217 protein-coding genes, 1 tRNA gene and 3 riboswitches (2 of these 221 cut by a window edge) are annotated in these 229356 nt (G+C 68.8%); of the genes, 157 read left to right on the plus strand and 61 right to left on the minus strand.

What is annotated here, in order from left to right; translation table 11 throughout:
• The 10 genes from ABT313_RS35220 to ABT313_RS35265 all read left to right on the plus strand — a co-directional run.
• Positions 1–211 carry the 3' portion of an ATP-binding cassette domain-containing protein gene (locus ABT313_RS35220; protein ID WP_350862816.1) on the plus strand. 1472 nt of this gene lie to the left of the window's left edge, so the window shows 211 of its 1683 coding nt (coding positions 1473–1683); its start codon lies beyond the left edge, outside the window; the stop codon is at positions 209–211.
• Between the two features lie 292 nt (positions 212–503).
• Positions 504–2111 (plus strand): peptide ABC transporter substrate-binding protein, encoded by a 1608-nt coding sequence (locus ABT313_RS35225; RefSeq protein WP_350862819.1) that lies wholly within the window; start codon positions 504–506, stop codon positions 2109–2111.
• Positions 2108–3034, plus strand: coding sequence for an ABC transporter permease (locus ABT313_RS35230; RefSeq protein ID WP_350862822.1), 927 nt, complete (start codon positions 2108–2110; stop codon positions 3032–3034). Before ABT313_RS35225 ends, ABT313_RS35230 begins: the two co-directional genes overlap by 4 nt.
• Complete coding sequence (locus tag ABT313_RS35235; protein ID WP_350862825.1) at positions 3027–3932, plus strand: ABC transporter permease; 906 nt, start codon at positions 3027–3029, stop codon at positions 3930–3932. Before ABT313_RS35230 ends, ABT313_RS35235 begins: the two co-directional genes overlap by 8 nt.
• Positions 3933–3940: 8 nt before the next feature.
• Positions 3941–4936: an ABC transporter ATP-binding protein gene (locus ABT313_RS35240; RefSeq protein ID WP_350862828.1), complete on the plus strand. Its 996-nt coding sequence runs from the start codon at positions 3941–3943 to the stop codon at positions 4934–4936.
• Complete coding sequence (locus ABT313_RS35245) at positions 4936–5931, plus strand: ABC transporter ATP-binding protein (protein WP_350862830.1); 996 nt, start codon at positions 4936–4938, stop codon at positions 5929–5931. The genes ABT313_RS35240 and ABT313_RS35245 overlap by 1 nt, the downstream gene beginning before the upstream one ends.
• Positions 5932–5997: 66 nt before the next feature.
• Positions 5998–7785 carry a hypothetical protein gene (locus tag ABT313_RS35250; protein WP_350862833.1) on the plus strand — a complete coding sequence of 596 codons (1788 nt, stop codon included), beginning with the start codon at positions 5998–6000 and terminating at the stop codon, positions 7783–7785.
• 38 nt (positions 7786–7823) lie between these two features.
• Positions 7824–8570, plus strand: coding sequence for a 4-hydroxy-tetrahydrodipicolinate reductase (gene dapB / locus ABT313_RS35255; RefSeq protein ID WP_350862836.1), 747 nt, complete (start codon positions 7824–7826; stop codon positions 8568–8570).
• On the plus strand, positions 8571–9014 hold the full coding sequence (locus tag ABT313_RS35260; RefSeq protein ID WP_350862838.1) for a hypothetical protein: 444 nt from the start codon (positions 8571–8573) through the stop codon (positions 9012–9014).
• A gap of 121 nt (positions 9015–9135) precedes the next feature.
• A complete protein-coding gene (locus ABT313_RS35265; protein ID WP_350862841.1) occupies positions 9136–11646 on the plus strand; it encodes an ATP-binding protein in 2511 nt (836 codons plus the stop codon).
• A gap of 348 nt (positions 11647–11994) precedes the next feature.
• On the opposite strand, the gene ABT313_RS35270 is transcribed toward ABT313_RS35265, so the two are convergent.
• The 3 genes from ABT313_RS35270 to ABT313_RS35280 form a co-directional block, all read right to left on the minus strand.
• Positions 11995–13746 (minus strand): alpha/beta fold hydrolase, encoded by a 1752-nt coding sequence (locus ABT313_RS35270; protein WP_350862843.1) that lies wholly within the window; start codon positions 13744–13746, stop codon positions 11995–11997.
• Positions 13747–13860: 114 nt separating this feature from the next.
• Complete coding sequence (locus tag ABT313_RS35275) at positions 13861–14472, minus strand: GNAT family N-acetyltransferase (RefSeq protein ID WP_350862846.1); 612 nt, start codon at positions 14470–14472, stop codon at positions 13861–13863.
• 18 nt (positions 14473–14490) lie between these two features.
• A complete protein-coding gene (locus tag ABT313_RS35280; RefSeq protein WP_350862848.1) occupies positions 14491–15678 on the minus strand; it encodes a DUF418 domain-containing protein in 1188 nt (395 codons plus the stop codon).
• Positions 15679–15841: 163 nt separating this feature from the next.
• On the opposite strand from ABT313_RS35280, the gene paaA reads away from it, so the two are divergent.
• The 6 genes from paaA to ABT313_RS35310 are packed head-to-tail and all read left to right on the plus strand — an operon-like array spanning position 15842 to position 19962.
• Positions 15842–16750, plus strand: a complete 909-nt coding sequence (gene paaA / locus ABT313_RS35285) for a 1,2-phenylacetyl-CoA epoxidase subunit PaaA (RefSeq protein WP_350862850.1) — start codon at positions 15842–15844, stop codon at positions 16748–16750.
• Complete coding sequence (paaB, locus tag ABT313_RS35290) at positions 16747–17025, plus strand: 1,2-phenylacetyl-CoA epoxidase subunit PaaB (RefSeq protein WP_130446600.1); 279 nt, start codon at positions 16747–16749, stop codon at positions 17023–17025. The genes paaA and paaB overlap by 4 nt, the downstream gene beginning before the upstream one ends.
• A complete protein-coding gene (paaC, locus tag ABT313_RS35295) occupies positions 17022–17756 on the plus strand; it encodes a 1,2-phenylacetyl-CoA epoxidase subunit PaaC (protein ID WP_350862854.1) in 735 nt (244 codons plus the stop codon). Before paaB ends, paaC begins: the two co-directional genes overlap by 4 nt.
• Complete coding sequence (paaD, locus tag ABT313_RS35300; RefSeq protein WP_350862856.1) at positions 17750–18226, plus strand: 1,2-phenylacetyl-CoA epoxidase subunit PaaD; 477 nt, start codon at positions 17750–17752, stop codon at positions 18224–18226. The genes paaC and paaD overlap by 7 nt, the downstream gene beginning before the upstream one ends.
• Positions 18226–19314 carry a 1,2-phenylacetyl-CoA epoxidase subunit PaaE gene (gene paaE, locus ABT313_RS35305; protein WP_350862859.1) on the plus strand — a complete coding sequence of 363 codons (1089 nt, stop codon included), beginning with the start codon at positions 18226–18228 and terminating at the stop codon, positions 19312–19314. Before paaD ends, paaE begins: the two co-directional genes overlap by 1 nt.
• A gap of 27 nt (positions 19315–19341) precedes the next feature.
• Positions 19342–19962, plus strand: coding sequence for a hypothetical protein (locus ABT313_RS35310; RefSeq protein WP_350862862.1), 621 nt, complete (start codon positions 19342–19344; stop codon positions 19960–19962).
• Between the two features lie 707 nt (positions 19963–20669).
• Here the strand turns inward: ABT313_RS35310 and argG are convergent.
• Positions 20670–22103 carry an argininosuccinate synthase gene (gene argG, locus ABT313_RS35315; protein ID WP_350862865.1) on the minus strand — a complete coding sequence of 478 codons (1434 nt, stop codon included), beginning with the start codon at positions 22101–22103 and terminating at the stop codon, positions 20670–20672.
• Between the two features lie 1044 nt (positions 22104–23147).
• Between argG and ABT313_RS35320 the strand changes: the two genes are divergently transcribed.
• The gene (locus tag ABT313_RS35320; protein ID WP_350862868.1) at positions 23148–23945 is read left to right on the plus strand and encodes a metal-dependent hydrolase; all 798 of its coding nucleotides are present in this window, start codon (positions 23148–23150) and stop codon (positions 23943–23945) included.
• Here ABT313_RS35320 and ABT313_RS35325 read toward each other — a convergent pair.
• Complete coding sequence (locus ABT313_RS35325; RefSeq protein WP_350862871.1) at positions 23936–24394, minus strand: hypothetical protein; 459 nt, start codon at positions 24392–24394, stop codon at positions 23936–23938. The genes ABT313_RS35320 and ABT313_RS35325 overlap by 10 nt on opposite strands.
• Before the next feature lie 281 nt (positions 24395–24675).
• Between ABT313_RS35325 and dapA the strand changes: the two genes are divergently transcribed.
• From dapA to ABT313_RS35340, 3 genes are read left to right on the plus strand one after another with little or no spacing between them, the layout of a single operon-like run.
• Positions 24676–25590: a 4-hydroxy-tetrahydrodipicolinate synthase gene (gene dapA / locus ABT313_RS35330; RefSeq protein WP_350862874.1), complete on the plus strand. Its 915-nt coding sequence runs from the start codon at positions 24676–24678 to the stop codon at positions 25588–25590.
• On the plus strand, positions 25587–27281 hold the full coding sequence (locus tag ABT313_RS35335; protein ID WP_350862876.1) for a ribonuclease J: 1695 nt from the start codon (positions 25587–25589) through the stop codon (positions 27279–27281). Before dapA ends, ABT313_RS35335 begins: the two co-directional genes overlap by 4 nt.
• 45 nt (positions 27282–27326) lie before the next feature.
• The gene (locus ABT313_RS35340) at positions 27327–28355 is read left to right on the plus strand and encodes a LacI family DNA-binding transcriptional regulator (RefSeq protein WP_350862879.1); all 1029 of its coding nucleotides are present in this window, start codon (positions 27327–27329) and stop codon (positions 28353–28355) included.
• Here ABT313_RS35340 and ABT313_RS35345 read toward each other — a convergent pair.
• Both ABT313_RS35345 and ABT313_RS35350 read right to left on the minus strand, forming a co-directional pair.
• Positions 28332–29396, minus strand: coding sequence for a fatty acid desaturase family protein (locus ABT313_RS35345; protein WP_350862882.1), 1065 nt, complete (start codon positions 29394–29396; stop codon positions 28332–28334). The genes ABT313_RS35340 and ABT313_RS35345 overlap by 24 nt on opposite strands.
• 75 nt (positions 29397–29471) lie before the next feature.
• The gene (locus ABT313_RS35350; protein ID WP_350862885.1) at positions 29472–30551 is read right to left on the minus strand and encodes a fatty acid desaturase family protein; all 1080 of its coding nucleotides are present in this window, start codon (positions 30549–30551) and stop codon (positions 29472–29474) included.
• A gap of 205 nt (positions 30552–30756) precedes the next feature.
• On the opposite strand from ABT313_RS35350, the gene ABT313_RS35355 reads away from it, so the two are divergent.
• Positions 30757–32283 (plus strand): alkaline phosphatase D family protein, encoded by a 1527-nt coding sequence (locus ABT313_RS35355; RefSeq protein WP_350862888.1) that lies wholly within the window; start codon positions 30757–30759, stop codon positions 32281–32283.
• A gap of 73 nt (positions 32284–32356) precedes the next feature.
• Here ABT313_RS35355 and ABT313_RS35360 read toward each other — a convergent pair whose 3' ends face one another.
• From ABT313_RS35360 to ABT313_RS35370, 3 genes are read right to left on the minus strand one after another with little or no spacing between them, the layout of a single operon-like run.
• Complete coding sequence (locus ABT313_RS35360) at positions 32357–32983, minus strand: maleylpyruvate isomerase family mycothiol-dependent enzyme (protein WP_350862891.1); 627 nt, start codon at positions 32981–32983, stop codon at positions 32357–32359.
• Positions 32980–33711 (minus strand): mycothiol-dependent nitroreductase Rv2466c family protein, encoded by a 732-nt coding sequence (locus ABT313_RS35365; protein WP_350862894.1) that lies wholly within the window; start codon positions 33709–33711, stop codon positions 32980–32982. The genes ABT313_RS35360 and ABT313_RS35365 overlap by 4 nt, the downstream gene beginning before the upstream one ends.
• Before the next feature lie 55 nt (positions 33712–33766).
• Positions 33767–35614: a helix-turn-helix transcriptional regulator gene (locus ABT313_RS35370; protein ID WP_350862897.1), complete on the minus strand. Its 1848-nt coding sequence runs from the start codon at positions 35612–35614 to the stop codon at positions 33767–33769.
• Positions 35615–35668: 54 nt separating this feature from the next.
• On the opposite strand from ABT313_RS35370, the gene ABT313_RS35375 reads away from it, so the two are divergent.
• A complete protein-coding gene (locus tag ABT313_RS35375) occupies positions 35669–37729 on the plus strand; it encodes a prolyl oligopeptidase family serine peptidase (RefSeq protein ID WP_350862900.1) in 2061 nt (686 codons plus the stop codon).
• Positions 37730–37742: 13 nt separating this feature from the next.
• Here ABT313_RS35375 and ABT313_RS35380 read toward each other — a convergent pair whose 3' ends face one another.
• Positions 37743–39107 carry an aminotransferase class V-fold PLP-dependent enzyme gene (locus ABT313_RS35380; RefSeq protein WP_350862903.1) on the minus strand — a complete coding sequence of 455 codons (1365 nt, stop codon included), beginning with the start codon at positions 39105–39107 and terminating at the stop codon, positions 37743–37745.
• Positions 39108–39123: 16 nt separating this feature from the next.
• A riboswitch (SAM riboswitch) is annotated at positions 39124–39237 on the minus strand.
• Between the two features lie 94 nt (positions 39238–39331).
• Here ABT313_RS35380 and ABT313_RS35385 point away from each other — a divergent pair.
• The 10 genes from ABT313_RS35385 to ABT313_RS35430 all read left to right on the plus strand — a co-directional run bounded on the left by ABT313_RS35385 (position 39332) and on the right by ABT313_RS35430 (position 49772).
• Entirely contained in the window at positions 39332–39847 is a 516-nt protein-coding gene (locus ABT313_RS35385) for a DinB family protein (RefSeq protein WP_350862906.1), read from the plus strand.
• A gap of 10 nt (positions 39848–39857) precedes the next feature.
• Positions 39858–40634, plus strand: coding sequence for a DUF4184 family protein (locus ABT313_RS35390; protein ID WP_350862908.1), 777 nt, complete (start codon positions 39858–39860; stop codon positions 40632–40634).
• A gap of 73 nt (positions 40635–40707) precedes the next feature.
• Positions 40708–43323: an FtsK/SpoIIIE family DNA translocase gene (locus tag ABT313_RS35395; protein WP_350862911.1), complete on the plus strand. Its 2616-nt coding sequence runs from the start codon at positions 40708–40710 to the stop codon at positions 43321–43323.
• Positions 43324–43327: 4 nt separating this feature from the next.
• Entirely contained in the window at positions 43328–43894 is a 567-nt protein-coding gene (locus tag ABT313_RS35400) for a hypothetical protein (protein ID WP_350862914.1), read from the plus strand.
• Between the two features lie 109 nt (positions 43895–44003).
• Positions 44004–44768 (plus strand): helix-turn-helix domain-containing protein, encoded by a 765-nt coding sequence (locus ABT313_RS35405; protein ID WP_350862917.1) that lies wholly within the window; start codon positions 44004–44006, stop codon positions 44766–44768.
• Between the two features lie 93 nt (positions 44769–44861).
• Positions 44862–46691 (plus strand): radical SAM protein, encoded by a 1830-nt coding sequence (locus ABT313_RS35410; protein ID WP_350862920.1) that lies wholly within the window; start codon positions 44862–44864, stop codon positions 46689–46691.
• Positions 46688–47311 (plus strand): CDP-diacylglycerol--glycerol-3-phosphate 3-phosphatidyltransferase, encoded by a 624-nt coding sequence (gene pgsA, locus ABT313_RS35415; RefSeq protein WP_350862923.1) that lies wholly within the window; start codon positions 46688–46690, stop codon positions 47309–47311. The genes ABT313_RS35410 and pgsA overlap by 4 nt, the downstream gene beginning before the upstream one ends.
• 54 nt (positions 47312–47365) lie before the next feature.
• On the plus strand, positions 47366–48709 hold the full coding sequence (locus tag ABT313_RS35420) for a DUF2332 domain-containing protein (RefSeq protein WP_350862926.1): 1344 nt from the start codon (positions 47366–47368) through the stop codon (positions 48707–48709).
• A gap of 114 nt (positions 48710–48823) precedes the next feature.
• Complete coding sequence (locus ABT313_RS35425) at positions 48824–49318, plus strand: CinA family protein (protein WP_350862929.1); 495 nt, start codon at positions 48824–48826, stop codon at positions 49316–49318.
• 163 nt (positions 49319–49481) lie between these two features.
• Positions 49482–49772: a helix-turn-helix domain-containing protein gene (locus ABT313_RS35430; protein ID WP_350862932.1), complete on the plus strand. Its 291-nt coding sequence runs from the start codon at positions 49482–49484 to the stop codon at positions 49770–49772.
• Positions 49773–49780: 8 nt separating this feature from the next.
• On the opposite strand, the gene ABT313_RS35435 is transcribed toward ABT313_RS35430, so the two are convergent.
• The 3 genes from ABT313_RS35435 to ABT313_RS35445 all read right to left on the minus strand — a co-directional run bounded on the left by ABT313_RS35435 (position 49781) and on the right by ABT313_RS35445 (position 55800).
• Positions 49781–50221 carry a DUF4262 domain-containing protein gene (locus tag ABT313_RS35435; protein ID WP_350862934.1) on the minus strand — a complete coding sequence of 147 codons (441 nt, stop codon included), beginning with the start codon at positions 50219–50221 and terminating at the stop codon, positions 49781–49783.
• Between the two features lie 119 nt (positions 50222–50340).
• Positions 50341–51126, minus strand: a complete 786-nt coding sequence (locus tag ABT313_RS35440; protein WP_350862937.1) for an Fpg/Nei family DNA glycosylase — start codon at positions 51124–51126, stop codon at positions 50341–50343.
• Positions 51127–51144: 18 nt separating this feature from the next.
• Positions 51145–55800, minus strand: coding sequence for an ATP-dependent helicase (locus ABT313_RS35445; RefSeq protein WP_350862940.1), 4656 nt, complete (start codon positions 55798–55800; stop codon positions 51145–51147).
• A gap of 109 nt (positions 55801–55909) precedes the next feature.
• On the opposite strand from ABT313_RS35445, the gene ABT313_RS35450 reads away from it, so the two are divergent.
• On the plus strand, positions 55910–57043 hold the full coding sequence (locus ABT313_RS35450) for an LppM family (lipo)protein (RefSeq protein ID WP_350862943.1): 1134 nt from the start codon (positions 55910–55912) through the stop codon (positions 57041–57043).
• Positions 57040–57234: a DUF3046 domain-containing protein gene (locus tag ABT313_RS35455; protein ID WP_350862946.1), complete on the plus strand. Its 195-nt coding sequence runs from the start codon at positions 57040–57042 to the stop codon at positions 57232–57234. Before ABT313_RS35450 ends, ABT313_RS35455 begins: the two co-directional genes overlap by 4 nt.
• Positions 57235–57254: 20 nt before the next feature.
• Here the strand turns inward: ABT313_RS35455 and ABT313_RS35460 are convergent, their stop codons facing one another.
• Together ABT313_RS35460 and ABT313_RS35465 are read right to left on the minus strand one after the other, a co-directional pair.
• Entirely contained in the window at positions 57255–57815 is a 561-nt protein-coding gene (locus tag ABT313_RS35460; RefSeq protein WP_350862949.1) for a GrpB family protein, read from the minus strand.
• A 41-nt stretch (positions 57816–57856) separates the two neighbouring features.
• A complete protein-coding gene (locus ABT313_RS35465) occupies positions 57857–58648 on the minus strand; it encodes a hypothetical protein (RefSeq protein WP_350862951.1) in 792 nt (263 codons plus the stop codon).
• Between the two features lie 250 nt (positions 58649–58898).
• On the opposite strand from ABT313_RS35465, the gene recA reads away from it, so the two are divergent.
• The 9 genes from recA (at position 58899) to rny (ending at position 67147) form a co-directional block, all read left to right on the plus strand.
• The gene (gene recA, locus ABT313_RS35470; protein ID WP_134098484.1) at positions 58899–59972 is read left to right on the plus strand and encodes a recombinase RecA; all 1074 of its coding nucleotides are present in this window, start codon (positions 58899–58901) and stop codon (positions 59970–59972) included.
• Positions 59973–60163: 191 nt separating this feature from the next.
• A complete protein-coding gene (locus tag ABT313_RS35475; protein WP_350862953.1) occupies positions 60164–60301 on the plus strand; it encodes a hypothetical protein in 138 nt (45 codons plus the stop codon).
• A gap of 594 nt (positions 60302–60895) precedes the next feature.
• Positions 60896–61078, plus strand: coding sequence for a hypothetical protein (locus tag ABT313_RS35480; RefSeq protein WP_350862956.1), 183 nt, complete (start codon positions 60896–60898; stop codon positions 61076–61078).
• A gap of 290 nt (positions 61079–61368) precedes the next feature.
• The gene (locus ABT313_RS35485) at positions 61369–61890 is read left to right on the plus strand and encodes a regulatory protein RecX (RefSeq protein WP_502884052.1); all 522 of its coding nucleotides are present in this window, start codon (positions 61369–61371) and stop codon (positions 61888–61890) included.
• Entirely contained in the window at positions 61887–62315 is a 429-nt protein-coding gene (locus ABT313_RS35490) for a GNAT family N-acetyltransferase (RefSeq protein WP_350862960.1), read from the plus strand. The genes ABT313_RS35485 and ABT313_RS35490 overlap by 4 nt, the downstream gene beginning before the upstream one ends.
• Before the next feature lie 155 nt (positions 62316–62470).
• The gene (locus tag ABT313_RS35495) at positions 62471–63898 is read left to right on the plus strand and encodes an alkaline phosphatase family protein (RefSeq protein WP_350862963.1); all 1428 of its coding nucleotides are present in this window, start codon (positions 62471–62473) and stop codon (positions 63896–63898) included.
• A gap of 94 nt (positions 63899–63992) precedes the next feature.
• Entirely contained in the window at positions 63993–64385 is a 393-nt protein-coding gene (locus tag ABT313_RS35500; protein ID WP_350862965.1) for an MmcQ/YjbR family DNA-binding protein, read from the plus strand.
• 151 nt (positions 64386–64536) lie between these two features.
• Positions 64537–64845: an antitoxin gene (locus tag ABT313_RS35505; protein WP_350862967.1), complete on the plus strand. Its 309-nt coding sequence runs from the start codon at positions 64537–64539 to the stop codon at positions 64843–64845.
• A gap of 640 nt (positions 64846–65485) precedes the next feature.
• The gene (rny, locus tag ABT313_RS35510) at positions 65486–67147 is read left to right on the plus strand and encodes a ribonuclease Y (protein ID WP_350862970.1); all 1662 of its coding nucleotides are present in this window, start codon (positions 65486–65488) and stop codon (positions 67145–67147) included.
• Here rny and ABT313_RS35515 read toward each other — a convergent pair.
• The 6 genes from ABT313_RS35515 to ABT313_RS35540 form a co-directional block, all read right to left on the minus strand.
• Positions 67128–67511: a nuclear transport factor 2 family protein gene (locus ABT313_RS35515; RefSeq protein WP_350862972.1), complete on the minus strand. Its 384-nt coding sequence runs from the start codon at positions 67509–67511 to the stop codon at positions 67128–67130. The two genes, rny and ABT313_RS35515, sit on opposite strands and share 20 nt — an antisense overlap.
• A gap of 38 nt (positions 67512–67549) precedes the next feature.
• Positions 67550–67837, minus strand: a complete 288-nt coding sequence (locus tag ABT313_RS35520; protein ID WP_350862975.1) for a DUF6458 family protein — start codon at positions 67835–67837, stop codon at positions 67550–67552.
• A gap of 70 nt (positions 67838–67907) precedes the next feature.
• Positions 67908–69071 carry an acyl-CoA dehydrogenase family protein gene (locus tag ABT313_RS35525; protein WP_350862978.1) on the minus strand — a complete coding sequence of 388 codons (1164 nt, stop codon included), beginning with the start codon at positions 69069–69071 and terminating at the stop codon, positions 67908–67910.
• A gap of 54 nt (positions 69072–69125) precedes the next feature.
• Positions 69126–69611, minus strand: coding sequence for an NUDIX domain-containing protein (locus tag ABT313_RS35530; RefSeq protein WP_350862981.1), 486 nt, complete (start codon positions 69609–69611; stop codon positions 69126–69128).
• Complete coding sequence (locus tag ABT313_RS35535; RefSeq protein ID WP_350862983.1) at positions 69608–70183, minus strand: DUF1707 SHOCT-like domain-containing protein; 576 nt, start codon at positions 70181–70183, stop codon at positions 69608–69610. The genes ABT313_RS35530 and ABT313_RS35535 overlap by 4 nt, the downstream gene beginning before the upstream one ends.
• A 19-nt stretch (positions 70184–70202) precedes the next feature.
• Positions 70203–70907, minus strand: coding sequence for a type 1 glutamine amidotransferase (locus ABT313_RS35540; RefSeq protein WP_350862986.1), 705 nt, complete (start codon positions 70905–70907; stop codon positions 70203–70205).
• A 68-nt stretch (positions 70908–70975) separates the two neighbouring features.
• On the opposite strand from ABT313_RS35540, the gene ABT313_RS35545 reads away from it, so the two are divergent.
• The 7 genes from ABT313_RS35545 to ABT313_RS35575 all read left to right on the plus strand — a co-directional run bounded on the left by ABT313_RS35545 (position 70976) and on the right by ABT313_RS35575 (position 76851).
• On the plus strand, positions 70976–71821 hold the full coding sequence (locus ABT313_RS35545) for an FHA domain-containing protein (protein WP_350862989.1): 846 nt from the start codon (positions 70976–70978) through the stop codon (positions 71819–71821).
• A gap of 46 nt (positions 71822–71867) precedes the next feature.
• Positions 71868–73085 carry a 1-deoxy-D-xylulose-5-phosphate reductoisomerase gene (gene dxr / locus ABT313_RS35550; protein ID WP_350862992.1) on the plus strand — a complete coding sequence of 406 codons (1218 nt, stop codon included), beginning with the start codon at positions 71868–71870 and terminating at the stop codon, positions 73083–73085.
• Positions 73082–74389 (plus strand): M50 family metallopeptidase, encoded by a 1308-nt coding sequence (locus ABT313_RS35555; protein ID WP_350862995.1) that lies wholly within the window; start codon positions 73082–73084, stop codon positions 74387–74389. The genes dxr and ABT313_RS35555 overlap by 4 nt, the downstream gene beginning before the upstream one ends.
• Positions 74390–74415: 26 nt before the next feature.
• Positions 74416–75561 (plus strand): flavodoxin-dependent (E)-4-hydroxy-3-methylbut-2-enyl-diphosphate synthase, encoded by a 1146-nt coding sequence (gene ispG, locus ABT313_RS35560; protein ID WP_350862998.1) that lies wholly within the window; start codon positions 74416–74418, stop codon positions 75559–75561.
• A 65-nt stretch (positions 75562–75626) separates the two neighbouring features.
• Entirely contained in the window at positions 75627–75881 is a 255-nt protein-coding gene (locus tag ABT313_RS35565) for a type II toxin-antitoxin system VapB family antitoxin (RefSeq protein WP_350863001.1), read from the plus strand.
• Complete coding sequence (locus tag ABT313_RS35570) at positions 75881–76300, plus strand: PIN domain nuclease (RefSeq protein WP_350863003.1); 420 nt, start codon at positions 75881–75883, stop codon at positions 76298–76300. The genes ABT313_RS35565 and ABT313_RS35570 overlap by 1 nt, the downstream gene beginning before the upstream one ends.
• Positions 76301–76302: 2 nt before the next feature.
• Positions 76303–76851, plus strand: coding sequence for a nucleosidase (locus tag ABT313_RS35575; protein WP_350863005.1), 549 nt, complete (start codon positions 76303–76305; stop codon positions 76849–76851).
• Here ABT313_RS35575 and ABT313_RS35580 read toward each other — a convergent pair.
• Positions 76832–77338, minus strand: a complete 507-nt coding sequence (locus ABT313_RS35580; protein WP_350863007.1) for an NUDIX domain-containing protein — start codon at positions 77336–77338, stop codon at positions 76832–76834. The genes ABT313_RS35575 and ABT313_RS35580 overlap by 20 nt on opposite strands.
• Positions 77339–77392: 54 nt before the next feature.
• On the opposite strand from ABT313_RS35580, the gene ABT313_RS35585 reads away from it, so the two are divergent.
• From ABT313_RS35585 to trxA, 4 genes are all read left to right on the plus strand, one after another.
• Entirely contained in the window at positions 77393–78175 is a 783-nt protein-coding gene (locus ABT313_RS35585) for a cyclase family protein (protein WP_350863009.1), read from the plus strand.
• Entirely contained in the window at positions 78175–79788 is a 1614-nt protein-coding gene (locus ABT313_RS35590; protein ID WP_350863011.1) for a thiamine pyrophosphate-binding protein, read from the plus strand. The genes ABT313_RS35585 and ABT313_RS35590 overlap by 1 nt, the downstream gene beginning before the upstream one ends.
• A 71-nt stretch (positions 79789–79859) precedes the next feature.
• A complete protein-coding gene (locus ABT313_RS35595) occupies positions 79860–80228 on the plus strand; it encodes a MerR family transcriptional regulator (protein WP_350863014.1) in 369 nt (122 codons plus the stop codon).
• The gene (trxA, locus tag ABT313_RS35600; RefSeq protein ID WP_350863017.1) at positions 80225–80557 is read left to right on the plus strand and encodes a thioredoxin; all 333 of its coding nucleotides are present in this window, start codon (positions 80225–80227) and stop codon (positions 80555–80557) included. Before ABT313_RS35595 ends, trxA begins: the two co-directional genes overlap by 4 nt.
• Here the strand turns inward: trxA and ABT313_RS35605 are convergent.
• Positions 80554–80919, minus strand: coding sequence for a VOC family protein (locus tag ABT313_RS35605; RefSeq protein WP_350863020.1), 366 nt, complete (start codon positions 80917–80919; stop codon positions 80554–80556). The genes trxA and ABT313_RS35605 overlap by 4 nt on opposite strands.
• 56 nt (positions 80920–80975) lie before the next feature.
• Here ABT313_RS35605 and ABT313_RS35610 point away from each other — a divergent pair, with 56 nt between their 5' ends.
• The 10 genes from ABT313_RS35610 (at position 80976) to ABT313_RS35655 (ending at position 89905) form a co-directional block, all read left to right on the plus strand.
• Positions 80976–81140: a ribbon-helix-helix domain-containing protein gene (locus ABT313_RS35610; protein ID WP_130450832.1), complete on the plus strand. Its 165-nt coding sequence runs from the start codon at positions 80976–80978 to the stop codon at positions 81138–81140.
• Positions 81137–81781: a VOC family protein gene (locus ABT313_RS35615; protein ID WP_350863023.1), complete on the plus strand. Its 645-nt coding sequence runs from the start codon at positions 81137–81139 to the stop codon at positions 81779–81781. Before ABT313_RS35610 ends, ABT313_RS35615 begins: the two co-directional genes overlap by 4 nt.
• Positions 81778–82260, plus strand: coding sequence for a GNAT family N-acetyltransferase (locus ABT313_RS35620; RefSeq protein ID WP_350863025.1), 483 nt, complete (start codon positions 81778–81780; stop codon positions 82258–82260). The genes ABT313_RS35615 and ABT313_RS35620 overlap by 4 nt, the downstream gene beginning before the upstream one ends.
• A gap of 18 nt (positions 82261–82278) precedes the next feature.
• Entirely contained in the window at positions 82279–83535 is a 1257-nt protein-coding gene (locus ABT313_RS35625; RefSeq protein ID WP_350863028.1) for an MFS transporter, read from the plus strand.
• A gap of 49 nt (positions 83536–83584) precedes the next feature.
• Positions 83585–84409 carry a GNAT family N-acetyltransferase gene (locus tag ABT313_RS35630; RefSeq protein WP_137254648.1) on the plus strand — a complete coding sequence of 275 codons (825 nt, stop codon included), beginning with the start codon at positions 83585–83587 and terminating at the stop codon, positions 84407–84409.
• A gap of 54 nt (positions 84410–84463) precedes the next feature.
• Positions 84464–85555: a M14 family zinc carboxypeptidase gene (locus ABT313_RS35635; RefSeq protein ID WP_350863031.1), complete on the plus strand. Its 1092-nt coding sequence runs from the start codon at positions 84464–84466 to the stop codon at positions 85553–85555.
• A 24-nt stretch (positions 85556–85579) separates the two neighbouring features.
• The gene (locus ABT313_RS35640) at positions 85580–85942 is read left to right on the plus strand and encodes a DoxX family protein (protein WP_350863034.1); all 363 of its coding nucleotides are present in this window, start codon (positions 85580–85582) and stop codon (positions 85940–85942) included.
• Positions 85943–86031: 89 nt separating this feature from the next.
• Positions 86032–87795 carry a proline--tRNA ligase gene (locus ABT313_RS35645; RefSeq protein ID WP_350863036.1) on the plus strand — a complete coding sequence of 588 codons (1764 nt, stop codon included), beginning with the start codon at positions 86032–86034 and terminating at the stop codon, positions 87793–87795.
• Between the two features lie 419 nt (positions 87796–88214).
• Complete coding sequence (locus ABT313_RS35650; protein WP_350863039.1) at positions 88215–88457, plus strand: hypothetical protein; 243 nt, start codon at positions 88215–88217, stop codon at positions 88455–88457.
• Between the two features lie 122 nt (positions 88458–88579).
• Complete coding sequence (locus tag ABT313_RS35655; protein ID WP_350863042.1) at positions 88580–89905, plus strand: FAD-binding oxidoreductase; 1326 nt, start codon at positions 88580–88582, stop codon at positions 89903–89905.
• 17 nt (positions 89906–89922) lie between these two features.
• On the opposite strand, the gene ABT313_RS35660 is transcribed toward ABT313_RS35655, so the two are convergent.
• The gene (locus ABT313_RS35660) at positions 89923–91155 is read right to left on the minus strand and encodes an RNA polymerase sigma factor (RefSeq protein WP_350863045.1); all 1233 of its coding nucleotides are present in this window, start codon (positions 91153–91155) and stop codon (positions 89923–89925) included.
• Positions 91152–91580, minus strand: a complete 429-nt coding sequence (locus ABT313_RS35665) for a YciI family protein (protein ID WP_350863048.1) — start codon at positions 91578–91580, stop codon at positions 91152–91154. Before ABT313_RS35665 ends, ABT313_RS35660 begins: the two co-directional genes overlap by 4 nt.
• Positions 91581–91685: 105 nt before the next feature.
• On the opposite strand from ABT313_RS35665, the gene ABT313_RS35670 reads away from it, so the two are divergent.
• Together ABT313_RS35670 and ABT313_RS35675 are read left to right on the plus strand one after the other, a co-directional pair.
• Positions 91686–92465, plus strand: a complete 780-nt coding sequence (locus tag ABT313_RS35670; RefSeq protein ID WP_350863051.1) for a sulfite exporter TauE/SafE family protein — start codon at positions 91686–91688, stop codon at positions 92463–92465.
• A gap of 34 nt (positions 92466–92499) precedes the next feature.
• Complete coding sequence (locus ABT313_RS35675) at positions 92500–93252, plus strand: class I SAM-dependent methyltransferase (protein ID WP_350863054.1); 753 nt, start codon at positions 92500–92502, stop codon at positions 93250–93252.
• Here the strand turns inward: ABT313_RS35675 and ABT313_RS35680 are convergent.
• Positions 93236–94477 carry a cytochrome P450 gene (locus tag ABT313_RS35680; protein WP_350863057.1) on the minus strand — a complete coding sequence of 414 codons (1242 nt, stop codon included), beginning with the start codon at positions 94475–94477 and terminating at the stop codon, positions 93236–93238. The genes ABT313_RS35675 and ABT313_RS35680 overlap by 17 nt on opposite strands.
• A gap of 121 nt (positions 94478–94598) precedes the next feature.
• Between ABT313_RS35680 and priA the strand changes: the two genes are divergently transcribed.
• From priA to ABT313_RS35705, 5 genes are all read left to right on the plus strand, one after another.
• A complete protein-coding gene (gene priA / locus ABT313_RS35685; protein ID WP_350863060.1) occupies positions 94599–95336 on the plus strand; it encodes a bifunctional 1-(5-phosphoribosyl)-5-((5-phosphoribosylamino)methylideneamino)imidazole-4-carboxamide isomerase/phosphoribosylanthranilate isomerase PriA in 738 nt (245 codons plus the stop codon).
• Positions 95333–97648: an HAD-IB family hydrolase gene (locus ABT313_RS35690; protein WP_350863063.1), complete on the plus strand. Its 2316-nt coding sequence runs from the start codon at positions 95333–95335 to the stop codon at positions 97646–97648. Before priA ends, ABT313_RS35690 begins: the two co-directional genes overlap by 4 nt.
• Complete coding sequence (locus ABT313_RS35695; RefSeq protein ID WP_350863066.1) at positions 97645–98844, plus strand: zinc-dependent alcohol dehydrogenase; 1200 nt, start codon at positions 97645–97647, stop codon at positions 98842–98844. The genes ABT313_RS35690 and ABT313_RS35695 overlap by 4 nt, the downstream gene beginning before the upstream one ends.
• 61 nt (positions 98845–98905) lie before the next feature.
• Complete coding sequence (gene larAH / locus ABT313_RS35700; protein WP_350863069.1) at positions 98906–100459, plus strand: NPN-dependent hydroxyacid isomerase, LarAH14/15/16 family; 1554 nt, start codon at positions 98906–98908, stop codon at positions 100457–100459.
• The gene (locus ABT313_RS35705) at positions 100459–101391 is read left to right on the plus strand and encodes a lysophospholipid acyltransferase family protein (RefSeq protein WP_350863071.1); all 933 of its coding nucleotides are present in this window, start codon (positions 100459–100461) and stop codon (positions 101389–101391) included. The genes larAH and ABT313_RS35705 overlap by 1 nt, the downstream gene beginning before the upstream one ends.
• Here ABT313_RS35705 and ABT313_RS35710 read toward each other — a convergent pair whose 3' ends face one another.
• Both ABT313_RS35710 and ABT313_RS35715 read right to left on the minus strand, forming a co-directional pair.
• Entirely contained in the window at positions 101392–102603 is a 1212-nt protein-coding gene (locus ABT313_RS35710) for an SGNH/GDSL hydrolase family protein (RefSeq protein WP_350863074.1), read from the minus strand.
• Positions 102604–102659: 56 nt separating this feature from the next.
• The gene (locus tag ABT313_RS35715) at positions 102660–103271 is read right to left on the minus strand and encodes an ArsR/SmtB family transcription factor (RefSeq protein ID WP_350863077.1); all 612 of its coding nucleotides are present in this window, start codon (positions 103269–103271) and stop codon (positions 102660–102662) included.
• 82 nt (positions 103272–103353) lie between these two features.
• Between ABT313_RS35715 and ABT313_RS35720 the strand changes: the two genes are divergently transcribed.
• The 5 genes from ABT313_RS35720 to ABT313_RS35740 all read left to right on the plus strand — a co-directional run bounded on the left by ABT313_RS35720 (position 103354) and on the right by ABT313_RS35740 (position 108356).
• Positions 103354–104565 carry an aminopeptidase gene (locus ABT313_RS35720; protein WP_350863079.1) on the plus strand — a complete coding sequence of 404 codons (1212 nt, stop codon included), beginning with the start codon at positions 103354–103356 and terminating at the stop codon, positions 104563–104565.
• Positions 104566–104580: 15 nt separating this feature from the next.
• The gene (hisF, locus tag ABT313_RS35725; protein WP_350863082.1) at positions 104581–105342 is read left to right on the plus strand and encodes an imidazole glycerol phosphate synthase subunit HisF; all 762 of its coding nucleotides are present in this window, start codon (positions 104581–104583) and stop codon (positions 105340–105342) included.
• 2 nt (positions 105343–105344) lie between these two features.
• Positions 105345–105800 (plus strand): MarR family winged helix-turn-helix transcriptional regulator, encoded by a 456-nt coding sequence (locus ABT313_RS35730; protein ID WP_350863813.1) that lies wholly within the window; start codon positions 105345–105347, stop codon positions 105798–105800.
• A gap of 448 nt (positions 105801–106248) precedes the next feature.
• Positions 106249–106755 carry a MarR family winged helix-turn-helix transcriptional regulator gene (locus ABT313_RS35735; protein WP_350863084.1) on the plus strand — a complete coding sequence of 169 codons (507 nt, stop codon included), beginning with the start codon at positions 106249–106251 and terminating at the stop codon, positions 106753–106755.
• Positions 106755–108356: an MDR family MFS transporter gene (locus tag ABT313_RS35740; protein ID WP_350863087.1), complete on the plus strand. Its 1602-nt coding sequence runs from the start codon at positions 106755–106757 to the stop codon at positions 108354–108356. The genes ABT313_RS35735 and ABT313_RS35740 overlap by 1 nt, the downstream gene beginning before the upstream one ends.
• Here the strand turns inward: ABT313_RS35740 and ABT313_RS35745 are convergent.
• Positions 108353–109609, minus strand: coding sequence for an MFS transporter (locus ABT313_RS35745; RefSeq protein ID WP_350863090.1), 1257 nt, complete (start codon positions 109607–109609; stop codon positions 108353–108355). The two genes, ABT313_RS35740 and ABT313_RS35745, sit on opposite strands and share 4 nt — an antisense overlap.
• On the minus strand, positions 109606–110199 hold the full coding sequence (locus ABT313_RS35750; protein ID WP_350863093.1) for an ArsR family transcriptional regulator: 594 nt from the start codon (positions 110197–110199) through the stop codon (positions 109606–109608). The genes ABT313_RS35745 and ABT313_RS35750 overlap by 4 nt, the downstream gene beginning before the upstream one ends.
• Positions 110200–110274: 75 nt before the next feature.
• Between ABT313_RS35750 and ABT313_RS35755 the strand changes: the two genes are divergently transcribed.
• Positions 110275–110748 carry a sigma factor-like helix-turn-helix DNA-binding protein gene (locus ABT313_RS35755; protein ID WP_350863096.1) on the plus strand — a complete coding sequence of 158 codons (474 nt, stop codon included), beginning with the start codon at positions 110275–110277 and terminating at the stop codon, positions 110746–110748.
• On the plus strand, positions 110741–111373 hold the full coding sequence (locus ABT313_RS35760) for a hypothetical protein (RefSeq protein ID WP_350863099.1): 633 nt from the start codon (positions 110741–110743) through the stop codon (positions 111371–111373). The genes ABT313_RS35755 and ABT313_RS35760 overlap by 8 nt, the downstream gene beginning before the upstream one ends.
• Here ABT313_RS35760 and ABT313_RS35765 read toward each other — a convergent pair.
• The 5 genes from ABT313_RS35765 to dacB form a co-directional block, all read right to left on the minus strand.
• Complete coding sequence (locus ABT313_RS35765; RefSeq protein ID WP_350863102.1) at positions 111336–112256, minus strand: GNAT family N-acetyltransferase; 921 nt, start codon at positions 112254–112256, stop codon at positions 111336–111338. The genes ABT313_RS35760 and ABT313_RS35765 overlap by 38 nt on opposite strands.
• Complete coding sequence (locus ABT313_RS35770; RefSeq protein WP_350863105.1) at positions 112253–113203, minus strand: GNAT family N-acetyltransferase; 951 nt, start codon at positions 113201–113203, stop codon at positions 112253–112255. The genes ABT313_RS35765 and ABT313_RS35770 overlap by 4 nt, the downstream gene beginning before the upstream one ends.
• Before the next feature lie 40 nt (positions 113204–113243).
• Complete coding sequence (locus ABT313_RS35775) at positions 113244–113630, minus strand: hypothetical protein (protein WP_350863108.1); 387 nt, start codon at positions 113628–113630, stop codon at positions 113244–113246.
• Between the two features lie 85 nt (positions 113631–113715).
• Positions 113716–115953: an ATP-binding protein gene (locus tag ABT313_RS35780; protein WP_350863111.1), complete on the minus strand. Its 2238-nt coding sequence runs from the start codon at positions 115951–115953 to the stop codon at positions 113716–113718.
• Between the two features lie 40 nt (positions 115954–115993).
• A complete protein-coding gene (dacB, locus tag ABT313_RS35785; protein ID WP_350863114.1) occupies positions 115994–117562 on the minus strand; it encodes a D-alanyl-D-alanine carboxypeptidase/D-alanyl-D-alanine endopeptidase in 1569 nt (522 codons plus the stop codon).
• A gap of 155 nt (positions 117563–117717) precedes the next feature.
• Here dacB and ABT313_RS35790 point away from each other — a divergent pair, with 155 nt between their 5' ends.
• Genes ABT313_RS35790 through ABT313_RS35805 form a run of 4 tightly spaced genes read left to right on the plus strand, consistent with a single transcriptional unit; the run spans position 117718 to position 122524 of the window.
• On the plus strand, positions 117718–119016 hold the full coding sequence (locus tag ABT313_RS35790; RefSeq protein ID WP_350863117.1) for a family 43 glycosylhydrolase: 1299 nt from the start codon (positions 117718–117720) through the stop codon (positions 119014–119016).
• A gap of 56 nt (positions 119017–119072) precedes the next feature.
• Positions 119073–121178, plus strand: coding sequence for an alkaline phosphatase family protein (locus tag ABT313_RS35795; protein WP_350863120.1), 2106 nt, complete (start codon positions 119073–119075; stop codon positions 121176–121178).
• Between the two features lie 3 nt (positions 121179–121181).
• A complete protein-coding gene (locus tag ABT313_RS35800) occupies positions 121182–121946 on the plus strand; it encodes an MBL fold metallo-hydrolase (RefSeq protein ID WP_350863123.1) in 765 nt (254 codons plus the stop codon).
• Positions 121943–122524: a DedA family protein gene (locus tag ABT313_RS35805; RefSeq protein ID WP_350863125.1), complete on the plus strand. Its 582-nt coding sequence runs from the start codon at positions 121943–121945 to the stop codon at positions 122522–122524. Before ABT313_RS35800 ends, ABT313_RS35805 begins: the two co-directional genes overlap by 4 nt.
• On the opposite strand, the gene ABT313_RS35810 is transcribed toward ABT313_RS35805, so the two are convergent.
• The gene (locus tag ABT313_RS35810) at positions 122510–123151 is read right to left on the minus strand and encodes a TIGR03085 family metal-binding protein (RefSeq protein ID WP_350863128.1); all 642 of its coding nucleotides are present in this window, start codon (positions 123149–123151) and stop codon (positions 122510–122512) included. The two genes, ABT313_RS35805 and ABT313_RS35810, sit on opposite strands and share 15 nt — an antisense overlap.
• A gap of 99 nt (positions 123152–123250) precedes the next feature.
• Between ABT313_RS35810 and ABT313_RS35815 the strand changes: the two genes are divergently transcribed.
• Entirely contained in the window at positions 123251–125065 is a 1815-nt protein-coding gene (locus ABT313_RS35815) for an ABC transporter ATP-binding protein (protein WP_350863816.1), read from the plus strand.
• The gene (locus tag ABT313_RS35820; protein WP_350863131.1) at positions 125062–126858 is read left to right on the plus strand and encodes an ABC transporter ATP-binding protein; all 1797 of its coding nucleotides are present in this window, start codon (positions 125062–125064) and stop codon (positions 126856–126858) included. The genes ABT313_RS35815 and ABT313_RS35820 overlap by 4 nt, the downstream gene beginning before the upstream one ends.
• 57 nt (positions 126859–126915) lie before the next feature.
• On the opposite strand, the gene ABT313_RS35825 is transcribed toward ABT313_RS35820, so the two are convergent.
• Positions 126916–127236 (minus strand): Fe-S cluster assembly protein HesB, encoded by a 321-nt coding sequence (locus ABT313_RS35825; RefSeq protein WP_134098608.1) that lies wholly within the window; start codon positions 127234–127236, stop codon positions 126916–126918.
• Positions 127237–127355: 119 nt separating this feature from the next.
• Complete coding sequence (locus ABT313_RS35830; protein WP_350863133.1) at positions 127356–128363, minus strand: hypothetical protein; 1008 nt, start codon at positions 128361–128363, stop codon at positions 127356–127358.
• Positions 128364–128518: 155 nt separating this feature from the next.
• Between ABT313_RS35830 and ABT313_RS35835 the strand changes: the two genes are divergently transcribed.
• On the plus strand, positions 128519–129385 hold the full coding sequence (locus tag ABT313_RS35835; RefSeq protein WP_350863136.1) for a GNAT family N-acetyltransferase: 867 nt from the start codon (positions 128519–128521) through the stop codon (positions 129383–129385).
• Here the strand turns inward: ABT313_RS35835 and ABT313_RS35840 are convergent.
• Positions 129382–130461, minus strand: a complete 1080-nt coding sequence (locus ABT313_RS35840; RefSeq protein WP_350863140.1) for a dipeptidase — start codon at positions 130459–130461, stop codon at positions 129382–129384. The genes ABT313_RS35835 and ABT313_RS35840 overlap by 4 nt on opposite strands.
• Positions 130462–130530: 69 nt before the next feature.
• Between ABT313_RS35840 and hisI the strand changes: the two genes are divergently transcribed.
• The 13 genes from hisI (at position 130531) to ABT313_RS35905 (ending at position 140721) form a co-directional block, all read left to right on the plus strand.
• Entirely contained in the window at positions 130531–130860 is a 330-nt protein-coding gene (gene hisI / locus ABT313_RS35845) for a phosphoribosyl-AMP cyclohydrolase (RefSeq protein WP_350863142.1), read from the plus strand.
• Positions 130857–132347 carry an anthranilate synthase component I gene (locus tag ABT313_RS35850; protein ID WP_350863145.1) on the plus strand — a complete coding sequence of 497 codons (1491 nt, stop codon included), beginning with the start codon at positions 130857–130859 and terminating at the stop codon, positions 132345–132347. Before hisI ends, ABT313_RS35850 begins: the two co-directional genes overlap by 4 nt.
• Entirely contained in the window at positions 132344–132874 is a 531-nt protein-coding gene (locus ABT313_RS35855) for a Trp biosynthesis-associated membrane protein (RefSeq protein WP_350863148.1), read from the plus strand. The genes ABT313_RS35850 and ABT313_RS35855 overlap by 4 nt, the downstream gene beginning before the upstream one ends.
• Before the next feature lie 56 nt (positions 132875–132930).
• The gene (locus ABT313_RS35860; protein ID WP_350863152.1) at positions 132931–133188 is read left to right on the plus strand and encodes an HGxxPAAW family protein; all 258 of its coding nucleotides are present in this window, start codon (positions 132931–132933) and stop codon (positions 133186–133188) included.
• A 13-nt stretch (positions 133189–133201) separates the two neighbouring features.
• Positions 133202–134008 (plus strand): indole-3-glycerol phosphate synthase TrpC, encoded by an 807-nt coding sequence (trpC, locus tag ABT313_RS35865; protein WP_350863155.1) that lies wholly within the window; start codon positions 133202–133204, stop codon positions 134006–134008.
• Between the two features lie 78 nt (positions 134009–134086).
• Positions 134087–135298 carry a tryptophan synthase subunit beta gene (gene trpB, locus ABT313_RS35870; RefSeq protein ID WP_350863158.1) on the plus strand — a complete coding sequence of 404 codons (1212 nt, stop codon included), beginning with the start codon at positions 134087–134089 and terminating at the stop codon, positions 135296–135298.
• Positions 135291–136115 (plus strand): tryptophan synthase subunit alpha, encoded by an 825-nt coding sequence (trpA, locus tag ABT313_RS35875; RefSeq protein ID WP_350863161.1) that lies wholly within the window; start codon positions 135291–135293, stop codon positions 136113–136115. Before trpB ends, trpA begins: the two co-directional genes overlap by 8 nt.
• A 7-nt stretch (positions 136116–136122) precedes the next feature.
• The gene (locus ABT313_RS35880) at positions 136123–136779 is read left to right on the plus strand and encodes an SCO family protein (protein ID WP_350863164.1); all 657 of its coding nucleotides are present in this window, start codon (positions 136123–136125) and stop codon (positions 136777–136779) included.
• Complete coding sequence (locus ABT313_RS35885) at positions 136776–137255, plus strand: MauE/DoxX family redox-associated membrane protein (protein ID WP_350863167.1); 480 nt, start codon at positions 136776–136778, stop codon at positions 137253–137255. The genes ABT313_RS35880 and ABT313_RS35885 overlap by 4 nt, the downstream gene beginning before the upstream one ends.
• Positions 137252–137947 carry a DsbA family protein gene (locus ABT313_RS35890; protein WP_350863169.1) on the plus strand — a complete coding sequence of 232 codons (696 nt, stop codon included), beginning with the start codon at positions 137252–137254 and terminating at the stop codon, positions 137945–137947. Before ABT313_RS35885 ends, ABT313_RS35890 begins: the two co-directional genes overlap by 4 nt.
• Positions 137948–138011: 64 nt before the next feature.
• Positions 138012–139094: a prolipoprotein diacylglyceryl transferase gene (gene lgt / locus ABT313_RS35895; protein ID WP_350863172.1), complete on the plus strand. Its 1083-nt coding sequence runs from the start codon at positions 138012–138014 to the stop codon at positions 139092–139094.
• On the plus strand, positions 139087–139812 hold the full coding sequence (locus ABT313_RS35900) for a VIT1/CCC1 transporter family protein (protein ID WP_350863175.1): 726 nt from the start codon (positions 139087–139089) through the stop codon (positions 139810–139812). Before lgt ends, ABT313_RS35900 begins: the two co-directional genes overlap by 8 nt.
• Positions 139813–139893: 81 nt before the next feature.
• Complete coding sequence (locus ABT313_RS35905) at positions 139894–140721, plus strand: hypothetical protein (protein ID WP_350863178.1); 828 nt, start codon at positions 139894–139896, stop codon at positions 140719–140721.
• Here ABT313_RS35905 and ABT313_RS35910 read toward each other — a convergent pair whose 3' ends face one another.
• A complete protein-coding gene (locus tag ABT313_RS35910) occupies positions 140722–141744 on the minus strand; it encodes a 1-aminocyclopropane-1-carboxylate deaminase (protein ID WP_350863181.1) in 1023 nt (340 codons plus the stop codon).
• Between the two features lie 26 nt (positions 141745–141770).
• Here ABT313_RS35910 and ABT313_RS35915 point away from each other — a divergent pair, with 26 nt between their 5' ends.
• Positions 141771–142553 (plus strand): protein kinase family protein, encoded by a 783-nt coding sequence (locus ABT313_RS35915; RefSeq protein ID WP_350863184.1) that lies wholly within the window; start codon positions 141771–141773, stop codon positions 142551–142553.
• On the opposite strand, the gene ABT313_RS35920 is transcribed toward ABT313_RS35915, so the two are convergent.
• Positions 142490–143308, minus strand: coding sequence for a phosphotransferase (locus ABT313_RS35920; RefSeq protein WP_350863188.1), 819 nt, complete (start codon positions 143306–143308; stop codon positions 142490–142492). The two genes, ABT313_RS35915 and ABT313_RS35920, sit on opposite strands and share 64 nt — an antisense overlap.
• A gap of 251 nt (positions 143309–143559) precedes the next feature.
• Here ABT313_RS35920 and gltB point away from each other — a divergent pair, with 251 nt between their 5' ends.
• The 4 genes from gltB to pyk all read left to right on the plus strand — a co-directional run bounded on the left by gltB (position 143560) and on the right by pyk (position 152685).
• On the plus strand, positions 143560–148098 hold the full coding sequence (gene gltB / locus ABT313_RS35925; RefSeq protein ID WP_350863191.1) for a glutamate synthase large subunit: 4539 nt from the start codon (positions 143560–143562) through the stop codon (positions 148096–148098).
• Complete coding sequence (locus ABT313_RS35930; RefSeq protein WP_350863194.1) at positions 148098–149564, plus strand: glutamate synthase subunit beta; 1467 nt, start codon at positions 148098–148100, stop codon at positions 149562–149564. The genes gltB and ABT313_RS35930 overlap by 1 nt, the downstream gene beginning before the upstream one ends.
• Before the next feature lie 19 nt (positions 149565–149583).
• Complete coding sequence (locus tag ABT313_RS35935; RefSeq protein ID WP_350863197.1) at positions 149584–151134, plus strand: metallophosphoesterase family protein; 1551 nt, start codon at positions 149584–149586, stop codon at positions 151132–151134.
• Positions 151135–151233: 99 nt separating this feature from the next.
• Positions 151234–152685: a pyruvate kinase gene (gene pyk / locus ABT313_RS35940; RefSeq protein ID WP_350863200.1), complete on the plus strand. Its 1452-nt coding sequence runs from the start codon at positions 151234–151236 to the stop codon at positions 152683–152685.
• Between the two features lie 294 nt (positions 152686–152979).
• On the opposite strand, the gene ABT313_RS35945 is transcribed toward pyk, so the two are convergent.
• Together ABT313_RS35945 and ABT313_RS35950 are read right to left on the minus strand one after the other, a co-directional pair.
• On the minus strand, positions 152980–153675 hold the full coding sequence (locus tag ABT313_RS35945) for a transcriptional regulator (protein ID WP_350863204.1): 696 nt from the start codon (positions 153673–153675) through the stop codon (positions 152980–152982).
• Positions 153676–153711: 36 nt separating this feature from the next.
• Positions 153712–153787, minus strand: a tRNA-Leu gene (locus tag ABT313_RS35950).
• A 71-nt stretch (positions 153788–153858) separates the two neighbouring features.
• Between ABT313_RS35950 and ABT313_RS35955 the strand changes: the two genes are divergently transcribed.
• The 7 genes from ABT313_RS35955 to ABT313_RS35985 all read left to right on the plus strand — a co-directional run bounded on the left by ABT313_RS35955 (position 153859) and on the right by ABT313_RS35985 (position 161424).
• On the plus strand, positions 153859–154632 hold the full coding sequence (locus ABT313_RS35955; protein ID WP_350863207.1) for a transcriptional regulator: 774 nt from the start codon (positions 153859–153861) through the stop codon (positions 154630–154632).
• Between the two features lie 18 nt (positions 154633–154650).
• Entirely contained in the window at positions 154651–155232 is a 582-nt protein-coding gene (locus ABT313_RS35960) for an ANTAR domain-containing response regulator (protein WP_134098654.1), read from the plus strand.
• Positions 155233–155412: 180 nt separating this feature from the next.
• Positions 155413–156654, plus strand: a complete 1242-nt coding sequence (locus ABT313_RS35965) for a branched-chain amino acid ABC transporter substrate-binding protein (RefSeq protein ID WP_350863210.1) — start codon at positions 155413–155415, stop codon at positions 156652–156654.
• Positions 156655–156738: 84 nt separating this feature from the next.
• Positions 156739–158055 carry a branched-chain amino acid ABC transporter permease gene (locus ABT313_RS35970; protein ID WP_350863213.1) on the plus strand — a complete coding sequence of 439 codons (1317 nt, stop codon included), beginning with the start codon at positions 156739–156741 and terminating at the stop codon, positions 158053–158055.
• A complete protein-coding gene (locus ABT313_RS35975; RefSeq protein ID WP_350863214.1) occupies positions 158052–159767 on the plus strand; it encodes a branched-chain amino acid ABC transporter permease in 1716 nt (571 codons plus the stop codon). Before ABT313_RS35970 ends, ABT313_RS35975 begins: the two co-directional genes overlap by 4 nt.
• Positions 159764–160711, plus strand: coding sequence for an ABC transporter ATP-binding protein (locus ABT313_RS35980; protein ID WP_350863217.1), 948 nt, complete (start codon positions 159764–159766; stop codon positions 160709–160711). Before ABT313_RS35975 ends, ABT313_RS35980 begins: the two co-directional genes overlap by 4 nt.
• Positions 160708–161424, plus strand: a complete 717-nt coding sequence (locus tag ABT313_RS35985) for an ABC transporter ATP-binding protein (protein ID WP_350863220.1) — start codon at positions 160708–160710, stop codon at positions 161422–161424. The genes ABT313_RS35980 and ABT313_RS35985 overlap by 4 nt, the downstream gene beginning before the upstream one ends.
• 18 nt (positions 161425–161442) lie before the next feature.
• Here the strand turns inward: ABT313_RS35985 and ABT313_RS35990 are convergent, their stop codons facing one another.
• A complete protein-coding gene (locus tag ABT313_RS35990) occupies positions 161443–162183 on the minus strand; it encodes a DUF554 domain-containing protein (RefSeq protein WP_350863223.1) in 741 nt (246 codons plus the stop codon).
• A gap of 126 nt (positions 162184–162309) precedes the next feature.
• On the opposite strand from ABT313_RS35990, the gene ABT313_RS35995 reads away from it, so the two are divergent.
• Positions 162310–162924, plus strand: a complete 615-nt coding sequence (locus tag ABT313_RS35995) for a GNAT family N-acetyltransferase (protein ID WP_350863225.1) — start codon at positions 162310–162312, stop codon at positions 162922–162924.
• Here the strand turns inward: ABT313_RS35995 and ABT313_RS36000 are convergent.
• Entirely contained in the window at positions 162887–163276 is a 390-nt protein-coding gene (locus ABT313_RS36000; protein WP_134103949.1) for a hotdog fold thioesterase, read from the minus strand. The two genes, ABT313_RS35995 and ABT313_RS36000, sit on opposite strands and share 38 nt — an antisense overlap.
• 104 nt (positions 163277–163380) lie before the next feature.
• Here ABT313_RS36000 and polA point away from each other — a divergent pair, with 104 nt between their 5' ends.
• The gene (gene polA, locus ABT313_RS36005) at positions 163381–166083 is read left to right on the plus strand and encodes a DNA polymerase I (RefSeq protein ID WP_350863228.1); all 2703 of its coding nucleotides are present in this window, start codon (positions 163381–163383) and stop codon (positions 166081–166083) included.
• Here polA and ABT313_RS36010 read toward each other — a convergent pair.
• Positions 166080–166553, minus strand: a complete 474-nt coding sequence (locus tag ABT313_RS36010) for an NUDIX hydrolase (RefSeq protein ID WP_350863231.1) — start codon at positions 166551–166553, stop codon at positions 166080–166082. The two genes, polA and ABT313_RS36010, sit on opposite strands and share 4 nt — an antisense overlap.
• Positions 166554–166799: 246 nt before the next feature.
• Here ABT313_RS36010 and ABT313_RS36015 point away from each other — a divergent pair, with 246 nt between their 5' ends.
• Genes ABT313_RS36015 through ABT313_RS36025 form a run of 3 tightly spaced genes read left to right on the plus strand, consistent with a single transcriptional unit; the run spans position 166800 to position 170468 of the window.
• Positions 166800–168551, plus strand: a complete 1752-nt coding sequence (locus ABT313_RS36015; RefSeq protein WP_350863234.1) for an extracellular solute-binding protein — start codon at positions 166800–166802, stop codon at positions 168549–168551.
• Entirely contained in the window at positions 168548–169480 is a 933-nt protein-coding gene (locus ABT313_RS36020) for a carbohydrate ABC transporter permease (protein WP_350863237.1), read from the plus strand. Before ABT313_RS36015 ends, ABT313_RS36020 begins: the two co-directional genes overlap by 4 nt.
• 4 nt (positions 169481–169484) lie before the next feature.
• Entirely contained in the window at positions 169485–170468 is a 984-nt protein-coding gene (locus ABT313_RS36025) for an ABC transporter permease (RefSeq protein WP_350863240.1), read from the plus strand.
• 1 nt (position 170469) lies between these two features.
• Here the strand turns inward: ABT313_RS36025 and ABT313_RS36030 are convergent, their stop codons facing one another.
• A complete protein-coding gene (locus tag ABT313_RS36030; protein ID WP_350863243.1) occupies positions 170470–171720 on the minus strand; it encodes an MATE family efflux transporter in 1251 nt (416 codons plus the stop codon).
• Positions 171721–171816: 96 nt separating this feature from the next.
• On the opposite strand from ABT313_RS36030, the gene ABT313_RS36035 reads away from it, so the two are divergent.
• Entirely contained in the window at positions 171817–174495 is a 2679-nt protein-coding gene (locus ABT313_RS36035; RefSeq protein WP_350863245.1) for an alpha-(1->3)-arabinofuranosyltransferase domain-containing protein, read from the plus strand.
• On the opposite strand, the gene ABT313_RS36040 is transcribed toward ABT313_RS36035, so the two are convergent.
• Together ABT313_RS36040 and ABT313_RS36045 are read right to left on the minus strand one after the other, a co-directional pair.
• On the minus strand, positions 174393–175439 hold the full coding sequence (locus tag ABT313_RS36040) for an acyltransferase family protein (RefSeq protein ID WP_350863248.1): 1047 nt from the start codon (positions 175437–175439) through the stop codon (positions 174393–174395). The two genes, ABT313_RS36035 and ABT313_RS36040, sit on opposite strands and share 103 nt — an antisense overlap.
• Positions 175436–176236, minus strand: a complete 801-nt coding sequence (locus tag ABT313_RS36045) for a class I SAM-dependent methyltransferase (RefSeq protein ID WP_350863250.1) — start codon at positions 176234–176236, stop codon at positions 175436–175438. The genes ABT313_RS36040 and ABT313_RS36045 overlap by 4 nt, the downstream gene beginning before the upstream one ends.
• Positions 176237–176260: 24 nt before the next feature.
• Between ABT313_RS36045 and ABT313_RS36050 the strand changes: the two genes are divergently transcribed.
• Positions 176261–177160: a phosphotransferase family protein gene (locus tag ABT313_RS36050; RefSeq protein ID WP_350863255.1), complete on the plus strand. Its 900-nt coding sequence runs from the start codon at positions 176261–176263 to the stop codon at positions 177158–177160.
• A 251-nt stretch (positions 177161–177411) separates the two neighbouring features.
• The gene (gene rpsA / locus ABT313_RS36055) at positions 177412–178890 is read left to right on the plus strand and encodes a 30S ribosomal protein S1 (RefSeq protein ID WP_350863258.1); all 1479 of its coding nucleotides are present in this window, start codon (positions 177412–177414) and stop codon (positions 178888–178890) included.
• A 940-nt stretch (positions 178891–179830) separates the two neighbouring features.
• On the opposite strand, the gene ABT313_RS36060 is transcribed toward rpsA, so the two are convergent.
• Positions 179831–180424, minus strand: coding sequence for a hypothetical protein (locus ABT313_RS36060; RefSeq protein WP_350863261.1), 594 nt, complete (start codon positions 180422–180424; stop codon positions 179831–179833).
• An 87-nt stretch (positions 180425–180511) separates the two neighbouring features.
• On the opposite strand from ABT313_RS36060, the gene coaE reads away from it, so the two are divergent.
• The 6 genes from coaE (at position 180512) to uvrB (ending at position 187532) form a co-directional block, all read left to right on the plus strand.
• Entirely contained in the window at positions 180512–181120 is a 609-nt protein-coding gene (gene coaE, locus ABT313_RS36065) for a dephospho-CoA kinase (protein WP_350863264.1), read from the plus strand.
• Between the two features lie 205 nt (positions 181121–181325).
• Entirely contained in the window at positions 181326–182447 is a 1122-nt protein-coding gene (locus ABT313_RS36070) for a PrsW family glutamic-type intramembrane protease (protein WP_350863267.1), read from the plus strand.
• Complete coding sequence (locus tag ABT313_RS36075) at positions 182444–183520, plus strand: hypothetical protein (RefSeq protein WP_350863270.1); 1077 nt, start codon at positions 182444–182446, stop codon at positions 183518–183520. The genes ABT313_RS36070 and ABT313_RS36075 overlap by 4 nt, the downstream gene beginning before the upstream one ends.
• On the plus strand, positions 183517–184398 hold the full coding sequence (locus tag ABT313_RS36080) for a hypothetical protein (protein ID WP_350863273.1): 882 nt from the start codon (positions 183517–183519) through the stop codon (positions 184396–184398). The genes ABT313_RS36075 and ABT313_RS36080 overlap by 4 nt, the downstream gene beginning before the upstream one ends.
• 31 nt (positions 184399–184429) lie before the next feature.
• Positions 184430–185290 carry a flagellar basal body-associated FliL family protein gene (locus ABT313_RS36085; protein WP_350863276.1) on the plus strand — a complete coding sequence of 287 codons (861 nt, stop codon included), beginning with the start codon at positions 184430–184432 and terminating at the stop codon, positions 185288–185290.
• A gap of 136 nt (positions 185291–185426) precedes the next feature.
• The gene (gene uvrB, locus ABT313_RS36090; RefSeq protein ID WP_350863279.1) at positions 185427–187532 is read left to right on the plus strand and encodes an excinuclease ABC subunit UvrB; all 2106 of its coding nucleotides are present in this window, start codon (positions 185427–185429) and stop codon (positions 187530–187532) included.
• 26 nt (positions 187533–187558) lie between these two features.
• Here uvrB and ABT313_RS36095 read toward each other — a convergent pair whose 3' ends face one another.
• Positions 187559–188446, minus strand: coding sequence for a carbon-nitrogen hydrolase family protein (locus ABT313_RS36095; RefSeq protein WP_350863282.1), 888 nt, complete (start codon positions 188444–188446; stop codon positions 187559–187561).
• A gap of 67 nt (positions 188447–188513) precedes the next feature.
• On the opposite strand from ABT313_RS36095, the gene ABT313_RS36100 reads away from it, so the two are divergent.
• The 3 genes from ABT313_RS36100 to ABT313_RS36110 all read left to right on the plus strand — a co-directional run bounded on the left by ABT313_RS36100 (position 188514) and on the right by ABT313_RS36110 (position 190372).
• Positions 188514–188882, plus strand: a complete 369-nt coding sequence (locus ABT313_RS36100; protein ID WP_350863285.1) for a VOC family protein — start codon at positions 188514–188516, stop codon at positions 188880–188882.
• Positions 188883–188903: 21 nt separating this feature from the next.
• The gene (locus tag ABT313_RS36105) at positions 188904–189089 is read left to right on the plus strand and encodes an MmcQ/YjbR family DNA-binding protein (protein WP_350863288.1); all 186 of its coding nucleotides are present in this window, start codon (positions 188904–188906) and stop codon (positions 189087–189089) included.
• Between the two features lie 251 nt (positions 189090–189340).
• Positions 189341–190372 carry a TerC family protein gene (locus ABT313_RS36110; RefSeq protein ID WP_350863291.1) on the plus strand — a complete coding sequence of 344 codons (1032 nt, stop codon included), beginning with the start codon at positions 189341–189343 and terminating at the stop codon, positions 190370–190372.
• A gap of 183 nt (positions 190373–190555) precedes the next feature.
• Here ABT313_RS36110 and ABT313_RS36115 read toward each other — a convergent pair whose 3' ends face one another.
• Genes ABT313_RS36115 through ABT313_RS36125 form a run of 3 tightly spaced genes read right to left on the minus strand, consistent with a single transcriptional unit; the run spans position 190556 to position 193307 of the window.
• Positions 190556–191422 (minus strand): C40 family peptidase, encoded by an 867-nt coding sequence (locus tag ABT313_RS36115; RefSeq protein WP_350863293.1) that lies wholly within the window; start codon positions 191420–191422, stop codon positions 190556–190558.
• The gene (locus tag ABT313_RS36120; RefSeq protein ID WP_350863295.1) at positions 191419–192483 is read right to left on the minus strand and encodes a mandelate racemase/muconate lactonizing enzyme family protein; all 1065 of its coding nucleotides are present in this window, start codon (positions 192481–192483) and stop codon (positions 191419–191421) included. Before ABT313_RS36120 ends, ABT313_RS36115 begins: the two co-directional genes overlap by 4 nt.
• A complete protein-coding gene (locus tag ABT313_RS36125) occupies positions 192480–193307 on the minus strand; it encodes a serine hydrolase (RefSeq protein ID WP_350863298.1) in 828 nt (275 codons plus the stop codon). Before ABT313_RS36125 ends, ABT313_RS36120 begins: the two co-directional genes overlap by 4 nt.
• Positions 193308–193349: 42 nt before the next feature.
• On the opposite strand from ABT313_RS36125, the gene ABT313_RS36130 reads away from it, so the two are divergent.
• The 16 genes from ABT313_RS36130 (at position 193350) to ABT313_RS36205 (ending at position 212942) form a co-directional block, all read left to right on the plus strand.
• Positions 193350–194312 carry a cobalamin biosynthesis protein gene (locus ABT313_RS36130; protein WP_350863301.1) on the plus strand — a complete coding sequence of 321 codons (963 nt, stop codon included), beginning with the start codon at positions 193350–193352 and terminating at the stop codon, positions 194310–194312.
• Between the two features lie 11 nt (positions 194313–194323).
• On the plus strand, positions 194324–194983 hold the full coding sequence (locus tag ABT313_RS36135; protein ID WP_350863304.1) for a histidine phosphatase family protein: 660 nt from the start codon (positions 194324–194326) through the stop codon (positions 194981–194983).
• Positions 194974–195942 (plus strand): DUF3500 domain-containing protein, encoded by a 969-nt coding sequence (locus ABT313_RS36140; protein WP_350863306.1) that lies wholly within the window; start codon positions 194974–194976, stop codon positions 195940–195942. The genes ABT313_RS36135 and ABT313_RS36140 overlap by 10 nt, the downstream gene beginning before the upstream one ends.
• A gap of 1 nt (position 195943) precedes the next feature.
• A riboswitch (cobalamin riboswitch) is annotated at positions 195944–196052 on the plus strand.
• A gap of 34 nt (positions 196053–196086) precedes the next feature.
• Positions 196087–199779, plus strand: coding sequence for a cobaltochelatase subunit CobN (gene cobN / locus ABT313_RS36145; RefSeq protein WP_350863309.1), 3693 nt, complete (start codon positions 196087–196089; stop codon positions 199777–199779).
• A gap of 13 nt (positions 199780–199792) precedes the next feature.
• The gene (gene surE / locus ABT313_RS36150) at positions 199793–200545 is read left to right on the plus strand and encodes a 5'/3'-nucleotidase SurE (protein WP_350863312.1); all 753 of its coding nucleotides are present in this window, start codon (positions 199793–199795) and stop codon (positions 200543–200545) included.
• Positions 200542–201426 carry an alpha/beta fold hydrolase gene (locus ABT313_RS36155; RefSeq protein ID WP_350863314.1) on the plus strand — a complete coding sequence of 295 codons (885 nt, stop codon included), beginning with the start codon at positions 200542–200544 and terminating at the stop codon, positions 201424–201426. Before surE ends, ABT313_RS36155 begins: the two co-directional genes overlap by 4 nt.
• Positions 201427–201473: 47 nt before the next feature.
• Positions 201474–202832 (plus strand): TolB family protein, encoded by a 1359-nt coding sequence (locus ABT313_RS36160; protein ID WP_350863316.1) that lies wholly within the window; start codon positions 201474–201476, stop codon positions 202830–202832.
• 85 nt (positions 202833–202917) lie between these two features.
• Positions 202918–202999, plus strand: a riboswitch (cobalamin riboswitch).
• 133 nt (positions 203000–203132) lie between these two features.
• Complete coding sequence (locus ABT313_RS36165; RefSeq protein WP_350863319.1) at positions 203133–205115, plus strand: magnesium chelatase subunit D family protein; 1983 nt, start codon at positions 203133–203135, stop codon at positions 205113–205115.
• Position 205116: 1 nt separating this feature from the next.
• On the plus strand, positions 205117–205731 hold the full coding sequence (cobO, locus tag ABT313_RS36170; RefSeq protein ID WP_350863322.1) for a cob(I)yrinic acid a,c-diamide adenosyltransferase: 615 nt from the start codon (positions 205117–205119) through the stop codon (positions 205729–205731).
• The gene (locus ABT313_RS36175; protein WP_350863325.1) at positions 205725–207113 is read left to right on the plus strand and encodes a cobyrinic acid a,c-diamide synthase CobB; all 1389 of its coding nucleotides are present in this window, start codon (positions 205725–205727) and stop codon (positions 207111–207113) included. Before cobO ends, ABT313_RS36175 begins: the two co-directional genes overlap by 7 nt.
• Positions 207110–208462: a 5,6-dimethylbenzimidazole synthase gene (bluB, locus tag ABT313_RS36180; protein WP_350863328.1), complete on the plus strand. Its 1353-nt coding sequence runs from the start codon at positions 207110–207112 to the stop codon at positions 208460–208462. The genes ABT313_RS36175 and bluB overlap by 4 nt, the downstream gene beginning before the upstream one ends.
• The gene (locus tag ABT313_RS36185; protein ID WP_350863331.1) at positions 208459–209061 is read left to right on the plus strand and encodes an LURP-one-related family protein; all 603 of its coding nucleotides are present in this window, start codon (positions 208459–208461) and stop codon (positions 209059–209061) included. Before bluB ends, ABT313_RS36185 begins: the two co-directional genes overlap by 4 nt.
• A gap of 150 nt (positions 209062–209211) precedes the next feature.
• Complete coding sequence (locus ABT313_RS36190; RefSeq protein ID WP_350863334.1) at positions 209212–210300, plus strand: LolA family protein; 1089 nt, start codon at positions 209212–209214, stop codon at positions 210298–210300.
• Between the two features lie 8 nt (positions 210301–210308).
• Positions 210309–211244, plus strand: coding sequence for an ABC transporter ATP-binding protein (locus ABT313_RS36195; RefSeq protein ID WP_350863337.1), 936 nt, complete (start codon positions 210309–210311; stop codon positions 211242–211244).
• Entirely contained in the window at positions 211231–212100 is an 870-nt protein-coding gene (locus ABT313_RS36200; protein ID WP_350863340.1) for an ABC transporter permease, read from the plus strand. Before ABT313_RS36195 ends, ABT313_RS36200 begins: the two co-directional genes overlap by 14 nt.
• A 5-nt stretch (positions 212101–212105) precedes the next feature.
• A complete protein-coding gene (locus ABT313_RS36205; RefSeq protein ID WP_350863342.1) occupies positions 212106–212942 on the plus strand; it encodes a putative RNA methyltransferase in 837 nt (278 codons plus the stop codon).
• A gap of 1 nt (position 212943) precedes the next feature.
• Here the strand turns inward: ABT313_RS36205 and ABT313_RS36210 are convergent, their stop codons facing one another.
• Entirely contained in the window at positions 212944–213612 is a 669-nt protein-coding gene (locus ABT313_RS36210; RefSeq protein ID WP_350863345.1) for an FMN-dependent NADH-azoreductase, read from the minus strand.
• 125 nt (positions 213613–213737) lie between these two features.
• Here ABT313_RS36210 and ABT313_RS36215 point away from each other — a divergent pair, with 125 nt between their 5' ends.
• Positions 213738–214286 carry a MarR family winged helix-turn-helix transcriptional regulator gene (locus ABT313_RS36215; RefSeq protein ID WP_350863348.1) on the plus strand — a complete coding sequence of 183 codons (549 nt, stop codon included), beginning with the start codon at positions 213738–213740 and terminating at the stop codon, positions 214284–214286.
• Here the strand turns inward: ABT313_RS36215 and ABT313_RS36220 are convergent, their stop codons facing one another.
• Both ABT313_RS36220 and ABT313_RS36225 read right to left on the minus strand, forming a co-directional pair.
• On the minus strand, positions 214287–214937 hold the full coding sequence (locus ABT313_RS36220) for a response regulator transcription factor (protein ID WP_350863351.1): 651 nt from the start codon (positions 214935–214937) through the stop codon (positions 214287–214289).
• Position 214938: 1 nt separating this feature from the next.
• Positions 214939–216219: a sensor histidine kinase gene (locus tag ABT313_RS36225; RefSeq protein WP_350863354.1), complete on the minus strand. Its 1281-nt coding sequence runs from the start codon at positions 216217–216219 to the stop codon at positions 214939–214941.
• A 373-nt stretch (positions 216220–216592) separates the two neighbouring features.
• Here ABT313_RS36225 and ABT313_RS36230 point away from each other — a divergent pair, with 373 nt between their 5' ends.
• The 13 genes from ABT313_RS36230 to ABT313_RS36290 all read left to right on the plus strand — a co-directional run bounded on the left by ABT313_RS36230 (position 216593) and on the right by ABT313_RS36290 (position 227650).
• The gene (locus ABT313_RS36230; RefSeq protein ID WP_350863357.1) at positions 216593–217612 is read left to right on the plus strand and encodes an ABC transporter substrate-binding protein; all 1020 of its coding nucleotides are present in this window, start codon (positions 216593–216595) and stop codon (positions 217610–217612) included.
• A 16-nt stretch (positions 217613–217628) separates the two neighbouring features.
• Positions 217629–218408 (plus strand): ABC transporter ATP-binding protein, encoded by a 780-nt coding sequence (locus ABT313_RS36235; protein WP_350863360.1) that lies wholly within the window; start codon positions 217629–217631, stop codon positions 218406–218408.
• Positions 218405–219184, plus strand: coding sequence for an ABC transporter permease (locus ABT313_RS36240; protein WP_350863363.1), 780 nt, complete (start codon positions 218405–218407; stop codon positions 219182–219184). The genes ABT313_RS36235 and ABT313_RS36240 overlap by 4 nt, the downstream gene beginning before the upstream one ends.
• Complete coding sequence (locus tag ABT313_RS36245; RefSeq protein ID WP_350863366.1) at positions 219181–220269, plus strand: Ldh family oxidoreductase; 1089 nt, start codon at positions 219181–219183, stop codon at positions 220267–220269. Before ABT313_RS36240 ends, ABT313_RS36245 begins: the two co-directional genes overlap by 4 nt.
• The gene (locus ABT313_RS36250; RefSeq protein ID WP_350863369.1) at positions 220269–220664 is read left to right on the plus strand and encodes a RidA family protein; all 396 of its coding nucleotides are present in this window, start codon (positions 220269–220271) and stop codon (positions 220662–220664) included. Before ABT313_RS36245 ends, ABT313_RS36250 begins: the two co-directional genes overlap by 1 nt.
• 42 nt (positions 220665–220706) lie before the next feature.
• Positions 220707–221540, plus strand: coding sequence for a fumarylacetoacetate hydrolase family protein (locus tag ABT313_RS36255; protein WP_350863371.1), 834 nt, complete (start codon positions 220707–220709; stop codon positions 221538–221540).
• Entirely contained in the window at positions 221537–222235 is a 699-nt protein-coding gene (locus tag ABT313_RS36260) for a GntR family transcriptional regulator (RefSeq protein WP_350863374.1), read from the plus strand. Before ABT313_RS36255 ends, ABT313_RS36260 begins: the two co-directional genes overlap by 4 nt.
• Positions 222232–222954, plus strand: coding sequence for an SDR family NAD(P)-dependent oxidoreductase (locus tag ABT313_RS36265; protein WP_350863377.1), 723 nt, complete (start codon positions 222232–222234; stop codon positions 222952–222954). Before ABT313_RS36260 ends, ABT313_RS36265 begins: the two co-directional genes overlap by 4 nt.
• A gap of 9 nt (positions 222955–222963) precedes the next feature.
• Positions 222964–224520, plus strand: a complete 1557-nt coding sequence (locus ABT313_RS36270; protein WP_350863380.1) for an FAD-dependent monooxygenase — start codon at positions 222964–222966, stop codon at positions 224518–224520.
• On the plus strand, positions 224517–224909 hold the full coding sequence (locus ABT313_RS36275) for a cupin domain-containing protein (protein WP_350863383.1): 393 nt from the start codon (positions 224517–224519) through the stop codon (positions 224907–224909). The genes ABT313_RS36270 and ABT313_RS36275 overlap by 4 nt, the downstream gene beginning before the upstream one ends.
• A 1-nt stretch (position 224910) precedes the next feature.
• On the plus strand, positions 224911–225822 hold the full coding sequence (locus tag ABT313_RS36280) for an amidohydrolase family protein (RefSeq protein WP_350863386.1): 912 nt from the start codon (positions 224911–224913) through the stop codon (positions 225820–225822).
• A gap of 61 nt (positions 225823–225883) precedes the next feature.
• The gene (locus ABT313_RS36285; RefSeq protein ID WP_350863389.1) at positions 225884–226822 is read left to right on the plus strand and encodes an alcohol dehydrogenase catalytic domain-containing protein; all 939 of its coding nucleotides are present in this window, start codon (positions 225884–225886) and stop codon (positions 226820–226822) included.
• A gap of 135 nt (positions 226823–226957) precedes the next feature.
• Entirely contained in the window at positions 226958–227650 is a 693-nt protein-coding gene (locus ABT313_RS36290) for a GntR family transcriptional regulator (protein ID WP_350863392.1), read from the plus strand.
• Here ABT313_RS36290 and ABT313_RS36295 read toward each other — a convergent pair.
• The 3 genes in view from ABT313_RS36295 to ABT313_RS36305 are tightly spaced (at most 21 nt apart) and all read right to left on the minus strand, a layout consistent with a single transcriptional unit that may run on beyond the window.
• Positions 227613–228386: a PIG-L family deacetylase gene (locus tag ABT313_RS36295; protein WP_350863396.1), complete on the minus strand. Its 774-nt coding sequence runs from the start codon at positions 228384–228386 to the stop codon at positions 227613–227615. The genes ABT313_RS36290 and ABT313_RS36295 overlap by 38 nt on opposite strands.
• A complete protein-coding gene (locus ABT313_RS36300; protein ID WP_137254761.1) occupies positions 228386–228850 on the minus strand; it encodes a PPOX class F420-dependent oxidoreductase in 465 nt (154 codons plus the stop codon). The genes ABT313_RS36295 and ABT313_RS36300 overlap by 1 nt, the downstream gene beginning before the upstream one ends.
• Positions 228851–228871: 21 nt before the next feature.
• Positions 228872–229356, minus strand: the 3' portion of a protein-coding gene (locus tag ABT313_RS36305) for a hypothetical protein (RefSeq protein ID WP_350863402.1). 52 nt of this gene lie beyond the right edge of the window; 485 of the gene's 537 nt are visible here — the last part of the coding sequence; its start codon lies beyond the right edge, outside the window — the gene reads right to left on this strand; it ends in the stop codon at positions 228872–228874.

Below are 229356 nucleotides of genomic sequence, written 5' to 3' on the forward strand. Positions count from 1 at the left end.
GGAGGCAGAGCGCGAGATCTTCGCGGAACTTCGCCGTACGAAGGAAGAACGGATCACGATCGTGGTCTCGCACCGGGCCTGGACGCTGCGTGAGATGGATCGCATCTACGTCATCGACGGCGGCACGGTGGTGCAGCAGGGAACCTACCCCGAACTGGCGGCGCGGCAAACCGGACGCTTCGCGAAGCTGTTCGCGGCTCAGCAGGAATGACTGCGTGCAGGCGTTCGAATACTCGGCGCAGTGCTGGACTGCGCATTTGTGAGCACATGGCCAAATTGCTGTGATCTCTCCTGTCATCTGATGACTCCGACGGACTGATCTGATTAAGTGAGGGCTCGCTCCGCAAGGAACGGCTGGTCATCTGAGGTCTTGGCAAAGTAACGCCTACGTTACGCGCCGCCGCTTTGTGCCTGACAACGTTGACATGCGCAGTTTCGACCAGCCACCATGACGCTTGTTCCGCCCGCCTAGCGGCCCTCCCGCCGAGGAAGTTGGTTTGACCGTGCGACGTCTGACTGGGGTAGTGGGGGCGGTGCTCGGCTTAACGCTGGTACTCGCCTCATGTGGAGACGGCAAGAGCAGCAGCGGTGGCAGCTCCGGCAGCAAGAGCGAGGTGATCGCGATCGCGGCCGACCCGCTGGACTACATCAACCCGCTGAACGAGAACGGCAGCCCCGGGATCCAGATCGCGATGGCGATGTTCGCCCCGCTGGTGACCACCGACCCGAACACGGGCAAGCTGCAGAACGTGATGGCCGACTCGGTCACGCCGGACAAGACCAGCCAGACCTGGACGATCAAGCTGAAGCCCGGCAACACCTTCCAGAACGGCCAGCCGGTCACCGCGAAGGACTACGTCGACAGCTGGAACATGACCGCCGAGGGCTCGAACGCCTGGAAGAACAACGGCTTCTTCTCCAAGGTCGACGGGTACGACGCGCTGAACCCGCCGACGGCGGACGGTGCGACGCCGAAGCCGACCGCGGTGAAGACGCTGAGCGGCCTCAAGCAGGTCGACGACCTGACCTTCACCGTGAAGCTCAAGGTGCCGTTCTCGCAGTTCGGTCTGACCCTGCAGTACCTCGGCCTGGCCCCGCTGCCGGAGGAGGTCCGGAAGAACCCGGACGCCTACAAGCGCAAGCCGATCGGCAACGGCCCGTACAAGCTCGCCGCCGACTGGAACGCCGGTGACGACATCAAGCTGGCCAAGTGGGACGGCTACAAGGCTTCGGCCGCGCCCGAGGCCGACTCGATCACGTACCGGTTCATCCCGAACGCGGACACGGCGTACAACGAGTTCCTGGCCGGCAACGTCGACTTCACCGACGTGCCGTCGACCAAGGTGAAGAGCTTCAAGACCGACGCCCCCGACCAGTGGGTGACCAGCGTCAGCTCCGGCGCGAACTACCTGGTGTTCCCGGCCTGGGACGCGCGGTACAAGAACCCGAAGCTGCGGCACGCGTTCTCGGAGGCGATCGACCGTAAGGCGTTCGCGGACCTCGTCGGGCTGTCCGACCCGGCCAAGGGCCTGATCGCGCCGGACATCAACGGCTACCGCGACAACGCCTGCAAGTACTGCGACTTCGACGCCACCAAGGCGAAGGCGGACCTGGCCGCGGCCGGCGGCTTCTCCGGTGTGGTCAACATCAGCTACAGCACGACGTCCGCGACCGGGCAGATCTTCGCCGAGGCGATCGGCAACATGCTGCGGCAGAACCTCGGCCTGCAGGTGAAGTACACCGGCAAGCAGGGTTCGGAGATCACCGAGCTGGCCGACAGCCGCAAGCTCGACGGTCTGCGGTTCGGCGGCTGGGGTCACGACTACCCGTCGATCGAGGACTACCTGACGCCGATGTTCAAGTCCAACGGTGACGCGAACTTCGCCGGCTACAGCAACCCGGCGCTCGACGCCCTGCTGGCCAAGGGCGACGCCGAGCCGGACCAGGACAAGGCGATCAAGCTGTACCAGCAGGCCGAGGACATCGCGCTCGAGGACATGCCGCTGATCCCGCTGTACACCAAGTCGAACGCGTACCTGCACTCGGCCAAGATCGAGCCCCGGGTGTCCAAGTACGTCGGCGTCTCGGCACTCTGGGCCACGTTCAAGTGATCCGTTTCGTCGCTCGCCGCGTGCTCGCGGCGATCCCGATCGGACTGGTCGTCACGCTGGGGGTCTACGCGCTCGTCTTCGCGATGCCCGGAGACCCCCTGCGGGAACTGGCCGGCGACAAGCCGATCCCGGCGGCCGTGCTGGCGGCCAAACGGGCCCAGTTCCACCTCGACGACCCCTTCATCGTCCAGTACCTGCTGAGCATGAAGGACATCCTCACCGGCCACTTCGGTTCGACGTTCGCCGGAGCCGACATCGCCGATCAGCTCCGGTTGCGGATCCCGGTGACGCTCAAGCTGACGCTGCTCGCGAACGCGTTCCAGTGGACGCTCGGGCTGTTCTTCGGGATCTACGCCGGGTTCAAGCGCAACGGCTGGGCCGACCGGTCGCTGCTGCTGACGACCTTGGTGCTGCTCGCGGTCCCCGGGCTGGTGGCCTACTTCGCCGCGCAGTACCTGTTCGGGGTCGAGCTGAAGTGGTTCCCGGTGTCGGGTGTGCTGGAAGGGTTCCCGAGGTCGTACCTGCTGCCCGCGTTGGTGATCGGCGTCCTCGGCTTCGCCGGGCTGGCCCGGCTGCTGCGGACGTCGATCGTGGAAACGGTCAACGCGGACTTCGTGAAGACCGCGCGGGCCAAGGGACTGGGGGAGCAGCGGGTGCTGTGGCGGCACATCCTGCCGAACGCGCTGCTCCCGGTGGTCACGTTCATCGGGCTCGACCTGGCCGGCATGTTCGGCGGCGCGATCATCACCGAATCCATCTTCAACCTGCCCGGGCTCGGCCAGTTCATGTTCCAGGCGATCAAGCTGAAGGAAGGCGGGGTCGTGGTGCTGCTGTCGACGCTCGCCTTCATCTCGTTCATCGTGATCAACCTGCTGGTCGACGTGCTGTACGGCGTCCTGGATCCGAGGGTGCGCAATGTCTGACGTCCAACAGATCACCGCGGCCGTCGGCGCCGAGGCGCAGGAGCTCGGCGACGGCCGCACCTTGTCCAACCGCGAACTCCTGCGGGCGCTGCTGCGCAAGCCGCAGTTCGTACTGTGCAGCTTGCTGCTGCTGGCGTTCTTCACGATGGCCGCGGTGCCGAAGCTGTTCACCTCCGCCGATCCGCGGTTCTGCGAGCTCGCCAAGAGCCGGCAGGGCCGCGGCCCGGGACATCCGTTCGGCTTCGACATCCAGGGCTGCGACTACTTCGCCAACGTCATCTACGGCGCCCGCCCGTCGGTGCTGGTGAGCATCTGCGCGAGCTTCGGCGTGTTCATCCTGGCCGGCTCGCTCGGTCTGCTGGCCGGGTACTTCCCCGGTTTCGTCGACGGCCTGATCTCGCGGACGGCCGACGTACTGTTCTCGATCCCCGGCATCGTGGTGCTGATCGTGATCCTGAACTCCGTGCAGAACAGGAGCATCTGGATCATCGTCGGCGTCATCTTCCTGATCGGCTGGCCGGGCGGTATGCGGCTGATGCGGGCGACGGTGTTCTCGGTCCGCAACCGCGAGTACGTGCTGGCGGCTCGGTCGATCGGCGTGCCACCGGTCCGGATCCTGCGCAAACACGTGTTCCCGAACGCGATGGCGCCGCTGCTGGCGATGACCACGCTCGGCATCGGCGGCATGGTCGGTCTGGAGGCCGCGCTGACCTTCCTCGGCGTCGGTCTGCAACCGCCGTCGATCTCGTGGGGTTCGCAGTTCGGCGTGGCCGCGTCGTACCGCGATACGCCGCACCTGTTCATCTGGCCGGCGTTGTTCATCTCCACGATGACGATCTCGTTCATGATCATCGGCGACTCGATCCGGGACGCCCTCGACCCGAAGCTGCTGCGATGACTGCACATATGACTGGCGAAGTTCTCCTCAAGGTCGAAGACCTTACGGTCGAGTTCGACACTCCACGCGGGCCGGTCCGGGCGGTCGACGGCGTGTCCTGGCAGGTGCGGGCGGGTGAGACGCTGGCGATCCTGGGGGAGTCGGGGTCCGGCAAGAGCGTGTCGACCCAGGCGCTGACCGGGATCCTCGAGATGCCGCCGGGCCGGATCCTGAGCGGTACGGCGGAGTACCGCGGCGCCGACCTGATCCAGATGACGACCAAGGAACGGCGCAAGATCGTCGGGGACCGGATCACGATGGTGTTCCAGGACTCGTTGTCGGCGCTGAACCCGGTCCAATCGGTCGGCACCCAGATCGCGGAGTGCTACCGCGTGCACCGCGGGCTGTCGAAGCGGGACGCGCTCAAGAAGGCCGCGGAGATGCTCGACCAGGTGCGGATCCCGGCCGCGGCCAAGCGGGTCAACGACTACCCGCACGAGTTCTCCGGCGGCATGCGGCAGCGCGTGATGCTGGCGATGGCGCTTGCGCTGGACCCCGACGTACTGATCGCCGACGAGCCGACCACGGCGCTCGACGTGACCGTGCAGGCGCAGATCCTCGAGCTGATCGCGGAGCTGCAGGCCGAGCGGCAGATGGGCGTCGTACTGATCACTCACGACCTTGGCGTGGTCTCCGATGTCGCCGACAACGTGGTGGTGATGTACGCCGGGCACGTCGTCGAGCGCGCCGCAACGGCCGAGGCGCTCGAGTACCCCGTTCACCCTTATACCGAAGGGCTTCTGGGCTCGATGCCCTCGGCCGACCTCAAGGGCCAGGAGCTGCCGACGATCCCGGGTACGCCGCCGTCGCTGCGGGCGATCCCGTCCGGCTGCGCGTTCCGGACCCGGTGCCCGATCGCGATCGACGACTGCGCGACCGAGGTACCGCCGTTGCTCACCGTCGGACCGGGGCGCGACGCCGCCTGCATCCGCCGTACGACGCTCGCCGAGAAGGAGGCGGTCTGATGGCCAGCGAGTTGCTGGTGGCAACGAATGTCGTGAAGCACTACGACATCAGCCCGGCGCTGAACTTCGGCGCCAAGACCCTCGTCCGCGCGGTCGACGGCGTCGACCTGACACTGCGCAAGGGCGAGTCGCTCGGCATCGTCGGCGAGTCCGGTTGCGGGAAGTCCACGCTGGTCCGGCTGCTCGCCGCCCTGGAGAAGCCGACCGCGGGCCAGATCGAGTACAACGGCGTGGACGTCAGCAAGCTGAAGGGCAGCGAGCTGCGGCGCTGGCGGCGCAACGTCCAGGTGGTCTTCCAGGACCCGTACTCGAGCTTGAACCCGCGGATGCGCGTCGGCGAGATCGTCGGCGAGCCGTTCCTGGTGCACCCCGACGTCGGCAAGGGCATCGACGTCCAGGCCAAGGTCCGGGAGCTGCTCGAGCTGGTCGGGCTGCGGCCGGAGGACGAGACGAAGTTCCCGCACCAGTTCTCCGGCGGCCAGCGGCAGCGGATCGGGATCGCACGGGCGATCGCGCTCAACCCCGACGTACTGCTCTGCGACGAGCCGGTGTCGGCACTCGACCTGTCGGTCCAGGCGCAGGTGGTGAACCTGTTGATGCGGCTCCAGCGTGAGCTTGGTCTCAGCATCATCTTCGTCGCCCACGACCTGTCCGTGGTCCGGCACGTCTCCGACCGGGTCGCGGTGATGTACCTCGGCAAGGTCGCCGAGCTCGGCGAGCACCAGCAGGTGTACGACGCCCCCGCGCACCCGTACACGCAGGCGCTGCTGTCCGCGGAGCCCGGGCTGGCCCGGAAGGGCCGGGAGCGGATCGTACTGGCCGGTGACCCGCCGTCGCCGGTGATGCCGCCGTCCGGATGCCGGTTCCACACCCGCTGCCTGCGGGCCGAGGCGAGGTGCAGCACCGACGTACCCGAGCTGCGGCAGATCGGGTCCGGGCAGACGGTTTCGTGCCACTTCGCCGAGGATGCGCAGATCGCCTACGCCCCGGCGTGAGCAATAGCCGTGGAGTGATGGCCTAGGGTGGCGGCCGTGGGTGTTTCCTCGGCGAGCAGGCGAACAGTGCTGCTCGTAGGGGTGATCGTGGTCGCCGCCGGGCTGGCGGCGTGGTGGATCCTGACCGCGGGCCGGGCCGCCAACGAGGGCTTCGACATCACCGACGAGGGCTACTACCTGCTGTCCTATCGGTGGTGGGACAGCAATCCGCTCGCGCTGACCGGCGTGCAGTACCTGTACGGGCCGATCTTCGAGTGGTTCGGGTACGACATCGGCAGGCTCCGGCTGTTCCGGCTGTTCACGGTGGTCGTCGTCCATCTGATCTTCGGCTACAGCTTCATGCGCTGGTTGCGCGGGCGGCGGCCGGGGATGCCGGCGACGAAGCTGTGGGAGCTGGCCGGGATGGCGATCATCCTGGCCGCGGGCGGGATGTGTTACGCCTGGCTGCCGCTGTCGCCCGGGTACAACGATGTCGTCCTGCTCGGCGCGCTGACCTTGATGTCCTGCGTGCTGTGGATGGCGACGGCGGTCGACCGCGGTGATCCGGTGCCGTTCTGGGTGCCGGTCGTGGCGGGCCTGGTGATCGGCCTGATGGTGCTGGCGAAGTGGACCTCGGTCGTGGTGATCGGGCTGATCGTCATCGCCGCCGTGGTGGTGCTGGCCGGCCAGGGCTGGCGAGCCGTTGCCCGAGGCATCCTTTTCGCCCTGGGCGGGATGGCCGTGGTGGCGCTCGTCGTCCAGCTGTTCGTGGTCCGGCTGAATGTGGCGGTGCCGGGCATCCTGACCGTGAACAAGTTCATCGCGGGTACGTCGTACTCGCCGACCGAGCTGCTGCAGTTCTACTGGTCGAGTGGCATCAAACTGCTCGGTCAGACCCTCGTCGACCACGGTCTCCTGCTGCTCGCGACCGCGCTGACGGTCATCGCCCGCTGGCGCTGGCTCCGGATCACCGCCGCGGTCCTGGTGCTGCTCGCCCTGATCGTGTCCGTACGACGAGTTGTCGTCGACGACGCCGCGGTCGGCGGATCGCAGCACACCGCGACGTACGCCGTGACGCTGCTGGCCGCCGTACTCGTCGCCGTCGTTGCCGCCGCGGGTGCCGTGGTCGCGCACCGGTTCGGGGTCACGGAATGCTCGCGGCTGAGCCGGGAGAACACGCGTACGTGGGTGATCCTGGCCGTGCTGGTGCTGCTGCCGCTGGTGCAGGCGTTCGGGACGAACACCGCGCTCTACACGATCGGGTTCAACGCGTTCGCCGCCTGGGCCGCGGTGATGATCGCGGTGCTGACCGGGATCTGGGCCACGCCGATCGCGGCACGGGTGACGCTCGGACTCGTGCTGGTCGGATCGCTGGTCGCGACCGCCTCGATCGCCTACACCGGATTGTTCCGGTATCCGTACCGTTCGGCCGGGCACTCACAGCTGACCGCGGCGTCGAAGCTGCCTGCGCTGAAGGGGCTGTACCTGACGCCGGACGCCGCGGAGAACTACAGCAAGCTGGCCGACGAGCTCCGCCCGTACACCGAGCCGGGCGGGCGGCCGATGCTGGCGTTCGACAAGATGGCCGGCCTGGTGCTGATCCTCGGCGGGCGGCCGCTCGGCGAGGCCTGGATCGCGCCGGCCGAGCGCGCCCGGACCGCGGCGGGCATCGAGGAGGTCTGCCGGAAGGGCCGTCCGGAGCGAGCGCCGCTGATCATCCTGAACCGGCAGATCTCGGATTCGGAGATCACCGCGCTGCAGTCCTGCGGGCTGGACTTCCACGCCGACTACCGGCAGCTGGCACCGCCTGCGCAGACGATGGGGCTGCAGGTCTGGGTGCCCAAGGCCGAGCGGGGCCCCCGGAGCCGCGGATGAGATCCTGTTCCGGGTAGATCCGGACAGGAAGGGTGCGCATGATCAAGGTCGGTGTGCTGGGAGCCAAAGGCAAGATGGGCGCTCAGACGTGCCTCGCGGTCGAGGAGGCCGCCGACTGTGAGCTGGTCGCCCGTCTCGACCAGGGCGACGAGCTCGACGAGCTGACCAAGGCCGGTGCCGAGGTGGTCGTCGACTTCACCCGGCCCGAGGTCGTGATGGGCAACCTCGCCTGGTGCATCGAGCACGGCATCAACGCGGTCGTCGGCACCACCGGGTTCGACGAGGAGCGGCTGGCCACGCTGCGCTCGCAGCTCGCCGGCAGCCCGTCCACCGGCGTACTGATCGCGCCGAACTTCTCGATCGGCGCCGTGCTGATGATGCAGTTCGCCGCGAAGGCAGCGCCGTACTACGAGTCGGTCGAGATCGTCGAGCTGCACCACCCCGACAAGGTCGACGCCCCGTCCGGCACGGCCCGGCGGACGGCAGAGCTCATCGCCGACGCGCGTCGCGAGGCCGGGTCCAAGCCGATCCCGGACGCAACCACGACCGCCCTCGACGGCGCCCGCGGCGCGGACGTCGACGGGATCCGCGTGCACGGCGTCCGGCTCCGGGGTCTGATCGCGCACCAGGAGGTCCTGCTCGGCGACGAGGGGGAGACGCTGACGATCCGCCACGACTCGATGGCCCGCACGTCGTTCATGGCCGGTGTCCTCCTCGGCGTGCGCCGGATCGGCAGCACCCCCGGCCTGACCGTCGGCCTCGAACACTTCATGGACCTCGCCTAGATGACGGCAAAGCGGACGGCGATCCTGCTCGCGATCGTTTTCGTCGCGTACGCCGTCCTGCTCGGCTGGCGCGGGGTGCTGCTGATCGGGACCGGTGATCCGGTCGCGATCGTGCTGGGGATCGCCGTCCTCGTCATCCCGTTCCTCGGTGCCTACCTGGTCTGGCGGGAGCTGCAGTTCGGGCGGCAGACCGAAGTACTGGCCCGTGAACTGGAGGCGTCGGGTGGTCTGCCGGTCGACGATCTGCCCCGGCGGCCGTCCGGGCGGATCGATCGAGCGGCCGCGGACGAGGCCTTCGGGAAGTACAAGGCCGAGGCGGAAGCGGCCCCCGACGACTGGCGCGTGTGGTTCCGGTTGTCGACGGCGTACGACGCGGCGGGGGACCGCAAGCGGGCCCGCGCGACCATGCGGGCCGCGATCTCACAGCACGCCAGGACGCCGTGAGTTACGTGTGAGTTGGCTGTGAACTGCCCGAATGACTGACAACCGGGTGCGGAACGCGATATTTTCAGGAAGGTACGTGGCAGCCGCCACGTAAAGGTCGGAGACTGGGTGGGGCCGTCCTGTGCCATCAGAAGGGTCTCGTCGCGGCTCGGACGACGTGCAGGGGGCCGGATTCGGCGGCCTGTTGCGTCGGCACCGGCGGGAAGCCGGGCTGTCGCAGGAGGCACTGGCCGAACGAGCCGGACTGAGCGTCGACGCGATCGCGGCGTTGGAGCGGGGCCGGCGGCGAGCGCCGCGGGCGCACACGTTGCGCCTGCTCGCGGACGCGCTGCGGCTCGGTGATCCCGACCGCTCCCGGCTCACCGCGGCCGCCCGCAAAGAGGCGGACACCACCCGGACGCCGATGCGGCAGCCGCCCGCGCCGACGAACGAACTGATCGGGCGGGCGACCGAGCTGAGCGCGACGAGTCGCCTGCTGGGGCAGCGAATCACGCGTTTGCTTACGTTGACCGGGCCGGGCGGGGTCGGCAAGACCAGACTGACGCTCGCGGTGGCGAACGAGGTCGCGGACAGCTTCCAGGACGGCATCTGCTGGGTGCCGCTCGCTGCGCTGACCGACCCGGCCGGCGTCGTACCGGCGGTCGCTTCGTCCGTGGGCCTGCATCCGCTGGAGAGCACGCGCCTGATCGAGGAGATCGCTGAGCAGATCGGCCGGAGTGCCATGCTGCTGGTCTTCGACAACTGCTCGCACGTGGTGGCAACGGTCGGCCAGATCAGCGCCGCCCTCTTGGAGTATTGCCCGAACCTGTCGATCCTGGCGTCGAGCCGCGAGCTCCTCCGGCTCCCCGGCGAGAGCGTGTACGTCGTACCCGCGCTCTCGCTGCCGCACGACGAGGACCAACTGGAGACATCGGAAGCAGTCCGGCTCTTCGTCGAGCGCGCCACAGCACGCGGGTACGACACGACGGGGCAACTCGACCAGGTCGCCCGCGTCGTACGCCGCCTCGAAGGCATGCCGCTCGCGATCGAGCTGGCCGCCGCGCGGACGAACGTGATGACGATCGAGGAACTGGCCTCCGAGCTCGAGACGTCGTTCGGCATCCTGGCCGGGGGCTCGCGCACCGCGTCACCACGCCAGCAGTCGATGTACGGCGCGATCGAGTGGAGCCATGCCCTGCTCACGCCGGCCGAGCGGGACGTGTTCGCCCAGCTGTCGGTCTTCGTCGGCGGGTGGACGCTGAACGCGGCCGCGACCGTCATGTCCGGGCAGGCACATCCCGGGCCGTTGGAGCGGGCCGAAGCGCTCGACCTGACCGGACGGCTGGTCGACAAGTCGTTGATCCGGGTAGCCCGGCGACGCGGCGTCACGCGGTACTACATGCTCGCAGTGATCCGGGAGTTCGCGGCCGACCGGCTGGTGGATGCCGGCCGGACGGACGAAGCGGCCGAGCGGCACGCGCAGTTCTACATCACGCTGGCCGAAGACGCCGAGGGACAGCTGCGAGGTCCCGCACAGGAGGAATGGCTCGACCGGCTGGAGAACGAGCTCGACAACCTGCGCGCCGCGATGGCGTGGGCGTTGCGGACCAGTTCGCCCGCGGCCGCACTGCGTTTGTCTGCCGGCCTGTGGCTGTTCTGCTCGATGCACGGTCACTACGCCGAGGGCAGTCGCTGGTTGGAGCGGGCATTGGCGCTCGGAGACTCGTTGCCGGCCGACCTGATGGCTGAGCTCTCGCCGGCATGCGCGAAAGCAAATCTCGGCGCCGGGACGCTGGCCTTCCTCCAGTGCGAGTACGACGTCGCGACCGACCGCCTGCAGACCGCGCTGCGTCAGTACAAGGAGCTGGACGATGCAGCCGGCACTGCGCTGGTGCTGCAGCGCCTCGGTGGCGTTGCCCGCGAACGCGGTGACTACGGTGCCGCGGAGGATCTGCACTGCGAGAGCTACGACCTGTACGAGAGCCTCGGCGACCGCGCCGGGATGGCGTGGGCGCACAACCACCTCGGCTTCGTGGCCTGGCTGCGCGGCGACCTGGACATCGGCGCGCGCCGCTGCCAGCGTGCCCGCGACGCGTTCCGGATCGTCGGCGACGGCGAAGGCCTCGCCTGGTCGTTGATCAGTCTCGGCGCGATCGCGCAGTACCGCGGTGAGCTGGTCGAGGCGGAGGACCTGCTGCAGGAGAGCCTCGCGCTGTCGCAGCGGCTCGGGTACCGCGAGGGGGTGGCCTGGTCGCTGAACCAGCTCGGCATCATCGAGCGGCGGCGCGGCTACACCGAGCGCGCCGTACACCTGCTGGACGAGAGCCTCGCCGAGCATCGCGACCTGGGCGATCGGTGGCGGTCGGCCAGTGTGCTCGAGGAACTGGCAGCGGTCGCACAGCAGCGGGAGCGGAGCGAGTACGCCGCGTTCCTGCTCGGCGCCGCGGACGGGGTCCGCGAGGTCATCCGCGCGCCCGTACCCGTGATCGAGAAGGCCGACTGCGAGGGGACGCGAGCCGCCGTCGAAGCGGCGCTGGAACGGCGGGCCTTCCGGACCGCCTGGTCGGCCGGCCGGGCCGTGCCGCTGGCCGCGGTCGCCGACGGTTACCCGCCACCCGGTGGCGCTGCAGCCGGCTCGCCGACTCTGACCTGACGCTGGACATGCCTCGCGAGGCACCACGACCTGGGGGATCGACGGTACCCCGCGAGGGATCTGGAGGCGCGGGCGCGTGTTCGTGACCCGGCCGGCTGTGCCTTTCTGTCTGACCCCCCAGGCAGTCCCCCCACCTCACAGCCGGCCGAAGCCACGTCCGCGATGGTCACAGTCATCGAGCCCTCCCAGTCGACGACCGGCTCCTCCGCGCTGACTCAAGGTTGTCGTGATCACGCTGTGTCAGACAGGGACGCAACCCTGACATCGCCCTGACAAATATGTACTGACAACGAAAGCAGCGGCCGGAATTCGCCGATGGTGACCGGAATCTGTCCGTGCGTAGGCAATTCAGTGCAGATATCCGGAAACTGCTTTAGTGAATCCGGCGATCCGCCGTAAAGGAGTTTCCTTGCGGTAGCCGTCACCGGCCCCGTCGAGGCCCGGCATCAGTTTGTCCGGCGCCGGGATGCCTTCGCCGGCGCAGCTGACGTCCTTGGCCGGCGCCTTCCCGGTGGTGAGGAACGCGTTGACGATCCGGTCCGCGCACCGGTTCACGCCGCCGTACACGCCGTGGTCGCCTTCGTTGGTGACGGTCAGCAGTCGCGAACCGGCGTACCGGCTGTGGGCCGAGACGGCGAGGCCGTAGTTGGTGGCGGGGTCGTGCACCGACTGCACCATCAGCGTTGTGGGCAAGCCTTTGCCGGTGGGCGTCGGCATGGTGAGGTTCGGGCGGTTCCAGTAGAAGCACGGGTTCTCGGTCATCGTCCAGCCGATCAGCGGGAAATGCGGACCGAGGCGGGCCGCCAGCTGCGCGCCGGCCTCCGGGCCTTGCGGCCACGGGGTGTCGTTGCAGGTGATCGCGTTGAACGTCGCGCCCTCGGAGTCGACCGTGCCAACCGGGCCGACCGGGCCGAACGTCCGGAGCCCGACCGGCGCCCGGTTCGCGCGCTGCACGAGCTGCTGCTGGCGAGCGAGTGACAACCCGTCGACCTGGCGCTGCGCGGCCTGCGGACCGCCTTTTGCCTGGGCCGCGGAAAGGTCCCGGATAAATGCGATATCGATCGCAAGTGAATAGAAGTCGAGCTTTGTATACATATCGTTCGACACCATCATGTCCAACGCGTTCTCGTCGTACGTCACCTGGACCGCCGCGTCCAGGAACTCCTCGACCGCCGGCCGCTCCTTCAACGCCCGCCGCAACCGCTCGTAGGTCCGGATGACTTCACCGGGTGACGAACCGAGGTGCAATTGGTCGTCGTACTTCGCTGCCCACGGCGCGAAGTCCGCACGGAACCGGCGCTCGAACGCCTGCGGCTGGCTGACGAACGTGTCGAACCAGGTCCCGGTGAAGTCCGTGTTCGAGTCGAGCACGAAGCGGCCGACGTGGTCGGGGAAGTAGGTCTGGTAGTACGCGCCGAGCCAGGTGCCGCCGGAATACCCGACGTAGTCGATCTTGTCGAAGCCGAGCAACTGCCGGATCAGGTCCATGTCCTGCACGGTCTGCGCGGTGGTGATGTAGGGGAGGAGCCCGCGGGACTGACGGTCGCAGTACGGCTTGACCATGGCCGAGGCCTCGGAGATCAGGGCCTGGTTCGCGGGGTCGCGGTCGCGGGCGTCCATCGTGTAGCCGGGGCTGCCGTCACAGCTGACGTTGGTGCTTCCGCCCGTGCCGCGCGGGTCGAAGCCGACCGTGAGGTGGTCCTTGGCCAGCGGCGCCTGGCTCGCGAGGTACGGCGCCATGCCGAGGCCGGCGCCACCCGGTCCGCCCGGGTTGCCGAACACGACGCGGCTCGGGGGATGGGCGGGGGACGAATTGGCCGGTGCGACCTTGCTGACCGCGATCTGGAGGTCGTTCCCGGAGTACTGGTTGGCCCAGTCGCGCGGGACGGTGATCTTCGCGCAGTACGTGCGGAACTCGGCCTCACCGCACTGGATCCAGTCGGGCTTCTGCTCGAGGTACTTGTTCGCCACCTGGTGCGGCTTGTCGACAACGGTCTCCATCTGCGCCGCCTGCATCGACGCGGTGGCCCCGGACCCCGGCACGACGAGAACGACAGCAGCGGAAATGCCCAGGCCGGCAGCCAGGGTCAGGTACTTCATGCAGAACTCCAGCGGATGGCGTTACGTGATCGGACCGTGACAACCTGTCATGTCCGCGTCACGCGGTCGAGCACCACCCCCGGCTCGTCGCCGATCGGTGAACTGCTATGCGGGTTACGCGGCGCCCGGGTCGGTGTGCAGCCGGATCTGCTTGATGCGGACCGACTCGTCGCCGTACAGATCCAGTTCGCGGTGCGCGCCGTCGGGAGCCCAGCCGGCTTCGGTGTAGAAGGCGCGAAGAACGTCGTCGGTGGAGTTGACCCAGACGGTCAGCCGGCTGAAGCCGTCGGCGCGGATCGTGTCGACGACGGCGTTCAGCAGCCGGGAGCCGTGGCCGGCCCGGGTCGCGTCCGGCTGTACTGCGAGCTCGGCGATCACCGCGTCCCGCTGCGGGTCGGCGTCCGGGTCGTCCGACGGCGTGATGGCCGCGAAGCCGACCAGCTCGCGGCCGGCCAGTGCGACCATCACCCGGTTGCGTGCCTCACCCGGCGCGAGCAGCGCGGCCCGCCACTGGGCCGCGAACTGCGCCGGATTGAGGTCGGCGAGGACATCGGCCGGCAGCAGTCCGGCGTACGCCGACCGCCAGGCCGCGACCTGGATCTCGCCGATCGCGTTCGCCTCCGCCGGCAGCGCGAGCCGCACGCTGGTCTCGGCCACCGGGGTCTCGCCGGATTGTCCGGACAGATCGGAGAGGTTGGCGGGTTCCGGTACGCCGAAGTCGCTCATGGCTCTCATCTTCCCAAGTCAGTACACGAGCCGCCGCAGCAGGGTCTCGGCCGGCCCGCGGTAGGAACGCCGGCTCATCGCGTAGGCGCCGGCGACGGAGATGAGCCAGACCCCGATCGCGACCAGCGCCGCGGTGTACGCCGTACTCCCGAACCGCAGGTCGAGCGCGAACGGCGCGAGCAGGACCGTCCACCACACCGACTGGAAGAGGTAGCCCGACAGCGATCGCTGGCCGAGTGCGGACATCGCGCGGATCGGCAGCGAGAGTTTGTGGATCCGGGCAACGAGGAGACCGAAGAGCGCGACGTACCCGGGTCCGCCGAACATGCCGCTGACGTGGGACAGGTAGCTGAGTGCGCCGACCGCGGATTCGTCGACGTGCAGCCAGCCGGCGCCGACGAAGGCGAGCGGCAGGCCGCCGAGGACGGTGATGCCGAGACCGCCGACGGCCACGCGGGTGAGCAGAGTCCGGTGGGCGGCCGGGTTCTCGAGGATCTGCTTGCGGGCGGCCCAGATACCCAGCCACACGATGACGATGAAGCCCAGCACGCTGGCGAAGTGGGCCGGGTACTCGTGCAGCCGGTCGACCAGGCTCGCGAAGTACGACGTGGCGGCCAGCGACGGGTTCGGCTCGTTGGTCAGCGCGTGGGCGGGACCGGAACTGTTGACGACGGCAAGCATCGCCTTGGCCGCGAAGACGACGACCTCGACGGCCATGAACGCCCAGATGACGAGGACGATGCGGTGAAACTTGTCCCCGCGGTTCAGCAGGAACAGGGCGCAGATGATGCCGACGACGCCGTACGCACCGAGGAAGTCACCGAAGTACAGCAGCGTCGCGTGCAGCAGTCCGAACGCGACCAGCCAGCCGTTGCGCTTGAGCAGGATCCGCCGTACGGCGCCCGGCGTCGCGCCGGAGGTCCGTTGCCGGCGGGCGAGCTGGACCAGGCCGTAGCCGAACATCACCGCGAAGACCGGATACGCCCGGGCGTCGACGAAGGTGAGTTTGAGGAAGTTCAGGATGCGCTCGAAGCCGTGCGGCGCGCTCTCCACGCCGGGCTGGCCGGCGAAGGCGAAGTTGGCGCTGTTGGCGAGGCCGATCAGCAGCAGCATCGCGCCGCGGATCAGGTCGGGTGCGAGGGCACGTTCCTTGCCGGTGACCGGGCCGCGGTGATCGGCGACCGGGGCGGTGATGGTGGTAGTCACGGGGGGATCTCCAAAACTGTTTAGGTCTTGAACTGTTACCTCGATCCTCCCGGCCGCAGGGCGCCGCACCCAGCGTCCTGACCCCACTCCGGGGGTGGGCCTACGACCACCTTTGTGACACTTGTTGTTGATTCGGGCGAAAAGTGTCACATATGCTGCGGGTATGGACTTCCAGGCGACCATCGACGCCGACGGCCGGATCGAGCCGCGGGACGCGATGCCGGACGGGTACCGCAAGACCCTGATCCGGCAGATCGCGCAGCACGCGCACTCCGAGATCATCGGCATGCAGCCCGAGGGCAACTGGATCAGTCGCGCGCCGTCGCTGCGCCGCAAGGCGATCCTGATGGCCAAGGTGCAGGACGAGGCCGGCCACGGCCTCTATCTGTACGCCGCCGCCGAGACGCTCGGCGTGGACCGGGCGGATCTGCTCGACCTGCTGCACACCGGCCGGCAGAAGTACTCCAGCATCTTCAACTACCCGACCCTGACCTGGGCCGACATCGGCGCGATCGGCTGGCTGGTCGACGGCGCCGCGATCGTGAACCAGGTCCCGCTGTGCCGCTGCTCCTACGGTCCGTACGCGCGGGCGATGGTGCGGGTGTGCAAGGAGGAGTCGTTCCACCAGCGGCAGGGGTTCGAGATCCTCTACACGCTGTGCAACGGGACGCCCGAGCAGAAAGCGATGGCCCAGGACGCGCTCGACCGCTGGTGGTGGCCGTCGCTGATGATGTTCGGTCCGCCGGACACCGCGTCGACACACTCCGAGCAGTCGATGGCATGGGGGATCAAGCGGCACAGCAACGACGAGCTGCGGCAGCGGTTCGTCGACATGACCGTCCCGCAGGCCGACGTACTCGGACTGCGGGTGCCCGATGACGGACTGATGCTCGAGGACGGGCACTACCGGTTCACCGAGCCCGACTACACCGAGCTGTACGACGTGGTGAAGGGCAACGGCCCCTGCAACCAGCAGCGGCTGTCGCATCGTGTGAAGGCGCACGAGGACGGCGCATGGGTGCGTGAGGCCGCGGCAGCTTACGCTGCGAAGAAGGAGGCCCGGGCCGCATGATCGAGCCACTGTGGGAGGTCTTCGTTCGTTCGCGTCGCGGGTTGTCGCACACGCATGTCGGCAGCTTGCATGCGCCGGACGCGACGATGGCCCTGCGGAACGCGCGCGACGTCTACACGCGCCGGCAGGAGGGCGTGTCGATCTGGGTGGTGCGCGCCGCCGACATCACCGCGTCGTCGCCGGACGAGAAGGACGAGTTCTTCGACCCGGCCGGCGACAAGGTGTACCGGCACCCGACCTTCTACGAGGTCCCGGAAGGTGTCGAGCACCTGTGAACGACCTGTTCGTCTACGCCCTCCGGCTCGGTGACGATGCGCTGATCTCGGCGCAGCGCACCGCCGAGTGGATCGCGGCCGCTCCGCAGCTCGAAGAAGACGTTGCCCTCGGCAACATCGGACTCGACCAGCTCGGCCAGGCGCGATCGCTGCTGCAGTACGCCGGGTCGCTCGACGGGCGCACCGAGGACGAGCTCGCGTACTTCCGCGACGAGCGCGAGTTCCTGAACGTGCAGCTGTGCGAACTGCCGAACGGGGACTTCGGATTCGCGATGGCGCGGTTGCTGTACTTCGCGACGTACCAGCAACTGCTGTACGACGAGCTGCGGTCGAGCGCCGACGAGACGCTGGCCGGGGTGGCGGGGAAGGCGGTCAAGGAGGTCGCCTACCACGTCGACCACGCGACGCAATGGGTGTTGCGGCTGGGCGACGGGACCGACGAGAGCCACCGCCGCATGCAGGCCGGTCTGGACGCGCTGTGGCCCTACACGGCCGAGCTGTTCGAGTCTGATTCGTTGGTGCAGGGTTTGTCTGTGGCCGTCGACCCATCGACGCTTCGCGATGCTTGGCTTGATCGCGTGCTGGCTGTTGTCGACGAGTCCACTTGCGAGCGTCCTTCGTCGTCGTACCAGCACACCGGCGGGCGGTTGGGGCGTCACACCGAGCACATGGGTTACCTGCTCGCCGAGCTTCAGCACGTCGCGCGATCCCACCCGGGTGCGACATGGTGACCGACGCGGCGATCCTCGAGGCGGTGGGCGAGGTTGCGGATCCTGAGGTCCCGGTGCTGACGATCGCCGACCTCGGGGTGCTCCGCGGCGTCCGCCACGAAGGGGGCGAGGTCGTCGTGACGATCACCCCGACGTACTCCGGCTGCCCGGCCATGGATCTGATCCGCCACGAGGTGGAGCTGACGCTTCGGTCGCTGAATGTCGACGGTCGAGTTGAAACCGTCCTGTCGCCGGCCTGGACCACGGACTGGATGACGGACGCCGGTAAGACCAAGCTGACCGAGTACGGCATCGCCCCGCCTTCTGTGTCCGCCGGGTCGGGGCCGGTGATGCTGCGGTTGAGCGTTCGGTGCCCGTTGTGCGGTTCGCCGGACACGACAGAGCTCAGCCACTTCGGCTCCACCTCCTGCAAGTCTCTGTGGCGCTGCAACACCTGTCGCGAACCCTTCGACCACTTCAAGGCGATCTGATGACGACGACCGTCGCCCCCCGCCGCCGTGCGACCTTCCACCCGCTGAAGGTGGCCGCGATCGACGCGATCACCGACGACTCGGTCGCGATCACGTTCGCCGTACCGCCGGAGCTAGCAGGGGAGTACGAGTTCACCGCGGGCCAGCATCTGACGATCCGGCGCCGCGGCGAGGAGATCCGTCGCAGCTATTCGATCTGCTCGCCGGCCGATTCCGGCGTACTGCGGATCGGTGTCAAGCGGATCCCGGGCGGCGAGTTCTCGGCGTACGCCGCACAGGAGCTGAAGGTCGGCGACGAACTCGAGGTGATGACACCGCTCGGCCGGTTCGGCACGACTCTCGATCCCGCGCAGACCAAGCACTACGCGTTCGTCGCCGCGGGCAGTGGCATCACACCGGTGCTCTCACTCGTCGCGACGATCCTCGCGGTCGAGTCGTCCAGCCGGGTCACCCTGCTCTACGGCAACCGGACCGCCGGGTCGGTGATGTTCGCCGACGAGCTGGCCGACCTGAAGGACCGGTACGCCGAACGCCTCCACCTCGTCCATGTGCTGTCCCGCGAGACGACCGAGGTCGAGCTGTTCAGCGGGCGCATCGACGCAGACCGGCTGAAGCGGATGTTCGCGACGATCCTGCCGCTGGACTCGGTCGACGAGTGGTTCCTGTGCGGGCCGTACGCTCTCGTGGTCAGCGCGCAGGAACTGTTGCTGGGTGAGGGAGTGCCGCGCGAGCACGTTCACGCCGAGCTGTTCCACGTCGGCGACGAAGCCCCGAAGGCTCCGGTCGAGGAAACGGCTGTGGACGAGGACGCCGCGCAGGTCACGATCATCCTCGACGGCCGCCGCTCAACGTTCCCGCTGGGCGAGCACTCGAAGGCGGTGCTCGACGCGACCCTCGCTGTACGCTCCGACGCACCCTTCGCCTGCAAGGGCGGCGTCTGCGGCACCTGTCGGGCCAAGGTCCTGGAGGGGTCGGTGACCATGGACACCAACTGGGCCCTCGAACCTGACGAGATCCGCGCCGGGTACGTCCTCACCTGCCAGTCCCACCCGACCACGCCCGCCGTCACGCTGGACTTCGACGCCTGACCCCGAGACCTGATTCACTCCGGTCGCATGACCGAACCCATCCCCGCGCCCCAGCCGATCAGCCCGCAGGAACGCCAGTTCATCGCATCGGTCGAGGGCTCGCTGCGTCCCGCGTTCCTCGACGCGATCGTCCACGACCTGGGGCCGTCGGGCCGGCCGGCGGCGGAGCTCTCCGGCCAGTTGGCGGCCGCCGGGCCCGGGGAGCGGTTGCAGCGGGTCGTCGAGGCGACCATGAATTCCAGCCGGCACTTCGAGCGTGTGCCGGCAGACGATCGGACAGCGACCGCGGGACGAGCGGCCCTCGCCATTGCCACCCGGGTCGACGCTCGCCTGACGGTCGAAGCCGGCGACGGCCAGCTCGGTCGACTGGCCGGCCGCGCAGCTGACCGCGTCCTGCGCGGCGAGTACGAGACCGTCGCACACGAGGCAGGCAACGAGGCCCGCCTGGTCATGAGCGGCGCCATCACACGAGCCCACTTCCAAGAACTGGCCGACGTCCAACGCCACGCCGGCGCCGGCATCGTCTCACCCACCACCCGCCCCGCACCTCAGTCAGCCAGTGAGTCCACCCACGAGTCCACCACCACCGCCCAACCGTCAGCCACCCGCTCCACGCGCCCCCAAGCCCAGGGACCTGCACGCGACTAACCACCGCCACCCAACCGCTGGTCACCCCGCGGCCCGCTCCCAAGCCCAAGGATCCGCAGACGAGTGCCCCCGCCGCCCAACTGCCGGTCACCGACGCGGCCCGCCCCCAGGCCCACGGAGCTGCAGGCGATCGGCCCTGCCGCGCAGCCGCGGGTCATCGGCGCGCCGCGCTCCCAGGCCCACGGAGCTGCAGGCGATCGGCCCTGCCGCGCAGCCGCGGGTCATCGGCGCGCCGCGCTCCCAGGGCCCACGGAGCTGCAGGCGATCGGCCCTGCCGCCCAGCCGCGGGTCATCGGCGCGCCGCGCTCCCAGGCCCACCGAGCTGCACGCGGTCGCCTCGCCGCGCGACCGTCGGTCCCCGGCGCGGTGCGCTCCCAGGCCCAGGGAGCTGCAGGCGGTCGCCTCGCCGCGCGATCGCCGGTGACCGGCGTGGCGTGCTGCCGGGTTCACGGAGCTGGGCGCGGTCGCCGCTGCCGGCCCACGGAGCAGCGCGACTGACCTTCGCTGCCGAGTCGTGAATTATGGTCGCCCAGCGCAACCACAATCCACGACTCGACGATCGGGGGCCGAACCGTTCGCCACGACTCGGCGATCGACGGCCGAGCCGTTTGCCACGACTCGGCAATCGAGGGGCCTTCACCGCGACTTGGTGGTCGGGGTCCTCCGCCGCGGCGTGGCGCTCAGGGATGCTTCGCCGGGACCAGGGGTCAGTCGGTGCCGGACTCCATTGCGGCGCGGTCGAGGAGTTCGTCCTCCTCGGTTGCTTCGCCGCGGGAGGCGATGGCTTCGGCGCCGCCGGTCGGGAGCTCGCCGATGAGGTCGGTGGAGGAGGCCAGCGCGGGGTTGGAGCTGCCGAACATGCCGAGACCGGCGTACTGCTCCAGCTTCGAGCGGGAGTCGGCGATGTCCAGGTTCCGCATCGTCAGCTGACCGATCCGGTCGACCGGGCCGAACGCGGAGTCCTCGATCCGCTCCATCGACAGCTTGTCCGGGTGGTAGCTGAGCGCGGGACCGGTGGTGTCGAGGATCGAGTAGTCCTCACCCCGCCGGAGCCGGAGCGTGACGTGCCCGGTGACCGCCGTACCGACCCAGCGTTGCAGCGACTCCCGGATCATCAGCGATTGTGGGTCCAGCCAACGACCTTCGTACATCAGCCGGCCGAGCTTGCGCCCCTCGGTGTGGTAGCTCGCGAGCGTGTCCTCGTTGTGGATCGCGTTGACCAGCCGCTCGTACGCCGCGTGCAGCAGCGCCATCCCCGGCGCCTCGTAGATGCCCCGGCTCTTCGCCTCGATGACCCGGTTCTCGATCTGGTCCGACATCCCCAGACCGTGCCGGCCGCCGATCGCGTTCGCCTCGAGCACCAGGTCGACCGCGGAGCCGAACTCCTTGCCGTTGATCGTCACCGGCCGGCCCTGCTCGAACCCGATCGTCACGTCCTCGGTCTCGATCACGACCGACGGGTCCCAGTGCTTCACGCCCATGATCGGGTCGACGGTCTCGAGCCCGGTGTCGAGGTGCTCGAGCGTCTTGGCCTCGTGCGTCGCGCCCCAGATGTTCGCGTCGGTCGAGTACGCCTTCTCGGTGCTGTCCCGGTACGGCAGGTCGTGCGTGACGAGCCACTCGGACATCTCTTTCCGCCCGCCGAGCTCGTGCACGAACTGCGCGTCCAGCCACGGCTTGTAGATCCGCAGCTGCGGGTTCGCCAGCAGGCCGTACCGGTAGAAGCGCTCGATGTCGTTGCCCTTGAACGTCGACCCGTCGCCCCAGATCTGCACGTCGTCGTCCAGCATCGCCCGGACCAGCAGCGTGCCGGTCACGGCCCGGCCGATCGGGGTGGTGTTGAAGTACGTCCGCCCGCCCGACCGGATGTGGAACGCGCCGCACGCCAGCGCCGCGAGCCCTTCCTCGACCATCGCCGTACGGCAGTCCACCAGCCGGGTGATCTCCGCGCCGTACGCCGTGGCACGCCCCGGCACCGACTCGATGTCAGGCTCGTCGGCCTGCCCGAGATCGGCGGTGTACGTGCACGGGATCGCACCCTTGTCCCGCATCCACGCAACCGCAACCGACGTGTCGAGACCCCCAGAAAAGGCAATCCCGACCCGCTCACCGACCGGCAAAGAAGTAAGCACCTTGGACACAGGAAAAGTATGCACCCTCCTGCATGATTATGCAAAGCGCCCTCCCACTCCCAACCCAGGGGCCAACCCCTCAGCTGCGCGCCGGGGATAGGCGGTAAGCACCTGCGGTCGTACGGCGGACAGCCGGACGGGCTCGGGCGGACGTACGGCGGAATCCGCGAACGCGGAGGAGGCGTGGCGGACGTCGTACTGCGAAGCCGAGCGAGGCGCGAGCGTACGTGCGGCGGAGGGGGAGAGATGCATTCGTACTGCGACATCGAGCGCGACAGCTGGTCGCACGACAGAGCCTCGGGGGGCACCGCTTAGGCCGAGTGGCCCGACGACAGCTGTGCGGCGAGCCACGTCGTACGGCAGCGATCGAGCGGGCGGACGTCGTACGGCGGAAGTCGGATAATGCCGGTCGCGCGTACGGCGGAAGCCGCACGCGCGGAGGAGGTGTGGCGGAGGTCGTACGTCGGAGGCCGAGCGAGGCATCAGCGCTCGTATGACAGAGGTGTAGAAGGACGCGGTCGTACGGCGGAGGTCGGACGGGGCCAGCCGGCGTACGGCGGAAAGCCGCCGACGTGCGGACGAGCGTCTGACAGCAGAGGCGCCGTCGTACGACGGCAACTGCGCGGCAGGGCGGATGTGCGCGGAAGAACGTCGTACGGCACAGCCGCGAAGTCGTAGGCCGTGCGCGTTCTGTGCTCGACTTCCGCCGTATGGCGCAGGCCGTCGTTGGAGGAGCGTGTGTCTGCAAAGTGTCCGCCGTACCCGCGAACCTCCGCCGCCCAGTGTCTGCCGAACCTTCGTCGTACGGCGCGAATGTCCGTCGTACCCTCGCGCGTCCGGTGCGAGGAGCGGTTGTCGCCGTACGCGGGTGTCTGTTGGGCGTCCGTCGTACGGCCTCCTCCGCGGACGTGCGCATGTTCGCCGGACTGCCGCCGTACGGCCCGGACTTCCCTCGTTGATCTTCCCTCTGTTCGGTCGGGGTCCGCGTGGCTGGTGGGGCTGGTGGGGTGGGTGGGGGAGGATGGGGGCGAGTGAGGGGAGTGAGGCGTCGAAATGATGGGGCGGTCGCATGCGTTGTCGGGGTGGTGTGCCGGGTTGGCGGTGGCGCCGTTGGTGGGGCTGACGTCGGTGGCGGAGGTCGTGCCGTTCGCCGCAGCGACCGCTGGGTATGCATTGCTGCCGGACCTCGATCACCCAGGTGCCAGCGCCTCACGGCTGCTCGGTCCGATCACCGAGCTGATCTCACGAGCAGTGAGGGCGTTCTCAGGTGTCCTCTACAACCTGACCAAAGGCCCGCGCGACGAACAGAGCACAGGTAAGCACCGCCACGCGACCCACACCGTCGCCGCAGCCGTCCTGCTCGGGTTTCTGGCTGCCAGCCTCGGTGACCGTGGGAAGTGGGCCGTGCTGGCGGTCGCGGTGACCGGTCTGGTGCTGGCAGCCGACGCACTCGGCGACTGGATCATCCTCGCCGTCCTCGCTGCAGCAGGCTGGTCGGTTGTAGGCACGGCCCTCCCCGGCACAGGCGCAGCAGACGCAATACAGGCGGGCCTGACGCAGATCGGCGGCTGGATCGGGGTCGCGGTGGCGCTCGGCATGTTCGTCCATTGCCTCGGCGACAGCCTGACCCGTTCCGGATGCCCGTGGCTGTGGCCGCTGCCGATCCGTGGCGAGACTTGGTACGAGCTCCGCCTCCCACGCCCCCTCCGCTTCCGCACCGGGAGTTGGGTCGAGCACGGCGTCATCGTTCCGATCCTGGTGATCGCCGGCGTACTGCTCCTCCCCGGCGCGATCCCCGTACTGCGCAACCTCTTCGACGCGACCCAGATCTGGATCGCCGGTCAGTCCTGAAGCCGACCGCCCAGGTACGACGGCATGCCGCGAGACTCCAGCGCCGCCGCGAACCGGCGCTGGTTCCGCACGCCGGGCCACGCCTCCAGGAAGAACAGCGGCAACGCGAGTACTAGGCCGATCAGCACGACCCAGAAGCTCTCGACCACGAACGCCAACGCGACCGACACCAGGAACACCGCCTCGCACACCGCGAACCGCGTGAAGGTGGACGTCGTGAACCGCCGCCACGATTCCGCCTCGACCTCGGCCGCCGAGCGAGCCGTAGAGCCGGCCAGCGACCCGTCGAGTGGCGCAGCACGGAAGCCGACTAGTTCACACACCGAATACGCGCCGACGGCCGCCGCAAGCACCACGAGCGGCGCCCAGCTGGCCGGAAAGTCCCCGATGCCATCGGTCGCGAGAACGAACCAGAGCACAACAGTGATCACCGGCATTGCGGAAGCCATTGTGGAGCAGACCATAATGAGGCTCTGCCGGGCGGCGGGAGTGGGTGTCGACACGCCGGTGAGAATAATGCATCAGAAGTCACAATAGTTGGACGGAATGCGGTCGTTCGATCACGCAGAGTATTTGCAGAAGTTTTTCCGGACTTTTTTCGAAGAAGCTGTAACGACTACTGGGCCGGGCCCGATAGGACGAGTGAGCCTGGTGGCTGCCCGGACCCCCGAGCGGACAGCCACCAGGCCTACCCATTTCTCCAGGGCTTGGGAGCGGTAATCTGAGGGCCATGTCCTCGCCAGAATCCACGCCCTCGTCGACGTTGCCGTTCGGCCGTCTGACGACCGCGATGATCACGCCGTTCCGGCCCGACGGGTCCCTCGATCTCGACTCTGCCCAGAAGGTCGCCAAGCACCTGGTGGACGGTGGAAACGACGCCCTGGTGCTGAACGGGACCACCGGCGAGGCGCCGACCACCTCGGACCAGGAGAAGGTCCAGATCATCCAGGCGGTCCGCGAAGCCGTCGGCGACCGCGTCAAGCTCGTCGCCGGCGTCGGCACCAACGACACCGCGCACACGATCGAGTGCGCCAAGCAGGCCGAGGCCGCCGGCGCCGACGGCCTGCTGGTCGTCACGCCGTACTACAACAAGCCTCCGCAGGACGGGCTGCGCGCGCACTTCACCGCGGTCGCCGACGCCACCGGCCTGCCGAACATGCTGTACGACATCCCCGCGCGGTCCGGGGTGCCGATCAAGACCGAGACCCTGATCGCGCTCGCCGAGCACCCGCGGATCGTCGCGGTGAAGGATGCCAAGGGCGACATCGCCGGGACCACCAAGGTGCTCGCGAACACCGATCTGTTCTACTACTGCGGTGCCGACGAGCTGAATCTCGCCTCGCTGGCGATCGGCGAGGTTGGTATCGCGAGCGTGGTCGCCCACGTCGCGAGCCGCGAGTACCGGCAGCTGATCGACGCCGTGGTGGCCGGCGACCTCGCCACGGCACAAGAGATTGATCGACGGCTGGTGCCCGCCGTCGAGACGATCATGACCAGGACCCAGGGCGCCATCATGGTGAAGGCCGCGCTCAAGCTGGCCGGCGTCATCGAGCACGCGACACTCCGGTTGCCGCTGGTTGAGGCGACCGCCGAGCAAGTGGACTGGCTCACCACCGACCTCAAGACGGCAGGACTGATTGCATGAGCCATCCCCATCCAGATCTCGACGCGCCCGGACCTCTGACTCCGGGCGCTTTGCGGGTGATCCCGCTCGGCGGCCTCGGCGAGGTCGGCCGCAACATGACCGTGTTCGAGTACGACGGCAAGCTGCTGATCGTGGACTGCGGCGTACTGTTCCCGGACGAGAACCAGCCCGGCGTGGACCTGATCCTGCCGGACTTCGAGCCGATCCGGGACCGGCTCGACGACGTCGTCGCGGTCGTTCTGACGCACGGCCACGAGGACCACATCGGCGGGTTGCCCTACCTGCTGCGTGAGCGGGGCGACATCCCGGTGGTGGGATCGCAGCTCACGCTCGCGCTGCTCGAGGGCAAGCTGAAGGAGCACCGGCACCGCAACGTGCCGCAGCAGATCGTGGCCGAGGGGGAGACCCTGCAGATCGGCCCGTTCGTCTGCGAGTTCGTCGCGGTCAACCACTCGATCCCGGACGCGCTCGCGGTCGCGATCAAGACGCCGGCCGGCGTCGTGCTGCACACCGGCGACTTCAAGATGGACCAGTTGCCGCTGGACAACCGGATCACCGACCTGCGCGCGTTCGCGCGGCTCGGCGAGGAGGGCGTCGACCTGTTCATGGTCGACTCCACGAACTCCGAGGTGCCCGGCTTCACCACCCACGAGCGCGACATCGCGCCGGTGCTGGACCGGGTCTTCACAAAGGCGAAGAACCAGCGGATCATCGTCGCCTGCTTCGCCTCGCACGTGCACCGGGTGCAGCAGGTGATGGACGCGGCCGTGAAGCACAACCGCAAGGTCGCGTACGTCGGTCGCTCGATGGTCCGCAACATGGGCGTGGCCCGGGACCTGGGCTTCCTGAACGTCCCCGGCGACACGCTGATCGACATGCGCGAGCTCGACGACTACCCGCCGGAGCGGGTCGTGCTGGTGTCGACCGGTTCGCAGGGCGAGCCGATGTCGGCGCTGTCCCGGATCGCGGCCAACGACCACAACGTCGTACACCTGCAGCCCGGCGACACCGTCGTACTGGCGTCGTCGCTGATCCCCGGCAACGAGAACTCGGTGTACCGGGTGATCAACGGCCTGATCCGGCACGGTGCGAACGTGATCCACAAGGGCAACGCGCTCGTGCACGTGTCCGGTCACGCCAGCGCCGGCGAGCTCCTGTACTGCTACAACATCGTCAAGCCGCGCAACGTGATGCCGGTGCACGGCGAGGTCCGGCACCTGCACGCGAACGCCGACCTGGCGGTGCAGACCGGCGTACCGCGGGAGAACGTGGTCGTCGTCGAGGACGGCGTGGTGGTCGACCTGATCGACCGCAAGGCCGTGGTGGCGGGCAAGGTCGACTGCGGGTACGTGTTCGTCGACGGCTCCACCGTCGGCGACATCACCGAGACCTCGCTGAAGGACCGCCGGATCCTCGGTGACGAGGGCTTCATCTCGGTCATCGCGGTGATGGACTCGGTCACCGGCAAGCTGACCGCGGGTCCGGAGATCCAGGCCCGCGGGTTCGCCGAGGACGACACGGTCTTCGACGACCTGAAGCCGAAGATCGAGGCCGAGATCGAGAAGGCGATCGGCAGCGGTGTCGACGACATGTACCAGCTGCAGCAGGTGATCCGCCGGGTGGTCGGCAAGTGGGTCAGCGACACCCACCGCCGCCGCCCGATGATCATTCCGGTCGTGGTGGAGAGCTAGTCACCCGGTGTAACCTCTGCGCGACGACGAAAGGGTGGGCCGGCGATGAGTGTCAGCGGGGTGAACGGGACGGGTCAGCGCCGGCCCACGATGAAGGAGGTCGCCGCCCGGGCGGGGGTCGCACTGAAGACCGTCTCCCGGGTGGTGAACGAGGAACCGAACGTCAGCCCTGAGCTGACGGCGAAAGTCCAGGCCGCGATCAAGGACCTGAACTACACGCCGAACGAGTCCGCCCGGATGCTGCGCCGCGGCAAGACCGGGACGATCGCGGTCGTCATCCGCGACATCGGCGACCCGTTCTTCGCCTCGCTCGGCCGCGCGGTCGAGCTGTGGGCGCGGTCGTCCGGCTCGGTGGTGATGATCGGGCTGACCGACGAGGACCCGGAGCGGGAGAAGGACGTCTGTCTCGAGTTCGTCGCCCGCCGGCCCGACGCGCTGATCATGGCGCCGATCGGCGAGACCCAGGAGTACCTCGCGCCGCACGTGGACGCGGGGATGGCGGTCGTCACGATCGACCGTCCGGCCCACGGCATCGAGGCCGACGCCGTACTTGCGGACAACGCCGGCGGCATCGACCAGGCGATCGACCACCTGGTCCGGCAGGGGCATCGCCGGATCGCGTACCTCGGTGACGACGAGCGGATCTTCACCGCCCGGGAGCGCGTGGTCGCGTACCGGTCGGCGATGGCCCGGCACCGGATCGACGTGGACGAGGACCTGGTCCACCTGTCCGAGCCGACGACCGAGGGCATCGGCATCACGCTCTCTGCCGTACTGGACCGGGCCGAGCCGGCGACCGCGTTACTGTCGGCAAACAACATGACGACGGCGGAGGTACTGCGGGGTCTGGCCGGCCGGCGCGACCAGGTCGCGCTGGTGTCGTTCGACGACCTGGCGCTGGGTGATCTGCTCAGCCCGGGCCTGACCGCGGTCGCGCAGTCGGCCGACGTGATGGCGCGGACCGCGATCCAGCTGATGACCGAGCGGCTCCCGGAGCCCCACCGGCCCGGCCGCACGGTCCGGGTCCCGGTGAAGCTGACGATCCGGGGCTCAGGCGAGATTCCGCCCGCTTGACCGCAGCTGTGCCGCCAGCGGGCAGTCGAACGGGTCGCGGGCGCGCAGGCCGACGTTGTTCAGGTAGTCGACGACGATCCGGTACGACGCGAACAGGCCGACCTCGGAGTACGCGATGCCCTGGAGTTCGCAGTACTCGCGGACGATCGGCTGGACCCGCCGGAGCGTCGGTCGCGGCATGCTCGGGAACAGATGGTGCTCGATCTGGTAGTTGAGCCCGCCCATTGCGAAGTCGGTGAGGATGCCGCCGCGGATGTTGCGCGACATCAGCACCTGCCGGCGGAGGAAGTCGATCTTCGAGCCGGCCGGGACGATCGGCATGCCCTTGTGGTTCGGGGCGAACGCGGCGCCGAGGCAGACCCCGAACACGGCGAGCTGCAGCCCGAGGAACGCGGTGGCCTTCCCGGCGGGCAGCAGCAGGTAGAGCGCTGCGACGTACGCCGTGATGCGGGATGCGATCACGATCGCGTCGACGCGGTCCGCCCGGCTTGCGTCCTTGCGGAGCAGGTGCCGCAGGCTCGAGGCGTGCAGGCCTACGCCCTCGAGGGTGAGGAGCGGGAAGAAGAACCAGCCTTGGCGCGCGGCGAGCCACCGCCCGATCGGTCCGCGTTCGACCACCGCCTCCGGGGTGAACGCGAGCACCTTGAGCTGGACGTCGGGGTCACGGTCGGCCTGGTTGGGCGCGGCGTGATGCTTGTTGTGCTTGCTGCGCCACCAGCTCGCACTCATGCCCAGAACGCCGCCGGCCAGGATGCGCGCGGTCCAGTCGTTGCGCGCGTTCGAATGGAAGATCTGCCGATGCGCGCTGTCGTGGCTGAGGAACGCCACCTGCACCAGGACGAGCGCCAGCGCGGCCGCGAGCCAGAGCTGGTGCCAGGTGTTGCCGAGCAGAATCATGCCGGCGACCACCCCGAGCAGGGCGCCGCCGACGATGCCGATCCGGGTGAAGTAGTACCCCTGACGGCGCCGGAACAGGCCGAGCTCGCGCACGGTCCGGAGAAGATCCGTGTACATGCTCACGTACTGCTGCTGCGCGCTCACGATGGCCAGGGTGAGGTCGGGGCATGACGCCGGACGAGCGGCCAGATGGCCCGGCGAGGTCTGCTTGGCAAAGTGCTACCCCCGATACGTGGCGACGAGTGGGCACTGGAAGGGATCGCGAGCCCGCAGACCGACGTTGTTCAGGTAGTCGACGACGATCCGGTACGACGAGAGCAGGCTCACCTCGGTGTACTTCACCCCGTGCAGCTCGCAGTACTCGCGGACGATCGGCTGGACCCGCCGCAGCGTCGGTCGCGGCATGCTCGGGAACAGGTGGTGCTCGATCTGGTAGTTCAGCCCGCCCATCGCGAAGTCGGTGAGGATGCCGCCGCGGATGTTGCGCGACATCAGCACCTGGCGGCGGAGGAAGTCCAGCCGCATCGACGCCGGGACGAGCGGCATGCCCTTGTGGTTCGGCGCGAACGATCCGCCGAGGCAGACGCCGAAGACGGCGAGTTGCAGCCCGAGGAACGCGCCGGCCTTGCCGAGCGGGAGGAGGTAGAACAGGACGGTCAGGTACGCGGCGACGCGGGTGACCACGATCGCGGCCTCGATCCGCTCCACCCTGGTGGCCGAACGGCGGAACAGGTGCTGCATGCCGGCGACGTACAGGCTCAGGCCCTCGAGCGTCAGCAGCGGGAAGAACAGCCAGCCCTGGCGACGGGTCAGCCAAGCCTGGAAGCCGGTGCGACGGGCCGCGTGCTCGGGCGTGAACGCGATGACGCCGATGTCGATGTCCGGATCGCGTTTCAACTGGTTCGGTCCGGAATGGTGCCGGTTGTGCTTCGACCGCCACCAGCTCGCGCTGATGCCGATGACTCCGCCGGCCAGCAGGCGCGCGGTCCAGTCGTTCCACCTGGCGGAGTCGAAGATCTGCCGGTGCGCGCTGTCGTGGCTCAGGAACGCGACCTGGGTCAGCACGAGCGCGAGGGCGCCGGCCATCAGGAGCTGGAACCACGAGTTGCCCAGCAGTCCGACGCCGACCCAGACGGCCACGAACGCACCGAGCACCAGCCCGATGCGGGTCAGGTAGTACTTCCGGCGGCGCTTGAGCAGACCCAGCTCCCGGACGGTCCGCAGCAGGTCGGTGTAGAGGTGCGTGTACTTGTGTTGAGCCCGTAAGGGGTCATGGTCTTCGGCAAGCAGTTGTGACATGAGAAACTCCGCTTCCGGCAGTGCATCGGTCGATGCGCTACCGGCCCCCAGGGCAGCGAAACGAAGAAGGTCATGGGAGGTGTTGAGGCACCAACGGAACCACGCCGGGTGGCGACACACAAGCCGACGGCGCGGCGTGGGTGATTTGACGCCCAGTTCGCCCGGCTTTCACCTGACCGTCATCAGCGGAGCGCACCTTCGGGTCATGAATCTGAGTCGCCGCCAGCTCCTGGCCGCATCCACGGTTGCCGGAGCCTCCCTCGCCGTACCCGGGATGGCCTCCGCGGCCCCGAACCTGGTCCGCCGCGACCGGCCCACGCTGCCGTCAGGCATCGCGAGTGCCGATGTGACGCCGTCGTCGGCGGTCGTGTGGTCGAAGGCCGACCGGCCCGGCCGGCTCGTCGTACAGCTGACGAGCAGCGGCCGGTTCGACCGGGCGATCCACCTGCGCGGCCCGAAGACCTCGGCCGACGACGACTTCACCGCGCGGCTCCCGCTCCGCGGTCTGCGGCCGGGCCAGCGGTACGACTACCGCCTCGGCTTCGAGGACGCGAGCGGCCGGATCGGCCAGACGCTCGACGGCTCGTTCACCACCCCGGGCCGCAACCGGCCGGTGTCGTTCGTGTTCACCGGCGACACCGCGGGCCAGGGGTACGGCATCAACCCGGAGCTCGGCGGGATGATCGCGTACAAGGCGATGCACGAGACCCGGCCGGACTTCTTCCTGCACTCCGGCGACAACATCTACGCCGACGGCCCGCTCGCGGCCGAGCTGAAAGTTGCCGACGGCACCGTGTGGAAGAACGTCGTGACCGAGGAGGTCTCGAAGGTCGCCGAGACGCTGGCCGAGTACCGCGGCCGGTACAAGTACAACCTGATGGACACCAACGTGCGCTCGCTGTACGCCGACGTACCGCTGGTCGCGCAGTGGGACGACCACGAGACGCTGAACAACTGGTACCCGGGCGAGATCCTCACCGACGACCGGTACACCGAGAAGCGGGTCGACGTGCTCGCCGCCCGGGCGAAGAAGGCGTTCCTCGAGTACCTGCCGATGGAGCACGTGTCCGGGCGTGACCGGATCTACCGCAAGGTGAGCTACGGCCCCCTGCTCGACGTTTTCTGCCTGGACATGCGCACGTACCGCGGCGCGAACCCGGTGCCGTCGACCGTCGGCCCGGTCGCGATGCTCGGCGCCGAGCAGGCCGCCTGGCTGGTGCGCGAGGTCGCGGCGTCGCGGGCGACCTGGAAGGTCATCGCCAGCGATATGCCGCTCGGTCTGCTGGTGCCGGACGGCGACCTGATCGAGGCGGTCGCGAACGGTCTGCCCGGTGCTCCCGGCGGCCGCGAGCACGAGATCGCGTGGGTGCTGAGCCAGTTCAAGAAGCGCAAGGTGCGGAACGCGATCTGGCTGACCGCCGACGTGCACTACGCCGCCGCGCACCACTACGACCCGGCCCGCGCGACGTTCACCGACTTCGACCCGTTCTGGGAGATCGTCGCCGGTCCGATCAACGCGGGTGCGTTCGGCCCGAACGCGCTCGACCCGACCTTCGGCCCGGAGGCGGTGTTCGTCAAGGCGGCCGACTTCCCGAGCCAGTCGCCGGCCAGCGGCAACCAGTTCTTCGGTCACACCAGGATCGACCCGCGGACCGGAGTCTTCTCGGTCTCGCTCCGCAACCTCTTCGGTGAGGTGTTGTGGAACAAGGACATCACCCCGGCCCACCACTGAGAGGGCCCGTCGTGCTCGCCCGGCTCCGGTGCCTGTGCGGGATGCCGCCCACCGGAGCGGGTGAGTACGACGCTCAGCTCGGCCCTTTGAGCTGGGGCAGTACGACGTCGCGCCCGGTCAGCATGAGCAGGATCGAGAGCACCGGGCCGCGGATCTCGGCACCCTCGCCGACGGCCCAATCGATGTCGGTCGCGACGAGCCGGCAGCCGTCGTACGGCATGGGTTTGAAGACCTTCGCCATCCGTCGGCCGCGTCTGGACGCCTGGTAGCTCCAGACGCGGTCGGCGGCCAGGGCTGCGACGTCGGTGGGGACCGACAGCGATCGGCCCAGCGGTACGGCGATGTCCTGGCCGTGCACGACGATGTCGATCAGGGTCTCCAGCGGCGTGACACCGACGTTGTGGCGGCGGGAGCCGACCATGGCGCGGATGCCGGCGATGAGTTGCTCGGTCGGCTGCGCCGAGCGCTCGCGGACCGAGGCGTGGATCATGTGGTTCAGGCTGCCCGGGTGACGTAGCGCAGTACGGAGTCCGTTGGTGATCGTCATCTGCTGCTGGGTGAGATGGGCGGCGACGTCGCGTACGGTCCAGCCTTCGCACAGCGACCGGCGGGCCCAGTCGTCGGGGTCGAGGGTTTCGAGGAGGTCCGTCGTACGGAGCCGTTGCGCGTCGATGGCGGCCCAGAGTTCGTCGTCGGTCATGAGTGCGCCCTTTCGTAATGCACAGCTGGAGGCGTCGTGCGGGTGCGTTTGAGCTCGTAGAAGTCGTTGCATCCGGCAACCAGGCGCAGGCCGTCGAACAGCCGGAGCGCGCGATCTCCGCGCGGGACGGCATTCAGTACGGGTCCGAAGAAGGCGATCCCGTCGAGGTGGATGATCGGCGTGCCGCTGTCCGGGCCGACAGGCACCGTTCCCTCGTCGTGGCTCCGCCGCAGCTCCTCGTCGTACTGCGGACTGTCGGCGGCGTCGGCCAGCATCGTCGGCAGACCGGCTGCGGCGAGGGCCTCGGTCGACGCCGTGCGGTACTCCGCTGGTGTCGGGTAACGCCAGTGGTCGAAGATCCGGTCGCCGAACGCGTCGTGCCAGGTCTGGAAGGCCCTTGGTCCGTAGGCGGTCACGACGGCGGTCGCGACGCGGGAGGGGCCGCCGGATGCCGCGATCGTACGACGGTAGCCGTCGTCGACGACGCGGTCTTCGTTCAGCATGCGCAGGCTCATCACGTGGTACCGGAGGTGCAGATCGCGTTGCTCGGCGACCTCTCGGAGCCAGCAGGCGACCAGCCAGGTGTACGGGCAGACGGGATCGACGTACAGGTCGACTCGTGGCGGACCGGGACGCGGTCTGCGGGCGGCCTCGGTGCGCTGCAGGAGCCCGTCGGCGGGTCTGAGGCCGAGGTACTCCGTTGCGACCTGGTTCCAGAGGTTGTCCATGGCATCAGCGTCGGGCCGGAGGTGTTGGGCGCGCATCGTGTGAATTGCTCATTTGCTACTCACTACTGCGTCGGCCGGCGACCCAGGCTGCGACCTGCGCCCGGTTCACGAAGCCGAGCTTGCCGAGCACGTGCTGGACGTGGTTCTGGGCCGTCCGCTCGGAGATGACGAGGGCTGCGGCGATCGCGCGGTTGCTGAGTCCGTCGGCGACGAGTCGCGCGACCTCGTGCTCACGCGGGCTCAGCGGGCTGTCTGGTGCGGCGACCCGCTCCAGCCGATTCACCCAGGGCGTCATCCCTAGAACCCTGGCCAACGGCAGAGTCTCCTTGGCAACTCCGGAGGCGTCGTTGGAGACCTCAGCCAGCAGACAGGCCGCCTCGACGGCGAAGCCGGGCGCGCCGATCGCCCGGCTTCGTGCAGCAGCTGCCCGCAGATCTGCGACCGCACTGTCCCGGTCACCGAGGGCCGCAGAGCAGATGCCGAGCACAAGCTCGACCGGCCCGAGGAAGTTGGTCCCGCCCGCGCCACCCACGACGTACAGGCCGCGCCTGCGCTCCAGCCGAGCCTGGAAGTGCCGTACGTCGTCCGCAACGCCCAGCGCTGCTGCGACCCGTGCAGCCACGGCGTCTAGCAACAGCTCGGCAGCACGCCACTCCTGCCAGGTGTCCGGACGACCGCACCGCTGGTAGAGCGCGGCCGCCTCGTCCAGCCGGCCCGCATCGACGAGCACGAACGCTCGGGACAATCGGGCAGACAGGTCCCAGCGAACATCTGTCCCGAACTGCCACGCCGCTGCATCCAGCAGCTCGTCCGCCTGGCCGCGGTGGTGAGCCAGGAGGATCTTGAACGCGACGTCGGCGCCCTGTGCGGCCGGGTGACCGATACGCCGGAACTCGGCAACCGCGTCGTCGAGCAACGTCTCGGTCTCGTCGAACTCGGCTCGGGCGAGTGCGAGCGCCGCCCTGGTGATCAGCACGTGCCACCGGCCATTCGGCCCGCTTGTGCGCCCGGCGCAGCTCGCGATCTGCCCTACCTCAGCTGCGATCGCGGCCAGGTCCCCGGCGTACCAGAGCGCATCCACCCGCCACAGCCGCCCACGCAGCTCGGTGTCGGCCGAGCCGGTCGTCGTACCGAGTTTGATCATCCGCTGTGCGGCGGCGGCCAGCTCGTCGACGTCATCGGGTCCACTGGTGGCGAGCTGACGAGCGGTGAGTGCTTCGGCGAGCAGATCTGCTTCGCCGACCGTCTCGGCCTGGTCCAGCGCGTCGCTGCTCGCAGTGCGAGCCTCACGCCACCGGCCGAGGTAGCTGGCTGCCTGTGCCTGCCGAGCGAGCAGGTGGATGCGCGCCCGAGGTGACAGCTCCGGTGCGGTTAGCGCCTCGGCGCACCACTGGTAGATGTCGCCGTCCCACGCGGACTGCCCGATCGGCTCCAGTACTACGGCCGCCTCCGCCAGCAGGTCATCAGCCCGCTCCGAACGCGCTCTCGCCACTACCGCTCGCACAGCCGCATGGGCTGCCACGAGATCGCCGGCCCGCACACATGCGGCCGCCAGCCGGAGCTGCACTTGGGCGCGGTCCGCGGCGGCCTTCCAGTGCCGAACGATCTCGCCCGGGTCGCTCCCGGCCTCCAGCTCCAGTGCCTCCGCCGTACGCCGATGCAGGTCGGCCCGCTCCGCCAGCGGCAACTGGCTCTCGACCTCCCGCCGGGCGGCCTCGTCAGCGAACCAGACCTCAGCCACGTCCGGCGCCGCCACGAGTGCACCGGTGCGCACCAGCGTGTCCACCGCAATCAGCACGTCACCGCTCGGCTCGTCGAGAACCCGCGCAAGGATGTGGAGCCGCACGCGCTCACCGGCCACGGCGGCCGCACGCAGCAACTGGTCAGCTACGCGATCGCTCACGCTCGCAGTGTGACCGACTCCGCTCCCTTCCGCACGCAGGTTAGGTTTAGGCCCATGACCGCTTATCCCGAGAGCCGCCGCGACGATGTGGTCGAGACACTGCACGGTCGGGACATCGCCGACCCGTATCGCTGGCTTGAAGATCCTGACTCACCCGACACCCAGGACTGGGTCCGCAGGCAGAACGAGTTCACCGAGGCCGAGCTGTCCGGCTATCCGGAACGCGCGTGGTTCCAGACCACGATGTCCGCGATCCTCGCGCGTCCGCGCGCCGGCGTCCCCACCAAGAAGGCCGGCTGGTACTTCGTCGGCCGCAACGACGGTACGCAGGCCCAGGACGTCATCTACGTCGCCGAGTCGCTCGACGAACTGCTGTCCGGCGGCCGGGTGCTGATCGACCCGAACACCCTGTCCGAGGACGGCACCGACTCGCTCGGCTCGTTCACGGTCAGCCCGGACGGCAAGTACTTCGCGTACGGCATCAACGAGAGCGGCAGCGACTGGACGACGTTCCGGCTGCTCGACATCGCGAGCGGCGAGCAGGTCGACGACGTGGTGTCGGAGGCCAAGTTCTCCGAGGCGGTCTGGTTGCCGGACAGCTCGGCGTACCTCTACCTGCACTACCCGACCAGTGGGCGCAGTGAGGGGACCGAGACCAAGTCGCTGTCCGGTGGGCGGCTGACGCTGCACAAGGTCGGCACACCGCAGTCCGAGGACGAGCTCGTGCTGAGCTTCCCCGGTGAGGACCAGATCTTCATCGGTCCAGAGGTGTCGGAGGACGACCGGTACCTCGTCGTGCACATCAGTGAGGGGACCGATCCTGCGACCCGGCTCTGGGTCTACCCGATCACCTCGGACGGCCTGGGCGAGCCGGTGAAGGTTGTGGACAAGTTCGCCGACGAGATCGCCTTCGTACGCATGTCCGGCGAACAGCTCGTACTGCGGACCGACCGCGACGCCTCGCGTGGCCGGGTGGTGCTCTCGTCGCTGGACGGTGAGTTCGCCGACCTCATCCCCGAGGGTGAGGCGACGCTGCAAGCGGTCCGCGGTACTGCGGATGGCCTGGCCACGCTGACACTGGTCGACGCCCAGCCCGTGCTGACGCTCTACGGGTTGGACGGGTCCGGCGCTCGGGTGGTCGACGTACCCGGTGGTGGCGTGGTCGACCTGCACGCCGGACCGGAGTACGACGAGCTGTTCATCGGTCTGTCGACGACCACCGACCCCACGCTGTCGTACGTCGTCTCATCGGGCTCAGGCGACGTGCGTGCGCTCCCGGAGCTGGTCCGCGGCTCCGGTGGATTCACGCCGCCGCAGGTCACCGTGACGCGCCGGATCGCTGCCGGTCGCGACGTGCCGTACTTCCTGATCACCCGGTCCGACCTCGATTTCTCCACTCCGCGTCCGACGCTGATGTGGGGGTACGGCGGGTTCCGCATCCCGATCCAGGCCGACTACCGGCCTGGCTGGCCGGCGTGGCTTGCAGCTGGGGGAGTGCTGGTCATTGCCAACCTGCGTGGAGGTGGCGAGTACGGGACCGAGTGGCACGACGCCGGCCGGTTGAAGAACAAGCAGAACGTGTTCGACGACTTCATCGCGGTCGCCGAGCACCTGCGCGACACCGGCGTCACCACTCCGGCGCAGCTGGCCGTCCACGGTCGCAGCAACGGCGGACTGCTCGTCGGAGCGGTCATGACCCAGCGGCCGGACCTCTTCGCGGTCGCACTGCCCGGTGTCGGGGTGCTCGACATGCTGCGCTTCCACAAGTTCACTGTGGGCGCGGCGTGGGCGTCCGACTTCGGTCTGCCCGACGATCCGGAGCAGTTCGAGGACCTGTTGGCGTACTCGCCGCTGCATCGCGTCAGCGAGGGCACGGCGTACCCGGCGACGCTCGTGGTCACAGGTGACCACGACGATCGGGTGGTTCCGTTGCACAGTCACAAGTTCATCGCGGCCCTGCAGCATGCCCAGGCCGGTCCGCAGCCCGTCTTGACTCGGGTGGAGGTCAACACCGGCCATGGCTTCGGCAAACCTGCCGCGATGATCGCGGCTGAGTGGGCGGACCTACTGGCGTTCGCTGCTCACCACGTAGGTCTCGAACCTCCTGAGCAGTAGGAGGAGGGCTGGACTACCAGATGCGCGGGGCCTGGAGGTCGCGGGGATCGTCGGACGGCTGACAGCCGTGCGCGGTCTCCGCGTACTCCGCCCGCGGACCACTGGTGGCCAGCGTGCGTACTGCGTTGACGAGGCGGTCGACGTGCTCACGCGTCGTCCCGAGACCGAGGCTGGCGCGGACCGCCGTACCGTGCTCGGGGGAGTCGGCGAGGAGGTGGCCGACCAGCGGGTGCGCGCAGAACTTGCCGTCGCGGACGCCGACGCCGTACTCCGCGCTGAGCGCTGCGGAGACGAGTGTCGAGGTCAGACCGGCGATCGTGAAGCAGACGGTGCCGACGCGGTCCGCGTCCTCACCGAAGATCGAGTACGTCGTGACGTTGTCGATCTGCGCGAGCCCGGTCCGCAGACGGGCCAGCAGGCTGCGCTCGTGTTGCTCGATGGCGTCGCGATGCTTGCTGATCGCCGCGCAGGCGCTCGCCAGCGCGATGGCGCCGATGACGTTGGGGGAGCCGCCCTCGTGCCGCGCCGGGCCGGTCGTCCACACCACGGTGTCCTCGGTGACGGCATGCGTCGCGCCGCCGCCGTACAGGTAGGGGTCCGCGGCGTCGAGCCAGTCGGAGCGGCCGATCAGCGCGCCGGCACCGTACGGCGCGTAGAGCTTGTGACCGGACAGCGCGACCCAGTCGACATCGAGGGTGGAGATGTCGACCGTACGGTGCGGCGCCAGCTGGGCCGCGTCGAGACAGACCCGCGCGCCGTGGGCCTTGGCCACCTTGGCGATGTCCGCGATCGGGAAGATCTCACCGGTGACGTTCGAGGCGCCGGTGATCACCACGAGCCGCGGGCCTTCGGGAGCCTCACGGAGCGCGTCGGCGACAGTCGATACGGCCTCGGTCTGGCTGGCCGGAGCCTTGAGGCGAACAGTCCGCTCGGCCGGCCAGGGGAGCAGCGCGGCGTGGTGCTCGGACTCGAACACGATCACGGTCGCGTCCGCCGGCACCGCACGCGCCAGCAGGTTCAGCGCGTCGGTGGTCTGCCGGGTGAAGATCACCTGGTCGTCCTCGCGCGCCCCGACGAAGGAGTGCACCTCCTGGCGGGCCCGCTCGTACCACTGGGTGGTGATGCGCGACGCGTATCCGTTGCCACGGTGCACCGACGCGTACGACGGCAGCGCCGCCTCCACGCTGGCCCGCACCGACTCCAGACACGGCGCGCTCGCACCATGGTCGAAGTTCGCGTAGTCCGTCACCCGGCCGTCGGCCAGCGGGACCAGCAGGTCCGATCCGACCGTGGCGGGGATGCTGCCGGTGCTTCGGTGCGCCACGGTGAGCCGGGGCGTCGTCGTACTGGCAGGCTCGAGGATGGACAAGATCGACATGCTGCTGCTCCCAGGAAGTCCGCACTTGCCGAGCGGGGTATCCGCACGGCCTGGTCTTCACCCGGGGCACCCCACCGCGGAGGAGGGTTGCCGGCCAGCTAGCCGGGGCTTGTCGCTGACACTCATGACCTGTCCAGTACGGTAACGAACGGGCTACGGCGACCGCCACTGGCTATCTCACGTGGTGAGATTGACGAACACATCGTGGACACGTGAGGATTCGCATGACCTGGAGAGCACCTGCCGTCGAGCGACCTGATGGTTCGCTGACCGCGCCCGAACGCGAGCTGCTGCAGGGATACCTGGACTTCTACCGCACCACGCTGCTGTTCAAGTGCGCCGGACTGACCGCCGAGCAGTTGGCCGAGCGGCCGTCGCCGCCGTCGAACCTGTCGCTGCTCGGTCTGATCCGGCACCTCACCAAGGTCGAGCGGATCTGGTTCCGCATCCACTTCGCCGAGACACCTGCCGAGCCGCTGTTCGCGCCCGAGCTCGGGAAGGACGCGGACTTCGAGCGGATCGACCCGGCCGACGCGCAGGCGGCGTACGAAGCGCTGATCGCGGAGTGGAAGCTCTCCGACGAGGCCGCGGCCGACCACTCGCTGGACGACTGCTTCACCTTCGGCGGGACGGAGTCGACGCTGCGGATGATCTACATCCATCTGATCGGTGAGTACGGCCGGCACTGCGGTCACGCCGACCTCTTGCGAGAGCAACTCGACGGCACTACGGGCGCCTAAGGTTCAGGAGGTGCCGTTCACTCTCGCGCATCCCGCAGCCGTTCTCCCGCTGATCAGACGCCCGTTCGTTGCCTCGGCCCTGGTCGCCGGTGCGGTTGCCCCCGACCTGCTGTACGTCGGCCCGATCTACCGGTTCGCCACGCGGTACATCAACGGCAACTTCACGCTGACGCTCACGCACGAGTTCACGTCAGCGTTCTGGCTGGACCTGGTGATCGCGCTGGTTCTCCTCGGGATCTATCACCTCGTACTGAAGCGCCCTCTGATCGCCCTGGCTCCCGCGCCGCTCGCCGCCCGCCTGCCTCCGTCTGTTTCCCCCAGCGCCCTCTGGGTGGTGGTCTCGGCTGTCATCGGTGCGCTCACCCATGTCGTCTGGGATTCCTTCACCCACGGAGACGGCTACTTCGTCCGCCACTTCCCGGGCGTCTTCCGCGCCGCGGTGACCCCGGCCTGGGACGTCAACCGGATCCTCCAGTACGTCAGCACCCTCGGCGGCTGCCTCGTCCTCGCGATCTGGCTCTACCGCTGGTACCGCCGTACGACGCCGTCGATCACTCCCGGTGACCTCGTCGCGCCCTGGGCTCGGTACGCAGTGGTCGTCGTCGGGCTCCTGCTGGCCGCCGCCGGCGCCATCGTCGAGATCGGCCGTGCCGAGGGCGATCTGAGCGGCGAAACCGCCGTTCGCCTCGGGCTCTCCGGTCTCGTATCCGGCGGGCTCGCCGCGGTCGCGACGTACGTCGTCGGCTGGCACCTGCTCCGCTTCCGCAGGCGCGTGGTCACGCTGTGACGCTACGGATGGGGCAGCGTGATCGGCGTGTGACACGTGGGACTCAAGGGGTTATCGGGGTAGCCTGATCAATATGGCGACCCGCACGTCTTCCCCGGCGCGGGCGCAGAAGTCGGCAGCCAAACGGCCGAGCACGGCTCGTTCGGCTGCTGGTGGACGCTCCCGTCCGTCCGGTGCCCAGAAGCGTGGGCAGAGCACGAAGCGCGGTGGATCATCCGCTGCGCGGACCAGCACGCCCAAAAACAGCGGACCGGGCCCGTTCGCGGCCGCCATGCTGGCGCTGTGCCGCGGGGTGGTGAAGATCTGGATCGGCATCGCCCATCTGCTCGGCAGCATGGTGCGGGGGATCGGTCACAGCGCCCGCGACCTGGAGCCGGAGCATCGCCGTGACGGCGCCGGCCTGTTCCTGATCGGCCTGGCGGTCGTGGTGGCCGCTGCGGTCTGGTGGGACCTGCCGGGCGCGGTCGGCAACGGCGTACGCACCGTGGTCGGTGGCAGCATCGGCATGCTCGGCTGGGCCCTGCCGTTGATGCTGCTGCTCATCGCCATCCGCACGCTGCGTCACCCGGACCACAACGGACCCGCAGGTCGCCAGGTGATCGGGTGGACCGCGGTCTGCCTCGGCGTGCTCGGCCTGATCCACATCGCCAACGGTCTGCCCCGGCCCAGCAACCCGGCCGACGGTCCGCTGAGTGCAGCGGGCGGCGCGATCGGGTACTTCATCTCCTCGCTCCTGTCGGACCTGCTCACGCAGTACGTCGCTGCGCCGCTGCTGGTCCTGCTCTCGATCTTCGGCGCGCTGGTCATCACCGGTACGCCGGTGTACGCGATCCCGCTGCGGTTCCGCGCGGCCTTCGACGTACTGATGGGACGTACTGCGCTGCCGGAGGACGCGCCGTCCGTGGCGGCCGCGCCGACCGACGACACCGTCCGGCTGACGCGCAAGCAGCGCCGTGCCAAGGCCGAGCTGGAGGAGGACGGCGAGCCGACGGTCAAGCCGTACGACTCGCCCGTGCTCGAGGGCCGCGAGATCGGCAAGCGCGGGCGCAAGGCCAAGGCCCAGCCGGTGGAAGAGGACGCGTACGACGTCGACAGCGCCGAAGCCGCTGCCTCCTCTGAGCCCGCCTTCGAACCGGCTCCGAGTAAGCCGTCCGCACCGCCGCCGGAGCCGCCGCCGCACACCCCGCTGCCGCAGCGCGTCGAGCAGCTGAGCCTGTCCGGCGACATCACGTACACGCTGCCCGACGGGCAGATGCTCAAGCCCGGCTCGGTGCACAAGGCGCGCACGAAGGCGTCCGATCAGGTCGTCGACCGGCTGACCGAGGTGTTCGAGCAGTTCGGTATCGACGCGCAGGTCACCGGCTACACCCGCGGCCCGACAGTCACGCGGTACGAGGTCGAGCTCGGCTCGGCGGTGAAGGTCGAGAAGGTCACCGCGCTGTCGAAGAACATCGCCTACGCGGTGGCGTCGGCCGACGTACGGATCCTGTCGCCGATCCCGGGCAAGTCCGCGATCGGTATCGAGATCCCGAACACCGACAAGGAGACCGTCAGCCTCGGCGACGTGGTCCGCAGCGCGACCGCCCGCAACGACCACCACCCGATGGTGGCCGGCCTGGGCAAGGACGTCGAAGGCGGGTTCGTCGTCGCGAACATGGCGAAGATGCCGCACCTGCTGGTCGCCGGCGCGACCGGCTCGGGCAAGTCGTCGTTCGTCAACTCGCTGATCACATCGATCCTGATGCGCGCCACGCCCGACGAGGTGCGGATGATCCTGGTCGACCCCAAGCGGGTCGAGCTGAACAACTACGAGGGCATCCCGCACCTGATCACGCCGATCATCACCAACGCCAAGAAGGCGGCCGAGGCGCTGCAGTGGGTCGTCCGCGAGATGGACATGCGGTACGACGACCTCGCGGCGTTCGGGTTCCGGCACGTCGACGACTTCAACAAGGCGGTCCGCGGCGGCAAGGTGAAGCCGCCGCCGGGGTCCGAGCGGGTGCTGACGCCGTACCCGTATCTGCTGGTGATCGTCGACGAGCTCGCCGACCTGATGATGGTCGCGCCGCGCGACGTCGAGGACTCGATCGTCCGGATCACCCAGCTGGCGCGTGCGGCCGGCATCCACCTGGTGCTCGCCACGCAGCGACCGTCGGTGGACGTCGTCACCGGTCTGATCAAGGCGAACGTGCCGTCCCGGCTCGCGTTCGCGACCTCGTCGCTGGCCGACAGCCGCGTCATCCTCGACCAGCCGGGTGCGGAGAAGCTGGTCGGCCAGGGTGACGGTCTGTTCCTGCCGATGGGCGCGAGCAAGCCGATGCGTATCCAGGGATCGTGGGTCGACGAGGCCGAGATCCGCGCCGTGGTCGAGCACTGCAAGACGCAGCTCGAGCCGACGTACCGCGAGGACGTCACGGTCGCGGCCGGACCGAGCAAGGATCTCGACGACGAGATCGGCGACGATCTCGACCTGGTGGTGCAGGCCGCCGAGTTGATCGTTTCCACCCAGTTCGGCTCGACGTCGATGTTGCAGCGTAAGCTCCGCGTCGGTTTCGCCAAGGCCGGCCGGCTGATGGACATCCTGGAGAGCCGCGGCGTCGTCGGTCCCAGTGAAGGTTCGAAGGCCAGGGACGTCCTGGTCAAGCCTGACGACCTAGAGGACTTCATCACCACCCTCCGAGGAGAGTGACATCGTGACCGCCGCGAGCGCACTGCCCAGGCAGGATCGATTCGACGTCGACCCTAAGCCGGTGCCGTTCACCGTCAGCGCCTCCCAGAAGGTGCATGGCGGGCTGGCCGTCGGCGCGGGGCTGGTCGCGCTCGGCTTCGCCGCCTCGGCGTCCACGAGTCCGACCGGGATCCTGCGCTGGATCGCCGCGGCGGCCTTCGCCGTACTCGCGGTGATCTGCGCCCGCGCGCTGACGGTGGGGGACATGCTCGTGGCCGACGACGTCGGCATCCGGCTGCGGATCGGCAACGAATGGATCGGCACCCGGTGGGAAGACATCGAAGAGGTGACGGTGCTGCAGCGCCGGCATCCGCTCGACGACGGGCGGATCGCCGTACATCTGCAGGATCCTGGGCCGATCCTCGGCGCGATGCCGAGTTCGACCCGCAAGACAACTGATGCCAACCGTCGACTGACGGGATCCTCACTCGCGATACCGTTCGGGTTGACGGCCCGGCCGTCGAACGGGGCAGTGGTGCAGGCGTTGCACATGCTCGCGGATGCCAGATGCCCGGTCAGGGAACAACTCTGACTCGCGCGTGACCCCGTCGTACCAAGGCCGTTGACTTGATGTCGGCGGTCCGGGCAGTGACGTCGGCAATCCGCCCAGGTGATCGGACGAACGGAAGGATGGTGGGGACGTGAGCATCGGCAGCGATCTCACGGCGGCCCGGGAGCGGGCCGACATGACGATCGAGCAGCTGAGCGCTGCGACCCGGATCAGAACCGGGCTGCTGATCGCCATGGAGGCCGACGATTTCTCCCGCTGTGGCGGGAACTTCTACGCCCGCGGACACATCCGCTCGATCGCCCGCGTGGTCAAGGCCGACCCTGCACCGTTGATCGCCGCCTTCGACGCCGAGCACGCCGTCGAGGAGGAGAAGTCCCGCCGCGAGGAACGCGCCGCGGCCAAGGGACCCACGCTCCGTCCCGCCCGGCCGCGCTGGGCGATCGTGGTCGGCGCGATCCTCGTCATCCTGATGGGCTGGGGGATGGTGCGGCTGTTCACGCTGCCCAGCGACATCGAGGCGAACGCATCGAAGACCGCCGTCACCACGGCAACGGTCACGACGCCGACCCCGAAGGCGACGCCCCAGCCGACGGTCAAGCCCACGACGAAGCCGACAACCGCCAAGCCGCCGGTGCTGAAGACCGCGCTGACGCTGACGGCGAAGAACTCCGGCACCTACCTGACCGTCCGCGACAAGAAGAACCGCCGCCTGTTCCAGGGCCGCCTGACTCCCGGTATCGCCCAATCCGTGACCAGCTCCGGCGACATCCGCGTGACAGTCACCAACCCCAGCAACCTGATTGTCGTCCTCAACGGCAAACGCCTGAACACCAAACTCACCAAGTTCACCGCCCACCCCAACGGCACCCTCACCAAAACCGGCCCCGCCTCCTGACCACCCCCTCTTCGGTGTGAGCGGGGCTGCGGTGGCTGTGAGATCGGTTGGTGAGTTAGGTGGGGGACTGCACGGCGCGTCATACTCGTAGTGATGAATACGCCACCCACCACCGTCGCCCTGGTCACGCTGGGCTGTGCCCGCAACGATGTCGACTCCGAGGAACTGGCCGGCCGGCTCGAAGCCGGTGGTTTCCGATTGGTCGACGACGCCGCTGAGGCGGACACGGTGGTAGTGAACACCTGCGGATTCGTCGAGGCCGCGAAGAAGGACTCCGTCGACACCCTCCTGGCCGCCGCCGACTACAAGGACTCCGGCCGTACGCAGGCCGTCGTCGCGGTCGGCTGCCTCGCCGAGCGGTACGGCGACCAGCTGGCCGAAGCCCTGCCGGAAACCGACGCGGTCCTGAGCTTCGACGACTACACCGACATCTCGGAGCGCCTCCGCTCGATCCTCGCCGGCAACAAGCACCAGCCGCACGTACCGCGCGACCGCCGCAAGCTCCTCCCGCTCGCCCCCGCCGACCGCCACTCGGCTCCCGCTCCAGCCGTCCCAGGCCACGGCGACCGACCCACTGCAGACCAGCCAGCCACCGCACACCGGCCGGCCAGCACGGACCAGCCGGCCGGCCCGGGACAGGCCGCCCCCGTCGCCGCCGGAGGCGCCAGCGAGGGCACCGCCCACGCCGATCGGCGCGCGGGAGGCACCGGCGACGCGGCCCGCCTCGGCGACCACATCCCCGAGCAGCTGAGACCGACGAACGGTGCCCTGAACGCCGCTTCCGACCAGCCCGCCGGGCTCAAGGGACGTTTCGTCACCGGTGCACCGGAAGAGCTGAAGATCGACGCCCCCGACCTCGCGACCGCTCCTGCCAGCGGCCCCCGCGTCATGCGCCGGCGTCTCGACGGCGGCCCGATGGCACCGCTGAAGCTCGCCTCCGGCTGCGACCGCCGCTGCGCGTTCTGCGCGATCCCGATGTTCCGCGGCGCGTTCATGTCCCGCCGCCCCGCCGAAGTACTGCGTGAGGCCGAGTGGCTCGCGGACAACGGCGTACGCGAACTCTTCCTCGTCTCCGAGAACTCCACCTCGTACGGCAAGGACCTCGGCGACCTTCGTCTGCTGGAGACCCTCGTCGGCGAGATCGCCCAGGTGCCCGGCATCATCCGCGTCCGGGTTTCGTACCTGCAGCCCGCCGAGATGCGCCCGACGCTGATCAGCGCGATGACCTCCACCCCGGGCGTCGTCCCGTACTTCGACCTGTCGTTCCAGCACGCCTCCGGCCCGCTGCTGCGCCGGATGCGCCGCTTCGGCGACTCCGAGCGCTTCCTCGAACTGATCGCCCAGGTCCGCGCCACCGCCCCGACGGCCGGCATCCGCAGCAACGTCATCGTCGGCTTCCCGGGCGAGACCGAGGAAGACGTCGACATCCTCTGCGACTTCCTGTCCCGTGCCGGCCTCGACGCGATCGGCGTCTTCGGCTACTCCGACGAGGACGGCACCGAAGCCGAAACCTACGACGGCAAACTCGACGAAGACACCATCGCCGCCCGCCTCGACCGAGTCACCCGCCTCGCCGAGGACCTAACCTCCGCCCGAGCCGAATCCCGCGTCGGCGAACTCCTCGAAGTCCTCATCGAATCCACCGACGCAACCGAAGCCGAGTCGGACGAGGAAGACGTCGACGAGGTTGAGCAGGGTCTGGATGGGCTTTCTGCGGCTGGGCGGACTGGTGAGGGGCGGGCTGCTCATCAGGGGCCTGAGGTGGATGGATCGACGACGGTTACCGGGCTCCCGGACGGGGTGCGGGTCGGCGATCTGGTGTCTGCGAAGGTGGTGGCGAGCGACGGTGTCGACCTGATCGCCGAGTTCGCCGCGCTCGTGAGCACCCCGGACGGCCGTCCGGCAGCTAACCTGACCGCGTGAGCAACCCGCCGACGAACCCGGCACCGCGCGCAGCAGGCGGGCACCTCCACGCGCCCAGCGCCTGGAACGTGCCCAACGCGCTCACGGTCCTGCGGCTGGTCCTGGTACCGCTGTTCGTCTGGCTCCTGCTCCGCGAAGGCGGTCACACCGACAGCAACCGCCTGCTCGCTACGGCCGCCTTTGTCGTCGCGATCGTGACCGACCGCTTCGACGGCGACATCGCCCGCCGCTGGAACCTCGTCACCAACTTCGGCAAGATCGCCGACCCCATCGCCGACAAGGCCCTCACCGGAGCAGCCTTCCTCGGCCTCTCGTACCTGGGCGAACTCCCATGGTGGGTAACCATCGTGGTGATGGTCCGCGAATGGGGCGTCACCGCCCTCCGCTTCTGGGTGATCCGCCACGGCGTCATGCCCGCCAGCCGCGGCGGCAAGCTCAAGACCGTCCTCCAGGCGATCGCCCTCGGCCTGTACCTCCTCCCGTGGCAGGACCTCAAAATCCTCCACTGGACCGCCGTCACGATCATGGCCGCCGCCGTACTCGTCACCATCATTACCGGCATCGACTACGTAGGCCGAGCCCTCCGCCTCCGCGCCGCCGCCAAACGCCCCCTCCCATAACCCCGTTCCCGTACGCCGGGTCCCGCGGCCACCGGGCTGACTAAACTCGCTGAGGTGCCAAGGCCAACAGCTGGAAGTGCGAGACCTCCTGCCCAGACCAGCAAGCTCGCACAGACCTACCGCCGTTTCGCACAGGTCGACGCCCCCAAAATCTCGCCTCTCTACGAGCGCATCGCCCTAGCCCTCAGCGAATCCCCCGAAGCCCTCCACGCAATCGAGACCGCCCCCACCCGCAAACAAACCCCACTCCTCATCCTCGCCGCCCTCCACCACCTAGCCCTCACCAACCAATCCCCACCCCTAACCACCGCCTACCAAGCAGCCGCCACCTCCGCAGCCGCCGCCTCCGTAGCCGTCACCTCCGTAGCCGTCACCTCCGCGGCAGCCGCGACCTCAGACGAGCCAGCCACCACCGCCCCACCACCAGCCGCGGCCTCCGACAAAGCCCTCGCCTCGCCAACCGCCGCAGGCCCCGACAAAGCAAGCCCCGCCGCGGGCTCCGGTGAAGCAGCTCCCACTGCGGTTGTAGCTGCGGGCTCCGATACGACCGCGAGTAGGGGCGTGCCCGAGCACATGGATCTCGCTGTGGAAGCTGCGGTTCGGGCGGTGGTGGAGATGAAGGACGCGGTTGTCGCGGTCGTCGGGCAGCGGAAGGTCCGGGCGAATGTCCTTGGCAACCACGCGGTGTTGTACCCGGCAATTGCCGAGGTCGCGCGGAGGGCCGGCATAGGCGCCGTTGGGCTGATCGACGTGGGTTGCGCGGCTGGGTTCAACCTGAACGTCGATCGTGCCGGCATCAACTATGACAACGCGCAGTCGCTGGGCGACCCGTCGTCTCCCGTCCAGGCAGCGGCGTCGGTCGTGGGGGAGCGGGCCGTCCCGACTAACGCACTGCCTGAGGTCGTTGTGCGGATCGGCATCGACCTGGAGCCGATTGATACGCGGGACCCGGACGAGGCCGGGTGGCTGCGTGCTTGTGTGCCTCCCGACCAACCGGACCGGATGGCAAGGCTCGAAGGTGAGCTGGAATTGGCAGCCTCGGCGCCTCCGTTCTTGATGCGGGGTGACAAAGTCGAACTCCTCCCGGACGCCATCGCCCAAGTGCCGGCAGACGCCCTACCCGTGGTCACCACGACGTGGGCACTCTCGGACCTTCCGCTCGAGAGCCGCCTGCGCTGCATGCAGCGTCTCGACGCAGCGGCCACGAACCGGCCGGTCGCCTGGGTGTCGGTGGAAGGGGTTGGAGTCGCGCCGGCGATCCCGACCTTCGGCGACCGACCGGCATCCGGCCACAGCATCATCGGCCTCGCGCTCTTCGACCACTCGACCCTGCACACCGAAGCGGTAGGCCGCTGCTGGCTGCGAGGCCAGATGCTGGCGTGGCTGGCCGACTCGTAGCGGACCGCCCACCCGTAGCCAGTCACCCGCACCGGAGCCGGTGGCGCGGTCGTCTCAGGCTGGATCTTGTTCAACAATGCGATGTGTAGGGATCAGAAGGGCAGGAGGTTTCGGGTGGCCGAGGACGAGCTTGAAGCGGCGGTCGGGCGGTTGGTGGGCCTGTTGATGGAGCGTCGCGTGACGCTTGCCACCGCTGAGTCGTTGACAGGTGGGATGGTCGGGGCGGTTCTGACGGATGTGCCGGGGGTGTCGGCTGTGTATCGGGGTGGCGTGGTCGTCTACGCGACCGACCTGAAGGCCAAGCTCGCCGGCGTGCCCGAGGATCTGCTGGCTGCTGTGGGCCCGGTCCACCCGGACACGGCTGCTGCATTGGCCACCGGCGTACGGGAGCGTCTGGAGGCGGACTACGGGCTCGCCACGACCGGTGTGGCCGGTCCCGACCCGCAGGCGGGCATCGAGGCCGGCACGGTGTACGTCGCCGCGGCCGGACCCGGGTCCGTGCAGGTGCGCAAGCTGCAGTTGTCCGGTGACCGAGCGGCAGTACGCCGGGGGAGCGTGCAGGCCGTCCTCGAACTCGGAGCCGCCGTTGTGGCGGAAGAACTCGACTGAACGGGGTGTTGGGACCAGCATGGTGACAGGTAAGGCAGACTGGCGCGGCGCACCGAAGGTGGACATTGCGAGGGGTAGTGACCCAGCAACAGGTACCGTTGGTTCCTACGGCCGAGCTACCGTGCGAGTAGACACGGCCGGACAGGCGGAAGGGAGAAACCTCATGGTGCTGGTTCGTGGCCTGCTGGGCGACGTGCTGCGGCGCAAGCGGCTGCGCCAGGGGCGCACTCTCCGCGAGGTGTCCGCTGACGCTCGCGTCAGCCTCGGCTACCTGTCCGAGGTCGAGCGCGGCCAGAAGGAAGCCTCCAGCGAGTTGCTGGCAGCTATCTGCACGGCGCTCGATGTGCCGCTGTCGACGGTCTTCGCCGAGGTGAGCGAGGATCTGGCCCGCGAAGAGGCGCTGGTCCTGGCGCACCCGAGCATCGAGCCGGAGGTTGTGGCCTCCGCGGCCTGAGCCCCTGGTCATCGCCCGCTCCCGCCCGGAGTGGGGTTGCTGTTGCGCGGCTGGATCAAGGCCACGCGCGTGGGCCAGAGCAGTTGCAGCGCGGGCAACGGCGGATCGCCAGGTTGCCGGAACATCTGGTTCGCCGTGTACAGGTGATGGATCGAATCGGGAAACCGGAGGAGCTGCGCTGTCTCCGGCGGCGGGAAGAAGCCGGAGAGGTCGTCGCCCTCGTCGAACACCGCGCCGCCCATCACGGCCCAAGCGAGCGGTTTGAGCCCGAGATAGGCCCAGCACGGCTCAGGATCGAAGACGATGATCTCTGGATGCCGGTAGAGGCTCAGCCCCAGCGTGCATCCGAAAGCCGGATTGCGGGCGCCGTCGCCCTCGACATACTGCATCGTCCAGCCGAAGGTCCGGATGTTGTCCTCGATCTGTCGCGAGATCTGCTCGTCGCTCACACCGCCGCACCGGTCGCACATTGCCGTCTCCTCTCGATCGAACATTTGTTCGATGTGTCAGAGAAGATATCCGTGTTCTTGCCGGCCGCCGGGGTTGTCCACAGGCCAGTTCTGACTGGTCAGCTCTCGGGTTGGCAGGCCGGGCACCAGTACGTGACCCGTTCGCGGGTCGGTTCGCCGAGTGATCCGGTCAGGATCGTCGCACCGCAGCGGTGACAGGGTTTGCCGGCACGTTCGAACACCCACGAGCGTTGCCCGGGCCGGTCGATGCCGGTGCTGACCTGGGTGCCGTTGCGGACATTCGCCTTGAGCAGCTTCCGGCTGAGGTCGACGGCTGCGGGGACATCGACGGCCGAGATCGGGCGCCACGGGTGCAGACCTAGGAGGAAACAGACCTCGGTGCGATAGAAGTTGCCGATGCCGGCGAGGTTCCGCTGGTCGAGCAGCGCCTCGCTGACGGTCCGCCCGGGATCGGATTCGAGGTTGGCGATGGCGAGAGCACGGTCGAACGAGGGTGAGAGCAGGTCGGGCCCGAGGTGGCCGACGACGCTGTTCTCGTCGTCGGTCGCGACGAGGTCGAGGACCGGAAGCCGATACCCGACTGCTGTCCAGGGCGCGGTTTCGAGGACCGCGCGGATCTGATGATCAGGCCCGCCGTGCCACCGCTCACCCGGCCGGTACAGATGCCAGCTGCCGTCCATCCGGAAATGGCTGTGCAGCGTCAATCCGCCCGAGAGCCGCATCAGGATGTGCTTGCCACGCGCAACGACCTCGAGCACTGTCCGCCCGCTCAGGTCGGTCGTCGCGAGCGACGGCACCCGGAAGTCCGTACGCACGAGCTCCTGTCCTGCGAGCGCCTGGTTCAGCCGCTTACAGGCTCGCCAGACGGTGTCTCCTTCAGGCATGACCGATCGCTCCTGGTATCAAGCCCGCAGACGGAGACCGCGCGGAGTCGCATGGAAGCCGGCCTTGGCAAGCGCATCACCGAACGCCGTATGCCGCACCTGCTCACCATCCGCCGTCTCGACGCTCAGCTTGCCAAGCTGACCGTCCCGGATCGACAACGCCAGAGCATCGACCGCCGGCTGGAGCAGGTCTGGATCCTCGGTGAAGCTCAGCACAGTCCGCCCGCCGCGCTCGACGTACACGATCAGCTGTCCGTCGACCATCACGACCAACGCACCAGCCTTCCGGCCCGGGCGATGACCCCCGGCGCTCTCTCGCTCGGGCCACGGCAGGGCAGCGCCGTAAGGATTTGCAGGGTCGGAAGCCGCGAGTACGACGGCTCGCGCATTCAACTCCTCGTCCTTGCGGCCACGGCTCCCACCGCCGGGTCGGGCGCCACCAGGTCCGAAGCGTCCGGGAGGACCGAAAGGGCCGTCAGACGCTGGTGAGACTGGAGCCGGAAGCTCCGCAAGCGCGCGCAACCGGTCCACTGCCCCGGGCAGCGCGAACTGAGCGGCCCCGAGCCCGGCAACGAAGTACCCGCGTCGGCACCGCCCGGATTCCTCGAACGCGCTGAGCACCTTGTAGACAGCCGCGAAACCACCCGGCGTCCGCTCGGTGATCACCGAACCACGCGTGACGATCCCATAGCGATCCAGCAGGGTTTCCGCAGCAGCATGCGCCCGCCGGGTCGCATCCGAGCTGCGCTCCGGAAGCAAAGACCATCGCCCACCCGCCGTCGGTGGACCACTCCGCGCGGGCATCGACGGCCGCCCAGGACGCATCGGACGACCGGGCCGCGCGCGTGGCGTCGTACGACGTGTTCGATGACTGCCTCGCCCGCCACCGACGAGCGAGCGGACCGGCGTGAGGGTGTCGTTGGTCAGATACCCGGCCCAGGCAAGATCCCAGAGAACGCTGACCATTGTCTCGTCGTCCACTACACCAGAGGCGGATCCGACCGCATCGCTCAGCTGCCGGAAGAAGAACGCGCCACCGCCAGACAAGGCGTCGAGCACAGCCTGGTGCGTCTCACCCAACTCGAGGTCAGGATCTGGATCGGGCAGCGTCAGGTCGCAGTTGTCCGCGAGATGAAGCGACACCCAGCCGTCTGTCCCGGGCAACGAACCCGAACCAGCCCACACGACTTCCCCGGTCGCAGTCAACTCGTCCAGCATCGACGGCTGATACCCAGGCACGCGTGAGGGCAGCACAATCGACTCCAACGCCGACGCCGGCACCGCACATCCTGCTAGTTGCTCGACCGCTCCGAGCAGTACGTCGTACCCGCGGCCGCGACTGCTCGTGATCCCTTGCCAGGCCGGCAGGAAGCGGGCCAGCGCGGATGGATCAACCGGCTCGACCTCCTTACGCAAGGCAGCAAGAGATCGCCGCCGCAACAGTCGGAGGACCTCGCTGTCACACCACTCGAGCGCGATCCCGCCCGGCAGGAACTCGCCCTCGACGACTCGTCCAGCCGCACCCAGCCGGCGCAAGGCTTCGCTGACGACAGCAACCCCGATCCCGAGATGTGTCGCCAGATCGATCGCCCGGAACGGCCCATGCGTCCGGGCGTAGCGAGACACCAGATCGCCGAGCGGATCGGCGACCGGCTCGGCGTGTGCCTCCGCGACCCCAGGCGGCAACGGCACGCCGAGCGCGTCCCGCAATCGCGCCACGTCCTCGACCACTGCCCACCGGTGCTCACCTGCGATCCGCACTCGCACCACCCGGCGAGCGGCCGCCAACGAGGTCAGCCAAGACTCGGCATCCGAACCGTCGACGCACCGTTGCGTTGCTTCCGGCAACGAGAGCGGGCCGACCATCCGCAGTACGTCGAACAGTCCTTCCGCGTCGCGCGCTCGACGATCCTCGGCCAGTCGCTGCAGCTCGGCCTCGGTCCGAAGCACAACCTCAGCGTCGAGTAGCTCGCGCAGCTCGGTCCGCCCGAGCAGCTCGGCCAGCAAGCTCTGATCGAGCGACAGCGCGGCCGCGCGCTTCTCTGCGAGCGGGCTGTCGCCCTCGTACATGAACGCGCCCACATAGCCGAAGAGCAGGGACTTCGCGAAGGGCGATGCTTCCGACGTCTCGACCTCGACGACCGAGATCCGGCGCTCGCTGATCCCGGTCAGCAGATCCTTCAACGCCGGCAGGTCGTAGACCTCCTGCAGCACCTCGCGCAACGTCTCGAGCACGATCGGAAACGACCCGAACTTGCTTGCCACACTCAACAGCTGCGAGGCGCGCTGCCGCTGCTGCCACAGCGGTGATCGGCGCCCCGGGTTACGCCGCGGCAGCAACAACGCCCGCGCGGCACACTCCCGGAACCGCGCTGCGAACAAGGCCGAGCCGCCGACCTCGGTGGTCACCAGATCCTCGATGTCCTGCGGATCGAACAGCACAAGATCCGCACCCGGCGGCGCCTCATCCGTCTCCGGCAGCCGCAACACGATCCCGTCGTCGCCCGAGACCGACTGCGCGTCCATCCCGTACCGATCCCGGAGCCGTGCCGCGATCGCGAGCGCCCACGGGCCGTGGACCTGACCGCCGTACGGCGAATGCACGCAGACGCGCCAGTCGCCCAGCTCGTCACGGAACCGCTCCACAACAATCGTCACGTCGTCCGGCACTCGGCTCGTGGCGTCGCGCTGCTCGGCGAGGTACGACACGAGGTTGTTGGCCGCGAACTCATCCAGGCCCGCGGTCCGCGCACGCTCGATCGCCTTACTGGCCGGCAACGACGCCATCTTGCGAACGAACGCACCCGTCGCCGCACCGAGCTCGGCGGGCCGCCCGACCGCATCGCCCTTCCAGAACGGCAACCTGCCCGGCTGACCCGGCGCGGGGGAGACGAGCACGCGGTCGTGGGTGATGTCCTCGATCCGCCAGCTCGACGCGCCGAGCGTGAACACATCTCCGACGCGCGACTCGTACACCATCTCCTCGTCGAGCTCGCCGACGCGATGATTCGTCGACTCACCGACCAGGAACACCCCGAACAGACCACGGTCCGGGATGGTCCCACCGCTCGTCACCGCAAGCCGTTGCGCGCCCGGCCGACCGGAGATCTCGCCGCTGACCCGGTCGAACACGATCCGCGGTCGCAGCTCCGCGAACTCGTCCGACGGATACCGGCCCGAGAGCATGTCGAGGACCCCGTCGTACGCCGATCGCGGCAACGTGGCGAACGGCGCACACCGCCGTACCAGCGCGAACAGTTCGTCGACGTCGATCGAGTCGAGCGCGACGATCGAGACGATCTGCTGAGCCAGGACGTCGAGCGGGTTGGCCGGGATGTGCAGGCTCTCGATCATCCCGTCGCGCATCCGCTGCACCACGACGGCCGTGTCGATCAGATCGCCGCGGAACTTCGGGAACAGCACGCCGCGCGACACGGCTCCGACCTGGTGACCGGCGCGACCTACGCGCTGCAATCCGCTCGCGACGGAAGGCGGCGCCTCGACCTGGATGACCAGATCGACAGCGCCCATGTCGATGCCGAGCTCGAGGCTGCTGGTCGCGACCACGCAAGGCAGCCGACCCGACTTCAGATCGGCCTCGATCAGCGCACGCTGCTCCTTGCTGACCGAGCCGTGGTGGGCTCGCGCGATCAACGGAGGCGCCGCGAGCGAGCCACCCGACTGCGCCATCAGCTGAGCCGGCGAGCCCAACTCGGGCAGCTCCAGCTCGGCTCGCTCGGCGGCGATCTCGTTGAGCCGGGCGGTCAGCCGCTCGGCCAGCCGACGCGAATTGGAGAAGACGATCGTCGACTTGTGCTGGGAGATCAGATCGAAGACGTGCTCCTCGACATGCGGCCAGATCGAGGCATGCTGCTGCGGACCGGCCGCGGATCCGGAGGTCTCGACCTCCGTCGCGGCCAGCTGGGCCATGTCCTCGACCGGGACGACAACGCTCAGATCCCACTGCTTGGTGAACTTGGGCTGCACCACAGTCACCGGCCGCTCGCCACCAAGGAATCTCGCGACCTCCTCCACCGGCCGCACAGTCGCGGACAGACCGATCCGCTGCGCCGGCTTCGGCAACAACGTGTCGAGCCGCTCGAGTGTGAGCGCCAGATGGGCGCCCCGCTTGGTCCCGGCGACCGCGTGCACCTCGTCGACGATGACTGTCTCAACCCCGCGCAATGACTCTCGGCCCTGCGAGGTCAGCAACAGGAACAGTGATTCGGGGGTGGTGATCAGTACGTCGGAAGGCCGCGTCGCGAACCGTCGTCGCTCGCCGGCGGGAGTGTCGCCCGAACGCACCGCGACCTCGACGTCGATCGGCGCCTCGCCGAGCCGGCGCGCCGTCTCGCGGATGCCGATCAGCGGCGCGCGGAGGTTGCGCTCGACGTCGACCGCGAGCGCCTTCAGCGGCGATACGTACAGCACCCGGCAGCGCAGCTTCGGATCGTCGGGCGGCGGCGTCGTGGCCAGGCGGTCGAGGGCCCAGAGGAAGGCTGCCAGCGTCTTGCCTGACCCCGTCGGGGCGACCACCAGCGCGTCCCGGCCCGCGGTGATGGCGTCCCACGCCTCGAGCTGGGCCGGGGTGGCCGCCTCGAAGACGTCGCCGAACCACGCCCGGGTCGCGGGCGAGAACCGGCTCAACGCGCTGGTCTTCTTCACGCTGACCATCTTGCCGGGTCCCGCCGACAGTTTTCACGAGCCGTTTCGTGGCAGACGGTGAGGAGACGCTTTCCGTCCGGTGCAGAGGTTGTCCCCGTCGTCTGGAATGATCGGCGACATGATCAACCGCGTACGCGCAGCGCTCGTCGTCGTGGCCTGCCTGGTCGCTCTGACCGGGTGCGTCAAGCTCGACGCCGACCTGAAGGTCGGGTCGAACGAGACGGTCTCGGGCACCATGAAGATCGGGGTCGACAAGCAGCTGCTGCAGTCCAGTGGCCAGTCCCTCGACAAGGTCCGCCAGCAGATCGAGAGCGGCATCAAGCAGACGACCACCGAAGGGGTCAACTGCAACTCGTTCGAGGACGACAAGTACGTCGGGTCCAACTGCACCTTCGAGAGCGTGCCGTTCGACAAGATGGGCAGCTCGAGCGGCGACGGCGTCAGCTTCCGCAAGGACGGCGACAAGGTCACGGTGACGGTCAAGGCCGGCAACCTCGGCAACATCCCCTCCGGCACCCAGCCCGAGGTGAACTTCAAGATCACCATGCCGGGCAAGATCCTCGAGCACGACGACGGCGCGAAGATCAGCGGCCGCACGGCGACGTACGACAGCCTCGACCAGCTCGGCAAGATCTCGCTGACGTCCGAGGCGGGCGGCGGATTCCCGACGTGGGCCCTGATTCTGATCATCGTGCTGGTGCTGCTGGCAATCGCCGCAGTGGTGTTCTTCGTACTGCGCAGCCGCCGGCGCAAGGGGCAGCAGGGGTACGGACGGCCGTACCCGGGGCAGTACCCGGGCCAGCCGGGTCAGTACGGCGGTCCCGGGCAGTACGCGGGTCAGCCCGGGTACGGGCAGCAGCCTGGTCCTGGTGGGCAGTACCCGGGCCAGCCGGGGCCGTACGGCGGTCCGCAAGGTCAGCCGGGTCAGCCTGGTCAGTACGGCGGCCAGCCGGGGCAGTATCCGGGTCAGCCGCAGCAGGGGCAGCCGCCGTACGGCGGCCAGCCTGGTCAGCCGCAGTACCCTGGGCAGCCTCAGCCGGGGCAGTGGGGTCCGCAGCCGGGTCAGCAGCAGCCGCCTCAGCAGGGACAGCCGCCGCAGCGGGGCCCTGGCGGCTGGGGACAGCAGCCGGGCCAGGGGCAGCCTGGTCAGTACGGTCAGCAGCCGCCGCAGCAGGGTGGTCCTTCGGGACCCCCGCCGGGGCAGCAGGGCGGTTGGGGACCGCCGCCGAGGAACGATGACGGGCAGGAATGAGACTGACGGAGTTCTGGGCGCGGATGGATCACCATCTCGGCCCGGCGTATGCACGGACCTGGGCCGAGACCCAAGTGGTACAGGAGCTCGGCGGCCGTACGGTCGTCGAGGCACTGGCCGACGGCGAGGCCGCGAAGGTGGTCTGGCGTGCCGTGTGGGCGCACCTGAACCTGCCGGCCAGCGAACGCTGATGCCCTAGGCAACTAACGTGCTAGACGGTCCATCCGGTGCGGGACGCCCATTCCTCGGCTGGTAGATAGATGAGGTCGCAGACCGGGTCCTTGAGATCGGAGTAGTCGCCGATCTCAAGCCGGAGCGCGGCCGCGTGCTGCTTGAAGACGGCGTACGCGCGCGCCGTCTCCGGATGACTGCGCAGGTAGTCGCGGAACAGGAGCGCGTACCGCTGGTTGGCGCGACCGGCCACCCGGATGTGCAGATTGACCCGGCGCCGGTACATCGGCTCGACCAGCATGCGCTTCACCCACTGCATGTCCTCGGAGGGCAGACCTGGCACCGGATGGTCGCGCCGCGGCGGGCGTAGCTCCCAGTCTGCGGCGACCATGCGCTCTGCCACCTCATCCAGCTCCGGCTCCGTGCCGACTGTGACCTGGATGTCCAGGATGTCCTTGGCCGGCAGGCGGGGTACCGAGGTGGAGCCGATGTGATCGATCCGCTGGGCCAGCTCGCCGAGCAGCCCGCCGATCGTGTGCGCGGTCTTCTCGTACTGCGAGGGCCAGCTCTCGTCCGGTCGTGCGATGACGATCCCAGTCATGCGCAGATCATCCCAGTACTGCGGTGGCCGGTCCCAGCCCTTCAGACAGGTTTGACCCGGAACGCGCTGCCGGCGAGCAGATCGGCCGCCTCGTACGCCGCTTTGCGGATGGCCTTGCGCTCGTCGAAGTACCCGCCGACCACGCCGATGCCCGGCAGCTTGCCGACGAACCGGGCGCCGAGGCTGCCGCGTGGACGTTCCTCGAACACATCGCCGAGCCCGCCGAACAGTTTGCTGATCCGCCAGAGCAGACGGATGCCGTGGCGCAGTCCCGCCTCCTCGGACTCGTCGCCGAGACCGAGCTGCTTCGCCACGTCCTGTCCGGCCGCGGTGGGGTCGTCGTACTTGAGTACTTCGTCCGGCGTGATCGGACGGTCGGTCAGAACGCGTGCGATGACCGCAGTACGGTCCGCGTGTGCCTCCACGCCGTACTCGCGGCAGATCGCGCCGATCACCATGGCCTGTACTGCTGCGCCGAGGGTGTCCTTGATCGGGAGCCGGTCGGCGGCCGCGCCGCTGATCCGGGGGAGCGCCGCGACGACCGCGGCGAATCCGCCCAGCCGCTCCACCCACCAGTCACAGCGCGTGGCGAGCGGCAGCTTTGGCCACTCCGTGTGCCCGGGCACCCTCATCTTGAGCAGCCGGTCGATCGCGAGGATCAGGGCCTTCTCGGCCAGGTTGGGCTGCTCCTGAGCCGAGTACTCCGTCAGGATGCTGCGGACGCCGAACGGGTCCGGGGTGCGGAGCGCATCGAGTACGGTGTCGATCCCGAACTCGACCCGGCTGAGTGCCAGGATCACGGCGGAATCGGGCACGTCGGGACGGTCGCTCACGCCCGCAAGGGTAGGGATCCGGCGGGTCAGACCGGTTGCCGGGGCAGCTTCGGCGTGTCAGTTGTGATTCGAACACGTGTTCGGGATACTTTGGTGCGCGGAAGGTGTGGCGGACGGCCGAGTTGTCCACAGATTCGGAAGTGGCGACGAAAACTGTCCGACGTGATGGATACCTTCTCTGGCGACACGAGAAGTCCTCCGGGCGGCTGGGAAGCGGCCCCGATTATGAGATGGGTCAGGTGGCATTCACATGGCGGGTGCAGCGAGTGCGGAGCGCGCGGTGGCCGATCGCGAGAAGGCGCTTGCGACCGCGCTGACGCAGATCGAGCGGCAGTGTGGCAAGGGTTCGGTCATGCGGTTGGGGGAGCAGAACAGGCCGCCGATCGAGGTCATCCCGACCGGGTCGATCTCGCTCGACATCGCCCTCGGGATCGGTGGTCTGCCGCGCGGTCGCGTGGTGGAGATCTACGGTCCGGAGTCCTCCGGTAAGACGACGGTCGCCCTGCATGCGGTCGCGAACGCGCAGCGGGCCGGCGGGATCGCGGCGTTCATCGACGCCGAGCACGCGCTCGACCCGGAGTATGCGCGGAAGCTGGGCGTCGACACCGACGCGCTGCTGGTCTCGCAGCCCGACTCCGGTGAGCAGGCGCTGGAGATCGCCGACATGCTGGTTCGCTCCGGCGCGATCGACATCGTCGTGATCGACTCGGTGGCCGCGCTGGTGCCGCGGGCCGAGATCGAGGGCGAGATGGGCGACAGCCACGTCGGTCTGCAGGCCCGGCTGATGAGCCAGGCGCTGCGGAAGATGACCGGTGCGGTCAGCGGGACCAACACGACCGCGATCTTCATCAACCAGCTGCGCGAGAAGATCGGCGTGATGTTCGGCTCCCCCGAGACCACGACCGGTGGTAAGGCGCTGAAGTTCTACGCGTCGGTGCGGCTGGACGTGCGCCGGATCGAGTCGCTGAAGGACGGTACCGACGTGGTCGGCAACCGGACTCGGGTCAAGGTCGTGAAGAACAAGGTGGCCCCGCCGTTCAAGCAGGCCGAGTTCGACATCATCTACGGCCAGGGCATCAGCCGCGAGGGCAGCCTGCTCGACCTCGGCGTGGATCAAGGCTTCGTCCGCAAGGCCGGCGCCTGGTTCACCTACGAGAGCGACCAGCTCGGCCAGGGCCGGGAGAATGCGCGGAACTTCCTGCGCGACAACCCCGATCTGGCCAACGAGCTGGAGAAGAAGATCAAGGAGAAGATGGGCATCGGCCCGACCCTTGACCAGCCGGCCGGCGAGGCCGCCACGGCCGAGGTCGATGTCGACTTCTGATCGACGACCCACCGCGGGCGGCAGCGTCCCCCGGCAGCCCACAGCTGCCGACGACGCTGCCCCCGCGGCACTGTCTCTACCCCACGACGAACGCCTCGCCCTGGCCCGCAAACTCCTTGCGGCCGGCACAGACGCCTCGACGGCTTCCAACACCCCGAGCCAGCGCTCGGGGTCCGGCCGCCGTTCCGATCGTGCTGAGCGTGGCAGTGGTGCCGAGCGTGCTGCTGGCGGCGCCGAGCGTGCCGGTGGTATCGAGCGCGCTGGCGGTGCCGAGCGTGTGGGTGGTGCTGGTCGTGCTGAGCGAGGTCGGGGGGACGACCTCGGTGTAGCTCGTGGTTCTGGTCTGGGCTCGGGGCGTTCTCGTACGTCGAGTGCGCGTCGGGGCGGGTCCGATGTGGACGACTTCGTGGGCGAGGACGAGTCAGAGTGGGACGGCAGTTCCCGCCGGCGTACGGGCTCTATCCGGCGAACTGTCGGCACAGTTGACCCCTGGGACGAGCAGGACGAGCAGACGAAGACTCGGCCGGCGAAGCGTCGGGGTGCGACGGGTCGAGCGTCGGGGGCGAGCGCTGCTGATCCTTGGGGTGAGCCGGACGAGCGCTCTGCTCGTACGTTCGAGACGCGGGCGGCCGATCGGTTGGCTGAAGCACGTGCGTTCGCGGACGACGCGCCTGCACGGGGCGCAGACCTAGGTACGCCACCAGAACAGTCTGACCCTTGGGCCGACGCGGACTCGCCAACTGCCACCGAATCGCCCACCAGCGCCTCGCCAAGTCCTGCAGCTCCGGCAAGCCGCACATCTCCCGCAGAGCGTGTGCCTGACGCAGACCAGCCCACGCCACGCGCCAACTCCTCCGCGTCCGAGAGCGCGACGCCTGCGCGAGCGCGGTCGGCTGAGGTCGCGCCGGACAACGCACATGCCGATGACGCCGACGCGGGTAGTGCGCGGGCGGGTCAAGCGCGCGCGGACGACGCCGGTGCTGGTGACGCTGGTACGAGTGGCGCTCAGGCGGGTGATGCCGGTGTGGGTGGCGGCCGCGCGGGTGACGCTGGTGTGGGTGGCGGCCGTGCGGGTGACGCGAGCGCGGATGACAGCACGCCGGTAGGCGAACCTTGTTCGGTGGGGCGCGACGGTTCGCCCGGTGGCGCAGTACGTGCCGGTGGATACCGCGCGGGTGACGGATCGGGTACGCCGGATCGTGCGGGGTCTGTGGATCGTCCAGTGCGTACGAGCGGGGGTGCGTCGGGCGGGAGTGGGGCGAGTCGTGGGGACGGCTCGGTGGAGGGTGAGCGGTCTGGTGAGCGGGGTCGGGGGCGGCGGACGGTTGGGCGGGGGTTTGGGCGGGGGCGGAAGAGGTGGGGGAGTGAGGAGCCGGAGCGGGTGGGGGACGCGGCGATGGAGGAGGATGCTGATCCGGCTTCGGTGGCTCGGACGATTTTGCTGGACAAGTTGACGGGGCAGCCGCGGACTCGGGCTGAGTTGGCTGACGTGTTGGCGGAGAGGGAGATTCCGGACGACGTGGCTGATGAGGTGCTGGATCGGTTCACGGAGGTCGGGCTGATCGACGACGCCGCGTTCGCGAACGCGTGGGTGGAGTCGCGGCATCGTGGGCGTGGGTTGGGAAAGCGTGCACTGGCGCAGGAGCTTCGGCGGCGGGGCGTGGATGAAGAGCTGGCCCGGGACGCGCTCGAGGAGTTGGAGCCGGAGCAGGAAGAAGAGACCGCGAGGCAGCTGGTACGGCGGAAGCTGCGGTCGATGCGTTCGCTCGAGCGGCAGGTGGCGATGCGACGCTTGCTCGGGATGCTTGCGCGGAAGGGGTATCCGGGTGGCATGGCGATGAGCATCGTGAAGGAGGAGCTGGACGCTTCGCACGACGAGTTCCCGCTCATCGATTCATCCGGCATAGGCCCTGAATGACGGACGAAGTGCGTGAGGCAACCGCGGCGGATCGCGCCGGGATCCAGCGGCTGCTTCGCGAGTTGCACGGTGAGGCTGCAGACGCGACAACCCTGCCCGAGATCCGCCAGCAAGCCCGCACCTTCGTCGCCGGCGATGGCGATGGCGATGGAGACGAGATTGTCGGCGTGCTGGTAGCGACGTTCGTCGACTACGGGCACGAGCCGTGCGGCGTCGTCGAGGAGCTCGTGGTACATCCAGCGAGCCGCGGCTCTGGGACCGGCGCGGCCTTGCTCGCGCAATGCAAGTCCTGGCTTGAGGCGTTGGGCGCCGAGGTGGTCTTCGTCTCGGCCATCGACGAAGAGGCCGCCGAGTTCTACCTGCACGCCGGATTCACACGATGCACCGGCCCCTGGCTCTGGGCGGCAGCAGGCCAACCGGCGTAGGTGAGCCGGCGTAGGTGAGCCGAAGCTGTTTACCTTTGCTAAAGGTCGTGCTCGGGAACTGGTCCGGCAGTGTTGGGCAGCGCGCCGGACGGCGGTCACTTTGTGGGCGGAAGGTTCTTGACGGAATCACCGCCTACTTCGAGAGGTTCCGCCCAATGTCTGACTTCACCCGCCGCCGCTTTCTCGGCGGCGCTGCGGCCACCGCGAGCCTTGGTGCCGCGGCCGCGTTGATGCCCGCGAGTGTCCAGAAGGCCCTCGCCTCCCCGCCGCCGCGCCCGGCGCGGCTCGGCGACATCAAGCACGTTGTGATGCTCATGCAGGAGAACCGCAGCTTCGACCACTACTTCGGCACGCTGTCGGGAGTGGCCGGATTCGACGACCCGCACGCGATCAAGCTGTCCACCGGGCGCAACGTCTTCTACCAGCCCGACACCGAGAACCCGGACGGCTACATGCTGCCGTTCCACCTCGACACCCACTCGACCAACTCGCAGGCCATCCCGTCGACGAGCCACGCGTACTCGGTCCAGCACCAGGCCTGGAACGGCGGCAAGATGGACGCCTGGCTGCCTGCGCACCGGGCCGCCGACAAAGCCAACGGGCCGTACGTGATGGGGTACTACACCCGCGATGACATCCCGTTCCAGTACGCGCTCGCCGACGCGTTCACGATCTGCGACCAGTACCACTGCTCGGTCCAGGGCCCGACCTGGCCGAACCGCCTGTACTGGCAGACCGGCATGATCGACCCGGGCGGCACGCTCGGCGGCCCGATCACGTCGAACTCCCTGCCGAACGGCGCGTACCGCTGGACGACGTACGCCGAACGCCTCGAGGCCGCCGGTGTCAGCTGGAACGTGTACCAGGACCAGGTGGGTCTGAGCAGTTACAACATGCTCCCGCACTTCAAGCAGTTCCAGGACGCCACACCCGGTACGCCGTTGTACGACAAGGGCATGAAGGTGTCGTCGCTCGGCCAATTCGAGTACGACGCCCTGCACGACAAGCTCCCGACCGTGTCGTGGCTGATGACGGCCGGCGGCGTCTCCGAGCACCCGAAGGAGATGCCGGCCGCCGGGGCCGACTTCGTCGCGTCGAAGATCGCCGCGATCGCCGCCAACCCGGACGTCTGGAAGAAGACGGTCTTCATCCTGAACTACGACGAGAACGACGGCCTGTTCGACCACGTCGTACCGCCGACCGCTCCGGTCGGAACGCCGGACGAGTACGCGCTCGGCCTGCCGATCGGCGGCGGGTTCCGGGTGCCGTGCATCGTGGTCTCGCCGTGGACCGCGGGTGGTTGGATCAGCAGCCAGAAGTTCGACCACACGTCGGTGCTGCAGTTCCTCGAGAAGCTCACCGGCGTACAAGAGCCGAACATCAGCCAGTGGCGTCGCAAGACGTTCGGTGACCTCACCTCGGTGTTCCGTCACGACCACGTCAGCAAGCCGCCGGCGCTGCCCGAGACGGGCGCCCAGCTGAACCTGGCGACGTACGAAGCCGCGCAGCTGCCCGCTCCGACGTTCCCGACCTCGACGCAGGTCGTCCCGCATCAGGAGCGCGGCGGTCGCCACCGCCTCTGAGGTACGCCGGCAGCCGGGCAATCACGTCGATTGCCCGGCTGTTTGCACGTCCACCGCACGTCACTGCACGTCTCCCGGGGGTAGCGTCGGCGACATGGCGAGCCTGGAAGACGTGGAGCGGTTGGTCGGTCAGTTGCCGGAGACCGTCGAGACGACGAAGCACGGCCGTCGGACCTGGGCGGTCGGCGGCAAGGGGTACGCGTGGGAGCGGCCGTTCAGCAAGGCGGACCTCAAGCGGTACGGCGACGAGACGCCGCCCGACGGGCCGATCCTGGCGATCAAGGTCGAGGACCTGGCCGAGAAGGAGGCCGTGCTGACCGCCCGCGCCGGCGACGGGTTCTTCACGATCCCGCATTTCAACGGGTACGCCGCGGTCCTCGTCGAGCTCGACAAGGTGCCGGAACAGGCGCTCCGCGAAGCACTGCTCGACGGGTGGCTGGTGTACGCCCCGGCGAACGTCGCGAAGGCACACCTCGACGGGCGGTGACGCAGAGTGAACCGGTTTCGGGTCCGGTGAGCGGCGAGGGGCGTTGACGGGTGCGGTACGACGGTGTGTTATCCGAGGTAGGACTGGTATTTGGACCGGTCCGTAGGCTGGGATTTTCCGTCGATCCGCCCCAGACACCGCGGAGGGTGCAATGAACGATTTCCAGGAACAGGCGAAGAACTGGCTCCGGAATGTCGTCAAGCAGAACCCGGACAAGATCAAAGCCGGCGTCGAGAAGGCCGGCGACATGATCGACAAGCAGACCGGCGGGAAGTACGCGGAGAAGGTCGACGCGGTCCAGCAGAAGGTCGGGACGTTCGTCGACAAGCAGGGCACAGACGAGCCGGGCCAGGCGGCCCAGGCGGATCAGGCACCCGCGGACACGACCTCGGAGTCCACCACCGCAGGTACGGCGGAGAGCGCGCAGCCCGACAGGCCCGCGGACGGCCCCGCCAGCTGACCAGATCCACATCTGCAGCCCCGCGGCCGTTCCAAGCGCCGCGGGTGCTGAAGACTCCGTCGTACACCTATGTCCGTTGTGGAGTAGTCCAGTGCCCGGAGTGGTCTCATCCCGCGGGTGACGGGCGAGTGTCCGTCTTGACCGCGTGATGGGCCGCGCTTAGCCTCAGGATCAAGAAGGGATGAAACCACTGCATCGGTGGCGGATATAACCATCGGCGAGTCGGGTGAAACGGCCGACTGACCGGCAAAAAGACGCAACCACGCTCGACTGAGCTGAAGGAAGGACGACGGCGCCAGGCGCTGTCGATAGACGGCACCGCACGCAAAACCCGGACGGTCACCAAGCCGGCAAGGGCGCGAGCGGCGTTACCGCGATCTCCGCGTTGTCGGCGGCGACTCACGGTGAGCAAGCGAAGCAGGCAACACCGGAAAGCCGCACCGCGCGGCATCGACGGAGTTGCACAGCCGTACCGTCGCAACGGTAGAGAACCGGTACCGCCCCACCCGGGTGGCACCGGCCCTGCCGTACCCCGAAAGCCGCCGGACCCCGGTGGCGCCTTCAGCCGTACCGGTGGCGAAGTCCCTTCGACAGACGGCCACAGTCCCGCCGCGGGACTCGAAGGAGAGGGGAGACGCCGATGACCGCGATGTCGGTTGGCCTGGCCCTGATCGGATTGCTGATCGCAGGACTGCTGGCCTGGATCGGCCTGACCCTCTCCCGCCGGAAAGCCGCCGACAATTCGACCGCCCAACTCGAGGCCGCGCAGCTCGCCGCCGGTGCGAAGTCCGCGGCAGAGCTGGTCCGCCGGCAGGCTGAGGAAGATGCCGCCGTACTGCGGACGCGGGCCGAGGCGGCCGAGCAACGCAGCGAGGAGATCCGCCGCAGCGCCGAGGACCGGGCGTCCGAGGTGCGCCGTGATGCCGAGCGGCGGGCGTCCGACGTACGGCGGGAAGCCGAAGCCGAGGCGCAGTCGATCCGGGACGACCTGCGCGAGCAACGTCTCGAGATGGAGCGCCGCGACCACCGGCTGACCGAGCGCGAGGAGCGGGCCGACGAGCAGCACCGCGCGATGGAGGAACGCCAGACCGAGCTGACCGCGCAGCTGGCCGAGCTGGACCAGCGCAAGAACGAGATCAAGGATCTCGAGAACGAGCGCCGCCGGATCCTCGAAGGCGTCGCGAACCTGACCACCGAGCAGGCGCGGGCCGAGCTGGTTGCGTCGATCGAGGACGAGGCCAAGCGGCACGCCCACACGATCGTTCGCGAGATCGAGCGGCAGGCTCAGGACGAGGGCGAGATCAAGGCCCGCAAGATCATCACCGGCGCGGTGCAACGGCTGGCGTCCGAGCAAACGAGCGAGTCGGTGGTGTCCGTCGTACACCTGCCGAGTGACGACATGAAGGGCCGGATCATCGGTCGCGAGGGCCGCAACATCCGGTCGTTCGAACAGACCACCGGCGTGAACCTGATCATCGACGACACCCCCGAAGCGGTCCTGCTGTCCTGCTTCGATCCGGTACGCCGGGAGACGGCGCGGCTGACCCTGGACTCGCTGGTGCTCGACGGGCGGATCCACCCGAGCCGGATCGAGGAGATCTACGAGCGCAGCAAGGGCGAGGTCGCCGAGCTGTGCGAGCGGGCCGCCGAGGACGCGATGGCCGACGTCGGGATCACGGACCTCCACCCGGAGCTCGTCCGGACGATGGGGCTGCTGCGCTACCGCACGTCGTACGGACAGAACGTGCTCAAGCACCTGATCGAGTCCGCGCACATCGCCGGGATGATGGCGGCCGAGCTCGGGCTGGATCCCAAGCTGTGCAAGCGTGGCGCGTTCCTGCACGACATCGGCAAGGCGCTCACGCACGAGTCGGAGGGCAGCCACGCGATCGTCGGCGCCGAGCTGGCCCGCAAGTACGGCGAGAACGACGACGTCGTGCACTGCATCGAGGCGCACCACAACGAGGTCGAGGTGCGGACCGTCGAGGCGGTGCTGACGCAGGCCGCGGACGCGGTCAGCGGCGGCCGGCCCGGCGCACGGCGGGAGTCGTTGGAGGCCTACGTCCAGCGGCTCGAACGCCTCGAGGAGATCGCGATGCACCACGACGGCGTCGAGAAGGTGTTCGCGATGCAGGCCGGCCGCGAGATCCGGGTGATGGTCCTGCCGGACGCGGTCGACGACATCGCGGCGCAGGTGATGGCCCGCGACATCGCGAAGCAGGTCGAGGAGGAGCTCACGTACCCGGGCCAGATCCGGGTGACCGTCGTCCGCGAGTCAAGGGCTACCGAGGTGGCGAAGTAACGTACTTCGCCCGCCACGCCGGCGGGTCGAACGGAGCCCCGTAGATCCGGGTCTCGCGAGCGATCCGCCCGTCGCGGAACTCGACGACGTTCGCCACGTAGTACACCTCGCCGCCGTAGTCCGACCGGCCGAGGAGGACGAAGTTGTCGCCGGAGCCGGTGATGCGGAGGATCTGGATCGACGGCGGGTTCGGGTACTCCTGCTGCATCGCGCGCATGGGGTCCCGCCCGACGATGCGTTCGCCGGACTGCGGCATCTCCAGGACGTAGTCCTCCGTGCGCATCTCGTGCTCGGCCTCCGGCGAGAGCGCGAGCTCGCTGTCGGGGCTCCACAGGCGTTCGAGCAGTTCACGGTTGCGGTCCATGAATTCATGGTGCACCCGGCTCACGCCGACGAGCGCGACTACCTGCTCGGTCGCCGGTGGTGAGTCGGGGTGACGTCGATCGGCTCGTCGGCGACGCGCTCCGGCGGGGCCGTGCGGTACTGGCGCTCGACCTCCGGGTCGATGACTGGGCGGTCGGTGCGTCGGCGTTGGTTGGCGAGGCGGTACGACAGCCAGATGCCGGCGGCTCCGCCGAGCATGATGATGATCCCCAGGGCGGTCAGGTTGAACGTGTCGGACGTGTCCCGTACGGCGAACGCCAGGACAGCGCCGATCACGACGAGTGCGATCCCGGCCCCGATCCGCATACCTGCTCCTTCCATGAACACGGAGTAACTGAGCTCACTCCCTGTGCCCAGGAACGACGCGAGGTATGCGTCAGCGGAAGGCGGACTGCCCGGTCAGCGCCTGGCCGATGACGAGCTGGTGGACCTCGGACGTGCCTTCGTAGGTGAGCACCGACTCGAGGTTGTTGGCGTGCCGCATGATCGGGTACTCGCCGCTGATGCCGTTGGCGGCGAGGATCGTGCGGCATTCGCGCGCGATCGCGATCGCCTCGCGGACGTTGTTGAGCTTGCCGACCGACACCTGCTCGGGGCGCAGCGTGCCCTTCTCCTTCAAGCGGCCGAGGTGCACGGCGAGCAGGATGCCCTTGTTCAGCTCGACCGCCATGTCGGCGAGCTTGGCCTGGGTCAGCTGGTACCCCGTGAGCGGCTTGTCGAAGACGATCCGCTCACCGGCGTACGCGATCGCGGTCTCGAGGCAGTCGCGGGCCGCGCCCATCGCGCCGAAGATGATGCCGAACCGGGCCTCGTTCAGGCAGCCGAGCGGGCCGGACAAACCGCGTGCCTCGGGCAACAAAGCTGAGCCGGGCAGCCGGACGTCCGAGAGCACCAGCTCGGAGGTGACGGACGCACGCAGCGACATCTTCTGCTTGATCTCCGGCGCCGAGAAGCCGGGCGTCGACGTCGGTACGACGAAGCCGCGGACGCCGTCGTCGGTCCGCGCCCAGACCACCGCGACGTCGGCGACGGAACCGTTGGTGATCCACATCTTCGAGCCGTTCAGTACCCAGTCGTCGCCGTCGCGGCGGGCGTTGGTGCGCATGCCGGCCGGGTTCGAGCCGAAGTCGGGCTCGGTCAGCCCGAAGCAGCCGATCGCCTCACCCGCGGACATCCGCGGGAGCCATTCGTTCTTCTGCTCGTCGCTGCCGTACTTCCAGATCGCGTACATCGCCAGCGAACCTTGCACGGACACGAGCGACCGCATCCCCGAGTCGGCCGCCTCGATCTCCAAGCAGGCAAGCCCGTACGCGACCGGGCCCAGCCCCGCACACCCGTACCCGGTCAGGTGCATCCCGAGAAACCCGAGCGCACCCAGCTCCTTCGCCAACTCCCGCGCCGGAATCGAAGCCGTCTCGAACCACTCCGGCAACGCCGGCCGCAACCGCTCATCCGCAAACCGCCGAGCAGCCGCCCGGACATCAACCTCTTCCTCACTCAGCAAAGAGTCGACGTCGACAAGATCCAGAGAAGCACCCATGTGCTCACGCTAGCCGGTAGATGCGGCGACGCGGTGGTGTGGAAGGCCACATGCCTATTTCAGGATCAGCGTCCCGTCGAAGGCCTCCAGGTCGGCAAGCGTCTCCTGATACACCGGCCGGAGCGGAGGCAGGTCCTCACGCGCGAAGAACCGCGCATCACGGGTCTCGTCAGTCTCAGCGAGCAGTGAGCCGCTCCAGCGGTCGACGCGGAAGACCACTGCGAACATCTGGTGCTGCCCGCCGTAGGCGTTCGTGAACCAGTACTGCGGACCGGTGTACAGCGCGATCGGCGTGGCCGCCTCGACGATCAGCCCGGTCTCCTCTTGCACCTCGCGAACCAGCGCGTCCTGGATCGACTCGCCCAGCTCGAGGCCGCCTGCCGGCATCACCCAGGTGTCGTCGTCGGTGCGGCGTACCAGGAGCACGTCGCCGGCTTCGTTCACGATCACGGCTCGCGGCCCTGGCGTGATCAGGCGTTGGTCGCCGACGTGCCTTCGGAGCGTGCCGACGTACGACTGCTCGTACGGCAGCGAACTCACTTGCTGTACCAAGGCCACCACCAGTGGCGTTTGCGGGGGTGGCGGACTACGACGCTGGCGTGGTGGGCTCGGCCGGTGACGTGCAGGCGGACTCCGCCGGGACGAGGTGCGACCGCCTTGTTCTTGGCGCTGCTGTGGTTGGCCTCGACCTGGTCGATGTCGACGCTCCAGCCTTCGGGGATCACCATGATCACCGAGCTGTGGATGGCCTGGGCGTCGACGTGGATGTCGGCCCAGTGGACGACGGCGTCGGTGAAGTCGAGCTTGACCGACGAGTGTTCGGCGATCGCGGTCAGGCGTTCGGGCACGACCCAGGCGCCTTCGCGCTTCTGTGCGCTGTGCCGCGCGCGGAGGGTCAGCTCCTGGGAGCTGCCGTGGGCGACCGGCATCAGGTCGGCGGTCGCGTTGCGCAGTTCCAGCTGCGTCTTGGCCGAGTAGACCTGGGTCAGCCGTTCGTCCAGTTCCTCGAAGTCCAGCCGCCCGTCGGTATGCGCTTCCTGGACCACGGCGGCGGCTCGTTCGCGGTCGTTGTCGGATGCCCGGTGACCGGGCGGCGGCTGCTCCAGACTCATGCGACCAAAGGTAGCGCCGCTACCGGTCCGAGCAGAACGACAGGAATCTCCCGACGACGGCCGACCAGGTCTTGTCCAGCTCCTCCGCGTACCTCTCGGCATCCGCGACCACGGCATCCGGATCGAACCCCATCGACCGCAGCCGCTCCGGGTTCCACCGGCGTACGCGATCGGCCGCGACCTCCGGGTGGAACTGCACACCCCAGCTCCGGTCTCCGACCCGCAGCATCTGGTTCGGGCACCGCTCACTGGACATCAGCAGTACGGCGTCCGCCGGCAGCCGCGTGATCTGGTCCTGGTGACTCTCAACCGCCCACACCGTCGACGGCAGCTCACCGACCAGCGGGTCGTCCGCGGCGGCCGGCAGAACTGTCAGCGACGTCACACCCTTCTCGGGCAGCCCGTACTTCCCCTTCACCTCGCCGCCGAACGTATGCGCCAGCAACTGACCGCCCAAGCAGATCCCGAGCACAGGCACCCGGCCGTGTGAGTCCCGCAGCAGCGCGCGCTCCGCCGGCAGCCATGGCGACCGCTCGTCCTCGTCAGGCAGCATCCCGCCGCCGAGCATGATCAGCCCCGCATGGCCGTCCACGGTCGTGGGCACCGGCTCGCCGTCCCACGCCCGGACGACCACGGGAGTGATGCCACGGTCCTCGAGCCAGCCGAGCAGCTTGCCCGGACCGCTGCCCTCGTCGTTCTCGATCATCAGCACGGAAGTCGGCACCGGGCCACCGTACGCGGCACACCGGACACCGCCGTACCGGAGTCGTGATTCCTGGATACTGATGCACTGTGGGGGTGCAGATGGAGCCGATCAGCGGATTCGTGCGTGCCGTGGTGGGGGACGTGTCCTTCATCTTCGGCAAGGGCATGGTCAACGCGTACCTGCTGGCCCGCCGCAACGGAGTCGCGAGGCCACAGCTCGACCTCCTGGTGCGCTCACACGGTCAATATGTGCCGCTCGACATCCCGACCGGCACCGTGCCCGCGGTCGACCGACTGGTCGGGCTTGACGAGAGCCGGCCGACGCCGCTGCTGACAGTCGAGTTCACTCCGGGCGACACCGGCGCCGAGGCGCACCTCACTGCCAACAACCCCGTCCTCATCACGATCACCGACATCACCCACCGCGAGTACGACGCCGTGGTGCTCACCACGTCGCTCGGCGCAGCGGCGTACGCCCAACTGCCGCCCGGTTACTACCACGTGTCCGCTGTGGTCATCGACGAGCACGCCGAGCTGCTGCAGGGGTACAGCGCCCAGCACAACCTGCACGTGGACAAGGGCGACGACCTGATCGTCTCGCTGTCGATCCGTACCGCCGGGGTCGGCGAGATCGCGACGGCCCTGGAGACCGGGCCGCAGCCGGTGCTCGTGGGCGAGGACGGCGACGTCGTACCGCTGCTCGATCTGGTCCGCATCGGCCGCGCGCCGGACTGCGACGTGATCATCGACCGCCAGGAGATCAGCCGTCATCACGCCGAGCTGCTGCGGATCGACGCGACCGGCTACGAACTGCGGGATCTCGGCTCCACCAACGGGACGTCGGTGAACGGCGTGCGGATCGAGACCGCGATGGTCGGCGACGGCGACGAGATCCGGCTCGGCGCCATGCCCTTCCGCCTGTACCTCGGCTGACCGCACCCGGACCCCCATCCGGACCCGGACCTGGAAGAATGGCGTCGTGAACTCACGCAGCGTCGTCATCCTCGGTTCGACCGGCTCGATCGGCACTACGGCGCTCGAGCTGATCGGTCGCAACCGGGACCGCTTCCGCGTGCTCGCACTGTCTGCCGGCGGCGACAACGTCGGGCTGCTGGCCGAGCAGGCGCTCGAGTTCGATGTCGAGGTCGTCGCGGTGGCGAAGGCCACGGTCGCGCAGGACCTGCAGCTGGCGTTCTACGCCGAGGCGCAGCGGAAGGGGTACGCGCAGGGCGAGTTCCGGATCCCGAAGATCGTCACCGGGCCGGATGCCTCCAGCGAGCTTGCCGCGATGCCGTGTGACGTGGTTCTCAACGGGATCAACGGCTCGGTCGGCCTGCACGCGACGCTGGCCGCCCTGGACGCCGGGAACACGCTGGCGCTGGCGAACAAGGAGTCGCTGGTGGTCGGTGGCCCGATCGTGACGCGGCGGGCCAAGCCCGGGCAGATCGTCGCGGTCGACTCCGAACACAGCGCGATCGCCCAATGCCTGCGTGGCGGTACGCCGAACGAGGTCCGCAAGCTCCTGCTGACCGCGAGCGGCGGCCCGTTCCTCGGTCGTCCCCGCAGCGAGCTCGCGAACGTCACGGTCGAGCAAGCCCTTGCCCACCCGAACTTCGCGATGGGCCCGGTCGTCACGATCAACTCCGCGACGCTGGTCAACAAGGGCCTGGAGCTGATCGAGGCGCATCTGCTCTTCGGCATCCCGATGGACCGGATCGACGTCGTGATCCACCGGCAGCAGGCGATCCACTCGATGGTCGAGTTCTTCGACGGCGCGACGATCGCGCAGGTCGGCGTACCGACGATGACCGTGCCGATCGGGCTCGCGCTCGGCTGGCCTGACCGGATAGCGGACGCTTCGCCGCCGTGGAACTTCACCGAGGCGAGCACCTGGACGTTCCAGCCGGTCGACGACGCCGAGTTCCCGTCGGTCGGTCTGGCCCGCGAGGCGGGCACCCGGGGCGGTACGGCGCCGGCCGTGTTCAACGCCGCCAACGAGGTCTGCGTGGAGGCGTTCCGGGCCGGACGGCTGCCGTTCACCGGAATCGTCGACACAGTCGCCCGGGTGGTGACCGAACACGACGTACCCTCGTATGTGGAACTGTCCGTCGACGACGTGCTCGCCGCGGACGCGTGGGCCCGGACCAGGGCCCGTGAGCTCACCGCCGATAGCAGCCAGGAGAACCAGAAGGCATGACCGTGCTTCTCACCACCGTCGGCATCGTGCTGTTCGTCCTCGGGGTCCTGATCTCCGTGGCGCTGCACGAGATGGGCCACATGCTCCCGGCGAAGGCGTTCGGGATGAAGGTGACGCAGTTCTTCGTCGGCTTCGGCCGGACCATCTGGTCGACGAAACGCGGCGAGACGGAGTACGGCATCAAGGCGATCCCGGCCGGCGGTTTCGTCCGGATCATCGGGATGCTGCCGCCGGGCAAGGGCCAGGACCCGACGAAGATCCGCAAGGCCAACACCGGCCCGATCCAGTCGATGGTCGAGAACGCCCGGTCCGCGGAGTACGAGACGATCTCGCCCGAGGACGACGGCCGGCTCTTCTACCAGAAGGTGTGGTGGAAGAAGCTGATCGTGATGGCCTCCGGGCCGCTGGTGAACGTGGTGATCGCGTTCGTGCTGTTCGGCGGGCTCTACATGCTCTACGGGACGCCGGTCGCGCAGACCACGGTCTCCACCGTCACCGACTGCGTGATCCCGGCCAACCAGGCGACGGCCGACCGGAAGTGCACCGATACCGACAAGGTGTCGCCGGCCAAGGTCGCCGGGTTCCAGGTCGGCGACAAGATCGTCTCGTTCAACGGCACGCAGATCACCAGCTGGGACCAGCTCACGCCGCTGATCCGCGCGAACACCGACAAGCCGGCCACGATCGTTGTCGAGCGCAACGGTGCGCAGAAGACCCTGCAGACCAGCACGATCGTGAACCAGGTGCAGGAGAGCGCCACCTCCGACAAGCTCGTGTCGGTCGGGTTCCTCGGCATCTCGCCGACCGAGAAGGTGGAGCGGCAGAGCTTCGGCTTCGTCGTCGACCAGATGGGCAAGCTGACCGTCAGCACCGTGCAGGCGCTGGGCAAGTTCCCGGAGAAGCTGGTCGGGGTCGCGAAGTCGATCGTCGGCGGTCAGCGCGACCAGGACAGCCCGATGAGCGTGGTCGGCGCGAGCCGGGTCGCCGGTGAGGTCGCCTCCAGTGACCTGGGCGTCGGCCAGAAGATCGCCACCGGGATCCTGCTGCTCGCCTCGCTGAACCTGTTCCTTGCCCTGTTCAACTTCATCCCGCTGCTGCCGCTGGACGGCGGTCACATGATCGGCGCGATCTGGGAGGGTATCCGGCGCGGCTTCGCCAAGCTGTTCCGCCGGCCCGACCCCGGGTACGTCGACGTGGCCAAGCTGCTCCCGATCGCGTACGTCGCGGCCAGCGTGATCGTGGTGATGGGCGTGCTGCTCGTCATCGCCGACATCGTGAACCCGATCAAGCTCTTCAACGGCTGACCCTCACCCCCACTGGTTAAGGAATCATGAGCATCAACCTGGGCATGCCCGCGCTGCCGCCTCCGACCCTCGCGCCGCGCCGCAAGACCCGTCAGATCAAGGTCGGCAGCGTGCTGGTCGGCGGCGACGCACCGATCTCGGTGCAGTCGATGACCACCACGCCGACCAACGACGTCAACAAGACGCTGCAGCAGATCGCCGAGCTGACCGCGGCGGGCTGCGACATCGTCCGGGTCGCGTGCCCGCGGCAGGAGGACGCCGACGCGCTGGCGGAGATCGCGCAGCACTCGCAGATCCCGGTGATCGCCGACATCCACTTCCAGCCGGGCTACGTGTTCGCCGCGATCGAGGCCGGCTGCGCCGCGGTCCGGGTGAACCCGGGCAACATCCGCAAGTTCGACGACCAGGTCAAGGAGATCGCCCAGGCGGCGAAGGACCACGGTACGTCGCTGCGCATCGGCGTGAACGCGGGTTCGCTGGACAAGCGGCTGCTGGAGAAGTACGGGAAGGCGACGCCCGAGGCGCTGGTCGAGTCGGCCGTCTGGGAGGCGTCGCTGTTCGAGGAGCACGACTTCCACGACTTCAAGATCTCGGTCAAGCACAACGACCCGGTCGTGATGGTGCAGGCCTACGAGATGCTCGCCGAGCGGGGCGACTGGCCGCTGCACCTCGGGGTGACCGAGGCCGGGCCGGCGTTCCAGGGCACGATCAAGTCGTCGGTCGCGTTCGGCGCGCTGCTGTCGAAGGGCATCGGGGACACGATCCGGGTATCGCTGTCCGCGCCGCCGGTCGAGGAGGTCAAGGTCGGCCTGCAGATCCTGCAGTCGCTGAACCTGCGCGAGCGCAAGCTCGAGATCGTCTCCTGCCCGTCCTGCGGCCGCGCCCAGGTGGACGTCTACACGCTCGCCGAGCAGGTCACCGCCGGCCTCGAGGGTATGGAGGTCCCGCTCCGCGTCGCCGTCATGGGTTGCGTCGTCAACGGCCCGGGCGAGGCCCGGGAAGCCGACCTCGGCGTCGCCTCCGGCAACGGCAAGGGCCAGATCTTCGTCAAGGGCGAGGTCATCAAGACCGTCCCGGAGTCGGCGATCGTGGAAACCCTCATCGAAGAGGCCATGCGCATCGCCGAAACCATGGAAGCCACCGGCGACGAACCCACCGTCAGCGTCAGCTGAGCTGCACCAGATTCCCGTTGTTCTTGGTGCGCGGATGAGGCCAACTTTGGTGTAAAGTTGGCCTCATGACGCGCATCTCCGTCGACGTGAACGACGAGTGGCTCGAGGCCGCTCGCGCTGAGCTGGGTACGGACACCAAGGTGGAGACGATCAACGCCGCCCTGCATGAGCTGGCCCGGCGGAAACGTGCCAAGGACCTCATCGCCACGCTCGACGAGGTGGAGCTGGACGTGAGCGGCTCGGACGCGGCCTGGCGGTATGGCGGGGGACGTGACTTCAGCCGCCTGGAGATCGACGCTCGGGAAGAGCGCAGCGCGTGATGGCTGGAGCCGCCTACCTGGCGGACACTTCTGTTTTCGTGCTGCGCGGCCGCGACATCAACGTCAAGCACCGCTTCGACAGCCTGCTGGTCGAAGGCCGGCTGGCGTTCTGCCAGATGACCCTCCTCGAGTGCCTGAACAATGCTCCTGACCCGAAGACCTACGAACGGTTGTGGGCCGATCTCCAGGGGCAGCGATGGGCGGACGTGAGCACCGAGGCCATGGACCGGGCCCTGAACGTCCATCGGTCGCTGGCGAAGAAGAGTCAGCATCGGCAGTTTCGGCTGCCTGACCTCATCATCGCTGCGACTGCCGAACTGGCAGGGTTGACGGTTCTGCACTACGACGACGACTACGACCGGATCGCGAAGGTCACTGGGCAGCCAGTGGAATGGGTAATGCCGAAGGGGACGCTCTGACGGTGACCGAGTACCTGGTAGTTAGTGCTGTCGCTGGGGAGGCTCGGTATGTGCCGGCGGGGATTCCGGTGGTGGTTACCGGGGTGGGTAAGACGGCTGCGGCGGTTGCGGTGAGTCGGGCGCTGGGGGAGCGGGACACGTCGGATCTGGTGGTTCTCAACGTGGGGACCACCGGGGCGTTGCGGGACGGGATGGGTGGGCTTTACCTGCCCAGTGTGGTGATCAATCACGACGTGAATGCGCAGGCGGTCCGGGCTATCGGGCTGGATCCGCAGGATGAGTTGCGCATCGACGGTGGCGACGGGACGGTGCTCGCGTCGGGGGATGTGTTCGTGACGGATCCGGTGGTGCGGCAGCGGCTGGCGGACCGGGCGCACCTGGTGGACATGGAGGCGTACGGTGTCGTCTACGCGTGCCGCGAGTACGGCGTACCGGTCCGTGTCGTGAAGCATGTGTCCGACTCGGCGGATGAGGCAGCGCTCGACTGGCCTGCTCTGGTGGACGCGAGCGCCAAGGTGCTGGGCGAGTGGGTCAGCGAGTACGTGCGCTGAGCCACTCCAGTACTGCGGTCTCCCGGACCAGCCAGCGCATCACGCCGACGCCGCTCTCCATCACTGCGCGGTTCGCCGCCAGGGCAGCGTCGACGGTCACCCACTGCGGCGTGAGTTCCAGGTCGGCCTCGTAGCCCTCCAGCTGCTGCTGACCGACCGGCGTCCCGCCCGAGCATTCGAAGTAGTACGACGTCATGCCGAACACGTCGTACTCCGCGTCGATGGCCGGCACCTCCTCGCGGGTCGTCACCAGCTCCGCGCCGACGGCAACCGCGTCGTACGCGCACTCCTCACGGAACTCGCGGCGTAGCGCGACTTCGAAGGACTCGCCCAGCTCGACGCCGCCACCGGGGAACTTGTAGTCGCCGTGCCGCGAGCCGAGCAGCAGCAACTCCGGTCCGCGGAACAGCACTCCGCGGACCGCGGTGCGTTCGACCACACGTCCGCCGGGAGCGAGTTCCGGTGAGCGAAAGGTCGCGAGCAGCATGCGGTCTATGCTGACTTGGCCTTGGGTCAAGTACGCCATTCGCTGGAGGTCCGCATGGCCGGTTCGTCGCTCCTGTCGGCACTCATCACTGCCCTCGCGGACGGGTCGATCGAGGTGGTGGATCTGACCTCGCCGCTGTCCGCGTCGACGCCGGTGATCCAGCTTCCGCCGGAGTTCGGCCAGACGGCGCAGTTCGCGCTGGAGGAGATCAGCAGGTACGACGACCGCGGGCCGGCCTGGTACTGGAACAACTTCACCAGCGGCGAGCACACCGGCACGCACTTCGACGCACCGAACCACTGGGTCACCGGCAAGGACCTCGCCGACATCGCTTCGGTCCCGGCGAACCGGCTGATCGCACCGGCCGTCGTGCTCGACTTCACCGCCGAGGTGGAGAAGAATCCCGACTTCCTCGTCGAGGTCGATCACCTCAAGGCCTGGGAGGCGGACAACGTTCCGCTCCCGAAGGGCGGCTGGCTGTTCGTACGCACGGGCTGGGACGCCCGATCGCACTCGCAGGAGGCATTCATCAACGCCGACGAGAACGGACCGCACACCCCGGGCCTGTCGCCCGAGTGCGCGCGCTGGGTCGCGCAGGAGTCGCCAGTCCTCGGTATGGGCGTCGAGACGGTCGGCACCGACGCGGGGAAGGCGCACTCGTTCGACCCACCGTTCCCGTGTCACTCGTACCTGATGGGCAGCGACAAGTACGGGCTGACACAACTGCAGAACCTCGCGCAGCTCCCGCCGACGGGCGCCGTCGTCATCGCCGGACCGTTGCCGATCGTCGGCGGCTCCGGCGCTCCCGCCCGGGTGCTCGCGCTGGTCGAACGCTGATGAACGTCGCGGGCGCCGTCGGCCGGGCGCTGGTGGCCGCGGGCGTCCGCCAGGTGTTCGGCGTGGTCGGGTCAGGCAACTTCCATCTGACGAATGCGATGGTCGCCGCCGGCGCGCGCTTCGTCGCCGCGCGGCACGAGGGCGGTGCGGCCACGATGGCCGACGCGTACTCGCGGATGAGCGGGACGGTCGCCGCGCTGACGGTCCACCAGGGCTGCGGTCTGACCAACGCGATGACCGGGATCGCCGAGGCGGCCAAGAGCCGTACACCGATGGTCGTGGTCGCGGCGGAGGTCCTCGAGCCGCGGTCGAACTTCTACGTCGACCAGGAGGCGTTGGCTCGCGCGGTGGGCGCGGTCCCGGTGCGGATCACGTCGGCGGAGACTGCGGTCGCCGAGGCGCGCGAGGCCGTGGAAACCGCCGTACGCGAACGCAGGACGGTGTTGCTGAACGTGCCGCTTCCCACGCAGGCGTTGGAGGTTCCGTCACCTGCGGCCACGCAGCCGTTGCCGTCGAGGGAGGCGGTGGTGCCGGAGGCCGTCGAGGTCGCCGCCCTGACTGACCTGCTGCGGCGTTGCGAGCGGCCGGTCTTCGTTGCAGGTCGCGGAGCTCGCGGACATCGTCAGATCCTCGAAGCGTTGGCGGAGCGATCCGGCGCACTCCTCGCGACCTCGGCCGTCGCGCACGGCCTGTTCCACGGCAACCCATGGTCGCTCGGGATCTCAGGCGGCTTCGCCTCACCGCGTACTGCGGAACTGATCCGCGCCGCCGACCTCATCGTCGGCTGGGGCTGCGCCCTGAACATGTGGACGATGCGCCACGGCCAGCTGATCGGACCCGACGCGACCGTGGTGCAGGTCGACGACGACAGGTCCGCACTCGGCGCGCATCGCGAGATCCACCTGGGAGTCACCGGCGACGTCGGCCTCACCGCCGAGCTCGCCCTCGGCGCATTCGGCGAGCAGCGCGTTGGCTATCGGGATGTCAAGCTCGGCAGCGCGCGCTGGCGGGACGTCGAGTACGACGACACGAGTACTGCGGAGCGGATCGACCCGCGGACGTTGAGCATCGCGCTCGACGACGTACTCCCAGCCGAGCGTGTGGTCGCCGTCGACTCGGGCAACTTCATGGGCTACCCGAGCGCGTATCTGGCCGTGCCCGACGAGAACGGCCTGTGCTTCACGCAGGCGTTCCAGTCGATCGGCCTCGGCCTCGCGACCGCGATCGGTGCCGCGCTCGCCCAGCCGGGCCGGCTGCCGGTTGCGGCATTGGGCGACGGCGGCGCGCTGATGAGTGCGGCAGAACTCGACACGGTCCGACGACTGGGTCTGCCGATGCTGGTGGTCGTCTACAACGACGATGCGTACGGCGCCGAGGTACACCACTTCGGTCCCGACGGGCATCCGACGGACACGGTGACGTTCCCGCCGACCGATATCGCCGCGATCGCGCGGGGGTACGGCTTCGAGGCCGCGACCGTACGCACGGTCGACGACCTCGCCGCGGTCACGCGATGGCTCGACGGACCACGCGAGGCGCCGATGCTCGTGGATGCGAAGGTCGTTGCGGACCAGCCGTCCTGGTGGCTGGAGGAGGCGTTCCGCGGCCACTGAGGCGGTCCGGCCTATCCTGGCTTGACCTTGACCCTGGGGGCAAGGTTTAGCGTCGGGGTGAAGGAGGCGGAATGCGGATCAGCGATCTGGCGGCCGAGGCCGGTGTGACGGTCAAGGCGGTGCGGTACTACGAGGCGCAGGGGCTGCTCAGGCCGCGGCGCGAGGCGAACGGGTACCGCGTGTACGACGCGGACGACGTGGTCGTGGTGCGCGAGGTGAAGGCGTTGCTCAGTCTCGGGCTGACCGCGGAGCAGACGTACCCGTTCATCGAGTGCCTGCGCGCCGGCAACGAGCGGGCGGACGTGTGCCCGGCGTCGCTCACGGCGTACCGGACCCGGATCGCGGACGTGGACCGGCGGATCGCGGAACTCACCGATCTGCGGGCCCGGCTGACCGACCTCCTGACCGATGCCGAGAGCTGGAGGATGAAACAACTATGAGCGAACTGCGTACCGTCGACGAGGCCGCCTTCGACGAGGTCGTCCTGCGGTCCGAGAAGCCCGTACTCGTGGACTTCTGGGCCGAGTGGTGCCCGCCCTGCCACCAGATCGCGCCAGTCTTGGCCCAGATCGCTGCCGACCGCGACGATCTGACCGTGCTCAAGCTGAACGCCGACGAGAACCCGGCCATCGCCGCGAACTACCGCGTGATGGCGCTGCCCACCCTGATGCTCTTCCACCACGGCGAGGTCATCTGGGCCGTCGTCGGCGCCCGCCCCAAGGCCAAACTCGTCAAGGAACTCGACGACGCGCTGCTCGCCGCCGTTTAGTTGAACCTGTAGAGCTCGACCAGCACGCCATGGGGCCCGGCGACGTACGCCGACGTCGTGCCCCAGTCGGTCTCGACCGGCTCGAGAACCACGGTGCCGCCTCGGCGGCGGATCTCCTCGATGTCGGCGCGGACATCGTCGCTGCTGAACTGGAGGAGGGTGCCGCCGAGCGGGCCGAAATCGTCGACCATCGCGCCGGTGTGCAGCGCGATCGTCATCGCGCCGGCCTTCACCTCGGCGTACCCCTCGCTCGCCGTGCCGGAGATCTCCAGGCCGAGGATGCCGGCGAAGAAGTCGGCCAGGTCCTGGTTCTTCTCGCGGCTGTCGGTGAGCAGGCCGAGGTGGTCGAAGCGGAGGTTCATCGTCGGATCTCCCTGTCGGTTGACGGTTAGCTGTCTAGGATGCTAGCAATATAGCCATGGCGGATGATGGTGGCAAGAAGGTGCAGTTCAACGTGTATCTGCCGCCGGGGTTGGTGCGGCGGGTGAAGCACAAGGCGATCGACGAGGGGGCGAGTTTGTCGTCGTTGGTCGAGCAGGCGCTGGCGGAGTACCTGGACAAGCATGGGGAGGCGCGGGGATGAGCAACGCAGTGATCAGACCGCTGCGGTTCACGGCGGACGTGGAGGCGATGCGCGGGTTCCTCGAGCTGCTGGGGCTGCGGTCGCGGATCGAGTCCGAGCGGGGCGGGTGGGTGGACATGCTGACCGGTCGTGGCATGGTCGCGCTGCACGACGCGGCTAGCAGTAGCACGGGCGGACAGCCGGGCCAGACCACGCTGTCGTTCGAGGCGGAGAAGATCGACGAGCTGCGGGACCGGCTGGAGCAGGTGGGGTTCGTCGACGCGACTGTCTTCGACGAGGCGTACGGGCGCGTTCTGTCGGTGACAGGACCGGATGGCGTCGTCATCTGGGTCGACGAGCGTTCCGAGGACATGTACGGGTACAAGCTGCACGATGCGCGTCCGGACGAGCGCTGGTCGGTCACGCCGTACCTCACGGGTGCAGAGGAGCCGGCCTGGCGCCGCTTCTTCGAAGGCCTCGGCATGGAGGTCCCTGCGCGATTCGGGCCGACGGATGGCGGCTTCGCCGTCCGGCTGGACCTGACGACGACGGAGGCCCTGGACGACGTCCGGCGCAGACTGAACGACTATGAAGCGACACGCACCGCCGACGGACTGGAGATCGTGGACCCGGACGGCCAGCTGGTCGTGGTGCACGGATGATCGCCGTACGCCGGGCCGAGCTCAGCGACGTCGATGCGATCCGGCAGATCGGCCTGACCACTTGGCCGGTCGCGTACGCCGGACTGGTGTCGGACGCGTTCATGACCGACGGACTGGCCGAGTGGTGGTCCGTAGAGGCCGTCGAGCGCGGCATCAGCAAAGGCATCACCCTCGTAGCTTCTGACGGCGTCGAGCTCCTCGGCATGGTCGGACTGGGCCGCGAGGAAGACTCCTGGGTGATGTGGAAGCTCTACGTACTGCCTGACCAGCAGCGCAAGGGCGTAGGCAAAGCACTGCTCGACGCCGCGATCGCAGCCCTCCCGGACGGTACGCCGGAACTCTTCCTCGACGTGCTGGTCGCGAACGAGCAGGCGATCGGCTTCTACCGCTCCCAAGGTTTCACCGAGGCGAAACGGACCCCGAACCGCGATCTAGGCGTCGATTTGATGTGGATGGTCATTGACCTCGACCGCACCTGAACTTGCAGGATTCCGCTCATGACGACAGTGATGCCCGCGCGGCTGCGCGACGACCCGGACTTCCGGCGGTACTGGCTGGCCCGTGCGCTGTCGATCACCGGGTCGATGGTCACCGCGATCGCGCTCCCGGTGCTCGTCTACCGGCTCAGCGGTTCGACCGTCCTGACCGCACTGGTGACAGCGCTGGAGTCCGCGCCGTACTTGCTGACCGGACTGTTCGCGGGTGCGCTCGCAGACCGCTGGAACCGGCGGCGCGTGATGATCACCGCGGACTGTGTGAACGCCGTGCTCGTCGGTTCGGTGCCGGTTGCGCATCTGCTCGGTGTGCTGTCGATCGCCCACGTACTGGTGGTCGCGTTCACTGTGCAGTCCGTCTACACCTTCTTCGACGGTGCCAACTTCGGTGCGCTGCCAGTCCTGGTCGGACGAGCCCGGGTAGCGCAGGCGAACTCCGCAGTCTGGACGGCGTCGAGCCTGATCGAGCTGTTCGTGCCCCCGTTGACTGGTCTGACCCTCGCAGTACTCGATCCGGCCAGTCTGCTCACGCTGGACGCGCTCAGCTTCGCAGCGTCCGCGTTCGCGGTCCGGGGGATCGTACGGGCGATGTCCGAGTCCCGGGCGGGTCAGCCGCCGCTCCGGCCGCGGGTAGTACTGACCGACATCGCTGACGGCCTGCGGTACCTGGTCCGCCACGCCGGCGTACGAACCATGACGATCGTCGGCAGCGTGCAGTCGTTCGCAGGCGGCGGATTCATGGCGCTGATCGTGGTCTGGTGCGACCGTGTTCTCCACATCGGTACGTCGGGGCTCCGGTTCGGACTGGTCTGGGGGACGTGGGGCATCGGCGGACTGATCGCCGCACTCAGCCTGCCCCGGTTGCTGAAGCGGATGCCGCCTGCAGCCATCACGCTGTACGCACTGCCGGTCTCGGCGCTCCTGGGCGTGCTCACACCGTTGTCACCCGACTGGGTTGCCGCAGCGATCGCAACGCTCGTGTGGGGTTCGGCGTACGTGCTGGTGATCGTCAACGCGATCTCGTACCGCCAGCAGGTGACTCCCGAGAAGCTGCTCGGCCGGGTCAACACAGCAGGCCGGATGCTGTCGTGGGGCGTCGGGTGGACGCTGGGCTCAGTGGTCGGCGGGGTGCTCGGCAACGCGTACGGACCGCGCACCGGAATGGTGCTGATGGGCCTGTTCGGATGCCTCGGCGTCATCTTCGCCTGGACCTCGCCGCTGCGCCGGATCGCGGCCGGAGCGGACCCCGAGCTTTCCTGACCCGGCCCCGTTGCATACGTGTACTGCGTTCATCCGCTAGGTTCTGCGCGTGGGCGTACGGGTTCTCGGTCCTCGTGACCTCGCGGCGGCGCGTGCGGTCATCGCTCGCGATCCGGTTGTGAACGTGTTCGTCGACAGCCTGGTCCAGGCGTCCGGACTAGACCCGCGCCGCGGCGCCGAGGTCTGGGGGTACGTCGACAAGGGTGCGCTGGAGGCCCTGTGCCACGCCGGCGGGAACATGGTGCCGGTGGGTGCGGACGACGCGGCGCTCCGCGCGTTCGCGGCGTACGCGATGCGGCGCGGACGGAACTGCTTCCAGATCCTCGGGCAGGCTCGCGCGGTCGACCAGCTGTGGAGCATCCTCGAGCCGCACTGGGGTCCGGCCCGCGAGGTGCGGGACGACCAGCCGTTCATGGTGATCGAGGGGTCGCCGCTGATCGCACCGGATCCGCTGGTCCGCGCGGTGGAGCCGGTCGAGCTCCCGGTCCTGTATCCGGCCTGTGTGGCGATGTACACCGAGGAGGTCGGCGTACCGCCGCAGACCGGGCCGGACGGGACGTTCTACCGGTCCCGGGTCGCGGAGCTGATCCGGGCCGGGCGTGCGTTCGCGCGGATCGAGGACGGCCGGGTCGTGTTCAAGGCCGAGGTCGGCTCGGTCGGTTCGGGTGTGTGCCAGATCCAGGGCGTGTGGGTCGATCCGGAGTACCGCGGCCGGGGCCTGGCCGCGCCAGGTATGGCGGCTGTGGTGGAGCTGGCCCGGCAGATCGCGCCCGTCGTGACGCTGTACGTCAACGCGTTCAACCTGCCGGCGCGGGCGGCGTACGAGCGGGTCGGCTTCCGCACGATCGAGACGTTCGCGACGATTCTGTTCTGATACTGCTTACTCTCCGTGATCCGGCGACGGCGGTTGTCGGGTTGGCTGGTCGGCATGCGAAGGCTCGCGGCGTTCCTGTGCACCTTTGCCCTGCTGCTGATCTCCTCGGCGGCCTACTCGTCGCCGGTGGTGACGTACTACGGCGGGTACCACACCGTCGTCGGCCATGAGCAGCACAATGCGGCCGTGGCCGCGGCGCATCCGGACCTGGTGAAGCTGTACGACATCGGCGACTCGTGGCTGAAGGCGCAAGGACGGGGCGGGCACGACATCCAGGCCCTCTGCATCACGAAGCTCGCGCCCGGCGACTGTGCGCTGAACAGCACTGGCAAGAAGCCGAAGCTGGTTGTGCACGCGCAGATCCACGCGCGCGAGATCGCGACCGGCGAGATCGCGTACCGATGGATCGACCTGCTCGTCTCGTCGTACGGCGTCGACCCCGAGATCACCGCACTGCTCGACACCCGCGAGCTGTGGGTGGTGCCGATCGCGAATCCGGACGGAGTGGACGTCGTCGCGTCGGATCCGGCCCGGCCGCTGCTGCAGCGCAAGAACGTTGACGACAGCGCGGGCGACTGCCTGACGTCGTACCCCGGGGTCGACCTGAACCGGAACTCGTCGTTCCAGTGGGACGCGAACCAAGGCGGTCCGTGCACCGAGATGTACCCCGGGGCGAAGCCGGCGTCCGAGCCGGAGACCGTAGCGATACAAGGCTTGTTGGCCGCGATCTTTCCGGACACGAAGGGCGCGGTGGACGACCGGGCCGCCGCGAGCACGACCGGCGTCTTCCTGACCCTGCACAGCTACGGCAACGACATTCTGGCGCCGTGGGGTTACACCCGGGATGCCGCGCCGGACCGGGCCGCGTTGGTGGCCCTGGGCAACAAAATGAGTGCGGTCACGGGTTATCCGGTCTTCACCGGCGACGGCGGGATCGGGTACTTCACCCCGGGTTCGACCAGCGACTGGTTGTACGGGACGCGTGGCGTGCCGTCGTACACGTTCGAGATCGGTCCGAAGAGCGGGTGGTGCGCGGGCTTCCTGCCGGCGTACTCGTGTATTGCCTCGACGTTCTGGCCGTTGCTGAAACCAGCGTTGGTTTACGCGGCCCGGGCCGCGGCGACGCCGTACGGGCCGTTGCCGTGATTACTGTCGGGTAAGCTCCGGCGCATGTCGCGGAGCAAGACCACCACCGGCCTGGCCGTTCTGTTCGGCGTGCTCGGATCCTTGCATTTCCTGAAGCCGGAACCGTTCGAGCAGATCGTGCCGCGAGCGCTGCCGCGCAAGAAGGAACTCGTGTACGCGTCCGGCGCGGCCGAGTTGGCCTGCGCGGCAGGTCTGCTGCATCCGCGCACGCGGCGGCTGGCGGGGTTGATGAGCGCGGGCCTGCTGGTCGCGGTGTTTCCGGCGAATGTGCAGATGGCCGCGGACCTGCAGAAGAAGGGTTCTCCGACGGCCCGGGCCATCGCTTATGCGCGGTTGCCGTTGCAGATCCCGTTGATCCGGTGGGCGCTCAGGGCAGCCCGGGAGTGACCTGTGGATAACGTGGTGAGACCATCACCAGCGGACCGATATTCTCTCTGTTGTCCTGTTCTCGACTTTTTGCACGCTTGGAGACTCCCGTGATTTTGCGTATGTCGTCGCTGTTCCTCCGCACCCTTCGCGAGGACCCGGCGGACGCGGAGGTCCCGAGCCACAAGCTGCTCGTCCGCGCCGGGTACATCCGTCGCGCCGCGCCCGGCATCTACACCTGGCTGCCGCTGGGCCTGCGGGTGCTGCGCAACGTCGAGAAGATCGTCCGCGAGGAGATGGACGCGATCGGCGCGCAGGAGCTGATCTTCCCGGCGCTGCTGCCCCGCGAGCCCTACGAGGCCACCGGCCGCTGGACGGAGTACGGGCCGAACATCTTCCGGCTGAAGGACCGCAAGGGCGCGGACATGCTGCTCGGCCCGACGCACGAGGAGATGTTCACACTGGTCGTCAAGGACCTGTACTCGTCGTACAAGGACCTGCCGCTGTCGATCTACCAGATCCAGAACAAGTACCGCGACGAGGCACGGCCGCGGGCCGGCGTGCTGCGCGGGCGTGAGTTCGTGATGAAGGACTCGTACTCGTTCGATGTCGACGACGACGGCCTCGCCGCGTCGTACGAGAAGCATCGCGAGGCGTACATCAAGATCTTCGACCGGCTCGGGTTCGACTATGTGATCGTGCAGGCGATGTCCGGCGCGATGGGCGGCTCGCGGTCCGAGGAGTTCCTCGCGATCGCGGAGAACGGCGAGGACACCTTCGTCCGCTCCCCGGGTGGGTACGCCGCCAACGTCGAGGCGGTCGTGGTTCCGCAGGCCGCAGCGGTCGACGCGTCCGGCGTACCGGCCGCCGAGGTCGTGGACACGCCGGACACGCCGACGATCGACACGCTCGTGGACGCGCTGAACGCGAAGCACGCGCGCGCCGACGGCCGCGAGTGGACGGCCGCGGACACGTTGAAGAACGTGCTCGTGATGCTGGTGCACCCGGACGGGTCGCGTGAGCCGCTGGCGATCGGTGTGCCCGGCGACCGGGCGATCGACGAGAAGCGGCTCGGCGCGCAGATGGAGCCGGCCGAGGTCGCGGCGTTCGAGGAGGCGGACTTCGAGAAGTACCCGTCGCTCGCGAAGGGCTACATCGGTCCCGGCGTGCTGGGCAAGGACAACGCGTCCGGCATCCGATACCTGCTCGACCCGCGGGTTGCCGAGGGCTCGGCGTGGGTGACCGGTGCGGACAAGTCCGGCTTCCACGTCATCAACCTGGTGCACGGCCGCGACTTCACCGCCGACGGCACGATCCAGGCCGCCGAGGTGCGCGACGGCGACCAGGCGCCGGACGGTTCGGGTCCGCTGGAGACCGCGCGCGGTATCGAGATGGGCCACATCTTCCAGCTCGGCCGCAAGTACGCCGACGCGCTCGACCTCAAGGTCCTCGACCAGAACGGCAAGCTCGTCACGGTCACCATGGGTTCGTACGGCGTGGGCGTGACCCGCGCGGTCGCGGCCATCGCCGAGGGCAACCACGACGAGCTCGGCCTGGTCTGGCCGCGCGAGATCGCCCCTGCCGACGTCCACCTTGTTGCCACAGGCAAGGATTCCGAGGTGTTCGCGAAGGCCGCCGAGCTCGCGGCGGAGCTCGAGTCCCGCGGCCTGACGGTCATCTACGACGACCGCGAGAAGGTCTCCCCAGGCGTCAAGTTCAAGGACGCCGAACTCATCGGCGTCCCCACCATCGCCGTAGTAGGCAAGGGCCTCGCCGACGGCACCATCGAGGTCAAAGACCGCCGCACCAACACCCGCACCGACGTCCCTCTCGCCGACGTCGTGGACCACTTGGTCACCGCCGTCCGCGGCTGAACTACGTCGGGCCCCGCCGAGATGGCGAGGCCCGACGCCGTGGGCCTGCTCCTGCCTGCGCAAGAACCCGGCCGCGGGAAAGACGTGGCCCCGGCGACATGACCTGAGTCAGCGGTCCACCGGGGCTTTCGTTGTTGATTCTATCACCGAAAGGAACAAGCCTCTGTGGCGTCCACAGGCCCCACAGCGCCCCCGGTGGGCCCGTGGGTCTTCCGCTGGTTGAGCGCGGCGAGGCTAGCGAAGTACCGCGACGCCTCCGGAGGCGACCTGCACCGCGCGCTGGCTTTGTACAACGCGACCAGCTCGAGCAGGCCTGTGAGCGGGTCGGCCCCAGCGGGGGCCCGGGCAAGGTGATTGCCGAACTCACATTCGGATTCTGGCGTTTTCTGAGCTCGTCCGCCCACGAGAAGTCGGTCTGGGTGCCGTATCTGCACCAGGCGTTCCCGCCCGGCACGGATCGGAAGCGGGACGTGGACAGCAAGGTTGCGGCGCTCAACCGGCTGCGTAATCGCGTCGCCCACCATGAGCCGTTGATTGCTGAGAACTTGTCGCGGGAGGCGGCCAAGGTCAGCGCGCTTGGTGGTCTGATCGATCCCGAGCTGGGCGAGTACTTGACCGCGACCTCCGCAGTGCCTGCGCTCCTGCTGGAGCGCCCCCTCTAGGTGCGGTGGATCCCACCACATCTCACCCCCAAATTCTTTCGTCGAGTGTGTCGAGGAAAGTCGGTTGGTTTCGATCCAGGGGTGAGGCGCCAGAGGGGGTGTCTCGGATCTAGGGAGTGGTGATGACGGAATTTGTGGTGGTTGGTGGGGGGATCGACGAGCTTCGTGGGGTTGTGCGGGGTGAGGTCCTCGTGGCGGGGGAGGCGGGGTATGCCGAGGCTGCGCGGGTGGTGATGGCCGAGGGGCGGCCGGGGGTGGTGGTGCGGTGTGCGGGGGCGGCTGATGTGGTGGCTGCCTTGCGGTACGCCGAGGCGCGGGACCTGCCTGTCGCCGTGCGGAGTGGTGGGCACAACGCGGCGGGGTTCGGTACGAACGACGGTGGTGTGGTGATCGACGTACGGCCGATGGACGAGGTCAAGGTGTTGCCGGACGACGTCGTGCGCGTGGGTGCCGGGGCGGCCTGGGGTGACGTGGCCGCGCGACTCGGGAAGCTCGGGCTGGCGATCTCGTCGGGGGACACGGCGAGCGTCGGCGTCGGCGGGCTGATGGCGGGCGGCGGCATCGGCTGGATGGTCCGCAAGCACGGGCTGGCGATCGACAACGTGGTGTCGGCCGAGGTCGTCACCGCGGACGGCGCAGTACGCCGGGTCGACGCTGTCAACGAGCCGGAATTGTTCTGGGGACTGCGCGGCGCCGCGGGCAGCCTCGGCGTGGTCACGTCGTACGACATCACCGCCGTCCGGCAGCCGACCGTGCACTACGGCACCCTGCTGTACCCGTGGACCCAGACGGAGCAGGTGCTCAACGGCTGGGCGGAGTACGCCGCGACCGCGCCCGAAAGCCTCACGTCATCGCTGCAGCTCGCGCCGACGATGATGGCCGACCGTCAGGTCCCGGTCGCCATCATGGTGTGCGTCGCAGGCGACCCGGCGGTCCTCGAACCGCTGCGCAACCTCGGCACGCTGCTGACGGACAAGGTCGCCGAGGTGCCGTACGCCGAGGTCCTGTCCGACATGTCGATGCCCGCGGACTGGAGGCCGCGGATCCGCAACGGCCTGTTCGACATGTGGTGGCCCGACCTCACCGGCCGGCTGCTCGAGGCGCGTCAGCAGATCCCGGCGATGGCGATGGAGATCCGCGCACTGGGCGGCGCGTTCGGGGCGATGCCCGCGGATGCGACCGCGTTCGCGCACCGCGACGCGCAGTTCATGGTCAACTCGGTGGTGATGGGAACGCCCGACGCACAGGCCGCGCAGGACTTCGACGCCTTCTGGGAGACCCTGCGGCCGAACGGCGCGTACCTGAACTTCCTGTCCAACCCGACCGATGCGGACGTCGACAGTTGCTATCCGGAATCACACCGCGCCCGCCTGGCCGCGCTCAAGCAGGAGGTCGACCCCGGCAACGTGTTCCGCAACGCACTGAGCGTGGCTCCGCAGCCGGAGTGAGCCGGAGTGAACCGGCATCACGTGTCGAGGTTGGCAAGACGGTCGCGCAGGTAGTTCTGTTCGGCGGTGTTCCGGGTGCGCTCCAGCGCGGCGAGGTAGTTCGACCGGGCCAGGTCCGGACGGCCGGCGAGTTCGTGCAGGTGGGCGAGGACCGACAGGCGGCGATGATGCTCGCCGACGTAGCGGTCCTCGGCCAGCCCTTCGACGATCGCGATGCCGGCCTCCGGGCCCTCGGTCATCGCGATCGCGACCGCCGCGCCGAGCGTCACCATCGGACTCGGGTCGACCTTCTCGAGGATGCGGTAGAGGCCGACGATCTGTTCCCAGTCGGTGGTCTCGACCGAGTCGGCCTCGCTGTGCACGGCCGCGATCGCCGCCTCCAGCTGGTACGGCCCGACGGCGCCGGTGCGCAGCGTCTCCTCGACGATTTGCGTGCCGTGGGCGATCTCGTCGGCGTACCAGCGGGATCGATCCTGCCGATCGGCCGGGATCAGGTTGCCGCCGGGACCGGTCCGCGCGTCACGGCGCGCGTGGGTGAGGATCATCAACGCGAGCAGGCCGGCCACCTCGCCTGCTTCGCCCGTGGCCCGACACAGCAAGCGCGTGATCCGGAGCGCCTCCTCGGCCAGATCGACGCGCTGCAACGAATCGCCGGCGCTCGCGGTGTGGCCTTCGTTGAAGATCAAGTAGAGGACCTGCAGTACGGCGGCCAGTCGCTCGTCGTACTCTTCGGCCGTCGGGAGCTCGAATCGCGCGTCCTTGATCAACCGCTTCGCCCGGCTGATGCGCTGCGCGACGGTGCTCTCGCTGACCAGCAGAGCCGCAGCCACCTCGGCGGTGGTGAGGCCGCCGACCGAGCGCAACGTCAGCGCGATCTGCGACGCCGGAGTCAACGCGGGATGACAGCACAGCACGAGGAGCCGGACCGTGTCGTCGGCGTCCTCGTGGTACTCGTCGGGGTCGGACTGGTCGGCCGGCGCTCGCAGGAAATCGTTCAGCTCGCGCTGCCGCCGTGCGTTGTCGCGTCGCCAACCGTCCATCATCCGGCGGGCCGCGACACTGATCAGCCACCCGATCGGCTGCTCCGGTACGCCGTTCGCGCCCCACTGCACGAACGCATCGACGAGCGCCTCCTGGACCGCGTCCTCACACTGGTCGAACGCGTCGTACCGGCGAACCAGAACCGCCAGTGCCCGCGGCGCCGCGGCCCGAATCGCCGCTTCGAGCTCGCCCGCCGCGGGACCGGTCACGATTCGCCGGCCCCCTCGAGCGATCCGCCCTGCTCGAGAAAGGCGAGCTGGGCCAGAAACTCCTCGTGGTCCTGGTTGATCTCACGGAACTCGACCCGCCGGAACTGCGCCAGCGGGATATGCGCCGCGATCTCCAGCGCCCGCTCCACCGACGCGCAGTCCAGCACCATCGCGCCGGCCAGGAACTCCTTGGTCTCCAGCAGCGGACGGTCCGAGATCACCGGCGTACCGGCGACGAGCTGGACGTCCTTCTCGTCCGCGCCGGGGTCGTTGAGCCGGAGGACCGAGACCAGCTCTCCGCTCGTCAGCAGCTCCCGCGCGATGCCGGCCAGACCGGCCGGCCCGCCCGACATCTCGAACAGCTGCTGCTCTGTGAACTGCTTGAGCGCCTCGAGGTTGTTGTGGATCAGCAGTAGGAACTTCACCCCGCCATTCTCCAGGATCAGGTGTCATACCTCTCACTCCCCGGTGTAAGGGTTGAGCGGTACTACGCCCTTACCTGATCATCGGGTCCGTGAGGACGTACCGCGGTGCCTGATATTTCGTTGCTGACATTGCTGTTCCTGGTGATCGCCGCCTTCGCGGCGGGATGGATCGACGCCGTGGTCGGGGGCGGCGGACTGCTGCAGCTTCCGGCGATGCTGCTCGGTCTGCCGAACGCGTCGCCGGCGCAGATCCTGTCGACGAACAAGATCTCGTCGCTGTGCGGTACGACGACCAGCGCGGTCACGTTCGGCGTGAAGGTCCGGCCGGACAAGAAGACTGTCCTGCCGCTGGCGATCCTCGCCGGGCTCGGCGCGGCGACCGGCGCGTTGGTGGCGACGAAGATCCCGATGTCGTGGTTCAAGCCGATCGTGCTGGTGCTGCTGGTCCTGGTCGCGATCTACACCGCGATGAAGCCGTCACTCGGCGCCCGGACCGCGCTGCGGTTCGACGGCCGCGACCACTACCTCGCGGCGAGCGGTGTCGGCGTACTCATCGGCTTCTACGACGGCGCCGTCGGACCGGGGACGGGCTCGTTCCTGATCTTCGCCCTGGTCGGTCTGCTCGGCTACAACTTCCTGCAGGCCAGCGCCAAGGCGAAGATCGCGAACGTCGCCACCAACCTCGGCGCGATCCTCGTCTTCGCCCTGCACGGCGCACCGCTGTGGGGCCTCGGCCTGATCATGGGAGCGGCGAACATGCTCGGCGGCCTCCTCGGCGCCCGTACGGCGGTGGCCCGCGGCAGCCGGTTCGTCCGGGTGATCTTCCTGGTCGTGGTGTCGGCACTGATCCTGCGACTCGCGTACGACGTCTTCTTCGCCGGCTGAGGACCCGTCCCTAGGTACGGATAGGGTCGGTGCCATGGTCGACTACAACGGTCGGATGGGCAGTGTGTATGTCGCGGGGCGTGGGATACCGGCGACCGAGGTCCGTCGATGGGCGGCGGAGTTCGCGAAGCACCTGCCGGAGCGGCGGCCGTTGGATGTGCTCGATCTCGGGAGCGGGACCGGTCGGCTGACTCCCGGGCTGGCCGAGGAGTTCCAGGGCAAGGTGTACGGCGTGGAGCCGTCGGACCGGATGCGTGCGGCCGCCGAGCCGCATTCGGGCGTGAGCTATCTGAAGGGCAGCGCCGAGGAGATTCCGTTGCCTGAGGCATCGGTTGACGCGGTGCTGATGTTCCTGACGTTCCATCACTGGACCGATCCGGTGCAGGGGCTGCGCGAGGTGCGGCGGGTGCTGCGGCCCGGGGGCGTAGCTTTGCTACGGACGCAGTTCGCGGACCTGATGCCGGACCTGTTCTGGTACGAGTACTTCCCGTCGGCGCGCGAGGTCGATGCCCGGATGTACCTGACGCTGGCCGCGACGAAGGAGCTTGCGGTCGAGGCCGGGCTGGTTCCGGACGACGACGTCGTACGGATCTCTGCCGAGGAGCAGCGCACGTTGCGGGAGCGCTACGAGCGGCTGAGCCACCGCGCGCTGTCGACGTTCGAGCATCTGCCGGCCGACGAGATGGATCGCGGTTTCGCCCGGTTCGCTGCGGACGCCGAGCGCGATCCGGACCGGCCGATGCCGGTGTACGACGCGACCACGCTGGTGCTTACGCGTCCCAGCTGACGCGAAGCGCGGACGGCTTGCGGAAGACGAGACCTCTCGGCGCGGGGGAGTCCGCGGCGAGGCGGAGGCCGGGGAGCTGGAGGACGGCTTCCAGCGCGGTGAGCGTTTCGAGGCGGGTCAGATGCATGCCGAGGCAGATGTGCGGTCCGCTCGCGAAGGCGAGATGGCGGCGCGCGTTGGACCGGCGTACGTCGAACGTGTCCGGCGACTCGAACATCTCGGGATCGCGGCCGGCCCCGGCGAGCGAGACGGTCACCATGTCACCACGGCGGATCCGGGCGCCGGCCAGCTCGATGTCCCGGGTGGCGTAGCGATCGACCACCGCGGCAGCCGGCTCGAGGCGGAGTGACTCCTCCATGGCGTTGGGGAGCAGCGACGGGTCGGCGAGGACGAGGTCGAGCTGGTCGCGGTTGGTCAGCAGGTGCCAGAGGGCGTTGGTGATCATGCCCTCGGTGGTCTCGATGCCGCCGAACATCAGTACGGCGGCGTTCGCGACGACCTCGTCGACGCCGAGCCCGGCGTGGGCGGCCGCGGCGATCAGCGAATCCGACGAGTCGATGCCCGCGGCAACATGTTTGTGCAACTGGGCGAACGCCGCGCCACCCTCGGCGGTCACCGGGTGGCCGGCGGACACCCCGGACACGGACGCGGAGATCGCCGTGTACCAGTCGAGCACCGTCGACGCGGAGGCCGGCGGGAGGCCGAGCGACAACGCAACCACCGCAACGGACAACGGCCCAGCCAACCCTGTCCGCAGATCCGCCGACCGGCGCGAACCGCCCGAACCGCCCTGCAAGCCGGCGTCCGCCGCGTCCGCCGCGTCCGCCGCGCCCGGCGCGCCCCCCGCGCCCCCCGCGCTCGGTGCGCCCGGTGCGCCCGGTGTATCGGGACCATCGCCGTGGATTGCGGCCATCAGGCCGTCGACGGTCTGGCGGACGGGCGCCGTGAAGCGGCGCCGGGTTTCGGCCAGGCCGAACGGTGACTCGAAGGGGTCACGATGCGCCTTGTGCGCAGCGCCGTCGAGCGACAGCATCGACGGACCGACCACCTGTGCCGTCGAGAAGCGCGGATCGTCGACGGTGAAGGTCTCCGGGTCCCGCAGTACGGTGAGCACCAGCGCGCGCGACGTGACCACCCAGCTGTTGAGCGGCTCGATCCACCCGATCGGGCGGATGGCGGCCAGCGCCGGATGCGGGTCGGTTTCGAGTTCCTCGACAGTCACCACCGGACCAGCGTAATGATAGGACCACTGACCCTGCTGGTATTGCTGAGACAGATTGGATATGAACGACTCAGCAGGCGTCCGGGTTACGGATCCTTCAACGAAGCCCTCTAGGGTGTGGGCCATGTCTGACCATTTGGTGCTGCTGCCTGCCGTCGATGTGGCGGACGGGCAGGCGGTTCGGCTCGTGCAGGGCGAGGCCGGGAGCGAGACGTCGTACGGCGATCCGCTGGCTGCCGCAATGGCCTGGCAGGACGCCGGCGCGGAGTGGATCCACCTGGTCGACCTGGACGCGGCGTTCGGTCGCGGCAGCAACCGGGAACTGCTCGCCGAGGTGACCGCCAAGCTCGACGTCCAGGTCGAGCTGTCCGGCGGCATCCGCGACGACGACTCGCTCGAAGCCGCCCTGCAGACCGGCGCGAGAAGGGTCAACATCGGCACTGCGGCGCTCGAGGACCCGGAGTGGTGCGACCGGATCATCGGCCAGTACGGCGACCGGATCGCGATCGGGCTCGACGTCCGCGGCCGGACCCTGGCCGCCCGCGGCTGGACCAAGGAAGGCGGCGACCTGTACGAGGTGCTCGACCGGCTGGAAGCGGCCGGCTGCGAGCGCTACGTGGTCACCGACGTCACCAAGGACGGCATGCTCCAAGGCCCGAACCTGGAGCTGTACCGCGACTTGTGTGCGCGCACCGACAAGCCGATCATCGCGTCCGGCGGCGTCTCGAGCCTCGACGATCTCAGGGCTCTGAGCACGCTGGTGCCGGACGGCGTCGAAGGCGTGATCGTCGGCAAGGCCCTGTACGCCGGCGCGTTCACCCTGACCGAGGCACTCGAGCTCACGCGTGGAGGCGACAAGTGAGTCCTGGCGGCAAGCTCAAAGACAAGCTCAAGGACAAGAAGGTCCTTGTCACCGGCGTCACCGGATTCGTCGGTGAGGCGCTGCTGCACCGGATCATCGGCGAGCTGCCCGGCACCACCGTGGCCGCGATCATCCGTCCGAAGGGCTCGCTGAGTGGCGCGGACCGGATGGCGCAACTGCTCCGCAAGGACATCTTCAAGCCGTTCTATGGCGAGGGCACCGAGTACGCCGACGCCGAGGCGCTGTCCGCGGCCCGGATCCACGTGATCGACGGCGACCTGTCCGACGTACCGGAGCTGCCGACGGATCTCGACATCGTCGTGCACTGCGCCGGCGACGTCAGCTTCGACCCGCCGATCCACGAGGCGTTCACGACCAACGTGCTCGGCACCAAGAGCCTGCTCGAGCGGATCGACGAGAGCCGGCAGGGGACCGACCGCCGGATCCACTACGTGCACATCTCCACCGCCTACACCGCGGGCCGCCGGCGCGGCGCGATCCCGGAGGCCCCGGTCGAGCACCTGGTCGACTGGCGCACCGAGGCCGAGGCCGGAATGGCGATGAAGGCCCGGATCGAGGAGCAGTCCCGGTCCGCGCCGATGCTGGCCAGGTTCCGCAAGGAGGCCGAGAAGCTGCACCGCCGCGCCGGTCACCTGACCGCCGCCGCCGACACCGAGCGGCGCCGGATGGAGTGGGTTGCGAAGAAGCTGGTCGAGACCGGCACCGAGCGGGCCCGCAGCCTCGGCTGGACCGACTGCTACACGTTCACCAAGGCGCTCGGCGAGCGCGTGGTCGAGGAGTTCGCCGGCAAGCTGCCGACGTCGATCGTCCGGCCGGCCATCATCGAGTCCGCGCTGCAGTCGCCGCACCCGGGCTGGATCGAAGGCTTCAAGATGGCTGAGCCGCTGATCCTGGCGTACGGCCGCGGCGAGCTGCCGGAGTTCCCGGCCAGCCCCGACTCGGTGATCGAGATCATCCCGGTCGACCACGTGGTCGGCGCGATCTGCGCGGTGATGGCGACCGAGCCGGAGCTGAGCAAGCCGGAGTACTACCACATCGGCTCCGGCGCCCGGAACCCGCTGACCTTCGAGCAGCTGTACGCCGGGGTCCGCGCGTACTTCTCCAAGCACCCGTTCGACCTGGGCGAGCGCGGCGCGGTCCGGCTGCCGGTGTGGAAGTTCCCCGGCGGCGACTCGGTCGAGACGATGCTGCGGTACGGCGAGAAGGCGCACAAGATCGCCGACCGGATCATCACGACCGTGCCGCGCAGCGAGCGGGTCCGCAAGTACGCGCGCGAACTCGACGTACAGAAGCGCCGTCTCGACTTCCTGCGGCGCTACATGGACCTGTACTCCGAGTACGCGCAGGCCGAGCTGCAGTTCATCGACGACAACGTGCTCGCGCTGCACAACGCGCTCGAAGGCGACGACAAGGAGAAGTTCGCCTGCGACACCGCGGTCGTCGACTGGCAGTACTACCTGCAGGAGCTGCACTGCCCGAGCGTCACCGAGTCGATGCGCCGGCTGGACGTCGTCCGCAAGAAGCGGAACAAGGCGCTGGCCGAGTCCGCGGGCGTACTGAAGAAGGTCGAGCCGTCCTCGGAGTCCAAGGTGATCGCGGCGTTCGACATGGACGGCACCCTGCTGTCCTCGAACGTGATCGAGACCTACCTGTGGATGCGGCTGCCCGAGCTGGACGGCCCGCAGCGGGTCGGCGAGATCGGCGCGATGCTGCGCAAGCTGCCGAAGCTGATCGCGGCCGAGCGCAAGGACCGCGGCACGTTCCTGCGGACGATCTACCGCCGGTACGCCGGCGCCGATCTGGAAGAGCTGAACCAGATCGTCGACGAGATCCTCGCCGAGCATGTGCTGGAGCGGTTGAGCGGCGCCGCCGTACGACGGATCCGCGAGCACCGGGCCGCCGGGCACAAGACGATCCTGATCACCGGCGCGGTCCGGCCGCTGACCCGGCCGCTGGAGCCGTTGTTCGACGAGATCGTCGCGGCCGAGCTGGCTGTCGACGACCGCGGTCGCTGCACCGGCTTCCTGTCCGGTCCGCCGTTGGTCGGTGAGTCCCGGGCCGCGTGGATCAAGCACCACGCCCGGCAGACCAACATCGACCTGTCCAAGTCGTACGCCTACGCCGACAGCCACTCGGACCTGCCGATGCTGGAGACCGTCGGCAATCCGGTCGCGGTCTCGCCGGACGTGTCGCTGTTCCGGGCCGCCCGGGCCGCGCGCTGGCAGATCGTCGACTGGAAGACCCCGTCCACGTCGTCCCGTCTGGAGCTCCCTGGGGTGAACGTTCGATGATGCTCGCTCTCGAGATGTACCGGTCGCCGGCCAAGTTCCTGGCGGCCAAGGCGGTCGGCGGCCGGATCCCCGGCATCCTGACCGGACCGGCCGCGCCGCTGCGGCTCGTCACGATCAACGAGCCGAAGGCCGAGCGGCCGGGCTGGGCCCGGATCCGGCCGATCCTGTCCGGTATCTGCGGCTCGGACCTCGGCATGGTGACCGGCTCGACCAAGCTGTACTTCTCCGCCGTCGTGTCGATGCCGTTCGTGCCCGGTCACGAGATCGTCGGCGAACTGCTCGACGACTGCGAGGACCTGCCGAAGGGCACCCGGGTCGTGATGGACTCCGTGCTGACCTGCGCGGCCCGCGGCGTCGAGCCGTGCGAGAACTGCGTGACCGGGAACACCAACCGGTGCGACCGGATCACGGTCGGCCATGTGAAGCCGGGTCTGCAGACCGGCTTCTGCCAGGACACCGGCGGTGGCTGGGGCAACATGCTCGTCGCCCACCGCAGTCAGCTGTACGCCGTACCTGAGGCACTCACCAACGAGCGCGCTGTGCTGGTCGAGCCCCTCGCCGGCGCCGTGCACGCGGCGTTGCGGGCGAAGGTGCAGCCGGGGCAGTCGGTCTTGGTGAGTGGTGCAGGTGCGGTCGGGCTGTTTGCGACGCTGGCGTTGCGCGAGCTGACACAGGCCGGGCGGATCACGGTCGTCGCCAAGCACGCGAAGCAGCGTGAGCTGGCGCGGGCGTTCGGCGCGAGCGACGTGGTCGCACCCGACGAGGTGTTCCGCGGCGTACGGCGCTCGACCGGCGCGTTCCGGCTCAAGCCGGACTTCGGCGCGGGCGAGTTCCTGCTCGGCGGTGTGGACGTCGCGGTCGACGCGGTCGGCAGCAAGGACTCGATCGACACCGTCCTGCGGGTCACCAAGGCCGGCGGCCGGGTGGTGCTGTCCGGGATGCCGGCCAGCGGCGCCGACCTGTCGCCGGTGTGGTTCCGCGAGCTGGAGGTCACCGGCACCTACGCGTCCGCGCGGGAGGAGCCGAACGGCCGCCCGGCGTTCGAGACCGCGCTGGAGCTGGCCGGACGAGCCCCGCTGGACGGGATCGTCGGCGCGCGGTACCCGCTGTACCGCTGGCGTGAGGCGCTCGACCACGCGCACTCCGCCGGCCGACTGGGAACAGTCAAGGTTGCTTTCGATGTGAGGGCCTCATGAGGGCGCTGAACGTACGACGAGAGAGGTTCTGAACATGTCTCGGCCAGGTTTTGTGCTTGAGGTGGACGACCGGACCCCGCCGCTGCTCGTGCACAACGGTGAGGGTTTCCTGCTGGAGCGGTTCCCGCTCGGTACCCGGGTGGTGTACCCGCCGGAGGCGCTGCCGCCGGTGCGGGACGTCGACGAAGCGATCCAGAACGCGCTGCTCAACCCGATCGAGTCCGAGCCGCTGCCCGAGCTGCTGCGCGCCGGGATGCGGCTGACGATCGCGTTCGACGACATCTCGATCCCGCTGCCGCCGATGAAGAAGCCGGACATCCGGCAGCGCATCATCGAGGCCGTGCTGGAGCTGGCCGCGCAGGCCGGCGTCGACGACGTCGAGCTGATCTCGGCGAACGCGCTGCACCGCCGGCTCACCCCGAACGAGCTGCGCGACATCGTCGGCGAGCGGGTGTTCCGGTCGTTCTTCCCCGACGGCAAGCTCTACAACTTCGACGCCGAGGACAGCGCGAACCTGACCCACCTGGGCCAGACCCGGCACGGCGAGGACGTCGAGATCTCCAAGCGGGCGGCCGAGTCGGACCTGCTCGTCTACGTGAACGTGAACCTGGTGGCGATGGACGGCGGCCACAAGTCGACGTCGATCGGGCTGGCGTCGTACAAGTCGCTGAAGCACCACCACAACAGCCACACGATGATCCACTCGCGGTCGTTCATGGACCACAAGCGGTCGAAGATGCACGAGTCGGCCTGGCGGATGGGTGAGATCCTCACCCAGCACGTCAAGGTGTTCCAGATCGAGACCACGCTGAACAACGACATCTTCGGCGGGCCGCTGGAGTTCCTGCAGAAGCGCGAGTGGGAGTGGTCGGTCAAGGACCAGGCCTCGATGCTCGGCACCAAGCGCGCGCTCGCCGCGGCGCCGGCCAAGCTGCGGCACAAGATCTTCACCGACGTCCGCTCGAACTACGGACTGACCGGGGTGCACGCCGGCAAGATCGAGCCGGTGCACGACAAGACGCTGGAGAACGTCCACCGCCAGCACATGGTCGAGGTCCAGGGCCAGTCCGACGTCGCGATCATGGGCGTGCCGTTCATCGGCCCGTACAACGTGAACTCGGTGATGAACCCGATCCTGGCCGCCTGCATGGGCCTCGGGTACTACTTCAACTCGTACCGGGGCAACCCGATCGTCCGCAAGGACGGCGCGGTGATCCTGTACCACCCGGTCGACTACGAGTTCAGCCAGCTGCACCACCCGTCGTACGTCGACTTCTTCGAGGAAGTGCTTGCCGAGAGCACCGATCCGGCCACGATCGAGGCGAAGTTCGAGAAGCAGTACGCCGAGGACCCGTGGTACATCCACCTGTACCGGACGTCGTACGCGTACCACGGCGTGCACCCGTTCTACATGTGGTACTGGATCTCCCACGCGCTGGACCACTGCGGCGACATCGTCTGGGTCGGCGCGAACCGCAAGACGGTCGAGCGGATGGGCTTCCGGTCCGCGTCGACGCTGCAGGACGCGCTCGAGATGGTCAGCCACTCGGTCGGCCGGTCGCCGTCGATCACGTACCTGCACAACCCGCCGCACCTGCTCGCGGACGTGCGCTGATGGGTACCAGCCTGGTGAAGTTCAGCCGGGACACCGCGCGTGACGTGAAGCAGGTCGCGCGCGGCTGGCGGTGGGGCCGGCGGCCGCAGGTCCCGCGGTCGGCCGAGCCGTACGTGATCCCGAAGGAGTCCACGGTCTTCCCGACCAAGTGGGCCCGGACGCCGGCCGCGATCGCGGTTCGCGACCTGATCCAGAAGGGTCCGCTGAACGCGGTCCTGAACTTCGAGGTGAGCCCGCAGGTGAGCGGACTCGACTCGTTGCTGAAGCTCGACGGCCCGGCGATCATCGTCGCGAACCACTCGTCGCACCTGGACACGCCGTTGCTGCTGCTGTCGCTGCCGGACGCGATGCGCCGTAAGACGGCGTTCGCGGCGGCGGCCGACTACTTCTTCGACACCTGGTGGCGGGCGGCCGGGTCGGCGATCGTGTTCAACACCTTCCCGATTGAGCGCCGCGGCGGCAACCTGAGCTCGACCCCGGGCGACCTGCTCGCGGACGGGTGGAACGTGGTCGTGTTCCCGGAGGGGACGCGCTCGCCGGACGGCTGGATCCAGCGGTTCCGGATGGGGGCGGCGTACCTCGCCGTCGAGCACGACGTGCCGGTGATCCCGGTCGGTATCAAGGGCTCGTTCGCCGCGATGCCGCGCGGCCGCGGCTGGCCGATCCCCGGCCGCCCCGCCGTCACGGTCCGGTACGGCGACCCGTTGCACGCCGCCGAGGGGGAGAGCCCCCGCGACTTCGCGCCGCGGATCGCCGCTGCGGTCTCGGCCCTCCTCGACGAGGAGTCGACCACCTGGTACGAGTCCCGCCGCCGCGCCGCCATCGGTGCGTCGCCGTCGCAGACCGGTCCCGAGGCGGCGCGCTGGCGCCGGGTCTGGGAGTCGACCCGGCCGATGAAGTCCACCGACGGCCGCCGCCGCGCCTGGAAGTAGCTACCGCTGGTTGCGTCCGGAGAGTGCTTCGGACGCAACCACGGCCATCGCCGCGTACCCGGCGTCGTTCGGGTGCAGGTGGTCGCCGGAATCCAAGGTCGGGTCGATCCGCTGCTCGTCGGCCGGATCCCCGACGGCCCGGGCGAAGTCCGCGACCGCGTCGTACTCGCCTGAGGTCCGGATCCACTGGTTGGCCTGCGTCCGGATCGCCTCGGCGCGGGCGAAGTCGTCCGGGTTCATGTAGTCGGCCTTGAACGGGGTGATGGTGCCGCCGATGATCCGCACGCCGCGGGCGTGGGCGGCGGCGATCATGGTGCGGTAGCCGGCGATGAGTTGGTCGGCCGTGATCCTGGGTGTGACGCCGCAGCCGAAGTTGAACTCGCTGTCCCAGATGTCGTTCTCGCCTTCCTCGACGATCACCGTGCGGACTCCGGGCTGTCCGAGCGCGTCGCGCCGGAACCTCGTGACTCCGACCTCGCCGAAGCAGGGCAGCTCGTGCAGCAAGAGGTTTCCGCTGATGCCTGTGTTGGCTACGGCGAGCTTGGTCTTGTTGAGTCGCTGCGCGAGGTCGTCGGAGTATCGGTGGTCGGCGCCGACGGTGGAGTTGTGGCCGTTGGTGATCGAGTCGCCGTAGGTGACGACCGTGCCTGCTGCGCCGGTGACGTCGATGCCGGTGAGGTAGTAGAAGGCGTGGCTGGTCTGTGTGCCGGGCGCGTTGTCGTGGAGGTGGTTGCCGGCGATCGCGGAGGTCGTGGTGAGGCCGTCTTCGTGGAACGTCGCTGGTCCGGTCGCGTTGTCGACGTAGAGCGAGACCACGAGTTGCTGGCCGGCTTCGGTGACGATCGGCATGGGGTCGGACGTCGTAGTCCGGCCGGGGGCGATCGTCGTACGCCGTGAGCCGTGGAACGTCAGGTCGGTGTGGGCGACGGTGATGCCCGTGATCCGGAGCGGCTTCGTCCCGTACAGGTTCGAGAGCCGGAGCCGCAGGCTTCGGCCACCCGTGCTGAGCCGGATGGTCTGCCGGATCGTCTGATGGTCGAACCCGGCCTGGCTCCAGTTGCCGTCTGCCGCCGTGGGTCTCTGCATTGCGCTCGCCCAGGCAGCCGACCACGCCGCGTTGGGCGGCTGAGCCTCCGCCGACGCGACGAACATCGTCCCCGCGGCCAGGGCCATGGCAATCACGCCGCCGGTCAGGTACTTCATGGTGCGCATGTCGGTCCTCTCGATGTGGAGGATCGATAGTTACATTGCCACTAGTGTCACTGCAACTAATTTCGAGTTGACTCGGTGACGGCGTACCAGCCGATCAACAAGTGCACGGGGATGCCGTCGGGGTCGTCGTCTTCGAGGTCGTCGAACTCTGCTTGGAGGGCGAGAAGTCGGCGGCGGAACTCGGCGGCGCGGGTGCGGCTGACGTTGGCGACCATGCCGCGACCGACCAGCAGGCCCAGGGGTGTTTCAGCCTCTGCGCCGATCGGGACCCGGCCGGCGGCCAGGTTGGTCACCAGTTCGGCGCGGAACTCGCTGAAGAGTGCCGAGAGAGTGTCGGCGAACTCCGCGGATGCCGCCTCGTCGGTGACCAGGTCGCGGCTGATGCTGAAGTCGAGCTGGGCGGTCTGGTAGCGCTGCTCCTGGATGCCTGAGACCAGCCGTGTCTCCGCTACCCGGATCAGTTCGGCCGCCTCGAGTTGCTTGAGATGGCGGTAGAGCTTCGTCTGCGGCTCGCCGAGAGCGGCCGCGAGCTCCTTGGCCGACATCACCGGCGGCGCGGAGCGGTCGCCGCTCATCAGCAGGCGGAGGATCGCGACCCGGGTCGGGTCCGACAGGGCCCGCATCGTCTCGACGTCGGTGATCGCCCGGACCGGCTGCGGCTCCTGCATCGTGACTCCTTCTGGTTTACGCCTTGCGCAATGTTCGCACATCTGCAAATGTTCACGCCAACGTGAATATGTGGGAGTCGAGATGGACAACGAACAGCTGGAGCGCTTCGCCGACCTGGTCGTCCGCGTCGGCGTGAACGTGCAACCCGGCCAGGGCGTCGTGGTGAACGGGGATATCGCCCAGGCCGAGATCGCCCGGGCAGTCGTCGAGCAGGCGTACGTCGCCGGCGCCAAGTGGGTCGAGGTGCTCTGGACCGACGGCCACGTCCGCCGGTCGGACCTGGTCCACTCCGACCTCGAGACGCTGTCGGCCGACCGGCCCTGGTCACTCGAGCGCATCCGCGGCTGGGTGGAGGAGGGCATCGCCACGATCGCCCTGACCGGCACGCCGGACTCGGGGCTGTACGCCGGGATCGACCCCGCACGCGTGGCCGCCGTACGGAGGCAGGAGATGTCCGCCCGGCAGCAGGCGGTCATGAGTGGACGCTGGCGCTGGACCGTGATCGCCGCGCCGAACGCCGGCTGGGCCACGCAGGTGTACGGCGAACCCGACGTCGACCGGCTCTCGGACGCAGTCGCTCGGGCGATGCGCCTCGACGAGGCCGATCCGGTGGCCGCGTGGCGCGAGCGTTCCGCCGTACTGGCTGAGCGGTCTGCGGCCCTCGACAAGTTGCAGATCACCGAGCTCCACTACGCCGCTGAAGGCACCGACCTGACCGTCGGTCTGCTGCCCGACTGCCGCTGGACTGGCGGGTCCGTGACGGATCCGGCGGGGATCGCCTACCTGCCGAACATCCCGACCGAAGAGGTCTTCACCAGCCCCGATCGCCGGCGCGCGGACGGCGTCGCGCGGGTGACGAAGCCCGTCGTCATCGCTGGCCAACTCGTGGAGGGGCTGCGGCTCACCTTCGAGTCCGGCCGGATCACCGACGTGGAGGCGACGACCGGCGCCGACCTGGTCCGGGCCCAGCTCGATGTCGACCCCGGCGCCCGCAGCCTCGGCGAGGTCGCCCTGGTCGACAAGGACTCGAAGGTCGCCCAGGCGGGCATCGTCTTCCACAACACCTTGTTCGACGAGAACGCCGGCAGCCACATCGCCTGGGGGCAGAGTTTCCCGTTCGCCGTTGCCGACGGCATCCAGTTGACGCCGGACGAGCGAGCCGAGCGGGGGCTGAACAACGCGACCGTCCACACCGACGTCGTGGTCGGCGGCGACCGGCTGACGGTCACCGCCACGACCCCCGGCGGACCGGTCGTCCTCCTGCGTGACGACGTCTGGGTCCTGGGCGGCTGACGGTACCCTTTCCGCGTGAGCCTTGCCGTACGAGTGATCCCCTGCCTGGACGTCGACGCGGGCCGCGTCGTGAAGGGCGTGAACTTCGCCGACCTGCGCGACGCCGGCGACCCGGTCGAGATGGCCCAGGTGTACGACGCGGAGGGTGCCGACGAGCTCACGTTCCTCGACATCACTGCGTCGTCGGGTTCGCGCGAGACGACGTACGACGTGGTCGGGCGGACCGCCGAGCAGGTGTTCATCCCGCTCACCGTGGGCGGCGGCGTCCGCGAGGTGACCGATGTCGACCGGCTGCTGCGCGCGGGCGCGGACAAGGTCGGCATCAACACCGGCGCGATCGCCCGGCCCGAGGTGATCCGCGAGATCGCGCACCGCTTCGGCAACCAGGTCCTGGTGCTGTCCCTCGACGTACGACGGTCCGCGGAGCAGTCGAGCGGGTTCGAGGTCACGACCCACGGCGGACGGAAGTCGGCCGGTTTGGACGCGATCGAGTGGGCGCGGCGCGGCTGTGAGTTGGGCGCGGGGGAGATCCTGCTGAACTCGATGGACGCCGACGGGACCAAGCAGGGGTTCGACCTGGAGCTGATCAAGGCGGTGCGCGCGGTGGTCGACGTACCGCTGATCGCCAGCGGGGGAGCGGGAGCGCCGGAGCACTTCCCGCCCGCGGTCCACGCCGGCGCGGACGCCGTCCTCGCGGCCAGCGTGTTCCACTTCGGCGACTTCCGGATCGCCGACGTCAAGAAGGCCCTCCGCGACGCCGGGATCGTGGTCCGGTGAGTATGCAAGTAGAGCGGTCGGAGGAGCTGGTTGCGGCGATCGAGCAGGAGCTGTCCGCGCTGTTCCGCCGTTCACGCTCGGCCTCGCTTCGGCTGGCCCGGCGAGTTCACCCCGAAATGGATGCGGCCGGCTACGCGCTGATCTCCCAGATCGAGATGGGCACCGGCAGCGGCGCCGGCGTCCGCGCCTCCGACGTCGCCCAGGTCCTCGGCCTCGACAAGTCGACCGTCAGCCGCGGCATCACCCAGCTGGAGAACCTCGGCCTGATCGAACGCGTCGGCGACCCCGACGACGGCCGCGCCCGCCTCCTCCGCCTCACCACCACCGGCGCCGAACGCTACGAAGCCATGCGCACCCAACGCCAAACCGAGTTCCGCGCCATCCTCGACCGCTGGAACCCCACCGACCTCTCCGCCCTAGCCCGCCTCCTAGCCCGCCTAAACACCGACCTCGGCTAAGGTCTCGCCGCCTACGGCGCTCGGCTGGTACGGCGCTCGGCTGGTACGGCTCTCGGCTGGTACGGCTCTCGCCGTACGGCGCTCACCTCGTGCAGCGCTCACGCGGTACGGCGCTCGGCTCGTGCAGATGCGCTCGCCTCGTACAGCGCTCTCGCCTCGTGCAGGGCTCGGCTCGTGGAGCGCTCACGCCGTACGGCGCCGGGTTGGTGGTCGCCGGCTCGCTGTGGACATCTCAGGGGTCAGCCCCTCGGTTCGTGGGTTAGGCCCCATGAATCTGGCTGTCGAACCCACCGGCTGAGGGGTTGACCCCTGAGATGTTCACGGGTGGTGGGTGGCGGGCGGTGGTGTGGTGGTGGGTTGCTTCGGGGTGGGTTGCTGCTGGTGAGCGGTTTTCCACAGGGTGTGCATATGGTTGTGGAAACCAACTATTTGGGTATATAGTTGGGTTATGCAACTAGCTCAGCAACCCCTCGTCCCGGGGGTAGAGCGGGACGTGCCGGCGCAGGAGGTTCTTGAAGGGGTCAGTTCGCTGATCCGTGCGGTGCGGTGTATCGAACACCGGCATCTGATGCCCGACAGCGGGCTGCGGCGGTCCGACGCGAGTGTGCTCAAGATCCTGCACAAGGGCGGCGAGCAGCGCGGCGGGGAGATTGCGGCCAAGCTCGGCGTCGACGCGTCGGTGGTGAGCCGGCAGGTGGCGGCGCTGGAGGCCGACGGACTGGTGAGCCGTCGACCCGACCCGGCCGATGCCCGGGTCGGGCTGGTCAGCCTGGCGCCCGCCGGAAAAGCCCAGCTGGAGGCCCTCTACTCGTCCTACACCCAGCACCTTCGTGCCGCCCTGGCGGATCTCGACGACGACGCGCTGCTCACCGCTGCGGAGACGATGCAGCGGATCGCGCACGCCATCACCGAGGTCAACCAGGTCGTGAGGCGCACCCAATCGACTGGAGACTGATGACTGTCACCGAGACCCGACGCGCCACGCCCGGCACGCCGGAACTCACCCACCGCGAGATCCTCGAGATCCTGATCGGCCTGCTCGCCGCGCTGTTCACGGCGATGCTGAGCTCGACGATCGTCAGCAATGCCCTGCCGACGATCATCGCCGACCTCGAGGGCTCCCAGACGCAGTACACCTGGGTGCTCACCGCGAGCCTGCTGGCCACCACGGTGTCCACCCCGATCTGGGGCAAGCTCGCGGACCTGGTGAGCAAGAAACTGCTGGTCCAGCTGGCGATCTCGGTCTTCGTGATCGGGTCCGCGCTGGCCGGCCTGTCCCACAGCGTGCCGTTCCTGATCGGCGCCCGCGTCCTGCAGGGCCTCGCGATGGGCGGTCTGATGGCGCTGGCCCAGGCCATCATCGGCGCCGCGATCCCACCCCGGTCGCGGGGCCGGTACTCGGGCTACATGGGTGCGGTGATGGCGGTCGCGACCGTCAGCGGTCCGCTCATCGGCGGCGTCATCGTCGACACCTCGTGGCTCGGCTGGCGCTGGTGTTTCTACGTCTGCGTCCCGCTGGCCGTGGTCAGCCTGGTGATCCTGCAGAAGTACCTGCACCTGCCGATGATCAAGCGTGAGGTCCGCATCGACTACGTCGGCGCCGTCCTGATCAGCATCGCGGCCAGCCTGCCGCTGCTGTGGGTGACCTTCGCCGGCACGGACTTCGCCTGGATGTCGTTGCAGTCCGCGCTGTTCGTCGGGGGCACGCTGCTCGTCGGGTTCCTCGCGGTCGTGGTCGAGAACCGGGTGAAGGAGCCGCTGGTCCCGCTCAAGGTCGTCCGCGAGCGGACCACTGCACTGGCGATCGTCGCCAGCCTCGCCGTCGGCGTCGCGATGTTCGGCAGCGCGCTGTTCCTCGGGCAGTACTTCCAGATCGCTCGCGGCTACAGCCCGACCGAGGCCGGTCTGCTGACGATCCCGATGATGCTCGGATCGTTCTTCGGCTCGGCGGGCTCCGGCCAGCTGATCACGCGTTACGGCAAGTGGAAGCGGTACCTGGTCTCGGGCGGCGTACTGCTGCTCGTCGGCTTGCTGATCCTCGGCACGATCGACCACACCTCGCCGTACTGGTACGTCGGACTCGGCATGCTGGCGATGGGTCTCGGTATGGGCATGACCATGCAGAACCTCGTCCTCGCCGTACAGAACACCGTCGACGTGCGGGAGATCGGCGCGTCAAGTGCGACCGTGGCGTTCTTCCGCAGCCTGGGCGGTGCGGTCGGCGTGTCCGCGCTGGGCGCTGTCCTGGCGGCTCACGTGAAGAGCCTGATCGTGGCAGGTCTGCTCGCCGGTCCGGGCGGTGCCGAGGCGGCGCGAAAGCTGCAGGAGGGCGGTTCCGGCAGCACGAGCCTGCTCGACGTCGGTCACCTGCCGCCGCAGCTCGCGGAGCTGGTGCGGCAGTCGTACGGCGACGCGACCGGCCGGATCTTCCTGATCGCGGCCGCGTGTGCCGTGGTCGCGCTGATCGCGGTGCTGTTCATCAAGGAGGTCCCGCTCCGCAAGACCGTCAGCAAGGTCGACGTAGAGGACCTGGTCGACAGCAGCGTGCACGACTAGACCTCGGGAGGCTCCAGGCCGGTCAGTTCGCGGGTGCGGATGATCGGTGAGCCGATCAGCCACAGCACGGCAAGCAGGCCGCCGGCGGCGGACACGAGGAGGGTTTCGCGGACACCGATCCAGGTGCCGAGGAACCCTCCGACGACCGCGCCGAGCGGCCTGATGCCGTAGTTGATACTGCTGAACGCGCCGACGACCCGGCTCCGCATGTGGTCGTGGGTGACCGCTGCCTGCAGTGAATTCAGCGGTACGTCGAAGCACATCACCGCGAACGCGGCCACGAACTCGCCCGCGGCGAGCGCGGCGGCGCGCATCCAGACGGGTCCGTGCGCGAGCAGGACGAACGCCATCCCGCCGGGGAACACCACCGCGCCGGCCGCGATCACCCGGCCGGCGCCGAAGATCCGGCTCAGCGGTGCCGCGCAGACCGCGCCGAGCAGTCCGCCCGACGCGCCGATGCCGAAGGCCAGGCCGATGACCCCGGCGGACAGTCCGAGCTCACGGCTGGCGAACAGGATCAGCAGTGCCATCCCGATCAGGTTGAAGAAGTTGACCGTGGTCGCCGCGCCCAGGCTGCGGCTCAGGTATGGATGCTTCAGCACGTAGCGCATGCCGACCCGGGCCCGTTCGAGGAACGGCTCGGTGGACTCCTCGTGCGCGCCCGGCGTGACCTTCAGCCGGCTGATCTGGACCGCCGAGAACACGAACGACAGTGCATCGGCGAGAACCGCGACCGGTGCGGTCAGCGCTTGGACCAGCAGGCCGCCGACGGCCGGTCCGCCCATGAACGAGATCGACCGGGTCGCGGAGATCTTGGTGTTCGCCTCGAGGAACTGGTCCCGATCGACCAGCCGGACGAAGAACGCCGCGTACGCCGTCCCGAACAGGACTCCCGCCGTACCGGCCAGGATCGCGATCGCGTAGAGCTGGCCGAGCGTCAGGACGCCGAGCCAGTACGCCACCGGCAACGACAGGAGCAGGATGCTGCGGGAGAGGTCGGCGATGATCATCAGCCGGCGTTTGTCCCGGCGATGATCGACCCAGGTGCCGATGAACAACGACACGACGTTCGGCAGCCAGACCGCGGCGGTCAGAAAACCGACCTGGCTGGGGGAGGCGTCGAGCAGCGTGACCGCGATCAGCGGCAGCGCGAGCTCGGTGATGCGGTCGCCGAACTCGGAGACGGTCTGCGCAGACCAGAACGTCCGGAACCGGCGGTCGCGCCAGAGACTCGTGGCGGCGAGCGTGCTCATTGCGATTCCGTTGCTTCAGGCAAGGAGATCCGGACGTAGCGAACCGGATGGGCATCGGCGGGGGATTGGTCGGCGTCGCGGCGCTGGACGTACGGCGCGAACAGCTGCTCGATCGCGGACTCGAGCTCCTCGGCCTCGTCGGGCGTGATGACCAGCAGCGTGTTCGCCGAGCCGGCTAGCCGGCTCCACTCCGGAGCGAGGTGCGGCTCGGTCTCCACGAGCCAGTTCTGCGCTGTCTCGAGCGCCTGGTTCATCAGCTCGGCCCGGAGCAGACGGCCGGCCTCCGCGCCTTCCGGCGTGTCCGGCATCGCGTACCGGAAGCCGTGGGCGACCGCGCTCCACCAGCGTTGGCGCCGGTCCGAGCCGGTCGGCGGCGGGCCGTCGACGACCAGGCCGAAGCCGGCGAGATGTCGGAGGTGCCAGCTGGTGACGGACGGCGAGGCGCCGACATGCTCCGACAGTTGGGTGGCTGTGGCCGGGCCGTTCTTCTGCAGGTAGCTGAGCGCAGCGAGCCGGACCGGATGCGCCAGCGCGCGCATCGCCTGCGGGTCGGTGATCTCGAAATCGCCGTACGGATTTCTGAGAGACATGTTTCGAGAGTAATCTCTCAGATCTCCGGGAGGCAACCTCTGTCGCCGGTCCGGGTACGGCGGGACACTGAGGGGGTGGACGACCGAAGGGCGGATATCGCCGCCCTGTACCGGCAGACCTGGCCGCGGCTGATCGGCGTACTGGTGTCGATCGGCGGCTCGCGCTTGGACGCCGAGCTGGTGGCGCAGGACGCGTACGCCCGGCTGCTCGGGCGCTGGGACGCGATCCGCCGGTTCGAGGATCCGGAGGCGTGGGTGCGCGGGGTCGCCGTCCGGACGATGGTCGGCCGGTTGCGTCGTCGTGAGGTGGTTCCCCGGTTGGTGGGGCGGCTCTTCGGTGGTCCGGTGCAGGTGGATGCGTCAGCCGGCGATGTCGCGGCCGCGTTGGCCGGGATGACGCCGGAGCAGCGGGCGGTCGTCGTACTGCATGACGTGATGGAGTTGCCGGTCGAGCAGATCGCGCAGGACCTGGAGCTCCCGGTCGGTGGGGTCAACGCGCGGTTGGCGCGGGCGCGGCGGGCACTCGGGCGGGTGCTCGAGGATGCGTGACCAGCTGGTCGGGTACGTCGACGAGCGGACGCCGGACGAGGCGCCGCCGTTCGAGGAGCTCGAGCGGGCCGCCCGCGAGCTGCGGCGGCGACGGTACGTCGTGTCGGCCGCGGTGATCGCGATCGTGATCGTGGCCGGGATCGCCGGCGTACTCGGGTATCCGAGCGCCGGGACCGAGCCGACCCTCGGGCTGGAAGCGCCGACGTACACGGTCGACGGGCCGGCGCCGCAGCAGTACAAGCTGGGTACGACGGTGATCCTGCTCCGGGGCGAGATCGCGGTGACGTCGGCGCAACTCGATCCGGATCACCTCTCCGTGCTGACCGTCGGCGTCGAACCGGACGAGGTCGCGATCGAGCCGTGCCAGCCGAACACGGTCGTGCGGATCCTGTCCCAGGACGGCGGGTCGGTGCGGATCGCGGCGTTCCGGTACGGCATCGCGCCGGACCAGAACGAAGGTCACCAGTGCAACAACCCCGGGCCCGCGCCGACGACTCTGCAAGTCGAGCTGAACACACCGCTCGGGAACCGGACGGTGTACGCCGGTACGACCGGTGAACGCGTTGTGCTGAAGGGGCGTGGCTGCCTCAGGCCGGCCGGGTCGTTCGCTGCCAGATGTCGCTGATCAGGTCGGGGCGCATGCCGACGCCGGTGTAGAGCGCGACCGCGGGGGTGGGGTTGCTGGAGTCGACGTGCAGGATCGTGCCGTCGCGTCCGGCTGCCGCGTCGGTGGCGAACGCGGTACGGAGCAGGAACTTGGCGAGACCGCGTCCGCGTGCGGCCGGTACGACGGCGAGGCGGCCGACGTACCCGCAGTTGTCGGTGCTGACGAAGTTGTCGTTGCACTCGGTCATGCCGACCGGTTGCCCGTCCAGCTCCACGATCGTCACCTGCGACCAGTCGAACGTCGAACGGCTCTCCCGCGACGCCACCCATTCGTCGAACGGCCGCGGCAACGCACCCGGCTGCTCCTTGAACCCCTCCATCAACACCCCGTGCGCCGCCCGTTTGCTCGCCTCGTCCACGGCTCCCCGCCGTACGACGACCCCCGCGGGCGTGACGGGTGCCTCCACGGCACCGTCGAACCCGATCCGCATCCGCTGCACGGAAGTCCCCACTGCATACCCGCGCGCCCGCAGCACCTCAGGCAGCAGCGTGTCGTGCCGAATCACGCCCACCCGCACCACAACCTCACCACCGGCACGGGTTTCGGCTTGGTTCAGGAGCCAATCGAGGATGGCTGGGTTTTCGCTCAGGATGTCTACGTTTACGTGGGTGGGGGTTGTGACGGCGGTGGCTGAGCCGGCGAACTGGTCGTTGGGGTCGAGGACCAGCCAGCCGTCGGTTGTGAGGTTGATGGCGGGGTCGCGGAGGTAGTTGGCGACGTCTTCGGGGCTGTGTTTGGGGAAGCCCAGGAGGGCGGAGGTGTAGGCCGCGGACCGCTCGGCGATCAGGGGCGCGTCTTCGAGGAGCATCGAACGAGAGGTGTAGCCCGCGGGAAGACTCATGCGGTGACCTCGCGGCGCAGGACCTCCATCACCAGGACGGCCTGCATGCCGACCGACAGGTACACGCCGAGGGCGGGTGTCGGGTTGTTGGTGTCGACGTGGAGGATCGTGCCGGCCCGGCCCGCGGCCGCGTCGAGTGCGAACTGGTCGCGCAGCAGGAACTTCGCCAGGCCCTTCCCGCGCGCCCTCTCCAGCACCCCCAGCCGGCCGATGTACCCGCAGTTCTCGTCCTCGACGAACTGGTTCGTGCACGACCGCATCGCCACGACCTCGCCATCGAGCTCGAGCAGCGTCAGCTGCGACCAGTCGAACGCCGAGAAGTTCTCCTGCGCCGCATGCCACTCCTCGAACGACCGCGGCGTGAACCCGAACTGCCCCTCGAAACTCTCGTTCAGTACGGCGTGCCCCGCGCGCCGGCTCTCCTCGTCCGGCGCACCCCGCCGTACCGTCACCCCGGCCGGAACCTCCGGCGCGGCGACCGGCCCGGCGTGATCGATCCGCATCCGGTGGAACGTCGTACCGGGCTGGAAACCGTATCCGGCAAGGCGATCCCGGCGCGCGGCATCAGCCTGGTAGTTGACCGCGTCCAGCTGGACCGCGGAGTGCCCGTACGTGCGAGCGAACTCCGCCGTACGCCCGAGAATCCGCTCGAGCAGATAGGTCTCGACGTCGAGGTCCATGGTGACCAGATCCAGGTCCACCTGCCGATGATCGCCTTTGCCGAACACCGCGCCGTACCCGACCAGCCGGTCGGCGTCGAACACCAGCCACCCGTCGGTCTCCGGCTCGAACCCGGGCTCGCTGAGCTGGTCCTCCGCGTCCTCCAGGGTGAAGTCGGCGAAGCCGACCACCGAGGTGTTGTAGGCCGACACCAGCTCGAGGAACGCTTCCGCGTCCTCCTTCGCCGGCGGACGGACGGTGTACGACGATGGCAGTACGGCGGTCATGCACTCATGGTGGTGAACGACCGCCGCACTGTCCAAGGTATTAGCACTGGTAGAGGCCGCCGGTCTCGTTGTTCATGTAGCCCGCGTAGGCGTACCCGATCTCCTGGGTGGGGATGCCGGTGTAGACCTTGTAGTACTCCTCTCCGCCGGCGCCGTACAGCCAGCAGGCCAATCGCAGTCGCTGGGACTGTTCGCACGGGTACATGAGGTCGTCCGTCGCGAGGTCGGGCCGCCACCGGACGTAGAACTCGATCCGGCAATTCGCGAAGACGTCGTCATCCATGACGGCTGCGGTGGTTGCTGCGGTGGTTGCGGTGGTGGTTGCGGTGCCGGCCGGAGCCGCGAGCGCGGGCGTTGTCCAGGCGCAGGCGGCCAGAGCGATTCCGCCGATCGCGGTGGCGGCGAGTCGGGCGCGGAGCTTGGTCATCGGCTATGTCCTTCCACGAGAGTGTTCTTGGTTGCTGCACCCATCGTGGTCGGACGGTCACCCAGCCGAACAGCGCACGAACCGGTCATCTATGACCGGTTGTGAGCCGCTCCTCCAGTTGGCCGGCCTCGTCGTCGCGACCGTGCTGCCGGTACAGCTCCAGCGCTTCCCGCCACACCGCGACGGCCTGATCGCGATCGCCCATCGCGTCGTACGTCCGACCGAGCCGATCGAGCGTGTCGGCGATCTCGGGGGAGTTGTCGAGGTCGCGATAGATGCCGAGGGCATCGAGGTAGTACTGGACGGCCGCGGCGTGCCGGCCGGTGCCGTGAGCGATGAGGCCGAGGCTGTCCAGAGTCTGCGCCGCTCCGTTCACGTCCTGATGCCGCCGGTACAGCTCGAGGGCCGCCTGGCAGTGCTCGCGGGCCATGCCGTACTTGCCGAGCCGGACGGCGAACCAGCCGACTGCGTTGAGCGCATCAGCTTCCTTGATCGGCTGGCCGAGACCCTGGAAGAGCTCGAGTGCACGTTCGGCATGCGCCAGGGCCTTGTCGCCGTCGGGCGAAACGGACGCGAGGGTGTAGTGCGCCTGGGCCTGCAGTGCGCGGTCGTTCTGCTGCTCGCTCAGGGCGAGCGCTTGGTTGAGCGCTTCGACGGCTTCCTGCTGGTGTCCGAGCACGACGTGTGCGCGGCCGAGCCACCGATAGGTGAGGATCTGGGCGGCCGGGTCGGGCAGCAGGGCCGCGGAGTCGACCGCGATCTTCCACGCGGCGAGCTGATGGTCACGATGCCCTCGCCGGTAGTGGAAGTCGTTGAGCGCCCAGGCTAGTTGCCACGCCGTCTCGTGCAGTCCGTGTGTGGCGGCAGCGTGCTGGGCGGCGAGCAGGTTGCGGTGCTCGGTCTCGAACCAGTCCATCGCGGCCGGGATGTCAGGCAACTCCTCCGGCTGAACGCCGGGGATGGGCGGGGCGAGTTCGATGGGTGGACGATGTGTGTCCAGGAGGCGGGCGCCGGCGTAGGCCGTGTGGTTGTAGTGGTCGAGTACGCGCTGCAGCGCGGTTGCCCTCGCCTCGTCGGTCAGGTCGTCGGCGGTTGTTGCGTACCGGCGTACCAGGTCGTGCATGCGGTAACGGCCGCCGGCGTCCCGGCTGATGAGCGAGGCCTGCTCCAGCCTGCGCAGTACGGTCCGGGTCCGGCTCTGGCCGCGCCCGGTGAGGCTGGCGGCGGCAGCCAGGCCGACGTCGGGTCCGGGCGCGATCGCGATCAGCCCGAACACTTCGGCCTCGTCGTCGGTCAGCGCACGGTAGGACAGGGAGAGCGCCGCGGGCAGGCTCGCGGCGGGGTCGGTGTCGTCGAGTACGTCGAGGGTGCCGCCACGCAACTCGTCCGCGACCTCGGCCAGGGACAGGTGCGGGTCGAGATGAGCCCGGCCGGCGATGATGCTGAGAGCCAGTGGGAAGCCGCCGCACAGGCTGACGAGTTCGTCCTGCGCCACGGACTCGGACCGCAGCCGTGAGGCGCCGAGCCGGGCGGTGAGCAGGGCATGGGCCTCGGCGTCGGTGAGGATGTCGACGGACAGGTGCTGCGCGCCTTGTCCGGTGAGTAGACCGGACAGCTGGTTGCGGCTCGTGATCACGACGGTGCCGGTGCCGGGAAGCAGCGGAGTGACCTGTGCCGTGTCGGCGGCATTGTCGAGCACGACCAGCATCCGCTTGCCGGCCACGAGGCTGCGGAACAGAGCCGCTTGCGCATGCGGGGCGAGTGGGATGCGGTCCGGTTCAACGCCGAGTGCGTCAAGGAAACCGCGCAACGCGACGCCAGGGTCCATCGGATCGCTGTCCGGGCTGAAGCCCTGAAGATCGACGAAAAGCTGCCCGTCAGGGAAGCGTTCGGTACTGCGATGAGCCCACTCCAGCGCCAGCCAGGACTTCCCGACGCCGCCGGTCCCGACCAGCGCACAGATCTCCACACCGCCCGAGCCGGACGCGGCGGGTTGAAGCGCGGCGTCCAGCTGGGCGAGCTGGTCGACCCGCCCCACGAACGAGGTCGGTGCGGCGGGCAGCTGGCGCGGGACCGGCGCTGGGGCCGGGGCAGGCTCGGCGACCCCCGCCGCCGCGGCCAGCAGTTCGTCCAGTTCGGACGGCTGCAGGTCGAGCGCGGCGGCGAGTCGCCGTACCGACGCCAGTTGTGGGTTGCGGCGGGTGCCGGTCTCCATCCCGCGGATCGTGCTGACCGACACGCCGGAACGGTCGGACAGCACCTCCTGGGTCAGACCGGCCCGTAGCCGGAACTGACGAACGGCGGCGGCGAAATGATCTCCCACACCGCCGTTCTATCAGCACGATCGGTCACCAGCTGGTTACTCAGCAGGCCTTGTCCCACTCCAGGTCGCAGGTTGCCGGGGCGGTCTTCAACGTCTTGGCCGCGGCCGGGGGAGTGCCGTGGTCTGTCCACGAGGCGAGCGTGACGCCGACGGCGTCCTCGATGTCGCGGGGGCTGGACAGGTAGTTGTTGCTGATCATCGAGAAGACCAGTTTGCGGCCGTCTGCGTTGGACACGTAGCCGGACAAGGCCGTCACGCCGGTGAGCGATCCGGTCTTGCCGTGCAGGTTGTTCGCGGCCGGGGTGTTCTGCATCCGGCTGCGGAGTGTGCCGCCGACGAACCGTTCCGGGTTGCCGGCGATCGGCAGGGCGTCGTACCACTGCTGGAACCACGGCTCCTTGCGGGCGGCGATCAGGATGTCGGTGACCGCGTCACCGGTCACGTTCACCTTGCGGGACAGGCCGGAGCCGTCGGACAACCGGATCCGGCTGGTGTCGACGCCGACGCTCTTCGCGTAGTCGGTCACCACGTCCAGCCCGGCCGGCCAGCTGCCGTCGGCCTCGGCGACCGCGCCCATCGCCTTGACCAGCGTCTCGGCGTGCATGTTGTTCGACAGCTTGAGGAACGGCGTGAGCAGCTCGCCGACGGTCATCGACTCGTCCCGGGCCAGCCGGGCGGCGCCGGTCGGGGTGGCCGCGTTCTTGATGTGGCCGCTGACCGAGATGCCTTGCGCGGTGAGCGCGCGGCGGAACACGTCGGCGGCGTACAGCTCGGGCTCCCAGACGGTCGTCCACTCCTGGTCTACCGCGGCGCCGAGCGGGATCGAGCCGCTGACCCGGACGACGTTGGTGCCGTGGTCGCGCTCGACGCTGATGGTGTTGGAGGTCCCGGCCGCGCCGGTGGTCGCGGTGTTGACCAGCTTGATCGCGCCGGTCGCCGGGACCAGCGTCAGCCTGGCCGGTGCACCGGCGGCAGCGCCGGGGCGGCTCTCGACGATCGCCGTACCGGAGTCGTAGTCGGTGTTCGGAGCCAGCGTCAGCGCGGAGATCTGGGCGTTGTAGTAGAACGGCTCGTCGTCCCAGGCCCAGCTGTCACCGAGCCGGACGTGGTCGAAGTACGAGTCGTCCGCGATCAGGTCGCCGTCGACCCGCCGGACGCCGGCCGCCTTCAGCTGCTTGGCCAGGCCGACGTAGTCCGACTCCAGCGCGGTCGGGTCGCCGTACCCCTTCAGGTAGAGGTCACCGCGCAGCTTCCCACCGCGGACGGGTGCGGTGGCGAGTACGTCGGTGTGGAAGCGGTACGACGGGCCGAGCACGTGCATCGCGGCCGTCGAGGTGAACAGCTTGGTGTTCGAGGCGGGCAGCATCCGCTGGTCGCCGTTGCGGTCGTACAGCGTCTCGCCGGTGGTCGCGTCGCGGACCACGAGCGTGACCTGCGACCCGTCGTACCGGCTGTCGTTCAGCAGACCGTCGAGCCGCTGCTGCAGAGCCGTCTCTTGTACTGCGGCCGGCGCACTGACCGACTGACCCACCACGCCACCGGTCACGGCGGCGACGGCGGCCACCGCGGCGACCAACCCGCGCCCCGACACTCTCGGTAAATGACTCACGAGACACTCCCTCAAACCAGGCGGAAAACAACTAGCGGGAGTCAACACCTCCGAAGGCCCCGGGTCCAGGGATCAGCGGGATTGAGGGGTCGCGTTCCAGGTGAATCGATGGAAAAGTTCCTCGCACAGGTATCCGCCCCACCTGAGGAGTCCCGATGCGACGACTTCTGACCATTGCCCTGGCTGTGCTGAGCCTCTCCGCGTTCCTGTCACCGCCGGTGCACGCCGCGACCACGTCGGCCGTCTTCCCACGCGAGATCGTCGGCGAGGACTTTCCCGATCCGGACGTGTTCCAGCAGAACGGCACCTGGTACGCGTACTCGACCAACAACGGCCGCGGCACCGTCCCGGTCGCGACCGCCCCGAGCGCCGACGGACCCTGGACGATCCGCGGTGACGCGATGCCCGGTGGCCCGTCCGCCGACTGGGCCCAGCCGGGCCGCACCTGGGCACCCGACGTCTACCCGAACGCCGACGGGACCTACACCCTCACCTACACCGCCTGGCACAAGGCGTCCGGTCACCAGTGCATCGGCGTCGCCACCGCGACCTCGCCGCTCGGCCCGTTCCAGCCGGTCGGTACGACGCCGCTCATCTGCCCGCTCGACCAGGGCGGCGCGATCGACCCCAACACGTTCGTCGCAGGAGACGGCACCCGCTACCTGGTCTGGAAGAACGACGGCAACGCGATCGGCCAACCGTCGACGCTCTGGCTCACCAGGACGGCGGACAACGGCCGGACCCTGGTCGGCGGCAACACCGCGATGCTCACGTCGAGCGGCGTCATCGAGGCGCCGGACCTGGTCCAGCGCGGCAGCCAGTACGTGCTGTTCTTCTCCGGCGGCGGATACAACGACTGCAACTACCTCACGTCGTACGCGACCTCGACGAGCCTCGGCGGCCCGTGGACGACGGCGTACCGGCCGTTGATGACGACCGCGACCTTCGACAACGCGGTCTGCGGGCCGGGCGGTGCGGACGTCGTCGGCGACAAGATCTTCCTGCACGGCTGGGTCGGCAACCAGCGGCATCTGTACGTCGCCGACATCGGCTGGGCGAACGATTACCCGGTCGTCCGCGGCAGCCGGGTGCGGTACGAGGCTGAGCGCGGCACGCTCAACCACTGCAGCGTCCGCGCCAATGCCGCCGGCGCCTCGGACGGCAAGGTGGTCGCGTACATCGACTACGCCGACTCCTGGGTCGAGAACACCGTCTTCGCCCCGGTCGCGGGCAGTTACACCCTGCACGTCGGGTACGCCAACGGTTCGGCGTCCACCGCGAGCCACGGCCTGGTTGTCAACGGCAACAACGCGGGGTCGGTCAGCTACCCGGTCACCGGCTGGGACAACTGGCACGAGAGCTCGGTGTCCGTCACGCTCAACGCCGGCTGGAACACGATCCGGCTGACCAAGGGCGATCTGTACACCGAGGTGGACTACCTCGAAGTGCAGTAGGTACCCCGTAGTCTCGTAGTGCACAAGCGAGACGAACGGGGAGTTCGAAGCAAGCGATGGCGAAACCACCAGAGCAGGTGTACGACGACCGGCGGCGGCGCCCGGTGTGGCTGGACCTCCGCCGTACCGGCCGTGGCCTGCAGGCGATGTTGTACGGCGGTCTTGCCTCGCTGATCTCGCTGACGATCACGTTCTGGACGCTGCCGCAGATCAGCAGCGACGGCCGGCTGCCGATCTTCCGGCTGGTCGTCCTGCTGGCGGTGTTCTCGGTGCTGATGCGCTGGATCCTGGCCGGTGTCGCGGTGCTGATCGGGTCGCTCGGCGTACTGATCGGCGGGCTGCTGTCACAGTTCGGAGTCGTCTACCTCGCGATCACCGTCGACCCCGGGGTCAACCTGCACGGCGGGGTCGAGGCGCCGGTGCTGGTCGCGATCTGGATGTCGTCGATCAGTGCCTTCGTCGGCTGGGTCGCGTACGCCGGCAGTGACGACGCGTACGTCGCCGAGGTGATGCGGGTCGTGCACCGCCGGGCCCGGCGGATCCAGCCCGCGCCGAAGACCGGCCTGCTGATCATCCAGATCGACGGGCTGTCCGCGCCGCTGCTGAACTGGATGGTGCTGGCCGGCAACCTGCCGAACCTCGGCGGCTGGATCCGGGACGGCAACCACTCGATGCTCGCGTGGCACACCGGCGTGCCGGCGACCACACCGGCCAGCCAGGCAGGGATCCTGCACGGCGGCTCGAAGTACATCCCGGCGTTCCGGTGGTACGAGAAGGAGACCGGCCGGGTGATGGTCACGAACCGTGGCCGGGACGCGGCGGAGCTCGAGAGCCGGATGTCGACCGGACGCGGCCTGCTCGCGGACGGCGGCGTCAGCATCAGCAACAACTGGTCCGGCGACGCGGACAAGTGCGAGCTGGTGTTCAGCCGCGCCGCCCTGCCGAACAGCCGCAGCCGCGGGTACGTCCGGTTCTTCTCCAGCCCGCAGGGAGCCGCCCGCGGGCTGATCCTGTGCGTCGCGGAGATGATCAAGGAGCTGCACCAGGCCCGGCGGCAGCGCGTCCGGCACCTGGTCCCGCGGGTGAAACGCGGCGGTGGGTACATCTTCCTGCGCGCGATCACCAACGTCCTGCTCCGCGACCTGAACGTCTCGCTGATCACCGACGAGCTGGTCAAGGGCACGCCGGTCGTCTACTGCGACTTCGTCGACTACGACGAGGTCGCGCACCACGCCGGACCGACCCGGGCCGAGTCGCTGCAGACCCTCGAGGGCCTGGACCGCGTGCTCGGTGCGCTCCAGCGGATCATCGACATCCTCCCGCACTCGTACGAGATCGTCGTTCTGTCCGACCATGGCCAGAGCCAGGGCTCGACGTTCCACCAGCGGTACGGCCGGACGCTGACCGAGGTGGTCGACGAACTGGTCGACACCACCAAGGAGCCGGTCGCGGCGGTCGGCAAGTCCGAGGGCTGGGGCCCGGTGAACGCGTTCCTCACCGAGCTGTCGATGCGCCGCAGCGTGGCCGGCTCGGTGACCCGGAAGGCGCTGCACGTGAAGGGCGGCGAGGTCGAGCTCGGTCCGAAGGACTGCGAGCCGCCGGTCGCCGCCGACGAGCAGATGGTCGTCACCGCGTCCGGGAACCTGGCACTGCTCTACCTCGCCACCACGCCCGGCCGGGTGCCGCTGGAGGAGATCGAGCTGCTGCATCCGAAGCTGATCCCCGGCCTCGCCACTCATCCCGGCATCGGGTTCGTCGTGGTCGACTCGCTCGCCGAAGGGCCGGTGGCGATCGGTCAGGCCGGTGTCCGGGTACTGCGGTCCGGCCGGGTCGAGGGGGAGGACCCGCTCGCGCCGTACGGCGAACTGGCGGCCGCCTCGATGCTCCGGCAGGCCGAGATGGCGCACAACGGGGACCTCGTCGTGGTCAGCCGGCTGGACGACTACACGCACGAGGTCGCGGCGTTCGAGGAGCTGGTCGGATGCCACGGCGGCATCGGCGGCTGGCAGACCGACGCGGTCCTGGTGCACCCGGCGCGCTGGGAGCTGAAGGAGGCTCCCGTAGGCTCCGACGCAGTCCATGAAGTGCTCGTCGGCTGGCTGGAGCAGCTCGGGCACCGCAAGGACCTCAAGGAACCGGTCGAGTCGAAGGTCGAGGCCTGAAGCGTGCGAATTACCTGGTGGGGGCACGCCACTACCACCATCGAGGCGAACGGCACGCGGCTGCTGACCGATCCGGTGCTGACGTCGCGGATCGCGCACCTGCGCCGCCGGCGCGGGCCGAACCCGCCGCCCGAGGCCGGGCACTGCGACGCGGTCCTGGTCTCGCACCTGCACGCCGACCACCTGCACCTCACCTCGCTGCCGATGGTAGCGCCGGACGCTGCGCTGGTGGTGCCGCGCGGGGCGGCGAAGCTGATCCACGCCGACAGCGGACCGGCGTACTCCGACCGCTGCATCGAAGTTGCCCCGGGCAATCAGATCAAGATCGGGTCGCTCGAGATCACCGCCGTCACCGCGCATCACGACGGGCGGCGGCTGCCGTGGTCGTCGTACTCCGCGCAAGCCGTGGGGTACCGCGTCGACAGCTCCCCGAGTGTCTGGTTCGCGGGCGATACCGATCTGTACGACGGGTTGGCGGCGGAGGCCGGTCAGGTGGACCTGGCGCTGATCCCGGTCGGCGGATGGGGGCCGTCGCTGGGGCCGGGACATCTCGATCCGGTGCGGGCGGCCGAGGCGGTGCGGCGAGTCGGCGCGACCAGGGCTGTCCCGGTACATTTCGGGACGTTCTGGCCGATCGGCTTCGATTGGGTCAAACCGGAGTTGTTCCTGCCACCGGGGGACAGGTTCCGGGCCGCGATGGCCGAGGTGGACCCTTCGGTGAAGGTGGAACTCTTGGTACCGGGCGAATCGTTCGAGGTCCCTGCATGAGTGGGGACACCAAGTTCGACCTCTGGTACTTGTTCGCGTTGGCCGGGGCGGTGTTGATCGGGGCGGTGCTGCCCGTGCTGCCGACGGGCGCGGCGGTGTCGGCCGGCGCCGTACTGGCGTCGCACCACAATCCGATCGGACTGGTCGGGGTGCTGATCGCCGGAGCTGCCGGTGCGTACGTCGGCGACCTGATCGTGTACGCCGGATGCCGCTTCGGGGGTGAGCGACTGGCCAAGCGGGTCGGGTGGCTGCGGGACAACGCATCGCTCGACGCGCTCCGGAACAGGTTGTCCGATCACGAGATCGGCGTGCTGCTGACGTCCCGCTTGATCCCGGGCGGTCGTGTGCCCGTTCTGCTGGCGGCCGGACTGGCCGGATACAAGTGGGAGCGGTTCGCGGTGGTCGACCTGGCCGCGTCGTCGCTGTGGGCCGCGGTCTACATGGCGATCGGGCTGCTCGGCTACGCGCTCTTCGACAAGCCGTGGCAGGGGGTGCTGGCGGCGATCGTGCTGGTCATCCTGACGACCGTCGTCAGCAGCCTGGTCCAGCGCGCCCGCCGGAAGTCACACACCGAATGACGCGTTGCGGAGCTGGTCCACAGCCTCCGCCTCACCGTCCAGTTCGACATCGGCCACCTGCTGACGCCCGAAGCAGAACAGCAGCAGCTCAGCCGGCTCGCCCGTCACGGTCACCGAGCCGAGCGCTGTCGGCCGCTTCGCGACGGACGTCGTACCGTCGGGCAGCCTGAGCACCAGGCCGGTCGGCGACTTCCGGTTCATCGTCTTCGACGACAGCCGGACCGTCTTCCACAGCCCTTCCTGCTGGTCGGCGGGCAGCGCGCGCACGTCCCACGTCGGTTGGGCGCGGCGGACGTCCTCGTGGTGGACGAAGTACTCGGCCGTGTTGAACTGGGCGCCGAGCTTCGGCAGCGCGTAGATCGAGACCGGGGGCGGGCCGTTGCGGACCTTGCCGACGACCTCGGCGAAGCTGTAGCGCTCCTTCGCACGCTTCATCCGTCTCTCGGTGGTGTCGGACAGCGCGGGGATCATGATGCCCGGCCCGGCCATCGGATCGGCTTCCCGGACGTACAGATGGACCGCGAGGTCGTAGGTGTCCCACCCCTCGCAGAGCGTCGGCTCAGCAGGCCCGAGCTGGTCGAACAGATCACACAGAGCAAGTCGTTCTACCCGGCTGTAGTCGGTCACAACTCGATCGTAGTTGTCGGGTGGGAATGGCAGAATGTCAATCGTTGTCATGCCTGTGTCCCACGTTTGCACCTGATTGCCCTGGAGCGTGTCTTGCCTGTGCCGAAAGTCCCCGACAAGGGCAGCGTCACCCGGCGGGGGTTCGGGGTGCTGCGGGTCGCGATCTGGGAGGAGCCGGGCATCTTCGCGCTGTCCGTGCTCGCCAGCATGCTGTACGGCGCGATGACCGTGGCCGGCGGCTGGGCCCTCGGCTGGTCGACCGATCACATTATCCGGCCGGCGTTCGAGCAGGGCGAGACGACCACCGGCGCGATCCTGACGCTGATCTCGCTGTTCCTCGGGATCGCGATCCTGAATGCGATCGGCGTGGTCGGGCGGCGTCTCGGGGCCGGTGTGATGCAGTTCCGGCTGCAGGCGACGTACCGCAACCGCGTCACCCGGCAGTACCTGAAGCTGCCGCTGGAGTGGCACCACCAGCACTCGACCGGCATGTTGCTGTCGAACGCGAACGCCGACGTGGAGTCGACCTGGTTCGTGATCGCGCCGCTGCCGATGGCGATCGGCGTGATCGCGATGCTGGTGTTCGCGACGATCGCGATGTTCGCGGCCGACGTCTGGCTGGCCCTGGTCGGCTGCCTGGTGTTCCCGCTGGTGTTCATCGCGAACGTGATCTTCCAGCGCTACCTGCAGCCGCTCGCGACCCGCGCCCAGCAACTCCGCGCCGACGTCTCCGAGGTCGCGCACGAGTCGTTCGACGGCGCGCTCGTGGTGAAGACGCTGGGCCGGGAGGCGGCCGAGACCGAGCGTTTCCGCGGCCCGACCAACGCGCTACGCGACGCGAACATCGCGGTGAACAAGGCCCGCGGCATGTTCGACCCGGTGATCGACGGTCTGCCCCGGCTCGGCGTGCTCGCCGTGCTGCTGGTCGGCGTCGGGCGGGTGCGGTCCGGCGGTGCGGATGCCGGCGACGTCGTGCAGGTGGCGTTCCTGTTCACGCTGATCGGGTTCCCGATCCGGGCGCTCGGCTGGGTGCTCGGTGAGCTCCCGCGCTCGGTCGTTGGCTGGGACCGGGTGCAACGCGTGCTGACCGCCGAGGGCGGCATGGAGTACGGCGAGGCCCGGCTCACGTCGGCGAAGGCGGCCCGGTTGCAGGTGGCCGGCGTACGGTTCGGGTACCTGCCCGAGCGCGACGTACTGGCCGGGATGGACTTCACGATCGAGCCCGGGCGGACGGTCGCGGTCGTCGGGCCGACGGGTGCGGGCAAGTCCACGTTGACCACGCTGCTGACGCGGCTGGTGGACCCGGAGCAGGGCGCCGTCAAGGTCGACGGGATCGATCTGCGCGACCTGGCGCGCGACGAACTGGCCGGCTCGGTCGCGCTGGTGGCGCAGACCGCGTTCCTGTTCGACGACACGATCCGCGGCAACATCACGCTCGGCGGCGACTACAGCGACGACGACGTGTGGGACGCGCTGCGGATCGCCCAGGGCGACGGGTTCGTGAAGGCACTGCCCGACGGCCTCGACACCAAGGTCGGCGAGCGGGGTACGACGCTGTCCGGCGGCCAGCGACAGCGGATCGCGCTGGCCCGTGCCCTGGTACGGCGGCCGCGACTGCTGATCCTCGACGACGCCACGAGCGCGGTCGACCCGCAGGTCGAGGCACGCATCCTCGCCGGGTTGCGCAGCGCCGTCCACGACGACGCCGGGGCGGCGACGACCGTGCTGGTGATCGCGTACCGGAAAGCGACGATCTCGCTCGCGGACGAGGTGCTGTTCATGGACGACGGCCGGATCCTCGCCCACGGCACCCACACCGAACTGCAGGCGTCGACACCGGCGTACCGGGACCTGGTCGACGCCTACGAGAAGGACGCCGAGCGTCGCGAGGAAGAACTGGAGGCGTCGGCGTGAGCGCCGCTGAAGCGAGTCGGTTGGATCATGGTGACAACGCGGGTGGTCTGGAGACTCTCAAGGAAGGTCTGAAGGTCTCGCCCGAGCTCGCCCGCGGGTGGTGGGTGACCGGGATTCTCGCGTTGACGATGACGGCCGGGCGGATCGTCGTACCGATCGCGGTGCAGCAGACGATCGACAAGGGCCTGTCCGGTGCCGGCGGCCCGGACATGTCGTACGTCGCCTGGATGTGCCTGGTCTGTGCGCTGGGTGTGATCCTGACCGCCGGAGCGTCGTACCTGACGACCGTGCGGCTCGCGATCAACTCCGAGTCCGGGCTGGCGACGATGCGCATCAAGGCGTTCCGGCACGTGCACGACCTGCCGGTGCTGACGCAGAGCACCGAGCGGCGCGGCGCGCTGGTCAGCCGGGTCACGTCCGATGTGGACACGGTGTCGCAGTTCCTGCAGTTCGGCGGGTTCATCTTCATCGTGAGCCTCGGTCAGATGGCGCTCGCGACCGTGGTGATGTTCTTCTACTCGTGGCAGCTCGCGCTGGTCGTGCTGCTGTGCTTCATCCCGCTGTTCGCCAGCCTCAAGTACCTGCAGCGCGCGATGTCGGCGGCGTACGGCGTGGTCCGGGCCAAGGTCGGCGAGATGCTGTCGGCGATCTCGGAGCCCGTCGTCGGCGCGCAGGTGGTCCGCTCGTACGCGATCGAGAAGCGGACGCAGGACCGCATCGACGCCTCGATCGAGGACTACCGCAAGACCGCGACCAAGGCGCAGGCGATCACCGGTCTGACCTTCTCGATCGGCGGTCTGGCGGCCGGCCTAGCGAACGCGGGCGTGCTGACGGTCGGCGTACTGCTCGGTGTGGACAAGCAGGCGACGCTGGGCGAGCTGCTCGCGTTCATGTTCCTGGTGTCGCTGTTCTCCGACCCGGTGCAGATCGCGACGCAGGTGCTGACCGACGCCCAGAGCGCCTTCGCCGGCTGGCGGCGCGTGCTCGGCGTGATCGCGACGCCGGCCGACGTCGTGGACCCCGGCGAGGACGGCGTGAAGCAGGCCCGCGGGCCGATCACGGTCGAGTTCGCGGACGTCGATTTCGCTTATCCGGAAGGCGATCTGGTCCTGCGCGACGTCGGCGTACGGATCGAGCCGCACCGGCGGGTCGCGGTCGTCGGCGAGACCGGGTCCGGGAAGACGACGTTCGCGAAGCTGCTGACCCGGCTGATGGACCCGACGTCGGGCGCGGTCAAGCTCGACGGGGTGGACGCGCGCGAGATCTCCTTCGAGTCGCTGCGAGAGCGGGTCGTGATGGTGCCGCAGGACGGGTACCTGTTCGACGCGTCACTCGCGGAGAACGTGCGGTTCGGCCGGCCCGAGGTGACCGACGCAGAGCTGGTCACGGCGTTCGATTCACTCGGGCTGACGGACTGGCTGGAGTCGCTACCGGACGGCCTGAAATCGCCGGTCGGGCAGCGCGGTGAGTCGCTGTCGGCGGGGGAGCGGCAGCTGGTCGCGCTCGTCCGCGCGAACATCGCCGACCCGGACCTCCTCGTCCTCGACGAGGCGACGTCGGCGGTCGACCCCGGCACCGAGGTGCGGGTCAACGCGGCGCTCGAGCGACTGATGGCCGGACGTACGTCGGTGACGATCGCACACCGGCTGTCGACGGCCGAGGCCGCCGACGAGGTGCTGGTGTTCGACGACGGCGAGATCGTGGAGCGCGGGCCGCACGCCGAGCTGGTCGGCGCCGGCGGCGTCTACACCCAACTCCACGACAGCTGGATCGCCCAACGCAGCGCCATCTGAGTTGAGCTGCGCGGGCCGGCCAGGCGATCCCCTGGCCGGCCCGCACCGCATCTTGAATCAGGGGGTCGGAGCGGCTCCGTTCTCGTGACCGGCGCCGGGCTGCGGCACCAGCAGGAACTCGACACCGCCCTTGTCGTCCACCGCCGCGTCCAGGATCTTGTCGTCGAGCGCGTTCGCGGCGTTGTGCTCGAGGAACACCCGCGCACCCGCCTCCTCGACGACCTGGTCGCCAGGCTGCGGAGCCTCGGTCGTGGTCACCGCGAGTGCCGGATCCGCCGGGTTCTCCTGCGAGATCCGCACCCCGGCCCCTTCCGGCGCGCCTTCGACCCCAGTGATGCTCTTGATCACCAGCGTCGCGTTCTCAGTCAGGGTCAGCACAGCCACTCCATCCGTCGGTTAACACTTGAGCCCGTCCCGTGCCCGATCGCCCTGGTACCAAACCTTGGGCACCCACCAACCACGAATCGGCCGCCGGGACGGTTGACCCGTGCCCAACGTCAGGCGACCTGGGCGGGGTCGCGGGGCGCGACTCGCCAGGTGGGGGCGGCGGTGGTGCGGGACGTGCCGCGGATGAACGCGGCGCGTAGGCGTGCGGAGAGGTCGGAGGACGTCGCCACTGCGTCTTCCCAGCCGAAATGGACGAGTTCGACACCGCGGTCGGCGAGGCGCTGGTCCCGGCGATGGCTCCGGCGCATCCGGCGCCGTCGCTCCGCGGGCGTGTCCGCCTCGTACTTCGCTAGTCCGTCGGCCTCCGCCACCGTACGGAACCGGGGCCAGTAGAAGTCGACCCGCTCGGGCATCCAGCCGAAACCGTCGAAGAACTGGACCTGCAGCTCGGGTGCGGGCAGTCCGGCCGCCGCAAAGGCCCTGCGGGCGAGCGACTCGAGCACGGACTCGGATCTGGCATCACCGAAGTCGATCGCGGCACGAGCGTTCAGGCTCCCCGGCCAGCGCTGTTGACGGGCGACGACGGCCTGCAGTTCGGTGACCGGCGTACCGAGGAACAGCGCGTGGTCGACCGTGACGATCGCTTCCCGGACGGGCAGCTCCCGGGCGAGGTCCACGACGGTTCGAGCGAGGCTGGTCACGGACAGCTGATCGTGGTGTGACACGTCACCGGGTGGCAGACCAGGTCGTCGTACGACGACGTCGGGGCGGCGCTGGTTGCGCATCGCGGTCGGTGGCCAGGTCAGCCACGTGGCGTCGATCGGGACTGCGGATGACCGCCGGGCGTCTGTCCACACACGGAGTCCAGCCAGCCGCGCCGCGCTGAAATGACTCACCACCGAGCCCGGGTACGCCGCTGCAGCACAGGCGATCACCGCGAGATGTACGTCGACGCGCCCGTCGAGGTAGTGGCCGTGGTGATGGTGCAGGTGCTTCCGCCGCACCAGGCGGCGGAGGTCGGCGTCTCCCAATCCAAGTTCGCGTAATACGCCACGCCGTACCGGGGTCCTCGCCGCGAACCGGAGCCGCTCCCGGACGACGTTCTCCAACCTATCCATCGCCGCATTCTCGCCACCTCCGCCCCGCGTCGCACCGCCCCTTCGCCCGCCTGTGGACAAGGGTTCCTTGAGCACCCGCCAACCACAGGCTTGGGCGGACTTTGGTTGGTGGGTGCTCAAAGCGCCTGGATGCGGAGTGGTGTGGGATGGGGGGTATGGCGATTGAGGTGGAGACTCCGGGGACGGGTGGGTTGGGCGAGGTTGTGGGCGTGGTGCGGGGGTGGCAGCGGGATGGGGCCGCGGTTCAGTTGCATCCGGGGGATTTGGGGTGGTTCTGGCGGTTCGGGGTGGAGGCGACGGCGGCGGCGACGCGGGTTTGGCGGCGGGGCGGGGAGATTGTCGCGGTGGGGATGCTTGATGAGCCGGACTGGTTGCGGATGGCGATCGCGCCGGAGTTGCAGCGGGACGAGGAGCTGGCGCGGCGGATCGTCGAGGACGTGTCGGCGCCGGAGGCCGGCGTACTGATCGAGGGCGAGGTGGCGGTCGAGACGCCGATGGGGGCGCTCGTCCAGGATCTGCTGTTCAAGGACGGGTGGGACGCGGACAAGCCGTGGGTGCCGTTGGTGCGGAGTCTGAGCGATCCGGTTCCGGATCCGGGGATGCGGGTCGACGTGGTCGGGGCCGAGGATGCGCACGAGCGGACCGCCGTACAGCGGGCTTCGTTCGATGGGTCGACGTTCACCGACGACCGCTGGTTCGCGATGGCCGACGGCGTGCCGTACGCCGATGCGCGGTGCCTGATCGCCCGGAACAAGACCGGCGAGTCTGTGGCGGCCGCGACCGTGTGGTCGGCCGGCGAGGGACGGCCGGGCTACATCGAGCCGATGGGCGTGCACCGGCTGCACCGTGGGCGCGGCTACGGCACGGCGATGGTGCTCGCGTGCGCCCGTGCGTTGCAGGAGATGGGCGCGTCGAGCATCTACACCTGTACTCCGGCGTCCAACGAGGGAGCAGTGGCGACGTACCAGGCCGCCGGGCTCGAGCCGCAAGCCGAGATCAGGGCACAGAACCGCAACGGTTAAGCGGACGCGACGTCGTCCGCGGCCCGGAGCACGCGCAGGATGTTGCCTCCGGCAAGCTTCCTGAGATCGTCGTCGCTCCAGCCACGGTCTGCCAGCGCGCCGAGCAGCACCGGGTACGACGACACGTCGGGCAGCTCGATCGGGAAGTCCGGACAACCGTCGTAGTCCCCGCCGACGCCGATGTGGTCGATCCCCGCGACCTCGCGGACGTGTTCGACATGCTTGACCACGTCCGCCAGCGTGACGTCCGGCCGCGGCACGCCGTACAGCTCCTCGACCTGCTTGCGGTGCTCCTTGCCCTCCAGCCCGCGCTCCTTGGCGAGCGTGTGCATGCCGTCGAGCCAGTCGACGTACGGCTGTGAGACGAAGTACGGGACAAAGGTGACCATGCAGACGCCGTCGTTGGCGGCGAGCGTCTCGAGCACGTCGTCCGGCGCGTTCCGCGGTACGTCGCAGACGGCGCGGGACGACGAATGGCTGAAGATCACCGGCGCACTGGTGACGCGGAGCGCGTGCCGCATCGTGTCCGCGGAGACGTGGGAGAGGTCGACCAGCATACCGATCCGGTTCATCTCGCGGACGACCTGCTCGCCGAAGTCGTTCAGCCCGCCCAGCACCGGCTCGTCGGTGGCCGAGTCGGCCCAGGACACGTTGTTGTTGTGGGTGAGCGTCATGTAGCGGACACCCAGTGAACGCATCACCCGCAGTACGCCGAGGGACTCGCCGATCGAGTGGCCGCCCTCCATCCCCATCAGCGAGGCGATCTTGCCGGCCGCGATCGCAGCCTCGACGTCGTTGGCGGTGTCTGCCAGTTGCAGATCGCCGGCGAACCGCTCGACGAACCGGTGGACGAAGTCGAGCTGCTCGAACGTACGCCGTACTGCGTGCTCGTCCTGCGGCACCCACAGGGACCAGAACTGACCGCCCACGTGCCCGGCCCGCAGCCGCGGGATGTCGGTGTGCAGCTGTGGCACCGGCCCGCTCAGGTCGTGTGCGTCCAGGTCGTAGTCGCACAGCTCGTAGAACGCGATGGGCAGATCGTTGTGACCGTCGATCACCGGGTACGCACTCGTCATGCCGCCATCTTGTCAGCCCAGGTCGAGGCCGTGGTAAAAGCTGTCGGCCGGATCGGAGACAATGGATCGGTGACTATCGACGAGTTGACCTTCGACGCGGCCGGGTTGATACCGGCAGTGGTGCAGCAGTACGACACGCGCGAGGTCCTGATGGTGGGCTGGATGAACGCCGAGGCGGTGCGCCGTACCGCGGAGACGAAGCGGGGCACCTTCTGGTCGCGTAGCCGGCAGGAGTACTGGGTCAAGGGCGAGACCAGCGGCCACCGTCAGCACGTGAAGCAGATCCTCGTCGACTGCGACGCCGACACCCTGCTCGTCCTTGTCGACCAGGAAGGGCCGGCCTGCCACACCGGCACCCGCAGCTGCTTCGAGAACGGCGAGATCGAGGTGGCGGCGTGACGGTTCCGGAGCTGGAGACCTTCCGCGAGTACGCGAAGGACCGCCGGGTGATCCCGGTGACGCGCCGGCTGCTCGCCGACGCCGAGACGCCGATCGGTGTCTACGGCAAGCTCGCGGCCGAGCGCGAGGGCACGTTCCTGCTGGAGTCGGCGGAGAACGGCGGGGTCTGGTCGCGCTACTCGTTCATCGGCGTGCGCTCCGCCGCGACGCTGACCGAGCGCGACGGCGAGGCCGTCTGGACCGGCAACCCGCCCGTCGGCCTCCCGCAGACCGGTGACCCGCTGAAGGCGCTGCGGGAGACCCTGGAGATCCTGCACACGCCGCGGTTGCCCGACCTGCCCCCACTGACCGGGGGCATGGTCGGCTTCCTCGGGTACGACGCCGTCCGCCGCCTGGAGCGGTTGCCGGACACAACGACTGACGACCTCGGCCTGCCCGAGCTGACGTTCCTGTTCGCCACCGACCTGGCCGCGCTCGACCACGAGACCGGCGAGATCTGGCTGATCGCGAACGCGGTCAACTGGGACGACTCCGACGAGCGCGTCGACGAGGCGTATGCCGACGCCGTCCGCCGGCTCGACGCGATGGAGCGCGACCTCGCGCAGCCCACCCCGTCGTACGTCGTCCGCGCCGACCGGCAGGCGCAGCCCGACCCGCACCGGCAGCGCTCCAGCGCGGAGTACCGGGAGGCCGTCGAGCACGCCAAGGAGGAGATCCGGGCCGGCGAGGCGTTCCAGATCGTCGTCTCGCAGCGGTTCGAGCTGCAGACCACGGCGAGCGCCCTGGACATCTACCGGGTGCTGCGACGCTCCAACCCGAGCCCGTACATGTACCTGGTCCGCCTCGACGGCTTCGACATCGTCGGCTCGAGCCCGGAGGCCCTGGTCAAGGTCACCGAGAACAAGGTGATCCTGCACCCGATCGCCGGAACCCGCCGCCGCGGCGCGACGCCGGAGGAGGACCACGCGCTGGAAGAGGAGCTGCGCGCCGACGCCAAGGAGCGCGCCGAGCACCTGATGCTGGTCGACCTCGGCCGCAACGATGTCGGCAAGGTGTGCGCGCCCGGCACGGTCGAGGTGGTCGACTTCATGGACGTGCGGCGCTACAGCCACGTCATGCATCTGGAGTCGACGGTCACCGGGCAGCTCAAGGCCGGTATGACCGCGTTCGACGCGCTGACCGCCGCGTTCCCGGCCGGAACGTTGTCCGGGGCCCCGAAACCGCGGGCGATGGAGATCATCGACAAGCTCGAGGTCACCCGGCGCGGGGTGTACGGCGGCGTGGTCGGCTACCTGGACTTCGCCGGCGACGCGGACACCGCGATCGCGATCCGGACCGCGGTACTGCGCGGCGGGACGGCGTACGTGCAGGCCGGCGCCGGGATCGTCGCGGACTCCGACCCGGTCTCGGAGGACGCCGAGTGCCGGACCAAGGCGGCCGCCGTACTGAACGCGATCGCGGTCGCGGGAACCTTCAGCGACGTATGAAGCCGCAGCGGATGGTCGACCTCCTGGCCTTGGCGGCGCTGGTGCTGCTCGGCCTGTCCGGGTACCTGACGTGGGTCTCGGCGAACCCGGGCAACGGGCGGGTCGACGTGGTGTTCAACGGCTACACGATCACCAAGGCGCCGGTCACGCTGGCGCTGGCGTCGGTGGTGGCGGTCGTGGTCACGAAGCTGGCCGGCACGCTGCTGCGCAGGGTGCTGGGCGGTCTGGTGGCGTTGCTCGGGGCGGTGGCGATCATCGTTGCCTTGACCGTGCGCCCGGACGGCGCCGAACTGAGCCAGCTGCGGCCCGAGCTGAGCGACGTACTCGCGGACCAGGTCACGCAGACTCTCGGCGTGGCGCCGTGGTTCGCACTGGCCGGCGGGATCGCCCTGGTGGCGGCGGGTCTGCTGACCGCGCTGACCGCGCACCGGTGGCGGCGACCGACTGCACGATACGAGCGTGATCCGGCTGCCTCACCGGCCGATCAGTGGAAGGCGATCGACGCCGGGGAGGACCCGACTCTCTGATCGCGGCGGGCTACCGCCACAATAGGACAGGACGACGAGGAGGAGTGGCGCCAACTATGGACAATACGGTGGCGGATCAAGGAGCTAGTCGGATCGACGAGGAGGCCCCGCACGATCTGCACGGCAACAGCCCCGCGGCGTGGACCGCGGTGGTGATCGTGCTGGTCGCGTTCACGCTCGGCGCCATCGCCATGGTGCTCGGGCCGAACTGGGTGCTGTTCTGGATCTCCGTCGCGATCGCGGTGCTCGGTGCGCTGGCCGGCAAGGTGCTGTCGTTGCTGGGCTTCGGGGTCCCGACCGACGGCGACCACTGAGGGGCGGACGGACATGACTGTGCTTGACGACATTCTCGCTGGGGTCCGCGAGGACCTTGCGGAGCGCCAGGCGCGGGTCAGCCTGGACGATCTGAAGCAGGAGGCCCAGCGCAAGCCCGACGCCAAGGACCCGATGCCCGTGTTCCGCGGTGACGGGATCGCGGTGATCGCCGAGGTGAAGCGGTCCAGCCCGTCCAAGGGCGAGCTGGCCGAGATCACCGACCCGGCCGCGCTGGCCGGGGAGTACGAGCTGGGCGGCGCCGCGGCGATTTCGGTCCTCACCGAAGAGCGCCGGTTCAACGGCAGCCTCGACGACCTGCGCGCGGTCCGCGGCCGCGTCGACGTGCCCGTGCTGCGCAAGGACTTCGTGGTGTCGTCGTACCAGCTGTGGGAGGCCCGGGCGGCCGGCGCCGACATGATTCTGCTGATCGCGGCGGCGCTGGAGCAGGAGGCCCTGGTCTCGCTGATCGAGCGTGCGCACTCGATCGGCCTGTGCCCGCTGGTCGAGGTGCACGACGAGGAGGAGACCCGGCGTGCGGTGGACGCCGGCGCTCAGCTCATCGGCGTGAACAACCGCAACCTGAAGACGCTCGAGGTCGACCGGGACACGTTCGCGCGGGTCGCGCCGACGATCCCGACCGAGCTGGTCCGGGTGGCCGAGTCCGGGGTCCGCGGGCCGCATGATGTAATCGAGTTCGCGCGCGCCGGGGCCGATGTCGTCCTCGTCGGTGAAACCCTGGTGACCGGCCGCGATCCTCGCGCCTCGGTCGCCGACCTCGTCGCCGCCGGATCGCACCCCGCCATCCAGCAGCGGCACTAGACCTCTCCTCCCGGTCCAAACGGGTAGGGGCAGCAACTCTCCCGAGCCGTCTGGGCCGGGATCGGAAGGTTTTGTCGGATGTCTACTGTGCTGCCCGACCAGTTCGGGCACTTCGGCCGTTTCGGCGGCAGGTTCATGCCGGAGGCGCTGATCGCGCCGCTCGACGAGCTCACCCAGGCCTGGCGCGAAGCCATGGCCGACCTGGAGTTCACCGGTGAGTTCGAGCGGATGCTGCGCGACTACATCGGCGCCCCGAGCCTGCTGTACGACGCGACCCGGCTGTCCGACGCGGCCGGCGCGCGGATCCTGCTGAAGCGCGAGGACCTGAACCACACCGGCGCGCACAAGATCCGCAACGCGATCGGCCAGGCGCTGCTGACCAAGCGGATGGGCAAGCCGCGGGTGATCGCCGAGACCGGCGCCGGCCAGCACGGCGTCGCGACGGCGACCGCGTGTGCGTACCTGGGCCTGGAGTGCGTCGTCTACATGGGCGAGGTCGACACCGAGCGGCAGGCGCTGAACGTGGCCCGGATGCGGCTGCTCGGCGCCGAGGTGATCTCGGTCAAGACCGGCAGCCGGACGCTGAAGGACGCGATCAACGAGGCGCTGCGCGACTGGGTCGCCAGCGTCGACAAGACCCACTACATCCTCGGTACGGCGGCGGGCTCGCACCCGTTCCCCGCGATGGTGCGCGACTTCGTCCGCGGGATCGGCGACGAGGCCCGGGAGCAGTCGCTCGAACTGCTCGGCAAACTGCCGGACGCCGCGGTCGCGTCGGTCGGCGGCGGGTCGAACGCGATCGGCCTGTTCACCGCCTTCATCCCCGACGAGTCGGTGAAGTTGTACGGCATCGAGCCGGGCGGCGACGGGTTCGAGACCGGTCGGCACGCGGCGACGATCACGGCCGGCCAGGTCGGCGTACTGCACGGTGCGCGGTCGTTCCTGCTGCAGGACGAGGACGGGCAGACGATCGAGTCGCACTCGATCTCCGCGGGCCTGGACTACCCGGGCGTCGGCCCCGAGCACGCGTGGCTGGCCGAGACCGGGCGCGCGTCGTACCGGCCGATCACCGACGCGGAGGCGATGGACGCGTTCCAGCTGCTGTCGCGGACCGAGGGCATCATCCCGGCCATCGAGTCCGCGCACGCGGTCGCCGGTGCGCTCGACATCGCCAAGGAATTGGGGCCGGAGGCAACTATTCTGGTGAACCTGTCCGGCCGCGGGGACAAGGACATGGACACGGCCGCCACCTGGTTCGGCCTCGGTGACAAGGAGGCCGGCGATGAGTGAGCTCGTTGCTCTGGGCAAGGCCGGGACGGCGATCCGGGCCGCGAACGACGCGGGCCGGGCGGCCGTGATCGGGTACCTGCCGGCCGGCTATCCGACGTACGACGGCGCCCTCGACGGCCTGAAGGCGCTGGTCGACGGCGGCGCGGACGTGATCGAGCTCGGCCTGCCGTACAGCGACCCGGTGATGGACGGCGTGACGATCCAGCGCGCCACCGAGATCGCGCTCGCGGGCGGTGTGCGGACCCGCGACGTGCTCAGCACGGTCGAGAAGATCGCGGCGTACTCCGACGTCCCGGTGCTGGTGATGACGTACTGGAACCCGATCGAGCGGTACGGCGTGGACCGGTTCGCGGCCGACTTCGCCGGTGTCGGGGGAGCGGGCCTGATCACGCCGGACCTGATCCCGGACGAGGGCGCGGAGTGGATCGCGGCCGCGGACAAGCACGACCTGGACAAGGTGTTCCTGGTCTCGCCGTCGTCGACCGACGCGCGGATCGCGATGACGACGGCCGCCTGCCGCGGGTTCGTCTACGCGACCGCCGTGATGGGTGTCACCGGCGCCCGGGACAAGCCGTCGGAGCTCGCGGCGCCGCTGGTGGCGCGGGTCAAGGCGGCGACCGAGCTGCCGGTCGGCGTCGGACTGGGGATCTCGAACGGCGACCAGGCCGCGGGGGTGGCCGGTTTCGCGGACGCCGTGATCGTCGGCGCGGCCCTCGTCAGAGCCCTGGGAGACAACGGCGCGGCCGGGGTCCGGGCGCTGACCGAGGACCTGGCCGACGGTGTACGCCGGGAACCTCGCACCCCCGTCGAACGTTAGAACCGCCGTGAGTCGAACCAAGAACGCGGCTCTTCTCTTGGCCGCGGTGGCTCTGCTCGCCCTCGCGGGCTGCAGTGGCAAGCAGGAGAAGGCCGACAATCCGGGCGGGGCGATCATCCGCAGCAGCCAGGACCCGAACGGGTTGCGCGGCGCCACCCTGGACCAGCCGTACTCGATGCCCGCGACCACCCTGACCGACACCGGCGGGAACCCGTTCAACCTGGTCACGTCGACGAAGAAGCCGGTCACGCTGGTGTTCTTCGGCTACACGAACTGCCCGGACGTGTGCCCGACGGTGATGGCCGACGTTGCCTCCGCGCTGACCAAGCTCGACCAGCCGGTGCGCGACCAGATCCAGATGCTGTTCATCACCACCGACCCGTCACGCGACACCGGTCCGGTGATCCGCAAGTACCTGGACCGGTTCGACCCGTCGTTCACCGGGCTGACCGGGTCGCTGACGACGATCAAGGACGTGGCGAAGGCGGTCGGCGTACCGGTGGAAGGGATGCAGAAGCTTCCTTCCGGAGGGTACGAGGTCGGTCACGGAGCGCAGGTGATCGGCTTCGGGAAGAACGACAAGGCGACCGTGATCTGGCTGTCCAACGCGGCCATCGGCGACCTGGCGCACGACTTCGGGAAGCTGGTGGCGGACAACCAGTGAAGGTGTGGTTCCCGTGGGTCTCGCTCGTCGCCCGGCTCGTCCTGGGCACTGTGATGCTGGTCGCCGGTGCGTTGAAGGTCACTGATCCGGAGACGGCTGCCCAGGCGGTCCGCGCGTACGAGCTGCTGCCGTCGGCGCTGGTGCAGCCGGTCGGCTGGGGATTGCCGTTCCTGGAGATCGCGATCGGGTTGCTGTTGATCGTCGGCTTCGGTGTCCGCGCGTCGGCCGTCGCCGCGGGTGTTTTCATGATCGTGTTCATCGCCGCGGTGTCGTCCGCCTGGGCGCGCGGGCTGTCGATCGACTGCGGCTGCTTCGGCGGCGGCGGTCAGGTGGCCGCGGGCCAGACGAAGTACCTGCAGGAGATCCTGCGGGACGTCGGCCTGCTGGCGCTGGCCGTCTGGCTGTGGCTGAACCCGGTCAGTAAGTTCGCCGTCGCATCCGAATCACCAGGACCGCAAGGAGCCACCGCGTCGTGAGCAACACCAATCCGCTGCTGCAGCAGAACAAGCGCAGGATCTCGCCCGGGATCGTCGTGGTGATCGTCCTGGTCCTGGCACTCGCCGGCGGGGTTGGCGTGCAGTACTACCGCGGTCACTCCAAGGTCGAGGTCAGCTCGAACGGCCGGCCGGAGCCAACCGTCATCACCGGCCCGGGTGTGTCGGGCAAGGGCGTCACGGTCGGCAAGGCCGGCGCGAAGGTCAACATCGACCTGTACCTCGACTTCCGCTGCCCGCACTGCGCGGAGTTCGAGGAGCAGACCGGCGCGACCGTCGACAAGCTCGTCCAGGACGGTACGGCGACGCTGACCTACTGGCCGCTGCAGTTCGTGAACCCGGATGCCTCGCCGCGACTGGCGAACGCGTTCGCCGCGGCCGCCGCGAACGGCAAGGCGCTGAGCTTCGCCGACGAGATGTACGGCGACTTCTCGAAGTCGTGGACCACGGACCAGCTGATCGAGCTCGGCCAGCAGCTCGGGGTCGGTGACGAGAAGTTCCAGCAGGCGGTGCAGAACAACACCTACGCCGGCTGGCTGGAGTCGGTGGGCAAGGCGGCCGACGAGCGCGGAGTGACCGGGACGCCGACGGTTTACGTCAACGGCAAGCAGTTGCCGACCGACCAGTTGAGCTCCGACGGGCTGCAGAACGCCGTCGACGCGGTCGCAAGCTGAGGCCCCATCGTGACCGTGCGTTCCTGGCAGTGCTCTGGTGGGTCGAGTAGCGTTCCCCCTTGCCATGTCTAGTCTGATTCCCGCCGTGATGGTTCCGGCGTTCATCCCCAGCCCGAGCCAGGGTGTCTGGCACGTCCTCGGCCTTCCGATCCGCGCGTACGCGTTGTGCATCCTGGCCGGCATCTTCGTCGGTTACTGGCTCGGCCGCCGCCGCTGGGTGGCCCGCGGCGGGTCCGCGCCGGTGCTCGCGGACATCATGTTCTGGGCGATCCCGTTCGGCCTGGTCGGTGCCCGGATCTACCACGTGGTGACCGATGCCGAGCTGTACTTCGGTGCGGGCCGGCACCCGATCGACGCGCTGAAGATCTGGCACGGCGGGCTCGGGATCTGGGGCGCCGTCGGGTTCGGCGCGCTCGGCGCGTGGATCGCCTGCCGGCGCGCGAAGGTCCCGTTCCTGGCGGTCGCGGACGCGATGGCGCCCGGGATCGCGCTGGCGCAGGTGTTCGGCCGGTTCGGCAACTACTTCAACCAGGAGCTGTTCGGCCGCCCGACCACGAAGCCGTGGGGCCTGGAGATCTCGCCGGAGCACCGCCCCGCCGGGTACGCCGACTTCGCCACGTTCCACCCGACGTTCCTCTACGAGGCGGTGTGGAACCTCGGCGTCGTCGCCCTGGTCATCCTCGTCGACCGCCGCTACAAACTCGGCCACGGCCGCGCCTTCTTCCTGTACGTCGCCGGCTACACCGCCGGCCGCGCCTGGATCGAGAACATGCGCATCGACACCGTGAACCACTTCCTCGGCCTCCGCCTGAACGTCTGGACTGCCCTCATCCTGTTCGTCCTGGCCGTCGCCGCGTTCATCATCAGCGCCCGCAAATACCCGGGCCAGGAAGACATCACCACCGGCGCCGCCGCCGGCAAGCCGAGCGAACCGAAGGCGGACGCCGACGCGCCCGCAGACGAAGCGCCCGACGCCTCCACCGAGGGAGCAGACCCCGCGACCGCGACCGGCGACTCCTCCGGGACAACCGCTGGTGACTCCACCGCCGGCTCGGCGGGGCCGGCCGGAGGGCCGGCTGCCGAGGCGAATCCGCAGCCGAAGGTTGACGTGAAGAACGGCGCCGATTCAGATGGGTCTCGTGACTGAGACGCCTCAGGTTTCGAATGAGCACCACGGGGACCACACGCACCGTGATGTGAACGGCGGCTGGCTCCGGCCCGCCGTGTTCGGCGCGATGGACGGCCTGGTGTCGAACTTCGCGCTGATCGCCGGCATGGACGGCGGCACCAGCTCGGGCTCGAAGTTCATCGTGCTGGCGGGTCTGGCCGGCCTGGCCGCGGGCGCGTTCTCGATGGCGGCGGGGGAGTACACCTCCGTCGCCTCCCAGCGCGAACTCGCCCACGCCGAGATCGAGGTCGAGCGCAAGGAGATCAAGAAGCACCCCCTCGACGAGGAGATCGAGCTCGCCGAGACGTACCGCGCGAAGGGCCTCGACCCGGACCTGGCCAGCAAGGTCGCCAAGCAGTTCCACGCGAACCCGGACCAGGCCCTCGAGGAACACGTCCGCGAGGAGCTCGGCATCGACCCCGGCGACCTCCCGAACCCGGTGATCGCGGCCGCCTCGTCGTTCATCTGCTTCGCGGTCGGCGCCTTCATCCCGCTGGCGCCGTACCTGTTCGGCGCGGGCAGCGTCGTACCGTCCCTGATCCTGTCCCTCACGGCCCTGTTCGTCTGCGGCGCGGTCGTCTCCCGCGTCACCAGCCGCTCCTGGTGGTACTCCGGCCTCCGCCAGCTCCTCCTCGGCGCCGCCGCAGCCGCCCTCACCTACTTCGTGGGCACCCTCGTCGGCCCCGGAATCGGCTGACCAAGGGGTAGCGCCGGCGCTACCCCGAGAGTCGATCTCGCGTGATGGTTCGCGCCAGGCGCCTCCGCCTAGCGTGTGCCCATGACCTCGACCACCCTCCTCCGGCCGTGGCAGGCGCTGACCTCCGCCGCGGCCGCCACCACGGCACTCGTCGTCGCCTTCGTGCTGGCTCCCGCCGCGCTGGCGAGCAGCCGGGCGACCGCCGGCCTCGGTAGCGAGGCGAACTTGATCGCGACCTTCCGCAGCGCGTTCGTCGGGTACTGGCAGACCGGCAACGCCGACTTCGGCGCCGAACTCCAGCCGGTCGTCGACTACTGGTTCCGCTACCACGTAGCCAAGGCGCTGCTCGCCGCCGCGCTGCTGGCGGCGCTCATCGCCCTCGGCGTGCTGAGCTGGCGAACGTTCCTCCGCACCGGTGGCCTCCGAGCCGCGGGTCTGGCAGTGAGCGGCGTTCTGTCCACGGCTCTGGCCGTGGTCTCGCTCGCGGCCGTCATGGCCAACATCCACGGAATGGCCGCGCCGTTCGGTTCCCTGCTCCCGATGCTGTTCGGCAACCCCAAGGCTTCAGGCCCGCTGCCGGACACCCTCGCCCAGGTCAGGCAGCACCTCGCTGACGGCCAGAACTCACCCGCTCTCGACGTAATCCGCAGTGACTACGTCAAGTTCCACGCGGTGATGGCCGTCGAGGGCACGCTGGTGGTCCTCGCGCTCGTCGTCCTGTCGGTCTTGCTCTGGCGGGGGTTCGCGAGGGCGGACCGTGCGGAGCGACGGTCCAGGCGACTGCTGGCGGCGTACGGCGTCTTCGTGCCGCTGCTGGCGCTGACCCTGGCCGTCATCGTCGTGGCGAACGCGACCACCGCGGCCCATCCACTACCCGCCCTGGAATCCTTCTTCGCCGGTGGCTGGTGATCAGATCGGCTGCGACTGGGTGAACAGGCCGCTGTAGGCGTTGAGCGCGGGCTGCCCGCCGAGGTGGGCGTACAGGACGGTCGAGTCCTTCGGGATGTCGCCGTTCCGGATCAGGTCGATCAGCCCCGCCATCGACTTCCCCTCGTAGACCGGGTCGATGATCATCCCCTCGAGCTGCCCGGTCAGCCGGATCGCGTCGAGCGTCGACTGCACCGGGATCCCGTACTCGTCGCCGGCCCACCCGTCCAGCACGGTGATCTCGTCGTCCCGCAGCTCACGCCCCAACCCGATCAGCGCGGCCGTCGCGCGCGCGATCCGCTCGACCTGATCACGCGTTTCCTTCAGCTTGGCGCTCGCGTCGATCCCGATCACCCGCCGCGGCCGGTCCTGCCCGGCGAACCCGGCGATCATCCCCGCATGCGTGGACCCGGTCACCGAGCACACCACGATCGTGTCGAAGAAGACCCCGAGCTCGCGCTCCTGCTGCTCCACCTCGTACGCCCACTGCGCGAACCCGAGCCCGCCGAGCCGGTGGTCCGAGGCGCCGGCCGGGATCGCGTACGGCGTACCGCCGCGGGCCTGCACGTCCTCGAGCGCCTGCTTCCAGCTGTCCTTGAACCCGATCCCGAACCCGGCCGGGTCGAGCCGCACCTCGGCACCCATGATCCGGCTGAGCAGAATGTTGCCGACCCGGTCGTTGAGCGCATCCGGCCAGTTCACCCAGTTCTCCTGGACCAGTACCGCCTTCAGCCCCACCTTCGCGGCGACCGCGGCGACCTGGCGGGTGTGGTTCGACTGGTACCCGCCGATCGACACCAACGTGTCGGCGCCCTGGGCGAGCGCGTCCGGGACCAGGTACTCCAGCTTGCGCGTCTTGTTCCCGCCGTACGCAAGCCCCGAGTTGCAGTCCTCCCGCTTGGCCCACACCTGCGCCCCACCCAGATACCCCGACAACCGCTCCAACGGATGCACCGGGCTAGCCCCGAACAGCAACGGATACCGCGGAAAATCACTCAGTGCCATGGCGTTCCTCCACTAGGGTCAACAGGATGTTCCCCGGCGCGATCGACATCCCCCCGGCCGCCTATCTCGACCACCTGGGCACCATCTTCACCCGCTTCGCCGCCCAGGACTCCGGAAACGTCTCGTACGGCGTACAGACCGCCGACGCCAGGTACTTCGTCAAAACCGCCGGCGACCCCACGGACACCCGGCCGTACCTGGACTTCGAAGGACGGGTGACTCTCCTCCGCAACGCTGCCGAACTCGCATACTCGGTCACGCATCGCGCCCTGCCGACCCTGCACGCGCTGGTCGAGTCACCGGCCGGACCGCTCCTCGTCTACGACTGGCGCGACGGCGACCTCCTCGGCCCGGCGCTCGAACGCTTCAGGTCCCTCCCGACGGAGGAGATCCTGAGCGCGCTCAACACCCTCTACGAACTCCACGCCGAGCTCGATGGCGCAGGCTGGGTCGAGGGCGACTTGTACGACGGCGCGATGATCTACAACTTCACGAGCCGCCGCCTCACCGTCATGGACCTCGACACCTATGTCCGCGGGCCGCACCACAACACCATGGGCCGCATGTTCGGCTCTACCCGCTTCATGGCCCCTGAACAACTCACCCTGGGCGCCGCCATCGACACCCGCACAACGGCATACGTCATGGCCCGCGCCGCCCGGGTTCTCCTGCCGGAGCCACCTCCCGCGCTGGACGCCGTTCTCGAGCACGCGACGACGACCAGGTTCCCGACGTACCCGGCCTTCTACGAGGCGTGGCTAGCTGCCTCATCCACGACCGCCAACAACGAACCCAACCGTTGGACGTGATCACCGGGGTCGGGCTGTGTGAGGGCCCACGCGGCTCGTGAGACTCCGGTGTAGGCCGCGACCAGCGCGGCCCCACGCCGTACGTCGCCACCGTGTGCGGCCACGAGGTCGTCCAGCGGCGTCCGGACCGCAAGCGTCAGATAGCCGAGATCGAACCCGGCAGGACCCAGCCCGAACTGCTCCCAGTCGATCGCGAGCACGTCGTCGCCGTCTCGGCCGAGCAGGTTCACCGGATGCGCGTCCCCGTGTGTGGGCACCCGCGGGAGTCCGTCCAGGACCGCCAGCGCGGGCTCCCGCCGTACCCACAGCTCCTCGATCGCCGGAGAACTCAAGCCGGCTCGGGTCAGCGCAGTCCATCCACCCCGCAGCTCTACGGTCCGCAGACGGTCCCGCAACACGTCCCGAGCACCCCAGACCGGCTCAGCCACACAACAGCCTGCGAACCGCCCCAGAGCCTCGGCCAGAGCCTCTCCAGTCCACGAGGCGGCAGGCGTGTACTCCATCCGCAGCGTGATCCCCGCCGCGTCACGCTCCACCCCCAAACAGGCAGGCGCGCGAAGCCCCGGCGTACCGGCGACCACACCGGACTCGGCTACCAGCGCCTGGCGCTCCCAGTAGGCGTGGTGCCGTGGATCCTCCACGCCGGGCAGCAGGCGCTTGACCACCTGGCCGTCTGGCGTGAGCCAGACGCCGCCGGTGGCCTGGCCGGTGCCGGAGGTGAGGGGTCGCCAGTCGGGGGAGGGCTTCCAGGGCATAGCAACGGCCTATCAGGATCTCGTGGTCTCAACAGGTGAATTTCAGACGGCTTGGGTGGTTGCGGAGGCGGTGGGCTGGGAAGATGGGAGGCTAGTAGTGAGCGCTTGCTTACTGTGGGTCATCAAGGCGTTGCGCGGTGGACGGGAAGTCCATCTGGTGGGCGTCATGAGGTAGTCTCGGGACACCCGGCTTGGGCCAATGTTGTCCCGCGGCCAGTTGTATTTGACCGTAGGACGACGGGAGCCCCTGAATGTATGGTCGCCCCCCATTCCCGAGCGAGGGACTCTACGACGGGCAGCACGAGCACGACGCTTGTGGTGTTGCCTTCGTCGCGACCCTGACCGGTGAACCGAGCCACGACATCGTGGCCAAGGCCTTGACCGCCCTGCGCAATCTCGAGCATCGCGGCGCGTCCGGCGCCGAACCGGACTCCGGCGACGGCGCCGGCATCCTGCTGCAGGTCCCGGACGCCTTCTACCGCAAGGTGTGCGAGTTCGAACTGCCCGCACCGCACAGCTATGCGACCGGTATCGCGTTCCTGCCCGCCGATCCCGACGACGCCGCGAAGGCGATCAACCGGATCGAGGAGCTTGCCGCCGAAGAGCAGCTGAGCGTCGTCGGCTGGCGGGACATCCCGACCACGCCCGACCTGCTCGGCGCCACCGCGCGTTCGGTGATGCCGACGTTCAAGCAGCTGTTCGTGACGGCGACGGCGGGCCGCGTGCTCGGCCTGGCGCTGGAGCGGATGGCGTTCCGGCTGCGCAAGCGCGCCGAGAAGGAGACCGAGACCTACTTCCCGTCGCTGTCCGGCCGGACCATCACCTACAAGGGGATGCTCACCACCGACCAGCTGGACAAGTTCTTCCCCGAGCTGACCGACCCCGACCTCGCATCCGCGATCGGCATCGTGCACAGCCGGTTCTCCACGAACACGTTCCCGTCCTGGCCGCTGGCCCACCCGTACCGGTACATCGCCCACAACGGCGAGATCAACACCGTCCAGGGCAACCGCAACTGGATGCGCGCCCGCGAGGCCCTGCTGTCGAGCGACCTGATCCCGGGTGACCTCGAGCAGCTCTACCCGATCTGTACGCCGGGCGCCTCGGACTCCGCGTCCTTCGACGAAGTACTCGAGCTCCTGCACCTCGGCGGCCGCTCGCTGCCGCACGCGATGCTGATGATGATCCCGGAGGCGTGGGAGAACGCCGCCACGATGGATCCGAAGCGCCGCGCGTTCTACGAGTTCCACTCGACGCTGATGGAGCCGTGGGACGGCCCGGCGTCGGTGGTCTTCTCCGACGGTACGAAGGTCGGCGCGGTCCTCGACCGCAACGGCCTGCGCCCCTCGCGCTACTGGGTGACCGAGGACGGCCTCGTCGTCCTCGCGTCCGAGGCCGGTGTCCTGGACATCGACCCGGCGACGGTGACCGAGAAGGGTCGGCTCGAGCCGGGCCGGATCTTCCTGGTCGACGTCGACGCGCACCGGATCATCACCGACGCCGAGGTGAAGAACGCCCTGGCCACCGAGCACCCGTACGACGAGTGGCTGCACGGCGGACTGATCCGGTTCGAGGACCTGCACGAGCGCGAGCACGTCGTCCACAGCCACGCGTCGGTCACCCGGCGCCAGCAGGTCTTCGGGTACACCGAGGAGGAGCTGCGCGTCATCCTCACCCCGATGGCGAAGTCCGGCGCCGAGCCGATCGGCTCGATGGGCACCGACACGCCCATCGCGGTGCTGAGCGACCGGCCGCGGCTGCTGTTCGACTACTTCGCGCAGCTGTTCGCCCAGGTCACGAACCCGCCGCTGGACGCGATCCGCGAGGAGCTCGTCACCTCGCTGTCCTCGTCCCTCGGCCCGGAGTCGAACCTGCTCAACCCGAGCCCGGCGTCCTGCCGGCAGGTGGTGATCCCGTTCCCGGTGATCACCAACGACGAGCTGGCCAAGATCCGCCACATCAACCTCGACGGCGACATGCCCGGGCTGGCCACCACGGTCCTGCGCGGCGTGTACGACGTGGAGAACGGCGGCACCGCGCTCCGGACCCGGCTCGACGAGATCTGCGCCGAGGCCAGCGCCGCGATCAACGACGGCGCCCGCATCCTGGTGCTGTCCGACCGGCACTCGAACGCGGACAGCGCGCCGATCCCGTCGCTGCTCCTGACCGCCGCGGTCCATCACCACCTGGTGCGGGAGAAGACCCGTACGCAGGTCGGTCTCGTCGTCGAGGCCGGTGATGTCCGGGAGGTCCACCACGTCGCGCTCCTGATGGGGTACGGCGCGGCCGCGATCAACCCGTACCTGGCGCTGGAGTCCGTCGAGGACCTGTGCCGGCGCGGCACCTACCTGCCCGGCATCGAGCCCGAGCAGGCGGTCCGCAACGTGGTGAAGTCGCTCGGCAAGGGTGTGCTCAAGGTGATGTCGAAGATGGGCGTCTCGACGGTCGCGTCGTACACCGGCGCCCAGATCTTCGAGGCGAACGGGCTCTCCCCGTTCCTCGTCGACATCTACTTCACCGGTACGTCGTCGCGGATCGGTGGCGTCGGCCTGGACGAGATCGCCGAGGAGGTACGTCGCCGGCACCTGCGCGCGTACCCGGCCGACGGGATCCTGCCCGCGCACCGCAAGCTGGAGATCGGCGGCGAGTACCAGTGGCGCCGTGAGGGCGAGCCGCACCTGTTCGACCCGGACACGGTGTTCCGCCTGCAGCACAGCACCCGGACCGGTCGCTACGACATCTTCAAGCAGTACACGTCGCGGGTGAACGAGCAGTCCGAGCGGCTGATGACGCTGCGCGGCCTGTTCGGCTTCAAGGATCAGCAGAGCGGCAGCGACCGGCAGCCGATCCCGATCGACGAGGTCGAGCCGGTCAGCGAGATCGTCAAGCGGTTCTCCACCGGTGCGATGAGCTACGGCTCGATCAGCATGGAGGCGCACCAGACGTTGGCGATCGCGATGAACCAGCTCGGCGGCAAGTCGAACACCGGTGAAGGCGGCGAGGACCCCGACCGGCTGTACGACCCGTCGCGGCGGAGCTCGATCAAGCAGGTCGCCTCGGGCCGCTTCGGCGTCACCGCGGAGTACCTGACGAACTCCGACGACATCCAGATCAAGATGGCGCAGGGCGCGAAGCCCGGCGAGGGCGGGCAGCTGCCCGGCCCGAAGGTGTACCCGTGGGTTGCGAGCACCCGGCACTCGACACCGGGTGTCGGCCTGATCTCGCCGCCGCCGCACCACGACATCTACTCGATCGAGGATCTGGCGCAGCTGATCCACGACCTGAAGAACGCGAACCCGGCGGCACGGATCCACGTGAAGCTGGTGGCGGAGGTCGGCGTCGGCACGATCGCCGCGGGTGTCTCCAAGGCTCACGCGGACGTCGTACTGATCTCGGGTCACGACGGCGGCACCGGCGCGGCGCCGTTGACGTCGCTCAAGCACGCCGGCGGTCCATGGGAGCTGGGTCTGGCCGAGACGCAGCAGACCCTGCTGCTGAACGGTTTGCGCGACCGCATCGTCGTACAGACCGACGGACAGCTGAAGACCGGCCGGGACGTGATCATCGCGGCGCTGCTCGGCGCCGAGGAGTTCGGTTTCGCGACCGCGCCGCTGGTGGTGTCGGGCTGCATCATGATGCGGGTCTGCCACCTCGACACCTGCCCGGTCGGCGTCGCCACGCAGAACCCGGTACTGCGGGAGCGGTTCTCCGGCAAGCCCGAGTTCGTCGTGAACTTCTTCGAGTTCATCGCCGAGGAGGTCCGGGAATACCTTGCCGAGCTGGGATTCCGGAGCCTGGACGAGGCCATCGGCCACGCCGAGGTGCTGGACGTGCAGCGCGCGGTCGACCACTGGAAGGCCGACGGTCTCGACCTGACGCCGATCCTGCACGTGCCGTCGCTGCCGGACGGCGCGTCGCGGCACCAGGTCGTCGAGCAGAACCACGGCCTGGACAAGGCGCTCGACAACGAGCTGATCCGGATCTGCCGGCCCGCGCTGGAGAACGGCGAACCGGTCCGGGCGCAGCTCGCGATCCGCAACGTCAACCGCACCGTCGGCACGATGCTCGGCCACGAGATCACCAAGCGGTACCGCGCGGCCGGCCTGGCCGACGGGACGATCGACCTGACCTTCACCGGTTCGGCCGGCAACTCGTTCGCCGCCTTCGTACCGAGCGGGGTCACCCTGCGACTCGAGGGTGACGCCAACGACTACGTCGGCAAGGGCCTGTCCGGCGGTCGGGTGGTCATCCGCCCGGACCGGCGCGCCCGGTTCGACGCGGCCGACCAGATCATCGCCGGCAACGTGATCGCGTACGGCGCGACGTCGGGTGAGCTGTTCATCAGCGGCGGCGTCGGGCAACGGTTCTGCGTGCGGAACTCCGGTGCGACCGCGATCGTCGAGTCGGTCGGCGACCACGCCTGCGAGTACATGACCGGCGGGCGCGTCGTCGTACTGGGCGCGGTCGGCCGGAACTTCGCGGCCGGCATGTCGGGCGGCGTGGCCCACGTGATCGACCTGGACCACGCCCTGGTGAACCCGGAACTGGTGGATCTCCACCCGGTCACCACGGACGAGTCCGAACTGCTGCACGACCTGGTCCGCAGGCACTTCGAGGAGACCGGTTCGGAACGGGCGGCCAAGCTGCTCGCCGACTGGCCCGCCGCGGCCGCCAGGTTCACCACGGTGATGCCCCGCGACTATGCCCGGGTGCTGGCGGCCAAGGCGGCCGCCGAGCGCGACGGGCTGGACGAGGACGCCACCACGCGAGCGATGATGGAGGCCATCTGATGGCTGATCCCAAGGGATTCCTGACCACCCCGCGCGAGGTCGCCGACCGGCGGCCGGTGGAGGAACGCAAGCAGGACTGGAAAGAGGTCTACCCCGGTGGACCGGGCAAGGCGCTGCTGCCGATCATCACCAAGCAGGCCGGCCGTTGTATGGACTGCGGTATCCCGTTCTGCCACAACGGCTGCCCGCTGGGCAACCTGATCCCGGAGTGGAACGACCTGGTCTGGCGCGACGACTGGTCGAGCGCGATCGAGCGGCTGCACGCGACCAACAACTTCCCGGAGTTCACCGGCCGGCTCTGCCCGGCGCCGTGCGAGACGTCGTGCGTGCTCGGCATCAACCAGGACCCGGTGACGATCAAGAACGTCGAGGTCGCGATCATCGACAAGGCCTGGGAGACCGGCGACGTCCGGCCCCAGCCGCCGGAGTGGCTGACCGGCAAGACGATCGCGGTCGTCGGCTCCGGTCCATCCGGTCTGGCCGCCGCCCAGCAGCTGACCCGTGCGGGGCACACGGTCGCGGTCTACGAGCGCGCCGACACCCCGGGCGGCCTGCTGCGGTACGGCATCCCCGAGTTCAAGATGGAGAAGCTGCAGGTCGACCGCCGGATCCAGCAGATGAAGGAGGAGGGCACGGTCTTCCGCTCCGGCGTGAACGTCGGCGTGGACGTGACCGGCACCCAGCTCAAGCAGCGGTACGACGCGGTCGTGATCGCGACCGGGGCCACCGCGGCCCGCGACCTGCCCGTGCCGGGTCGTGAGTACGGCGGCATCCACCAGGCGATGGAGTACCTGCCGCAGGCCAACCGGGTCGCGCTCGGCGGGACCGTCGACGACCAGATCGTTGCGACCGGCAAGGACGTGGTGATCATCGGCGGCGGCGACACCGGCGCCGACTGCCTCGGTACGGCCCACCGGCAGGGCGCCCGCACGGTGACCCAGCTGGAGATCATGCCGCGGCCGGGCGACGACCGTCCGGGTCACCAGCCCTGGCCGACGTACCCGATGATCTACCGGGTCGCGTCCGCGCACGAGGAGGGCGGCGACCGGGTGTACGCCGTCTCGACCGTCAACTTCGAGGCCGATGCCGACGGCAACGTCTCGGGGCTGAAGCTGGTCGAGGTCGAGTTCGCCGAGGGCCGGTTCAACCCGGTCGAAGGGACCGAGCGGACCATCCCGGCGCAGCTGGTGCTGCTGGCGATGGGCTTCCTCGGCCCGGAGCGCGAGGGCTTCCTCGAGCAGCTCGGCGTCGAACTCGACGAGCGCGGCAACGTCAAGCGGGACAAGGACTACCAGACCTCGGTCGAGGGCGTCTTCGCCTGCGGTGACGCCGGTCGCGGTCAGTCGCTGATCGTCTGGGCCATCGCCGAGGGCCGCTCCTGCGCCAACGGCGTGGACACCCACCTCACCGGTTCGTCCACCCTGCCGACCCCGATCCCGCCGACAGCACGCCCGCTCGCCGTGTGAGTTTCGCTAGGTTGTAGTTGTGGTCGGGCGGTTGGTGACGAAAGCGCGGCTCAGGGCGATGGCGCCGTGGGCCGCGCTGAGCCTGCTCTTCGCGGCGACGACGGTCGTGGTGGGCCTGCTCGGGTTCGTGAACGACTCCGAGCGGGTCACGATCGGCGCGCACGCGGCGACCGTGTCGCCCACCTTCGACGGGTACGCGACGCTCGACCTCGGCGCGGTACTTCCGCGGTTGCGGATCCCGGCGGACACGCCGGGCAAGATCGGCGTCAACATCGACGTACAGGAGACCGACGCCGACAATCTCACCGAGCTGCTCACCCGCGACACGCTGATCGCGTCCCAGCCCGACGGTGAGATCGGGCAGATCAAGCAGGTCATCCAGCAGATGGCCGTCGACAATGCGGTCGCCGGAGCCGGTACCGGCCTGCTCGTGGTCGTCGTGGTCGCGACGCTGTGGACGGCCCTCGGCGTACGTCGCCGGCGAGAGCTGTGGCACCTGGTCCACCGGCACGAACGCCGGTTCGAGCACCGCGCCATCGTCGTACTGGTCGCGATGCTGATCACGATCGCGTCGATCTACGGCCCCGGGCGGATGCGGCCGGCCGAAGTACCGCCGACGCAGTGGCAGCCGTTGTTCAAGCTGCTGCCGGAGATGTCGTTCGACGACCGGTTGAAGAAGGTCGAGGTCGCGTCCGGCTTCTCCACGACCGGCGGCGTCGGGATCATCCGGACACTGACCGAGACGTATCGCAAGTCCACCGAGCTGTACGGCCGGCTCAAGAACCGGGTCGCCGACGTCGCGCCGGAGATCCATCAGCCGGGCAAGGAGCAGAAGGTCGCCCTGCTGGTGTCGGACCGGCACGACAACATCGGGATCGACGGGTTCGCGTCCGAGGTGGCCAAGGCCGGCGGCGCCAAGCTGCTGATCGACGCCGGTGACGACACGTCGTCAGGGCAGAGCTGGGAAGCGTTCAGCATCAACTCGCTGCGGCAGCACTTCAAGGACTTCAAGGTTGTCGCGGTGGCGGGCAACCACGACGCCGGCGGCCACGTCGAGGAATTCATGCGCAAGAGCGGGTTCACTGTGCTCGACAGCAAGTCGGTCGAGGTCGAAGGGATCCGGTTCCTCGGCGACAGCGACCCGACCAAGACCGGCCTCGGGAGCGCGGACACCCCGGGGGACGAGACGATCGAGCACCAGTCGGAGCGGCTCGCGGACGTCGCCTGCGACCAGCCGGAGGACAAGCGGATCTCGACGATGGTCGTGCACGACCCGTCCTCGTTCGCCGCCACCGCCGAGCGCGGGTGTGCGTCGCTGCTGCTGTCCGGTCATTTGCACCGGCAGGTCGGTCCCACGACCCGGGCGGTCGGCGAGCACGAGGTCACGACGTACACGAACGGGACGACCGGGGGAGCGGCGTACGCGTTCGCGCTCGGCTACACGCTGCGGAAACCGGGTGAGGTCACCCTCATCACGTACCAGAACGGGCTGCCGGTCGGCCTGCAGACGGTCACCGCGCAACCCAGCGGCGATGTGACCGTCGGGGCCTACAACCCCTTGGGTTCTTGACGATTCAGGCTCTGCCGGCAGTTGTCACGAGGTGTTAACTGTCCAGTAACGGGGGTGGACCAGCGGGCACAGTGGTTTGCAGGAGTAGGGTTTTGTGACGTGCGTCGCGCAAAGATCGTTTGTACGCTCGGCCCGGCTACGGCCGCCCCGGAGCGCATCCTGGAACTCGTCCAAGCAGGTATGGACGTCGCAAGGCTCAACCTGAGCCATGGTGCCCATGCCGAGCATGAGCGCATCTACCAGCGGATCCGCACCGCAGCGGCGGAGGCCGGAAGCAACGTCGGCATCCTGGTCGACCTGCAGGGCCCGAAGATCCGGCTGGCCGAGTTCGCCGAGGGCAAGGCAACGCTGACCTACGGCGAACGCTTCACGATCACCACCCGGGAGGTGCCGGGCGACCAGACCATCTGCGGGACGACGTACGAAGGCCTGCCGGGTGACGTGCGGCCGGGCGACCAGCTGCTGATCGACGACGGCCGGATCGCGCTGGTGGCCGAGGAGGTGACCGAGACCGACGTGGTCTGCCGGGTCACCGTCGGCGGCCCGGTGTCGAACCACAAGGGCATCAACCTGCCGGGTGTCGCGGTCAGCGTGCCGGCGATGTCCGAGAAGGACATCGAGGACCTGCGCTGGGCCCTGCACCTGCCGGCCGACATGATCGCGCTGTCGTTCGTCCGGGACGCGGCCGACATCCAGCTCGTGCACAAGATCATGGACGAGGAGGGGCTGCGGCTCCCGGTCGTCGCCAAGATCGAGAAGCCGCAGGCGGTCGCCAACCTCGACGAGATCATCGAGGCGTTCGACGGGTTCATGGTGGCCCGTGGCGACCTCGGCGTGGAGCTCCCGCTCGAGGAGGTCCCGCTGGTCCAGAAGCTGATCATCGACCAGGCCCGGCTGAACGCGAAGCCGGTCATCGTCGCCACCCAGATGCTCGAATCGATGATCTCCGCGCCGCGCCCGACGCGGGCCGAGGCCTCCGACGTCGCGAACGCCGTACTCGACGGCGCGGACGCCGTCATGCTGTCCGGCGAGACCAGCGTCGGCCGGTTCCCGATCGAGACCGTCAAGACGATGGCGCGGATCGTGGAGTCCACCGAGGAGCACGGCCTCAGCCGGGTCCAGGCGATCGAGTGGGAGCCGAAGACCAAGGGCGGCGTGATCGCCCGGGCGGCCGCGGACGTGGCCGAGCGGCTGGACGCGAAGTACCTGATCGCGTTCACCCAGTCGGGTGACACGGCGCTGCGGCTGGCGCGGTACCGCACCGAAGTACCGCTGCTCGCCTTCACGCCCGTCCCGTCGGTCAGCTCCTGGCTGAGCGTGGTGTGGGGCATCGAGACGCACATCGTCCCGACCGTCGAACACACCGACGAGATGGTCCGCCAGGTAGACCAGCGCCTCCTCGAACTCGGCAAACTCCAGAAGGGCGACCTGGTAGTCATCGTCGCCGGCTCCCCGCCCAGCATCCCCGGCTCCACCAACGCCCTCCGAGTCCACCGCATGGGCGACGCCATCGAAGGAATAGCCCCCGCCTACCGCAGCCAGAACCCGTAGGGCTCCGAACAAGCACAAAAGCAAAGAACATTTAGAGATGTGCTCGAGGCGGACGGTCACCTGACCGCCCGCCTCGACTCATGCAGAACAACAAACAAACAGAGATCTCAGAGATGTGGCCGGCTCGATTGAGCAGCCGCCGGCTCGCTGGGGCTCGTGCAGGGCAAGCGCGAGGCGAAGTGCACGGGCTCGGGGACTGGACGGGTTCGGCGTGGATGACCGGAGGTTGCGGTTGGTCTGCCTAGGACTTTGGGCCGATGAAGGTGTCTAGGTGGGCTACTGCTGGGCGGCGGGCTACGGAGAGGGCGTTGGGGCGGGCATGCGCCAGGGGATGGATAGTTGGTTCAGGGACTGCTGGCAGAGGTGCATGATGTCGGGGGATTCGTTGGAGAACATGTAGCGGGGGTACTCGTAGCGTTTGACCTCGCCGCGGACTGTGCGGGTGGTCCAGTTGGTGATTCGGCAGCCGTCGGAGTTGAAGAGGCCGCGGAGGAAGAGTTCAGGGTGGGTGGCAACGATCTGCTGTTGCCACGGCGCGAGTTCGATCTTGCGGCGGTGCTTGGGGCCGGGGCCGTGCTGGGGGAACAGGCAGGGCCAGTGTTTCCAGTAGGACAGTACGGCGGTGTAGCCGACGGCCTGCACACGATGGACTGGACGAGCCGGGTGGACGTCGGCTACCGCGGAGGCTGCTTCGTCGATGAGTCTCGGATAGGCGTCGTCGCAAGCGATGCGTAAGGCGTAGACGTCTCGCCGGTGCTTCGAGAGACAACCGTCGCCGAGATACAACCCCAGCAGATGCGCGTACGGCGCCGGCGGCAGCTTCCCGTTCGCGCACACGGGACAATCGTTCGGGTACGGCGTACGTGCCGGTCGGTCGCGCCAGTCACGGAGCGTAGCTCGACTCACCCCGAGGCGCTTGCTGATCGAGTTGAGACTCTCGCCGGCACCGATCGCCGCGAGTGCGATCGACCGCGTCTCCCCGTCGTACATGAGAAGAGAATCGCGGCCGCCGCCGACAGATTTTTGTGCCCTGGGTGGGACTCGAACCCACACTGTGCGGGTTTTGAATCCGCCCTCTCTGCCGAAATTGGAGTACCAGGGCTCGGCTCGCAGAAGCTTAGCGCATCAAGGTCGCTGGGCCGAAACTGTCGGTGCCGTCGCGGAGGATTGAGCATGCCTCACATCAGGTCGCAGGAGACGGTCGACTCGGCGTTGCGGATGTCCGATGCCGGATTCAGTGATCGGGCGAACGCCGCGCAGCATGGTGTTGCGATCAAGACGATCCGGCGGTGGCGGCGGCTGTATCAGCGGCGGGGGTTGCCGCGGGGGACAGGGTTTCAGGGAACGCCGTGCCCGAGGTGCGACGGCGCTGAGTTGGATGAAGAGGCCTATGCATTGCTGCTGGGGTGGTATCTAGGGGACGGATCGATCGCCCGTGCGCGGCGTGGCGTGTTCACGTTGCAGATCGTCAACGACGCGAGGTACGTCGAGCTCAATCATGAGATCGCGGAGACCGTCAAGCGGGTGAAGCCGACTGCGAGCCCTTGCCTCCGTGGAGGACAAGGCGCGATCCGGGTCGAGGCGAGGTGGAAGCACTGGCCTTGTCTGTTTCCGCAGCATGGGCCGGGGCGGAAGCATTTGCGGAAGATCGAGTTGGTGGAGTGGCAGCTGGAGATAGTTGCCAAGTACCCCGAACAGTTGTTGCGGGGGTTGTTCCACTCGGACGGGTGCCGGTTCGTGAACTGGGCGAGCAAGCCGGCGACGGGCAAGCGGTACTACTACGTCCGGTACATGTTCTCGAACGAGTCCGAGGATATTCGCAAGATTCTCACCGATGCGCTGGACCTGCTGGGGATCGCCTGGCGGCAGCCCAGGCGCAACGCGATCGCGGTCAGTCGGAAGGAAGCTGTCGCAGTGTTGGACGGGTTCGTGGGGGCCAAGGGGTGAGGTCGCTAAGGTGTGGGCGTGACTGCTAAGCGTGTGGTGATCGCTGAGGACGAGGCTCTGATTCGGATGGATCTGGCTGAGATGCTCGCGGAAGAGGGGTATGACGTCGTCGGGCAGGCGGGGGACGGGGAAGAGGCGATCCGGCTGGCCGAGGAGCAGCGGCCGGATCTGGTGATCCTCGATGTGAAGATGCCCAAGTTGGACGGGTTGAGCGCGGCGGAGAAGATCGCGGGCGAGCGGATCGCGCCGGTGCTGATGCTGACCGCGTTCTCGCAGCGGGAGCTGGTCGAGCGGGCGCGGGACGCCGGCGCGATGGCGTACCTGGTGAAACCGTTCTCCAAGGCCGATCTGCTGCCTGCGATCGAGATCGCCGCGTCGCGGTACGTCGAGCTCGCCGAGCTGGAGCGCGAGGTCGCGGACCTGGCCGAGCGGCTGGAGACGCGCAAGCTGGTGGACCGGGCCAAGTCGATCCTGCAGACCAAGTTCGGGCTGTCCGAGCCGGACTCGTTCCGGTGGATCCAGAAAACCGCAATGGACAAAAGAGTTTCGATGCGCCAGGTCGCGCAGTTGGTCGTTGACGAGGCTGGCAGTAGCGACTGAATCACTCTCCGCTCACCGCCCTGGGCGGTGGTACAGCAACCATTCCAACCCATGCTGCTTACCGCTGTAACGACCTCACAACACACGCTCTGTCACATCGCCTGGAGAGCCGCCCGAGGTCTAACCTGCGGATGCTCGCGGCAAACGCGGGAGTCCGGAGATCTGCCGGACTATCCAGACATGGGAGGAACAGTGCACCAGCGTTCCGTAGTAAGGGTCGGCGCGTCGCTGATCGTTGCGTCGTTGGCCCTGACTGCCTGCGGCTCACGCAGTGGCAACGACTCCGGGGGGAGCTCCGGGGGCTCGACGAAGACCGCCAAGATCGGCGTCATCGCGCCGCTGTCCGGAGACTTGTCGGCCCTGGGTCTGGGTATCCAGCACTCCGTCGAGCTGGCCGTGAAGCAGGCCAACGACTCCAACGCGATCCCGGGCTGGAAGCTCGAGGTCGTGCCGAAGGACGACGAGGCGAAGCCGGACCCGGGTAAGAACGCCGCCACCGCGCTGGCCGGCGACCCCGACGTCATCGGTGTGGTCGGCACGCTGAACACCAGCGTCAGCCAGCAGGTCCAGCCGGTGCTCGCGCCGAAGAACATCGTCCAGGTCTCGCCGGCCAACACCGGCCCGGGCCTGACCCAGGGCGCCAACTGGCAGACCGCACCGCAGCGGCCGTACAAGACGTACTTCCGCACCTGCACGACCGACGCGGTCCAGGGCCCGTTCGCGGCCCGGTACCTGTACGAGACCGCGAAGATCACCAAGGTCGCCACGATCCACGACAAGAAGGCGTACGGCCAGGGTCTGGTCGGCACCTTCACCGAGGAGTTCAAGAAGCTCGGCGGTCAGGTCGTCGCGGCCCAGACCATCAACCCGGACGACTCGAACTACCAGGCCGTGATCTCCGCGATCAAGCCGTCCAACCCGCAGGCCGTGTACTACGGCGGTGAGTACCCGCAGGCCGGTCCGCTCTCGCAGCAGATGAAGGCCGCCGGTCTGAACGTCCCGCTGATGGGCGGCGACGGTATCTTCGACCCGAAGTACATCACCCTGGCCGGTAAGACCTCCGACAACGACCTGGCCACCTCGGTCGGCGCGCCGGTGGACTCGCTGGAGTCGGCGAAGAAGTTCGTCTCCGACTACAACGCGCAGAACTACAAGGAGCCGTACGCGGCGTACGGCGGTTACTCCTTCGACGCGGCCAACGCGATCATCGCGGCGCTGAAGACCTCGCTGAAGGACGCCAAGGACGTCGAGTCCGCGCGTCAGGCGACGGTCGACGCGATGAGCCAGGTCTCGTTCGACGGCGTCACCGGCAAGGTCTCGTTCGACCAGTACGGCGACACCACGTCCAAGGTGCTGACCGTCTACAAGGTTGCCGGCGGCAAGTGGGCCACCGTCGAGACCAAGGCGTTCGAGGACAAGTAAGCGAAGTCGACCTCATGTCTCGGGGGTGGGAGCGATCCTCCCACCCCCGTGGCGTGTCATAACCGAGGCAGATGGGAGGTCGACGTGGACCAGTTCTTCCAGCAGCTCGTCAACGGGCTGACCTTGGGCTCGCTGTACGCCTTGATCGCGGTGGGTTACACCGTCGTCTACGGCATCGTGCAGCTCATCAACTTCGCCCACGGCGAGGTCTTCATGATCGGCGCGTTCGGCGCGCTGACCACCTACTTGTTGTTCTTCAACGGCGATACCAGCGTGTGGATCCTGCCGATCATGATCATCGGAGCGATGATCGCGTCGGTCGGTACCGCGGTGTCGATGGAACGTGTCGCGTACCGTCCCCTGCGGAACGCGCCACGCCTGGCGCCGCTGATCACCGCGATCGGCATCTCGGTGTTCCTGCAGGAGTTCATCCGCCTGTTCTACGAGCGTCCGGGCTGGACCGCGGTGGTGTTCGCCGGTCTGGCGATCGCCATCGGGTACGTCGTCGGTTCGCGGCTGGCCAAGGTCAACCTGAACCACCCGGTGTCCAAGTGGAACGACCGGGCCCCGCTGCTCGGTGCCGCGGTCGGCGCCGTCGTGGTGTGGATCGTCGTACGCCTGATCGACCCCGACGTCACGGCGCTGTACGTCGTCGCCGCGATCGTCGGCGGCGCCGTCATCGGCACGGGGGTCGGCGTACTGGCCGGCCGGGCCGCGAAGAAGGGCGCGCGGGTCCAGATCACCGTGCAGGCCGTGGCTGCCACGGCTGTCGCGTCCGCGTTGTCCGCGGAGATCGGCTGGATCGTCTTCAAGGAGTTCATCAACAAGGTCGAGTGGCCGAGCGCGAAGCAGCGCATCCCGTTCCCGCAGCTCGACGTGGTGACGGGTACTGCGTTGCAGGTCGGCGGCGTGACCATCCAGCGGTCCGCGATCTTCACGGTCGCGGCGCTCGTGGTCTGCGCCGGGCTGCTGTGGTTCTTCATCAACCGGACCCGGCTCGGCCGCGGTATGCAGGCCGTGTCGCAGGATCCGGACACCGCCCGGCTGATGGGTATCAACGTCGACCGGATCATCGTGGTCGCGTTCGCCCTCGGTGCGGTGCTCGCGGCGATCGCGGGCGTCTCGCAGGGCCTGCAGAACAACAACATCGACTTCCGGATGGGCTTCCTGGCCGGTCTGAAGGCGTTCACCGCGGCCGTCCTCGGCGGTATCGGGAACGTGTACGGCGCCGTCGTCGGCGGTCTCGTGCTCGGTGTCGTCGAGGCGATGGCCACGCAGTACATCCCGGGTCAGTTCGGCGGGAGTACGTGGAAGGACGTGTGGGCCTTCGTCATCCTGATTCTGGTTCTGGTCTTCAGGCCGCAGGGCCTGCTCGGCGCGAGGGTGGTGGACCGCGCATGACGGATGTGAAGACTCCGGTGCCGGAGGCAACGGAAGCGCCGGCCGGCAAGCCGGGCCACCCGATGGCGTGGCCGCTGGGCATCGCCGGCGTGGTGCTGCTGATCGTCGGATCGTTCTTGTCCTGGAGCTACGACGGCCAGATCCTGAACGACCTGTCGATCAACTTCTACCCGGGCGGCCTGCAGATCCTCACGATCATCGGCGCACTGCTCGCGCTGGTGCTGCTGCTGGCCGAGAAGGGCCCGCTGACCAAGCTGGGTGCGTGGCTGGACGCCACGGTGGGCATCCGGACCCTCGGTGCCGGGCTGACGCTCTACATGGTGCTGATCCTGGTTGCCATCGGCACCGAGTCCGACGGCCTGATCAACGTCAACCCCGGCGGGTACATCTCACTCGTGGGCGCCGTGCTGATCGCGGTCTCGGGCTGGTTGCTGCCGTTGCGGCAGCTGCGGGACATGAGTGAGGCCAGACTGCCGGGCTGGGCGGAGATCCTGACGATCGCGGTGCTGATGGCCGCGGTGCTGTTCGCCGCGGCGTACGCACTCGGCCTGCAGGATGCCTGGTCGTTCATCCTCTGTCTGGTGTTCATCGCCGTGGTGGCGACAGCGCTGTTCCGGACCGGTGTGATGAGCTTCGTCGGTCATGTCGGACAGCGGCACCGCAACGTGCTGACGCTGGCCGCGTTCGTGGTGGCGTTCCTGTTCCCGTTCACGCAGAACGGGTCGGACGCGAACATGTCGATCGCGAACCAGGTGCTGATCTTCGGCGCGACCGCGATGGGCCTGAACATCGTGGTCGGCCTGGCCGGTCTGCTCGACCTCGGCTACATCGCGTTCCTCGGCGCCGGCGCCTACACGGCCGCGGTGCTGTCGAACTCGGCGTTCGCCACCGTCGGATGGAAGCCGCCGTTCCTGGTCGTGATGCTGGTCGGCGCGTGTGTCGCGGCGATCCTCGGCCTGATCATCGGTACGCCGACGCTGCGGGTCTCGGGTGACTACCTGGCCATCGTGACGCTCGGCTTCGGTGAGATCTTCCGGTTCTCGATGGGCAACCTGGACGGCAACAACGGCCCGAACCTGACCAACGGCCCGAACGGCATCCCGGGTATCCCGGACCTGAAGATCGGCGGTTTCAACTTCGGTGACGAGCACAATATCGCCGGCATCGAACTGGGCCGCTTCTCGAACTACTACTTCCTGCTGCTGATCCTGATCGGCTTCGTCATCCTGGTCTTCGCCCGGCTGAACAACAGCCGGATCGGCCGAGGCTGGGTGGCGATCCGGGAGGACGAGAAGGCCGCCGAGGCGATGGGCGTGAACGTGTTCGGGCTGAAGCTGCTCGCGTTCGCGGTCGGCGCCTTCCTGGCCGGTCTGGCCGGCACTATCAAGGCCCATCAGGACGCCGCGGTCAGCCCGGACCAGTACCAGTTCATCGAGTCGGCGTTCCTGCTCGCCGCGATCGTGCTCGGCGGTATGGGCACCATCGCCGGTGTGTTGCTCGGCGCAACGATCCTGAAGCTGCTGCCGGAGAAGCTGCGGTTCTTCTCGGAGTACCGGCTGCTGATGTTCGGGTTGCTGCTGGTGCTGATGATGCGGTTCCGGCCGGAGGGTCTGGTCGCGAGCAGACGAAGGCAGCTGGAGTTCCACGAGGAGGACGAAGAGCTGGCGGTCGAAGTGGAAGAGGAACGTCTGGCTGTCGGGGAGGCGAAATGACAGTGACCGAGTCCCGGCCCGAGACCTCGCGGTCGATCGGCGAGCCGGTCCTGGAAGCCTCCGGCGTGACCATGCGGTTCGGTGGTCTGCTGGCGGTGAACGACGTCAACCTGACCGTTCGCGAGGGTGAGATCGTCGGTCTGATCGGCCCGAACGGCGCCGGTAAGACGACGTTCTTCAACTGCCTCACCGGTCTTTACAAGCCGACCAGCGGTCAGGTCCGGTTCGCCGGCGTGCCGCGGAAGGCACCGAAGGCGGTCCGGCCCAAGAAGGGGCAGACGGTCGACGCCGTACCGGTGCAGACACTTGCACCGCTGTCGCCGTTGCCGCCCAAGCCGCGGTCGGTGGTCCGGGCCGGGATGGCGCGGACGTTCCAGAACATCCGGCTGTTCGCGAACATGACCGCGCTGGAGAACGTGATGGTCGGGCGGTACTGCCGGACCAGCGCGGGCGCGCTCACCTCGGTGCTGCACGGGCCGAAGTTCCGGCGCGAGGAGGCGGCGACCCGGGCCCGGGCGCAGGAGCTGCTCGAGTTCGTCGGCCTCGGCCGGTCGACCGAGCACCTGGCCCGGAACATGCCGTACGGCGACCAGCGCCGGCTCGAGATCGCGCGGGCGCTGGCGACCGACCCGAAGCTCATCCTGCTGGACGAGCCGACGGCCGGTATGAACCCGCAGGAGACCCGGCAGGCGATGGACCTGATCTTCAAGATCCGGGACTCGGGGCTGTCGGTCGTGGTGATCGAGCACGACATGCGGTTCATCTTCAACCTGTGCGACCGGGTGCTGTGTCTGGTCCAGGGGCAGGCCCTGATCGAGGGCACCCCGGACGAGGTGCAGTCCGACCCGCGGGTGATCGAGGCCTACATCGGCACCGGCGAGGACGACGAGGACGAGGTCCAGGACGACGTCCAGGACCCGGCCGCCGGGGAGGAGACGTCATGACCGCGATGCTCGAGGTCAAGGACCTGGAAGTTGCCTACGGCAAGATCCAGGCGGTGAAGAAGATCAGCTTCACCGTGGAGCAGGGGCAGGTGGTGTCGCTGATCGGCACCAACGGCGCCGGCAAGACCACCACGCTGAAGACGATCTCCGGTCTGCTCCGGCCGACCGGCGGCGAGATCTGGTTCCAGGGCGAGCGGATCGACCACGTGGCGGCGCACGACATCGTCACCCGGGGTCTGGCCCACTCGCCCGAGGGCCGGCGGATCTTCCCGCGGCTGTCGGTCGAGGAGAACCTGATGCTCGGCGCGTTCTCGCGCCGGGACCCGGGCGGCGTGAAGACCGACCTGGAGTCGGCGTACGAGCTGTTCCCGATCCTGGGGGAGCGGCGCAAGCAGCCGGCCGGTACGTTCTCCGGCGGTGAGCAGCAGATGCTGGCGATGGGCCGGGCGATGATGAGCCGGCCGAAGCTGCTGATGCTGGACGAGCCGTCGATGGGTCTGTCGCCGATCATGATGAAGCGGATCATGTCGACGGTGACCGAGCTGCAGCGGCAGGGTACGACGATCCTGCTGGTCGAGCAGAACGCGCAGGCCGCGTTGAAGCGGGCCGACTACGGGTACGTGCTCGAGGTCGGGAAGATCGTGCTGTCGGGTTCCGGCGGCGATCTGCTGGTGAACGACTCGGTCCGCAAGGCCTATCTGGGCGAGGACTGAGAGTTCGCCGCTGCTGGTTCAGTTGCGGATGACAACGAGCAACTGGACCAGCAGCGGCGCGACGATCAACGCCGGTAGCAGGTCCGCGACCGCTACCTGCTTCAGTTTCAGCAGTCTGAGCGCCACGCCGATCAGCATCACGCCGCCGGTAGCGCCGAGCGCGGTCACATGCGCGTCGGGCAGTACGTCGCCCAGCACCGCGCCGACCGCCGTCATCGACCCCTGGACGACGAGTACGACCAGCGCCGACGCTGCGACGCCCCAGCCGAAGGACGCGGCGAAGGCGATCGAGGTGAAGCCGTCGAGAACCGCCTTCAGGTACAGCTGATCCGCGCCGCGGCCGAGTCCGTCGGACAGCGAACCGAGGAACGTCAGCGGCCCGACGCAGAACACCATCGACGCCGACACGAACCCTTCGACGAACGTGCTCTGCCCTTCGCCGCGGTCGAACCGGCGCTGCATCCAGGCGCCGAAACCTTCCAGCCGCTTCTCGATGTGCAACAGCGAGCCGATGATGCCGCCGATCAGCATCGCTCCCAGCACGATCAGCACCGGGGCGCTGTCGCCGACCGCGTCGCTGAGCGCCTTGTCGCCGACGGTGAGTGCCGAGGAGATCGCGATCAGCAGCGTGACCAGGCCGATCGCGTCGGTGACCAGATCCCTGGTGCGGTGACTGAGCCGGTGTCCGACGAGTACGCCGAGTACCGATCCGACGAGCACCGTCGCGACGTTCACGACGGTGCCGATTCCGATGAACAAACTGGTCTCCAGATAGCTACCGGTCAGCTTTGCATGTGACCCGTGAGGGCCTACTGTTGCGCGAGGACGAGCGTATCGGCACGTCCGTTCACCTCGGGGGTGGACCGGACCCAGGAGGTCGCTGTGGTGGCAGCCATCGAGGTGAGGGACGCACGCGTGGGTGACGCCGGCGCCCTGGTCGCGTTGTGGCGTGAGCTGACCACCGTCGGGCTGCCGTCCCGGTTGCCCGCGCCGCCGTCGACGGCCGCCGCCGAGGTTGCCGTCAGCAAACATCTGGACGATCCGTTCGGCCGCCTGCTGGTGGTCGAGCTGGACGGCGTGATCCATGGCATGGCCTACCTGCGCCGGACCGCGGTCAGCCCGCTGCACGACGACACCACCGTCACCGTCGAGTACCTGCACGTCAGCGACTCGTCCCGCCGGCACGGTCTCGGCAGGGCCTTGATCGCCGAGGCGGTCACCTGGGCCGAGCACGAGAACTGCGCGCACCTGGCCGTGGTCGCGCCGGCGATCGCCCGCGAGGCCAACCGGTTCCTGGCCCGCCTCGGTCTCGGCCAGGCCGGCGTACTGCGGTTCGCGAACACGCACACGGTCCGTCGCCGGCTCGCCGCAGAACACGCGCCGAACCTGCTGGCCCTGCTCTCGTCCCGCCGCTCCGCCCTGGCCCGCCGCGCCCAGCTCGGGGGCTCGGTCGGGGGAGTGGTCAGCTCCCCGGCGGAGCCTGAATCAGCTGGCAAGTGATCCGCGCGGTGCAGACCCGCTTGTCCCGCTCGTCGGTGACGATCACCTCGTACGACGTCGTCGTACGGCCGAGGTAGATCGGGGTCGCGACGCCGGTCACGACTCCCTCGCGGACCGCGCGGTGATGGGTCGCGTTGATGTCGACCCCGACCGCGACCTTCCCGTACGTCGCCGCGTGCAGCGCGGAGCCGATCGAGCCGAGGCTTTCGGCCAGCACGCAGGACGCGCCGCCGTGGAGCAGCCCGTACGGCTGGGTGTTGCCCTTGACGGGCATCGTCGCGACCACCCGCTCGGGCGACGCTTCGCTGACAACGATTCCCATCAGCTGCAGGAGTGTGCCCTCCATGCCCATACCCGGGCCGAGGTTCGTTTCATCTGTCACGGAAGCAGTGTGTCAGAACTGTCCGTGGGACCCACTAGAGTCGGGTTGTGGCTCCAGAAACTCAGACTTCGACGTTGACCAAGGACACCGCGACCCCGGACACCGGGCGACCGCGGATCCTGCTGCTGGACGGACACTCGCTGGCGTACCGGGCGTTCTACGCGCTCCCGGTGGAGAACTTCTCCACCACCACCGGGCAGCACACCAACGCGGTGTACGGGTTCACCTCGATGCTGATCAACATGCTCCGCGACGAGCAGCCGACGCATATCTGCGTGGCGTTCGACGTGTCCCGCAAAACCTTCCGCTCCGAGCAGTACTCGGAGTACAAGGCGGGTCGCTCGAAGTCCCCGGACGAGTTCAAGGGGCAGGTCTCGCTGGTCAAGGAGGTGCTGGAGGCGCTCCGGATCCCGACCACCGAGATCGACGGCTGGGAGGCCGACGACATCATCGCCACGCTCGCCACGCAGGCGTCCGAGCAGGGCTTCGAGGTGCTGATCAGCAGCGGTGACCGGGACTCGTTCCAGCTGGTCAGCGACGACGTCACCGTGCTGTACCCGAAGCGCGGCGTGTCCGAGATCGCCCGGATGGACCCGGCCGCGATCGAGGAGAAGTACGGCGTCACCCCGCGGCTGTATCCGGATCTTGCCGCGCTGGTCGGGGAGCAGAGCGACAACCTGCCGGGTGTGCCCGGTGTCGGGCCGAAGACCGCGGCCAAGTGGCTGAACCAGTTCGGCTCGCTGAACGACGTGGTCGACCGGGTCAACGAGATCAAGGGCAAGGCAGGCGAGTCGCTGCGCGAGCACCTCGCGGACGTGATCCGGAACCGCCAGATCAACGAGCTGGTCCGCGACCTGACCCTGGATGTCACGGTCGACGACCTGGCCCGGACGCCGTGGGACCGCGACAAGGTGCACACGCTGTTCGACAGCCTGGAGTTCCGGGTGCTGCGCGAGCGGCTCGTCGCCGAGCACGAGGAGGTCGACGCGACCGTCGACCACGGCTTCGAGCTCGACGGCTCGCAGCTGAAGCCGGGCGAGGTCGCTGCCTGGCTCAAGGAACACGTGATGACCGGTGAGCGCGTCGGCGTCGCCGTGCAGGGCAGCTGGGGCGGCGGCACTGGCCAGATCACCGGGCTGGCGCTGGCGAACACGTCCGGCGCGGCGGCCTGGTTCGACCCGACGATGATGACGCCGGACGACGAGGCCGCGTGGCAGGCCTGGCTCGCCGACGAGAAGCAGCCCAAGGCCCTGCACGATGTGAACGGTCCGCTACTGGGCTTCATGGAGCGTGGCTGGACGCTTGGCGGCCTGAGCTCGGACACCCAGCTGAGCGCGTATCTGGTCCGCCCGGACCAGCGTGCGTACGACTTGGCCGACCTGACCGTGCGGTATCTCAAGCGCGAGCTGCGCAACGAGGAGGCCGACAACGGCCAGCTCAGCTTCGACGACGTCGAGGGCGGCCCGGCCGCGGACCACACGATGCTGCGCGCCCGCGCGATCGCCGACCTGGCCGACACGCTCGACGCCGAGCTCGAGAAGCAGGCCGGTACGCCGCTGCTCGCGGACGTCGAGCTGCCGTTGATCCAGGTCATCGCGGCGATGGAGCGCGACGGCATCGCGGTCGACCGGCCGTATCTGGAGCAGCTCGAGGAGCGGTTCGCCACCGGCGTGCGGGAGGCCGCGACGTCGGCGTACGAGGTGATCGGCAAGGAGATCAACCTCGGGTCGCCCAAGCAGCTGCAGGTGGTGCTGTTCGACGAGCTGCAGATGCCGAAGACCAAGCGGACCAAGACCGGGTACACGACCGACGCGGACTCGCTGCAGGCACTGTTCGAGAAGACCGAGCACCCGTTCCTGGCGTATCTGCTGGCCCACCGCGACGCGACCCGGCTGCGGCAGACGGTCGAGGGCCTGCTGAAGACGATCAGCCCGCGCGACGGCCGGATCCACACCACGTTCAACCAGACCATCGCGGCGACCGGGCGACTCAGCTCCACCGACCCGAACCTGCAGAACATCCCGATCCGGACCGAGGAGGGCCGCCGGATCCGGCAGGCCTTCGTCGTCGGTGAGGGCAACGAGTCGCTGATGTCGGCCGACTACAGCCAGATCGAGATGCGGATCATGGCGCACGTGTCGAAGGACCAGGGCCTGATCGACGCGTTCAACTCCGGGATGGACTTCCACTCGGTGACCGCGTCCCGGGTGTTCTCGGTCGAGCCGTCCGCGGTGACCCAGGAGCAGCGCGCGAAGATCAAGGCAATGAACTACGGCCTCGCGTACGGCCTGTCGGCGTACGGTCTGAGTCAGCAGCTGAAGATCGGCGTCGACGAGGCCAAGGGCCTGATGGACGAGTACTTCGAGGGCTTCGGCGGCGTCCGGGACTACCTGCGGTCGATCGTGATCGACGCCGGCAAGACCGGCTACACCGAGACGATCCTGGGCCGCCGGCGCTACCTGCCGGACCTGACCAGCGACAACCGGCAGCGCCGTGAGATGGCCGAGCGGATGGCGCTCAACGCGCCGATCCAGGGCTCGGCCGCCGATGTCATCAAGATGGCGATGCTCAAGGTCGACGCCTCGCTGCGCGACTCCGGCCTGAAGTCCCGGATGCTCCTCCAGGTGCACGACGAACTGGTCTTCGAGATCGCCCCCGGCGAGCGCGAGGCCATCGAGGAACTGGTCCGCCACGACATGGGCCACGCCGTCGACATGGCCGTCCCCCTGGACGTCTCAGTCGGCATTGGCCGCACCTGGCACGAGGCCGCCCACTAAGGGGTCACATACACCGGCGCTGGATCGGGGGAGAGGGCGTTCTCGATGGACGCCCGCTCCCGGTCCGTCAGGTCGGGCAGGTCGGTCAGTGGCCACCAGCGGACGTCGAGGGACTCGTCGTCGTTGACGCGGGGCTCGCCGCGCAGGGGCCGGCAGCGGAAGCACAGGTCGAGGAACTGGACCTGGTCGCCGTTCGGGTAGCTGGCCGGCGGGAGCGACTCGAAGCTGACGAGGCGGTCGATCGCCGCCTCGACGGCCGTCTCCTCGTGGATCTCGCGGACCAAGCCGACGGCGGGCTGCTCGCCCGGCTCGAGGATGCCGGACACGAGGCTCCAACGGCCGTTGTCGGCACGCCGTACCAGCAGGACCTGCTCGTGCTCGTCCAGGACCACGCCGGTGACGCCGGTCAGCCAGAGCAGGTCGTGGCCGATCTTCGCGCGCAGGTCGAGGATGAACTTCGGAGTCGGCATGCCCAGCACCCTATAGAACCCGGCGCCACGGGTTTCTTGACGCAAGAAAGTTGGAGGGCGCCGCGCAATTGGTAAGCGCTTGCCGCGCAAGATACCGACAGTGATGGACCGATCCCGGTCAGTGTCTGTCGAGGCCTTCCGTGCAACCGCTTTCTATGTCATTCTCCGGGGCAAAGATCCGAGATCCTATCGGATATCGCTCTCGGATATTTCGTCTTTTGTTCCGACCAGCCGCCAGGAGGAACCATGCCGAACGATGACGCGCGCCCTGGAGTCAGCCGTCGATCATTGATCGCGGGGGCACTCGGCCTGACCGCGGCGACGGCCGGCGGCGGGCTGCTCAGTGGGTGTAGTGGCAAGAGCAACGCCGGTGCCGCGACCGCGGGCGCCGGCGAGGCCGCCCCGAGCGTGACCCTCGGCCCGAAGCTGACCACGGTGCAGTACCCGGAGGGGTACGTCGGGCCGGTCGCCCGCACGCTGAAACCGCTCACCACCGAGAAGGTGACGTTCAAGATCGTCGTCAAGCAGGACGTGACGATCGGCGACTGGAAGACCAACGCCTTCACTAAGTGGCTCGAGCAGAAGACCGGTGTGCACATCGAGTGGAGCCAGATCGGCGGTACCGACGACGACGTGATGACGAAGGTCAACGCGATGATCGCGGCCGGCGACATCCCGGACGCCTTCCTGGGCATCGGGTTCACCCGCTCCCAGCTCTTCCTGTACGGCGCGCAGGGCCTGTTCACCGACGTCGGCCAGCACATCGACGCCTACGCGCTGAACCTGCAGCAGGCGATGAAGGACTACCCGGAAACCCGCAAGCTGATCCAGGCGCCGGACAAGAAGATCTACTCGTTCCCGGGGATCAACGACTGCTTCCACTGCCGGGCCATCGACGGCCGCGGATGGCTGAACGTCGACTGGATCAAGCAAGTCGGCCTGGCGATGCCGAAGACCACCGACGAGTTCCGCGAGGTACTGCGGGCCTTCAAGAAGGCGGACCTGGCCGGCAACGGCCGGACCATCCCGTTCGCGGGCTACAACGAGGCCCCGATCGACCCGTTCTTCATGAACGCGTTCCTCTACGACCCGGGCGAACCGTGGCTGGTGGTCAAGGACGGCAAGGTCGACGTCGCGTTCGACAAGGACGAGTGGCGCGAGGGCCTGAAGTACGTCAACGGCCTGTACAAGGAAGGCCTGATCAGCCGGGACGTGTTCACCGCCGACGGCGACCAGTTGAAGCGCTACGGCAACGCGCCGGGCAAACCGCTGATCGGCGGCGCCCGCTCCAACTACTGGGGCAACTTCCTCGACATCGACCAGAAGGACCCGAACGCCCGCTGGCGCCAGTACGAGGCCTGCCCGCCGCTGAAGGGCCCGAACGGCGTCCAGTACGCCGCCTGGGACTACCTGACCGTCGGCGTCGAGGTGGCGCACCTGGTGATCACCAAGAAGTGCGCCAAGCCGGATCTGCTGGTGCAGTGGGCCGACGCGCAGTACGAGCTGGAGGCGATCCTGCGCGGGTACGGCGGCCCGAAGTTCGCGTGGGCGAAGAAGGGCGACCTGGGGATCAACGGCAAGCAGGCGGTGTACGGGTTCGACGCGACCTGGAACTCGCAGAAGAACCTCAACTGGGGTCAGGACAACCCGATGTACCGCTCGCAGGATTTCCGGCTGGGTGAGCGGGTGCTGCCGGGTGACCTGACCTTCGAGAAGCCGCTCTACGAGCAGACCAAGGAGCGGTTCTTCCCGCTGAAGCAGCCGCAGGAGATGCAGTTCCCGCCGGTGACGCTGGACCAGGACCAGGCCGCGCAGGAGGCGGAGATCCGGACCAACCTCAAGGGTGAGGTGAACCAGTCGTTCGCGAAGTTCCTGATCGGGCAGCTCGACCCGAACGACGACGGCGCCTGGAACGACTACAAGGACCGGGTCAGCAAGATCGGCGTGAAGCCGTATCTCGAGCTGCAGCAGGCCGCCTACGAGACCTACAACGGATGAGCGCGGGGACACTGCCGCCCGATGAGACGCGGGCGGTGGGCGCGTCGATCCAGGACACCCGCGGCGACAAGATCGCGATGGCCTGTATCTATACCGCGCTCGGCCTGTTCTGTCTGGCGATCCTCTACCCGCTGGTCTACGTCCTCAGCGCGTCGGTCAGCAACACCAGGAAGGTGTCGGCCGGCGAGGTCTGGCTGTGGCCGGTCGGCTTCACGCTGGACGCGTACCGGGCCATCTTCGACTACAAGGCGATCGTCAGCAGCTTCGGCAACTCGGTGTACTACGCGCTCGTCGGGGCGATCGTGGCGACGATCCTCACCCTGCTCGCGGCGTACCCGCTGTCGCGTAAGGGGCTGCCGGGCAAGGGCATCATCATGGGCGCGTTCGTGTTCACGATGATGTTCAACGGCGGCCTGATCCCGACGTACCTGGTGGTCGACCAGCTGGGGCTGCTGAACACGCGGTGGGCGATCATCCTGCCGACGGCGATGGCGGTCTGGAACGTGATCATCACCCGGACCTACTTCATGGTGACGATCCCGGAGGAGCTGGTCGAGGCCGGGAAGGTGGACGGCTGCAGCGACTTCAGCTTCTTCTGGCGGGTCGTGCTGCCGCTGAGCAAACCGATCATCGCCGTGAACCTGCTGTTCTACGCGGTCGGGCAGTGGAACTCGTTCTTCAACGCGCTGATCTACCTGACCAACGAGCACCTGTTCCCGCTCCAGGTGGTACTGCGGCAGATCCTGATCCAGTCGAAGGTCGACCCGTCGCAGATGCAAGACACCAGCAAGCTGCTGCAGATGCAGGAGTTGCAGCAGCAACTGAAGTACTCGCTGATCGTGATCGGCATGATCCCGCCGCTGCTGGTCTATCCGTTCGTGCAGAAGCACTTCGTCAAGGGAGCCATGGTCGGCTCCCTGAAGGGATGACGGCATGACGACCTCGACAGAAACCCGTTCCAGCGTCCGCTCCGCGACCCACAAGCGGACCCGGACAGCGAAGAACGCGGTCGGCCTCGGCCTGCGGATGCGGCGCAACTGGCAGCTGTACGCGATGCTCGCGCTACCGCTGCTCTGGCTGGCGATCTTCGCCTACTGGCCGATGTACGGCGTGATCATCGCGTTCAAGGACTACAACGTGGTGCAGGGGATCTGGGGCAGCCCGTGGGCCGGCATGAAGTACTTCGACCGGTTCGTCGAGTCGTACCAGTTCTGGCGGCTGATCAAGAACACCGTGTACCTGCACGTCTACGAGCTGGTGGCGACGTTCCCGTTGCCGATCATCCTCGCGCTCTGCCTGAACACGATCCGGAAGAAGTGGTTCAGCCGTGCGTCGCAGCTGATCACCTACGCGCCGCACTTCATCTCGACCGTCGTTGTGGTGGGTCTGCTCGTGGTGCTGACCAGCCCGAACACCGGCGTGACCAACAAGCTCCTCGGCCTGTTCGGCATCGGGCCGCAGAACCTGATGGGCGACTCCGGGATGTTCCGGCACCTCTACGTCTGGTCGGGTGCCTGGCAGACGATGGGGTTCGCGGCGATCATCTACCTGGCCGCGTTGACCAGTGTGCCGCCGGAACTGCACGAGGCGGCGATCGTGGACGGCGCCTCACGGTTGCGGCGGATGTGGCACATCGATCTGCCGGCGATCGTGCCGGTGGCGGTGATCCTGCTGATCCTGGACATCGGCCGCATCCTGTCCGTCGGGTTCGAGAAGGTCCTGCTGATGCAGAACAGCCTGAACCTCGACGTGGCCGAGGTGATCGACACCTACGTCTACAAGATCGGTCTGGCGTCGTCCGTGCCGCAGTTCAGCTATGCGACCGCGATCGGTCTCTTCAGATCGGTCATTGGCCTGGTGCTGCTGGTGCTCGCGAACACCTTCGCCCGCCGGTTCGCCAAGTCCAGTCTGTGGTGAGCTAGTCGGCGGCCTGGCGGTGCAGTCCGGTTGCCAGGACGGCCGACAGCAGGAGCGCGCAGGTGCTGGTCATCGCGACCAGCACCTTCACGCCGTTCAGGCCGGTGGCCAGGTTGGTGCCGAGTACGATGCCGGCGGCCACCGCGAGGACGACGAGCCCGATCCAGATCGCCAGCGCGGCGCGTTTCTCCTGCTGCGCGATGGCGGCGTACACGACGAGCTGCAGTACGGCGTACGCCGAGCCGGCGACGGCGAACAGCCAGGTGTACGGGCCGAGCGGCGCGTACTTCTCCTTGCCGCCGATGACCTCGACGACGATGCCGGGCAGGATCAGTGTGCCGGCGACCGCGCAGACGCCCAGGCCCGCGACGGCCATGATCGCGCGGCGCAGCCGGACGGTGTCGCCGGGGGAGTTGGCCAGCGACGGGAACACGAGCACGATGACGAACTGCGGCAGGAACAGGCAGGCCTTGGCGATGATCAGACCGGCCGCGTAGTACCCGCTGTCCTTCTCGTCGAGCAGGGCGCGGGCGAAGAGCACGTCGGCGTTGGCCAGCGCGAAGAACGCGAGCAGCGTGTGCGTGCCGTGCACGGACTCCCGCAGTACGTCCTTGACCTGCTGACCGGACGATCCGCTCGATCCGCGCAGGAAGAACTGACCCAGCGCGGCCGGTACGGCGGCACCGAGCGCGAGGCCGGCCATGGCCCAGTCGAGCGACGGGTGGATGAGCAGTGCGCCGCCGCCGAGCACGAGCCGGCCGACCCCGGTGGAGAAGTAGACAGCGGCCAGCTCGGTCCAGCGTTTGCTGCCCTGCAGTACGCCGAGCTGCGACCCCATCAGTGTGAGGCCGCCCAGCGTCGGAGCGAGCAGCACGATCGCGACGATCGAGTCGATGTGGAGGAGCCACATGAACAGCGGCGTCAGGACCAGGCAGAGCGCGGTGAGCCCCAGAGCAGACCGGCGGCCTGCGCGCAGCATCGCGTCGGCCAGCGCGGCTGCGCCGCCCCCGGTGTGTGTGGCGAGCTGGCGAGCGCCTGCCGCCTGCAGCCCGAGTGAGGCGACATTGCCGATCAGCAGCAGCCCCAGGAGCGCGGTGATCGCTCCGAACTGCTCCGGCATCAGCAGGCGAGAGGCGATCAGCGTGAACCCGTAGGCGGCCACGTTCATGATCGCCATCGCGACGGCGACCACCGTGGCGCTGCGCAGGAACGCACTGCGCGGCGCGTGCGGTTGGGTGGTGCCCGACGTCATACTTGCGCTGCCTCAGATCGGTGGGGTGATATTGCCGACCTCACGGTACGGCAACGATGCCGTCCGGAAGCCGCCGGATCCGTTAATGTCCCGCCGGTGGGGAGGCTGAAAGCAGGTAGTTCGGAGCAGGTGGTCTGGCGGGCGCGGCTCGTGCTGGGCTGCCTGGCCCTGGTGGCGCTGTGCTTCCAGCAGGCTCCGGGCAAGATTCTCCCGGACAGCAGGATCGAGCTGACCGCGGCGCCTGGCCGGTTCTTGTCGCGGGCTCTGCACTTGTGGGACCCGCACACTGCCTTCGGCCAGGTGCAGAGCGACGCCTTCGGCTACCTGCTGCCGATAGGGCCGTTCCACTGGTTGCTGGACGCGCTGTCGGTTCCGGACTGGATCACCCAGCGCCTGTGGTGGTCGCTGGTCCTCTGCGTCGCCTTCCTCGGTATCTGGAAGCTCTGCAACGTCTTGGAGTACGGCGTCCCGTGGACACGCTTCGCGGTCGCACTGCTCTACGCGCTAGTGCCACGGGTGTTCGGCGAGTTCCCCATCGAGGTGTGGCCGATGGCCATGGCTCCGTGGATCATGCTGCCGCTCGTGTCGCCCCGCGTTCGCTCTGGCTGGTGGCGCGCCAGTTGGTCGGCGCTGGCGTTCGCGCTGATCGGCGGCGCGAATCCGGTCGCAGGCGCAGCGGTCCTCGTCGTACCGGCAATCTGGCTCGTGAGTCACTCGAAGCTGAAGCTCGCGCTCGGTTGGCTCGGGTTTGTCGTGGCTGCGTCGGTCTGGTGGTTGGTCCCGCTTGCGCTGCTACTCCAGTACGGCGCTGCTCCGCCGGGCCCGCGCTGGTTGCCGGTGATCGGCGCGGTCGTCGGACTGCCGCTCGCACTCGCTGCAGCTCACTACCTGCGCCGCCTGGCCAATCTGTCCGTCTCCCGTGGCGTCAACCGTCGCGTCGTACCTGCTGTGGTCGCATGTCTGGCTGTCGCTGCAGCCGCGCCCGTCGTCCTGCTACGACCGGACGGGGCATCGGCGGCGATCTCAGGGCACTGGAATGCGGCCGCAGCGTGGCTGGACGAGCAGTCCGCCCCTGGCAGCGTCCTGCTCCTGTCCAGCACGACCGAGCCGCTCGCAGCGTTGGTCAAGCGACCCATGGCCGCACTCACGGACGACGTGAAGCGCCGCGTCGACTCCGGTGTCGGCGACCAGACGCTGCGGCAGGAGCTCAACCACGACGGCGTCCGGTACGTCGTGGTGCGCAACGATCTGGAGGAAACGCTCGCGATCCACGAGAGCCTGGCCGACGCCGGCATCGGACGAGTCGCGTACTTCGGACCCGGCGGCCAGACCCGGATCGCATACCCGAGTGTCGAGATCTACGACGTCGGAGCGACCACCCCGGGGCGGCTGATCCCGCGGTCCCGGCTCGTGGCGGTCGACGGCACGGCTGACGACGTACCGACTGTGGTGACTGCGCTCGGTGGGAGTGGCGGCGCAGTACTGCGGTCAGACGCCGCGGGGAAGATCGACGGGCTGCCGCTGATCGAGACCGATGGCAGCAAGCCGGTCGATGAGCAGCCGAGCGCGGTGGCGTTGCGGACTGAGCAGATCGGGCGCTCGGGCTGTCTGCACGTCGGGGCGCGGGCGTTGTGCAACCAGGAGCTCGCTACGGCTGCTGCAGAGAACGGTCTGCGCCGGACCGTGCAGCTGCCGCAGGCTGCGTCGTACGAGCTGCGGGGTACGGCGTTGCCGAAGGACGGTGCTGCGCTCGAGCGGTTGTTGCCGGTGGCCGGGGCGATCACAGCCACCGCCTCCTCGCGGGCGGTCACGGCGCCGGAGGGCAGGCCGGGAGCGGCTGTCGACCGTGATCCCGGGACGAGTTGGCAGGCGGATCCGGATGACCCGAAGCCGAGCCTCACGCTCAAGCTGCCGGCGGCGAAGGACGTGCAGGGGCTGCGCTTCCAGTCCGACGCCTACCTGGACGGCTCACAGCCGGCCGAGGTCCTGCTGCACTTCGACGGCGGCGCACCGCTCCGGGCCGCAGCCGACGCCGAGGGATACGTCCGGTTCGCGACGCGGCACGTGCAGACGATCAAGATCGACTTCACGGCGACGAAGCCGCTGCAGGATGCCCATCGGAGTCCGGTCGGGGTCACAGAGGTCGCCGTGCTCGGCGCGGACGAGCTGCGCAAGGCAGTCGATCCGGACCGCCGAGCCCCGACGTACTGCGGGAACGGCCCGGCGGTGCGTGTTGACGGCGTACCGGCTCGGACACAGGTGACCTTGACCATGCGCGACCTGCTGCAGCGGCGGCCTGTGCCCTTCAGCCTGTGCGGCGCGTCGTCGGTGGCGCTGCAGTCTGGGCGTCACCGTGTGGAGGTGCTCGCCGGTGGGGGGCTCGTGCCGATCGAGACCACGCTGGTCAAAGCTGGATTCGGCGACGTGTCGGTGACGCCGGTAGAGGGGGTGGACGTGTGGCGTCCGAACCCGGCGGAGCTGACCGTCGAGGTGCCGGACGCGGACGACCAGTCCGTGCTGGCGGTAGCGCAGAACTACAACGAGGGCTGGGAGGCGTACGACAGCACCGGCCAGAAGCTGACGCCGATCCGGATCGGCGGCTGGCAGCAGGGATGGGTCCTGCCGGCTGGGCCTGAGCAGGTCGTCACGGCCAGCTTCATGCCGGCTCGGAGCTATCGCGCCGGGCTGCTGCTCGGACTGGTCACGCTGCTGGTGGTTCTGGTCGTTGCCGTGTTCTTCCCGAAGCGCAGGACCGGCCGCTCGATCAGGCGGTAACTCACGGCGGCCAGCACGACCGCGCCAACCAGCGTCACCAGCAGCTGTACTGCGAACGGCCCGCGCATCACGCCCAGTACGACGAACCCGTACACCACCACGCCGTACGAGAGTCGCGCACCGATCTGCGCCGGGCGACCACCCAGTACGCGCACCGTCTGAGCTGAGGGCGTCAGGATCGGGAAGAGCACGCATGCGACCACAGCCGTGTAGAGCAGGCTCTTGAGCAGCGCCTGCGCCGGTGTGGAACCGGACTGGTCGTACGGCCCGGCGAGCGGGGTCGCAGAGACCAGGAGGAGCGCTGCGGCGATTCCCCACAGTGTTCCGGGGACTCTGGTCAGCGCGTCGAGTGCAGACGGCCCGAGGCGACCTGTGGCGCGGGAAACCTGCCACAGCGCCAGACCCATGCCGACCGCGAACCAGCCGAGGTACCCGGGCAGCCAGAGACTCGCATCCGGGTGGTCGGTGGCCGTGACGGCTGCCATCCACACCGGGCTGAGCACGGTCAGTGCGACCAGGACGAGGAGCCGCCAGCGGACACTGCGCCGCGTTGGTCGCTCGTAGCCGGTCAGCAGCCTGCCCAGACCGGGCAGGAGCAGGTAGAAGGGGAGCGGCGTCAGCACCGCCCATTTGAGATAGGTGGTCGCCGGGTGGGGGACGAAGGCGATCGACAGCACGACGGTGAGCAGCAACGCCGGGAGGATCCGCAGCGCACGGCCACGCAGATAGGGCAGCGTGAGCGGCGGCTCGGTGGCTGAGAACCAGGCGACGACGTGCGGCCGGTAGAGCAGGAAGCCGGAGATCGCGCAGAAGATCGCCCAGCCGACGTCCAGCCGGGAGACGACACCCGCGAGCGGCGCATGTGTGTGCAGGCCGACCTGTGCGGTCACCACTGCGAGCGCGGCGATTGCCCGCAGCCCGTCCACTGCCGGGAATCGGGTCATGCAGTCAGCGCCTTGTGAGCGGTCCAGATAGCGGTTCCGGGGACGTACGGGCCCCGCTCCGGGCCCCAACCGCCCCAGACCAGCTCATGTCCGGCCGGCCACTCCGGTTCGAGGAGGTCGTCGACGACGAAGCCAGCACCGGTCAGCTCGCGGATCCAGTCGCCGGTGGTGCGGTGGTGCTCGGCGTACACCGGCGTACCGGAGTCGTCGACCTCGACGTACGGCGTCCGGTCGAAGTACGAGTGGGTGATACGCAGTCCGGCCGGCGAGGGGTCGTCGGGCATGGCCCAGCGGAACGGGTGGGTCACCGAGAACACGAGCAGACCGCCTGGCTTCAGGACGCGCTCCAGTTCGCGGAACGCCGTGCCGACCTCCGCGATGAACGGCAGGGCGCCGAAGGCTGAGCAGGCGATGTCGAACGTGCTGTCGGCGTACGGCAGCGCGACCGCGTCCGCGGCGACCGTGCGGACCGACGTACCGGTCTGGGCGTCGAGGTCCTTGGCGATGCGGAGCTGCTCGAGGGAGATGTCGAAGGCAACGACATCGGCGCCCTGGCCGACCAGCCACCGCGAGCACTGGGCGGCGCCGCAGCCGACCTCGAGGATCCGCTTGCCTCGGACCGGTCCCAGCAGCTGCGCTGCCTCCTCGTCGACACCCTCCGGGGACCAGATGAACCGGTCCGAGCCGAGGAAGTCGCCGTGCTCCTTCAGGTACTCGTCAGCTGCGGAGTCCCAGTAGGTACGACTGGCCCGCGAGGTCTCCACCTCGGTCAGTTCCACCCGTACCGGCCTGTTCACCTCGCACACTCTAGTGTCGAAACCATGAGCGACTTCGCCGCTAGCGCCGTTCCGTTGCAAGGCGGTTACCAGGGCCAGACCTACGCGGTCAGCGCGGGCGGGGAGGACGCCGTACTGAAGCTCTATCTGAAGGACCCCGGGCGGGCGGCTGTGGACGCTGCACTGCTCCAGCTGGTGCGCGGGCTGCTCCCTGTGCCGCGAGTGCTCGACGTGAAGCGCGAGGGTGCGCCGGACGACCCGCCGTACCTGCTGACCGAACGGCTGCCGGGCGTGAACTTGGAGGTCTATCTGGCGACGGCCGGGGAGTCCGAGCGGCGGCGGGTCGGGGAGCAGTTGGGGGAGCTGCTGGTGCGGTTGAGCGGGATGCCATTCCGCTCGTTCGGGCTGTTCCGCGACGGGGACCTCGGGATCGAGCCGCTGCGCGGAGACCTGGAGCAGTACGTCGACAGCCTGGACCTCGGGATGACGCCGGCGCAGCGGGAGGGCCTGGAGAGCGTGTTCACGTACGCCGAGAACCTGCTGGCCGAGGGCGTCGAGCGGTTCTGCCTCGTGCACAGCGACTTCAACCCCAAGAACCTGCTGATCGACCCGGAGACGGTCCGCATCACCGGGCTGATCGACTGGGAGTTCGCCCACAGCGGGTCGCCGTACGCCGATCTGGGCAACCTGCTCCGCTTCAGCACCGACCAGGTGCTGGCGGGAGCCGTTCTCGGCGTACTGCGAGGGAGCGGGCTGCTGCGGGCCACCGGGCTGGGGGAGCGGCTGGTCGATCTGGGCCGGGCGGCCGATCTGTGGGCGCTGCTGGACCTCGCCACGCGGGCAGGCGCCCACGAGGTCGCCACCGCGGCGCACCGGCTGGTCTTCCGAATGGCGGACACGGGAGACCTCTCCGCAGGCCGTCCCGACCTGGACGTCGTACTCTGAAGTCAATGGCACGTCGAGAGTCCTCGGCGGGCGCTCGGTAGGCACCGGGTGCCCCAGGTTGTGCTGCCTTCGTGAAGACCGGTATTCTGTCAGATGCGCTATGGGCCCGCGCGACCTCGGACCGAGCAGGCTCGTGACTCGCAGCAGTCGGTGGTGAATCTGTCGTCTTCAGGCAATCCCGCGGTTTGGTGCGATCCAAAGGTTCATGACGCAACCGCACGACACCACCAGTCCACGGAGCAACCCACCACATGACGGCCAGCATCGAGGCTCCCCTCGACCCCGCAGTGCGCAACACCCCGCAGGTAGCGGTCAATGACATCGGGTCGGAGGAAGACTTCCTCGCGGCGATCGATCAGACCATCAAGTACTTCAACGACGGCGACATCGTCGAGGGCACCATCGTCAAGGTCGACCGGGACGAGGTCCTGCTCGACATCGGTTACAAGACCGAAGGCGTGATCCCCTCCCGCGAGCTGTCGATCAAGCACGACGTCGACCCGAACGAGGTCGTCAACGTCGGCGATCACGTCGAGGCCCTGGTTCTCCAGAAGGAGGACAAGGAAGGCCGTCTGATCCTCTCGAAGAAGCGCGCCCAGTACGAGAAGGCCTGGGGCACGATCGAGAAGATCAAGGAAGAGGACGGCGTCGTCACCGGCACCGTCATCGAGGTCGTCAAGGGTGGTCTCATCCTGGACATCGGCCTGCGTGGCTTCCTGCCGGCCTCGCTCGTCGAGATGCGCCGGGTCCGCGACCTCCAGCCGTACGTCGGCCAGGAGATCGAGGCCAAGATCATCGAGCTGGACAAGAACCGCAACAACGTGGTCCTGTCCCGCCGGGCGTGGCTGGAGCAGACGCAGTCCGAGGTGCGGATGAACTTCCTCACCCAGCTGCAGAAGGGCCAGATCCGCAAGGGTGTCGTCTCCTCGATCGTCAACTTCGGTGCGTTCGTGGACCTCGGCGGCGTCGACGGTCTGGTGCACGTCTCGGAGCTGTCCTGGAAGCACATCGACCACCCGACCGAGGTCGTCGAGGTCGGCCAGGAGGTCACGGTCGAGGTGCTGGACGTCGACATGGACCGCGAGCGTGTCTCGCTGTCGCTGAAGGCGACCCAGGAAGACCCGTGGCAGCAGTTCGCCCGGACCCACCAGATGGGCCAGATCGTGCCCGGCAAGGTCACCAAGCTGGTTCCGTTCGGTGCGTTCGTCCGCGTGGAGGAGGGCATCGAGGGTCTGGTGCACATCTCCGAGCTGGCCGAGCGTCACGTCGAGATCCCGGAGCAGGTCGTCCAGGTCAACGACGACACGATGGTCAAGATCATCGACATCGATCTCGAGCGTCGCCGGATCTCGCTGTCGCTGAAGCAGGCCAACGAGGGGCTGGACCCGGTCTCGGACGACTTCGACCCGACGCTGTACGGCATGACGGCGACGTACGACGACCAGGGCAACTACATCTACCCGGAGGGCTTCGACCCGGAGACGGGCGAGTGGCTCGAGGGCTTCGACGCGCAGCGCGAGGAGTGGGAGCGGCAGTACGCCGAGGCCCACACGCGCTGGGAGGCCCACAAGAAGCAGATCGAGGACGCCAAGACGGCGGACGTCGAAGCCGGCGAGGCCTCGACGTACTCCTCGGCCGCTGCCCCGAAGGACGACGCTCCCGTCGAGGGCGCGCTCGCTTCCGACGAGGCCCTGCAGGCCCTCCGCGAGAAGCTCACCGGCCAGGGCTGACCCCCTGCCCGGAGAGTTCCTCCGGTCGCACTAAAGAGAACCCCCGCACCATCAGGTGCGGGGGTTCTCGCATTCCCAAACACCAACAAAACTGCGGGAAACAACAGAGGAAAGACCAAGAAAGAAGCGAGATTTAGAGTGGTGGCTGGCTTCGGTGGCGTACCGGAGGTTGCCTGCGCGGAGTCGGCGCGGCCCGGAGTTCCTTCTGGAGAGCGGCCAGGAACCGCCGGCCCGGCCCGACGGCTGGAGCTCGTGCCGTGGGTGTGGTCCGGACGTGAGTCACTCATCAACCGCACGCAGGCCCGTGGCCGCAGGCGCGTGACACGTGGCGTTGGTGCCAGTGGCGTGGGTAGCTGAGTGGTGGCGGTCCGCCTCCGCGCCGCGGGCAGTCGTGGTTGGGGAGGATCTTGTGCCCGAATCGGTGCAGGATCCTCCCCAAGTCCGGTCAGCCAGGGCGGTAGTTCCGCGCCGCGGTCGGCTGACCGTCACCCAGACCTTCTGAACAGCCCTCACACAGGGACGAGATTTGGAGTGGTGGCTGCCTTCGGCGCACGCCCGTCGGCCTGCGTGGTCCACAACCTCGCCGAGTCGTGGCGAATGGTTCCGACCCCGAATGTCGAGTCGTGGATCCCGGCAGATTTTCTGAACCACTTTCCACGACTCGGCGGACGAGCAGGGTTGACGGCGCCGACAGCTGCTTTCCGGAGAGAAGTTTGCGCTCACTGGGAGCGGTGTTCCGGAAGGCTGGGCCCGGGGCGGTCGGCTCGGGCCTACGTCAGCGCGAGTACGACGTGCCGGTGCCGGCCTCGCCTTGATCGAAGCGGGTCTGACCGGACTAGGGCGTGGAGGTGAACCTCCGGCTGGCCGCCGGAGGTGGCCATGACTCTAAGTTCCTCTTTCTCCGTCCTTCTTTAGATCTTCTTTTCTTGTTCTTTTGATTTCAGTCGTAGGGGCGGCGGATTCGGGGTTTGCCTAGGTCGGTGCCCCATTGGCCTCGGCCTTCGCCTTTGAGGCGCATTTTTAGTTCCATGACGTGGGCGCGGGCGCCGCTGGCGGAGAAGAAGCCGATGCGGTAGGGCTCGTTCGGCGCGCCGGCTTCCCAGGCGGGGACTTGCTGTTCGCCGTACCGGACGAGGCGGACGGGTGGGTCCTCGCCGGCCTGGATGCGGGCCGCGTCCTGCGCGCAGGCGGGCACCTTCCGCGTCGGGCCGCTGCGGGGCGTCCACACCACGTCGCGCGCGGCCGGACCGTGCTGTGGGTTGAAGAAGCACGGCGTACGGCGTTCCGGCAGCGGATCGCCCGCGACCCGCGCGCGGACGCACGCCAGCGCGTACCGTCCACCGGTCAGCGTGTCGACGATCGCGCTGATCGCCTCGAACGAGCTAAGCCGGTCCACCAGCCGTTCGGCGGTCTCGTACGCGTCGAGGGCGGTCTGGTAGTCGTGCCGGGTCTCCGCGTCGAGCGCACTGCCCTCCAGCAGCTCACCGAGCCGAGCCAGCTCCTCCCCGAACTGGACGACGTCCTCCTCGGCCATCCGGCGGACGTGCTTCAGTTCCTGCGCATCCTGTCTCCGCCGCCACCACCCCATAAGCCATGCTAGGCCCGCCGATAGGGTGCTGGGGTGCTGAGAGTGGGACTGACTGGCGGGATCGGCGCCGGGAAGAGTGCGGTGTCGTCGCGGCTGGCTGAGCGGGGCGCGGTGGTGATCGACTCCGACGTACTGGCTCGCGAGGTGGTCGCGCGCGGGACCGACGGGCTGGACGAGGTGGTCGCGGCGTTCGGTTCCGGCGTACTGACCGCCGACGGGGACCTGGATCGGCCGGCGCTGGGCAAGATCGTGTTCGGCGACGAGACCGCCCGGCGCAAGCTCGAGGCGATCGTCCATCCACGGGTCCGTGCGCGCGCCGCCGAGATCGAGCACCGGGCGCCGGACGACGCGATCGTGGTGCACGACATCCCGCTCCTGGTCGAGACCGGGCAGGCCGGCAAGTTCGACGTCGTGCTCGTGGTCGACGTACCGGTCGAGGTGCAGGTCGAGCGGCTGACAGCGCAGCGCGGAATGTCTGACGCGGAAGCGAAACAGCGGATCGCCAGCCAGGCGTCCCGGGAGGACCGGCTCGCGGCCGCGGACGTCGTGGTGGGCAACTCCGGCAGTCTGGCCGACCTGGACCGCCGCCTCGACGAGGTATGGGAAGAACTCACAGGGCACGGTCCGGACACGAAAAGGTGACCCCTGCGCGGTAAATGATGAATCCGGGACCGGCTGTACGAGAATCTGTCCCGGTCCGGCCCGGGGTGACTCCTGCAGGCCGGCCACCGACGGCGCGCCCCGCGCCGGAACGGACGTCCGAAGTAGGGAGGATGGCGTGGTGTGTCCGCGCTGCAGCTCTGACGTCCCCGAGGTCTCGCATTTCTGCCACCACTGTGGCAACGACATGCGTACCGGGGATGCCGAGCGCAAGAAGGCGTACGCCGCCAAGCCGGATGAGCCGGTGGCGTCGTTCAAACTGGTCTCGACGATCATGCCCCAGGGGTCCGGCCAGCAGCCGTACACCTACAAGGTCGCGCTGGGCATCGCCCTGCTGCTGACCGTGGTGACGGCGGCGCTCGGCGCGCTGCCGGTGGCGATCATGATCGCGGCCTTCGCCATCCCGATCGTCTACATCATCTACTTGTACGACGTGAACCTCTGGGAGGACGAGCCGATCCCGGTGGTCGCCGCGGCCTTCGTGCTGACCGGCGTACTCGCGGCCGTTTTCACCTGGCTGTGGAAGGACAAGCTGGCGCTCTCGCTGGACACCATCGGCGGCAACAGCGCCGGTCCGTCCGGGCGGGACCTGCTGATCCTGCTCCTGCTGGTGCCGGTGGTTTCGGAGCTGATCCGGCAGATCGGTCCGCTCTACCTGGCCTCCCGGCCGCGGTACGACGACCTCATGGACGGCTTCACCTTCGGCGTGGTGGCCGGTGTCGGCTACGCCTGCTTCGAGACGCTGGTGCTGCACTGGGGCTGGATCAGCGGCGGCTTCGCCGGTCCGGGTAGCAGTGCCGGCACGTGGATCTCGATCGTGGTGCTGCACGGCTTCATCAAGCCGCTGGTGTACGGCTCCGCGACCGGTCTGGCCGGTGCGGAGTTCTCGGGCCTCGGCGAGGGGTACGACGGGTTCACGCCGCGCTGGGTGGCCGGTCTGCTCCAGGCGATGGCGGTGAACGCGCTCTTCCAGGGCGGTGTGTACCTGCTCGGCTTCGTCGGCGGGCACGGCTCGACGATCGGCTCGATCCTCGGTGTGGTCTGGGGCCTGGTGCTGCTCGGCGCGCTGATCATCCGGGTGCGGACCGTGCTCCACAAGGGTCTACTGGAGGCTGCACTCGAGTCGGCCGCGCGGGGTGGCTCCAACCACGCGTCGGGCGACCTGGCGTTCTGCTCGCGCTGTGAGATGCCGCTGCTCCCGCACTCCGACTTCTGCTCCGCCTGCGGCAACTCGGTGCGATCCGTGCCGAAGTCCGCCCGCGGGGTATCCGCACCGACCGCCGCGACGACTGGGGAGACGCAGGCATGAGCAACCAGCAGCCGCCGTACGGCGGTGGCCAGGGCGGACAGCAGCCGTACGGAGGCCAGCCGGGTCCGCCAGGTCAGCAGGGCCAGCCGGGCCAGCAGCCTGGGTATGGCCAGCAGCCCGGGTACGGGCAGCCGCAGCAGGGGCAGCCTGGCTACGGCCAACCGCCGCAGGGCCAGCCCGGTTATGGGCGCCCACAGCAGGCCCCGCCCGGCTATGGCCAGCCAGGTCCGCCGCCGTACCCCCAGCAGGGCCAGCCTCAGCACGCGCAGCCCCAGCAGGGTCAGCCGCAGCAGGGTCAGCAGACCTTCCCGGGTCAGCAGCAGTACCAGCAACAGCAGCAGTACCCCGGTCAGCAGCAGTACCAGCAGGGGTACCCGGGACAGCAGCAGCAGTACGGTGGCCAGCAGCAGTGGGGTCAGTACAACCAGCAGCCGCGGCGCAAAGGCGGTGGCAGCAAGACCCTGCTGATCGCCGGCGGTGCTTTCGCCGTGGTCGCGATCATCGGCGTCGTACTGGCGCTCGTCTTCAACGGCGACGACAAGAAGGCCGACCCGAGCCCGACGCCCACGACGAAGCCGACCACCGGCCAGAGCACGGAGCCGACCGGCGTCGACGAGGGCATCGAGGTATCCCAAGGCGTTTACGTGAAGCCGCAGCCGGGCTACATCCGCAAGAGCCTGGACGGGTTCGACGGCGTGTACCTGCTGAAGCAGGGTGAGGCGTACTTCATGGTCGACGCCTGGAAGGCCGCGGCCGACGAGAACACCGACACCGTGCTGCCGAAGCTGCTGAACGCCGAGACCAAAGACCTGTCCTCGGTGAAGACCGGCCAGCCGAAGGTGACCAAGCCGGGGCCGGACGACAAGACTCCGGTCAAGGTTGTCACCACGCAGAACTTCAGCGCGATCTCCAGCAGCCAGAACGGCAGCCTCCCGGTGGTCGGCTTCGTCGGCGTGATCGAGCGCAACGACGGCGTGATCACGATCGTGCGGGTCTACGGGCGCAAGGACAAGGTAGCGACGATCCAGACGGACTCGGACGCGATGCTGCTGTCGGTGGTCAAGAGTCAGTGAGCGGAAAACGCGACAAGGGTTCCAGCAGCAACCCCTGGGTGCCGCAGCCCGGGCCGGAGGCTGACGACGCCGCGCCGGAGGAGCAGCTTCCGCCGTCGCCGTGGAACCTCGAGGTGCCGCCACCGCCGTCGCCCTGGGGCGACGGCGGTGCACCCGGTCCTGGGCCCGGGCCGGCGACGGAGACGTCGTCGGCCTGGGGTGAGAACGTCGGGCCGCCGTCGCTGCGGCGCCCGCCGCCGGAGAAGAAGCGCGGGTTCCCGCCGCTGCTGATCCCGATCGGCGCCGGCCTGATCGTGGTCGCGCTGGTGGCCGTCGCGCTGGTCCTGCTGTCGGGCGGCGGTGACGACGACAAGGCCGATCCGACGCCGAGTACGCCGGTCGGTACGCCGACCGCGCCGAAGTCGTCGTACCAGCCGCCGCCGAACGCGATCCCGGTCGGGTTCGGCGTCTCGATCGTCCCGGCGCCGGGGTGGACGCTGTTCACCAAGGAGACGCGGGGCAAGCAGGTCGCGACGTACCCGCCGAACGACACCGTCCACGCGCGGGCGTTCCTGTGGGTGCGGCAGAAGCAGAACGTCACCGCGCAGGCGTACCTGCTGGGGATCGTCGAGGGCGAGACCGAGGAAGAGGTCGCGCAGCTCGGCAACGTACGGAACCTGCCGTGCCCGAAGGACGTCTTGGTGGAGTGCGTCGCGATCGACTACACCTCCACAGCCAAGGAGAACAACGTCGACGTGAAGGTCCAGGGCTCGGTCGAGGTGTACCGGCGCAAGGACAACGTGGTCACCGCACTCGACTTCCGGACCCGCGTCGACTTCGCCCAGAAGGCCGAGGCGGACGCCGCGATCATGAAGAAGTCCGTGATCGACAGCCTGTGACGAACCACCGGAACTACCGCGAGGAAACACTATGAGTCAGCAGTACGGTCCGCCCCCGGGTCCGCCGCCCGCACCTGCTCCCGCGCCGGGTGGCTGGGGTACTGCGCCGCAGGGTGGCCCGGGTACGGCGCCTGGTGGCTGGGGACCGGCTGGGGCCGGCGGTGCTGGTGGCGCTGGTGGTCCGGGTGCTGGTGGTTGGGGACCGGGGCCGCAGCGGCCGCATCAGCCGCCGAAGTCGAACAAGACGGCCTGGATCATCATGGCCGGTGCGATCGTGGCGGTGCTGCTCGTCGCGACCGGTGTGGTGCTGCTCGTGAACGGCAGCGGCAAGGACAAGCCGGCCAGTCAGCAGACGCCGGACCCGGTCGGCACGCTGTACACACCGTCCCCGACTCCGACGCCGAACGACTCCAAGGGCCCGAACGACGCCGGTGTCGAGGTCGGCTGGGGTATCTGGTTCACCCCGTCCAAGGGCTGGCTGAAGTCCCCGGACAAGACGTACGCCGGGCAGAACTGGATCCTGCAGCAGTTCAACGCCCGCGGCCTGATCGACGGGTACTACTGGGTCCGCCAGACCGAGCTGTATGACGCCAAGACCTTCGCCGAGCACCTCGTCGACATCGAGTCGGCCAGCTACCAGGGGGTGAAGATCGGCAAGACCGTGGCCTGCCGGGCCGCGAACCCGAACATCACGTCCTGCTACGCGGTGCAGTACAACGGCACCTACGTGACCAAGACCGGCGCGAAGATCGCGATGCGGGGCTTCGTGACCGCCTACCAGGACAAGTTCAAGCGGGTCACGGCCACCGACGCGGCCCTCGAGGCCCGCGTCTACGGCCGCCGGGTGAACGAGCTCATCTACATGAACAACAGCGTCGTCAAGAGCTTCTGACCTGCGGTTCCAAGAAACTGTCGGGGCCGGGCCGCCCTCTCCGAACCACCCGCCGAGCGGAGCGAGGCGGGTGTGTTTTGTGGTTCTGACCTGGGGTTTTTAGAAACTGTCGGCGGGGGGCCGTACGGTGGAGGGCATGAGACAGGTCTCGGATCTTCAGCGTATGGTCGCCCCGCTGAAGGTGGTGTCGGATTTCGATCCGGCGGGTGACCAGCCCACTGCGATCGCGGACCTGGAGCGGCGGATCAACGCCGGCGAGCAGGACGTCGTACTGCTGGGCGCCACCGGTACCGGTAAGACCGCGACGATCGCCTGGCTGGCCGAGAAGGTCCAGCGCCCGATGCTGATCCTCCAGCCGAACAAGACGCTCGCCGCCCAGTTCGCGAACGAGTTGCGCCAGTTCTTCCCCGCCAACGCCGTCGAGTACTTCGTGTCGTACTACGACTACTACCAGCCCGAGGCGTACGTACCGCAGACGGACACCTACATCGAGAAGGACTCCTCGATCAACGAGGAGGTCGAGCGGCTGCGCCACTCCGCGACGTGGTCGCTGCTGACCCGCCGCGACGTGGTCGTGGTCGCGACCGTGTCCTGCATCTACGGCCTGGGTTCCGCCGACGAGTACCTGAACCGCATGATCCACGTGAAGGTCGGCGCCGAGATGGACCGCGACGGCCTGCTCCGCAAGCTCGTCGGCGTGCAGTATGCGCGTAACGACCTGGCCGGCACCCGCGGCACGTTCCGGGTCCGCGGCGACACGCTCGAGGTGTTCCCGGTCTACCAGGAGCTCGCCGTCCGGGTGGAGTTCTTCGGCGACGAGATCGAGCGCGTGATGACGCTGCACCCGCTGACCGGCGAGGTGATCAGCGAGGAGGACGAGGTCTACATCGGCGCCGCCACGCACTACGTGACCGCGCCGGAGCGGATGGAGCGCGCGATCACCTCGATCGAGGCCGAGCTGGAGGAGCGGCTGGCCGAGCTCGAGCGCAACGGGCAGCTGCTCGAGGCCCAGCGGCTGCGGATGCGGACGACGTACGACATCGAGATGATGCGCCAGATCGGCACCTGCTCGGGGATCGAGAACTACTCGCGCCACACCGACGGCCGCGAGCCGGGGTCGGCGCCGCACTGCCTGCTGGACTACTTCCCCGAGGACTTCCTGCTGGTGATCGACGAGTCGCACGTGACCGTCCCGCAGATCGGCGGGATGTATGAGGGCGACATGTCCCGCAAGCGGACCCTGGTCGAGCACGGCTTCCGGCTGCCGTCCGCGATGGACAACCGGCCGCTGCGCTGGGAGGAGTTCCTCGAGCGGATCGGTCAGACCGTCTACCTGTCCGCGACCCCGGGGCAGTACGAGCAGGACAAATCCGACGGGTTCGTCGAGCAGATCATCCGGCCGACCGGTCTGGTCGACCCCGAGGTGATCGTGAAGCCGACCAAGGGCCAGATCGACGACCTGATCCACGAGATCCGGCTCCGCGTCGAGCGGAACGAGCGCGTCCTGGTCACCACGCTGACCAAGAAGATGTCCGAGGACCTCACCGACTACCTGCTCGAGATGGGCATCCGGACGAGGTATCTGCACAGCGAGGTCGACACGCTCCGCCGGGTCGAGCTGCTCCGCGAGCTGCGGATGGGGGAGTACGACGTACTCGTCGGCATCAACCTGCTGCGTGAGGGCCTCGACCTGCCGGAGGTGTCGCTGGTCGCGATCCTCGACGCGGACAAGGAAGGCTTCCTCCGGTCCGGCCGCTCGCTGATCCAGACCATCGGCCGTGCGGCGCGTAACGTGTCCGGCCAGGTGTTCATGTACGCCGACAAGATCACCCCGTCGATGGAGCAGGCGATCGACGAGACCAACCGCCGGCGTGCGAAGCAGAACGCGTACAACGAGGCGAACGGCGTCGACCCGCAGCCGCTGCGGAAGAAGATCGCCGACATCACCGACATGCTGGCCCGCGAGGACGCCGACACCGCCGAACTGCTCGGCTCCGGCCGTACGCAGTCCCGCGGCAAGGCGCCGGTCCCGGGCGGCGGCAAGGCGAAGGCCGGCGAGAAGGCGAAGGAGCTGGCCGGCGGCCTCCCGTCGTCCGACCTGGCCGACCTGATCCAGCAACTCACCGACCAGATGCACAACGCCGCCGCCGAGCTCCAGTTCGAGGTCGCGGCCCGCTACCGCGACGAGATCTCCGAACTGAAGAAGGAGCTCCGCCAGATGACCAACGCCGGCGCCAAATAGCCCCAAACCGTCGTACGCCGGGCCTCTCAGCTCCGGCGTACGACGGTGCGGCGCGGCGTCTCGTCCACGGTCAAGCTGAAGATGTCCGGCCGCGCATAGTGCCCGACCGAGTCGAAGTCGAAGTACCCGCGATCCAGCTCGTCCAGGTCGAGCTCCGCGACCAGGACACCTTCCTCGGCGCGGAGCGGACCGGCGAGGATCTCGCCCAGCGGCGAGATGATCGTGCTGCCGCCGTTGATGAGCACGGTGTCGCCGTCGGTCAGGTACTGGTTGGCGCTGACGACGAAGCAGCGGCCCTCGAGGGCGATGTGCCGCATGGTCGCCTGCCATTGGTCGCGGTCGTCGACCGTGGGGGCGCACCAGATCTGCACGCCCTTCGCGTACATGGACTGCCGGAAGAGCGGCATGTAGTTCTCCCAGCAGATCGCCGCGCCGAGGACACCGAGGTCTGTCTCGACGGCAGGCATCGTCGAGCCGTCTCCCTGCCCCCACAGGTACCGCTCCGCTGCGGTCGGCATCAGCTTGCGGTGATGCGCCACCAATCCGTCACGCGGATCGACGAACACCGCCGTGCAGTAGAGCGTCCCGCCGTCGCGCTCGATCACACCAACCACCAGGTGCACCTCGAGCTCCGCCGCCAGCTCGGCGAGCCGGGTGGTCTCGGGTCCGTCGAGTCGTACGGCGGCCTCGCGGTACCGCCGGAACAGGTCACGTCCCTCCGGCGAACGCGACCCCACGGTGATCCCGAAGTCGAACCCCTTCGGATATCCGCCGAGGAAGGCTTCTGGCAAGACGATCAACCGGGCACCGGCCGCGGCCGCCTCCCGGATGTACTGCTCGGCCTTGACGAGCGTCGCGGGTGTGTCGAAAAGCGTCGACCCCGCCTGGACCGCGGCGACCACAACAGAAGTCATGTCGAGCAGCGTACGGCGGCGGTACTGTGCGGGTCTGGGAGATCAGCGGGTGAGCAGGGGAGGACGCGTGCTCGATCATGTGTCGGTGCAGTGTGACGATCTCGGGGCTGCGCGAGAGTTCTACGAGACTGTGCTGGCGCCGCTCGGGATCACGGTGAGTATGGACTTCGGGGACGTGCTCGGGATGTCCGGCCCTGACGGCGTACCGAAGTTCTGGCTCGGGAAGCAGACCACGGGCGGGGCGCAGCGGGAGATTCATCTCGCGTTCACAGCGGCGAACCGGGCGGTCGTCGACAGCGTGCATCGGGCCGTCCAGAAGCTGGGCGCCGAGGTGCTGCACGAGCCGAAGGAATGGCCGGAGTACCACCCCGGGTACTACGCGGTGTTCATGCGCGACCCCGACGGCAACAACGTCGAGGTCGTCTCTCACAGCTGACGGAGGCCTGCGGTGACGCGGATGAGCGGGGACGAGTTCGTCGACACCTACCCGGACGACGTCAGCAAGATGGCGTACATCGGCCGCTCCGGCTGGAACACGGTGCGGCTCGGGGGAGCGGTGCCCGACGACGAGATCCGCGAGCTGATCGACACGTCGTACGAGACGATCGTCGCGAAGCTGCCGCGGAGCAAGCGCCCGGGCTGATCACGCACTGCAACTATTCCTCGAACTGACTGTGATCATTTCGACAGGCAGACACGGCGTTCGGGATTTGGCGACTGGGACGTTCACCCGTCACAATGATGGTGGAGAAGGGGAGTATTCCTTCGCGGCGGCATCGTCATCACGGTCAAGGGCTTTTGCCCCGCGCCCGGTGCCCCCGGCTGGGCTCACTGGCTGAGCGCAGCGGAAGAGACCTTCGGAGTCGATTTTTCATCTGAGCTCCGGAGGATTCTGTGCACGTAGCTGACTACGTTTGGTACATCACCGTCGGCGTGCTGCTCGCGCTGCTGACGTTCGACGTTTTCGTCATCGGCCGTCGCCCGCACGAGCCGAGCACCCGCGAGTCGGCGACCGCGATCGCGTTCTACGTCGGCCTCGCGGTGGTCTTCGGCCTCGGCGTCTGGTTCTTCTCGGGCGGGCAGTACGCCGGGGAGTTCTTCGCCGGCTGGCTGACCGAGTACAGCCTGAGCGTCGACAACCTGTTCATCTTCCTGATCATCATGAGCAGGTTCGCGGTGCCCAGGAAGTACCAGCAGACCGCGCTGCTGGTCGGCATCATCCTGGCGCTGGTGTTCCGCGGCATCTTCATCGCGGTCGGCGCGGCCGCGATCAACCAGTTCTCGTGGGTCTTCTACATCTTCGGCGCGTTCCTGGTCTACACCGCGATCCACCTGGCCAAGCAGGGGGAGAACGACGATGACGACTTCAAGGAGAACGCTGTCATCCGGTTCGCGAAGAAGCGGCTGAACGCGACCGACGAGTACAACGGTGTGAAGCTCACGCTGAAGAAGAACGGCAAGCGGCTCGTCACGCCGATGGCGATCGTGATCATTGCCCTCGGCACCACCGACCTGCTGTTCGCGCTGGACTCGATCCCGGCGATCTACGGGCTGACGCAGGAGCCGTTCCTGGTGTTCACGGCGAACGTCTTCGCGCTGATGGGGCTGCGGCAGCTGTACTTCCTGCTCGGCGATCTGCTGAAGCGGCTGGTGTATCTGTCGCTGGGGTTGTCGGTGGTGCTCGCGTTCATTGGTGTGAAGCTGGTCCTGCATGCGATGCACGTGAACGAGCTGCCGTTCATCAACGGCGGGCACCACATCGAGTGGGCGCCGGAGATCCCGATCTGGTTCTCGCTCGGCTTCATCATCGTGACGCTGGGCATCACCACCGTCCTGAGCCTCCGCAAGTCCCGCACGATCAAGGCGGAGGAGCCTGCGGTCGAGGAGCCCGTGGAGCAGCCGGAGCTGCACCACAAAGAGTCCTGAAACAAGCACCCGCCCCTCGCTCCGCTCGGGGCGGGGTGGATGGAGAGCGCCGCCCGCGGTGGAGCGGGCGGCGCGGTGGTGCGGGCGGCCAGGTGGTGCGGGTGGTGCGGCGACCGGGGTGGTGCGGTGGTGCAGCTCCGCGGTGGCGCGGGGAGTGCGCTTCCGGCAGGTGTTGGGGGGTGGTTAGAAGCGGGCGGCTGTTACAAGAGTCGCTCGGCGGTCGTCGGTTAGGGGGCCGTTTTCCAGGCGTTTGCCGGTTTCGGAGGCGTGGAGCATGCCGGCGGGGGAGACGAAGCCGACGTGGTGGATCTGTTTGCCGGGGCGGCCGAAGAAGTACAGGTCGCCGGGCTGGGCTTCGTCGCTGGGGATGTTGGGCAGAGTGTCGGCCTGGTCGTGGGCGTCGCGAGGGGTCCGCATGCCGAGGACCCGGCTGACGGTATGGACCAGGCCGGAGCAGTCGAGCCCGTGCGCCGACGTACCGCCCCACAGGTACTCGAGGCCGAGGAACAGCTCTCCCAGCCGCAGCCGGTCCTCAGGTCCCGACGGCTCCAGCACCGACCGCAGTGCATCGTCGGCGATCCAGCCGGACCCTTCATCGGGCGTTGCAACCCGGGTGTACCCGTCGGCGCGCTCCACCGACGACAGTACGGTCGCGAACGACAGCTCCGCCAGCGGGCGACCACCAGGCTCGGCCAGCAGCGATGCGGTCGGTACGTCGATCGCCACCGGGTCGGTCGCGCTCTGCGGCAGTTCACCCAGGTGACTCGACGGGATCCAGCCCGGGTACCCCAGCTCGTCCTGGGACGACGGCTGCCACGGCGCGAGGATCTCCGACCAGCCGTCGCGTTCCGTGCGCACCAGCACGGGCTCGGCGAACAGCAGCTGGGTCAGGGTCCGGCCGTGCAACCCCAGCCGGGTCTCGGTGTCCATCGACTTGGCCCAGCCGGCCACATCGGGTTGGGCGGCGATCGCCGGCGCGTCGATGTCACGCGGCGCGTCCGGCGCGGTCCAGACCGTGCTGATCGGGACCTTGGTAGCGGCTAACTTCATGTGGTCAAGCCTGTCACGCCGAGTCCGGGAGCAGAAGGCAGGTGGATCAGTGAGCCGTCGTACCGGATTCCGCCGGTCACCGGCGGCTCGCGCAGCCACCAGGCGGCGTCGAGGTCGTTGACGGTCGTCGTCGGGTACGCCGACACCAGTGCGGCCGCCGCGCCGACACCGACGTGGCTCTCCATCATGCAGCCGACGATCGCGCCCAGCCCGTGCTCACGGGCCAGTTCGAGCAGCGTCCGCGCCGGTGCCAGCCCGCCGCACTTGGCCAGCTTCACGTTCACCAGGTCGGCCGCTCCTTGCCGGATCACGGCGACCAGATCGCGTACGCCGTACACGGACTCGTCGGCGAGGATCGGCGTACTGACCCGGTCGGTCACCCACGCCATCCCGTCGAGATCGGCCGCGGCGACCGGCTGCTCGACCAGCTCGATCGCGCAGCCCGCGTCCTCCAACGCCCGGATCACCGTGACCGCGTCGCGGCGGGTCCAGCCCTGGTTGGCGTCCAGCCGCAGCCGCGGCTCCGGCCCGATCGCCTCGCGGACCCGGCGGACCCGCTCGACGTCGCCGGCGGCGTCCGTCCCGACCTTGATCTTGAGTACGTCGAAGCCGTCCGCGATCCGGCCACGCCCGGCCTCCGCCAGCGCCGACGCATCACCGACCGACAACGTCACATCGGTCCGTACGACGTCGGCCGTCGACCCGAGGAACCCGTGCAGCGTCTGCCCGCGCCGCCGCGCCGCCAGGTCGTGCAGCGCGACATCGATCGCGTCCTTCGCGCCGAAGTTGCCGGCGGCCGCACCCTGCACCCGCCGCAGCGCTTCGGTGAGATCATCCGGACCGAGCCCGTCCAGTGCGGTCGTGATCGGGCCTTCGATACACGCCTGCGAACCGGCGAGCGAGTCCCCGGTCACCTTCCACACCTGCGGCGCCTCGCCCCAGCCGCTCAGCTCGCCGTCGCTCACCTCGACCAGCAGCGACTCGACGTGCGTCGCCGTACGCAACGCGGTGATGAACGGGGTGTGGAGCGGCGCCGACACCCGATGGGTCGTGATCTTCACCGCACGGCCTCCAGGTCGTGACGGTGGTTCCACGCTTCCAGCGCGATCGAGGCGATCAACTTCTGCGCGTCGGCATCCGGCAGGTCGGACGTAGTGCACACGACCAGCACGAACGGATCCGCGTCGTCCGGCCGGACGATCCCGCCGTCGTGCCGGATTCGGGTGTCCCAGCCGTTCTTGTGCTCGACCCGCGTCCCCGCCGGCAGCAGCGCCGGGATCTCGCCGTTCCACTGGTTGCCGGCCAGCAGGTCGCGCAGGTAGTCGCCGGAGGCACCCTTCTGGTTGCCGACCGCAACAAGCACCCCGGCGAGCCCGGCCGGGCTCATCAGGTTGCTGATGCCGGCGCGTTGGGCCGGTCCGTCGTCGATACCGCGCTGGATCTTGGACGTAGGGGAGGGCGAGCTGGACAGCGTTGCTTCGCTCAGTACGGCGTGGGCCGCGGGGATCCCGACCTGCTCGAGGACGAGGTCGGTCGCGAGGTTGCTGGAGCGGGTGATCATCTCGGTCGCGAGCCAGCCGAGCGGCACCTGCTTGCCCATCTCGGACCAGGTCGCGGGCGCCTCGTCCTCATCCGCGTCGACCGCGAACCGGCCGCTGCCCGCGGACGCGAAGTCGTTGTGCACGGTCACCGGCTGGTCGAGCGCCAGCTCTCCTGCCTCGACCTTGCGCATCATCGCCATCGCTACCGGCAACTTCATCGTGCTGGCCGAGTAATGCGCCCGCTCCGCATCGTGTTCGAACACCGGTACGCCGTCGAACCGGCCGAGCCACACCCCGAACTCCCCGCTCCCGCCAACCCCCTGGAGCAGCTCCGCAATTCCCATGCCGTCACCCAATCACAAGCCAGGACCTGGCAGACTGCTGAGGTGCGCTCCACGACGACCCACCCGGCTGCGTCGAGGGGGTTGGGGATTCTTCTCGGGTTCGCGGCGGATCGTGCGTTCGGCGACCCACGCCGCTTTCACCCGGTCGCGGGCTTCGGCCGGACCGCCAGCCGACTCGAGCGACGGCTGTACTCCGACTCCCGCGTGGCCGGAGCCGTCCACGCCGCGATCCTCGTCGGTGCCACCACGGTCCTGGGCTTCGCAGTCGAGCGGCTGACCAGCAAGCACCCGATCCTCCACACTGCCGCCACCGCCGCGGCGACCTGGACCGTGCTCGGCGCCCGCAGCCTCGAACGCGAAGCCGAGACGATGGCCGAGCTCCTCGAGGACAAGGACATCCCGGCCGCCCGCGACCGGCTGAGCCACCTGTGTGCCCGCGACGCCACCGACCTGGAGGCGGACGAGTTGGCCCGCGCAACGGTGGAGTCGATCGCCGAGAACACCTCGGACGCCTGCGTCGCGCCGCTGATCTGGGGCGGAGTCCTCGGCATCCCAGGCCTCCTCGGCTACCGGGCAGCGAACACCCTGGACGCGATGGTCGGCTACCGGTCACCGAAGTACGAGAACTTCGGATGGGCGTCGGCGCGGCTGGACGACGTAGTGAACCTGGTGCCGGCGCGGGTCTGCGCGGTGCTCACCGGGATCGCGGCCGGGCGGCCACGCGCGGCGACAGCTGTCTGGAAGCGCGACGCAGCCAAGCATCCGAGTCCGAATGCCGGCCCCGTCGAGGCGTCGTTCGCCGGTGCGCTCGGCCTCACGCTCGGTGGGACGAACGACTACGGCAGCTACCAGGAAGACCGTGGCACGCTGGGCGACGGGCCCGCGCCGGCGGTCGCCGACGTTCGGAGGACGGCCGCGCTGGCCCGCCGGGTCGGGGTGGCTGCGGTAGCCCTCGCCGCCATCACCGCGGTCACCGGCATGCGGAAGGGAAAGCGATGGGTCTGAGTCACAGGCCGATGCGGATCGTGTTGATGCGGCACGGGGAGTCCGAGGCGAATCTGGACAAGACCGTTTACGAGCGGATCCCGGATCACGCCGTACCGCTGACGCCGCACGGGCACGAGCAGGCGGCGAAGACGGGCAAGGAGCTGCGGGAGCTGTTCGAGAACGAGCCGGTCCGCGTGTATGTCTCGCCGTACCTGCGGGCCAGGCAGACCCTCGACTCGCTCGGGCTGGACGACCTGATCGAGATGCCGCGCGAGGAGCCGAGGCTGCGTGAGCAGGACTGGGCCAATCTGCAGGACACCGCGGACATCGAGCGGCAGGAGAAGCTGCGGGACTCGTTCGGGCACTTCTTCTACCGGTTCACGCAGGGTGAGTCGGGTGCGGACGTCTACGACCGGGTGTCGACGTTCCTGGAGACGATGCACCGCGACTTCGAGAACCCGGACGCGCCGCGGAACGTGCTGCTGGTCTCGCACGGGTTGACGATGCGGTTGTTCTGCACACGCTGGTTCCACTGGTCGGTGCGGTTCTTCGAGTCGCTGCGTAATCCGGGCAACGCGGAAACACGCGTCCTGCTGCGGCAACCCGATTTCCGGTACAAGCTGGACCGGCCGTTCGAGCAGTGGACGCCTTACGAACCGACGGAACGGGAGCGATCGGCATGGTTGTAGCGCAGACGCGGGACACGGTCCTCGAACTGCTGGCGAGCCTCACGCCCGCCCAGCTCGAGAAGATCCGGGCCCCGTTCGACATTCCGGACTTTCAGAAGTGGACGTATCTGCCGGGCCATGTGCCGGGGCTCGCGTTGACCGAGATGACGCCGGCCCAGCAGAAGCTCGTCGAGCGACTGGTGGCGACCGGGTGCAGCGACCGCGGTACGGCGGATGTCTGGGCCGTCCTCGACGCCGAGGTCTTCGTCCGCGGGCTGCCTGACCTGCCGCCGTCGGGGGAGTGGGAGGGGTCGATCGTCGGCGACCGCTATTTCCTCCGGGTCCTCGGAGATCCGAACGGGACGGACCCGTGGGCCTGGCGGCTGAACGGGCACCACCTCGCGCTGCACGTGACGCTGGTGGACGGCGCGATCGCCTTCACCCCGCAGTTCCTCGGCTCGAACCCGGCCGAGATCCGCACCGGTCCGCAGGCAGGCCGGCGGTTCCTGGCCGCCGAGCAGGACCTGGGCTTCCAGCTGCTGCACGCCCTCGAGCCTGGACAGCTCGAGGTCGCCGTGGTCTCCGACGCGGCGCCGGACGACATGCTGACCCGCGACGACCCGATCGCCGACGCGTCGCTGCTGCACCGCGGCCTCGGGTACGGCGACATGAACGAGGACCAGCGTCAGCTCCTCAGCCTGCTCATCGGTCAGTACGTCGGTCGCGCGGCCGGACCGATCGGGCTGCAGACCTGGCAGGACATCACCGAGCGCGGCATCGAGCGCCTGACCTTCGCCTGGGCCGGCGAGACCGAGCCCGGTGTCGGCCACCGGCACTACTACTCGATCGCCGGCCCCAGCTTCCTCGCCGAGTACGACAACACCCAGGACGACGCCAACCACATCCACTCGGTCTGGCGAGACTTCCGCAACGACTGGGGCACGGACCTCCTGGCGGCCCACTACGGCATGCACCGCTAGAGTCAGCCACGTCATCGACGGCATCAGCAGGAACCCGGTGTGAATCCGGGGCGGTCCCGCCACTGTGACCCGTAAGGGGAGTCAGGAACTGCCGCCGTCGTACCTCCGTTCGGGGCGTGGATACCCCGGGGAAGGAACGCCCTCGTGCTCCTGTTGCTCTCCACCGCCGACACCGACCTGCTCGCGGCCGCCGAGGCGGACGCCGGCTGGAAGGTCGCCAACCCTGCCCGCCTCGAGCTCGCCGAGCTCGGACCGCTGCTGGCTGCCGCCGAGATCGTCGTCGTCCGCCTCCTCGGCGGTCGCCGGGCGTGGGAGGAGGGTCTCGACGCGGTCCTCGCCTCCGGTAAGCCGACCGTCGTGGTCAGTGGTGAGGCCGCGCCCGACGCCGAGCTGATGTCGCTGTCGACCGTGCCTGCCGGTGCGGTCACCGAGGCGCTCGCGTACCTGCGCGAGGGCGGCGCGGACAACCTCCGCAACCTCGCCGGCTTCCTGCGGGACACGCTGCTGCTGACCGGTGACGAGTTCGACCCGCCGCGAGCGCTCCCGGCGTACGGACTGCGGGGGACATACGTCGAGGACGAGCGGCCCGTGGTCGGGATCGTCTACTACCGCGCGCACGAGATCTCCGGCAACACCGCCTTCGTCGACGCGCTCTCAGAAGCGGTGGTCGCGGCCGGCGCGCAACCGCTGCCGGTGTACTGCGGCACGCTGCGCGGGCTCGATCCGGCGGAGAACGTCGGGCTGTTCGACCTGCTGCGGAAGTGCGACGTACTGGTGACGACGCTGCTCGCGGCGGGTGGGGCGGTGGCCGCGAACGCCAGTGCCGGCGGTGCCGACGACGCGTGGGACGCCGGTGCGCTGGCCTCGCTCGACATCCCGCTGATCCAGGGGCTCGCGCTGACGTCGACCCGCGAGCAGTGGGTCGAGAGCGACGCGGCGATCAGTCCGCTCGACGCGGCGACGCAGGTGGCGATCCCGGAGTTCGACGGGCGGCTGATCACGATCCCGTTCTCGTTCAAGTCGTACGACGCCGACGGGCTGGCCCGCTACGCGCCGGATGCCGAGCGGTGCGCGCGGCTGGCCGGGATCGCGGTGGCGCACGCCCGGCTGCGGCACGTGCCGGCGGCGGAGAAGCGGATCGCGCTGGTGCTGTCGTCGTACCCGACGAAGCACGCGCGGATCGGGAACGCGGTCGGGCTGGACACGCCCGCGTCGGCCGTTGTCCTGCTCGGCCAGCTGGAGGCGGCCGGGTACGACCTCGGCGGGCTCGACCTCAACGAGTTGCAGGGCGCGGACGGGGCCGACGGGCTGATCCATCGCTTGATCGCGGCCGGTGGGCACGACGTCGACTGGCTGACCGACGAGCAGCTCGCGAACGCCGTCGCCAAGGTCCCGCTGTCCACCTACGCCACCTGGTTCGGTCGCACTCCCGAGTCGTTGCAGGCGGCAATGATCGAGGCGTGGGGCGAGGCGCCCGGCGAGTTGTACGTCGACACCTCGGGCGACGAGCCGGCGATCGCGCTGGCCGCCCTGCAGTTCGGCAATGTCGTGCTGATGATCCAGCCGCCCCGGGGCTTCGGCGAGAACCCGGTCGCGATCTACCACGACCCCGACATGGCGCCGTCGCACCACTACCTGGCGGCGTACCGCTGGCTGGAGGCGTCGCGCGACGAGGGCGGTTTCGGCGCGCAGGCCGTCGTCCACCTGGGCAAGCACGGGACGCTGGAATGGCTGCCAGGCAAGGGGATCGGGATGGCGGCCGACTGCGCGCCGGACGCGGTGCTCGGGAACCTGCCGATGGTGTACCCGTTCATTGTCAACGACCCGGGCGAGGGCACGCAGGCCAAGCGGCGGGCGCACGCGACGGTCGTCGACCACCTGGTGCCGCCGATGGCGCGGGCCGAGACATACGGCGACATGGCGAAGCTCGAGTACCTGCTGGACGAGTACGCGACGGTGTCCGCGCTCGATCCGGAGAAGGTGCCGACGCTGCGCGCGCAGATCTGGACGTTGATCCAGGCGGCGCAGCTGCACCACGATCTGCACACGTCGGAGAAGCCCGAGGACGAGGACTTCGACGAGTTCGTGCTGCACCTCGACGGGTACCTGTGCGAGATCAAGGACGTGCAGATCCGGGACGGGCTGCACATCCTCGGCGGAGCGCCGGCGGGTGAGGCGCGGGTCAATCTCGTGCTCGCGGTACTGCGGGCGCGGCAGCTGTGGGGTGGTTCGTACTCGATCCCGGGGCTGCGGACCGCGCTGGGGAACACGTTCGGTGTGGATGAGGCCGAGCTCCTCTCCAACCCTCGAGTGCCCGTGGACCTCGCAGATCTCGCGACGCTGGCCGACCTGCCGGCGGTGAGCGGCGCCGACGGTGTCGACCTGCTCGAGGCGGTCGCGCGGAAGCTGGTCGTCGGGATGGAGACGATGAGCTGGGACGCGACGAAGGTCCCGGTCGTCGTTGCCGAGGTGCTGGGCCGCGACTCCGCGGAGGTCGTGCAGTCGCTGACCTTCGCGGCCGAGGAGGTCGTACCGCGGCTGGCCCGTACCGGCGATGAGCTCGTGAACGTACTGCGGGCGCTCGACGGGCGGTTCGTGGAGGCCGGGCCGTCGGGGTCGCCGACGCGTGGGCTGGTGAACGTTCTGCCGACGGGACGCAACTTCTACGCGGTCGACCCGAAGGCGATCCCGAGCCGGAACGCCTGGGACGTCGGCGTCGCGCTCGCGGACTCGCTGCTGGCCAGGCACCAGGCCGAGACAGGGGAGTACCCGCGCTCGGTCGGCTTGACGATCTGGGGTACGTCGGCGATGCGCACCCAGGGCGACGACCTGGCCGAGGTGTTGTGGCTGCTCGGCTGCCGGCCGGTGTGGGACGAGGCGTCGCGGCGGGTCACGAGCTTCGAGGTGGTCGGGCTGGAGGAGCTCGGCCGGCCGCGGATCGATGTCACGATCCGGATCTCCGGCTTCTTCCGGGACGCGTTCCCGCACGTGGTCGCGCTGCTCGACGAGGCCGTGCGTACCGTCGCCGCCCTGGACGAGGATGCCGCGAGCAACTACCTGCGCGCACACGTCTCCGAAGACGTAGCTTCAGGCAATGATCTGCGCTCGGCCACCGCCCGGGTGTTCGGGTCCAAGCCGGGTTCGTACGGCGCCGGCCTGCTGCCGCTGGTCGACGCGCGGAACTGGCGCACCGACGCCGAGCTGGCCGAGGTGTACGCCGTCTGGGGCGGGTACGCGTACGGCAAGGACCTCGACGGCGCGGAGGCCCGCGGCTCGATGGAACGCGCGTACGCCCGGATCCAGGTCGCGGCGAAGAACGCCGACACCCGTGAGCACGACATCATGGACTCCGACGACTACTTCCAGTACCACGGCGGTATGATCGCGATGGTCCGCCACCTCACCGGCTCCAACCCGAAGGCGTACGTCGGCGACTCCGCCGTACCCGCGCAGGTCAAGACGCGGACGCTGGAGGAGGAGGCCAAGCGGGTCTTCCGGGCCCGGGTGGTGAACCCGCGGTGGATGTCCGCGATGCGGCGGCACGGGTACAAGGGCGCGTTCGAGATGGCGGCGACCGTCGACTACCTGTTCGGGTACGACGCGACCGCGGGCGTGGTCGACGACTGGATGTACGAGACGCTGACCACGGAGTACGTCAAGGATCCGGAGATGGCGGAGTTCTTCCGCAAGTCCAACCCGTGGGCGCGGCACGGCATCGCGGAACGCCTGCTGGAGGCGGCCCAGCGCGGGCTGTGGGCCGAGCCGTCGGCGGAGGCGCTGGAGACGCTGCGGAGCGCAGTACTTGAGACGGAGGGTGACATCGAGGACCGCGGCTGATTGGGTAGAACACATGCCGAGGATCCTGATCACGAACGATGACGGTTACCGCGCACCGGGGATCCGGGCGCTCGCGCCGGCGATCGCCGAGCTCGGGTACGACGTACTCGTGGTCGCGCCGCTGCTCGACGAGAGCGGTGTCGGCTCCGCGCGGGCGGGGATGATCGGGCGGCCGATCCGGACCGAGTCGGACGTGGAGAACGGCGTCACGTTCACCGGGATCGAGGGGACGCCGGCGCTCGCGGTGACGCTGGCGAACGTCGGGGCCTTCGGGCCGGCGCCGGATCTGGTGCTGTCCGGGATCAATCGCGGGCACAACATCGGCGTACCGATCTTCCACTCCGGGACGGTGGCGGCGGCCCTGACCGCGGCCGGACAGGGGACGTCGGCGGTTGCCGTCAGCATCGACTCCGAGGACCCGGTTCACTGGCCGACCGCGGCGACGATCGCCGGCGAGGCCCTCGGCTGGATCGCCGGCGAGCCCGCCGGCACGGTGCTGACGATCAACGTCCCCGACCGCCCGCTCGACCGGCTCTCCGGCGTACGGCACGCGTCGCTGGCCCCGATCAAGCGTTCCCGGATCGTCGGCACGACCGCCCCGACCGGCGAGCCGATGATCGAACTCGAATCCCCACGCGCCAACCCGGTCCCCGACTCCGACGAAGCCCTCCTCGCGGCCGGCTTCGTCACCGTCACCCCGATCGTCGGCATCCGCGAAGTAAAGGACGACACCGCCGCCACCGCCCTGGCCAAACGCCTACGGTGAAGCTCTTCGTCGCCTCGTACGGCGATGTCGACGCGCCGCCGCTGCTGTTCATCCACGGCCACGGCGGCGGCTACCACTTCCAACGCTGCCAGGCCGAACTCCTTGCCGACGGTCTGCGGCTGATCGCGCCGGACCAGCGCGGCGTACTCCGGTCGGGGCCGTTGCCGCCCGGCGAGCCGGTCAACCTCGACGTACTGCTGGCAGATTTCGAGCAACTGCGGGTGGACCTCGGAATCGAGCGGTGGGCGATCCTGGGGCACTCGGCGGGTGGCAACTACGCCGTCGAGTACGCGATCCGGCACCCGGCCGCGGTGAGCGCAGTGATCTTCGACTGTCCGTGCTGGGACTTCGACGCGAACGACCGGCACCGGCTGCCGATCTTTGCCCGCCTCTATGACGAGCTCGGTGATGCCGAACGGGCGGCGAAGTGCCGGGCTCTCGCCGCGGTGCCGCGCCGGTTGACGGCGGACGACAAGACCTACGAGCTGGCGTTCGGTCTCGGTGACCGATTCCAGGATCTGTCGTTCCATGACCCGTCCCGCCGGCCGGAGTTCGTCCGCCTTGGCGAAGAGGCCGGTTTCAGCGACGAGATGTGGGCCTACGGCAACAGTCACCTGACGACCCCGCCCGAGCTCTACGCCTCCAAACTCGCCCGTCTGTCCGAACTGACCCAGCCGTCGCTGCTCATCGAAGGCGTCGACGACCTCGCCACCGACCCCGTCTCGGTGCAGGCCTACCGCGATAACGCTCCCAACGGCCGCGTCGTCACCTTCGACCGCTCCGGCCACTTCACGCACTTCGAAGAGCCCGAGCGGTACGCCGCCCTGGTCCGCTCCTTCGTCCTCGGGGAGTCCAAGCGTTTGAAGGGTTCTGGCGGATAACTTCGGGCGGTTTTCGCGCATCTCAGTTGGTGTCTAAGGGGGCCACCATGGAAGCTGCCAGCTCGATCCCGAGGTCGATTCGCACTGTGCTCGCGGCGGTTGCCGTTGCTGCGGTTGTGGGGGGAGCGGTCAGTGTCCCGGCGGTTGCCCAGCGCAGCAACCCGATCCAGTTGGTGTCGGTCACGCCGGCCGGAAGCGGCGGGGACGGATCGTCGTACGCGGGCACGGAGAAGGGGCTGGGGGTCTCGGCTCACGGGCGGTACGTCGCGTTCTCGTCGTACGCGGATGACCTTGTGCCGGGTGACACGAACGGTCAACGGGACGTATTCGTCCGGGACACGATGACTGGACGTACGACGTCGGTGTCGGTCGGGACCGGGGGCGTACCGGGGAACGGGGAGAGCCGGGAGCCGTCGATCTCGGCGGACGGGCGGTATGTCGCGTTCAACTCGGCCGCGTCGAACCTGGTCGTGGGAGACACGAACAACAGCCAGGACATCTTCGTCCGCGATCTCAGGACCGGGCGTACGACACTGGTTTCGGTCGGCCGGACCGGGCCGGCGGACAGCGACTCGTGGGAGCCGGAGATCTCCGCCGACGGACGGCATGTGGCGTTCACGTCGAACGCGACGGACCTCGTCGTTGGCGACACCAACGCCACCGGAGATGTCTTCGTGCGCGACCTCGCCACCCGCCGGACCGAACGCGTCTCCGTGACGTCCGACGGGCAGCAGCTCGACGTGTACTCGAGTTCGCCGGCGATCTCCGGCGACGGACGCCGGGTGGCGTTCGTGACACCGGACCAGTTGGAGCCGACGCCGCCGCACACGGACACCGTGCTCTACGTCCGCGACCGCACCAAGAAGACGACGCGTGCGGTCTCGCTGGGTGTGCCGTCCGACCCGCGCGCCTTCAGCGTGGAAACCGTCTATCCCACCTTCTCCAGCGACGGCCGGTACCTGTCGTTCACCTTGATCAGCTGGCTCGGGATCGGCTTCGACTCCATCCCGAACGTCTGGCTGCGCGACCTGCGAACCAGCAAGCTGGAACTGATCACCGCCGACGTCCACGGCCAGCCGTCGACTGCTGTCGCCCCGGTCTTCCGCAGCGGCATCTCAGCCAACGGCAGGTACGTCGCCTTCGGGACCCCCGCACCGCTGACCGCCTCGGACACCGGGACCCTCAGCGACGTCTTCCGCCGCGACCGTAAGACCGGCGCACTGGTCTGGATCACCAAGGCCCAGGACCAGACCGACCCCTTCGGCGGCCGGTGGGGCAGCGTAGGCCCGGCCATCTCCGCCGACGGCCAACACGTCGCCTTCGATTCTGACGACAAGCAGCTGGCTCCAGGCGGCGGCACCTCCGGCCTCGACACCTACCTCTGGAGCGCTGCGCGTCCCCGGTAGCCAGCGTGGTCCCGCCGGCGGCGTGTGAGCCTGGTCGCTGGCGGGACTGGCCGGGTGTGCCATGATCGGCGCGACGAGTGTGGAGGAACACCGGTGACCGGCTTCGGCCGGGAGTCCGGGGCGGTCCCGCCACTGTGACCGGGTGAAGGTGCCCGGAAGCCAGGACATCCGCGGTCGTCCGCCGGGTCGCGATGTGGGCCGGCGTACCAGGCGTGGCGGGCGTGGACACCCGCTCGACGAAGGGACCCACCGCCGATGCGGCCAGCTTCTACCGGTTTTCCGTTCACCGCAGTCGTCGGGATGGAGGATCTCCAGCTCGCGCTGATCCTGGCCGCGATCTCGCCGGCGATCGGCGGGGTGCTGATCCGCGGCGAGAAGGGTACGGCGAAGTCGACCGCGGTCCGGGCGCTGACCGAGATCCTGCCGCCGGTGGACGTCGTACCCGGGTGCCGGTTCTCGTGTGACCCCGATCGGCCGGATGCGGACTGTCCTGACGGGCCGCATGCGGGTGAGGGGACGGTCCGGCCGGCGCGGTTGGTGGAGTTGCCGGTCGGGGCGACCGAGGATCGTGTGCTCGGGTCGCTGCACCTGGAGAAGGCGCTCGCGGAGGGCGTCACGGCGTACGAGCCCGGTCTGCTGGCTGCAGCGCATCGGGGGTTGCTGTACGTCGACGAGGTCAACCTCCTGCACGATCACCTCGTCGACGTGCTGCTTGATGCGGCCGCGATGGGGCGTGCGACGGTCGAGCGTGACGGGGTGTCGGTGACGCACCCGGCCCGGTTCGTGCTCGTCGGGACGATGAACCCGGAAGAGGGTGAACTGCGACCGCAGTTGCTGGACCGGTTCGGTCTGACCGTGGATGTGGTTGCCAGCCGCGATCCGGCGGTGCGGGTCGAGGTGATGCGGGCGCGACTGGGCTACGAGGCTGATCCGGCTGCCTTCATCGCGCGGTACGACGGGCGTCAGCGCGAGCTTGCCGAGCGGATCGTGAAGGCGCGCGACCTGCTCACCGAGGTGATCCTGACCGACGCGGCGCTCCGGCAGATTGCGGAGATCTGCGCGTCGTTCGACGTCGACGGGATGCGCGCCGACCTGGTCACCGCGCGTACGGCGGTCGCCCACGCGGCCTGGTCCGGGCGCACCGTGGTCGAGGTGGAGGACGTCCGCGCGGCCGCCAAACTCGCGCTCCCGCACCGCCGCCGCCGCAACCCGTTCGACGCCCCCGGCCTGGACGAGGACAAGCTGGAAGAGGCCATCAACAACAGCACCCCGACCGACCCGGACGACGACCCGGACGGTCCGGGCGGGCCAGGCGGGTCGGGCGGACCAGATGGGTCGGACGCAGCCGAGGGCGGGGACACCGCGGGTAACGCGCGTGGCGGGGACGCGGACGACGCCGCCGCAGGCGGCCAGTCTCCCGGCGAGCCGCGCGGCTCCGACGGGGCGGCGCCGGTTGGTGAGGTTGTTGGGAGTTCGGCGCCTTACAAGGCTCGGTTGTTGAGTGTGCAGGCGGCGGGGGTCGGGGTTGCGGGGCGGCGGTCTCGCGCTATCACTGAGGTTGGGCGAGTCGTGGGGGAGCGGGCTCGGGTCGGGCGGGAGTCGGGGCGGCCTCATCTGCTCGCGACGCTTCGGTCGGCGGCGCCGCATCAGCAGGTTCGTGGGCGGAGTGGGTCGGGGCTCGCCGTACGGGCCTCCGACGTGCGCCTCGCCGTACGCGAAGGGCGCGAAGGGAACATCGTGCTGTTCTGCGTCGACGCCTCCGGATCGATGGGGACGAAGAAGCGGATGGGCGAGGTGAAGACCGCGATCGTCTCGCTGCTGCTCGACGCGTACCAGCGGCGCGACACCGTCGGCCTGGTCACGTTCGCCGGTGCCGCCGCGACGGTCGCGCTCCCGCCGACGGGCAGCGTCGAGACCGCCGTACGACGCCTTGAGTCCCTCCCGACCGGTGGACGCACCCCACTAGCCGAGGGACTTCTCCAAGCGGCCGAGGTACTGCGCATCGCGGCGATCCGGGACCCGCGCCGCCGTCCGCTCCTCGTGCTCGTGACGGACGGCCGCGCCACCCACGGCGACAACGCGTTCGCCCGCGCGCGCCGGTCCGCGGGTTGGTTGGCCGAGCGCGGGATCGCGACCGTCGTCGTGGACTGCGAGCCGCACCGCGGTGTCCGGCTCGGTCTGGCGGCGGAGCTCGCGGCCGATCTCGGCGCGGAGTACCTCGACCTCGGAGACGTTGCTGCGGGCAACCTTGTCCGGACGGTGACCGAGCGGAAGGTGGCCTGAGATGCCGAAGGGGCAGCCGGTGGCCGTACCGGAGGACGGCCTGACTACCCGCCAGCGCCGCAACCGGCCGCTGCTGATGGTCCACACCGGCGAGATGAAGGGGAAGTCGACCGCCGCGTTCGGGATGGCGTTGCGGGCGTGGAACCAGGGGTGGAACATCGGCGTGTTCCAGTTCGTCAAGAGCGCCAAGTGGAAGGTCGGCGAGGAGGGCGCGTTCAAGGCGCTCGGTCAGTTGCATGAGGCAACTGGTCAGGGCGGGCCAGTCGAGTGGCACAAGATGGGCGAGGGCTGGAGCTGGTCGCGCAAGGCCGGCACCGAGGAGGATCACGCCGCCGACGCCCTCGAAGGCTGGCGCGAGATCCAGCGCCGACTGGCCGCCGAGACGCATGAGCTGTATGTCCTGGACGAGTTCACGTACCCGATGAAGTGGGGTTGGGTCGACGTGGACGAGGTCGTCGACACGCTCGTCAACCGGCCCGGTCATCAGTACGTCGTGATCACCGGCCGCGACGCGCATCCGAAACTCCTCGAGGCCGCGGATCTCGCCGCCGAGATGACCAAGCTCAAGCACCCGATGGACGCCGGCCAGAAGGGCCAGAAGGGCATCGAGTGGTGATCCCGCGGATCGTGATCGCCGCGCCGTCCTCCGGGGCCGGCAAGACCACCGTCGCCGTCGGGCTGATGGCGGCCTTGCGGCGGGCCGGGCATGTCGTTGCCGGGTTCAAGGTCGGACCGGACTACATCGACCCCGGGTTCCACGCGGTCGCGACCGGGCGGCCGGGGCGCAATCTCGACCCGATGCTGTCGGGGGAGGAGCGGGTCGAGCCGCTGTTCGCGCACGGGGCCGAGGGCGCTGACATCGCCGTGGTCGAGGGCGTGATGGGCCTGTACGACGGTGCGCTGGGCACGGAAGGTTTCTCGTCGACGGCGCATGTCGCGAAGTTGCTCAAGGCACCGGTGGTGCTCGTGGTGGACGCGTCCGCGGCGGGCCGGAGCGTCGGCGCCGTCGTCCAGGGTTTCGTTGCCTTCGACACCGAAGTACGGATCGTCGGGGTGATCCTCAACAAGGTCGGCTCCGACCGGCACGAGACCGAAGTACGTGCGGGCATCGCGCCGACCGGCGTACCTGTCCTCGGCGTACTCCGCCGCGACTCCCGCCTGACCGTGCCCAGCCGGCACCTGGGCCTCGTCCCTGCCGCGGAACAACGCGAACAGGCCGAACAGGCAGTAGAAGCAGCCGCGGAGCTGGTTCACCAAGGCGTAGACCTGGAAGCCTTCGTCACCGCAGCCCGAGCCGCCGTGTCCCACCCGGCGACGCCCTGGGACCCGACCAGCGCGCTCACCAGCGTCGAGGCGCCGAGCGCCGGGCCGACCGGCCCGGGAGCCGGAGAGTCCGTTCAGGCGCGGCGACCGGTGGTTGCGGTTGCGGGTGGGCCTGTCTTCTCCTTCCGTTACACGGAGACCACGGAGCTCCTCGCGGCCGCGGGCGCGGACGTCGTGACCTTCGACCCGCTCACCGACACGTTGCCGGAGGCAACTGCTGCGCTGTACCTCGGCGGAGGCTTCCCGGAGCTCCATGCCGAAGCGCTCTCCGCCAACACCAAACTCCGCGAACAGGTCGCCGCCGAGGTGGCCGCCGGCCTGCCCGTGATCGCCGAGTGCGCCGGCCTCCTGTACCTCTGCCGCGAGCTCGACGGCCACCCGATGACCGGCGTACTCCCGGCCACCGGCCGCATGACCAGCCGCCTCACCCTCGGGTACCGAACCGCGATCGCCGCAACCACGACCGACTTCTTCCACGAAGGGCGACGGGTCCGCGGCCACGAGTTCCACCGGACCGCGATCGACCTCGACGCCGACGTACCCCCGGCCTGGCACCTCCCGACCGGCACAGAAGGCATCACGCGTCCGCAGGTCCACGCGTCGTACCTGCACCTGCACTGGACCGCAACCCCCGACGTCGCAGCCCGTCTCGTGAAAGCCGCACGTAAACGATGAATCTCGTCCTAGGAATCGGTCTGCGAGCGAACACGCCGTACGCCGAACTCCGCGCCCTGGTGGACAGCGCCCTGGAGGAAGCCGGGGCCGGCACAGTCCAGCTGATCGTCACTGTCACCGACAAAGAAGCCGACCTGCGCCGTCTCGCCGACGACCTGAACGCGGAGCTCCGAGCGATCCCGCCCAGCGAGTTGGCCGAACACCCAGCGCCCAACCCCAGCCCGCAGGTCGAACACCTGGCAGGTACGCCGAGCGTCGCCGAAGCCGCGGTCCTGGCCGTCGGCGCCGAACTTCTCGTCCCCAAACGCCGATCCGCCAACGCGACCGCAGCCGTCGGCCGTCTCCCCGCGCCCGGCTACGAACCGGCGGACCGCGACGTCGTCCACCGCGTGATCGCCGAGCGCCGCGACGTACGCCGAGGTTTCCTGAACGTCCCGATCGGCAACGACCTCCTCACCAGGGTCCTCGAAGCTGCACACCGAGCGCCGAGTGTCGGACTGAGCCAGCCGTGGGACTTCCTGGTGATCCGCGACCTCGCGACCCGCCGGAAGGTGCACGACCTAGCCACCGCACAGCGTGACGCGTTCGCCGCCTCCCTCCCGGACGACCGGCGGGCGAAGTTCGACGGGCTGAAGATCGAGGCGATTCTCGACACCCCGGTGAACATCGCGGTGACCTGCGACCCCGGCCGCGGCGGAAGGCACGTGCTCGGCCGGCACGCCGATCCGCGGACCACCTGGTTCTCCGCCGCGATCGCGATCCAGAACCTCTGGCTGGCCGCCCGCGCCGAAGGACTCGGCGTCGGGTGGGTCTCGTTCTTCGAACCGGCCGAGGTCGCCGACGTACTCGACCTGCCCGCACACATCGAGCTCGTCGGCTACCTCTGTGTCGGGTACGTCGACGAGTTCGCGGCCGCACCGGAACTGGTCCGCTCGGGATGGGCGAAGCGCCGGCCACTGGAGTGGGCGATCCACCACGAGGAATGGGGCCGCCGCGACGCGTCGATCGTCGACGACGCGATCCACGCCGGCCAGAACGCAGTACCGGCTGCCGGGCAGCGCGTACGGGTGATCGTGGGCGGTGACGTAACTGATCTGCGGCAGGCGGATGTACTCGTCGTAGACCTCGGCGAGCACAAGCCGAGTGCCGACTTCGGAGTGTTGTGGAGGCCCGCGCGGACGCCGGCGGAGGCCGTCGAGTTCGGCGTCGAGATCGCCCGCGACCTGGCGCTGCAGGGTGTCGGCCAACTCGTCGTACAGGTCGACGAACCCTCGGAGCGGACCGAGGCGCTGGCTCGCGGGCTGAAGGTCGGTGCATCGGCCTGCGGTCTGACACACTCCTCCGCATGACAGCTGAACCGCCCATGTACGTGCCTGCGTTCTCGATGAAACAGCGTGTGACGCTGATGGCGAACAAGTATGAGCTGATCGCCGCCAACCCGGACGGGAGCGACGGCGCGCTGCTCGCGTTCGCCCAGCAGAAGCGGATGGCGTTCAAGGAGCAGGTGACGTTCTACACCGACGACACCAAGACCCAGCCGGTGTTCTCGTTCAAGGCCCGCAAGACGATCGACCTGGGTTCGGGGTACGACGTGTTCGACGGAGGAGGGCAGACGATCGGCTGGTTCAAGAAGGAGTTCGGCAAGAGCCTGCTCCGGTCCAGCTGGCAGCTCAGCGCACCCGGCGTCGACGCGAACGGCACCGAGCGGAACCCGACGATCGCGGTCCTGCGCCGGGTGTGGGACTTCGTGCCGTTCGTCGGCGAGATCCCGCTGCCGTTCATCTTCCACTTCGACTTCACCGAGGCCGGCTCCGGTCGGCCGGTGCTGTCGGTGGAGCGGCGGATGTCGATCCGTGACCGCTACCGGATCACGGTCCAGGACCAGCGGCTGGACTTCCGCGTCGCGGCGGCGATGACGGTCGCGCTGGACGCGCTACAGTCACGCTGAGTTCCCGGCGTACGACCAGGGTCGTACGCCGGACTCACTCTTTCGGGTGAACCTACCCTGAGAGCACGGAGAGCACTTGGTTCCGGCCTGACCGGATGCGAGGCTGTATTCATGGGCGTAGCACAGCGCAGTCGACGGTGGTTGGTTCCGGTGGCGACAGTCGCGGTGGTGGCAGGTGTGGGGGCACTCGGGCCAGTGGTCGCGGATGCGTCGCCGAAGCTGCCGACCATTTCCGCGCAGGATCTGTTGGCCAAGGTGCAGACCGCGAAGGTGGACGGTCTGAGCGGCACCGTCCGCTCGGACGCCGACCTGGGCCTGCCTGCGATCCCCGGCATGGCACCCGGCAGCCGTGAGCTCACCGACCTGCTGAGCGGGCAGCACACTGCGCGGGTCGCGTTCGCCAGCCCGGACAAGGCCCGGGTCTCGCTCATCGACAACCAGGCCGAGCAGCTCTGGACCACCGACGGCAAGTCCGCTTGGGCGTATGACTCGTCCAAGCGTGAGGCCACGAAGCTGACGCTGCCTGCGCACAAGACCACCAAGCCCGAGAAGGCCCTGCCGGAGTCGTACGATCCGCAGGCGGTCGCCAAGCAGTTCCTCGACGCGATCGACCCGTCCACCGCGGTCCAGGTCAGTGGCACCGAGAAGGTCGCCGGCCGCGACGCCTACAAGCTGCGTCTGGTGCCGAAGACCGACAAGACCACCGTCGGTTCGGTGACGCTGGCGATCGACTCGAAGACCTGGGTCCCGCTGGACGTCACCGTGATGCCGCGGACCGGCAACGACCCCGCGGTCGAGCTGGGCTTCACCTCGGTGTCGTTCGACGTACCGTCGGCGAGTTCCTTCACCTTCACCCCGCCGAAGGGCGTGAAGGTCACCGACCAGAAGCTGCCGGCCAACCACGAGCGCCCGCACAGCGTGCCGCCGAAGCTGGTCAAGCCGAGCACGCCTGGCAAGTCTGGTGTGGCGCAGGCAGACAAGCCGACCATCATCGGCACGGGCTGGGACAGCGTCGCGATGATCCGTGGAGCCAACGCCGCCGGCCTGGCAGCGAACCCTGCCTCCGGTCCGCTCGGCCAGCTGTTGGCGAAGGCTCCGACCGTGCAGGGCTCCTGGGGTAAGGGCAAGGTGCTGACCACCAGGATGGTGAGCGCGCTGATCACCGACGACGGCAGGGTCTTCGTCGGCCTGGTCACCCCGGACACCCTGCAGGCCGCCGCCGCGAAGGCCCCCCGCTGAACGGCGACATGGCGAGCGCTCCGGTCGTCACCCGCGGGCTGACCAAACGTTTCCACGGCGGGCAGGTGGCGGTGGACGCGGTCGACCTCGAGGTGCCGGCCGGGAGCGTGTACGGCTTCCTCGGCCCGAACGGGTCGGGGAAGACCACGACGATCCGGATGCTGCTCGGCCTGATCGCGCCGACCTCCGGTGAGGTCGAGCTGCTCGGCGAGCCGATGCCGAAGGCGCACCTGCGGGTCCTCCCGCGGGTCGGCGCGCTGGTCGAAGGGCCGGCGTTCTACCCGTTCTGGACCGGCCAGGCGAATCTGCTCCGCTTCGACGCCGCCGACCGCACCGCCGACCCGAAGACCCGCAAGGCCCGGGCCGGCGAGGCGCTGGAGCGGGTCGGTCTGTCGAACGCGGCCGGCAAGAAGGTCCGTGCGTACTCGCTGGGTATGCGCCAGCGGCTCGCGATCGCAGTCGCCCTGATGCAACGGCGCGAGCTGCTCGTGCTGGACGAGCCGACCAACGGTCTCGACCCGCAGGGCACCCGCGAGGTGCGGCACCTGATCCGCGACCTGGCAAGTGATGGGACGACGGTCTTCACCTCGACCCACCTGCTCGCCGAGGTAGAGCAGGTCTGCACGCATGCCGCGATCATGAACCGCGGCAAGCTGCTCAGGCAGTCCACGGTGGCCGATCTGCGCGCCGAGCTCCGCCCGCGACTTGTCGTGCGTACGCCGGATCTCGGAGCGGCGGCCGAGACGCTGCAAGGTCTGGGCGTGACCGAGCTGAAGACGACCGAGGAGACCGTCGAGGGCGATCCCGGCGAGTTGCCGATCGAGAAGTTCGCGGCCGCGCTGGTCGCGGCCGACGTACGTATCCACGGCTTCGGCCTGGAACGCCCGAGCCTGGAGGACACGTTCGTGGCACTCACCGGGGAGGGCTTCGATGTCGCCGAGTGAGGTCTCCGCGGAAGTCACAGCGACCGCCGTCGCCAGGCCGAGTGCGGGGCGGCACACCGTGGCGCTGTTCATCTCCGAGCTCAGGCTGGTCTTCGGCCGTGCCCGGACGCAGGTGGGTCTCGGGGTGCTGGCCGCCGTCCCGTTGCTGATCGGGATCGCGATCAAGCTCTCCGGGAACGACGGCGGGACCGAGGGGTTCATCGGTCAGGTCGCCGGCAATGGGCTGTTCCTGATCGTGGCCAGCCTCGGCCTGTCGCTGCCGTTCTTCCTGCCGACCGCGGTGACGGTCATCTCGGGGGAGTCGCTGGCCGGCGAGGCGAGCCTCGGCACGCTGCGCAACCTGCTGACCGCGCCGGCCGGCCGGTCCCGGCTGCTCGCCGCGAAGATGGTCGCGCTCACGGTCTTCTGCCTGGTCGCGACGATGACGATCTGGGTCTCCGGGTTGATCGTCGGCTTCATCCTGTTCCCGGTCGGCGACGTACTCCTGCTGTCCGGCTCGACCGTCTCCCTCGGTGAGGGGCTGCTCCGGGCGCTCGGGATCGCCATCGTGATCTCGCTGTCGCTGCTCGGACTGGCCGCGATCGGCCTGTTCGTCTCGTCGCTGACCTCGACCCCGCTGGCGGCGATGGCGGCGACGTTCGGCACGTTCATCGTGCTCGGCATCATGACCGCGATCCCGCAGCTGCACGCGATCCACCCGTGGCTGCTGATGTACCGCTGGCAGTCGTTCGCCGACGTGCTCCGAGACCCGCCGTACTGGCACGACATCGGCCGCAACCTGCTCCTCCAGGCCGGGTATGTCGCCGTCTTCTACACCGGCGCCTGGGCCCGAATCACGAGCCGCGACATAACCTAGGCCCAGTGAGAGCCGATCTCGTCACCGCGCTGCGCTGCCCGGTCTGTGCCGACGGGCTGATGCTGGCCGACCGTACGGCGCGGTGTCCGCGCGGGCACTCGTACGATCTGGCGAAGCAGGGCTACCTGAATCTGTTGCCTGCGGCATCGAATGGGATCGAGGGCGATTCGGCCGCGATGGTCGGCGCCCGCACGGTGTTCCTGGGGACCGGGCATTACGCCGCGATCCGGGACGCGCTGATCCTGGCGTCCGGGCTCGGCGAGGAAGACCTGGTCGTGGAGGTCGGCGCAGGCACCGGCTACTACCTGGCCGGAGTCCTGGGCCTGAGTCCGCAACGTCGTGGGATCGCCCTGGACGTGTCGAAGTTCGCCGCCCGCCGCGCCGCGAAGGTGGATCCGCGGATCGCGTCCGTGGTGTGCGACGCGTGGCAGGAACTGCCGCTCGTCGACGGCTCCGCCCAGCTGATGCTGAACGTGTTCGCGCCGCGCAACGCAGCGGAGATGGCGCGCGTCCTCGCGCCCGGCGGCCGCTTGCTCGTGGTTACACCGAACCAGCACCATCTCGCCGAGTTGGTCGACGTACTCGGACTGGTCAGCGTCGACGAGGAGAAGGAACGCAGGCTGCGGGCGTCGCTGGCGGGGGAGTTCGACCAGATCGACAGTGAGGTCGTCGAGGAGACGATGCGGCTCGACAAGGCAGCCGTGGAGCAGTTGGTGCTGATGACGCCGAGCGCGCGGCATGTGAACTACCGCGAGCTGCTGCAGCAGCTCGCGATACTCCCGGAGCCCGTGATCGTCACGCTCTCCGTCACGCTCTCGACGTGGCGGACGCTCACCACGTAGGTCAGGCGGCCTTGCCGACCAACTCGCGGCCGACCACGGTGCCGTGGTTCTCGGCCTCGACGTGCGCCTCGGACTCCGAGACCTTGGAGGCGTCGATCAGCTCCTCCATGCCCGGGGTGACCGGGGCCAGGGTGAGCTCAGCGGCGGCAGTGCGGATGTTCATCCCGAACACGTCGCCGAAGATCCGCTCGAGGTACGGCGTGGCGTGGTCCCAGCCGTGCTTCGGCGTACCCGGGGCGTAGCCGCCGCCGCGGGCGAGGGCGAAGATCGCGGGCCGGCCGACCAGCGGGCGGGAGCCGAAGGCGAGGTCCCGGTCCATCAGCAGCAGGTCGATCCAGGTCTTCGCGTTCTGGGCGATGCCGTAGTTGTAGAGCGGCACGGCGAGCAGGATCGCGTCGGCGTTGCGGACCTCGGCCGAGAGGTCGGCGGCGATCGCCTGCGCCTCGGCGAGCGGCATCCGGTCGGCGTCGGCGACCGGCTCCTGGCCCACCTGGGCGGCGGCCAGCGTCGGCCACACGGTCGCGGGCAGCGGGTGCTGTCCGAGGTCCCGCCGTACCACGACGCCGTCCGGGTGCTCGGCCTTCCAGGCGGCCTCGGCGCTGTCGGCCAGGGCGCGGGACACCGAACCGTCCAGCCGGATGCTGGCGTCGATGCGTAGCAGGGTGCTCATAGGTTCTGTCTCCATCGAGTTGAGGGGGCGTGCTCATGTTGAGCTGTACCGAAGATAATCTGTGAAGCAGAACATATTCAAGTCAGATCGTATTCCGGGTGGCGTACACCACGTACGATGGGGACATGTCCAGTACTTCGCCTGAGGTCGCGACCAGGGTCGCCCGTGGGGTCGAGCCGCCGGTCGCCAGTGGCGCGCCGGTCGAGGCCGACCTCGGCTGGGCGCTGGGCGTCGTCTTCCGGCGGTACGCGAAGGCCTCCGCGGCGGCGCTCGAGGGCCTGCCCGGCGGTCCGCGCGGCTACCAGGTGCTCGCGACGACGAACGCCGAAGGGCCGAAGCGGCAGCTCGATCTGGCCGCCCAGCTCGGCGTCGACCGGACCGTGATGACCTACCTGCTCGACGACCTGGAGAAGGCGGGGCTCGTGCAGCGCCGGCCCGACCCGGCCGACCGTCGCGCGCGGCTGATCGCGCCGACCGACGAGGGCGTCGAGGCGCTGTGTGAGCTGGAGCGCCGCCTGCGCAGCACGGAGGAGGAGGTGCTGGGCATCCTGGAGGAGTCGGAGCGCGCCAGCTTCCGGATGCTCCTGCAGCGCGTCGCGATGAAGGCCAACGCCATCGACCCCCTGCACAACGCCTGCACCCTGGCCGAGGCCGACAACCCGGCCAGCACCTAACTAGTGCAGCGGCACGAAGCCTGACTCGTAGGCGCGGATCACCGCTTGGGTGCGGTCCCGGGCGTTGAGCTTGGACAGCACGTTGGCGACGTGTGTCTTGACCGTCTGCAGGCCCAGGATGAGCTCTCCGGCGATCTCGGCGTTCGACAGACCGCGCGCCATCAACCGAAGCACCTCCTGCTCCCGCTCGGTCAGCTGATACTCGTCCAGGCCGCTCGGGGTCTGCGGTCCGACGTGGGCGAGCGCCAGCGCCCGGATCGCCTCCGGGAACAGCAGCGACTCGCTCCGCGCGACGGTCCGGATCGCGGCGATGATGTCGTCCGGGGGAGTCCGCTTGAGCAGGAACCCGGACGCGCCGGCGCGCAGCGCGTCGTACACGTAGTCGTCGTTCTCGAACGTGGTGACGACCAGTACGCGCGGCGCCGGGTCCAGGTTCTCCAGCAGCAGCCGGGTCGCCTGGATGCCGTCGACCGCAGGCATCCGGACATCCATCAGTACGACGTCGGCCCCGGTACGGCGAACCACCGGCAGGACCTCCGCGCCGTCACCGGCCTCGCCGACCACCGAGAGGTCGGGCTCGGCGTTGATGATCGCGCGCAGCCCGCTCCGGATCAGCGGCTCGTCGTCGACCACGACCACCGACAGATTCATGTCATCCCTTCGTCATGCTGACCGGCAATCGGACCGCCAGGCGCCAGGTCTGGCCCTCGGGCTCCGCGACCGGGCCGGCGTCGACGGTGCCGCGCAGTACGGCGACTCTTTCACGGATACCGGCCAGGCCGCGGCCGCCGCCGGAGTGATCGGACTTGCCGTTCATCGGGTTGGTGACCGCGAGCCGCAGCCCGGACGTATCCAGCCGGATCGACAGGTCCACGGCCAGCTCGCCGGCCGGGTGACCGGCGTGCCGGATCGCGTTGGTGAGGCCTTCCTGAACGATCCGGTACGCCTCCCGGGAGACCGCGGCCGGGAGCTGATCCAGGTCTCCTGACCGATCGACCTCGACCGTGATGCCGCCCGCGCGGGTGGCCTCGACGAGGCGGTCCAGGCCGCCGAGCGTGGCCTGCGGGGTGGTCCGGGAGCCGGGCCGACGGTCGTCGCGGAGCAGGCCGAGCACGTGGTCGAGATCGGCGAGTGCCGCCCGGGCCGAGGTCTCCATCGCGGCCAGTGCGGTCTCGGCGAAGTCGGGATCGCTGGCAAGCACCCGACGGGCCGCCGCGGCCTGGATGGTGACGAGGCTGAGGGCGTGCCCGACGCTGTCGTGCAGTTCGCGGGCGAGACGGTTGCGCTCGGCAAGCGTTGCGGTCTGTTGCTCGAGCAACTCGATCCGCTCGGCGGCGGTCGGACCGAGGACGCGCGGCGCGAGGTACGCCAGCAGTGCACCGACCGCGGCCGACAGCAGGAACAGCCCGGCGAGACCGCCGATCGCGGCGGCCGGCATCCAGAGGTCGGTCCAGTTGCCGCGGACGTGGTACGACCAGCCGGGCACGATGTCGCGCGATCCGGCCGACCGGAACGGCGCGGCCAGCCAGATCGCGCCGACGCCGAACACGATCGTGCTGAGGATGCCGATCACGCCGCCGGCGACCAGGTGCAGGCAGAACCAGGCGACGGTCCGCCGGCGCTGCGGCCAGGTCCGCGCCGGGCCGAGCGGCCGCTCGTCGAACCGCACCGCGAGCAGCGACTCGACCGCGATGCCCTCCACCTCGCGGACCGCGGGCAGCAGCCCGAGCACGACCGGCGGCACCAGTCCCATCAGCACCCAGATGATGCCGGTGGCAACTTTCGGCAGGCCCAGATCGGTGACCACCGCGCCGAGCGCGCTGTCGACCAGGATGAACGCCAGCACCAATGCCGCGCCGAGCAGCAGGTAGACCCAGCGCAGGTACGTCGACGTACGCCACAGGCTCCCGATCGCGTGTGCCACTGCTCTCACACCTCCATCGTGTCAAAGCCGGGCCGGTGTCACCTCCCTCGGCGGAGTGAGCGCGGGGAAACCCCTGCGTCCGGTCATCGGACGTGGCATGCCTCACCAAGAAGTTGAGGGTTTACGCAAATTTGACGCTGCAGGAGCCGGTTCTGCCCCCGCGGGCGTCGCGATCTGCTGCTCAGACAGGTACGGTCTGTGGTCGGGGCGGGTGCCCGTTCGGCTACGGACAGGTATGGGGAACGGCTCCAGGACGGGTGGCCAGCATGCTCTGCGAGGACCCGGCACGACGGACGTTAAGTCCCCGTGAAGACCCCGCGGGCGGATTGACCACCCTTCCATATTTGATGTTTGATCAAATATCGGGACGAGAGAGGTCGATATGAGGTTGAGGCGTTCCGTCATCGCGTTGATGGCGGTCCTGGGGCTCGCCCTGGTCAGTGCGTGCAATGGTGACGACAAAGGCGGTCAGGCGGACAACGGCCTGCAGAAGGTCAACTACCTGACGTCGTTCAACACCTTCGGCCGCGAGGCGTACGCGTACGTCGCGCTGGACAAGGGGTACTTCAAGGACGCCGGCTTCGACGTCAAGATCACCCCGGGTACCGGCACCGTCGACGTGATGAAGCTGGTGGCCGGCGGTCAGGCCGACTACGGCATCGGCGACTTCACCGCGGTCGTGATCACCCTCGGCAAGCAGAAGCTGCCGGTCACCACGGTGGGCATGATCCACCAGCGGTCGCTGGCCGCGATCATGTCGCTCAAGGGCTACGGCATCGAGAAGCCGCAGGACCTGGTCGGCAAGACGATCGCCGACCAGCCGGGCTCCACCAACACGGTGATGTTCCCGGTCTACGCCAAGGCGGTGCACATCGACCCGAAGTCGGTGACCTTCCTGCCTTCGCCGCCGCCGGCGCTGCCGAAACTGCTTGCCTCCGGCAAGGTCAAGGGCATCGGCCAGTTCGTGGTCGGCAAGCCGCTGATCCAGAAGGCCGACCCGTCGCACCGCGAGCCGGTCACGCTGGCGTACGGCGATGTGCTGCCGCAGCTGTACGGCAACGCGATCATCACCCGGTCCGACCTGGCCAAGGATCACCCCGACCAGGTGAAGAAGTTCACCGGCGCGCTGCTGAAGGGCCTGCAGGACACCGTCAACGACCCGGCGGGGTCCGCGGCGATCCTGAAGAAGTACGTCCCCGACACCGATCTCGCGGTCGCCACCAGCGAGCTGGAGATCATGAAGAAGTACACCAAGCCGGACGACTTCAAGGGTCCGCTCGGCGACGTCGACGTGGAGCGGGTCAAGACGATCATCTCGCTGCTGGAGCAGTCGACCGCGATCCAGAAGGGCGCCGTCACGCCGGACGACGTCGTGACGATGAGCCTGGCTCCGAAGAGCTAGGGGTGTCTGACCACTGATGATTCGCCTGGACGGCGTGGGGCAGGTCTTCGACGGACGCGAGGGCCGGGTGACCGCCCTCGAGAAGATCGACCTGCACGTCCGCGGCGGTGAGTTCGTCACGCTGATCGGCCGGTCCGGATGTGGCAAGTCCACTCTGCTCCGGCTGATCGCGGGACTGCTGCCGCCGACCTCCGGCTCGGTCGCGGTGGCGGACGAACCCGTCACCGGACCGCGCCGGGACGTTTCGTTCATGTTCCAGCGGCCGGCCCTGCTGCCGTGGCGCTCGGTGCTGTCGAACGTGATGCTGCCGGTCGAGATCGACAAGGGCGGCGACCGCAACAAGGCGGCGTACCGGGACCGCGCCCACCAGCTGCTCGAGCTGGTCGGTCTGCAAGGGTTCGAACGGCGGCTGCCGCACGAGCTGTCGGGCGGGATGCAGCAGCGGGTGTCGCTGTGCCGGTCGCTGATCCGCGACCCGCAGGTGATGCTGATGGACGAGCCGTTCTCCGCACTCGACGCACTCACCCGGACCGAGCTGTCCGAGGAGCTGCAGCGGATCAAGATGGAGCTGGCCACCACGATCGTGTTCGTCACGCACTCGATCGAGGAGGCCGTCGTGCTCGCGGACCGGGTGGTCGTGCTGACGCCGCGCCCGGGCCGGATGCGGGAGGTCGTCGACATCGACATCCCGCGGCCGCGCAGCCTCGCCCAGAACGCGTACGTCACCGAGGTGGCCACGATCAGCGCCCGGCTGCACGCGCTGCTCTCGGAGAAGGACAGCGAGGACCGGCGATGACCAAGCGTTCCTGGCTGACCAGTTCGCCGGCGGCCGCCATCATCCTGCCGATCATCGGGCTCGCGGCGACGATCGCGCTGTGGTGGGGCGCGACGGTCGTGTTCTCGATCCAGTCGTACCTGCTGCCGACGCCGTGGGAGGTGGTGGTCAAGTTCTTCGACCAGCCCGGCGAGCTGCTCTCGCAGACCGGTACGTCGCTGCTGGAGACGATCGAAGGCTTCCTGCTGGCGATCGTCATCGGAGTACCGATCGCGCTGGTGATCGTCCGCTCGGTGATCCTCGAGCGCCTGGTGTACCCGCTGCTGCTGATGGTGAACTCGATCCCGAAGGTCGCGATCGCCCCGCTGCTGGTGGTCTGGATGGGCTTCGGGCAGTGGCCGAAGGTCGTGATGGTGCTGCTGATGTGCTTCTTCCCGATCGTGATCTCGACCGCGCAGGGGATGAAGTCGACACCGACCGAGCTGGTCGAGCTGATGCGGTCGCTGAACGCGAGCCGGGCGCAGGAGTTCTTCAAGCTCCGGCTGCGGTACGCGATGCCGCAGATCTTCACCGGGTTCAAGGTCGCGATCTCGCTCGCGGTGATCGGCTCGGTGATCGCCGAATTCGTTGGCGCCACCAAGGGACTCGGGTACGTCATCCAGCAGTCCGGCGCGAGCGCCGACACCACGCTGGCGTTCGCCGCGATCGCGCTGCTCAGCGTGATGAGCATCGTCTTGTTCTACGGCTTGGTGCTCCTCGAGCACCTGCTGCTCCCGTGGGCCCAGGAGAAGCGGTGACGGCACAAGCATCCGACGCGGACCGGCGGGTGCTGGTTCGGCCTGACTGGCTGCAGGTCACTGTCTCGGCCGTGTTCACGGCGGTCGGGTTCGACCGGGAGGACGCGGACAAGATCGCCGCCGCGCTGGTCGAGGCGGATCTGCGCGGCGTGAGTTCGCACGGCGTGATGCTGGTCCCGATGTACGTCGAACGCCTGAACGCCGGCGGGGTGACCCGCGAGCGCGAGCTCGACATCCTGTTCGACGCCGGGGCCGCGATGGTCGCCGACGCCCGCGGCGGGATGGGTCAGCTGTCCAGCCCGCAGGCGATGGGGCACGCGATCGAGCGCGCCGGCCGGTACGGCATCGGCCTGGTCTCGGTCCGTAACGCGCACCACTTCGGCGCGGCCAGCCGCTGGGCCATGCAGGCCGGTCAGGCCGGGTGTATCGGTATCGCGATGTCGAACACCACGCCGTTGATGCCCGCTCCGGGCGGCGCCGAGCGGATCGTCGGCAACAACCCGCTCGCGATCGCGGTCCCGACCAAGGCCGGCGTGGAGATCGTGCTGGACATGGCGTTGTCGGCGGTTGCCCTGGGCAAGATCCGGCTGGCGGCCTCGGCCGGGCGGTCGATCCCCGACACCTGGGCGACCGATCCGTCAGGGACGCCGACGACCGACCCGGAGGAAGCCGTGCTCGGCATGCTGTTGCCGGCGGCCGGCCACAAGGGCTTCGGGCTGGCGCTGATGATCGACGTACTCACCGGGGTGCTGAGCGGCGGCGGGTGGGGCGACCAGGTCCGCCCGCTGTACCGCGAGCCGGACCGGCCGAACGACTGCGCGCACCTGTTCCTGGCGATCGATCCCGAGCTGATGGGCGGCGTGGAGAGTTTCCGCCTGCGCTCGTCGGGGCTGGCCGCGCGGGTCCGGGGGAGTGCGACGGCTCCGGGCGTGAACCGGCTGCACCTGCCGGGTGAGATCGAGGCGGAGCGGGCGGCGTACCAGCGCCGGCGCGGTGTGCTGATCGAGCGGTCCGGACTGGACGGGCTGCTGGAGGCGGCCCGCGCGGTCGGCGCCGTCGTACCGGCGGGAGGGGTGTTGAGCTGATGGGGAAGACACAGGTGTCGACGGCGGCGCTGCGGAGCCCGAACGGGGTGTTCTCGCAGGCCACGACGATCGAAGCGACCGGGCGGTTGGTATTCGTTTCCGGGATGACCGCCCGGCAGCCGGACGGCGGGATCGCCGGGGTCGGGGACGTCCGGGAACAGACCAGGCAGGTGTGCGAGAACGTGAAGGCGGCGGTCGAGGCCGCCGGCGGCACGCTCGCGGACGTCTGCCGGGTGGATGTGTACGTGCGCAACATGGAGGACTTCGCCAAGATCCACGAGATCCGGGCGCAGTACTTCACCGAGCCGCTGCCGGCGTCGACGATGGTCGAGGTCAGCAAGCTCGCACATCCCGATTACCTGATCGAGATCAACGCGATCGCCGTGATCGCATGACCCCGGGGGTGAGCTCTGTGCGTGGCGTCGAGTGGACCTGAGATGAAGTACGTGACGGTGGAGTACGCCGGGCGCGAGGTGCCCGGCGTACTCGACGGGGATTCGGTTCTGTTGCTATCAGCAACCGATTTGACCGCGGTGATCTCCGGATCGGCCGAGGTGGTCGAGAAGATCCCTTATGACGAAGCGATCCTGCGGGCGCCGCTGCGGCGGTTCCGGCGGGACATCCTGTGCACCGGGTGGAACTACTGGGACCACTTCGAGGAGAGCAAGGGCAAGCGCGAGGGCCAGGACGTCGACCGGCCCGAGCATCCGACGTTCTTCACCAAGGGTCCGGACGTGGTGATCGGTCCGTACGACGACATCGCCTGGGATCCGGCCATCTCCGCGAAGTGGGACTACGAGGCCGAGGTCGCGCTGGTGATCGGCATGACCGGCAAGAACATCGCTGTCGAGGACGCACTGGACCACGTCTGGGGCTACACGCTGGCGAACGACGTGTCCCAGCGGGACCTGCAGCGTGCCCACGGCGGCCAGTGGCTGAAGGGCAAGAGCATCGACAACACCATGCCGCTGGGTCCGTGGATCGTGACCGCCGACGAGGTGGGCGACCCACAGGACATCCAGCTGCAGTGCCTGGTGAACGGTGAGGTGCGCCAGGACGCGTCTACGCGGCAGATGGCGTTCGACGTGGCCACGCTGATCAGTGAGCTCTCGTTCGGGATGACGCTGCGCCCGGGCGACCTCCTGCTGACCGGTACGCCGGCCGGCATCGGCAACGCCCGCGAGCCACAGGTGTTCCTCCAGGACGGCGACGTGGTCGTCACCCGCTCCGACAAACTCGGCGAGCTGCGCAACAAGGTGGCACGAGCATGAGCGGGCCCCTGGAGCTGCTGCCAGGCGGCGGCAAGAGCGGACGCCGTACTCTCGCCGAGCACGCGGCCGCCGAGCTGCACCAACTGATCCTGTCCGGCGAGCTGCCGAGCGGTACGCCGTTGCGCCTCGTCGAGCTGGCCAGCCGGCTCGAGATGAGCCAGATGCCCGTGCGCGAAGGACTCCGTCGGCTGGAGGCGCTCGGGCTGGTCGAGATCATCCCGCACCGCGGTGCCTGGGTCCGCGACCTGTCGTTGTCCGACCTGCGCGACACTCACGAGACCCGGCTGGCGTTGGAGAGTCTCGCAGTACGGGCGGCTGCCGCACGGTTCACCGAGGAGGACCTGACGAAGGCAGCGGCCGCACTGGCCGAGCACCTCCGGCTGTCGCGGGCAGAGGACTCGGCGGGTGCCCGTGAGGCGCATGCGGACTTCCACTTCGCGATCTACCGGGCGAGCGGTTCACAGTGGTTGCCGCGAGCAATCGAGCCGGTGTGGCAGAACAGCGAGCGCTACCGGTTCGGGAGCCGGCCGACGGCGTTCCTGATCGAGAAGAGCCGGCAGGAGCACCAGGCGATCCTGGACGCGTGCGTCGCCCAGGACCCGGATGCGGCCGAGCAGGCGTTGCGCAGCCACCTGGCCGGCGCGTTCCAGCGGATCACCGAGACCATGACGTCGAAGCAGAAGGAGACGTCATGAAGGTGAGCTTCGACGCGACCGGTGAGGTCGTGGTGATCACAGGTGGCGCCCGCGGCATCGGTGCAGCGCTCGCACAAGCAGTCAACGGCGCCGGCGGTACTGCGATCGTCTTCGACGTCACGCCGCCGGCCGACGGTGTCGAGTACGTCGAGGTGGACGTCGCGGACAGGTCCGCCGTACAGGCTGCGGTGGCCGGTGTGCTGGAGCGGCACGGGCGGATCGACGGTCTGGTCGCCGGTGCGGCCGTGCAGCCGCGATCGACCGTCCTGGAGATGGATGCGGCCGAGTGGACCCGCACGCTGCAGGTGAACCTCGACGGTGTGGTCTGGGCGTGTCAGGCCGTCGTACCGCAGATGGTGGAGCGGCAGTCCGGTTCGGTGGTGGTGTTCACGTCGGGCCTGGCGTCGACCGGGTACGCGGGCGCGTCGGCGTACGCGGCGAGCAAGGCGGCGCTGGTGGCGTTCGCGAAGTCGCTGGCAGTCGAGGTGGCCGGCGATCGGGTCCGGGTGAACGTGGTCGCGCCAGGAGTGATCGACACCGAACAGTTCCGTACTGCGAACGGCGGTGCGGACCGGGAGCACTGGCACGACACCATAGGTATCGGCGATCCCGACGACGTGGTCGGGCCGCTGCTGTTCCTGCTGTCCGACGCGGCCGCGATGACCGGGTCGGTGCTGTCCCGGGAACGTGCTTTTGCCAAGCTGACGAGCTTCATCTAGGAGCATGGAGTGAATCAACTTCCTGTTGCGGTAGTCGGTGCCGGACCGATCGGTCTCACCGCTGCCCTCGGCCTGGAGCACTACGGCATCCCGTACGTGCTGCTGGAGGAGGACGCCACGCTGTCCTCCGACACCAAGGCCGGTACGACGCTCAGCCGGACGCTGGAGATCTGGAACCGGTACGGCGCGGTCGACCGCATCCTCGGCGCCGCACTGCGGATCGACGAGATCGGTGACATCGACCGCGCGACGAACACCCCGCGCGCCTCGGTGCAGCTGGCCGAGCTGGTCAACGACACGCAGTTCCCGTTCGTCATCAACCTGCCGCAGCAGAAGATGGAGCCGCTGCTGGCGGCCGCGCTGTCCACGCCGGTGCGGACGCAGCACCGGCTGACGTCGTTCGACGTACGCGAGGACCGCGTGGTGCTGCAGGTGGAGACGCCGGACGGGCCGCAGGAGCTCGAGGCGTCGTACCTGCTGGCCTGTGACGGCGGTCGGTCGCGGATCCGCGATGCGCTCGGGGTGAAGGTGGTGGGAGAGACCCTGCCCGAGCGGTACATGCTGATCGACGTCGTGGTTGACCTGGACGTCAACAACGCCAGGGACTACCCGTACCTCGCGTACTTCGCGGACAAGTCCGAGTGGATGGTCCTGATCCGGCAGCCCGACAACTGGCGGTTCCTGTTCCCGCTGGCGCCGGGCGCCGACACACCGGGCGACGAGGACCTGCTGGTGAAGGTGAAGCAGTTCATCGGCGAGGTGGACCGGATCGAGCTGCTCGGCTCGGTCGTCTACAACGTGCACCACCGGGTCGCCGAGCAGTGGACCGTCGATCGCAAGGTCTTCCTGATGGGCGACGCTGCTCACCTGATCACTCCGATGTGGGCGCTCGGCCTGAACACCGGTGCGCTGGACGCGTCGAACCTGCCGTGGCGACTGGCCTGGGTACTGCGCGGCTGGGCGGACCCGTCGTTGCTGGACGGGTACGAGCAGGAGCAGCGGCCGGTCGCAATCGAGGGCTCAGGCGAGATGGCCGAGGCTGCGCGGAAGTACATGTCGTTCCAGCAGGGGGCTGTCACCGCGGGAACGAGCGACTGGGCCACGGCGTACACCAGGACTCTGCTCAGTGTGCGGCTGGACGTGGACGGCTCTGGTGACTGGTCGATGGTTGCCACCTCGGCCGAGCCGCCTGCTGTGCGTGCCGGCGACCGGGCGCCGGACCTGGTGCTGCAGAGCCCGACCGGTCGCGTGACGATCCACGACCTGTGCCGGGACTCGTTCGTTGCCCTGTACTTCACCGATGTCCGGCGGCGCCCGGAGATCCCGGTGAACGGTTCGCCTGCGCTGCACCACTACGCGGTGTCCCGGTGGGACGCACCGCATGACTCCGGTCTGCGGGACCGGGCGCTGTTCGACCCCGGAAGCGTCGCCACGAAGCGGTACGGCGTACCGCCGGAGAGCGTCGTACTGCTCCGTCCGGACGGGCATGTGGCTGCGGTGGCTCCGATGGGTACCGGGGTTGCTTCAGCGCTGTACACCCACATCACTGGTCGGGAGGCGCCGTGACCGGTTTCGACGAGCCGCTGCGGGAGATCCTGCTGCAGACGGACGATCTGGAGTGGGTCGAGAAGTCGCTGGACGGCTTGTCCCACAAGATGCTGTGGCGGGACCCGGAGACCGAGGCCTCGATCGCACTGGTGCGGTTCGAGAAGGGCTCCGGTATTCCGTCCGTGCACAAGCACGCCTCGAACCAGTTCATGTTCTGCCTGTCCGGCCGGTACGTGTACCTGCCGACCGGGACCACGCTGACCAAGGGCAGCTTCTACTGGAACCCCAAGGGCGTGACGCACGGACCCACGCGGGCAGAGGAGACCTCTGTCCTGCTCGAGGTGTACGACGGGCCGCACTATCCGGAGCGGCCGGACTTCTACGACAACGACGAGGACGCCCGCTGACATGGCCGGTTGGGACGTCCACACGCACCTGATCCCGCCGACCGTCCTGTCGGCGGCGCACCGGGGTGAGTTCGGGCTGTCCGTCGACAGCGGTTCGCTGGTGATCGACGGACAGCGTCTGCCGCTGGGCAAGCTCGCCGACCCGACGGCCCTGCTGCACTGGATCACCGAGCAGTCGCTGGACGGTGCTGTCGTCTCCGTGCCGCCTGCTCTCTTCCGGTACGACGCCGGTGTCGAGTGGTCCGAGCTGGTCAACCAGGGACTGCGGGAGCTCGCCACACCGCAGCTGCGTGTGCTCGCGCATCTCCCGCTGCTGGACCCGGCAGCGCCGGCCGTGGCTGCCGGTCTGGCCGGTGAAGGCGTCTTCGGCGGGTTCGCACTGGGTACGCCGAGCTATGCCGGGCTGGATCCGGTCTGGCGGGTACTGGACGCGCTGGAGGCGTTCACGCTGATTCACCCCGGCAACAGTGACGACAAGCGGCTTGATTCGTTCTACTTGTCGAACCTGTTGGGGAATCCGTACGAGACCGGAGTGGCCGCCGCTTCGCTCGTCTTCGCCGACGTGCCGGGGCGGTTTCCAGGGATCCGGTTCTGCTTGTGCCATGGGGGTGGTGTGACGGCGGCTGTTGCCGGCCGGTGGCAGCGCGGGATCGATACGGAACGGCCCGGGATCGAGCCGGTGTCGCTGCCGGTCGCGGAGGCGCTGCGCCGGTTCTACGTCGACGACCTGGTGCACGACGACGCCGTACTGGAACTGCTGATGTCGACGTTCGGTGCCGAGCGGGTGCTGGCCGGGAGTGACTGGCCGTTCCCGATGGGCAGCGACGGGGTGTCCACTGAGCGGTCCACTGAGCGGTCCGCGACGGCCGAGGTGCTGACCCGGCCGTTGGCGAAGGAGGTCGCCGCGTGGTGAGACGAGTGTTCTGTCTGGTCGAGGTTGTGATCAGATATCAAATCGTGAACGGGGATGAGGCGTGAGTACACGGGGGACTGTCTTGCACAGTCACGGACCTGGTGGGGAGCTGAAGGCCGAAGAGGTCGAGCTGACCGCCGGTCCGGGTGAGACGTTGGTGGAGATGCGGCTGGCCGCCGTGACCGCACAGGACCGGTCGACGCTGGCCGGCCAGCAGCCGTCGGTGCCGTTCGTGCCGGGCTCCGAGGGAACTGGCGTGGTCGTCAGTTCGGATGCCGTCGAGGCCGGGACGGCTGTGCTCGTCCGGGGCGACGGTGTAGGCGTGACGAGAGGCGGCGTGTGGGGTCGGTACGCCGTCGTTCCGGATGGCGCCGTACATCGGCTGCCGTCGTCGTTGGAGCCGGGAGCGGCGCTTACGCTGCTGACGCAGGCGTTGACTGCCCACACCGCAGTACGGCGGGTGGCCGACGTACTGAAGGGCGAGACCGTTGTCGTCACCGGGGTGAACGGAGTGCTCGGGCGGATGTGCGCTGCGATCGCACGGTCGGCCGGTGCGGAGCGGGTGATTGGTCTGGTGTCGCTGGAGGCGGCTGTTGACGCGGCGACCGCGCTGGTGGACCAGATCGTGCGCGTAGACGGACTGGGTCAGGTTGGTCGGGAGCTGCAGTGGTGTGACGCGGCGATCGACACCATGGGTGGTCCGGTGGCCGGTGGGGTGCTGGGACACATCGCCCCGGGCGGGCGGATCGCCGTACTGGGTTATAAGGCCGGTGAGTTCACCACGATCGATCTGCACCAGTTGATCGGACGGGACCTCCGGGTGCTGCCGGTGAACATGCAGCGCACCGCTCTGGCACCGGATGCGGTCGGCCAGGCACTCGCAGATATCGCGTCGGCATCTTGGCGAGCGGAGTACGACGTGGTGCCCGCGGACCGGGCCGGTGACGTGCTGGATCGTGCCGCGGGACGTGTGTTGCTGGACCTGACCGCGCTGGCGTGAAGAGCTGCCGCTGGCCTAGACCACTTGTGTTTGCAGGAGCCTGAGCTGAGCAATCCGTCGCCGAAGGCCCGCAGATACCCGAGCGACGGCTACGGTACCTCCAGAGCTGAATAGGAGAGAGGCAGCCAGCTACTGATGATCCGACGACTCGAGCTCACGCCTGGGGGGCCGACCGGCCGTCGTACGCTCGCCGAGGAAGCCGCCGCCGAACTGCACGAACTCATCCTGTCCGGCGAGCTTCCCAGTGGTACGGCGCTGCGGCTCGAGGAGCTCGCTAAACGGCTGGACATGAGCCAGATGCCGATCCGCGAAGGGCTGCGCCGGATGGCGGCGCTCGGACTGGTCGAGATCGTCCCGCACAAGGGCGCCTGGGTCCGGGAGCTGTCCATGGAGGACCTGCGCGACACCCACGCGACCCGGCTGGCGCTGGAGTCCCTTGCCGTGCGTGCGGCTGCGACGCGGTTCTCCGACTCGGACGCCTCGACCGCCCGGGACGCACTGGCCGAGCATGTCCGGTTGTCGAAGCTGGGCGACAACATCGCGTCCCGGCAGGCGCACACCGAGTTCCACTTCGCCATCTACCGCGCCGGCGGTTCGCGGTGGCTGCCGCGAGCGATCGAGCCGGTCTGGCAGAACAGTGAGCGCTACCGGTTCGGCTCCCGGCAGACCAAGGCGCGCATCGAGCAGACCCGGCGGGAGCACCAGGCGATCCTCGACGCGTGCGTTGCGCACGACGAGGCAGGCGCCGAGTCCGCGCTGCGCGAGCACCTGGAGGGTGCGATGCAGCGCATCACCGAGACGATGGAGCGTCGCTCGGCCAAGCCGTGAGCTCTTCGAACCTGTCGTGCTGCCAGCCGGTTGCGTCGAACACCGCTCGCAGCAGCAGTCCGTCACTGCTCGCCCGGTGGACACCGATGAGCTCTTCGAGCGGCTTGCTGCCCAGGCCGTCGTAGTACGCGTCGAGTGCCTGCCGTCTGCGCTGCTCGGACGCTCCGCTGATCTCCTCGAGCGGGGTGTCACATCCGGTGACGTGGCCTGACCCGATCTGCTGTCCCGGGGCCAACTGTTGGACTAGACGCTCTCCTGCGCGCACATCCTCTGCTCTTACTCGGGCACCTAGGGCCCGGCAGTGGACGTGCTGGAGTGCTCGCTGGACTGCTTGGGAGATGGCTATGTGGTCCGGGTGGCCAGTGAGCCCGTCCCTGCCGACGCTCAGGATGAGCTCCGGCCCGATCGCGTTGACCGCTGCCTCGACCTCCGCCGCCAACTCAACCGCATCAGCCGCAGCCGGCGTCCCCGGCCCACCCAGCCCTCCGTCATCGACCCACCGACCACCACCCCTGCCGGCCGCTACGGCCGCAGCGCCATCGGCACCGAGCCAACTCCACTCGTCGATGCCCAGCAGTGCGCACGAGCGGGTGAGGTGGTCCGCGGCTCCGTGCATGCCGGCGGTGGCAACACGCAGTACGACGTGCCAGCCCTGCTCGTGCAGCACGGAGGTCGCGGCGCCGGTGGCGAACACCTCGTCGTCCGGGTGCGCGTGGACGACGAGCGCCGTACGCATCAGTCGGCGAGGCGGGCCGGGAAGCCGCCGGTGGCGAGCGGACCCCAGCGCTCCGGGGTGATGCGGATCAGGCACTTGCCCTGCTTCACCATGGCCTCGCGGTACTCGTCCCAGTCCGGGTGCTCGCCGGAGATCGCACGGTAGTAGTCGACCAGCGGCTCCACCGCGTCCGGCAGCTCGATCACCTCGCCGCTCCCGTCCACCTGCACCCAGGCGCCGTTCCACTCGTCCGACAGCACGAGCACGCCGGCCTTGCCGGTCCGCTTCACGTTGGTGCTCTTGGCCCGCTCCGGGTACGACGAGATGACGATGCGGCCCTCGGTGTCCACACCTCCGGACACCGGCGACGCCTGCGCCGTCCCGTCCGCGCGGTACGTGATCAGCAGCATGTGGTGACGGGGACGCACAAACTCCAGCAGTCCCTCGAGGTCGACCTTGGTGTTGGTAGCAATAGTCCGCGGCATGGCCACCACCCTATGCGCACCCTATGCGCCCCGTTCGAGCTCCTGCGGGGTGAGGAGGTGTTCCAGCTCGTCGTCGGAGAGCTGATTGATGAGGTGCTTGTAGCGCTGCGCCTGGGCGGTCGTGGGAAGCAGGCCGGTCAGCAGGTCTGGCAGGAGAAGCTCGTAGCCGGCCCGGGCGCGCGGTGTGTAGCGGTTCCGGGTGCGGGCGACAGCTGAGGACACGCGGATCGCGTGCTCGTTTCCTGGCGGGACGCCGGGACGGTCCGTCTCACGCGCTGCGAAGCGGAAGCCGTTCGCCTGGTCGCAGCTCGCGCATCCCACATCGCCGGCGCCGAGGATGGATCCGCAGTCCGGGCAGGTCAGCTGGTCGAGTGCACCGTCGACGATCCGCCAGTCGAACTCGGAGGTGTCCTGGAGCACGATCGCGGCCAGTTCACGTGCTTCCGACGTACCTGGGCGGGCGCCGGACTCGGCGCAGAAACTGTCCCAGGCGGCGTCGATACTGT

Source organism: Kribbella sp. NPDC000426, from assembly GCF_040300265.1.
In the GTDB taxonomy this organism is placed as follows: Bacteria; Actinomycetota; Actinomycetes; order Propionibacteriales; family Kribbellaceae; genus Kribbella.

Coding starts and splice junctions, on each gene's coding strand:
- ABT313_RS35235 (WP_350862825.1), top strand. CDS start 3,027: ATGTCTGACGTCCAACAGATCACCGCGGCCGTCGGCGCCGAGGCGCAG.
- ABT313_RS35240 (WP_350862828.1), top strand. CDS start 3,941: ATGACTGGCGAAGTTCTCCTCAAGGTCGAAGACCTTACGGTCGAGTTC.
- ABT313_RS35245 (WP_350862830.1), top strand. CDS start 4,936: ATGGCCAGCGAGTTGCTGGTGGCAACGAATGTCGTGAAGCACTACGAC.
- dapB (WP_350862836.1), top strand. CDS start 7,824: ATGATCAAGGTCGGTGTGCTGGGAGCCAAAGGCAAGATGGGCGCTCAG.
- ABT313_RS35260 (WP_350862838.1), top strand. CDS start 8,571: ATGACGGCAAAGCGGACGGCGATCCTGCTCGCGATCGTTTTCGTCGCG.
- ABT313_RS35270 (WP_350862843.1), bottom strand. CDS start 13,746: ATGAAGTACCTGACCCTGGCTGCCGGCCTGGGCATTTCCGCTGCTGTC.
- ABT313_RS35275 (WP_350862846.1), bottom strand. CDS start 14,472: ATGAGCGACTTCGGCGTACCGGAACCCGCCAACCTCTCCGATCTGTCC.
- paaA (WP_350862850.1), top strand. CDS start 15,842: ATGGACTTCCAGGCGACCATCGACGCCGACGGCCGGATCGAGCCGCGG.
- paaB (WP_130446600.1), top strand. CDS start 16,747: ATGATCGAGCCACTGTGGGAGGTCTTCGTTCGTTCGCGTCGCGGGTTG.
- paaD (WP_350862856.1), top strand. CDS start 17,750: ATGGTGACCGACGCGGCGATCCTCGAGGCGGTGGGCGAGGTTGCGGAT.
- paaE (WP_350862859.1), top strand. CDS start 18,226: ATGACGACGACCGTCGCCCCCCGCCGCCGTGCGACCTTCCACCCGCTG.
- ABT313_RS35310 (WP_350862862.1), top strand. CDS start 19,342: ATGACCGAACCCATCCCCGCGCCCCAGCCGATCAGCCCGCAGGAACGC.
- ABT313_RS35320 (WP_350862868.1), top strand. CDS start 23,148: ATGATGGGGCGGTCGCATGCGTTGTCGGGGTGGTGTGCCGGGTTGGCG.
- ABT313_RS35325 (WP_350862871.1), bottom strand. CDS start 24,394: ATGGCTTCCGCAATGCCGGTGATCACTGTTGTGCTCTGGTTCGTTCTC.
- dapA (WP_350862874.1), top strand. CDS start 24,676: ATGTCCTCGCCAGAATCCACGCCCTCGTCGACGTTGCCGTTCGGCCGT.
- ABT313_RS35335 (WP_350862876.1), top strand. CDS start 25,587: ATGAGCCATCCCCATCCAGATCTCGACGCGCCCGGACCTCTGACTCCG.
- ABT313_RS35340 (WP_350862879.1), top strand. CDS start 27,327: ATGAGTGTCAGCGGGGTGAACGGGACGGGTCAGCGCCGGCCCACGATG.
- ABT313_RS35350 (WP_350862885.1), bottom strand. CDS start 30,551: ATGTCACAACTGCTTGCCGAAGACCATGACCCCTTACGGGCTCAACAC.
- ABT313_RS35355 (WP_350862888.1), top strand. CDS start 30,757: ATGAATCTGAGTCGCCGCCAGCTCCTGGCCGCATCCACGGTTGCCGGA.
- ABT313_RS35360 (WP_350862891.1), bottom strand. CDS start 32,983: ATGACCGACGACGAACTCTGGGCCGCCATCGACGCGCAACGGCTCCGT.
- ABT313_RS35365 (WP_350862894.1), bottom strand. CDS start 33,711: ATGGACAACCTCTGGAACCAGGTCGCAACGGAGTACCTCGGCCTCAGA.
- ABT313_RS35375 (WP_350862900.1), top strand. CDS start 35,669: ATGACCGCTTATCCCGAGAGCCGCCGCGACGATGTGGTCGAGACACTG.
- ABT313_RS35380 (WP_350862903.1), bottom strand. CDS start 39,107: ATGTCGATCTTGTCCATCCTCGAGCCTGCCAGTACGACGACGCCCCGG.
- ABT313_RS35385 (WP_350862906.1), top strand. CDS start 39,332: ATGACCTGGAGAGCACCTGCCGTCGAGCGACCTGATGGTTCGCTGACC.
- ABT313_RS35395 (WP_350862911.1), top strand. CDS start 40,708: ATGGCGACCCGCACGTCTTCCCCGGCGCGGGCGCAGAAGTCGGCAGCC.
- ABT313_RS35410 (WP_350862920.1), top strand. CDS start 44,862: ATGAATACGCCACCCACCACCGTCGCCCTGGTCACGCTGGGCTGTGCC.
- ABT313_RS35430 (WP_350862932.1), top strand. CDS start 49,482: ATGGTGCTGGTTCGTGGCCTGCTGGGCGACGTGCTGCGGCGCAAGCGG.
- ABT313_RS35440 (WP_350862937.1), bottom strand. CDS start 51,126: ATGCCTGAAGGAGACACCGTCTGGCGAGCCTGTAAGCGGCTGAACCAG.
- ABT313_RS35445 (WP_350862940.1), bottom strand. CDS start 55,800: ATGGTCAGCGTGAAGAAGACCAGCGCGTTGAGCCGGTTCTCGCCCGCG.
- ABT313_RS35450 (WP_350862943.1), top strand. CDS start 55,910: ATGATCAACCGCGTACGCGCAGCGCTCGTCGTCGTGGCCTGCCTGGTC.
- ABT313_RS35455 (WP_350862946.1), top strand. CDS start 57,040: ATGAGACTGACGGAGTTCTGGGCGCGGATGGATCACCATCTCGGCCCG.
- ABT313_RS35460 (WP_350862949.1), bottom strand. CDS start 57,815: ATGACTGGGATCGTCATCGCACGACCGGACGAGAGCTGGCCCTCGCAG.
- recA (WP_134098484.1), top strand. CDS start 58,899: ATGGCGGGTGCAGCGAGTGCGGAGCGCGCGGTGGCCGATCGCGAGAAG.
- ABT313_RS35480 (WP_350862956.1), top strand. CDS start 60,896: ATGACGCCGACGCGGGTAGTGCGCGGGCGGGTCAAGCGCGCGCGGACG.
- ABT313_RS35485 (WP_502884052.1), top strand. CDS start 61,369: ATGGAGGAGGATGCTGATCCGGCTTCGGTGGCTCGGACGATTTTGCTG.
- ABT313_RS35490 (WP_350862960.1), top strand. CDS start 61,887: ATGACGGACGAAGTGCGTGAGGCAACCGCGGCGGATCGCGCCGGGATC.
- ABT313_RS35495 (WP_350862963.1), top strand. CDS start 62,471: ATGTCTGACTTCACCCGCCGCCGCTTTCTCGGCGGCGCTGCGGCCACC.
- ABT313_RS35500 (WP_350862965.1), top strand. CDS start 63,993: ATGGCGAGCCTGGAAGACGTGGAGCGGTTGGTCGGTCAGTTGCCGGAG.
- ABT313_RS35505 (WP_350862967.1), top strand. CDS start 64,537: ATGAACGATTTCCAGGAACAGGCGAAGAACTGGCTCCGGAATGTCGTC.
- rny (WP_350862970.1), top strand. CDS start 65,486: ATGACCGCGATGTCGGTTGGCCTGGCCCTGATCGGATTGCTGATCGCA.
- ABT313_RS35515 (WP_350862972.1), bottom strand. CDS start 67,511: ATGGACCGCAACCGTGAACTGCTCGAACGCCTGTGGAGCCCCGACAGC.
- ABT313_RS35520 (WP_350862975.1), bottom strand. CDS start 67,837: ATGCGGATCGGGGCCGGGATCGCACTCGTCGTGATCGGCGCTGTCCTG.
- ABT313_RS35525 (WP_350862978.1), bottom strand. CDS start 69,071: ATGGGTGCTTCTCTGGATCTTGTCGACGTCGACTCTTTGCTGAGTGAG.
- ABT313_RS35535 (WP_350862983.1), bottom strand. CDS start 70,183: ATGAGTCTGGAGCAGCCGCCGCCCGGTCACCGGGCATCCGACAACGAC.
- ABT313_RS35555 (WP_350862995.1), top strand. CDS start 73,082: ATGACCGTGCTTCTCACCACCGTCGGCATCGTGCTGTTCGTCCTCGGG.
- ispG (WP_350862998.1), top strand. CDS start 74,416: ATGAGCATCAACCTGGGCATGCCCGCGCTGCCGCCTCCGACCCTCGCG.
- ABT313_RS35565 (WP_350863001.1), top strand. CDS start 75,627: ATGACGCGCATCTCCGTCGACGTGAACGACGAGTGGCTCGAGGCCGCT.
- ABT313_RS35570 (WP_350863003.1), top strand. CDS start 75,881: ATGGCTGGAGCCGCCTACCTGGCGGACACTTCTGTTTTCGTGCTGCGC.
- ABT313_RS35580 (WP_350863007.1), bottom strand. CDS start 77,338: ATGCTGCTCGCGACCTTTCGCTCACCGGAACTCGCTCCCGGCGGACGT.
- ABT313_RS35585 (WP_350863009.1), top strand. CDS start 77,393: ATGGCCGGTTCGTCGCTCCTGTCGGCACTCATCACTGCCCTCGCGGAC.
- ABT313_RS35590 (WP_350863011.1), top strand. CDS start 78,175: ATGAACGTCGCGGGCGCCGTCGGCCGGGCGCTGGTGGCCGCGGGCGTC.
- ABT313_RS35595 (WP_350863014.1), top strand. CDS start 79,860: ATGCGGATCAGCGATCTGGCGGCCGAGGCCGGTGTGACGGTCAAGGCG.
- trxA (WP_350863017.1), top strand. CDS start 80,225: ATGAGCGAACTGCGTACCGTCGACGAGGCCGCCTTCGACGAGGTCGTC.
- ABT313_RS35605 (WP_350863020.1), bottom strand. CDS start 80,919: ATGAACCTCCGCTTCGACCACCTCGGCCTGCTCACCGACAGCCGCGAG.
- ABT313_RS35610 (WP_130450832.1), top strand. CDS start 80,976: ATGGCGGATGATGGTGGCAAGAAGGTGCAGTTCAACGTGTATCTGCCG.
- ABT313_RS35615 (WP_350863023.1), top strand. CDS start 81,137: ATGAGCAACGCAGTGATCAGACCGCTGCGGTTCACGGCGGACGTGGAG.
- ABT313_RS35620 (WP_350863025.1), top strand. CDS start 81,778: ATGATCGCCGTACGCCGGGCCGAGCTCAGCGACGTCGATGCGATCCGG.
- ABT313_RS35625 (WP_350863028.1), top strand. CDS start 82,279: ATGACGACAGTGATGCCCGCGCGGCTGCGCGACGACCCGGACTTCCGG.
- ABT313_RS35635 (WP_350863031.1), top strand. CDS start 84,464: ATGCGAAGGCTCGCGGCGTTCCTGTGCACCTTTGCCCTGCTGCTGATC.
- ABT313_RS35640 (WP_350863034.1), top strand. CDS start 85,580: ATGTCGCGGAGCAAGACCACCACCGGCCTGGCCGTTCTGTTCGGCGTG.
- ABT313_RS35655 (WP_350863042.1), top strand. CDS start 88,580: ATGACGGAATTTGTGGTGGTTGGTGGGGGGATCGACGAGCTTCGTGGG.
- ABT313_RS35675 (WP_350863054.1), top strand. CDS start 92,500: ATGGTCGACTACAACGGTCGGATGGGCAGTGTGTATGTCGCGGGGCGT.
- priA (WP_350863060.1), top strand. CDS start 94,599: ATGTCTGACCATTTGGTGCTGCTGCCTGCCGTCGATGTGGCGGACGGG.
- ABT313_RS35695 (WP_350863066.1), top strand. CDS start 97,645: ATGATGCTCGCTCTCGAGATGTACCGGTCGCCGGCCAAGTTCCTGGCG.
- ABT313_RS35705 (WP_350863071.1), top strand. CDS start 100,459: ATGGGTACCAGCCTGGTGAAGTTCAGCCGGGACACCGCGCGTGACGTG.
- ABT313_RS35710 (WP_350863074.1), bottom strand. CDS start 102,603: ATGCGCACCATGAAGTACCTGACCGGCGGCGTGATTGCCATGGCCCTG.
- ABT313_RS35715 (WP_350863077.1), bottom strand. CDS start 103,271: ATGCAGGAGCCGCAGCCGGTCCGGGCGATCACCGACGTCGAGACGATG.
- ABT313_RS35720 (WP_350863079.1), top strand. CDS start 103,354: ATGGACAACGAACAGCTGGAGCGCTTCGCCGACCTGGTCGTCCGCGTC.
- ABT313_RS35730 (WP_350863813.1), top strand. CDS start 105,345: ATGCAAGTAGAGCGGTCGGAGGAGCTGGTTGCGGCGATCGAGCAGGAG.
- ABT313_RS35735 (WP_350863084.1), top strand. CDS start 106,249: ATGCAACTAGCTCAGCAACCCCTCGTCCCGGGGGTAGAGCGGGACGTG.
- ABT313_RS35740 (WP_350863087.1), top strand. CDS start 106,755: ATGACTGTCACCGAGACCCGACGCGCCACGCCCGGCACGCCGGAACTC.
- ABT313_RS35745 (WP_350863090.1), bottom strand. CDS start 109,609: ATGAGCACGCTCGCCGCCACGAGTCTCTGGCGCGACCGCCGGTTCCGG.
- ABT313_RS35750 (WP_350863093.1), bottom strand. CDS start 110,199: ATGTCTCTCAGAAATCCGTACGGCGATTTCGAGATCACCGACCCGCAG.
- ABT313_RS35760 (WP_350863099.1), top strand. CDS start 110,741: ATGCGTGACCAGCTGGTCGGGTACGTCGACGAGCGGACGCCGGACGAG.
- ABT313_RS35765 (WP_350863102.1), bottom strand. CDS start 112,256: ATGAGTCTTCCCGCGGGCTACACCTCTCGTTCGATGCTCCTCGAAGAC.
- ABT313_RS35770 (WP_350863105.1), bottom strand. CDS start 113,203: ATGACCGCCGTACTGCCATCGTCGTACACCGTCCGTCCGCCGGCGAAG.
- ABT313_RS35775 (WP_350863108.1), bottom strand. CDS start 113,630: ATGACCAAGCTCCGCGCCCGACTCGCCGCCACCGCGATCGGCGGAATC.
- ABT313_RS35790 (WP_350863117.1), top strand. CDS start 117,718: ATGCGACGACTTCTGACCATTGCCCTGGCTGTGCTGAGCCTCTCCGCG.
- ABT313_RS35795 (WP_350863120.1), top strand. CDS start 119,073: ATGGCGAAACCACCAGAGCAGGTGTACGACGACCGGCGGCGGCGCCCG.
- ABT313_RS35805 (WP_350863125.1), top strand. CDS start 121,943: ATGAGTGGGGACACCAAGTTCGACCTCTGGTACTTGTTCGCGTTGGCC.
- ABT313_RS35830 (WP_350863133.1), bottom strand. CDS start 128,363: ATGGATAGGTTGGAGAACGTCGTCCGGGAGCGGCTCCGGTTCGCGGCG.
- ABT313_RS35835 (WP_350863136.1), top strand. CDS start 128,519: ATGGCGATTGAGGTGGAGACTCCGGGGACGGGTGGGTTGGGCGAGGTT.
- ABT313_RS35840 (WP_350863140.1), bottom strand. CDS start 130,461: ATGACGAGTGCGTACCCGGTGATCGACGGTCACAACGATCTGCCCATC.
- ABT313_RS35855 (WP_350863148.1), top strand. CDS start 132,344: ATGAAGCCGCAGCGGATGGTCGACCTCCTGGCCTTGGCGGCGCTGGTG.
- ABT313_RS35860 (WP_350863152.1), top strand. CDS start 132,931: ATGGACAATACGGTGGCGGATCAAGGAGCTAGTCGGATCGACGAGGAG.
- trpC (WP_350863155.1), top strand. CDS start 133,202: ATGACTGTGCTTGACGACATTCTCGCTGGGGTCCGCGAGGACCTTGCG.
- trpB (WP_350863158.1), top strand. CDS start 134,087: ATGTCTACTGTGCTGCCCGACCAGTTCGGGCACTTCGGCCGTTTCGGC.
- trpA (WP_350863161.1), top strand. CDS start 135,291: ATGAGTGAGCTCGTTGCTCTGGGCAAGGCCGGGACGGCGATCCGGGCC.
- lgt (WP_350863172.1), top strand. CDS start 138,012: ATGTCTAGTCTGATTCCCGCCGTGATGGTTCCGGCGTTCATCCCCAGC.
- ABT313_RS35905 (WP_350863178.1), top strand. CDS start 139,894: ATGACCTCGACCACCCTCCTCCGGCCGTGGCAGGCGCTGACCTCCGCC.
- ABT313_RS35910 (WP_350863181.1), bottom strand. CDS start 141,744: ATGGCACTGAGTGATTTTCCGCGGTATCCGTTGCTGTTCGGGGCTAGC.
- ABT313_RS35915 (WP_350863184.1), top strand. CDS start 141,771: ATGTTCCCCGGCGCGATCGACATCCCCCCGGCCGCCTATCTCGACCAC.
- ABT313_RS35920 (WP_350863188.1), bottom strand. CDS start 143,308: ATGCCCTGGAAGCCCTCCCCCGACTGGCGACCCCTCACCTCCGGCACC.
- gltB (WP_350863191.1), top strand. CDS start 143,560: ATGTATGGTCGCCCCCCATTCCCGAGCGAGGGACTCTACGACGGGCAG.
- ABT313_RS35930 (WP_350863194.1), top strand. CDS start 148,098: ATGGCTGATCCCAAGGGATTCCTGACCACCCCGCGCGAGGTCGCCGAC.
- ABT313_RS35945 (WP_350863204.1), bottom strand. CDS start 153,675: ATGTACGACGGGGAGACGCGGTCGATCGCACTCGCGGCGATCGGTGCC.
- ABT313_RS35955 (WP_350863207.1), top strand. CDS start 153,859: ATGCCTCACATCAGGTCGCAGGAGACGGTCGACTCGGCGTTGCGGATG.
- ABT313_RS35965 (WP_350863210.1), top strand. CDS start 155,413: ATGGGAGGAACAGTGCACCAGCGTTCCGTAGTAAGGGTCGGCGCGTCG.
- ABT313_RS35975 (WP_350863214.1), top strand. CDS start 158,052: ATGACGGATGTGAAGACTCCGGTGCCGGAGGCAACGGAAGCGCCGGCC.
- ABT313_RS35980 (WP_350863217.1), top strand. CDS start 159,764: ATGACAGTGACCGAGTCCCGGCCCGAGACCTCGCGGTCGATCGGCGAG.
- ABT313_RS35985 (WP_350863220.1), top strand. CDS start 160,708: ATGACCGCGATGCTCGAGGTCAAGGACCTGGAAGTTGCCTACGGCAAG.
- ABT313_RS36000 (WP_134103949.1), bottom strand. CDS start 163,276: ATGGGCATGGAGGGCACACTCCTGCAGCTGATGGGAATCGTTGTCAGC.
- ABT313_RS36010 (WP_350863231.1), bottom strand. CDS start 166,553: ATGCCGACTCCGAAGTTCATCCTCGACCTGCGCGCGAAGATCGGCCAC.
- ABT313_RS36015 (WP_350863234.1), top strand. CDS start 166,800: ATGCCGAACGATGACGCGCGCCCTGGAGTCAGCCGTCGATCATTGATC.
- ABT313_RS36020 (WP_350863237.1), top strand. CDS start 168,548: ATGAGCGCGGGGACACTGCCGCCCGATGAGACGCGGGCGGTGGGCGCG.
- ABT313_RS36025 (WP_350863240.1), top strand. CDS start 169,485: ATGACGACCTCGACAGAAACCCGTTCCAGCGTCCGCTCCGCGACCCAC.
- ABT313_RS36030 (WP_350863243.1), bottom strand. CDS start 171,720: ATGACGTCGGGCACCACCCAACCGCACGCGCCGCGCAGTGCGTTCCTG.
- ABT313_RS36040 (WP_350863248.1), bottom strand. CDS start 175,439: ATGACCCGATTCCCGGCAGTGGACGGGCTGCGGGCAATCGCCGCGCTC.
- ABT313_RS36050 (WP_350863255.1), top strand. CDS start 176,261: ATGAGCGACTTCGCCGCTAGCGCCGTTCCGTTGCAAGGCGGTTACCAG.
- rpsA (WP_350863258.1), top strand. CDS start 177,412: ATGACGGCCAGCATCGAGGCTCCCCTCGACCCCGCAGTGCGCAACACC.
- ABT313_RS36060 (WP_350863261.1), bottom strand. CDS start 180,424: ATGGCCGAGGAGGACGTCGTCCAGTTCGGGGAGGAGCTGGCTCGGCTC.
- ABT313_RS36070 (WP_350863267.1), top strand. CDS start 181,326: ATGCGTACCGGGGATGCCGAGCGCAAGAAGGCGTACGCCGCCAAGCCG.
- ABT313_RS36075 (WP_350863270.1), top strand. CDS start 182,444: ATGAGCAACCAGCAGCCGCCGTACGGCGGTGGCCAGGGCGGACAGCAG.
- ABT313_RS36085 (WP_350863276.1), top strand. CDS start 184,430: ATGAGTCAGCAGTACGGTCCGCCCCCGGGTCCGCCGCCCGCACCTGCT.
- uvrB (WP_350863279.1), top strand. CDS start 185,427: ATGAGACAGGTCTCGGATCTTCAGCGTATGGTCGCCCCGCTGAAGGTG.
- ABT313_RS36095 (WP_350863282.1), bottom strand. CDS start 188,446: ATGACTTCTGTTGTGGTCGCCGCGGTCCAGGCGGGGTCGACGCTTTTC.
- ABT313_RS36105 (WP_350863288.1), top strand. CDS start 188,904: ATGAGCGGGGACGAGTTCGTCGACACCTACCCGGACGACGTCAGCAAG.
- ABT313_RS36115 (WP_350863293.1), bottom strand. CDS start 191,422: ATGAAGTTAGCCGCTACCAAGGTCCCGATCAGCACGGTCTGGACCGCG.
- ABT313_RS36125 (WP_350863298.1), bottom strand. CDS start 193,307: ATGGGAATTGCGGAGCTGCTCCAGGGGGTTGGCGGGAGCGGGGAGTTC.
- ABT313_RS36135 (WP_350863304.1), top strand. CDS start 194,324: ATGCGGATCGTGTTGATGCGGCACGGGGAGTCCGAGGCGAATCTGGAC.
- ABT313_RS36140 (WP_350863306.1), top strand. CDS start 194,974: ATGGTTGTAGCGCAGACGCGGGACACGGTCCTCGAACTGCTGGCGAGC.
- surE (WP_350863312.1), top strand. CDS start 199,793: ATGCCGAGGATCCTGATCACGAACGATGACGGTTACCGCGCACCGGGG.
- ABT313_RS36160 (WP_350863316.1), top strand. CDS start 201,474: ATGGAAGCTGCCAGCTCGATCCCGAGGTCGATTCGCACTGTGCTCGCG.
- ABT313_RS36165 (WP_350863319.1), top strand. CDS start 203,133: ATGGAGGATCTCCAGCTCGCGCTGATCCTGGCCGCGATCTCGCCGGCG.
- cobO (WP_350863322.1), top strand. CDS start 205,117: ATGCCGAAGGGGCAGCCGGTGGCCGTACCGGAGGACGGCCTGACTACC.
- bluB (WP_350863328.1), top strand. CDS start 207,110: ATGAATCTCGTCCTAGGAATCGGTCTGCGAGCGAACACGCCGTACGCC.
- ABT313_RS36185 (WP_350863331.1), top strand. CDS start 208,459: ATGACAGCTGAACCGCCCATGTACGTGCCTGCGTTCTCGATGAAACAG.
- ABT313_RS36195 (WP_350863337.1), top strand. CDS start 210,309: ATGGCGAGCGCTCCGGTCGTCACCCGCGGGCTGACCAAACGTTTCCAC.
- ABT313_RS36200 (WP_350863340.1), top strand. CDS start 211,231: ATGTCGCCGAGTGAGGTCTCCGCGGAAGTCACAGCGACCGCCGTCGCC.
- ABT313_RS36210 (WP_350863345.1), bottom strand. CDS start 213,612: ATGAGCACCCTGCTACGCATCGACGCCAGCATCCGGCTGGACGGTTCG.
- ABT313_RS36215 (WP_350863348.1), top strand. CDS start 213,738: ATGTCCAGTACTTCGCCTGAGGTCGCGACCAGGGTCGCCCGTGGGGTC.
- ABT313_RS36220 (WP_350863351.1), bottom strand. CDS start 214,937: ATGAATCTGTCGGTGGTCGTGGTCGACGACGAGCCGCTGATCCGGAGC.
- ABT313_RS36230 (WP_350863357.1), top strand. CDS start 216,593: ATGAGGTTGAGGCGTTCCGTCATCGCGTTGATGGCGGTCCTGGGGCTC.
- ABT313_RS36235 (WP_350863360.1), top strand. CDS start 217,629: ATGATTCGCCTGGACGGCGTGGGGCAGGTCTTCGACGGACGCGAGGGC.
- ABT313_RS36240 (WP_350863363.1), top strand. CDS start 218,405: ATGACCAAGCGTTCCTGGCTGACCAGTTCGCCGGCGGCCGCCATCATC.
- ABT313_RS36250 (WP_350863369.1), top strand. CDS start 220,269: ATGGGGAAGACACAGGTGTCGACGGCGGCGCTGCGGAGCCCGAACGGG.
- ABT313_RS36255 (WP_350863371.1), top strand. CDS start 220,707: ATGAAGTACGTGACGGTGGAGTACGCCGGGCGCGAGGTGCCCGGCGTA.
- ABT313_RS36260 (WP_350863374.1), top strand. CDS start 221,537: ATGAGCGGGCCCCTGGAGCTGCTGCCAGGCGGCGGCAAGAGCGGACGC.
- ABT313_RS36265 (WP_350863377.1), top strand. CDS start 222,232: ATGAAGGTGAGCTTCGACGCGACCGGTGAGGTCGTGGTGATCACAGGT.
- ABT313_RS36280 (WP_350863386.1), top strand. CDS start 224,911: ATGGCCGGTTGGGACGTCCACACGCACCTGATCCCGCCGACCGTCCTG.
- ABT313_RS36290 (WP_350863392.1), top strand. CDS start 226,958: ATGATCCGACGACTCGAGCTCACGCCTGGGGGGCCGACCGGCCGTCGT.
- ABT313_RS36295 (WP_350863396.1), bottom strand. CDS start 228,386: ATGCGTACGGCGCTCGTCGTCCACGCGCACCCGGACGACGAGGTGTTC.
- ABT313_RS36300 (WP_137254761.1), bottom strand. CDS start 228,850: ATGCCGCGGACTATTGCTACCAACACCAAGGTCGACCTCGAGGGACTG.